The organism is Undibacterium sp. GW821-FHT11B02, assembly GCF_058808955.1.
Genome location: NZ_JBXASD010000002.1, coordinates 57672 through 288357, shown reverse-complemented (window position 1 = coordinate 288357; position 230686 = coordinate 57672). Strand labels below are relative to the sequence as shown.

Sequence of the window (230686 nt, the reverse complement as noted above, 5' to 3'; positions counted from 1 at the left end):
GCCATGGCTCTTTCGTTAAAGCTGATGCAGCAGGTTATGAAATCAAGGTAGCTGGCAAAACCGAAGAAACCATCACTGGCAAACATATCATCGTTGCTACCGGCTCCAATGCGCGCGGCCTGCCTGGTGCAGCATTTGATGAATCCACCATTCTGTCGAATGACGGTGCACTGAATATTGCTGAAGTACCGAAAAAACTCGGTGTCATCGGTGCTGGTGTCATTGGCCTGGAAATGGGTAGTGTATGGCGTCGCCTGGGTGCTGAAGTGACAGTGCTGGAGGCATTGCCGACTTTTCTGGGTGCTGTGGATGAACAAATTGCCAAAGAAGCGCACAAGCTGTTCGTCAAACAAGGCCTGTCCATCAATCTGGGTGTCAAGATTGGTGAAATCGTCAATGGCGGCAAAGATGTAACCGTCAACTATACAGACGACAAGGGCGCTGAACATAAAACTGTTTTCGACAAGCTGATCATTTCCATTGGTCGCACACCAAACACCAATGGTCTGAATGCTGAAGCAGTTGGCCTGCAACTGGATGAGCGTGGTTTCGTCGCGGTTGATGGTGATTGCAAAACCAACCTCGCAAATGTCTGGGCCGTGGGTGACGTGGTACGTGGCCCTATGCTGGCACACAAGGCAGAAGAAGAGGGCGTTGCTGTTGCTGAACGTATCGCTGGTCAGCATGGCCACGTCAACTTCAATACTATCCCTTGGGTTATCTATACTTCACCGGAAATCGCCTGGGTTGGTCGCACTGAACAGCAACTGAAGGCCGATGGCGTGGCTTATAAAGCCGGTACTTTCCCATTCATGGCGAATGGTCGTGCCCGTGCCCTGGGTGATACATCTGGTATGGTCAAGTTCCTGGCAGATGCCACGACCGATGAAATTCTGGGTGTGCACATTATTGGACCTATGGCTTCCGAACTGATTGCTGAAGCGGTAGTGGCAATGGAATTCAAGGCATCGGCAGAAGACATCGCCCGCATTTGCCACGCGCATCCTTCTTTGTCTGAAGCAACCAAAGAAGCTGCACTGGCAGTGGACAAACGTTCCCTGAACTTCTGATCGTTCCCATTCTGTAGTCAGAGGTGTGTTTTTGGCACCTCTGACCGCAGCTTGCTGTCAGCACGCCAAGGGCCGGTTGGATGTGGGCAAGGGTGTGCGACAGTTTCATCCGGTTGCCAGATGGCAGCTAACGCAGCAAAGAATCATTTTCCTCATGAATGTCATAGAGTTTTATCAGGATGCATTGAGTCAGCGTGGTTTTCAGGCTGATGAAGCACAAAGACGCGCAGTGGACCGCCTGCAGACTGCCTATGATGAATGGGTGGAATACAAAGGCAAGCGCGCGAATAAATTTACCCGCCTCATCACCCGCCCCGAAGTGCCACGTGGTGTTTATATGTGGGGTGGCGTTGGTCGCGGTAAATCGTTCTTGATGGACAGCTTTTACTCGGTCGTGCCGGTGGTGCGCAAAACACGCCTGCATTTCCATGAATTCATGCGGGGCGTACATCGCCAACTGGATGAAATGAAGGGCGTGGCCGACCCTCTGGATGAAGTGGCGCGCAGGATCGCCAAAAAATACCGGCTGATTTGTTTCGACGAATTTCATGTGTCAGATGTCGCCGATGCCATGCTGTTGTATAACCTGCTGAAGGCCTTGTTCGACAATGGCGTATCATTTGTCATGACATCTAATTACCAGCCGGATACCCTGTACCCTGAAGGTTTGCACCGGGACCGCATGTTGCCGACCATTGCCTTGTTGAAAGAAAAGCTGGATATCCTGAATGTGGATTCCGGCAATGATTATCGAAAACGTGCCATGGAACAGGTTCAGGCTTACCTGACCCCGCTAAATGCCGCAACCGACCGTACCCTGCGTGACACGTATGCGCGCATTGCAGAAACCCATGATGAAGATCCGCAGGTTGACATTGAGGGGCGCAATCTGAAATCGCTGCGACGGGCTGGTAGTGTGATCTGGTTTGATTTTGCTACGCTGTGTGGCGGGCCGCGGTCACAGAACGATTACCTGGAAATTGCCAGCCGCTTTCATACGGTCATTTTGTCTTCCATCCCGCGTATGTCAGCCGCCATGTCGTCCGAGGCGCGCCGCTTTACCTGGCTGATCGACGTGTTTTACGATAACAAAGTGAAGCTGATCATGTCGGCAGAGGTGGTACCCGAGGAACTTTATACCAACGGTACCCTGTCTAATGAATTTCACCGAACCGTTTCACGTATTATAGAGATGCAGTCCAAGGAATACATGGATGCCGATCAGCGCCAACTTGCGGAGAGTATCACTTGATTAAACATATCCTGACTGTCTGTGTTGCCGTATTGCTTCAACTGGTGATGACCAGCCCCGCAATGGCTATCCCGGACAGCAATGAATTGTCTGCGATTGTCGGAATGACGACAGCCCTGGACCAAAAATACCCCCCCGGCAGCATTACTACTACCGAATTGGCAGATGCTGCCCTGAAAGAAGCCACAGCAGCACAGCAGCGTTTGCAAAACTGGTATGAGCAGGCTGAAAAAACCTGTCATACCAAGTTTTTTGTGAATGATTGCCTGGATGACACCAAGCAACAGCGTCGGCAATATATCGTTGTCTTGCAAAGGATATCGCTGGAAGCCAAGGCCATGCAGCGTAAATTGCATATAGAACAGCTGGACAAAGAATTGTTGCAAAAGCAGGAAAAACCTTGAGGCCAGGGATGACAGTTGTCTGCATATGTCGGGAAATGTCATCCGCCTGAACATGCCCAGTGAAAAAATGTGCGTTGCGCCTTCGCTCTGAATTTTTGTAAGTAGTTGTAATTCGTTCTATCAGATTTTCCGAAATTTCTGTCAATGGTTTGACCTCAGTCCTTCAGGTGTTTTCCTATGGAAATCACCTATCGCATGGATAAAATAAATAGCAACACCACGATTGCGCTTGAAGTGCAAGTATTGCAAGTTTTTTGAATTTTCCTTACAGTCTGGCGATGGCGCTAAAAGCGCAGAAGAATTAAGGGAATACTATGTGGTTTGTCGGTGGAATCATCGGTTTCATCATCGGCGTGGCAACGGGGTCAGGCCCTGCCATGCTGTTGTTTGCCGTACTGGGTGGCTTTGTTGGTCACATGCTGGGGAGTTCCCGCAACAAAAAGCCTAAACCCTGGAGTGCCAGTGATACTGCGCAGCCAAAACAGGAGCAGACCAAACCTGAAGATCCCTTGGCGGAGATGCGCAGGAAAATGGCAGCGATGGAAAATCGCCTGCAAAACCTGGAGCGTGAGCTTGCCACTCTGAAAATTGGCATCGCCAGCGATGCTGTAGCGATGCCGGACATGCCGGAAAAAACATCAGAAATTACTGCAGAGGCCATTCATCCTGCAGAGCCTGGTAAGGCAGCGTTGCAGCCTGCTGTGGTCACGCCACCACCATTGCCAGCGGCTGACAGCACTTTATCCATTGATGATGGACTGATATTGGAGTCTGCATCTGTAATGGCTGCAACCATAACAGGTAAAGATGCCAGTACTGCCTTGCCTATCACGGATGAGGCTGGCTTCAAGCCAGTCGAGCTGACAACAACGATGTCGGTACCTGTGCCACCTGCAGTATCTCCGGTAGTGATGGCCGCAATTGAGACGACGCCAGTCGCTACGCCTGTGCCACCAGTGCCGGTCAAACCAGCTGTGGCAAAACGGCCACCGCCACCACCACCCAAAAGCTTTCGCGAAAGTTTGCCTGCGCCGATTGCCAATCTGATTTTTGGTGGGAATACCCTGGTCAAGGCCGGTGTGCTGATCTTGTTCCTTGGTCTGGCTTTCTTGCTGCGTTATACGGCAGAGCGGGTTACGGTACCGGTGGAGTTGCGTTATGCCGGTGTCGCACTGGTGGGTGTCGTCCTGTTGAGTCTGGGTTGGTTGCTGCGTAATAAGCGCCGCGATTATGCCTTGATATTGCAGGGTATGGCGATAGGGGTGTTTTATCTGACTACCCTGTCTGCCATGAAAATGCATGCATTGCTAACCCCGGAAGTGGGCTTTGGTTTCATGTTTGCAGTGTCGGTACTGAGTGCCGCATTGGCTGTCTTGCAGAATGCGCCCCTACTGGCCATCGTTGCTGCGCTGGAAGGTTTCGTAACACCAGTGCTGACCTCCACTGGCGAAAACCGGCCTATGGGCTTGTTTACCTATCTGGCTGTGCTGGATGTGGGTATTTTTCTGGTTGCCTGGTTTAATGCCTGGCGCGTCCTCAACCTGATAGGTTTTGTCGGCACCTTTACCTTGGCATTGGGTTGGGCAGATAAGTTTTATACAGATAGCCAATATGGATTGGTACAGCCTTTCCTGTTGTTCTTCTTTGTTCTATTTGCCCTGATAGGCCTGCTGTTTGCGCGACGCACGCTGAAGGAAGCAGAAAACCAGGAAGGTCCGCTGGCAACTCTGAAGCGGGTAGGTCGGGTGGATAGTGCGCTGGTGTTTGGTAACCCGGTCACGGCATTCGGCATGCAGTACATGCTGGTCAAGCACACCGAATACGGCGCGGCATTTTCTGCATTGGCAATTGGTTTCTTTTACCTGCTGCTGGCCAGATTTGTGTTTTCCAAACAAAAGCAGGGCCTGGCCTTGCTGGCCGAGGCCTATGTCATTGTGGCCGCTATTTTTGGTACTTTGGCGATTCCGCTGGGGCTGGAAGGCGCCTGGACCGGTGCTGCCTGGGCGGTAGAGGGGGCAGGCATGTATTGGCTGGGCTTGCGCCAGCAAAGACCGTATGCCAGGGCATTTGCCTATGTGGTGCTGGCCGGGGCCAGCTATAAGCTGTTAAATGGCATTTACCTGAACCCTGATCTGACCGGGCCTTTGTGGCAGGGCCCATGGCTGGGACCGGTGTTGCTTGCCATCAGCGTATTTGTGGTCTGGAATTTGCACAGGCGTGCCGACAGCAAGACTGTTTCAACCTGGGAAGAAGTGCCTAACCGCTTCTTGCCATGGCTGGGTGTAACGGCGATTGCCCTGTTGCCGTGGATGTTGCTGGTGCCGCAGTATGCAGCGGCTGCGCTGGCGGTGCTGGCCTTGCTGGTATCGGCAGTGGCGCGACGTTTTGGTCTGCAAGTCTTTGCACCCGTAGCGGCTGCCTTGCAGGCGACAGCATTGTTAACTTTCCTGTTTACCCTGCACGCGGCAACGACAACCAATACTGCCAATATCACCACCAACAAGGCAGCATTGGCGGATGGCTGGCATGGCATGCTGGCGGCCCTGATTATTGCGGCCAGTATCCTGTTTACTGCAGGACGGGCGATGCGTGAAACCAAGCAAAAAGCGCAAGAGCAGGGCAAACCACCGGCCTGGTCTGTAATTAATAATCTGGCGGTGGTCAGTGGCTGCGCCTTGCTGCATCTGGCGATGTTGTTTGCCATAGACCTGCAACAGGCAGCGCTGATCTGGCCGTTGACATCTTGTCTGCTGCTATGGGCAGGCTTGCGCATGTCGCATACTGCGCTGGCAGGTCTGGCTGCGGGCCTGCAAGTGATCTCTGCTTTATTGTATGGCGTTGAGATTGAGTATTATCACGGCAGTGCATTTGCCCACCTGGGCTTCCTGATTCCTTTGTCACTGGCCGTCGCTGCTTGGTTCAGTGCTGATCGCATACGTGCCGAGGCAGCCAGGATGCGCCAGGTCTTGCTGGAAATGGGAAATGTCAGTGCGGCCAGTGCTATCAATGGACCAGCGACAAGCCCTGTGGCTGCTATCTGGTTGAACCCCTGGTGTAACAGCAAGTTGGCAACAATATTGCCTGTCGTCTGGGGATTGGGGTGGTGGTTGTCAGCTTGGTTCCCCGAAAGTTTGGATGTACTGCAGCATAATGGGCAGACAGTCTTTGCTGCGACTGTCGCTGTGACAATCTCCATCCTCAGTTCTGTATTGATGATAGCGCTTGCCAAATGGCGGCGCTGGCCTGCCATGGGTGGTGCGGCGATTGTCTTTCTGCCTTTGCTGATTTTCAGCGCCCTGATAGGCGTGTTTGGATCGCCAACAGCTTATTTGCCATCGGCGCATTTTGGCTGGCTGTTGTGGTCGCTGGCTCTGGCCTGGCATTTGCGGGCGTTGAAATGGCAACAGGTGTGGCTGGCAAGCTGGCCGCGTCTGCTGAGTCTGACGCACATTGTTGGCTTCTGGTTTTTCCTGCTGCTGGCTGCACGGGAAGGGCAGTTGCGCTTTGAACCGCTGGCCGATACCTGGTCGAGCTGGCCTTTGCTGGGGTGGATACTAGTACCTGCCCTGGTATTCTGGTTTATCGGTTCACGCGTGCTGGCAATCATCTGGCCACTGAATACTTATCGTCGCGCCTATCTGGAACTGGCCTGCGCACCGGTTGCCTTGTATTTGCTGGGCTGGTGCTGGCTGACAAATGCTTTCAGCGCCGGTGACGCCAGCCCCTTGCCTTACCTGCCTTTGTTGAATCCGCTGGAATTGGGGCAGTGGTTGGTATTGCTGGCCTTGCTCCACTGGTGGCGTGCTTTACCGTCAGCTGCCGTTAAAACGGGCCAAGCTGGTGGTTTGCAGATATCTACGGTATTGGCAGCAACAACTGCCCTGGCCTTGTTGACAGGCATGGTCCTGCGTAGTTGCCACCATTTTGCTGGTGTGCCCTGGGACGCAGATGCCTTGTTTGAATCTCGCCTTAGCCAGGCAGCAGTATCTATCACCTGGGCCGTATGTGGTGTGGCGGTCATGCTGTTTGGCAACCGTCGCATGTCACGCGGCATCTGGATAGCGGGTGCGGCCTTGCTCGGTGTGGTTGTAGTGAAACTGTTCCTGATCGAATTGGCGGATCGTGGCGGTCTGTATCGCATTGTCTCCTTCATCGGCGTGGGTATCCTGCTGCTGGTGGTCGGGTATTTTGCGCCAGTGCCTGTCAAACCAAAAGTGGTCGTGATTGATGCTGAGGATGAAGTCGAATCCAATCAGGAGCAGAAATGAACAATGGACGCTCAATGAAGATTAAAGCGGCATTGCTTGCAAGCTGTCTGTTGTTGCCCATGTCGCCAGGTTTTGCCGCGACGGTTGGTGTGCAGCAAACGGTAATTACTACTCAGGGTAATGGCCCTTACTATCGCTTGAATTTGCCCGTAGGTATTTACCCGGGCAGTGTGCATCCGGATTTGCATGACGTGCGGGTGCGTAATGCAGCAGGGGATTTGCTGTCATTTTCCTGGGTCGATACCGAAACTGAAACTGCAGAATTGCGTAGCACCAAGGCAGCGTTGTTTCCGCTTCCGGCTGAACAAAGCCTTACTGTGAACACTGCTAACAGCTTCCGGCAAAATCCGGATGGTTCGCTGACACAATTGGCCGAGTGGAAGACGGACAAGAAAAAAACTATCCCCGCCTGGATTCTGGATGTCAGCCAAAGCAAGGGGCAATTGCTGCAAGCCAAACTTGAGCTGGCTGGGCAAGTCAGTGGCTTGTTTGGCTTTAGTCTGGAGGCCAGTGATGATTTGAAGAACTGGCGCATGCTCAGTGCCGATGAGCAAGTCATACAGTTACAACATCAAAATGCCATGGTGCAAAAACTGGATATCAGCCTTCATCATGCGACCGCACGTTATTTACGCTTGCGCTGGAACGATGCTGAGCAGGCACCGGAACTGCTTGGTGTCACTGTGGATAGCCAGCAGCAAAGCTATACGCCACCACCTTTACAATGGAGTGTGCTGATACCACCCAAAGCATGCAGCAATAACTATTGTGATTACCCCTTGCCGGATAAAACACCGATAGATAGCCTGCGTTTGCAATTGAGTGAACCCAATACCCTGGCGACGGTGAGTGTTTTGGGGCAATTGCCACCAGCCCAGAACACGGTTTCATATCGACATTACCACGATCCACTCTACCCATTGCATGTATTGCGGCATCACCAACAGGTGACAGCGCAGCAGACGGATCGCGAAGTCTGGCTCAATGAGACGCTGGCTTATCGTCTGAATCTGCCAAATGGGGAAGCAAAATCGCCAGATATGTTGCTGGACGGCGCAAGTTATAAAGGCTTGCGACTGCAGACAGCGGGCCCGGTTAGCTCTTTGGGTAAGCCCCCACCTGGAATACAAGTTGCCAGTTTGCCCCGCAGTCTGATATTTTTGGCGCGAGGCAAAGGCCCTTATATACTTGAATGGGGCGTGGAAGCAAAAGATGGTGCAGCTTTGCCTCTGCACACTTTGATGCCAAACCTGAAAACAGTTGAACTGATCAAGGCGGACGACGCCAGTGTTGAGATTGCCAGTCAGCCCATCGTTGCCGAAACTGAAAAATCTGTACAGGCACCAGTCACCGCACCGACCAAAGAACACAAACCCTGGCTTTGGGCGGCACTTGCCGCTGGCCTTGCGATTTTGGGGGCGATGGTCTGGTCTTTGCTAAAAAGCATGTCTGTCAAGAAAGAAGATACACAAGAAGGCAAGTAAAACTAGCGTGAAGCCCCTATTGCAATGGGGCTGCCTTCTTCTGGTTTCCATTTCTCTGCATTGATTTAGAACCTGTTCACGATCTGTAGCGAGCGGGCGTCAGCGGGGTAAGGGTAACTAAGATCAGCGCAAAAAGCGGAATGTACTCTAGTACATGAGCATTTTGAGCAGCGCATGAGCCCCGCGTGGTCTCTGATTGCGCCCGCGCAGTAAGATCGTGAGCAGGTTTAGAGCTTTTGCAGGCGTTGCAGGGCATCTTGCAGGGTGGCATCCTGCTTGGCGAAGCAAAAGCGTACGATGCCAGATTCTTTACTCTGCTGATAAAATGCAGAGACAGGGATAGCGGCAACACCGATCTCAGTAGTCAGCCAGCGGGCGAAGTCAAGCTCTGGCATATCCGATACGGCTGAATAGTCGACGCTTTGAAAATAGGTACCCGCACAAGGCAGCAGGCGCAAGCGGCTGTTTGCCAGGCCGGCACGGAACAGGTCGCGTTTTTTCTGATAAAACGCCGGTAATTCCAGATACGGGGCAGGGTCGTTCATGTATTGTGCCAGCCCTACCTGCATAGGCGTATTCACGCTGAATACATTGTACTGATGCACCTTGCGAAATTCCGCCGTCAGGGCTGCTGGGGCGGCGACATAGCCTATCTTCCAGCCAGTCACATGATAGGTCTTGCCAAAGCTGGAAATGATATAGCTGCGGTCAGCCAGTTCGGGGTAGCGTGACAATGATTCGTGGCGCTGTCCGTCATACACCATGTGCTCATATACTTCATCTGAAGCAATCAGAACATTGGTATCACGTACGATGTCCGTCAAGGCAGCGATATCGCTGGCATTGAGCACGCTGCCAGTTGGATTGTGGGGTGAATTCAACATGATCATGCGGGTTTTGCTGCTGATTGCCGCTTTCACCTTGTCCCAGGGGATGCTGTAACCATCCTCACCCAGTTCCATACTCACAAATACCGGGATGCCGCCAGCCAGCTTGATCGAAGGCACGTAACTGTCGTAGGCTGGCTCTATGACAATGACTTCATCACCGGCATGCACGCTGGCCAGCAATATCGTCAAAATACCCTGGGTGGCACCCGCGGTGACAGTGATTTCGCTATTGGCATCATAGGCATGCCCGTATATATCCTGAATCTTGTGGGCAATCTGCTCGCGCAACTGGGGCATACCCGTCATTGGCGGGTATTGGTTAAAATCCGCAGCCATGGCGGCGGCTACCGTTGCTGGCAACGCCGGGTCACAGGCAAAATCAGGAAAACCCTGACCCAGATTGACAGCCTTCTTTTCGGCTGCCAGCGCCGACATCACGGTGAAGATGGTGGTACCCACTTCGGGTAATTTGGATTCGGGAACGAAGCGGGCAATAGTCGTCATCAGTGAAAATAGTCAAAAACAGAAGAAATCAATTACTTGGTACCAAACAAGCGGTCGCCAGCATCACCCAGGCCAGGAACAATATAGCCATGTTCATTCAGGCATTGATCAATCGATGCAGTGACGATGGACACATCAGGGTGCGCAGCTTGCAAGACCTTGATGCCTTCTGGTGCTGCCAGCAGGCAGACAAACTTGATGCTGGTCGCGCCACGCAGCTTCAGGCGTGCAATGGCTGCGGCGGCAGAATTACCAGTCGCCAGCATGGGGTCAACCACGATGACCAGGCGTTCGGCGATGTCTTCTGGTACTTTAAAGTAATACTCGACCGGTTCCAGAGTTTCCGGGTCGCGGTACAGGCCGATATGTCCAACGCGTGCGTTTGGCAGCAAATCCAGCATGCCATCCAGGATGCCGTTGCCGGCACGCAGTACCGAGATCACGCATAGCTTCTTGCCGCTGATGGTGGGAGCATCGATGGTGGTGATAGGTGTTTCGATCTTGACCAGTTCGATAGGCAGGTCGCGTGTTACTTCATATGCCAGCATCTGGCTGATTTCACGCAACAGACGGCGGAAATTATCCGTCGGCGTGTCTTTGCTGCGCATCAGCGACAACTTGTGTTGCACCAGTGGGTGTCTGATTTCGGTAACGTTTTCGTTCAAGATAATTCTCCGGCAATGTTAGGTTACCGCTATTTTACGTCCCTCCAGCCTTAAGGGAAACGGATAAAACAAGAATTGAGCCGTTTTTCCACTTCTGCTCCGGTCATCGTCAGTTTTTTCTTCATTGATAATTCAGGTTAAGAAGTTCCGGCATGGCAGGGCCCGCGATGACGGCGAACGACTATCAAATCAGGAGTGCAGAATGGACAGCAATCAAGCCTTGTTAAATAAATTATCTTTGGGAGATTACTCCCTCGATCGCCATGGCGACCGTAAAGACGATTATTTGCCACCGGAAGAGGCAATTGAGTCCAATGTCCGCATCGACGTGAAGGGTATTCGTGAAGCCATTGCGCGGGTAGAAGCAGAAGCACGTGCCACCGTAGCCGCCGAAACCAGGCTGAAAGCAGAAACCCAGGCCCGGGCATTGGCAGAAACCAGGGCGCAGGCCGAAGCCGAAGCGGCAGAGCTTGCCCAGCGCAAACTGGCGCTGGAACAGGAAGCCGCTGTCGGTACCCAAGCAAAACTGATGGCAGAGCGCCAGTCAAATGCCGCCAGCCAGGCGCGTATTGCCGCCACCGCAGAAGAAACCCGGAACTTGCAGGAGAGGGCGCAGATGGAAGCCCGTGCCCGTGAACAATCCGAACTGCGTTCAAAAATGGAACAGCAGGCCATGGAAAAGGCCGAGAAACAATACAAGGCTGAATCCGAACTTGCTTCCCAGGCACATGCCGAAGCACAAAAACTGGCAACACAAACTACCAATGCCAGGAACTGGGCTGCCGAACGTTTCGCCGCATCACAATCCGCCCGTCAACAGGCCGAAGAGCGTGCCCGCGCCGATGCACGCATTGCTGAACTGGCACGCGAGCGCGAAAAACAGGAAAGGGAAGCACGCGAAACATCAGAAATGCTGGCCAAGGTACGCAGCGAATCCCTGCAAGTGAACAAGGAACGTGATCAGGCCGAAGCCATGGCATTGGAATATGCGATCAACCGTGCCCCGGTTGAAGTGCGTGCCCGTGAAGATGCCTTGACCCGTGTTGCATTAGAGCAAGAACAAGAAGCCATCGCCCATGCCCGCATGGAATCTGAAAGAAGGGCGGCTGAAGCGATACAACTGCGTATGCAGTCGGAAGAAGAATTGCGTATCGCTGCTGCTCGCCGTGAACAGGCTGAAATGATCGCTGCGACCACGGCCCAAGCCAGACGCGATGCCGAAGACAAAATCCGCATGGTGACTGAATCCCGCATTCGTGCCGAACGTGATCTGCAATCGACCGCCATGAGCCGTATCGAAAACGAACAACAGGCTGCATTGCAAGCACGTGCACGGCAGGAGGCTGAAGCAGCCTTGTCGGAGGAAGCGCGTCAACGTCGTCTGGCGGAGAAGGAAGCAACTGAAATCGCACGCCAGCGCACGGTTGAAGAACAGCGTGCTGCCAAACTTGCGCAAGAACGTGTGGAAATAGAACGCGTTGCCGTGCAAGAAGCACGTGAACAGGCTGATTCCGAACAACAGGCGCTGAGTGCCAGTGCTTTTCAGGCTGAACTTTTGAAACGGGCCAACCTGGCATCGGCAGAAAAGGCAAAAAAAGCCAAGGAATTGATGCTGGCTGAAAAAATGCGGGTAGAAGCAGAGCAAAAAGCTGCGGCTGCCTTGCAGGAAAAACTCGATGCTGAACGTAAGAAGACGGAAGAAGCCGAAGCAATGGCAAAGGCCGATCAGTCACATGCCGAATTGTTGCGTCTGCAAGAGCAGGCAGAACATGCACGTCGTGTAGCCCAGGAATCAGAATGTGTTGCAGAAAAACTGAGCCTGGAAAAAACCATGGAGCAGGTGGAATTGCAGCAAAAAATGGCGGCAGCTGCTGCCAGGAAAAATCACGATGCGACTGAGTGTCTGCGCGTCCAACAGCAACGCACTAATGATGAGGTGAAAGCGATGGAACTTCAGGAAGAAAAATTACAGGCAGAACGTCGCCGTGCCCAGGCAGTGCAGCAAGTGCTGAAAGCGACCCAGGAAAAACTGCTGCTGGAACAGGCGGCAGAACAAGAAGCGGAATCAAGGCTGCGTGCAGAAGAAGAGGCCATGGCAATCGCCATCGCCAAAGAGCAGGCAGAGCGCGAAGAAAGGCTGGCACTGGAAGCCACTCTGGAAGCAGAAAAATCTGCCTTGGAACAGACCGAATTGCAAAAAGAAACACAATGCAAGGCAGCAAAAGTTGCTTTGCTGAAAAGCCATCAGGCCACAGAAATGGCGCGTGCCGAGCAAATGCACCTGGAAGCTGAAAAACAGGCGGCAAGGGCCGCACAGGAAAAACTTGAAGCAGAAAAGTCCGCCGCCGAACAAGTTTTTGCCCGTGCACATGCCGACCGTGAACACGTCAATGTCTTGAATGCACGCCAGCAGCAAGAAGCCGAAGCACGTGCAGCACGTCAGACCATGATTGCAGCAGAGCAAGTGCGCCTGCAAAAAATGCAGGAACACGCAGAGCTGCAAAAACAATCCGCTGTGCTGGCGCAAAGCAAGGCGGTGGAAGCAGAAGAATTGGGCAAGACCCTGAGACTGCGTGCCGAATCCGAACAAAAAGCGCTGACTCTGGTGCAAGAAAAACTGGTGGCAGAAAAACGCCTGACTGCAGAATTGCAAGCCAAGGCCGTGGTAGAGCAAGAACAGCGCGACCAGCACCTGGCCAGACTGCAATCCGAACAAGCCTTGCGTACCGCCATGGAAGCCAAGGTCGCAGAAGAGAAAAAACTGCTGGAACAAAATAATGAACAAGCCAAGGCTGAGCAACAAGCCGCCGCAGCAGCGAGCGCCCGCGTAAAGGCAGCCACGCAATTGGCAAAGCTGGAACAGGAAAAAGCCAAATCTCAACAACAGGCAGCACAAGCACTGGAAGAACAAGCCAGGCTGGAAAAGCAAAAGGCAGAAGCCGCACTGGCAGAAGCACAGGCCGCTGCAGAAAAACTGGAATCAGAAAAAATCGCCGCTGCCGCAGCAACTGCCAGGGCAACTGCAGAACAGCAACATGCCCAGGCTGCAGCCGTTCGTGCCAGGGCCGAGCAAGAAGCCAAAGAAATGGCTGCTGCTAAACTACAGGCAGAACAGGCATTACAAGTTCAGGCGCAAGCCTATGCTGCCAGCCAGCATCGTGCTCATGAACTGGTGGTAGAAAAGAACCGTAAAGTTGCCGAACTGGATCAGGTATTGCAACAACGTCTGGCAGATGATCAATCCTTGCTGGAAAATACAGAAGCAAAATTGCTGGCTGAACAAGACGCGCATCAGCAAGTGCAAAGCCGTCTGGCCAGCGAAAGCGAGGCGCGTCAGTTTGCCGAAGCCCGTGCCCGTGCAGAACAGATTATCCGCGCCGCTACAGAAGCGACCCTGGCATCAGAAAAAGCCCTGTTCCAGGAACTGGCTGCCCATGCTGATGCACAAAAACTGGTGGCAGAACTGCTGGCACAACGTCTGCAACAAGAGCAAGAATTGCTTGCTACTCAGCAATTGCGCGCTGATGCCGAGCAAGCCGTACTCGCCAGCCTGACTGCCAAGCAACAGGCAGAACTGGCCGCTGCGACCGAAGCTCAGGCTCGCCTGGCCGCAGAACAGGAACAATGCAAGCTGATAGAAGCACGCAAGGCAGCGGAAGCAGAAGCCCGCCAGTTGGCAGAAAAATTCAATGAAACAGAAAAACAATGGCTGGCACAATCGGCTGAAGAAGCACTGATCAAACGCCAGGCCGCCGCCGCACTGGAAGAAAAATCTGCACTGTTGCTGGAACTGAGCCGTGCAGGGCAAGAAAAGATCGCAACTGAACAAAAAATCAGTGCCGAATTGCAAGCCAAACTGGAACAGGAAGAAGTCGCAGAAGTTGCGCTGCAAGCCAAGCTTGATACTGAACGTCAATTAGCAGAAGCCGCTGCAGCGCGTGCCACCAAAGAACAGCAGGCATTGGAAGCTGCTTTGCGCATTGCGAACGCCGAGCAAGCTTTGCTCTCTCGTTCCATAGAACACGCCGAAGCCCAACGCATGGCCGCCGAAGCCACAGAAACCAGATTGCGCGAAGCAGAAGCGCTGACAGTTACTGAAAATCACCGCGCAGCCTGTGAACTGGAAGCCCTGAGCCTGGTTCAGCAAAAACTGGCAACCGAACAAAAAGCAGCGCAAGAAGCGGAACAACGCAAGCTGGCAGAACAGGAATACCTGAGCCTGTGTGAAATCCGCGCCAATGCAGAACAGGATGCAAATGTCGCCATTCAGGCCAGATTGCAAAGCGAAAAAGAAGCGGCAGAACTGGCTAATGCATTGGCTGTTTCTGAACAGCAGGCAACCGAACTGGCACAGACCCGTGCCGTCGAATTGTTTGAATTGCAGCAGGCGGAGCAGCAACGTGCAGCGCTGGAACAGCTTGAAATCATCGCTATCCAGCAACAGAAACAGGTGGAAATGGATAGCCTGCAATTGAAACAGGAAGCCTTGCGCCTGATCGAAGACAAAATGGAAGCTGAACGCCTGGTCATGATGGCGTCGGAAGAGCGCGTTAAGCTGGAAGCCGAACTTGCAGAGCAAAGCGCACAAAGAGCCGAGCAACTGATCATCGCCAACGCCATCGAACAGGAAAAACTGGCACTGGAACGTGAAGTGGCTGCTGCCACAGCATTGCAAATTGCCAATGATGAAGAAATCCTGCCAGCATTGCGTGCAAAATTGCTGGAAGAAAGCCAGATTGAAACACTGGAAGCACAACGACTGGAACAAGAGCAGGCATTGGTAGCAGCCATCGCTGAACGCGTTGCGCAAGAACAGGCTTTGCAAGCGCAACTGGAGCAACAACTGGCCGCCGAAGCTGCATTGCAGGAAGAATTCCAGTGTCAGGTGGAAGCTGCACAGGCACAGACACAGGCAAAAGAACAGGAATTGGCCATCGCCAAAACCCAACGCCTGGAACAAGAGCAAGCTTTGCAAGCACAGCTGGAACAACAATTGACAGCAGAAGCCGAATTGCAAGCCACATTGCAAGCAGAGCTGCAGCGTCAAGTCGAAGCTGCACAGGCACAAACCCGGGCAAAAGAGCAAGAGCTGGCAACAGCGATGGCAAAACGTCTGGAAGAAGAGCAAGCCTTGCAGGCTCAACTGGATCAGCAAGTCGCAGCAGAGCAGGAGTTGCAAGCCATGTTGCAGGCTCGTGGCCAGGAAGAAGCGCAAGCCCAGGCATTGATTGCCCAGGCACTGGCATCTGCCAAAGCATGGCAAGAGCAAAATGTTTTGCAGATCCAGCAGCACCAAGATGAATTGCAGGCAGAAGCAGAATTGGCCAAACAAACACTGGAAGCTGAACATCAGGAAGCAGAACAACTGGCGCAGGCATTGATCACCAAACTGCTCAACAACAGACACCAGTCAGCAGAATGGCGTCAGCAAGTCGAGCAAATTCTGGCGACTGCACCAATCGACGTGGCATACGATGCACAGGCACAACAACAGGAAGAAGTACAAAAACGCTTCCGCCTGCGCCCAGCGGTGATTGCTGGCCTGATACTGTGCGCTGGTATCGCCGGGTTTGCCAGTTTCAGCAATGTTGGTGTTGCCGGCACAGCTTCAAGGACTGTGACACAGAAGACTGCAGCTCTTGGACAATTGGCACCGGTAGCAACACAAAAGCTGGAATCAGGCATGCATATGAGTTATGAACTGAGCGCACCACAAACCGAAACACCGGCGCAGGCTGAAGAAAAAAGCAAGCCTGCTACCCAATTGGCCATGGTGACTGGTCGCATGTAAAACAGAGATCGTTGATTGATTCAGTAGTAGTGAAAAATCCCGGGCAACCGGGATTTTTTCATTTTAGGCAAGGTACGTTCAGCACCCACGACGCAACCTGTCGTGTTGTTTGCAACGAGCCAATATTTTTTTGTGTCATTGATTGTGTGGTAATAAATTGATCTACAATTTGTTATGGTCAAAATGCATGAAATAGGGGCAATAAAATGTGTCAGGCCATCAATAAATACCGATACCAACACCATTCCATATTTTTATGAAACTCATCACGATTGTCATCGCTGCCGCGATCTACTTCATTTCGCCTACAAGTCATGCCTCAGCACAGCAGAAATGGGATGAATGTATTGAACGGCAATTAAAAACACCACGGGGCAAACTCCTGCAAAAGGAATTCGGACGAAACGACGTGGAACAATTTGTTCTTATGAATTGTGGGACCGCTCCTCTCAAGAAAACCAAGAATAACAAGAAGACGCTGAGAACCAAAGATTGCGATGAGGTCTATAGACAAGCAACGGAAAATGCCTGCGAACACCCGCTAGATATGACCGGCGCTTCATTCAGATTTTTTATGACATTAAATGGGGACGTGTTTAACGGGGATACCTATCTTAAAGTGTGTAAAGAGATGGAGGAATCCGGAAGCTACGACAGAGTCAAGTTCGGCAAGCAGTTGTGTGGCGAGTAAAAGCTCCTCGTTGCACCTCAGATATCTTTGGCTTCCTGCAGCGCAATCACGATCACAAAGCCACCTTCCTGATGGTTGTAGATGCGCAGTTTGCCACCGTGGCGTTTGATGATGCGGTCAACAATCGCCAGGCCCAGGCCAGAGCCATTGGCCTGGCTGCGTGAGGCATCGCCACGGGTAAAGGGCTTTAGCAGACGTACCAGATCCTGATCTGCAACGCCCGCGCCGTGATCACGAAAACTGATCAATATGCTGTGCTTGCGGTCCTTGACTTTGCGTGAGCACTGTATGTCCAGGGTGGTGATTGGCGCGCCTGCAGTCTTGCCGTAGCGGCAGGCATTTTCTATCAGGTTGTTGAACAGTCGCCTGACTTCAATCATATTGCCATTGACGAACAGATCGGGAGTAATCGCAGTACGCAGGCGCAGGTATTGAAAACGTGAAGCTTCATCAATGATCTGTTGTAAAACCTCACTGAGGTTAATGGTTTCCAGTTCCACTTTGTCCAAAGGCTTGGCGTAATCGAGAAACTGGCCAATGATGGCATCCATCTGTTGCAGGTCGGATTGCATGCCGTTTCTGGATTCGGTACTCAGATTCGCCATTTCCACTTCCAGTTGCATACGTGCTAACGGGGTGCGCAAGTCATGTGAGATACCAGCCAGAATGATAGTGCGGTCAGCTTCTATCCTCGCCAAATCTTCGACCATGGTATTGAAACTTTGATTGGTTTCGCGGATTTCTTTTGGACCTTTTTGTGGCAAAGGTGGTGGTTGCTTGCCTTGTGCTATTGCGCGGGCGGCATTGCTAAGGCGTGACAGTGGATCATTGATCAGCTTGGAAATGACAGCTGCGCCTAACAAGGTCAGGAACAGGGTGGCCATGGCCCAACTAAATAATTGCAAACCTATGGGAGGGTCCAGCCGGTCCTGATCAAGGCGCAGCCAGTAATGATCGTCGTCAATATCAAAGCTGATCCAGAAACCGCTGACATCGTTTAGCTTGCTGGCAAAGCGGGTCTCAGCACCCAAACCTTTGAGCATGATGGCTTTGGATTCCTGGAAAAAGCTGGTGGCATCAGGTTCTTCGACCCGGTCATTGTCTTCCAGCAGGTAAATTCTTACACCTTCTTTGCTGGCCAGGTCGGACAGCAGTTGATGCCTTTTTTCTGGTGCCGAGTGGGTGAGGGCGGAGCGTGTAATGGTGACGATGGAGACAATCTGTGCAGCCATCTGCTGCGCTCTGGGGGTGGTTTCCAAAATGCGAAAATTGGCCATCCACGCCGTCATGCTGGCGGTGACGAGCAAGGCCAGCATGAAGAAGGTGCGCCAAAACAAACCGCTCTTAAGCCATTCCAGGCTGTTCAAATAAGAGTGCATTCAGTTTTGGCTTAAAAACAACAATAAAGAAACAAATGGTGGAAAGATTTGTAGCTTAATGTGACTGCCCATCTGGTATGAACACATAACCCAAGCCCCACACAGTCTGTATGTACAAGGGATTGCCAGGGTCAGGTTCTATCAGCTTGCGCAGACGTGAAATCTGAACATCCAGGCTACGGTCAAAGACTTCATACTCGCGGCCTCTGGCCAGTTCCATCAGCTTTTCACGCGACAGCGGTTGGCGCGCATGGCGCGCAAATACTTTCAATACCGAAAATTCGCCGGTAGTGAGGGCAATGTTTTCATTTTGTTTTTTCAGGGTGCGGGTTCCCAGATCGAGCACAAAATCACCAAAGGCAAAACTTTGCGGGCCTTCAGAAGGTGCACCCGGTAATTCATCCGGCGTTTTGCGGCGCAACACGGCGTTGATGCGGGCCACCAGTTCACGCGGGCTGAAAGGTTTTGGCAAGTAATCATCAGCACCCATTTCCAGTCCGATGATGCGGTCCACTTCTTCGCCCTTGGCGGTCAGCATGATGATCGGAGTTTTGTCGCCAGCACCGCGCAGACGGCGGCAGATTGCCAGACCATCTTCACCGGGCAACATCAGATCAAGTACCAGCATGTCGTAGCGCTCGCGTATCCACAGTTTATTCATGGCTTGAGCGTTCTCTGCACTGACTACCTGAAAGCCTTGTTCGGTCAGGTAGCGACGTAATAAATCGCGCAATCGCAGATCATCATCAACGACCAAAATTTTTGCCTTTGGGCTGTTGGACGTGTTGTTTGCGGAGTCTGGTGTGGGGGTCGTATTGGTCATGTGAATATAGTACTGTCATCGAGTAGGCTTGCAAACAGAATTACTTGTCTGGATTACAAACTGTTACATACTTTACGGAATACCACAGCGGAATTCGTACAGCTATCGTAAACTGAATTCAGTCAAATTGACTAGCCTGGAATGCAAGTTTGGGAATAAAATCAGCAAGGTTTTATCGTAGTATTTGTCAGGCTTCAATTCTTGCATCTTTTAATTAATTAACAGGCAATCGCTTTTAGCAAGCAACCAGGCAATGAATATACCGTACTTGAAAATTTCTGTCTTAATGTTGTCACTGTCATTGACGGCAGGAGCCATGGCGGATAATGGTCGGGCGAATAATGGCGGTGGATTCTGGAACCGGTTTAACGGTGGTAATGCTCAACATAAAGATAACCTTGCCCACAAGGAAGAATTACTGAACAAACAGCGTGAACGGCAGTTGAACAAAAAGCTTAATCAAAACCGTTTGCTTGATAACTGCAGTGATGCGCAGCATGATGGTGACCGTGCTTGTGGCCGTGCTGATGGCGCACAAAAACCCAATCGCCTGACCCCGGATGAGCGGCGCGCCCTGCGTCGCCAGATACAGGATGCAGGGCATGAACTGTATGCACCCATTCGTTGATCCAGCTAAATCAACTAAACCAGCTAAATAATTTTAGCGACGGTTTTGCTTCATGATTTTTTGTTGCTCGCGCTGCCAGTCTTTTTCTTTTTCTGTATCGCGCTTGTCATGCTGCTTTTTACCTTTGGCCAGGCCGATCTGACATTTGATGCGCCCCTTACTGAAATGCAGGTTCAGCGGCACCATGGTGTAGCCGGAACGTTCAACTTTACCTATCAGTTTGCTAATTTCTGCTGCATTTAACAATAATTTACGTGTTCTGACCGAATCGGGATGTATGTGGGTAGATGCAGTCGGCAGGGCACCAATATGGGCACCAAATAGAAAGATTTCGCCATTCTTGACGATGACGTACGCTTCTTTCAACTGTGCACGGCCAGCGCGTATGGCCTTGACTTCCCAGCCTTGCAGGACGACACCAGCTTCGAATTGCTCCTCGATAAAGTAATCGTGGAATGCTTTTTTATTATCAGCAATGCTCATGTGGGATAAAAATAGGTGATCTCAGGGTAAAGAAACAGTGGAATGCGTTTCGATCCCTGCAATGACTCGGTTAAAATGCGAACCTGTGATTCTACCAAATGGTTCTTCTTGATGGCAGTCGTGCATAAAACAGTTTTCGTGGCTTACAGTGCAGAGCAAATGTTCGCCCTGGTCGATGATGTCGAAAAATATCCGCAATTCCTGCCGTGGTGCGGCGAGGTGCATGTCGTCGAACGTACCGGGAATGAACTGGTTGCCACCCTTGCCATTAATTATCATGGTATCAAGCAGCAGTTTACAACGAAAAACAATAATCAGCGTCCCCACTTGATGCAAATGAATCTGGTCGAAGGACCTTTCAGGCAGTTATCTGGTTGCTGGAAGTTTACCGAGCTAAGAACAGACGCCTGCAAAATCGAATTTGACCTTAATTATGAATTTTCCAGTAAATTGCTGGAACATCTGATTGGCCCGGTGTTTTCCAAGATTGCCAACAGCTTCGTTGATTCTTTCTGTACCCGTGCCGAGGCATTATATGGTTGATAAGACAAATATGGTAGTGCAGGTTTGTTATGCCAGCGTATCCAAAGTCAGCCTGTTGGATGTAGAAATCAATACGCAGGCCACTCTGATGCAGGTGATACAGCAAAGTGGCATCATACAACTGCATCCAGAGATTGATATCAGCGTCTTTAAAGTGGGGGTTTTCGGTAAACTAAAAACTCTGGATGCCCATTTGCATCCAGGTGACAGGGTGGAAATTTACCGTCCATTGATTGCCGACCCTATGGAAGCACGTCGTCGGCGCGCAAAAAAACAGGCAAGCACATAACACGCCTGGCACACCGCTTACTTTTGCTATTGGTAACTTATTTGCAGTCTGCCAGAGATTTCTTGACGTCAGCCAGTTCCTGGCTGCGCTGGGCATCATCCATGAAACTGCGTTCACCATTTTTGTCCACATTGGCAATGCGGGTGCCAGATTCCAGGTTTTGTTGATAGGTGCGCGCACGCTCACAGTTTTTTGCTTTGGCAGCAGCAGTTTGCTTTTCATCTTCGGCTTTTTTATCTTTTTCCGCCTGTTCAGCTTTGCGTTTGTTGTAATCCTCATTTTTGTTGGCAGTAGTTGCCGGTTTTTGCAGCTTGCTTGCATCATCCGCAGCAGAGGCTGGTGCGGCATCTGTAGCCGGTACTGACTTGCCGCTCATATTTGGTGACTTGATGATTTTGTTTTTAGGTACCGAAATAGGTGGCGGCGTGTCTGAATATTGTTTGTTGCCTTTTTCATCCAGCCATACATACTGAGCATGTGCGGCGGCGCAGGCGAAACCAAGAACGAAGGGTAGGGCAATGCGTGAAATTAACATAAGTAGCTTTCTTAAAAAACACTTGATTATTCAAGAGTTTTACACGTAGCAAGACGATTCCGCAAGTTTTCTGTATAATTCGCTTTTGCGCCTATAGGAAATGCTATGCGTTTACTCCAAAAAGCACTCACGTTCGATGACGTGCTACTCGTCCCTGCATATTCGGACATACTCCCTAAAGATACCTCCCTTGCGACCAAATTGACGCGAAACATCAAGCTGAATATACCTTTGGTATCAGCTGCGATGGATACCGTCACGGAAGCCCGTCTGGCCATCGCCATGGCACAGGAAGGTGGTATCGGTATTATCCACAAAAACCTGACTGCCAAAGAGCAGGCTCGCGAAGTGGCCAAGGTGAAACGTTTTGAATCAGGTGTATTGCGTGATCCTATCACCATCCCGCCCGACACCAAGATTCGTGACGTGATCGCCCTGTCCCAGCAGCACGGCATCAGCGGTTTCCCGGTAGTTGAGGGCAAAGTGGTGGTCGGTATCATCACCAACCGTGATTTGCGCTTCGAAGAAGAATTGGACGCCGAAGCGCGTGCCAAAATGACACCGCGTGAAAAACTGGTATTCGTCAAAGAAGGTGCTGACCTGGCAGAAGCCAAGCGCCTGATGAACAAACACAGACTGGAACGTGTACTGGTTGTCAATGATGCATTTGAGTTGCGCGGTCTGATCACCGTAAAAGATATTCAAAAATCAACAGAACATCCCTTCGCCTCCAAAGATGAACAAGGCAAGCTGCGCGTTGGTGCTGCTGTCGGTGTGGGTGTGGACAATGAAGAGCGGATTGATTTGCTGGCCAAAGCTGGTGTTGATGTCATCGTCGTTGATACCGCACATGGTCATTCCAAAGGTGTGCTGGATCGCGTGCGTTGGGTAAAAACTAATTATCCTCATATTGAAGTCATTGGTGGCAATATTGCAACGGCAGCGGCTGCACTGGCGCTGGTAGAGCATGGTGCGGATGCTGTCAAGGTCGGTATCGGCCCTGGTTCCATCTGCACCACACGTATCGTGGCTGGTGTCGGCGTGCCACAAATTTCTGCTATTTCCAATGTTGCGAATGCACTCAAAGGCACTGGCGTCCCGTGTATCGCTGACGGTGGTGTGCGTTTCTCTGGTGACGTGTCCAAGGCATTGGCTGCTGGTGCATCCACAGTGATGATGGGTAGCATGTTTGCCGGTACCGAAGAAGCACCTGGCGAAGTCATCCTGTTCCAGGGCCGCAGCTATAAATCGTATCGTGGCATGGGTAGTCTGGGTGCGATGGCCGATGGCTCTGCAGACCGCTATTTCCAGGATGCCGCAAATAATGCTGACAAACTGGTACCTGAAGGTATTGAAGGTCGAGTACCTTACAAAGGCAGCGTATTGGCAATTTTGTACCAATTGGTGGGCGGTGTTCGTTCTTCCATGGGATATTGCGGTTGCGCGACGATTGACGATTTACATACCAAATCCGAATTTGTCGAGATCACATCAGCAGGTATGCGTGAATCGCATGTCCATGACGTACAAATCACAAAAGAGGCGCCCAATTACCGGGCTGACTGATGCGTATTTCCCGAATTGAAGGTACCAGGAGATTGGTATGTCAACGCCCCTAGATCGATCCAGTCCTACGACATCGGCGCGTGTCAATTCGGGATTCGAGCGTCTGGTTTCTGAAAAGATGGAAGTTCGTCTGGCGCGCTTCGAGCGTTTGGGCATCAACATGTTTGGGGTGGCAAACTGCTTTGTCAGTTTAGGTAATCTGTCAAAACGATTTGATTTTGCCGAACGTTCCATCACTAGCGTCGAAGCCATGTTTTGTGATGCCTTCAACTTCACCGATGATTTGGTGGAAATCCATGACTTGCGCTTACATGACGAATTGAGCAAGCATGGATTGGTGGCAGGTGCGCCGTTCTTGCGGTTTTTTGCTGGGCATCCAATTTATGACCATACCAATCAATTGATCGGTAGCGTCATGCTGGTTGATTACGAACCGCACACTCTGGGGGACGAAGAAAGACAGATTTTCAGTGACATTGCCGCCATGATAGAGCGTGAGCTGGCGTTTGATGTCCTGTACCAGAACCAGTTGGAAGTCATCAAGCAAAACCGCAGCCTCAAGCGAGATTCCCTGATCGACCCCTTGCTGGGAACCTGGAATAAAACAGCCATCATACGTTCGCTCAAGATAGAAATGGAACGCTGTGCCAAGGCAGAAAAACCCCTGGCCCTGCTGATCGCCAGCCTGGACCAGATGGAAGCTCTGCGCGAATCAGAAGGTATCGCCATCACCGATATGATGCTGGTCAAGACCGTCAGCCGTATCCGCTCTTGCGTACGTCCATTTGATGCCATGGGGCGGTTCGGCACCGACTTGCTGCTGGTTGTTTTGCCTGGTGCATCCCATCTGGTCGCCACTGCGGTTGCCGAAAGAATTCGCTCATCAGTCATGATGCATCCCGAAGTTGTAAATCAAAAAGAAACCTCGCTGACCATCAGTGCTGGCACCGCCTGCACTGATTTATTTCCGGATGCAGAACCGGAAACATTAATCAGCCTTGCAGAAAAAGCCCTGCTTTCAGCCAGAAATGCAGGAAACAATCGTGTTGTTCAGGCTATGCCTGCACAACCTGACATGATAATTTGAGTTATGCATTCTAAAATTCTTATCCTTGATTTTGGTTCACAGGTTACGCAACTGATCGCCCGTCGTGTGCGTGATGCAGGCGTTTTTTCTGAAGTACATCCTTATGATGTCAGCGATGAATTCATTCGCAACTATGGTGCCGCCGGCATTATCCTGTCTGGCGGCCCCAGCAGCGTGACCGAAGGCGATACCCCGCGTGCGCCGATGGCTGTGTTTGATGCTGGCGTGCCGGTACTTGGCATTTGCTACGGCATGCAGACCATGGCAGAACAGTTGGGTGGCAAGGTTGAAAATGGCCATGTGCGCGAATTTGGTTACGCCGAAGTCCGCGCCCGTGGCCACACAGCCCTGTTCAAAGACATCAACGACTTTGTCACGCCAGAAGGCCACGGCATGCTCAAGGTATGGATGAGCCATGGCGACAAAGTCAATGAAATGCCTGCAGGTTTTAAACTGATGGCATCCACAGACAATTGCCCCATCGCGGCAATGGCCGACGAAAAGCGTCGTTTTTACGCCGTACAATTCCATCCCGAAGTCACGCATACCCTGCAAGGCGAAGCCATACTTGGCCGTTTCGTGCATGAAATCTGCGGCTGCAAATCAGACTGGAACATGCCTGATTACATCGCTGAAGCCGTTGCCTCCATCCGTGCCCAGGTAGGGGACGATGAAGTCATCCTTGGCCTGTCCGGTGGTGTCGATAGCAGCGTTGCTGCCGCATTGATACACCGTGCCATAGGCGACAAGCTGACCTGTGTATTCGTTGATCACGGCTTGCTGCGTCTGGATGAAGGCAAGATGGTCATGGAAATGTTTGCCAACAACCTGGGTGTCAAAGTCATCCATGTTGACGCAACTGCCCAATTCATGGGCCACCTGGCCGGTGTAACTGACCCAGAAGCCAAACGCAAAATCATAGGCCGCGAATTTGTCGAAGTCTTCCAGGTAGAATCCGGCAAGCTGAGTAATGCCAAATGGCTGGCACAAGGCACAATTTACCCTGACGTCATCGAAAGTGCAGGCAAGGGTAAAAAAGGCTCACACACCATCAAGAGCCACCACAACGTAGGCGGCTTGCCAGATACCCTGAACCTGAAATTGCTGGAACCCCTGCGCGAATTGTTCAAGGACGAAGTACGCAAGCTGGGTGTGGCCCTTGGCCTGCCACACAGCATGGTGTACCGCCATCCTTTCCCTGGCCCTGGTCTGGGCGTGCGGATCCTGGGTGAAGTCAAGAAAGAATTTGCCGATTTGCTGCGCCGTGCCGATGCCATCTTCATCGAAGAATTGCGTAGCAATTACGTTGATCCGCAAGCAGAGAAGCCGCAAAGCTGGTACGACGCCACCAGCCAGGCCTTTGCCGTATTCTTGCCAGTTAAATCCGTCGGCGTAATGGGCGATGGCCGCACCTACGAATACGTGGTTGCCTTGCGCGCCGTACAAACCCAGGACTTCATGACAGCTCACTGGGCACATCTGCCACATGAGTTGCTGGGCAAAGTATCCAACCGCATCATTAATGAAGTGCGCGGTATCAACCGTGTCGTGTATGACATCTCAGGCAAGCCACCTGCGACGATTGAATGGGAATGATCCCGCATCAGGCATAGGCCTGCACTAAAGAACATTAAAGTACCTCTAAGCCCGCGTAAATGCGGGCTTTTTCGTTTTTAACCTAGCACTGTCTGGCAAATTTTCGCATCACCAAGCACCCCGTTTCTATGGCATGGTAGATGGTGCGATCTGACCCTGATGCCATGTTCAGCACTCGATTTGGAGTCCCAAAACACACGTTTTGGGGACACTTTTTTCCTCTCAAATTCCCCTAAGTGGTGGCGCCCGCATGGTCGTTGCCACCGTGCGCGGTGATGAACATGGCGACTGCCGACCGGCAATAGGATTCGATTTCGTTGTCGTCCTCTGCTCTCGCCTCATCGAAGCGTGCGATGATCAGGAGATCAGATCCTTTGAAAAGCGCGGCAAACAAGCGGGCGGACCGGAGAGGATCGGGCACGTGGAGAATCGCCTTCGCGTGCAACTGACGCAACAGGGCCTCGATTTGGGCAATGACATGGGCAGGCCCGGCTTCGTAATGGAGCTTGCTTAACGATTTTTGATTCGTCTTGTCGGCCAAGACCATGGCTTCGACACTGCGGACGTCCGGGCTCAACAGGGTGCGAAGCAGGGATGATCCCATCGCCATGAGCTGATCTTCAGCCGAACCGTTGGCACCCTCGAAAAGGGCTTGTGGTGCAAACGGATGACAATGGGCCGCCATGGCCGCGCTGAACAGAGCCTCCTTGTTCTCGAAGTGCCGATAGATGCTGAGCTTGGATATCTTCGCCCGCTGGGCGACCTTATCCATGGTCGTCGCTTGAAAACCCAATTCCACAAAGAGTTCGCAGGCGGCGTCGATTATCGTTTGGCGAAGTGCCTCGTTGGCGGGCCGGCCGCGCCGGCCTTGACTATTTTTGGTCACGATAATTCCAGTACTTGACAGTATTTAAATTCTTGAATTACTATACCACATAGTATCTTAAATGTGCAATCCAACCCGTTTCATCCACAACACGGAGCCCATCACCATGAATGACGTCATCATCATCGGCGGCAGCTTTGCCGGCCTCGCCGCCGCCCTGCAGCTCGGCCGTGCTCGCCGCAAGGTCATCGTTCTCGACACTGGCCGGCCGCGCAACCGCTTTGCCGGCCATTCGCATGGCTTGCTCGGCCACGATCACAAGCCACCGCTGGACATCCTGGCCGAGGCGCGGCAGCAGCTGGCGCGCTATCCGACGATCAGGCTGGTCAATGCCCGGGCCGAGAGTGTGTCTGGCGCAATCGACGATTTCTGCGTCGTCACTGACGATAGCGAAAGCCTAAGGGCACGTCGCCTGATCCTGAGCTATGGCGTCGTCGACCAGATGCCTGACGTCCCGGGCTTCGCCGAAGGCTGGGGCACATCCATTGTGCCTTGTCCCTATTGCGACGGCTACGAAGTCGCCGACAGGCATTGGGGCCTCGTCTGGTCCGGACCGCAGTCGCACAATCAGGTCAGGCTGTTCCACGATTGGACCGACAAGTTGACTGTCTTCGCCGATGGTCACGATATTACGCCCGAGATCCGGGCCGATTTGGCGCGCCGCAACTTACCTGTCGTTGACGGCAGGATCATCGAGATCGCCCATCACGGGGACCATAACGCCATCGTCAAGCTCGATACCGGCCCCAATGTCGCGGTCGACATTCTGTTCGCGCATCCGCGCAACAAGCCGTCCACAAGCCTGCATGAATCACTGGGCCTCGCTACGGTGGATACGCCCACCGGCATCGTCCTCAAAGTCGATGAGCGCCGCCAAACCAGCATGCCTGGCATCTACGCCGCCGGCGACCTCACGACGCCCTTCTTGCCCTCGGTCACCCAGGCATCATCGCAGGGCGCGATGGCGGGTATCTCCGCCCAGCAGTCGATGCTGGTGTGAGAAGACACACATGGAATTCGAACACGTCACCTTCGACCTGCCACACGGCACCTTTCACGCGCTGCAGGGTGGTGATCCCGATGGCCAACCGACGATCGTCTTGCACGGTTTCCCGGACCATCCGCCGACCGCGAAGCCCTTCCTTGCTGAACTCGGCCGCCGTGGACGCCGCGTTGTCGCCCCCTGGCTTCGCGGTTACGCGCCGTCCCCGACTGCGGGGCCGTTTGACTTCACGGCCATCACCAGCGACGTGCTCGCGCTGATCGACCTCTGGTCTCCGGGACGACCCGTGGAGTTGATTGGCCACGACTGGGGCGCCCTGATCACATATGATGCCTGCGTTACTGCGCCAGAGCGGATCGAACGCGCGGTCGCGCTCGCAATCCCTCATCCACTCACGTTCATGAGTCGGCTGACGCGCCCCGCTCAGCTACGCCGGAGCTGGTACATGGGGCTCTTTCAACTGCCAGGAAGCGGCTGGCTTGCCACCGCCCGCGATCTCGCCCTCATCGACCACCTTTGGCGTCAGTGGTCGCCCGGCTTCTCGCTCGATCCTGCGCTCAAGGCGGAGCTACACGAGCACCTACGGGCGAGCATGCCCGCGCCTCTAAAGTACTACCGGGCGATGCTGCAACCCGGCATGCTTGGGGCGACGCGCCGCATGTCTCATCCGATCGAGGTGCCCCTGCTGCAGCTTCACGGCGCCGACGACGGCTGCATCCTCCCCTTGCAGGTCGATGACCGACGTCGGTTCGCCGCCCCGCGCACGATGGAGGTGGTCCCCGACGCCGGCCACTTCCTGCACATCGAGGCCCCCGAGGTCATTGCGGAACGGATCGCGGCTTGGGGCCGAGTAGCGTCATTTCCCCTACCTCGATAAAAGGGTAGCTAGTTAAGAACGAATCAGAACAAGGAGATAGCATGACAGAGCAAAATACCTATCAGGTCGCCGACTGGAATGGCCAAAGCGGGGAGCGCTGGGTCGCCAACCAGGCCCGGCTCGACTCCATGGTGGCGGTGTTCGGCCAGGCCGCGATCGAAGCCGTCGCGCCCGCGACGGGCGAGCGCGTGCTGGATGTCGGCTGCGGCGCGGGCGAGTCGAGTCTGGCTCTGGCTGCCCGCGTCGGCGCAAGGGGGCAAGTGCTGGGCGTGGACATATCCGAAGCGCTGATCGGCCGAGCGCGCGCGCTTGCGCCACAGGATACGTCGGCCCTGTTCCAGATAGCCGACGCCAGCAGCGCCGAGCTGCCCGAGGGCGCGTTCGACATCCTGTTCTCGCGTTTCGGGGTGATGTTCTTCGCCGATCCGACAGGGGCGTTCGCCCACTTGCGACGCGCGCTCCGGCCAGGCGGGCGGGTCGCTTTCGTCTGCTGGCGCAGCGTGGCCGAGAACGATTGGATGCGCCTGCCGATTGGCGCGCTCAAGAGCATCGTCCCACTGACCGCGCTGCCCGATCCCGAAGCGCCCGGCCCATTTTCGTTCGGTGACCGGGGGCGGGTGGCGCGTATCCTGACGGCAGCTGGCTTCACCAATATCACTATCGCGCCCTTCGATGCTTCCGTCCCGTTCGGCGAGGGCGGGACGCGCGACGCAGCGATCGACGATGCGGTGAAGATGGCGCTCGAGGTCGGCCCGCTGTCGCGTGCGCTCGCTGATCAGCCCGACGACATCCGCGACCGCGCCTCGGCCGCGGTTCGTGCCGTCTTCGCGGGCCTCCCCGGTGAGCGGTCGGTGATGATCGACGGCGCGGCGTGGATCGTCAGCGCGCGCAATCCGGCAAGCTAACAGGGATTAACAGGGAAACGCCTCCGCTCGGTGGAGCGGGGGCGTCTTTGACCGGTCAGATTAATGTCTTTTCTGGCTTGGAAGCCGCCAATAGCGAGCTAGAGGCTTTGATGGCGGGGGCCAGCGTTTGCACGACACTCGAAAGCCCCGGGACACGTGTGCAGCGTACGTAAAAATCCTTTTCCTGAGGACACTCCCGCATGGTGGCTGGTGATGGAAGTATCGGGAGACACTGGTACTGCAAACGGCTTAGCATGCTTTATTTTCGTTTTCTGAGGCGACTCTTTATAACCGAGTGGGAATGATTTAGGTCTGGCAACTGAAAGTACGAAACATCCCTAAAGCCCGCGTCGTCGCTGGCTTTTTGTATTTTATGTTTTAGCCCTAACCAGCAATTCAAGCACAGTTTCGCCCCCATGATCGCTCCAGAAAACTGGACAAGCATTTAAGGAGTATCCTACTATAAGCGAAACAAGCAGAATGTGAACTGAACAATTTCAATGGGCAACAGCAAGCTAATGACCTCGATTGCGCTATAACAATGGGAGCACTTGCCGCCTCTGCCGCAAACCCGATTCCTCCGGAAGAATTGGAGTTGATTGTTGAGCAGTTGCCAGTCGGTATTTTTCGCAAAGATGCTGCAGGGCATTTTATCTTCGTCAATCCTCGTTTCTGTCAGCTCAAGGCTACCCCGGCTGACCGGATTCTGGGCCGGACCGCCACCGAGATCGCCGCCGACATGACGTCGGACGCAAACACAATGTGGCAACTGGAAGCCGTCGCACATGAATGCCGTCAACACGCGCTGATTATGCAAACCGGCCAGCAAGTCGAACGAGAGGAAGTGTGTTCCGGTGCCGATGGGCGGCCCCGGTATCTGCAGGTTGTCGAATCTGCGACGCGCGGGTCCGACGGGACAATTATCGGCAGCCAGGGTGTCTTGTTTGACGTCACCTCACACCAGCAAGCAGATAAATGGCGTGCCAGCGATATGCAATTCAACGGCCATGAACTGCTGCGGGCGTTGCTGGACAATTTTCCGGATCACATTTATTTCAAGGACACGGAGTCCCGTTTCATCACGTCCAGCACAGCCCTGGCTCGCGAGTTTGGAATGAATACGCCAGAGGAACTGGTGGGTAAGTCCGATTTCGACTTTTTCTCCGATGAACACGCCCGTCAGGCGTTCGAGGATGAACAGCAAATTATCCGTACCGGGTTGCCAATGATAGGCTGCGTGGAAAGGGAAACCTGGATGGACGGGCGACCCGACACCTGGGCATTGACCACAAAAATGCCCTTGTGCGACCGAGCCGGCCAAATCGTCGGTACCTTCGGTATCACCAAGAACATCTCCGATCTGAAAGAGGCCGAACGCCAGATCGCCGAGGCGCACAAGCAGTTGCTTGAAGCCTCGCACCTGGCTGGTAAAGCCGAGATCGCCACCAATGTGTTGCATAACGTAGGCAATGTGCTCAACAGCGTGAACGTGTCGGCTGAGTTGATTCTTGCGCGCATTCGCTCGTCCAAGATGGACGGGCTTGCGCGGGCAGTGCAATTGATGGGCCAGCACGCGGACGACCTGGGTGCATTTATCACATCAGATGCCAAGGGCAAGATGTTGCCCGGCTACCTGCGGCAGCTGGCTACTGTGCTGGCGGCGGAGCAGCAGGAAACCATTAATGAGTTGATGGCATTGAACAAGAACGTGGATCACATCAAGGAAATCATTGCAGCGCAACAGGTCCATGCTGGAAAATCCAGTCGCCTGGAGGTGGCACAGATCGGTGACTTGGTGGAAGACGCCTTGCGTATCAACGCCCCCACGCTCCTGCGCCGCAAGATGGCGGTGAACAAAGAGATCGCGCCCATGCCTGCACTACCGTTAGACAAAGGACGGATACTGCAGATACTGGTCAATCTGATCGGCAATGCCGGGCAGGCCATGGAAGAGGCGGGTAGTGGAGAACCCAGGCTCACGCTGCGTGTGGAACTGAAGCAAAATCAAGACCTTGACCAGAGGCTGATTATTCGGGTCACGGATAACGGTACGGGCATCGCTCCCGAAGCCCTGACCCAAGTGTTCGCGCACGGCTTCACCACCAAAAAGAACGGGCATGGATTCGGGCTGCACAGTGCGGTAATCGCGGCACATGAAATGGGTGGAACCCTCACGGCCCACAGCGACGGAGCAGGCACCGGAGCGACGTTCACACTAGAGATTCCGATCCGAATGAACGGAGAGGTGCTATGAGTAAACAATCAAATCGACACATCCTCCTGGCCTGACATCGACAACTAAAATTACTGTCAGTTGCACCCTCTGGAGATTGGGATCGGCACCAATGATATGTCTGGAACGCACTGGCTCACTCTGACTTGATTACTGTTTCAATACGCACCGACATATCGACGGTGATCTGGTGCTAATTGCCAGAATAAGTTTTGACACCAGAGTGTCAGGCATCCTGATTTCACTGCAGTCTACATATAAGAAGTTGACACAACCGGCCACATGAATTGTGGCTTCGCTATGTAGCGACATCTACCATAACTACAGCATGAGCTTGCCGACCTCGGGACCGATGGCATGTTAATGCTTTTATTGTTTAAAAATAATTTAAAAAAGACTATTAAAAAAGATAATTAATGAGAAGATAATTGATAAAATGACTTGCTCGCAAAAACTGAGGTGCTAATTTACAGCCATTTTATGATGTGCATGACACTTGCTGGATGGCAAGACGTTCGCCAAGCAGGTTTTTCTATTTGAGTGAGGCGCACCAGTTCAAGAAGCGGGCAATCCTACAACCAGTTTCGGAAAGGGTTTCACCATGCTCAGTAGCCAGCAACTCACGACCATGCAAACGCAGGGTCGTACTATCAGCGTAGCCAGCATTACAGATGATGAACTTGGTCCACTTAAGTTATTGGCAGGTAAGTGGCGCAATGTGAATGGTCTGGAAGGACATGGCTGGAATATGATTGCCTTGCCATTTGTGGCACCTGCACCAGCCAAAACAGACTTCCGGCTGTTGTTGAATCAATATAACGAAGAACTCGACTTTACCCTGGTGGACAAGGGGGTGCCTAATCGTGGTCTGACCCAGACTGCAAATGGCCTGGTAAATTCAGATCAGTTTCTGGCAGCCTTGCGCTACCAGCAATCGATTACCCAGATCGCAGCTGAAGATTTTCCTGTCAGTGGACTGGCTGGCAAGCCCGGTACACCGATTCATTTTGAGCCTGGCTTGTGGTTGCATATGGCCAATCAGGTCTCGAATGGACATGATATCGCTCGCCTATCCAGTATCCCTCATGGCGATTCTGTGCTGGCGCTGGGTCAACACGCTGAAATTGTTGGGGCGCCAGTGATCAATGAAATCAATAGCCTGCCTATCGGCGTGCCGCACAGCCTGACTGACCCATATCTGGCACCTTATAATCATTTTCATACGCATCCGTTCCGTGGTTTGTTTGATCCCACCTTGCCGAATGCTTTGCTCAATGCAGCAAATCAAGGTGTGAATATCAAGAAAACCACGATCCTGACGGTGGATACGACCATTGAAACTGGTGGTATTCACAATATTCCTTTTGTCGTCAAGCAGGCCAATGCCGCCACCATGAAGTCTACTTTCTGGATCCAGGAAATTCTGGATAGTAATAACAAACCCCAGATGCGTCTGCAGTATTCACAACTGGTGATACTGGAATTTTTCCCGCGCCCTGATGGTAAAGGCCTGATCCAATGGCCACACATCAGCATTAATACGATGCAAAAAATATAATTAAAGCCGCTCGGTTTCACAAAAGCGATAACGCAAAGCAACTTGCTTGCTTTGCGTTTTTCTTTTTGAACGCGTCATGTAAGCCATGACTCGCTAAATGAAATGGATATTTTTAATAAAAATACAAGAGGGCTTGCCAGATTGCATGTGAACTTCGCCGAAGTCCGAAGGCCAATAAGCTGCTCCGTGGTATCATGTGTCCCTTTTGCGTTTCAAAAACGCGTTAAAATTTCATGCGCCGCGTTTATCATGCGGTGCAAAAGAGAGCGGCTTTGTCAAAAGCCTTGCCTGTGCAGCCTTCAAAGTCGCTGCTGACAATCATGCGGGAATAAGACGTGACTTATAGCGTCAAAGAAATTTTTTACACTCTACAGGGTGAGGGCAATCATGCCGGGCGCCCGGCAGTGTTTTGCCGTTTTTCTGGCTGCAATTTGTGGTCTGGGCGGGAAGAGGACAGGCCAACTGCGGTTTGCCAGTTCTGCGATACTGATTTTGTGGGCACAGATGGTGAGGGCGGTGGCAAGTTCAAGCAGGCCGAAACGCTGGCTGCGGCCATCAACGCTTTGTGGCCCGTATCCTATACTGCAAGTAAGTACGTGGTGTTTACCGGTGGCGAACCCTTGCTGCAACTGGATTCTGTCCTGATTGATGCCATGCATGCGGTTGGCTTTGAAATTGCCATTGAAACCAATGGCACTTTGCCTGTGCCGGAAGGCGTAGACTGGATTTGCGTCAGCCCTAAAATGGGTTCGGAACTGGTGGTGCGCCAGGGCAGTGAGCTGAAAGTCGTGATTCCACAGTTCGGTCAGGATATGGCTGCATATGCAAATCTTGATTTTGAACATTATTTTGTGCAGGCCATGGATGGCCCTTTAAGAGACGATAATTTACGTCTTGCAATTGAATTCTGCAAACAGCATCCACAATGGAAGTTGAGCTTGCAAACCCATAAACTATTACAGATTCCTTAAGTTTTCATGTTAACGATTACCAGAAAATTGGAATTCGATGCTGGCCATCGCATTCCTGATCATGGCAGCCAGTGTCGCAATCTGCACGGTCACCGCTATACCCTGCAAATTACGCTGACCGGTGATGTCGTCCAAAAAGATGGCGAGTCGGATAATGGCATGATTATGGATTTCGGCGATATCAAGGCATTGGCCAATGAGCACTTGGTCAATCTGTGGGACCATTCCTTCATCGTCTATGAGAAGGATTACATTATCAAGAATTTCCTGGAGAAGCTGCCAGGACATAAAACCGTGGTTATCGATCGCGTGCCAACGGTAGAAAATCTGGCGAAGATTGCCTTTGATATTTTGAAAGCGGTGTACCACGGCAGGTTCGGCCGTACCCTGGAACTGACCAAGGTAACACTGTACGAAACACCAAATTGCTGGGCTGAGATAGACGGATAATGGCTGGCGAACCACTTCCAGCAGCGCTGGATGCGCAGCAACTGCATGATCTGGAGATGATGCAGCTTGCCTGTCAGCAGGCCAGACTGGCTTGGGCTGAAGGTGAGGTGCCGGTGGGTGCGGTCGTGGTCAAAGACGGCCAGGTGATTGCCACTGGCTATAACCGCCCCATAGGCAAGCATGACCCCACAGCCCATGCAGAAATCATGGCATTGCGGGCTGCTGCTGAAGTAATGGGCAATTACCGGCTTCCCGGATGTGAGCTATACGTCACGCTGGAGCCCTGCATGATGTGTGCTGGAGCGATGATGCATGCGCGTCTTGCACGTGTCATTTTTGGTGCCAGTGATCCCAAAACCGGCGTCGCCGGTTCTCTGTTGAATGTATTCGACCTTGAACAATTGAATCATCATGCCCAGGTAACGCCAGGCGTGATGGCGGAAGAGTGCGGCACCTTGCTCAAAGAATTTTTTGCCCACAGACGTGCTGTGGCAGCACAAAAGAAAATAGCGGAGAATGGCACCGACACATCAGCATGAATATCAGTAGACAAATAAGCAGGTGGACGCCTGCAAGGTCCTAATCCATATAGACTAAATCCCTATGCAAGAGACAAAAAAACAGCCCGGTATTGCCGTTGTCGCACCCAGCGGTGCGCCTTTGGATGATCTGGTGGTGGAGCGGGGGCTGGCATTGTTGGCGCAGCAGGGCTTCAAGGTTCATAGTTACTATCAGCCAGCGCAAAAATTCCAACGCTTTGGTGCTTCAGATGCTGAACGCGTGCAGCAGATGCATGACGCGGCCCAGAACCCGGATGTGCAAATTGTCATGGCTTTGCGCGGTAGCTACGGTATGTCCAGGCTGATGCCGTATCTTGACCTGGATTTATTGGCGCAAAGCGGTAAATGCTTCGTTGGCTACAGTGATTTCACGCTCATCCATCTGGCCATGCTGGCACGCAATCGCCTCAGTCTTGCTGGTCCCATGTTGTGTGATGATTTTATTCGTGAGCAGCCGTGTGACTATACCCTGAAACAATTCAGGGACAGTATCAGCAATGAATTTCACACGGTTGAGTTTCAAACCACTCAAGACAATTTGGAGCTGAACGGGCGGCTATGGGGGGGCAATCTGGCCATGCTGGCCCATGCTGTTGGTACGCCATACTGGGCTGATGCGCAGGATGGTATTTTATTCCTGGAAGACATTGGCGAGCATCCTTACCGTGTTGAACGCATGCTGTTGCAGCTGCATTTTGCGGGGGTGCTGAACAAGCAAAAAGCCATCATCCTGGGTGATTTTTCTGCTTATAAGCTAGCCCCGCATGACAATGGTTATGATTTTGATGCGATGCTGACGTATCTGCGCAGCATACTCAATATTCCTGTCATTACCGGCTTGCCTTTTGGGCATATACGCACCAGAGCCAGTCTGGTGGTAGGTAGTGATGCAGAATTAAAGATTGCGTATGGCGAGGCTCATCTGAGTATGCGGTATCGCTGGTAACAATTTTTATTGTGACTGAATGCGAAAAAGCCCGGCAAACATGATGTTTGCCGGGCTTTTTCATTTAATGCATGTCAATGCAGTTTAGTCACCTGCATAGATGTCATTGTCTTTGGTTTCCTTGATGAACAACATACCGATCACGAAGGTTGCTGCTGCGATCACGATAGGGTACCAGAGGCCATAATAAATATCGCCCTTGAATGCCACCAGCGCAAATGCTGTGGTTGGCAGCAAGCCACCAAACCAGCCGTTACCGATATGGTAAGGCAAGGACATGGATGTATAGCGGATGCGGGTTGGGAACATTTCAACCAGCATGGCAGCAATAGGGCCGTACACCATCGTTACATAAATCACCAGGATGAACAGCAATAACAACACCATAGGCTTGTTGATTTGTGCAGGGTCTGCCTTGGCTGGATAGCCTGCGCCTTTGATTGCATCAGCCAACTCTTTGGAGAAAGCCTTGTCTTTGGCAGTAGCTTCAGCTTTTGGCAAGCCATTGGCATTGTAAGAAGCAATGACTTTGTCACCAACTTTGACGGATGCGATAGTGCCTGCTGCAGCAACTTCATTCGAATAGTTGACCGATGCAGCAGCCAGTTTTGCTTTAACGATATCGCAGGAAGAAGTAAATTTCTTCGTGCCGGTTGGGTTGAACTGGAACTGGCAATCGTTAGGATCAGCAGTAACGACCACTGGTGCGTTTTTCAGTGCTGCTTCCAGCGCTGGATTGGCATAGTGTGTCAGTGCGCTGAAAATCGGGAAATAAGTGAGCGCAGCAATCAGGCAACCTGCCAGAATGATAGGTTTGCGACCGATCTTGTCAGACAGAGAACCAAACACGATGAAGAACGGCGTGCCGACGACCAGAGATGCAGCGATCAGGATATTGGCTGTTGCACCATCCACTTTCAGTGTTTGCTGCAGGAAGAACAGAGCATAGAACTGACCTGTGTACCAGACCACAGCCTGACCAGCTGTCAGACCCAGCAACGCCAGGATAACGATTTTCAGGTTTTTCCATTGACCGAAAGATTCTGTCAAAGGCGCTTTGGAAGTTTTGCCTTCAGCTTTCATTTTTGCGAAAGCAGGGGATTCATTCATGGACAAACGGATCCAGACAGAAACTGCCAGCAGGAAAACCGATACCAGGAAGGGAACGCGCCAGCCCCAGATGCCGAATTCGTCTTCGCCAATGGCAGTACGTGTACCCAGGATCACCATCAGCGACAGGAACAGACCCAGCGTAGCTGTCGTCTGGATCCATGCAGTAAACGCGCCACGCTTGCCGTGTGGTGCATGTTCTGCCACATAAGTTGCTGCACCGCCATATTCACCACCCAGTGCCAGACCTTGCAGAATACGCAGAGAGATCAGGATAACCGGCGCGACAATGCCTATGCTTTCATAGTTGGGCAGCAAGCCTACGCAGAATGTGGAGCCACCCATGATCAGAATGGTGACCAGGAAAGTGTATTTACGACCTATCATGTCTCCAAGGCGACCGAATACCAGGGCACCAAAAGGGCGGACAATGAAGCCGGCAGCAAAAGCCAGCAAGGCGAAAATGAAGGCGGTGTTAGGGTCTGTGCCGGCAAAGAACTGCTTGGCAATAATCGGTGCGAGTGAGCCGTATAGGTAAAAGTCGTACCATTCAAAAACGGTGCCCAGCGAAGAAGCAAAGATAACCTTGCGTTCTTCTGCAGTCATGCCGCCTGACGTTGCGATAGGTGCTGTCGCCATGCTTGTCTCCTGTTTTATGTATATAAGTGTGCTTGATAAAAATGAGCTGGAAAAACTGATCGTAAAAATTCGATGAATATTTCAACATTTTTTATTGCAAGCAAAGTGTGCAAGTTGAAACTTACGGCATGCTTGCTCGAAACTTACAGAAACTTACGAATGATATTTCTGATGTGTTGAATAAATAACAGTATTTGGGCGTAAAATGGAATTCAATAAATTTACGAACGGTCGTACTAAATTGTGATATTCTAGTTTCCGGACTTGAGCTGGCTTTGTGATTGCGAGCCAATTTCAGGTAGAAAAGCTGATGAATGGTTTCGGCGGGCAGGCTATGGAGGTTTGGTCCTTTGGGGTCATGCCAGCAAGCAATCGCTGCACTACAAAATACTTACACCAATAGGAGATCTACATGTCTGATGCAGTTATCGTATCCACCGCACGTACCGGCCTGGCAAAATCCTGGAAGGGCGCTTTTAATATGACACATGGCGCCACGATGGGCGGACATGTGCTTGACGCGGCCATTCAGCGTGCCAAGATCGATGCGGCTGAAGTGGAAGATGTGATCATCGGTTGCGCCACACCTGAAGGCGCGACCGGCAGCAATATTGCCCGTCAGATCGCTTTGCGTGGTGGTTGCCCGGTGACCACTGCTGGTATGACAGTCAACCGTTTTTGCTCATCCGGCCTGCAAACTATCGCGCTGGCAGCACAACGTATTATCGCTGGTGAAGGCGATATCTATGCCGCAGGTGGTGTTGAATCTATTTCTTGCGTGCAAAACGAAGCCAATAGCCACATGATCGTGGAAACCTGGTTGAAACAGCACAAGCCTGAAGTTTATTGGCCTATGCTGCAGACAGCGGAAACAGTCGCCAAGCGCTATGGCATCCCGCGTGAACGTCAGGATGAATATGGTGTGCAAAGTCAGTTACGTGCCGCCGCAGCACAGGCCGCAGGTTTGTTTGATGCCGAAATCGTACCGATGACGACGGTCATGGGTGTAGCAGATAAAGCCACTGGCATGTTGATCACCAAAGAAGTCACGATTTCTGCGGATGAAGGCATACGGGCTGATACGACACTTGAAGGTGTATCCAAAATCCGCACAGCAGTACCAGGCGGTGTTATTTCTGCAGGCAATGCCAGCCAGTTTTCTGATGGCGCATCAGTGGCAATTTTGATGAACAGCAAACTGGCAGAAGCAAAAGGTTTGCAACCACTGGGTATTTTCCGCGGATTTGCGGTTGCTGGTTGCGAGCCGGACGAAATGGGCATAGGTCCGGTGTTTGCCATCCCTAAATTATTGAAAAAAGCCGGGTTGAAAGTTGAAGACATCGGTTTGTGGGAACTGAACGAAGCTTTTGCGGTGCAGGTTCTGTACTGCGCAGACAAACTTGGTATCCCCATGGATAAACTGAACGTCAACGGTGGCGCGATCGCGGTTGGCCATCCTTATGGCGTGTCCGGCGCACGTTTGACAGGCCATGCCTTGATAGAAGGTAAGCGTCGCGGTGCTAAATATGTAGTGGTGACCATGTGTATCGGTGGTGGTCAGGGTGCAGCGGGCTTGTTTGAAGTAGTTTAAGCTGGATAGCATGTTGGGCAGCTCACACTGCCTTACGCTTGTAAGATAGTGTGAGTAAGATTGGTATTTCATCTTTTTCATCCAAAATACATCATGCAATCTAAAATTCTTCCCCGCCGTGACCTCGATTTTCTGCTGTATGAATGGCTGGACGTAGAGTCACTGAACCAAAGGCCGCGTTTCGCCGATCATAATCGTGAAACCTTCAATGCGGCGCTGGATACCTGTGAGCAAATCGCCACAGATTTATTCGCTACCCACAATAAAAAAAATGACCAGAATGAGCCACATTTCGATGGCGAAACCGTGCACATCATTCCCGAGGTCAAAACGGCGCTGAAAGCGTTTTGTGAGGCCGGTTTGATGGCAGCGGGGCAGGACTTTGATGTCGGTGGCATGCAATTGCCCTGCGTGGTTGAAAAAGCTGGTTTTGCTTATTTCAAGGGGGCGAATGTCGGTACAGCGTCTTACCCTTTCCTGACCATAGGCAATGCCAACACCCTGCTCAAATGTGGTACGCCAGAGCAAATTGAAACTTTTGTCAAACCCATGCTGGATGGCCGTTTCTTTGGCACCATGTGTTTGTCTGAGCCACAGGCAGGTTCCAGTCTGTCGGACATCGTCACCAGAGCAGAACCGCAGGAAGATGGGTCTTATCGTCTCACCGGCAACAAGATGTGGATATCTGCGGGTGAGCATGAACTGGCAGAAAATATTGTTCATCTGGTGCTGGCCAAGGTGCCTGACGAAAATGGCAAACTGATACCTGGCGTCAAAGGTATTTCACTTTTTATCGTACCCAAAAAGCTGGTTAACACTGATGGTAGCCTGGGCGAACGCAATGACGTGGTATTGGCCGGGCTGAATCATAAAATGGGGTATCGCGGCACCACCAATTGCCTGCTGAATTTTGGTGAGGGCAAGTTCAAGCCGCACGGCAAGGCCGGTGCCATTGGTTATCTGGTTGGCACATTGCATCGTGGCATGGCCAATATGTTTCACATGATGAATGAAGCGCGTATTGGTGTCGGCCTGGGGGCCGTCATGCTGGGTTACACCGGTTATTTGCACGCACTGGATTATGCACGCAATCGCCCGCAAGGCCGTGCACCGCTGAACAAAGACCCGGTCGCACCGCAAATCCCCATCATCCAGCATACCGATGTCAAGCGCATGTTGCTGGCACAAAAAACCTATGTAGAGGGCGGCCTGGCATTGAATTTATTCTGCGCCCGACTGGTGGACGAAGAACGTACCGGCACGACACCGGAAGCGCGCATCCATGCAGCACAGATGCTGGAAATATTGACGCCGATCGCCAAGTCCTGGCCTTCACAGTGGTGCCTGGAAGCGAATAACCTGGCGATACAGGTGCACGGGGGCTATGGTTATACGCGCGAATACAATGTAGAGCAATTTTATCGCGACAATCGCCTGAATCCCATCCACGAAGGTACACACGGCATACAAGGTCTGGATTTGCTGGGTCGCAAAGTTGTCATGCACGATGGTGCCGCACTGGAAGCGCTGGGTGAGATCATGCACAAGACTTTGTCACGGGCTGCTCATCACCCTGAACTGCTGGATTACACCAAGTCGCTGGCGCGGGTATTGCAAAGGCTGGCAAGTACAACACAGAAATTGCACGAATGTGGTGACACCAATAAAACGCTGGCCAACGCCTCGCTGTATCTGGAAGTGTTCGGACATGCGGTGGTTGCCTGGATCTGGCTGGAGCAGGCACTGCTTTGCCTGGGTAAGGAACATCATCACGATGCTGATTTTTATGCTGGCAAACTGCAAGCCTGCAAATATTTCTTCCATTGGGAATTGCCACGCGTACATCCGCAACTGGACCTGCTTTCCAACATCGATGTGACCACCTATGAAATGCAGGACGCCTGGTTCTGAGGTGACCATCATCCAACCACATTTTTAACAAAAAATTCCAGATCAATAGGCAGTGATGCATGTGTGCCTGTATGAGCGCACATGACATCCTGCCCATACAAAACAAACAGGAGACTAGCATGACCACAGCGACACGTTCAGTACAACAGTTATTCGATCTGCGCGGCAAGACCGCACTGGTGACCGGCGGGTCCCGTGGCCTCGGCCTGCAAATGGCAGAAGCCCTGGGCGAGCAAGGTGCAAAGGTCGTACTGTCCTCACGCAAGCAATCTGACCTGGATGAAGCCGTTGCGCACCTGAAAAACCGTGGTATTGATGCCAGTGCGATTGCTGCTGATCTGTCCAAAGAAGCCGCCGTGCAGCCACTGGTGGATGAAGCGCTGGCACGCCTTGGTCATATCGATATCCTCATCAATAACGCTGGTGCTACCTGGGGTGCCCCGGCAGAAGATTATCCGGTGGAAGCCTGGGACAAGGTCATGAACCTGAATATACGCAGCATCTTCCTGATCTCGCAGACAGTGGGCAAGCGTTCCATGATACCGCGCAAATATGGACGCATCATTAATATAGCCTCGATCGCTGGCTTGGCTGGCAATGCACCAGGCACCATGCAGACCATCGCCTATAACACATCCAAGGCAGCCGTCATCAACTTTACCCGCACCCTGGCAGGTGAATGGGGTGTGCATGGCATTACGGTCAATGCAATTGCACCAGGATTTTTCCCATCCAGGATGACCAAGGGCATACTGGAAAATCTGGGTGAAGAAAAACTCGCCAAAGAAGCACCTTTGCAACGCATAGGCGATGATGAAGATCTGAAAGGTGTGGCCATGCTGTTTGCCAGTGATGCAGGCAAACATATTACCGGACAAACCTTGGCGGTTGACGGCGGTGTGTCTGCAGTATGACGGAGGCAAACATGTCGCGTCCCGCGCTTCCTATTGCACAGCCGACGCCGGTATTGAATCCCTTTTTGCATGATCTGGGTGTTGAGTTCCTGGAAATGGAAAACGGTCACGCTCGTCTGGCGCTGGATTTGAGCGAGCGCCATATGAATAGCTGGCAAATCGCCCATGGTGGCGTCACCATGACCATGCTGGATGTGGTCATGGCAATGGCCGGGCGTTCCCTCAGCAGTGATTTGAAGGGTGTGGTAACCGTAGAGATGAAGACCACTTTTTTGCAACCTGGTGGTGTGCCGGGTGGCCGCATGGAAGCACGTGGCAAGGCTTTTCATCAATCCACGACCATGTGCTTTTGCGAAGGCGAAGTCTGGAACGGCGACAAACTGATTGCCAAAGCCATGGGGACATTCAAGTATTTGCGACGCCTTAAATCTGGCGAGAATATGAAAAAACTCTACGGCAGTGACTGAAGTAAAAATCTGACGTCTTTTCTGCAAGTCCAATCATAGATGGAGACCAATATGCAGTAAGCCCACTTGGCCATATTCTTTGCATCACCGGGTATTTGAAGCCTGGGGTATATACGGACAAGATATTTGTTTATATCGGCCGGTGGCTTAAATGGCCATCGTTATTTTTTTCCATACCATCGCCGCCAATGGTGCCAGTGAGCTTATCACTTAGCGCGCTTTTCAGGCGTTGGTAAATCACTTGATGAAATGAGTAAATCATGACTACTAATTTTCAACGTATTGTGCTGGCTTCCCGTCCTAAAGGACAGGTTGTGCCAGAAAATTTCCGCCTTGAATCCTTATCTGTGCCAGAACTGAAAGATGGTGAGTTACTGGTGCGCAATCATTTTTTGTCGCTTGACCCTTACATGCGTGGACGCATGGAAGATGCAAAAAGTTATGCTGCCCCGCAAGTCATAGGCGAAACCATGATAGGTGGCACCGTGGGCGAAGTGGTCGCCAGCAAGAACGCCAAATTCAGTGTTGGCGACAAGGTCATAGGCATGCTGGGCTGGACTGAAATGGGTGTGTCAGATGGCATGTTGCTGCGTAAAGTCGATACTACTCACATCCCTTTGTCGGCTTACCTGGGCTCGGTCGGTATGCCTGGCCTGACAGCCTGGTATGGTCTGACCCAGATCATGCAACCCAAGGCTGGTGAAACTGTCGTGGTATCTGCTGCCAGTGGTGCAGTGGGCAGCGTGGTTGGTCAATTGGCCAAGCAGATGGGTTGCCGCGTGGTCGGCATTGCCGGTGGCGCAGAAAAATGCGCCTATGTCGTCAATGAGCTGGGCTTTGATGCCTGTATCGATTATAAGGCGGGTAATCTGGAAGCTGATCTGGCAACAGCAACACCGGATGGTATTGATGCCGTATTCGAAAACGTCGGCGGCGATATTTTCGATGCCAGCCTGGCGCGCATGAATGCCTTTGGTCGTATCGCCTTGTGCGGTTTGATTGCCGGTTATAACGGTGAACAAATGAGTATCAAGAACGCACGCGTATTCCTGACCATGCGTTTGACCATGCGTGGTTTTATCGTATCCGAACACATGGATTTGTGGCCACAGGGTTTGAAAGAACTGGGTGGTCTGGTCGCGACTGGTAAGTTGAAATTCCGTGAATCTGTCGCCGAAGGAATTGCTGCTGCACCGGAGGCATTTATTGGCCTGTTGAAAGGCAAGAATTTCGGCAAGCAATTGGTGAAATTAATTTAACGTAACTGTTTAAGTCTGAGAGCGTAAAGCAACTATGTCCGATATGATTCTTCACAATTTTGCAGTTTCTCCGTTTTCTGAAAAAATCCGTCTGATTTTCGGTTTTAAACAATTGAACTGGAAATCGGTCACGGTACCCACCATCATGCCCAAGCCGGATGTCACAGCGTTGACAGGTGGTTATCGGCGCACGCCCTTACTGCAAATAGGTGCGGATATTTATTGCGATACTTCCCTGATTGCCGAGGTGCTGGAGAAGCGTGCGCCTGAGCCACCTTTGTATCCTGCCGCTATTAGTGGCATTGCGCGCAACCTGGCGCAATGGGCGGACGGTACCCTGTTCTGGACAGCAATACCTTATGCGTTTCAGCCAGCAGCCATTCCTTCCATCTTCGGCAATATCAGCACAGAAGAAATGCAGGCTTTCAGTGCAGACCGTACGGCCATGCGTGGCAATATGCCACGCACCAGCATGGGGGAGGCCAAAGGCCAGCTATATGAATATTTAAGGCGTCTGGAAAATATGCTCAGTGGTGATGCGCCTTTTCTATTGGGGACGCAGGCCAGTATTGCGGATTTTTCTGTCTACCAAGCTTTGTGGCTGATACGTATCGCGCCTGCAATCAATATTATCTTCCATGACTACCCCAAATTATTGAAATGGATGGATCTGGTTGCCGCTTTCGGACATCACCAGTCTGAAGCTATGAGCAGTGCCGATGCATTACTCATCGCCAGGAACGCGCAAAGTTTTGATATGGAAGGGCGCAATTATGTTGACTGCCACGGCATACCTTTGGGTGAACAGGTTGCCATCATGCCGACTGACTATGCGCTGGACCCGGTCGTAGGTGAATTGGTCATTGCCAGTGAAAACGAATTGGCTGTGCGTCGTGAAGATGTCCGTGCTGGAACCGTGGTTGTGCATTTCCCGCGCGTAGGCTTCCAGATGAAACGCGCATAAGATACTCAAACAAACATACTGCACATTAAATCAAATAAAGGAGACAACATGAAAGTATTCAAAGACAGAGTAGCCGTGATCACTGGTGGTGCCAGCGGTTTTGGCCGTGAATTCGCAATTATCGGCGCACGCCTTGGCATGAAACTGGTGCTGGCAGATGTGCAGCAGGATGCTTTGGACAAAACCAGGGCTGAACTGGAAGCGCAAGGCGCTCAGGTATTGGCCATGCGTTGCGATGTACGCCATGCAGAAGAAGTGCAGGCACTGGCTGACGCCACAATGGAAAAATTTGGTGCCGTGCATCTGGTGTTCAATAATGCTGGTGTCGGTTCTGGTGGCCTGGTTTGGGAAAATAGCCAGGCTGACTGGGAATGGGTATTAGGTGTTAATCTCTGGGGTGTTATTCATGGTGTGCGTATCTTCACCAATCTGATGCTGGAATGTGCAAAGAAAGATCCGCAATTTGAAGGTCATATCGTCAATACTGCTTCCATGGCAGGTATGTTGAACGCGCCTACCATGGGTGTGTATAACGTCTCCAAGCATGCTGTCGTATCTCTGTCAGAATCCCTGTATCAGGATTTGAAACTGGTCGAAGCACCAATAGGTGCGTCGGTCCTGTGCCCGTATTTTGTACCTACAGGCATTTCACAATCACACAGAAATCGCCCGGAAGACGTGCCAGGTACTGCACCAACTGCCAGCCAAAGAGCGGCACAAGCCATGTCAGACAAGGCGGTGACTTCTGGTAAGGTGACTGCGCAAGAAGTGGCGGAAAATACTTTCAAGGCAATTGCTGACGAACAGTTCTATATCTTCTCTCATCCAGGCGCACTGGGTAATGTGCAGGAACGTATGGAAGACATAGTCCTGCAGCGTAATCCCGGCGATCCTTACAAGGCAGCGCCACATATCCGTGACATGCTCAGAGCCAAGCTCAAAGCATAAGCAAGATATAAGTTTGCATCCACCTACAAATGTCAGGGAGAAGCATCGATGACTGCCGAGATTCAAAGCAATCAGTTTGCCACGCTGGACAACGGAACCCGCCTGCATTTTGCCAGTGCCGGTGAGCGTGGGCGACCACTGATCTTGTTCGTGCATGGCTTTCCAGAATTCTGGTACGAGTGGTCTGCACAGTTAGCCGAGTTCGGGCAAGACTATTTTGCCGTTGCACCGGATTTGCGCGGTTTCAATCTGTCTGATATGCCTGCTGACGTGACTAACTACAAGGCCAGGCATATTGTGGATGACCTGCGTTTGCTGATTGCCCATCTGGGTTATCAGCAAGCGACGGTTGTTGCGCATGACTGGGGTGGGGCCGTATGCTGGAACATGGCAATTGCTCTGCCTGCCTTGTTTGAAAAACTGATCATCATCAATTCACCACATCCTTATCTGTTCATGCAGGCACTGGCGACTGATCCTGCGCAAAAGGCTTCCAGTGAATACATGAACTGGCTGCGTAATCCGGGTTCGGAAGAAGCGCTTGCCAAAGATGATTTCGCTCTCATGGATGGTTTTTTCAACGGTATGGGGCAGAGTGAAGCTACCTGGTTTGATGCAGGTACCCGGGCTGCGTATCATGCCTGCTGGGCACGTGGGTTGACAGGTGGCGTCAATTACTACCGCGCCTCGCCGCTGCATCCACCTACTGAAAAAAATCCAGGGCCGCTGCAATTGAATCTGAATCCTGCCGATTTTCAAGTGAAGGTACCAACCAAAATCATCTGGGGCGAGAACGACAAGGCCTTGCCCAAGACCTTGCTGGATGGTCTGGAAAATTTCGTCGATGACATCCAGATACAGCGTATTGCTGAAGGTTCACATTGGGTCATTCACGAGCAACCAGAACGTGTCAACCGTCTCATCCGTCAATTTTTGCAGAGTTAGGAACTTATGGCCAAAGCAGATTTTGCTTTCTTTCATCGCTTGCGGGTGCGCTGGTCTGAAGTCGATATGCAAGCCATTGTCTTCAATGGCAATTACCTCAATTATTTTGATGTGGCGTTTACCGAATACTGGCGGGCTACCGGCTTGCCGAATGTGATTGCCCAGGCAGCCGAGGGCAAAGAACTGTTTGCCCGTAAATCGACCGTTGAATACATGGCGCCCGCCAGGTTTGACGATGAACTGGATATAGGAGTGCGTTGCGCCAGCATCGGGCGTTCTTCGCTGCTGTTCCAACTCGAAATTTATCTTGGCGAAAACCATTTGATATCGGGCGAACTGGTGTATGTCTATGCCGACACCGAAAAACGCAAGGCAGTTGCCGTAACAGCTGAATGGCGTGCGATAATTTCAGCCTTTGAAACGCATGCGCCTGTCGATACCCGAACATGAATACAGAAAACCTGCGCCTGGTCATTGCCGACTGGGCTACCCTGCAAAAAGATGCTCAGGGCGTACGCTATGAGGTCTTTGTCATTGAGCAAAAAATTCCGGCTGAACTGGAATGGGATGCTGCCGATGCACAATGTGTGCACGCAGTTGCCTATGACAGTAATGGAAAAGCAGTGGGAACCGGACGTCTTTTACCCGATGCGCATATTGGCCGTATGGCGGTGCTGGCAGAAGCAAGGGGCTTGGGTATAGGCGCGCAGATTTTGCGAGCCCTGATGGATCAGGCAAAAGCCAGGGGTGAGCTATCTGTGCACCTGAATGCACAACAGTCAGCAGAAAATTTCTATCTCAAGGAAGGATATGTGCGGGATGGTGATCTGTTTGAAGAGGCTGGCATTCCCCATGTCAGCATGGTCTATCTATTTGCCTGATCGTTTTCTTCCCTGATGCAATGCCGCCTTGATCATAAACAGGGCGGCATTGTCATTTCAAGTCTTGCTCATTTCATCTTGTTGGCCAGCATTGTTTTTTCGCTGCGTTCTGACAGATGCAACGCATAAAACACAAAAAAATCATTGTATTTTTTTGTCATTTTCATACCTTCACAGCATTGATTTCTTATTTACTCAATCCAGATTCAATGGTTTTGAAGTGTTATCTATTTGATAAATTCTATGCATTTTTATTATTGATTAATCGCGCCATTTTTTTTGATAGTTCTTGCGTTCGTATCTAATTTGCAACACAGGGTTACGATGAATTAAGTTAAGAAAATGTTAATTAAAGTGTCAAATTGTAATATTGACATTATAAGAATATACACTACCATGCAGTCTGATATATATTAAACAAATATTGTTATTTGGTTTATGCTACTAAGAGTTTGAAGGTAATAGTTTCATTTAATGCGCTTAAGTGGTTGATATTAAACAAAATCATAAAAATTCACAATATTTAATAATTTCCTTGTGGCATTAAATTCTATGTGGCAATATAAGCTTATGCATTAATTTGCAGTAAGCCCGGATCCAGTCAAATTTTTTTAGATGACTTATGTTTTTGGGAGAAATCATGAATATTGAAAACTCGAAGGTCTCGACCCGTCTTATTACGGGCTTTGGATTGGTACTGGGCTTGTTGTTAGTGGTTTTGTTGCTAGGAACCACTTATATGGCAAAGATGCATCAGCGTCTGGAAGAAATTGCCAATGTCAACAATGTGCAATCCAAGCTGGCATCGACGATGTATCTGACCGTGACCGAGCGGGCCCTGGCTTTGCGCAACCTGATTCTCTTGTCAGATGCTGCTGAAATTCAGATAGAGGTCAATCGTATCAAGGCACAGGCAAAGAAATATGCTGATGCTGAAGAAAAATTGGCAAAGATGCTGAAGGAAGATCCGAACGCCTCAAGAGAACAAATTGCCCTGTTTGACAGCATTCGTGAGCAGGCAAAACTGTCTGAACCTTTTATCAATAAAGGGGCAGAACTAGGTGTCAACAAACAAAGCGAAGAAGCTTATAAGCTATTGCGCTTTGAATTTCGTCCCATCCAGAAAAAATGGTGGGATTTGTTGAATGACTTTATCTCTGATGAAGAAAAACAGAATTCGGAAGCTATTGTACAAGCTGAGCTTGATTATTCCAGCGCAAAACAGCTGATGTACATATTTGGTGCTGTAGCTTTGGTTGTTGGCATGTTGGCTTCACTGATTATCGTCAGAAGCCTGCTGAAACAATTGGGTGGCGAGCCGCGTTACGCAGTCCAGATTGCTGAAAGAATTGCTGCAGGCGACTTGTCTGTGCCCATACATCTGAATAACAAGGATACCAATAGTCTCATGTGTGCCATGCATGAGATGCAAAATGGTCTTGCCAAAATAGTAGGTCAGGTACGTGCAGGGACAGATACGATAGCAACGGCTTCCAGACAGATCGCATCTGGCAACATGGATTTGTCTTCACGTACGGAGCAGCAGGCTGGTTCACTTGAAGAGACTGCTTCGTCGATGGAAGAACTGACTTCAACAGTCAAACAAAATGCCGATAGTGCAAGGCAGGCTAATCTCCTTGCGCAGTCTGCATCTGATGTGGCGGTCAAAGGTGGTTCGGTCGTTTCCGAAGTGGTGGAAACGATGGGTTCTATCAACACTTCTTCCCGCAAGATTGTCGATATTATTGGGGTGATTGACGGTATTGCGTTTCAGACCAATATTCTGGCGCTGAATGCAGCTGTTGAGGCTGCACGTGCTGGTGAGCAGGGGCGTGGCTTTGCGGTGGTCGCAACTGAAGTGAGAAATCTGGCACAGCGTTCAGCTGAGGCTGCACATGAAATCAAATCCCTGATTGATGATTCCGTCACCAAAGTTGGTATTGGTGCAAAACTGGTCGATCAGGCTGGCGTCACGATGGATGAGATTGTAGTCAGTATCAAACGTGTGACCAGCATCATGAGCGAGATCATGATGGCTAGTCAGGAGCAAACGGTTGGTATCGAACAAATCAATGAAGCCATTGTTCAGATGGATGATGTAACCCAGCAGAATGCCGCTCTGGTTGAAGAAGCTGCTGCAGCTGCCAGCGCATTGCAAAATCAGGCAGATGATTTGTCGGAACTGGTTAGCACCTTCCATCTGGCGCCCGAAAATTTGTCTGAACCTGCATGGCGTGAGCCGGTTGTAAGTGATAAAAAAGTAATACCGCTGATCAAAAAAGCGACACAGGAAAAAAATAATCCCTCTTCCAAGATTAAACGGGTTGCCAACGCGGGTAGTGCCTATGTGGCCCGCAAACCTGAAACGCAGGATTGGGAAGAATTCTGAAAAATTTGAAAGTTAACTTACCAGTTATTGAACCGGGAGTCTGAAAATGGAAGCAACCACGAGAGTACTGGAAGAAGCACTTGAAGAAAATGCTCAGGGTGAGCGCAGAACCAATTTTGGTCGTTTTGTGCACAACCCACAGTCACGTGGAGGAGACATCAACTGGCATTTCGGTGCCGTTACATCCATGGCGCGCGAAAGACTGTTACATCAGAGTCCAGCCACCCTGTGGCTGACCGGCTTGAGTGGCGCAGGTAAATCGACATTGGCGTATGCGTTGGAAAAGCTCTTGCTGGAGCGTGGTCATTGTTGCTTTGTCGTGGATGGCGATAACCTGCGGCATCATCTCAATAGTGATCTGGGATTTTCACCGAATGACAGACGTGAAAATATACGGCGGGCAGCAGAGGTCGCACATTTGCTCAATGAGGCCGGCATGATCGTCATTACGGCTTTTATCTCGCCGTTTCAGGCGGATCGCGCCATGGCGAAAGAAATCATCGGCGAAGAACGTTTCGTCGAAGTGCATGTCAGCACGCCTGGCGTGGTTTGCGAAAGACGTGACCCTAAAGGCCTGTATGCAAAAGCACGCAGAGGCGAAATACCAGAATTTACAGGTATTTCTGCACCTTATGAAGCGCCGCTTGATCCCGATCTGGAAATTAATTCCGAAATACACACAATAGAAGAAGCGGCAGAAAAATTGTACAAACACCTGATAGGTTTGTGCTACGTCAAATAGCAGGAAAATACATGTCTGCGGATACCAACAATTCAGTGCATGCCTATGATGTATTTAATGGTGACGCCGACGGCATTTGCGCCTTGCATCAACTCAGGTTGGTGGAACCACGTCAGGCCAAATTAATTACCGGTGCCAAGCGGGATATTGATTTGTTGAGTCGTTTCGAGTCGCAAGCCGGTGATTTGCTGACGGTGCTGGATGTTTCTCTGGACAGCAATGTCGTTGCATTACGCCAGCATCTTGCAGCCGGTGCAGATATTACGTATTTCGATCACCATGCTGCGGGACAGGCTTTTGCACATGAACATTTGCATCTGCATTGCGACATGGCTGCTGATGTATGTACCAGTGTATTGGTCAATCATCATTTAAACGGCAAGTATTGGAAGTGGGCAGTGGTAGCCGCGTACGGCGACAATTTGCCCGGGGCTGCCAGTGCTATCGCTTGCCAGGCTGGTTTAGATGAGACACAGCGCAGCCAATTGCAAGAGCTGGGCACACTGCTTAATTACAACGCGTATGGTGAATCAGTAGACGATTTGCATTTTCACCCCGAAGCCTTGTATCAGGCAGTACATGCCTATCTTGATCCATTTGATTTTATGAACAGCGCAACGCAATTTTCTGTGCTGCGTAACGCTTATGCCAGTGATATGGCTGCCATGCAGGGGTTGCGTGCCTATACACAAAGCGAATCGTCCACCATTTATGTTTTGCCTGCGCAGGCCTGGGCCAGACGTATTTCAGGTATTTTGGCAAATCAGTTATCCCAGGAACATGGCGGGAAATCCTTTGCAGTGCTGACTGCAAAACCAGATGGTGATTATGTTGTCAGCGTGCGTTCAGGTGACGCTGACAATTGCCCGGCAAATCAATTTTGCTCTGCGTTTGCTACTGGTGGCGGGCGGCGTGGTGCCGGTGGCATCAACAATTTACCGGCGTCAGAAATGGATGGCTTCGTAAAAACTTTTATTGGTTATTTTGAGAAAATGGAAAAACCGCAATGCAGTCTGTCGTAACCTGACAACCAGGCAGGGCGGTTTTCCAGATTCAGACTTTCAAGCATGGGGAGAGCATCATGGCAGAATCAGGTAGTGTAACCAGCGTACAAACAGTGGCGGCCGCTAACAAGCGACCTACTCCTGTGTTGATGATACCTTTGCGACGTTGTGGTAGTCATGCCCTGCGTTTGCGGCTGAACAATAGCAAGGAATTTTATTCACCTTATCCCTTGCATATTGTTGATTTCATGCCGCTGGTGCCGCGATATGGCAATCTGAACGATGACGAAAATTATTTTCGCCTGGTGGTTGATGTGGTCGGCTTGCAGGCCGCCAGCATGGTGAAGTGGAAGGACATGGTGTTTGATCCGGTCGATGTATTTGAATCGATCAAGAATGACAAGCGCAGTGTGCACAGGATATTGTGGGAGTTGTTGTTGCGCACGGGCGAGCATCATCATGCCAGCATCGTCATGGATAAATCGCTTGACAGTGTGCACTATGCGGAAGAGCTATTGCAGCTATTCCCGAATATGCTGTTCCTGAATGTGGTCAGAGACCCCAGGGCACAGGTCGCTTCCATGAATAAGGCCATTATTCATGATTATGATTCGACCTTGAATGCCATGGCATGGCTGGAAGCGCACCAGTTATCACGCGATATCATCCAACGTCATCCTGATCAGGTATTGACGATACGGTATGAAGACTTTTTAAGTAATCAGGAAAAAGTCTTGCGGGCGATTTGCGAATTTTTCGGCATTACATTTTTGCCGGAAATGCTGGATGTTACCCATTCTGCAGAAGCGCAGCAAATATCTCAAATGTCTGCGCTGTGGGAAACAAATCGTTTCCCGCCTGTCATGGCGAATAAAGATAAATTCAAGCAACAGTTAAGTATGCGGGAAATTGAAGTCATTGAAAGCCTGACCAAAGAATTCATGCAATTGTATGGTTATGAATTGATGACAGATGCGAATCTGGAATTGAGTCAGGAAGTACTCGCCGCTGCCAAGGAAAAATCAAGCAAGGGTAGGGAGGTGGCTTGGGATACCTTGAAGCATGACAATTACAAGGACTATATCTTGCGCCGTTTCAGGGCTGATTATCTGGCCAGCCTCAACCAGCGGCTGCCTGCGCATGCATGATGGTAAATAGCCTGGCAGAGAAGATCTGCCAGGCTACAAAATCAAACCAGTGCAACCATGATGCCGGCTCCTGTTACCAGAGTGCCGGCGATTCTTTCTGTGATGACTGCATACTTCTCTTGTGTCGCCCAATGACTGGCCTTGCTGGCCAGCATGCCGTATCCCAGCAGGATGAAAAATTCAGGAATGATGGAACAGGCTGCCAGTATCAGCATCTGCACACCTATCGGTTCCTTGGGGTCGATAAATTGCGGCAGTATTGCGACAAACATCAGCAAGGTTTTGGGGTTGGTCAATTGCAGCATCAATGCACTGCTGAATATTTTTCTGCCACTGAGTGCAACGCCATCCAGTTTGGAAATCGTCAACGGCGATGGTTTGCCAAAAATGGCCGACAAACCCAAGTACACCAGATAGGCTGCACCCAGGTATTTTATGCCCATGAATAACTGGGGCGAAGCCAGTATCAGCGAACCTATGCCGGTTACCGATATGGCGAAATAAATCGCATTGCCTGTCAATATGCCCAGCGTTACAAATAATGACGTGCGCCAGCCACGCTCGATGCCATAAGCCACCACCATCATTACCGCAGGGCCAGGGGATAGTGACAGGGCGGCCTCGGTGGCAGTGAATAATGCCCAGCTTTCCAGTGTCATTGCCATCTTTTTGCCGTCATTATCAGGCCCTGGCAAAGTTAAGCAGGGCCGTCAAGACTTGGTCAGCTTGCTCCGCCATCAGCGAATGACCACAATTTTCTATGATGGTCTGCAGACTGTGGGCAATGGCTTTGCTGAGAACCAGACTGGCCTTGGCAGGTGTCATCATGTCTTTTTTACCCAGGATGAACAGAGTGGGACAACTGACTGATAGTGCCGCCACTTCACCATTGGCATACGCATTGCAGGCAGCAAAGTCGGTATGGAATACTTTATTTGGATTGATGGCCGAAATACGCTGCATCAACCGCTGACTGACACCCATGACATAAAAGCCCGGCCCGGGACAAGATGGTTTGTGGGCAATCGAAGTGTGCGACCAGATATTCACCATATCAATGGCAGTTTGTTCTTCGTCTCGGGCTGCATTCAATAGCGTATCCGACACCCGCATGGGGTAGGCGGTACCAACCATCACCAGCTTGCTGACGCGTGCTGGTGCCTTATGGCAGGCCTCCAGCGCAATCAGTGAACCCATACTGTGTCCTACCAGCGTGGCTTGCTCTACACCTGCTGCATCCAGCAAGGCCAGCAGCCAGTCGGCCATCTGTTCTACACTGCTTAATGCGGCCCCTTTGCTGCGACCATGCCCTGGCAGGTCAACTGCCAGTACATTAAAACCGTGATGGGCGAAATAGCGTGTTTGCAAACCCCAGACCGAATGATCATTCTGGGCACCGTGGATAAATACGACGGTCGCCTGTGCCGGATTGAAGTTTTTGCCACCGGTATAGCAATAGGCTACCTGGCCATTGACCTGGAAAATCATCTCAGGCTCCTTTCTGGGCAGCTTTCAGGCCGCGTGTCAGGTCGTCGATCAGGTCATCTGCATCTTCCAGTCCTATGGACAGGCGCATGGTGCCTTCACTGATGCCGGCTGCCAGCAATTGTTCTGCTGGCACCCGGAAATGTGTGGTGGATGCAGGATGGATGACAAGCGATTTTGCATCACCCACATTGGCAAGATGGGAAAAGATATTGAGCGCTTCGACAAAACGCTGGCCAGCAGCACGGTCGCCTTTTAAGCTGAACGAAAATACTGCGCCGCAACCTTTGGGTAGCAGGGTTTTTGCCAGCGCATGATCTGGATGGGATGCCAGTTCGGGATACGAAACCGAAGCCACAGCCGGATGCGCAGCCAAAAATTCGACAATCTTGCGAGTATTGGCGACATGCCTGTCCATACGCAAGCCTAAAGTTTCTATGCCCTGCAATATATTGAAGGCATTGTGCGGGCTCATGCAGGCACCGAAATCCCGCAAGCCTTCGCGTCTGGCTCTTAATGAGAATGCGGCAACGGTAGATTCTTCCGAGAACACCATGCCATGGAAGCCATCATAAGGCTCGCACAATTCGGCAAAGCGGCCGGTTTTTTCATAGGCAGCCTGCCAGTCAAATGTACCGCCATCCACCAGCAAACCGCCGATAGCCGTGCCATGACCGCACAGAAATTTGGTGGCAGAATGAAATACCAGATCGGCACCATGATCAAACGGCTTTAGCAAATACGGAGTGGTAAAGGTTGCATCCACCATCAAAGGCAGATAATTCTCATGCGCAATGGCGGCTACAGCGGGGATATTCAATACGTCGAGACCAGGGTTGCCCAAGGTTTCGGCAAACAAAACCTTGGTATTCGGGCGTATGGCGGCTCGCCAGGCATCCAGATCACGTGGATCAACAAAGGTGGTTTCTATCCCAAACCGCTTCATGGTGTATGCCAGCAGGTTTTGCGAGCCGCCATACAGCGCACGTGAAGCCACCACGTGGGAACCGGCCCCGGCAATGGTACACAAACCCAGATGCATGGCAGCTTGCCCGCTGGCAACTGCAATGCCGGCAACGCCGCCTTCCAATGCGGCAATTCTTTCTTCCAATACAGCATTGGTTGGGTTCGATATACGTGAATACACATGACCAGCGCGCTCCATATTGAATAGCGAAGCTGCGTGATCTGAATCCTTGAAGACAAAAGAAGAGGTAAGATAGATAGGTGTGGCACGCGCCCCGGTTGTCGGGTCTGGTGCAGCCCCGGCATGCAGGGATAAGGTGTCAAAGCCGTGGTATTTAGGTCCGCTCATGAGGGAGACTCTCCATATGTGAGGGAGCAATGCTACCATCGCTGGTATTGGACTTGCAAAATCTGCGTGTTTTAAGCAGGAAAGCAGGAAAAATATTTTACGTGCTGGATTTTTTGCAAGGCTTGCGATACATTGCAAATAACGACCACAAAAATCCAAAAGGGAGGGGCATCATGAAAGTCTCAGAGATACTTCAAGTGAAGGGCAATATACTTTTCACTATCACGCCTGATATCCCTATTACCGAAGCTGTCAGCGTCATGGAAGAGAAAGATATCGGTTCTCTGGTCGTGATGGAGTACGGCGATCTGGTTGGTATACTGACCTTCCGCGAAGTGATACGTGCGATTCATAAGAACCAGGGTTCGCTGGGTACGGGTACGGTGCGTAAATATATGGATGATCATCCACTGACGGTGACGCCGGAAACCGAAGTCAATGAAGTGCGTCGCATGATGCTGGAAAAACATTCGCGTTACTTGCCTGTCATGGATGCAAAAACCCTGCTTGGGGTGATTTCTTTTTACGATGTGGCAAAAGCCGTGCTGGAAGCACAAAGTTTTGAAAACAAGATGTTAAAGGCATATATCCGCGATTGGCCTGTTGAAGAAAACGAGCAGTGAGCCAGGATGCCTGACCAAATTTAAATTGACGCCCGCAAGCACACTAAGCGGGCGTTTTTTATTGTCTCTAAATAAGGGAAATACTATGCATATCGCTGTTGTTGGTGCTGGATTGTCAGGCTTGACCGTTGCGCGGCAGTTGCAATCGCAGGGGCATGATGTCACCGTGTATGAAAAAAGTACGGGTGTCAGTGGCCGCATGAGTACCAGGCAAACTGAACTAGGTGGCTTTGATCATGGTGCGCAATATTTCACTGCGACATCAGACCGTTTCAAGAAAGAGATTGCAGACTGGAAAAAAATTGGCTGGGTAGTACCATGGACTGCCAAGCTGGCAACCCTGGATGCTGGTGTCAGCAAGCCTGCTGGCCGCAGTGCGACACGCTATGTGCCGGTGCCAGGTATGAGTGCGCTGTGCAAACAACTGACTCACGGGCTTGATGTTCGTACCGAACAACAGGTTACTGCACTGGAGAACCAGGGCAAGCAGTGGTTATTGTCAGTGCAATCGAGCACGGTTCCTATTGCGGCGACTGCTGGCCCGTTTGATGGCGTCATCCTGGCCATGCCTGCAGATCAGGCGGAAGTCTTGCTGTCCGTTGCGCCTGCGATGGCGAAACAGGCCAAACAAGCCAGACTGACACCATGCTGGACCTTGATGCTAGGCTTTCAAAATTCTCTTGATCTGGCCTATGATGGCGCGTGGGTTGATCATTCCCGTCTTGGCTGGATCGCGCATGACGATGCCAAGCCATTGCATCGCGCTGGCGAGCGCTGGATATGTCATGCGACGCCAGCCTGGAGTCGCGAGCATCTGGAAGATGATGATGAGCGGGTCAAGGAGAAACTGACCAAGGCTTTTCACGAGGCCACTGGCTCGCGCATACAACCCATACATGCGGTCGTACATCGCTGGCGTTTTGCGCAGGCAGAAAATCCACTGGCGGTAGATTGCCTGTGGAATGACAAGCAGCGCATCGGTGTCTGTGGTGACTGGTTCAGTGCTGGATTAGAGGGTGCGGGCAGGGTAGAAAATGCTTTCCTGAGTGCTCTGGCGCTGGCAAAGGCGGTGACCTGGAAAGCTTAATTTGCTATTGAGGAGACTGGATCGCCACTGCGGTGGCGATCCGCCTCTGAAAATGATACATACCGGATCAGCCTAGCAATTTGGCCAACCCGCGTGCTGGCTTGCCCGCATCATGCAGGGTCCAGGTTTTGCGTACGCTTTTGGCTACATGCCACAGTGCTGTTGTGCCTGCGCGGAAAAAAGCCGTTTCACCAGGTTTTAGCGAGAAGCGTTTGCCCTGGTACTCGATATCCACCCCGCCATCGAGTACATAGATGGTTTCGTCCAACTGATAATGCCATTCGAAAGTGGATGGGCCATCGCATTCAAAGATGCCGGAAGTGGTTTTCCCGTCATGGGACTTAAAAAATTCTGTTGCCCTGAAATTGGGTTTGCCTTCCTTGATCCATGAGGGATCAACTTCAAAAGCCTTGACTGGCATGCTGATTGCGGCGCTGCTGGCAGGGGCGACTTGGGTCACGTAGGCAATGGCCTGGTACGAAGTTACGCCCAGCAAGGTCAGCAAACCAGCTGCTACGCCTACGACAAGGGTTTTTTTCATGCGATATACATTTCTTAGCGTGAGAGTAACATTATCTTACCGTATTTGATGAAGAATATCGTCAAATCATGGATGGGGATACTTGTTACAAGCATCAGACATGACTTCTCTCGCCCGTCTGCAGACGCCACAGGGCGGCATAGCCACCGTTGATGTTTAACAATTCTTCATGGGTGCCACTTTCCACTATTTTGCCAGCTTCCAGTAAATGGATGCAATCGGCCTGACGCACGGTGGAAAGACGATGGGCGATCACGATGGTGCTGCGGTTGCGGCTGACCACGTCCAGGCTGCGCTGGATGGCGGCTTCGGTTTCATTGTCGACTGCACTGGTGGCTTCATCCAGGATCAGGATAGGCGGGTTTTTCAGGATGGCTCTGGCCAGGGCTAAGCGTTGACGCTGGCCACCAGACAATTTTTGGCCACGTTCACCAATGCGGGTGGCAAAACCCAGTGGTAATCTGGAAATGAATTCCGTGGCTTCAGCAGCTTGTGCTGCTTCTGCAATGGCGGCATCACTGGCACCCTGTACGCCATAGGCGATATTGTCAGCTATGGTGCCGTCCGTCAGAAAGCTGTCTTGGGCCACATAGCCGATAACCCGTCGCAAATCCTGCAAATTCAATTCACTGATTTCATTCCCATCCAGGGTAATGCGACCGGATGTGGGGGAGTAAAATCGCAACAGCAGCTTGACCAGTGTCGATTTACCTGAGCCGGTGGAGCCGACAAAAGCGATGGTTTTACCGGCAGGAATATGCAAATTAATTTGTTGCAAGGTTTTTTGCTCGCCATAGGCAAATTCAACCTGGTCAAAGCGCAAGTCACCTTTAACATGATCCGGTGCTACGTGCTTGCCTTCGTAGGTGATATTGATCCTGGTATCAAGTAAGCCCATGGCCCGATCAATCGCTGACATGGAGCGTTGATACATGTCAGCAACCTCTGCCAGCCCTGTCATTGGCCACAACAGGCGCTGGGTCAGGTACACCAGCACAGAATAGGCACCAACTGCCAACTCACCCTGTAAGGTCAGCCAGCCACCATATACCAGCGTGGCGGTGAAGCCAGCCAAAATCGCCATACGAATGACCGGAGTGATGGCAGAACTGATGGCAATCGCCCGGCTGTTTGCCTGTCTGTAGGCGTCACTCGCTTCGGCGATATGGTTTTTTTCAAAGCTTTCGGTAGCAAAGGCCTTGATGGTTGCCAGACCCAGCAAATTATTATTCAGTCTGGCACTGACATCGCCGGCTGCTTCGCGTACTTCTGAATAGCGCGGGGCCAGGCGTTTTTGAAACCAGAAGGCACCGATGAGGATGGCCGGTACCGGCAGCAGCGAGATGACTGCGAGCGAGGGCTGCAGCGCGAAAAATACTGCACTGACCATGATGGAAGAGCAGATGACCTGGATGATCTGATTCGCGCCGCCGTTCAGGAAGCGTTCCATCTGGTTGATATCTTCATTCAGGATGGACATCAGGTTGCCAGTACGCTGGTTTTCGAAATACGCCATTTCCAGTTTTTGCACATGGTCATAGGCATCCAGCCGCAAGTCATGTTGCAGATTTTGCGCAAGCTTACGCCATTTCAACGACAGCAAATATTCAAACCAGGATTCACCGCCCCAGATGAGCGCATTCACCACACCGAGGAACATCAACTGATGCCAGGTGTCCGTAATGCCAAATCCACCCAGGACCCGTTTTGCCAGAAAACTCTTGTCGCCATTGATAACGATATCCACGGCGACACCAATTAACACTTCAGGCAGGACATCAAAGAATTTATTCAGGATGGAGTAAATCGTCGCCATCCGAAAATCACTACGATAGGCGCTGGCGTAATGCAGAAGTTTTTTTAATGGATGGATAGTCGGCATGGTAGTGGGGCTAGAGAATGGAACTAAAGCGGATGTCAGGTGACGCCAGCATAAAAACAAAAGGGACTGCAGATTCTACAGTCCCTTTCCGGTTTTCGCTTGCGCTACTATTGCAGCGACTGAAGTTTAATCTTCGCGGCGCAGGTGCGGGAACAGGATCACGTCACGAATATTTGGTGAGTCGGTAATCAACATCATCAAACGGTCTATGCCTATGCCGCAACCACCTGTCGGTGGCAGGCCATATTCGAGAGCGCGGATGTAATCGGCATCGTAGTACATGGCTTCTTCATCGCCAGCATCCTTGGCCGCAACCTGTGCCTGGAAGCGTGCTGCCTGGTCTTCTGCATCATTCAATTCCGAAAAGCCATTGGCAATTTCACGACCTGTCATGAACAGCTCGAAACGTTCAGTGATGCCAGCGACGGTGTCAGATGCACGTGCCAGTGGCGAGACTTCGACCGGGTAATCGATGATGTAGGTCGGGTCCCATAACTGCGCTTCTGCCGTTTCTTCAAACAGGGCCAGTTGCAACGCACCCAGACCGGCTGTAGCGAAAGGCTTGACGCCGAATTTCAGCAATTCTGCCTTGATGAATTCGGCATCAGACAATTGTGCTTCGGTGTAACCCGGCGCATATTTATTGATGGCACCAACGATAGTCAGGCGCTGGAAGGGCTTACTCAAATCCAGTTCGCGGCCCTGATAGGTCAACACGGCTGTACCATGTGCATCTTCAGCCGCTTTACGGATGACTTGTTCAGTGAAATCCATCAGCCATTTGTAATCGACATAGGCTGCATAGAATTCCATCATCGTGAATTCCGGATTATGGCGTGGTGAAACACCTTCATTGCGGAAGTTGCGGTTGACTTCAAACACGCGGTCAAAACCACCAACGACCAGACGCTTCAGATACAGCTCAGGCGCGATACGCAAATACATTTGCATGTCCAGCGCATTGTGGTGGGTGATGAAAGGCTTGGCTGCTGCGCCGCCTGGGATCACGTGCAGCATCGGTGTTTCCACTTCCATGAAGTCATTGCTGTTCATGAATGTACGGATGGAATTCATGGCTGCCGTGCGCGCCTTGAAGGTGCGGCGGGTGTCTTCGCTCATGATGAGGTCGACATAACGCTGGCGGTATTTGGTTTCCTGATTGGCCAGGCCATGAAATTTATCCGGCAAGGGGCGCAGGGATTTGGTCAGCAGGCGCAGTGTCGTGACCTTGACGGTCAATTCATCTGTTTTGGTTTTGAACAGGACGCCGACAACACCAAGAATGTCACCCAGGTCATACTGATGGAATGCTTCCATTTCGGCTTCGCCGGTTTTGTCAGTGGTGATATACAACTGTATGCGACCATCTGCCTTGATGCCGGAAGCATCCTGCAATGTCGCAAAAGCAGCTTTTTTACCAGCCGGGCGGCTTAACATCATACGACCGGCAACACTGACTTCAACGTTCAATGCTTCCAGTTCTTCGCGACTCATCGTGCCGTATTTTTCTTGTAGGGCAGCAGCTTTGTTTTCCGGACGGAAGTCATTCGGGAAAGCAACACCCTTGGTGCGGATAGCATCCAGTTTGGCGCGACGCACAGCAATGACAGAATGCTCGTCGACGGCTACTTCTTCTGCTGGTGCAGTATTATTAATTTCGGACATAAATTTTCCCTCAGTGAGGGCAGGCATCTGGCCTGCAGGTTTTTATTCGGGTAAGACAGTGCAGGCGACAGGCCCGCACCATTTGGCGAGTGTCGTTACACGCCTTGCTTCAACGATGCTGCAATGAATTCATCCAGGTCACCATCCAGAATCGCCTTGGTGTTGCCAGATTCAAAATTCGTGCGTAAATCCTTAATGCGGGACTGATCCAGTACATAAGAGCGGATCTGATGACCCCAGCCGACATCGGTCTTGGAATCTTCCAAATTCTGCTTTTCGCTCATGCGCTTGCGTAGCTCAAGTTCAAACAGCTTGGCCTTCAGCATTTCCCATGCTTCTGCGCGGTTCCTGTGCTGACTGCGGTCATTCTGGCATTGCACGACGATGCCGGAAGGGCCATGTGTCAAACGAACGGCGGAATCGGTTTTATTAATATGCTGACCACCGGCACCGGATGCACGGTAAGTATCAGTACGCACATCTGCCGGGTTAATGTCGATCTCAAACGAGTCATCTACTTCAGGGTAGACAAACAGACTGGAAAAGGATGTATGGCGACCATTGTTGGAATCAAACGGTGATTTGCGTACCAGGCGGTGTACGCCGGTTTCTGTCCGCAAAAAACCGTAGGCGTATTCGCCTTCGACCTTCAGTGTGGCTGTCTTGATGCCAGCGATGTCGCCATCAGACTGTTCCATGATTTCGACTTTGAAGCCCTTGCGTTCGCAATAGCGCAAATACTGACGCAGCAGCATCGATGCCCAATCCTGCGCTTCAGTACCGCCAGCACCGGCCTGGATATCGATAAAGCAGTTGTTCGGGTCCATGGGATTGTTGAACATGCGGCGAAATTCCATGCCTTCCACCAGTTCTCGCAGGCTTTGGGCATCAACTTCTATCGCTTCCAGCGTATCGTCGTCATTTTCTTCACGCGCCATGGCGAACAGGTCATTGGCATCACGCAGGCCGCTATCGGCCTTGATGAGGGTATTGACGACTGTTTCCAGGGATTTTTTTTCTTTGCCTAAATCCTGGGCGCGCTTGGGATCATTCCAGACGGCAGGGTCTTCCAGTTCAGCGTTGACTTGTTCGAGTTTCTCTGACTTGATATCGAAGTCAAAGATACCTCCGGAGTTCGGCTTCGCGGACTGTCAGGTCGGCGAGCAGGGCGGACAGGCTATTGAGGCGTTCAGCTTCCATGATAAATATTCTTTTCTAATGCAATCAAACCTTGCATTATACCTTGGCATGGGGCTGCATGAGTGAATTCGGCTGCGTACTTATGTATAAATTGCAAGAAGGTGGTCGGATATGAATACCCTGGCGCTATTTAAGTGTGGAAGTTGCACTTATTGAAATGAATGTGCGCGAATGACTCAATTAACAAGCTGAGTCACCCACGCAGATCCAAATCTTCAGTTGTCTGGCGGGTCACCAGACTGATTTGCTTACTGTTGGCGTGGTACCTTTGTGGCTTTCCATCCATTTTGCCAGATGGTCTTTGAAGCATGTCGGGCATACGTGGTATTGCGTCAGCGTGGATTGCCCACCGTTGGGGAAGGATTCTTCCTCTTCCAGGCTGATTGTTGTGATGATTTTTTCATGTTCCTTGCTGCCCCAGTTCTCATCCCAGCGGGATTCGGCACCGCATACATCACAGGTGAGCTTGTCGAACACTTCTTCGGTATGCTCAAGTATCAGAACTGTTTTCATGTGCTTCATACTGTCTCCTTGCTATGGTGGCTTGAAGTTATTGTAAGCAATGATTGATTCTACATCAGTGGTAAAGCATGGAAAGAAAATGCAGAAAAAAAGCTGTGTTATTCAACACAGCTTTGATTTTTGTCTAATGTCTGACAAGCCATAGCGCAAATTTAGCGCCGCCCGGATTTGCTGCTGGCGGTTACTTTGGGTTTGCTTGATTTGTAGGCGAGGGCGGGGCGACCTGCCGCAGGTGCAGCAGTGTTGGCGGCGGTTTTTGCTGTTGCTTTGATAGCAGGTTTTACCCCTGTACCTGTAAGCGGGCGCGTGGCGGGTTTTTTGCCAAAGGTGTCGATCTTTGGTGCCGCGACACGCCGGCCATTTGCAACACCACTTTCGTCAATGGTGATAGGAATATGGGGTTGGCGGGATGGGATCAAATGGCGTGGTCCGCTACCGATCAAATCACGTCTGCCCATGCGCTGCAGGGCTTCGTGGATGATTTCCCAGTTTTCCGGTGCATGGTAGCGCAACAGCGCCTTATGCAATTTGCGCACCTTGCCTGAACGAGCAGTTTCTACCACTTCAGAATCCGCAGTCACTTTCTTCAGTGGATTCTTGCGTGTGTGGTACATGGTGGTGGCAAGCGCCATCGGTGTTGGCATGAAAGTCTGCACCTGATCCAGCTTGAAGTCATTTTTCTTGAGCCAGATAGCCAGATTGACCATGTCTTCATCGGTGGAGCCAGGATGGGCGGCGATAAAGTACGGGATCAGATATTGTTCCTTGCCAGCTTCCTTCGAGTACTTCTGGAACATGGCCTTGAATTCATCGTAGCTGCCTATGCCGGGCTTCATCATTTTAGATAAGGTATCGGCTTCTGTATGTTCAGGTGCAATCTTCAGCAGGCCACCGACATGATGAGTCACCAGTTCCTTCACGTATTCGGGCGAGCGCACCGCCAGGTCATAGCGCAGACCCGAACTGACCAGTACCTTCTTGATGCCTGGCAGGGTGCGCGCCTTGCGGTAAATCGAAATCAGCTTGCTGTGATCGGTGCCCAGGTTCGAGCAGATGCTTGGGTACACGCAGGACAGGCGACGGCAGGATTCTTCTATCTTTTTATCCTTGCAAGCCAGGCGGTACATGTTGGCAGTTGGACCGCCCAGATCGGAAATCGTACCGGTGAAGCCTTTGACTTTGTCGCGGATTTCTTCTATCTCGCGCAAAATCGACGGCTCAGAGCGGCTTTGTATGATGCGGCCTTCATGCTCGGTGATGGAGCAGAAAGTGCAGCCGCCAAAGCAGCCGCGCATGATATTCACCGAGAAGCGTATCATTTCCCACGCTGGTATGCGTGACTTGCCATAGGCAGGGTGCGGTGCACGCGCATAGGCGCGGTCATACACGCCATCCATCTCATCCATTGCCAGCGGCAGTGGTGGTGGGTTCAGCCATACATCGCGGTCACCATGGCCTTGCACCAGCGCTTTGGCATTACCGGGATTGGCTTCCAGGTGAAACACGCGCGAGGCATGGGCATACAACACGGCATCGTCCTTGACTTCATCAAAGGAGGGCAGGCGTATGACGGATTTGTGCTGTTTGTTGCGCAGCATGATTTGACGTTCTTCCCGGCTCATGATGCGTATGGCCTGCTGTTGAACGACATCTATTTTTAATTCTTTGATGGTGCTGTCCGGCGCCGTTGCATCTGTGCTGCTGGTGGCGCATTTGGCATCTTTTTCCGGCGTCATCGCATATGGGTCGGTATGCGCCTCGAGTTTGCCAGGGGTATCGATTTTGACGGAATTGATTTCTGTCCATTCTTCATCCGGTAGCCAGCCGCGCGGTACCATAAATGCAGTACCACGCAGATCGCGAATGTCCTTGATTGCTTCGCCCTGGGCCAGCCGGTGAGTCAGGTCGATCAATGCCCGTTCTGCATTACCGAACAACAGAATGTCTGCTTTTGAGTCTGGTAATACTGAGCGGCGTACCTTGTCAGACCAGTAGTCATAATGGGCTATGCGACGCAGGCTGGCTTCTATGCTACCGACCACGATATTGGCATCAGGGAAGGCTTCACGTGCACGTTGGGCATACACCACCAGTGCACGGTCCGGGCGTTTGGTGCGGTCGCCATCGGGCGTATAGGCATCTTCTGAACGTATTTTCCTGTCTGCCGTATAGCGATTGACCATGGAATCCATATTCCCGGCAGTGATGCCGAAATACAGGTTCGGTTTACCCAGCTCACGAAATGCCTCGGCAGATTGCCAGTCAGGCTGGCTGATAATGCCAACACGGAAACCATGATGTTCCAGCAGGCGGCCAATCAGCGCCATGCCAAAACTGGGATGGTCGATATAGGCGTCACCTGTTACCAGGATGACGTCACAACTATCCCAGCCCAGCGCATCCATTTCGGCGCGTGACATGGGTAAAAAGGGCGCAGTATTTTTTCCGCCGACTTCAGGGCGGAAACGCGGGAATGAGAATAGGTTTTTCGGCTGAGCGTTCATGGGCGGAATTGTACCGGAAACCTGTTTGTTTTGCTCGCATCAAAGGAAATTCTTCTGAAAAATCAAAAGCTTGCATGTAATTGGCGTGATTTATTTGTTAATTAATTGCCCTTGTTGGTTGAAAGTCTGTCCGTGTGATTGTTGAGAATAGAAGACTCGTGGAATTGTTCTTTGTTTTAAGACGATATTGCTCTTGTGTTGCGAAAATAGATATTGCACTAAGCAGTACTGTCAGGCTGACGTCAATTTTTTCGAATTTGTTTGTGTTTTTCAGGGCTAATTCCATATTAGATGCAGGTGTTTTCGCGTAAAATCGCGCCAATATCAATTTGGCAGGGGAAGTAGATGAGTATCAAATCAGACAAGTGGATACGCCGCATGGCGGAGCAAACCGGCATGATAGAGCCGTTCGAGCCAGGGCAAGTACGGGAGCGTGATGGCAACCGCATCGTCAGCTATGGCACGTCTTCTTATGGCTACGATATTCGCTGTGCCGATGAATTCAAGATTTTTACCAATATCAACAGCACCATCGTTGACCCAAAAAATTTCGATGAAAAGTCTTTCGTGGACTTCAAGGGAGATGTCTGCATCATCCCGCCGAATTCTTTTGCGCTGGCCCGCACGATGGAATATTTCCGCATTCCGCGTAGTGTATTGACGATTTGCCTGGGAAAATCAACGTATGCACGTTGCGGCATCATCGTGAATGTCACGCCATTCGAGCCTGAATGGGAAGGTTATGTCACGCTGGAATTTTCCAACACCACGCCGCTACCAGCCAAGATTTATGCTGGTGAAGGTTGCGCCCAGGTTCTGTTCTTTGAGAGTGATGAAGTATGTGAAACCTCATACAAAGACCGTGGCGGCAAATACCAGGGACAAGTTGGCGTAACTTTACCGAAAACCTGATGCAGCCTGATTACACCGCAATCCTCGAGACGATTTTTGCGGAAGTTCAACCCCTGTTGTCGCAAGGGAAGGTTGCTTCGTACATTCCGCAATTATCCAAAGTATCTGCCCAGCATTTTGGCATGGCAGTGTATTGCCTTGACGGTCGTACCTATTCTATAGGTGATGGTCAGCAAAAATTTTCGCTGCAAAGCGTGACAAAGCTGTTTGCCCTGGCGCTGGGGTTTGCCCGCGAGGGTGATGCGATCTGGGAAAGGGTGGGGCGTGAGCCTTCTGGCAGCCCTTTCAATTCGCTGGTTCAGCTTGAATATGAAAAAGGTTTGCCACGCAATCCCTTTATCAATGCTGGTGCGCTGGTGATGACGGATATCCTGTCTGAGCGCTTTGTTCAATCTGATATTGCCGTTTTGCAGTTTGCCCGTACCATCGCCGATGAAATCAGTATTGACTTTGATATCGCAGTCGCACAGTCAGAACGGATGACGGCACACCGGAATTATGCCATCGCTCATTTGATGAAAGATTTTGGCAATTTGCATAACCCGGTCAAGGCGGTGATCGACAGCTATTGCAGGCAGTGCTCAATTACCATGACCTGTGCTGAACTGGCCAAAGCGGGCAGCTTTTTGGCTAATCACGGTACGATACCCTGGAGTGGTTTGCAAATACTGGACCCCAGTTCAGCCAAGCGCTTGAATGCGCTGATGCTGACTTGTGGTACTTATGATGCTGCGGGAGATTTTGCTTATCGTGTTGGCTTGCCAGCCAAGAGTGGCGTCGGTGGTGGCATACTGGCCCTGGTGCCAGGTGAATTGGCCGTCGCGGTTTGGTCGCCGGGTCTGGATGCGACCGGTAATTCACTGGCAGGTATCTACGCGCTGGAGCGGTTTACTACACTGACGGCCAGATCGATTTTCTGATTTTTGCCGGTAGATACCAAGGCATCTGCAATAAAACAGCCCCTGTTGCACATATACGCGCAACAGGGGCTGTTTTGTCTGCATGTACTTTACAGAAAACCCAGGTTCCGGGTGGAGAAATTCTGTATGTTTGGAAAGACATCATTGATTTGTGATGTACTGAGGCCAAACCAGTTAGCCAGTGTTGCTCCATATTGATCAACTGAAATCTGCGGCAGCAGGCTGCCAGAACCCACGTCCAAAGTGTGTTTCAGGCCTGTGACTGGAAAATCGCCATAAATATTTTTACCCTTGACTGCGCCGCCGATGACAAAATGATGCGAGCCCCAGCCATGATCGGTGCCATCACCATTGCTGGTAAAGGTTCTGCCAAAATCGGAAGCAGTAAACATGGTCACCTGGTTGCGCATGTCCGTACCTTGCAAATTACTCATGACGCCATCGAAATAAGTAATCGCATGCGATAGTCTTGCCATCAGGTCGGCATGCGCTGTGCGCTGGAAATCGTGGGTATCAAAACCACCCATGCTGACAAAGAATACCTGGCGCTGGGCGCCAAGGGCGCTGCGCCCGGCAATGATGCGGGCCACGGTTTGCAACTGCGAAGCCAGACTGTTAGTTGCCAGTGCACCATTGTTGGGATTGGTATATTGCGTAGGATTTGGCACCCCGGTCCCGCCTGCCGCTGCCATGGCTGGGCTGAGCAGGCTTTGTGCATTGATGGAACGATTGGTGACACCAGCATGTTCTTTCTGGAACAGGTTGCTGCTGTCTGCAGTAATGATGGACTTTAGCGGATTGCCTGCCGTGGTAGAACCAAACAGTGCACCGCTCAGACCACCTATCGGTACCGCACCTGAAGAACTGACCTGATATTGATTGATGGTACGGCCAGATAAAAATACGGCATTACCCGAAGCAGAAATAGCGGTAAACACTGGATAGGCATTGCTGGCGGCCAGCAGATCACCCATTCGTCCTCCCCAGCCGTAAGCAGCGCCTTCAGGTGCATATGCCTGCCACAGCGACTGTTGGTCATTGTGAGAAAACAGCTTGGGCGGTAGTGGAACACTGGCGGCCTTGTATTGCTGCAGTGTTGTGGGCACGATCAATGGTCCCACATTGCTGACGATGGCAACGCGACCGCTGTCAAACAGCGTTTTTAGAGAGGCCAGGTTGGGATGCAAGGCAAAACTGCGTCCTGCCTGAGCGGTGTTGGGAGTGATAGGGAGCACACCACCGTTGCTGCCGACAGGTGGTAATGCAATTGACCCTGCTTCGTTAGTGGTGCGGACGGTGGTGTACTGGGTCCAGGAAGTACTGTCGGTTGCCAGCACTGTGTTGGCGTGATCGTTTGCACCATACATAAACAGGCAAATCAGCGCCTTGTAGCCGCCGGTCGATGTCTGTGCTGCGGCAGACCCCATGGTTGCCAGGTTCAAGGCAAACGGAAGACTGGCACTGCCAATGGTACCCGCTGCACCCAAGGCAGATGAATAGCGTAAGAACTGGCGGCGCGAGGCATTAACTTTGGTCATATTGGCTCCCCTTTTATTTTTGAACCAGATATTCAGGTGATGCCATCGTCAGGAATGTCGCCAGATAAACCCGGTTCTTTTTCGCTGCATCTGCATTGGCAGTGTTATTGGTAGGAATGGTGACTGAATTGACCGCAGTCAGTATCTGGCTACGCAGACCGCTACTCATTTGATTAGCCATCAGCAATAAATTCAATTGATCCAGCATTTGATCCGGTGTCGCTGCCAATGCAATCAAATTGGTATAGTCGGCCTTGACATCACGTGAGGAGCCGGTACCGTTTGGAATGATATCGCGCATGAAATTCAGATAGCCAACTACCGAGGTTTCGGCAGTGATCTGCATTTCTGGTGAAACCAGTCCAGCAGTTGCAAGGCTGGTGTTGGGCGGTACATAACCGGGACGGTAGAAATTGAAAACGGTGGGTGAACGCATTGGTGTTTCTGACAGACCACTCAGCGGATCGTCCAGACTGGTCATCAGGAAACGGCCGGAAGTTGAACTGACATTGAAGCTGCGCATCCAGTTGGCGAGCCGCAATATTGGTTCTCGCAATTTGCCAGTGTTGGCATAGGCCAGTGTGGCGTCATTACGTGCTTCGTTGTCCATTAATATTGCTTTGATGACGGCGCGCATGTCACCTCTGACACCCTGGCCATTGTTGTTGAAGGCGGCGGCGACACGTGACACATATTGCGGACTGGGGTTGCTGGTTACCAGACGTTGTATCAATTGTTTGCCAATGAACGGACCGACATTGGGATGGTTGAACAGGGTATCCAGTGCCGTTTTCAAACTGGCTTCCGGATTGGGGGCAGATTGCGCAGGAATGGTCGTGCCCAGGAAGGTTTTGGCTGAAACCGAATGGTATTTGGGGTAACTCTGCATAGGCATCCAGTCCCGGTTAGGGTCGGGATTGCCACCAAAGAAACGGGTATCAGTCTTGTCTGGGCCGGCCCAGCTCCAGCCGGTGAAGACCTTGGCCATACCGCTGATGTCGGCGCTGGAATAGGTTTCCACTGGCTTGCCAGCATTCAGCACATAACTGCCGTCCTGATTCAACTGATACAGACCTATGGTAAATAGCTGCATGACTTCACGTGCATAGTTTTCATCTGGTGTCTGGGTGCCAGATTCTTTCTGGTTACGCAGGGAAGTCAGGTAAGTGCCCATCATAGGATGCAAGGTCACAGATTCCAGCAGATTGCGGAAATTGCCGAATGCATTGGCACCCAGCGTATCGTAGTAAGAGGCAACGCCTCGCGGATAGTTGGCTACCGTGCTGTCCTGGAACGAGATCACAAAAATTTGCGATAGGGCAAAGGTGGTACGCTGACGTAATTGATCATCCCCTTTGATCGCTTGCTGCCAGAAGGATTCAAAGAAATTGTTTTGACTCAGGTCGCTCAAGCCATTGATGAAGCCCGCTGCCTGGGCATCCATATAACTGCGATGCAGCTTTTGTGGCATGGCAAACTGCTTGTCTATCCAGTCGCTATAGTTGCTGTTGGTCAGGCTGTTGATATCAGTGTTGGTGGCACCAAAACTGGCTTGCGCCAGAAAGCGCGAGGCCTGCGTTGGTGTAGGGGCTGCATTGCCAGTACCAGACTGAAAGCCTATCAGTGACTGTATCAGGCCATTGGCAACACTGGTGTCGTTGGCAGATATGGTTGCTGCCAGCGTCATTCCCTTGCTGATGGAATCTTCGGTCTTGATGTAACTAAGGCCCTGTTGAACGGCAAAATTCTTGGCAACACTGTCTTTGTTGTCCAGCAGGCTGCTGATCCAGCCATACACGGGGTCGCCAGCATAGCCATGTGCTGCAATCAGCATGGAACGCACCACATTGCCACGACTTACTGTGCCATTTGCCAGGCCATTGACCCAATAATCCAGTCCCGCTTGATCTGGGGGAGTGCGACTCAATACGTTTTTGTACACTGCCGTCACGAAATCGGTATTGGTCGTGTTGGGCAAATAACCTGTCAGTGCACCATCCTGGATGGCAGCAATGTAGAAAGATTCGCCTATCTTTTCTATAGGTACGCCACTCTTGAACTGATTAATCCAGTAAGCCAGTCCATTGGCATCAGGAATCCGGTTGAAGTAAGCAACGTAGAGTTCAATAATGGCGTTCAGGTCAGTTGCCGAGATGGTTGTCGACAGGTCTGCAATAATCAGGTTGACGGATACATCCTTGAACAGTAATTGCTGAATATTGGAGGCAATACTGACCGTACCATCACTGCCTACATTGTCTTTGACCGTATAGCCGCCAGTGACCTTGGTAACGGTGTAGTTGGATCGGTTGCCATTGAAGCTGACTGTTGTTCCCGACACCACAGGAGCAGGCGCAAACAAGCGTTCAAGCACGCTTGGGGCAGCAGGGGGGGGATTATTCGCACTGTTGGTTTTTTCATCGCCTCCACAGGCGCTGAGCACCAGAATGAACAGGGCGAGAAAGTAATGTTTGCTAGTCATGAGCCGGATAGGTGGCATGGTAACTCCTGTTTATCCATTCCGGAGAATTTCATTTGGGAAAGCCAATTCTAATCCAAGGGTCTTTACGTCATCACCATAAAGTGTAACAAACGGTGAGGTTTTGCTCAAACTGATGGGGAGTGTAACAAGGCGTAAGCTGATGGAGGTGATTGACGAATATTCTGGCAGTAGCAAGAAGCTTTGCTCGCCTTGACGTCTGGTGTCGGCTGGTGACAACAAATCGTGCCGTATGTATCAGCTCAGATAGTTTTCGCTTGTAACACGATGTACCTGCGATAACTATGCTTGCACAATCTTGTTGAATTACCGCTTGCCTTAATCCATTTCCGCCAGAGTTTGATGAACAAAGGCCGAAAGTATCAGTTTTGATTGTGCCGATACGTCGACGAATTCAAAACCGTGCCTGAATTCCAGGCCGTTCTCAGTTGGTGCCTGTGAGCGCAAAATGAAATTGAGAGTCAGGTATTCATCATTTCCTGCTGCACTGACCTTGAATTTGATGATGCCCATATCTCCCTTTTTGCCCAGTGCTTTTTTTATCACGCCTGATGCGCCACCCATACTGAGATCCCCCAGCGTCGCCGCAGCAGTTTGCTCAGGATCACCTATGGTGACAGAAGCAATGATCTTGACCGATGCGCGAGACCCCTGGCGTATGGTCGAGCAACGCACTTGCTTGGGGTAGGTAATATGCAGATAGGGATGGGGGGTATAGACAGATTTAATAGCAGATGCAGTAAAGGCATACGCTCTTTTGCCAGGAAAAGCGCGGACAATAAAGGTCTGGCCATCCCGGATGATGACGGATTTACCATCGATTGTAGGTGCAGTAATCAGAATGGACATGTTTTTGACAAAACCGATCAGTTTCACCGTATATCTGGTGGCGGCATTGTCGTGAACTTGCAGATACAGGGTTTCGCCTACATTCCAGCGCACACTGTCAAGTTCCATCAATGTGTCTTTGTTTGATTCCTGCTGTGGGGCAGCGCTGGCAGTTGAACCGGGTTGGGGTGATGCAGATCGCGACACGGGTGTCAGCTTTGAGGGAATGGTGTCCCACATGGCATCCGGATTGCAATAGCCATGCGCAAGCAAGCCTTCCAGCTGATTCTGCGTTTCTACTTTAACACCCGAGGCCATCAGCAAATGCCCCTGCTCATCATAGATGGGCCAGGGTACGGTCTGACCTACGCTGATTCCAGCGTGCTTGATCGGCATTAGTCCTGTTGCACTACCCATGTCCTGTTTCCGTAGTCTGAATTGTCGTTTGATTGTATATCGAAAACTATTCTATATTAAGACCCATGTTGCCACTTTGAATAATAAAAAAGCACTTATCGACTTATATAAGCCGATAAGTGCTTTAAAATCGCTACGATAATCTTGCTGGGCAGATATTAGTCTTATTTACCTGCTTCGGCGCTTGCCTTGACGCAGTCAACAAAATACCCACGTTTGCCATCTATTTCAGCCTTGACCAGACCGTGGCAATCGGTTTCAAACCCAGGGAATTTTTCGTTGAAATCACGTACAAAACGCAGATAATCAACAATGGTGCGGTTGAAGCGTTCACCTGGAATCAGTAACGGAATGCCGGGTGGGTACGGCGTCAGCAAAATAGCGGTGACACGACCTTCCAGTTCATCGATGGAGATTCTTTCGGTTTCCCTGTGGGCCATCATGGCAAAAGCATCTGAAGGTTTCATGGCTGGCTGCATGTCAGACAAATACATTTCTGTTGTCAGGCGTGCCACATCATGGCCTTTGTAGGCTTCATGTATTCCCTGGCACAGGTCTTTCAAGCCCACACCTTCATAGCGAGGGTTTGCCGCAGCAAATTCGGGCAAGATGCGCCACATAGGCTGATTCTTGTCGTAATCATCCTTAAATTGTTGCAAGGCTGTCAATAATGTATTCCAGCGGCCTTTGGTGATGCCGATAGTAAACATGATGAAGAAAGAATACAGACCGCATTTTTCAACGATAACGCCATGCTCGGCCAGGTATTTGGTGACAATAGAGGCCGGAATGCCAGTCTCACCAAATTTACCTTCCAGCGACAGGCCTGGCGTGACGATTGTGGCTTTGATCGGGTCGAGCATGTTGAAGCCCGGTGCCAGTTTGCCGAAACCATGCCAGTTATCTTCGGCACGTATCATCCAGTCTTCGCGTGATCCTATGCCGTCTGCGGCAAATTCTTCCGGTCCCCAGACCTGGAACCACCAGTCCTTGCCCCATTCCTGATCTACCTTGCGCATGGCGCGGCGGAAATCCAGTGCTTCAAGTATGGATTCTTCAACAAGTGCAGTACCGCCTGGCGCTTCCATCATCGCTGCTGCAATATCGCAAGACGCAATGATCGAATATTGTGGAGAAGTCGATGTATGCATCAGATAGGCTTCATTGAAGCTATCACGATCCAGCTTGCGTGACTCTGATTCACGTACCAGAATTTGCGAAGCCTGTGAGATGCCGGCCAGCAGTTTGTGTGTGGACTGTGTCGAGAAAATCATCGATTTTTTTGCGCGTGGCCTGTCTTTGCCGATGGCATGCATGTCTTTATAAAAGTCATGGAAGGTCGCATGTGGCAGCCAGGCTTCGTCAAAGTGCAGGGTATCGATTTCACCATCCAGCAAGTCTTTTAATACTTCGACGTTGTACAGCACGCCGTCATAAGTCGATTGGGTAATGGTCAGGATGCGCGGCTTTTTGTTCTTGGCTTCACGGGCAAACGGATTGGCTTCTATCTTTTTCTGTATGCTCTCCATGCTGAATTCTTCCAGCGGGATAGGCCCGATAATACCGAGATGATTGCGTGTCGGCATCAGGAAAACCGGGATCGCACCACACATGATAATAGAGTGCAAAATGGACTTATGACAGTTACGATCGACCACGACGATGTCGCCGGGGGCCACGGTAGAATGCCAGACCATCTTGTTGGACGTTGAGGTGCCGTTAGTCACGAAATAGCAGTGGTCGGCATTGAAAATACGTGCAGCATTGCGTTCGGACGCAGCAACCGGGCCGGTATGATCAAGCAATTGGCCCAGTTCTTCTACGGCGTTACACACGTCGGCACGCAGCATGTTTTCACCAAAAAACTGGTGGAACATCTGGCCAATCGGCGACTTCAGGAAGGCTACACCACCGGAGTGGCCAGGGCAGTGCCAGGAGTAAGAGCCATCGTTCGCATAATGTACCAGCGCACGGAAAAACGGTGGTGCCAGGCCATCCAGGTAAGAGCGGGCTTCACGAATGATATGGCGCGCCACGAATTCTGGCGTATCTTCAAACATGTGAATGAAGCCGTGCAGTTCACGCAGGATATCATTCGGGATATGGCGTGAAGTGCGGGTTTCGCCATACAGGTAAATCGGGATGTCCGCATTCTTGTAGCGGATTTCTTCGACGAAGGCGCGCAGGGATTTCAATGCGTAATCGGTTTCTTCGTCGGTACCATCACCAAATTCTTCATCGTCAATCGACAGGATGAAGGCAGACGCGCGTGATTGTTGTTGGGCAAACTGGGACAGATCACCATAGCTGGTGACGCCCAATACTTCCATGCCTTCAGATTCGATGGCATCCGCCAGGGCGCGTATGCCCAGGCCTGAAGTATTCTCGGAACGGAAATCTTCGTCGATGATGACGATGGGGAAGCGGAATTTCATGGAGGTCTCCAAAAAAGCTTGTTACAAGGGAGACGCCTGGGCAAGTTAAATCAACCGCTTGCGCGCCGAAAAATTCAAAGAAGCGAATTCTCTCAGATATGTGAGGGCGAATGTGAAAAAATACGCAGGATTGACACAGGAAAAGCAAAATTTCATCTGATTGTCATCAAAACCTGGTTCGCGCCATATCTTGCATCGTCAAACTGGGGTTGATATGAATATTGTTTAAAATTCATGTTGCTTTTCATGCCATCGCATTAATAAAAAAGAGTGCCTGGTTTGAGGCACTCTTTTTTAGAACACATGCTGAGCGCAATCAGAAACGATAAGTCGCTGCTGAAAATACAGTGACAGGTGTTTTCTGGAAGACAAACGGACTCTTGCTGGCATCACCGTTCAGGCGGGTGACCGAGGCTCCAGTCGTAAGTGACCAATTGCCATCAATATTCCAGTGCCATGTTGCGCCCAGTTTGATGTCAGAAATGCCTGAAGACGGCGTATATTGTGCATAGCCACTAATGGCGGATTGCGAAGGTGTGACGCCAAAATACGATTGCATATAGGCTGTATTTGCCCAGTTGGCAGTCAAGCTGGCTGACAGTCGGTTTTGCGGATTCAATGCAGTCGTGGCACGACCGCCAAAACTGATTTGCAGGCCGTTGCGATCTACGCCAGAGCCATAACGGATGGATGAGGCAAGTGAATAATTCTGGTCTATATTGTAATTGACAAAAGCACCAGTTTCCAAGGCAGTATTGACATCGCCAAGACCACGTAACTTGGATGAGCGCGATTCATCGCGGGCCGCTTCCAGCGACAGGCGCAAGCCATATTGCAGGCTGGGGTTTTTTGAGAAATTATAACCAAGACCGTTTATAGCACTAAAAAAAGCACCATTCTTCCATTGCGCATCAAACACTGGATAGGCTGCCAGACGGTGTTCGTTTGAACCCGTATATTTAGGTATGTAGAGTGCAGCTGCACCCAAAGAAAAATTCACATCCTTGGGCAAATAGGGATAGGGCACCAATTGCACCAGTTGTGATGTCTGGGCTTGCGCTGTGCAGGCTGCCGCCAGCAATGCGATCCCGAGTATTTTTTTCATCTTTTTCTCACTCAATTAAATGTGGAACCAGGCAAGTCCTGCCAGAATAGTACCCACACCAGCTACCCCATAAGAGACATATTGCAACCACTTCTTTTTAGTCAGCAAGGTGATCGCTGCCAGCGAAATCGCAATTTGCACTGCAGTCATCGCTTGAGCCCAGCGGTGATGCTGATGTAATGCTGCCTCAGACCGGTGTTCCCATTCCTTGCTGTCTTCTTCCAAGGCTTCCGCTTGTTTCTTGATTTCTTCTTTTTCAGATTTGTAACGGGCTACTTCGGAGCGATATTTTTCTACATCGACGCCGGGCAATGCTATTGCCAATTCAGCCAGATTTTGCTTGTTTGACTTCGACTGATAAAAATTCCATTGATTTGATGCTTCAGTTTTTTTAATCGCTGACTCATTTTTAAACATGGCAGCATCATTCTGTGTTGCGCCGCCTTCATAGCCGAACAGGGCACCAACCGTTGCCATGATGGCAGTCATCACCGCAATTCTACTTGCAAAATCGTCATTGCCGTGTGCGGCATGCTCCAACTCATGGTCGTGCGGGCCGTGCACGTGAAAACCGTGTTCTGACATAGTAATCCTAAATCTTTTTGTAAGTCACAAAAGCAAAGTGTAAATTATTTTCTTCTGAGTAACATTCTTCTCTTGCTGTCTCTTTCCATACTAACGGATCAATGACGGGGAAAAAAGCATCACACTCAAATTCCTGTTGTATTTCTGTAACGATCAACGTATCTGCCAAGTGCAGGCTTTGTTGATAAATTTCTGCACCGCCGATAATAAAAGCATGATCGTCACCTGCCAGTACCTGCGCCTCATGCAGTGAAGCTACGCTTTCAGTGCCAGCATGTTGCCAGTTGTGGTTTCGCGTTACGACAATATTGCGTCTTTGTGGCAAAGGGCGGCCGATAGACTCGAAGGTCTTCCGACCCATGATAATGCAATGTCCGCTGGTAGTACGTTTGAAATGGGCCAGGTCTTCAGGAAGACGCCAGGGCAGGGTATTGTTAATACCAATACCGCGCTTTTTATCAGTCGCAACGATAATTGTTAATGATGACATAGTGATGAATCCCTTGGCTCTGGCTGAGACTCAGACTGCAACTGGCGCTTTGATGGCAGGATGAAACTGGTAGTTTTCAAACGCAAAGTCATCATATTGATAGTCAAATAAAGTGTCAGGTTGACGTTTTATCATTAGTTTGGGCAATGGAAATGTCTTGCGGGACAATTGCTCATTGACTTGATCCATATGATTTGAATACAGGTGACAATCACCGCCGGTCCACACAAAATCACCCACACCCAGGCCAGCTTGCTGGGCCATCATATGGGTAAGTAGGGCATAAGAAGCGATATTAAAAGGTACACCCAGAAAAATATCTGCACTGCGCTGATACAACTGACAAGACAATTTTCCATCTGCGACATAAAACTGGAATAGTGCGTGGCATGGCGGCAGCTTCATTTGCGGAATGTCGGCCACGTTCCATGCTGACACGATCATGCGGCGTGAATCAGGGTTATTTCTGATCTGATCCAGTACCTGTTTGATCTGATCTATATGCTCGCCACCAGGAGTGGGCCAATTGCGCCATTGCGATCCATACACCGGGCCAAGATCCCCATTTTCATCTGCCCATTCATCCCAGATAGATACACCGTTTTCCTTGAGGTATTTGATATTGGTTGAGCCAGCAAGAAACCAGATCAGCTCGTGCACAATGGATTTCAGGTGTAACTTTTTAGTCGTCACCAGCGGAAATCCCTCATTCAAGTCAAACCGCATTTGATAGCCGAAAACCGACAGGGTACCGGTACCGGTACGGTCAGTTTTGCTTGTGCCATGGTCTTTCACATGACGCATGAAGTCTAGGTATTGATGCATGAAGGGCGTAAATTGCTATGTTGTTCAAGACGGGCAGACTGAAACGAAAGTAGATATTTTGTTATGCAAAAGACTATATCGTTTTAATTCTTACAGCCCGTCAGTATACCTTAGTGAGGGGCAATTTAGCTTTAAGGGCTTAAGTTAACTTTTAGCGCTTGCTCAGCAGGGGATTGGCGGATTCTGGTTCACCAGGGGCAACAAGAGGTAATCTGATTTCAAAACAAGTGCCGACGCCAACTACGCTGGATGCGTGAATGCTGCCGCCCAGTACATTGGAGATGATGTTGAAGGTGATGCTGAGGCCAAGGCCGCTACCGCCCTGGCCGAATTTCGTGGTGAAAAACGGCTCGAAAATGCGATTGATGATATCGGCCGGTATACCTTTGCCATTGTCTTCAAAGATGATCAGGACTTGTTCACCCTGCTTTTCAGCGGTGCAACGCATGTGACCTTCTTCCTGGCCGTCGAGACCATGGGCCACAGCGTTATTGACCAGATTGGTGAATACCTGGCCCAGCAGGCCGGGGTAGCTGTCCAGTTGTATGTCGGCAGGAATATTCAGTTCAAGTGTGTACGGTGTTTTTCTGAGACTGGAATGCAGCAGGGCGGTCAGCTCTTGCAGCATGACCAGCAAGGCGAACTGGCGGCGCTGGGCGCTGGACTGATCTACCGCGACTTGTTTGAAATCGCCCACCAGATGGGCGGATTGCTGCAGGCCGCGCAATAAGAGTTTGGTAGAGTCGAGTGCGGTGGTGGCGTAACGCGTCAGATCAGAGCGACGCATTTTGCCTTCTTCCACCATTTTAACCAGAACGCGGGTTTCTTCTTCCAGCGTGCTGGCAACCAGCAGGCAATTACCTAATGGAGTGTTGAGTTCATGGGCGACACCAGCTACCATGGAACCAAGGGCTGCCATGCGTTCGACCCTGGCCAACTCGGCCTGGGCTGAATTGACGTTGCTCAGTGCGGCTTCCAGGTTTTGGTTGACGGTTTCCAGTTCCTGGGTTCTCTGCCTGACTTTGGATTCCAAAGTGCCCGAATATTCAAGCAATTGCTGGTTTTTGATTTCCAGTTCGCTGAACGAGCGTTGCAATGCCTGGCGTGTGGCTTCCAGGCTGGTTGCCAGATGGCCCAGTTCATCTTCGCGATTCAGGGCGATCGGGTCATTGAGTTCTCCGTTCGCCAGCCGGTCTGATTCACTCATTAAAATTCTGACCGGTTGTACCAGGCGCCACTGCAGCACAACGAGAATGAAAATGATGGCCAATATCAGGGACAAAACGGCGGTTGTGACATAACGACGGAAATCGGATGCCAGACTCTCTTGCAATAAATCTTCTGCCAGGGTCAGCCTGACCTGCCCAATGACTTGTCCGCCATGCTTGATTTCCCTTTCCATGCTGGTAAAGGGACCTTTCTGTGTTTGCTTGCGGGTGTCGTTCTTGATGAATTCTTTGCGGTCGGGCAGGGTGATGACTTCTATGGTCGCTACCCGGGGGTCGGAATACACCACTTCACTCGATATATTGGCAATTTCAGGTGTGATCTGCCACAGCGGTTCACTCAGGATGACGGACAAGATTTCAACCAGGCGGTTATGATCTTCTGCATTACGTACTTGTGCGGCGATCTCTATTGTATGCAGATGGTAGGGGATCAGGATGGCGGCAGGGACGGTCAACCCGAACACAACGGCAAGAATGATCGCAAGTCTGAGCGTAATTCTGCTGCGTAGTGAGGATAAGAGATGTCTAAACTGCATTCCAAGATCCTTGAGCAACACTTCCCGGTAGGTATAGTCAATTCAAGCAGGTGCCCATGCGCAACTGACAATCATTTATTGATCAGATACAGACAAACTCAATTAAGATTTTAATCTTACCGTTAAAATACTAAGAGTTTTTTTGCGTTTCAGCAAGATATCATTCTCGTGGGGAAAATATATTTTCAAATGCTGTGGGCTGGCAGGCACAAGGATGTGGGTAGATTGCGTTTGGGTAAGTGATTTACTTTGCCAGGGCGACGCAATCATAGAGCCTTTTAACCGTTAAATTTCGCACTTCCAATTTGATGGTTAGCAGGCACTTTGAGGAGGCAACTTGCTTTCCTATCTTTCTTCTATCCAGGCCATTTGTATGGCTTCCAGGATTTTTTCGCCGCCACGCAGGTGGTCGTCGTCAAAGTCTTCCAGTTCCACGATCCAGTTATGCAAATCAGTGAAGCGTACACTCATCGGATCAATGTCTGGAAATTTATCGCACAAGGCTTCGGCGATTCTGTAGGTGTCTGTCCATTTCATGGCGGGCTCCGGCTTGTTTGGGCCAGGTGATCTTGAGCCTGGCGTGTGTGCTTGTTTAATTTTGTTTAGTGGTTTTCGCGTGCGTGATTGATCGTATATTTGGGAATTTCGATGGTGATATCCTGTTTGCCCAGTTTGACCTGGCAAGACAGGCGTGAAGTTGCTTCCAGACCCCAGGCTGCATCCAGCAAATCTTCTTCATCATCAGTGGATTCATTCAGTGAATTGAAGCCTTCGCGCACTACCACGTGACAGGTGGTGCATGCGCACGACATTTCGCAGGCATGTTCGATTTCCACATCGTTTTCAACCAGAGCCTCACACAAGGATTTGCCTTCAGGCGCATCGATTACCGTGCCTTCCGGGCAAAGTTGAGGGTGGGGCAGGACTATGATTTGTGGCATGTTGTTCTCGTTAATTCAGTATTTTGATATGTGCGTGCTGTGCTGGGTGATTTCAGGCAATCTCATCCAGTCTTTTCCCGGCAAGTGCACTGCGCACGCTTTTATCCATGCGGCGTGCTGCAAATTCTTCCGTGCCTTGCGCCAGCTTTTCTATGGCTTCATGCAGTAACTGATGGTCTTTGCCATCCTTCAGACTGGTCACCTGTTCCATCAATGCTTTGATTTGCGCTTGTTCGGCATCGTCCAGTAGCTGGGCGTCGACATTCAAGGCTGATTGGGTGGCTAGAAGGATGCGTTCTGCTTCTACGGCTTCTTCACGCAGAGCACGTTCCTGCATGTCAGCATCTGCTGATGTGAAAGAGTCTTGCAGCATGCGGGTGATTTCGTCATCGGCCAGACCGTATGAGGGTTTGACTGTAATCGTCGCTTCCACGCCGGAACGCAGCTCGCGTGCCGAAACAGACAGCAAGCCATCTGCATCTACCTGATAGGTTATACGTATGCGTGCTGCACCTGCCGCCATGGGGGGGATGCCACGCAATTCAAAGCGTGCCAGAGAGCGGCATTCGCTCACCAGTTCACGTTCACCTTGTACCACATGGATGGCCATGGCTGTTTGCCCATCTTTGAAGGTAGTGAATTCCTGTGCGCGGGCGCAAGGGATGGTGGAATTACGCGGGATGACTTTTTCAGCCAGTCCACCCATGGTTTCCACGCCCAGCGACAATGGAATCACATCCAGCAATAACCAGTCATCGCCAGGGGCGCGGTTGCCAGCCAACAGATTCGCCTGTATCGCTGCACCCAGCGCCACTACCTTGTCGGGGTCAATATTCGCCAGCGGAGTGCTCTGGAAAAATTCACCGACAGCCTTGCGTACATGAGGCATGCGTGTTGCACCACCTACCATTACCACGCCATCGATATCATCCACAGTCAGGCCGGCATCACGCAAGGCTTTGCGACAAGGTGTGGTGGTTTTCAGTACCAGGTTTTGTGTCATCTCGGCAAATGCGGTGGCGCTGATCTGCAGATGTACAGATTCGCCAGAGTTCAATTTTGCATCAATGTAGGTGCTCGGTTTGCTCGATAAAATTTCTTTTGCCTCGCGCGCCTTCACCATCAGTGCACTGGTATCTTCGTCGGACAGCGGTGCCAGTTTGGATTCCTGCAAGATCCAGCAAAACAAACGGTGGTCAAAATCATCACCGCCCAGGGCGGAGTCGCCGCCGGTAGCCAGGACTTCAAATACACCTTTACTCATTTTTAAAATGGAGATGTCAAATGTGCCACCACCTAAATCGTACACTGCATACACACCTTCTGATGCATTGTCCAGCCCATAGGCGATCGCTGCAGCCGTAGGTTCATTCAGCAAACGCAAGACATTCAGTCCAGCCAATTTCGCGGCATCCTTGGTCGCCTGTCTTTGGGCATCATCGAAATAGGCCGGTACTGTGATGACGGCACCGACCAGATCGTCACCCAAAGCATCTTCTGCCGTTTGGCGCAGGGTAGCCAGAATTTGTGCGGACACTTCTACCGGACTCTTGATTCCGGCCACTGTTTTGAGTTGCACCATGCCGGGTTCATCATGAAAATCATAAGGCAGATTTTCAGCATAAGCGATGTCTTTCAAACCACGTCCCATGAAGCGCTTGACTGAGGCAATGGTGTTTCTCGGGTCATTGCTCTGTTCAGCCTGGGCCTTGAAACCGATATGTGCATGGCCATTCGGCAAATAACGTACTACTGACGGCAGCAGAGGCCGGCCTTCTTCGTCATTCAATACTTCAGGAATACTGTTGCGCACTGTCGCAACCAGAGAATTGGTGGTGCCCAGATCTATGCCTACTGCCAGTCTGTGCTGGTGTGGGGCGGTGGACATGCCAGGTTCTGAAATCTGCAGTAATGCCATGGTGAGGTGGGATGGCAAAGCATCCAAAAAGGACAAATCAGTATTGGACGGATTTGCCGGGTTATTCGAAATTACTCTTCGAGCGCAGCGATATCGGCAATAAATTTTTCCAGAAACATGCAGGCACGGATTTGCTGAGCGGCTTCTTGAAACTGGCCATGGTCCAGGGTGTCGCCAACAGTATGCAATTGTGTTCTTAGCGCACTGTTCAATTCGCGTTCCAGACGTAGCAGGGCAACCTCATTATTGTCGCGACGTGCATCGTCATAGGCTTCGCGCCATTCCATCTGCTGCATCAGGAAAGCGCCGGGCATGGACGTGTTGGATTCTGTCTGCAAGTCCACACCCTGCAATTCGCACAGATACCGTGCGCGTTTCAATGGTTTTTTCAGCGTCTGGTATGCCTCGTTTGCCCGTGTTGCCCATTGCATGGCGACTCGCTTTTCAGCTTCGCTGGCCTGTACAAATTTGTCCGGATGTACCTTGTTCTGCACTTCGCGGTAAGCTGCATCCAGTTGTCCCTGGTCGAGCGTAAATTGCTGCGGCAACTGAAATAGCTCAAAATGATTCTGCATCTGCGCGAGCCTTAAATCCTGAAGCTTTCGCCGCAACCACATTCGTCCTTGACGTTGGGATTGTAGAATTTAAAGCCTTCGTTCAAGCCTTCGCGCGCAAAATCCAGTTCAGTGCCATCAATATATGGCAGGCTTTTGGGATCAACAAATACCTTGACGCCGTGCGATTCGAAAACCTGATCATCGGAGCCTATTTCATCCACATATTCCAGTTTGTACGCCATGCCTGAGCAACCAGTCGTGCGTACGCCAAAGCGCAGGCCTATGCCTTTACCGCGGCGTTCCATATACCTGGTGACGTGTTTTGCTGCTTTTTCTGTGAGTGTGATAGCCATGTTGATTCCAGTTCTTGCTGCCAATATTGCTTTTGTTTTGCTTGCTATGGTAGCTGTTAAGCTCAGGCGGTCTGTTCTTGTTCTGTGTTGTGCTTGTTTTTGTAATCCAGCACTGCAGCCTTGATCGCATCTTCTGCCAGGATAGAGCAGTGAATCTTGACCGGTGGCAGCGCCAGTTCTTCAGCGATTGCCGTGTTCTTGATTTCCAGTGCCTGGTCCAGCGTCTTGCCTTTGACCCATTCTGTCACCAGGGAAGAAGAAGCGATGGCAGAACCGCAGCCATAGGTCTTGAATTTGGCGTCCTGGATGATGCCATCAGCACCAACCTTGATTTGCAGTTTCATGACGTCACCGCAAGCCGGTGCGCCGACCATGCCGGTACCTACCGTGTCATCACCTTTTTCAAAGGCGCCGACATTGCGTGGATTTTCGTAGTGATCCAGAACTTTTTCAGAGTAAGCCATTTTGATGCTCCTTGATGTTTCTTAAATTCGGTTTCTTAAATGCGTTTTTTAAACGCGAAATTAATGCGCTGCCCACTGGATAGTGGAGATATCAATGCCGTCTTTATACATATCCCAGAGAGGCGACAGTTCACGCAACTTGGCAACCTTGGTCTTGAGCAGGTCGATGGTAAAGTCGATGTCTTCTTCTGTCGTAAAACGACCGATAGTGAAGCGTATCGAGCTGTGTGCCAGTTCGTCGCTGCGACCCAGTGCGCGCAGAACGTAGGATGGTTCCAGACTTGCAGATGTACAGGCAGAACCGGAAGACACGGCAATTTCCTTGATCGCCATGATCAGTGACTCACCTTCAACATAGTTGAAGCTGACATTCAGGTTATGGGGTACACGATGTTCCATGTCGCCATTGACATAGGTCTCTTCAATTTCTTTCAAGCCCTTTGCCAGACGGTCACGCATGGCACGTACATGTGCCAGTTCGCTATCCATTTCTTCCTTGGCGATACGGAAAGCTTCACCCATGCCGGCAATCTGGTGCGGTGCCAGTGTGCCGGAGCGGAAGCCACGCTCATGGCCACCGCCATGCATTTGGGCTTCCAGGCGTACGCGTGGTTTGCGACGAATATACAGCGCGCCTATGCCTTTAGGACCATAGGATTTGTGGGCAGAGAAAGACACCAGATCAACCTTGGTGTTTTCCAGATCAATATGTACTTTGCCGGTGGCCTGGGCTGCATCGGAATGGAATACGATGCCTTTTTCGCGGCACAGTTCGCCAATTTCAGCGATAGGTTGAATTACGCCAATTTCATTGTTGACCCACATCACGGATACCAGGATGGTGTCGGGACGTATCGCTGCTTTCAACTGTTCTACTGTGATCAGACCATCATCGCCTGGTTGCAGATAGGTCGCTTCAAAACCCTGGCGCTCCAGTTCACGCACGGTATCAAGCACAGCTTTATGCTCAGTCTTAACTGTGATGATGTGCTTGCCCTTGGATTTGTAAAAATTAGCAGCACCCTTGAGTGCCAGGTTGTTGCTTTCTGTCGCGCCGGAAGTCCAGATAATTTCACGCGGATCGGCATTCACCAGATCGGCCACTTGCGCACGGGCTTCTTCCACGGCTTTTTCTGCTTCCCAGCCATACATATGGCTTCGGGATGCAGGGTTGCCATACTGCGCACGCAGGAAAGGGATCATCTTGTCGGCAACACGTGGGTCGACCGGTGTTGTCGCCGAATAATCCATGTAGATAGGGAAATGCGGTGACTTCAATGTGTCCAGCAGGCTTTTTTCCAAAGGGGCGTTCATTTAAAACTCCAAATATTCAAGAGGCGATGTGACTGGCATGCGAATGGTGCATGACGACAACATGGTTTTCCGAGGCTTTCTGTCTTTGCTGATTGACCAGATCCTGGAGTGAAACAGAATCCAGGTAATCGACCATTTTGGCGTTCAACGTCGCCCATAAATCATGCGTCATGCAATGCAGACCATTTTCGTGGTCGCTGCCGTGGCAATTTCCCTTGCTGCCGCATTGAGTGGCATCAAGAGGTTCATCGACAGCAATAATAATGTCGGCAACAGTCACATTTTGTGCCTTGCGGGCAAGATTGTACCCGCCGCCGGGTCCGCGCACAGATTCAACAATTTCATGACGGCGCAATTTACCAAACAATTGCTCAAGATAAGACAGGGAAATGTCCTGGCGCTGGCTGATGCCGGCCAGGGTTACAGGTCCCTTATCCTGGCGCAGGGCCAGGTCTATCATTGCAGTGACGGCGAAACGTCCTTTGGTGGTCAGTCGCATAGGTTACTCCGGGGTACTCCAAGCAAAAAAAGCTGAATGCCCTGAGTTGTTGAGCATTTTAATCAAGTATAACAAACTTGAGTAATTTTGTCAGGAATAGGCTTAGAGTGAGAAGGGGGATGCAGTTAGAGGGCAGGCAGATAAGTGTGCTTTGCGCTCTGCCGTGTAATGCCACCAGGGTAACGGTGGTTCGCCACCCATGAATTTTACTATGGAAATGAAAACGTCGTAAACGCAGGGGTCATGCCTGGTCTTTGTCAGACTGCATAATTCATCATACATCTGGTAAGGATCACGTCCTTTCAACTGCCTGGGTTCGGTAATGCCCAGCAAATGCAGATCAGCAACGGCTGCCTTGCCAACATTTGGCAATTGCTCCAGATAGCTGATGGATGCGCAGGATAGTGCTTTTTTCATAAACTATATGACGTACTTGCCGGTTCGGGTCTTCAATACAGGATTGTAAGATTATTTTGTTTTTCTATAAAGTAAAAGACCGCCACGCAGGCGGTCTTTTACTGTCATTGACTTTGATCTGAATCAAATGTCAAAGCTGATGCCTTGTGCCAGCGGCAGCGAGTTGCTGTAATTGAAGGTATTTGTGGTGCGGCGCATATAGGCTTTCCACGCATCAGAACCAGATTCCCGGCCACCACCAGTTTCTTTTTCGCCGCCAAACGCGCCACCAATTTCTGCGCCGGAAGGACCGATATTGACATTGGCAATACCACAGTCACTACCGGCAGCTGACACAAAAGTCTCGGCTTCGCGCATATCCGTGGTGAATATCGAAGACGACAAACCCTGAGGCACTTCGTTATTCAAGCTGATGGCTTGCTGTAAATCGTTGTAACGAACGATGTACATGATGGGGGCAAAGGTTTCATGATGCATGGAGGCAGTCTGGCCGGGCATTTCTACCAGGGCAGGGCTGACGTAATAGCCATTTTCGTTGCCCGCAACGATAGTGCGTTCGCCGCCAAAAACCTTGCCTTGCTCGGATTTGGCAATTGCCAGTGCGCTTTGCATGGCGTCGAATGATGCGGCATCAATCAGCGGGCCAACCAGAGTGGTTTTGTCGAGCGGGTTGCCGACTGGCAGACCTGCATAGATTTTCTTCAGGCGTGGAACCAGCGTATCGTAAATACTGTCATGTACGAACAGTCGGCGCAGGGTAGTGCAGCGCTGTCCTGCAGTGCCGACGGCAGAAAAAGTAATGGCGCGAACGGCCATTTCCAAATCTGCACTGGGGGCGACTATCATGGCGTTATTGCCGCCCAGTTCCAGTATGGTGCGGGTCAGGCGTTTGGCGCAGGCTTCTGCAACCTGGCGGCCCATGCGGGTGCTGCCGGTTGCGCTGACCAGGGCCACGCGTTTGTCTTCCACCATCTGGGCGCCGGTATCGCGTGCACCGATGATCAATTCAGCCAATCCGGCCGGGGCATCACTACCAAAGCGGGCAACTGCCTTCATGAACAGGGCATGGGTAGCGATTGCCGTCAGCGGAGTTTTTTCAGATGGTTTCCAGGTCACGCTATTGCCGCAGACAAAGGCCAGGGCCGCATTCCAGGCCCAGACGGCGACCGGAAAATTGAAGGCAGAAATCACACCCACTACACCGATAGGATGCCATTGTTCCATCATGCGGTGACCGGGGCGCTCGGAGGCGATGGTCAGGCCATATAACTGACGTGACAGACCAACGGCGAAGTCGCAGATATCGATCATTTCCTGTACTTCCCCCAGACCTTCTTGCAGGATTTTGCCTGCTTCCAGTGTCACCAATTGACCCAGTGCCTGTTTGTGGGTACGCAATTCTTCACCGAAAAGACGTACCAGTTCACCGCGACGTGGCGCTGGTACATTGCGCCATTGCAAAAATGCGGCATGGGCGCGATCTATGCGCTGTTTGACTTCTGCTGCCGTATCGGTGCGCAGGCTGGCCAGAATCTGGCCATCTATGGGGGAAATGCTGTGGATGTCGCTTCCCTGATAGTCACTCAACTTGATGTCGAGTTCTTTAAGTATGGTTTGCAGAGTAGTGTTATTCATATTGTGTGCCTCGATACTTTGCCAACATCATCAGGTTCGCTTGTGGAAAACCTGATGAGCTTGCGTTTATATTGGATAGGCTTGACGCCAGAACCGACATTGTAGCGCCACAAATGGCCTTATGCCTTGATCCATTGTATTGGCAGCAGATTAAGCTGATCCCGCTGCGTAATATTGACCAAAACGATTTGCCAAAAAGTCGGACAGATCAGTCTGCTCCTGACGTACCAGACCATGCTGTGGCAATTTACCCGTGACCACCAGATCAACCATTGCGCAGATGCCGGAAGCAGTGGTCAGTTGTATCGCGGACAGTAATTGACCATTGACTTGCTGGGCATAGATTTTCTTAGCATAGGACTCCTGTTCCAGGCGGCCATCACGCATGCCGACGACACTGACAAAGACCAATACCACGTCCTGTTTGGTCATGGGGATGGCGGTTTCCATGACTTCTTTCAAGATCGGACGGCGTTCCAGTTTGCCCAGTTGCAGGTCGCGTATCAATACTTTGACGATATCGCGGTGACCGGGGTAGCGCACGGTCTTGTAATTCAGGTTTTGTACCTTGCCTTCCAGACTTTCACACAAGGTGCCCAGACCGCCAGAGGTGTTGAAGGCTTCGTAGTCAATGCCATCAAGCGAGAAATGTTCGATTTCTTCGAGGGCCGCTGTTTCGCGCAATTCGCCGTCAACAATCGCTTCACATGGGTTGCAATACTCATTGATCAGGCCATCAGTGCTCCAGGTCAGATTGTATTTGAGTGCATTGTTGGGGAAGGTGGGCAGGGCACCGACGCGCATGCTGACATCGCGCAGGGTTTCAAAACCTTTGGCGACATCATTGGCAACGATGGAGATAAAGCCTGGTGCCAGACCGCATTGCGGTACAAAGGCACAATCTGCACCTTCGGCCAGTTGTTTGACGATGCGTGTGCTTTCCACGTCTTCTGTCAGGTCAAAATAATGGGAGTTGGCTTCACGTGCTGCACCAGCGATGATGGGCGTCAAAAAGTAAGGGCAGGCTGACATGGTTACTTTGTGTCCGCGAATCAGTTCGGTGACTGCGGCTTTGTCACCCAGATCCGCCAGGACGATACGGGTATTAGGAAAACCTGCCTGTTCCACATATTTCAGGCGTTCAGGATCGCGGTCGGCGACTGTGATTTGATAATCACCAGTATGAGACAACAAATTGAGGATTGCATCACCAATTTTGCCTGCACCCAAAAGTATTAATTTCGTTGCCATATCTGCCTCCAATGCCTGATGTAAGAGTGTTGTTAAGAAAGTTCTTACTGAAGTGTAGGCCTTAGTTTTGTCAGATAATAGCGTCTAAATTATCGTCAATATGCATGGTCATACGATAATATGTAGCGAATATAAAGCGAAATGACGAAATGAAACCTGATCTTGATGATATAGACCATAAAATCCTGGCTTTGCTGATGGATAACGCTCGCTTACCGGTGACCAGTATTGCCAAGGCGGTTGGCATTGCTCGTACAACGGTCATCGCCAGGATAGCCACGCTGGAAAAGCGGGGAGTGATTGCCGGTTACGGCCTGAAGCTCAACCACAAACTGGCGCAGCCTGCAGTCAGGGCTTATGTTGGCCTGTCGGTCGAGGCGCGTTATGCCCCGGCATTAATCAAGTATCTGCAACAATTACCAGAGACAGAGACTTTGTGCGCCGTCAGTGGGGCCATCGACTATATGTTGACCTTGCGATGTACAAGTACTGAAATCCTGGATAAATTGCTGGACCAGATTGGTGCCCTTGATGGCGTCAGGCAAACCTCAACCTCGATTATTTTAAGTAAGCGCATAGATAGAGGGGCTTTGTAGGTGGATGCACTGAGAGGAGGATTGAAAACACAAATGCCGCATACAGGAATGCGGCATTTCAAAGAGAGAATCGTGCAGGCAGATGCATTGGCATCAGCGCGTAAGGATAGATATCAGGTGCTGCTGGCAGACTTTGCTTGTGCTTTTTTGTCTTCGGCGACTGTTTTCTTGGGCTGTGGCGCAGGTGCAGGCTGTGCATTGTCAGAAAAATGCATATTGGTTTGTTGCAGTATCTGCAAATGTACCGAAGCACGATCTACACCGCTTCTGTCCAGTTGCACCGGAGTCTGGGAAGGGACAGATGCTGGCGCTTCCTGCATGATTTCTGTGCTTGCAGATTTGTCTTGCTGATCGTATTCGGACGGCACAGAGGCCGAAAACATCAGTTCCTGGCTATAAGCCAGGCCGCCCAGCAGAGCAGAAGTAAGCACACAGAAGACGATGGATTTTTTTAACATGATTGCCTGCTAGAAAATAAGTGCTGCGACAAACCGGAATAATTGCTTAAATAATACAAAATTATTTCATTGTAATTGCTAAACAAGCAATTGTGGTTTTTTGTGTGTACGCATTTTTGCTTGCTGAATTTGTCTGTCTTGCTGATCGAAGGCAAGTTTTTCTTCATTGTTCAGACGTTTTGCTGCAATGAAGACGGTATGCACTTTGTTTCCAGCTTGTTCAAGATCAAATGCGATTTTTTGTTGTTCAGTCAGTCTAGATGCTGTGATTGTAACTGTAGCAACATTATTGCTTGCGTTCAGTTTATTAATATATTTTGCCACTGGCACTATGGTAGCAGCAAATAGAGCAATCGTTAACATAGTTAAATTGGTTTTCTTGATGATATTCATGCTATTTCTCCTTTTGACCTTCAGTGATCTTGCTATGCTTGCACTGTAATGGGCTGCGGCGATGCCTTCCATGCGTTTGCGATGAAATGCAGAAAGTCTGGGATGAAATTCAAGAAATGCAACATGAACGGTATGGCTGCAGTATGGCCGTATTTGCAAGAAAAGATATTTTTACACTGCAAGGCACGGTAAATGGCCTGCCACTATTCAAATTTGGAGCCGTTATGGCAGTAAAACGAAAGATAAGATTGCGCGTATTTTTATTGGTGTTGCTGTCGGGGCTGTCATTGCTTGCACAGGCGCAGCTACAGCCCTGGGGTGATTATCCCGCTTTGCCCAAGTCATTTCTTGCCACTGCTGTCAGTGAGGCAAATGAAAATGGCGACAGCTTGCGCTTTCTAGAGTCTTTAAGTGATGCACAGGTACGTGCATGGATGAAACGACAGACTGATTTTAGCCAAGCGGTCGTCTCCCGCATCAATGGCAGGGATGTTTTGCTGGCCAGACTCAAAAATTTACAGGCGCAGGACTTTGGTGCCGGTAACTTGACGGAAGCAAGTGGCAGGCAGTTTTTTGTCAAACCTGTGGGAGATGGCAAGGCTGGTCTGTTCATGCGCAACGCCAGTACAGCAGGCGAGAAAATATTGATGGTGGCTGAAGCTGGGAAGGCAATCAGTTTTTTCAATCCTTCGCCGGATGGCAATTATGTCGCCGTCGGCATGCTGTCAAATGATGGCCGTCGGCAGCACAGTCTGCGCATCATTAAAACTGCTGACGCCAGTGTGTTGAAAGATGATATGGGAAATATTCCTGCCAATGCCAGAGAAGTCAGCTGGAAGGCGGATGGTAGTGTACTGTTTTTCCCCAGGAGTGCTGGCAAGGCAGATACCGAAAATGGTGCTGTGTGGCAGCATGTGCTGGGAACAAAAGCCAGGGATGACCAGGCATTGATCGGTGCAGGTGTTAGCAAGAGCCGGAAATTTGCTGCTACGGATGCCATCACACTCAAGACGGCAGCTAAATCTGCTTTTGTACTGGCTGAGGTGCGCCATGGAAATACACCAGATCGCAGTCTGTATTTGATCAAGCAAGACCAGTTAAAGGGTGCGGCCACTGCCTGGCAACGCCTGGCTAGCCCGACTGACAAAATCAAAAACGTCTGGTTGTCGGGGGAAAGCTTGTATCTGGTCTCGACTAAAAAGAAGACCGCCGGTGCCATTCTTAAAGTGGACCTGAAAACGCCACAATTAAGCAATGCCAAGGAATTATTTGTCGCCAGCGATGAAGAAGTACTGGAATTGGCCGCCGCCAAAAATGCGCTGTATGCCCATGTGGCAGAGGCGGGCTTTAGTAAGTTGGTGAAAATCGATCTGACCAGCAATAAAAAGGAAGAAATCAATTTGCCTTATGCTGGCAAGATCAGCCAATTGACTGCTGATGCAGAAAACGAAGGGGCACTGTTTGTGCTGGAAGCTGCCAATGCCGCACCTTTGTCTTACCGTGTGCTGCCCGCTGGCGAAGTCAAGAATGTCGAAATCTTTCGTTCTCCGCAAATCGGCTTTCATCGCATTGCTACCAAGCACCTGACGCTGACCAGGCCAGGTACCAACAAACCATTGTCAATGACTTTACTGTACCCACAAGGCATGGAGCTTGATGGTAGCCACGTCTGTCTGTTGAGTGTGGAAACCGGCACTGGCCTTGCGGCCCTGGCCGGTTATGACGCAAAACGCCTGGCATGGCTGGAACAGGATGCGGTGATGGCCATCGTTTATGTGCCTGATAGTGCAGATGTCAAAAATCGCTCTGCTAACGATGGTCTGGATGAATTTTTGTTTGCTGCAGATTATCTGGTCAGTGAGGGATATACCAGTGCCAGGAAACTGGTGGCGCAAGAGCCGCGTACCAGTCAGCGCTATCTGGCCATGGCCATCAGTCAGCGACCACAATTATTGGCGGCTGTGCAAAGCGCATCGTTGTTGTCTGAGCCTTTGGTGATAGATAAAAACAAGAAAACGGTACAGCGCGGCAAGAATCTGACAAGCACCTATGCATATCAGCAATTGCGCGAAGGCTCATCCTATCCAGCCATGCTGTTGACAGCACGTTTTGGTGTAGGTGCTGCACCGGTGTGGATGACAGGTAAATTTGCGGCACGTATACAAATGCTGAATGCGGACAAATCACGCCCGGTCCTGTTTCGTACGGATTTTGCAAATTCATGGAAAACAGATGCCATGGCAGAGCAGGCAGATGCCTGGTCATTTTTCTTTTGGCAAACGGGACGCAAGGGGTTTTTGCTCAAACCTTGAACGGATTTTTGTGTATCTGAATAAAACAAACGGCCATATGATGGCCGTTTGTTTTTGATGCAGGCAGGATATGTCGGTAGGTGTTTAGCAGGCTGCGTAATTCACACTGACCACATGTATTGCCAGGCCACCCAGCGAAGTTTCCTTGTATTTTGCCTGCATGTCAGCACCGGTCTGACGCATGGTTTCAATGACGTCGTCCAGACTGACATGGTGACTGCCATCACTGCGCAAGGACAACGAGGCTGCGGTAATCGCCTTTACTGCACCCATGCCATTACGTTCTATGCAAGGGATTTGCACCAAGCCGCCGATAGGGTCACAAGTCATGCCCAGATGATGTTCTATGCCGATTTCGGCTGCAGATTCTATCTGTTCATTACTGCCACCCAGGGCGGCAGTGAGACCAGCAGCGGCCATCGCACATGCCACACCGACTTCACCCTGACAGCCAATTTCTGCACCGGAAATCGAGGCATTTTTCTTGCACAGCATGCCTATCGCCGATGCTGCCAGCATGAAGTTGCGTATCCCTTGTTCAGGATCGCTGGGTTTGCAATCTTCTGCGTAATAGCGCAGCACGGCCGGTATGATGCCTGCTGCCCCATTGGTTGGCGCGGTCACGACCCTGCCACCGGCAGCATTTTCTTCATTCACCGCCATGGCATACAGGCTGACCCTGTGCATGCCGTCGTGCGGCAAGACATCTGCTGTTTCATTGGCGGTGCGCCACAGTTTGGCGGCACGGCGTTTGACGTGCAGGCCACCTGGTAATTCCCCCGATAGTTGCAGGCCGCGTGATATGCAGCCTTTCATCACAGCCCATATTTTGTCGATGCCGGCATCCAGTTCCTGATCACTGGAATAGACATTTTCATTGGCACGCATCATGCTGGAGATTGACAAGCCACTACGTTTGCCATGTGCCAGCAATTCGGCCATGGTGGCAAATGGGTACGGCAAGGTTTTTTTATTTCCGGCATCGCCCGCGCCAGGATTTGCCAGTTCTTCGGCAGAATAGATAAAGCCACCACCAGTGGAGTAATAGATTTTTTCAAAGCTGCTGCCGTCATTGTGCGTCAGCATGAATTTCATGCCATTCGGATGGCCGGGCAGCACTTCCTGCTTATGCCACAACAAATCTGTGGCAGTGTCGAATTTGACAGGGTATTCGCCCAATAAATTCATCTTGCCTGAACTGGCAAGTGCTGCCAGTTTTTCGTCGACGCTTTCAGGGACGAGATCTTGCGGTGTTTCACCCATCAGGCCCAGCAGCACGGCCTTGTCGGTGGCGTGGCCCATGCCTGTCAGTGCCAGCGAACCATACAGGGCGACCTGTATCTTGCTGGTTTTATATAAATCATTGGCTTCAAGTAAAAAACGACGGGCCGCCAGCATCGGGCCTACCGTATGGGAACTGGAGGGACCCACGCCTATTTTAAATAATTCGAATACACGCATGTCCATCGTTTGCCTCTTTTACTTGTCTCAATTAATTTTTGTTTATGCAGCCTTGCTCAACTCCTTGCGATCGACATGGATATTCTTGAGCATGTCTTCCACCAGTTGTTGCAGGCTTACTTGTGCTTGCCAGCCCCAGTCTTTGCTCGCTACCGAGTCATCCAGGCTTTGTGGCCATGAGGCAGCGATAGCCTGGCGGCTGTCTGGCGCGTAGTGTATGTCAAACGCGGGCAAATTTTGTTTGATTGCAAACGCTAATTCCCGTGGATTGAAGCTTAATCCGGCGACATTGTATGAAGAACGTATAGAAAGTTTGGTGGCCGGTGCATCCATCAAGGAAATGGTGGCACGTATGGCATCCGGCATGTAAATCATGGGCAGGCTGGTTTCTGCTTCCAGGAAACATTCATAGGTTTCGCCACGCAATGCTGAATGGAATATTGCAATCGCATAATCCGTCGTGCCACCGCCTGGAGGGGATTTGTAGCTAATAATGCCTGGGTAGCGAATGCTGCGTACATCCACGCCATATTTCTGGAAATAATATTCGCACAGTCGTTCGCCTGCCAATTTGCTGATGCCGTAAATCGTGCTGGGGTCCATGACCGTATATTGTGGCGTATTGACAGGTGGCGTGTTCGGGCCAAAGGCAGCGATGGAAGAAGGCCAGAATACTTTCAGTGGTTTGCCGGCTTCGCCACGCAATCGGGCCAATTCAAGAATGTTCAGCAAACCATCCATGTTCAGGGTCCAGGCTTTCAAGGGGGCTTGTTCACCAGTGGCGGACAGCATCGCCGCCAACTGGTACACCTGGGTGACCTGATACTGTTCAACTACCTGCGCCAGTCTGTCAGTATTGAGGACATCAATAATTTCATAGATTTTTGCGCCATACAGGCTTTTTGGACTGATATCAGCGGCGATCACATTATCGACACCATGCTGTATGGCCAGTGCTTCCACCAGTTCGCTACCGATCTGGCCGTTGGCGCCAATTACTAAAATACGCTCCATGACTTTCCTTATTGAATAATGTTTAATTCACGACCAGCCTTGGAAAACGCGGCCAGTGCAATATTGAGTTGATCTGTCGTATGTGCAGCCGATAACTGCACCCTGACCCTGGCTTGTCCCATCGGTACCACAGGATAAAAGAAGCCTGTTACCAGCACCCCCAGTTCATACAGGCGGGCGGCAAATTTTTGGGCAACCGGTGCATCAAACAACATGACAGGCACAACCGGATGGGTGCCGGGCTTGATGGTAAAGCCTAATGAGGCAATTTCACGACGGAAATAAGCTGTATTTTCATGCAGACGGTCACGCAGGGCTGTGGATGTCGACAATCGCTGCAATACCGACAGCGAGGCGCCAGCAATTGAAGGTGCCAGTGTGTTGGAGAACAAATACGGACGTGATTTCTGGCGCAAGGTATCAATGACTTCCTTGCGTGCAGCGGTAAAGCCGCCCATGGCACCACCCAATGCCTTACCCAGCGTGCCGGTAATAATATCGATGCGACCCAGTACGCCATGATGTTCATGGGTGCCACGACCAGTCTTGCCCATGAAACCGGATGCATGGCATTCGTCTATCATGACCAGAGCATCATATTTGTCGGCCAGATCACAAATCTTGTCCAGTTGTGCAATGGTGCCATCCATGGAAAACACGCCGTCGGTGACGATAATACGGTGACGTTTGTCGGCTGCGGCAATCAGTTGTGCCTCCAGGTCCGCCATGTCGTTATGGGTATAGCGGAAACGTGCTGCCTTGCAAAGGCGGATGCCGTCAATGATGGAAGCATGATTCAGTGCGTCAGAGATAATCGCGTCATTTTCATCAAACAGGGGTTCAAATACACCACCATTGGCATCGAATGCGGCTGCATACAAGATACAGTCTTCAGTACCCAGAAATGTTGCCAGCGCTTTTTCCAGTTGCTTATGCACTGTCTGTGTGCCGCAGATAAAGCGTACAGATGACAGACCATAGCCATATTGTTCAGTTGCAGCAATCGAGGCTTGCACCATGGATTCATCGCCAGACAAACCCAGATAATTATTGGCGCACAGATTAATTAATTGTCTGCCATCATCGCAAGTCACTTGCGCTCCCTGGCGCGATGCAATCACGCGCTCGGGTTTATACAGGCCCTGTTCGCGCAAAGTGCCGAGATTACTTGCCAAACTGCTCAGGAAATGTTGTCTGGATTGGTTCTGGCTCATAGGTGTCTCCATTTGTTTGCCCGTTTTGCTTGCGAAAGTGTCACTGCTTGTGGCTGTGCACTGCTACACTATTGTAAAAATTCCCGAATTAATTGAATAATTCGATATCCAGAACTAAAGTTCGATATATCGAATATTAATCTAGCTTTTTTAGTGATGCAAGAGTCTCTATGAAAAAAGTTTTACCCAATACACCGCCAGAAGTAGGCGCAACTTTGCAAAAGATGCGTCTTCAACGGGGTTTGACACTGGAAGATCTGTCGCGGACGGCAGGGGTGTCCAAATCCATGTTGTCTCAGATAGAAAGGGAAAAGGCCAATCCCACGATTGCAGTTGCCTGGCGGCTGGCAAACGCCCTTGGTGTTGGCATGGCAGAATTATTGTCATCAGAATCACCAAAACAGGACCCGATCCGCGTATTGGAAGCCCATGAAACACCGACTTTGCCAGGGGAACATGCTGGCTACGTGCTACGCATCCTGGGGCCGATGGAGCTGGCTGGCAAATATGAATGGTATGAACTGACGCTTTCACCCGGCGGTGCGCTGGTATCGAATTCACATGACCCTGGTGCGTCCGAGCATCTGACCCTGTTGCATGGCAGCGTGGAAGTAGAAGTTGAAGGTAGTCGTAAGAAACTTAAGCTGGGTGCAACTGCAAGGTATGAAGCCGACAAGAATCATGCCATACGTAATATCGGCAAGACAGAAGCCAAGGCTTTGCTGGTAGTGATACATCGTTAATGTAATGCGATAAATAGTTGGAGTGAGGGCGAGCAGGGCTCTGAATTCTTTGGTGGCAACGGATTCTGGTAATATCTTCCTCTGGAGCATTGCTTGCATCGCAACATGAAATTGGATTGTGCGATTCTTGAATTTTGATACAGGGTTGGTATGAGTAATAAAAAAGTAATCCAGGTATACGACAGGCCTGCTGGCGGCTGGGGCGCATTGAAGAGTGTTGCGCAACAGATTATTGAGCAGGGTATCCCTAAAAAGGGCGCGCTGACACTTTTGTCTGCCAATCAGCCTGATGGTTTTGATTGCCCTGGTTGTGCCTGGCCGGATGCTGACCATACATCCACCTTCGAGTTTTGCGAAAACGGGGCCAAAGCAGTGGCGGCGGAATCAACTGCACGCCGCGCTGTGCCAGAATTGATCTCTTCCCTTACTGTGCAGGAACTATCAGCCAAGTCCGACCACTGGCTCGAAGCACAGGGACGTTTGACGCATCCCATGCGTTATGACAGCGCCACTGACAGATACCAGGTCATAGACTGGGATCAGGCTTTCGAACTGATTGCAGCGCGACTGAATGCCTTGCCAAGTCCGAATGACGCTATTTTCTATACATCAGGCCGTACCAGTAATGAAGCGGCTTTTCTGTATCAGTTGTTTGTGCGAGAATTTGGCACGAACAATTTCCCCGATTGCTCGAACATGTGCCACGAGCCATCTGGTTTTGCCATGCGTGAAGCGATTGGGGTAGGCAAGGGTACTGTCTTGCTGTCTGATTTTCAACTGGCCGATGCTATCCTGATTTTTGGACAAAACCCCGGTACCAATCACCCGCGCATGCTGGGTGAATTGCGCGCAGCGTCCAAACGCGGCGCTGCCATCGTGTCATTCAATCCTTTGCGCGAACGTGGGCTGGAAAAATTCCAGAATCCACAAAATGCGCTGGATATGCTGGCTGATCAGTCGACCAATATTTCTTCCGATTATTTTCAGTTGAAGATAGGCGGCGATCTGGCAACGGTGAAAGGCATGATCAAATGTGTGCTTGAGGCGGATGCACAGGCGCAGGCAGCCGGCAAGGCACGTATTATTGATGTTGAATTCATTGCACAACATACTGCCAATTTTGAACAATTTGCTGCCGATGTGATGGCAGAGCAATGGGATGTTATCGTCCGGGAATCCGGTCTGGAACGTGTGCAGATACAACGTGCCGCCGATGTCTACATGCAAGCCGGTAAGGTCATTGCCTGCTGGGGCATGGGTATTACCCAGCACAAACATTCTGTTGCCACCATACAGATGATCGTCAATCTCTTGCTCTTGCGTGGCAATATCGGCCGACCTGGTGCCGGCCCTTGCCCCGTGCGTGGTCATAGTAATGTGCAGGGTGACCGCACCATGGGTATCGTGGAAAAGCCAAAAGCGGCGTTTCTGGATCGTCTGGGGCAGGTGTTTGATTTCACGCCTCCACGCGAACAAGGTCATGATACGGTCGGCGCCATTGAAGCGATGCTGAATGAAAGCGGCAAAGTATTTTTTGGCATGGGCGGCAATTTTGCCACTGCCACACCGGATACTGAATTGACCCATCGTGCTCTGCGCAATTGTGCGCTGACCGTACACGTCACCACCAAATTAAACCGCAGTCACCTGATCTGCGGTAAGGAAGCCTTGATACTGCCTTGTCTGGGACGCACAGAAATCGATATGCAGGAAACTGGCCCGCAGTCAGTGACGGTAGAAGATTCCATGAGCATGGTGCATCTGTCTTCCGGCATCAATCCGCCTGCCGCACCTGGCTTGCTGTCGGAACCCATGATCGTCGCCCGGCTGGCACAGGCGACATTGAAAGAACGCAGCAAAACTCCATGGGCCTGGCTGGTGGCGGACTATAGCCGCATACGTGACAAAATTGCTGCCGTGTTTGACGACTTTGCCAACTTTAATACACGGGTTAGCGTGCCCGGCGGTTTTCATTTGCGCAATACCGCGGCGGAACGGGTCTGGGTGACTGGCAGCGGCAAGGCGAATTTCAATGCCCATGCAGTGCCGGTTGATTTGCCCATCCATCAGGCACGCAAGACACAGCAGTCACCGGTGTTTAACCTGGCGACCATGCGTTCACACGACCAGTACAACACCACCATCTACGGCATGAATGACCGTTACCGGGGGGTGTTTGGTGAACGCCGCGTTTTGTTCATCAACAAAGAAGATATTCAGGAACTGGGCATGCAGGCCGGTGACTGGGTAGACTTGGAAAGCTTGTGCGATGACAAGACAAGGCGACAGGCAAAACGTTTCATGCTGGTGGAATATAATATTCCACGGGCCTGCCTGGCAGCCTATTTCCCGGAAACCAATGGACTGGTCCCCTTGTCTAGCTTTGCCGATCATGCAAGGACGCCGACCTCGAAATCCATACCCGTAATGATTACGGCCCATAGTCCGCCAGCTAGACCGGCCAATGAATGAAGAAACATCACAGGTGCAAGTTCAGCCAGAACCGCATACCGCAGATGTTATAGCGACGTTGAAGCAGAATGAGCATGCTTTTGCACTGATGGCAGAAATGGCAAGCCATGCTGGGGCCGTGTCGCTGGCACGCCTCAGCAAGCGTTTGCAGATGCGACAAAGTACGCTGTTGCGTTGCATCGCTTATCTCGGTGAGCAGCAACTGGGCCAGCACAAAGGAGCTGGCTGGGTAAGCCTGCAACAGGATGGCGAGCGCAGCATGTTGGTACTGACTGAAGAAGGACGCACGATATGCGACGCGATAAAGTAAACGACAAGCCGCTGGAACGAGCCATGCGTTTGCGCCGTGTGCAAAAACATGCCTATTCCAGTCCGCAGCAACAAGACATCAGTGATCATCTTGCAGAAGAAATGCCTGTTGCACTGGTGTTCAATGGCATTTCGCATGCTGTCATGCTGGCGACGCCGGTGGATCTGGAAGATTTTGCCATCGGCTTTAGCTTGTCTGAACAGATTATTGATGACCTCAGCGATATCTATGATATTGAATGCAGGGAAACCCCAGGCACGCTGGGCGTGGAAGTGCATCTGCATATCGCTGCCAGTTGCTTTGCACGACTAAAGGAAAGGCGTCGCAACCTGGCCGGTAATACTGGCTGTGGTCTATGCGGTATAGAAAGTCTGCAAGCCCTGCGTGCAGAAGTGCCGCAAATATCTTGTGGCGAATATACTGCTCCCAGGCTGCATAAATCCAATCTCTTGAAAGCCATGCAATCTCTTGGGCAGCAACAGCCATTCAATAACTTGACCGGTGCCATGCATGCCGCTGCCTGGATTACCTTGCAGGGCGATATTCGCCTTTTGCGAGAAGACGTAGGGCGCCACAATGCACTGGACAAGCTGATTGGTGCCATGAGTGATGACACGTATGCGAGAAATGCCGGTTTTGTGCTGATGAGCAGTCGTATCAGCTATGAGCTGGTGCAAAAATTGGCGCATGCCAATATTGCTATTCTGGCTGCCATTTCTGCGCCGACGGCGCTGGCGATTGACATTGCCGAACGCAGCGGCATCTGCCTTATCGGCTTTGTGCGTGAGCATGGATTCGTGGTTTACTCGCACCCTGAAATGCTGGTAGCCGAATGAAGCGAGCATGAAAATGGATTTTCACCAAATTTACAGAGGTTTAAAGGGCGTAAGAAAGCTATAATAGGAAGAATATTTGCTCAATTTCCTTCCTCTCCTCTGACGACTTATGCAATACGCTTCAACACGCGGGCATGCCGCAGCTCAAAATTTCTCCGAAATCCTGTTAGGTGGTCTGGCTCCAGATGGTGGCTTGTATCTGCCGACTGCTTATCCACAAATTACCGGTGCCGAACTCGATGCATGGCGTAAGCTGTCTTATGCCGGACTGGCATTCGAGGTATTGAAAAAATTTGCCACTGACATTCCAGAAGCAGATCTGAAGGCGTTGACAGATAAAACCTATACGGCCGATGTGTATAAAAATGCACGTGCGGATGAATCTGCTGCGCAAATAACCCCTTTGCGTGTATTGCAAGACAAGGGTGGTCGCAAATTGATTTTGCAGGCATTGTCAAATGGCCCCACGCTGGCATTCAAGGATATGGCCATGCAGTTGCTGGGCAATCTGTTTGAATATACATTGGCAAAAAACCATGCTGAACTGAATATATTTGGCGCAACATCCGGCGATACCGGCAGTGCTGCCGAATATGCAATGCGTGGCAAGAAGGGCATACGTGTGTTCATGCTGTCGCCTCATAAAAAAATGAGTGCCTTCCAGACTGCGCAAATGTTTAGTTTGCAAGATCCGAATATTTTCAACATCGCCGTAGAAGGTGTGTTTGATGATTGCCAGGACATGGTCAAGGCCGTATCGAATGACCTGGAATACAAAAATCGCCAAAAGATAGGCACCGTCAATTCCATCAACTGGGCACGCGTGGTTGCGCAGGTGGTGTATTACTTCCGTGGTTACCTGAGTGCAACCAGCAGTAATGATCAAAAGGTGTCGTTCACTGTACCATCCGGTAATTTTGGCAATATCTGTGCTGGCCATATCGCCCGCATGATGGGTTTGCCGATTGACAAGCTGGTCGTAGCCACCAATGAAAACGACGTGCTGGATGAGTTTTTCCGCACAGGTGTGTACCGCGTACGCAAATCGGCAGAAACCTGGCATACCACCAGCCCATCCATGGATATTTCCAAGGCATCAAATTTTGAACGCTTTGTGTTTGACCTGCTGGGTGGCGATGCCAAACGGTTAGCTGCACTGTTCAAAAAAGTGGAAACCGAAGGCGGCTTTGATCTGTCAGGCAAGCCGGGCAGCGATGGGGATGAATTCAAAAAAATTGCTGCATTTGGTTTTGAATCTGGCAAATCTGTGCATGCAGATCGTCTGCAGACCATACGCCAGGTGGAAAAAGAGTTTGGCATTACTATCGATACCCATACGGCAGATGGCATCAAGGTCGCGCTGGAACATATCGTAGAGGGCGTACCGATGATCGTGCTGGAAACCGCATTGCCAGCCAAGTTCAATGAAACCATACGTGAAGCACTGGACCGCGATGCTGAGCGCCCAGCCGGATTCGAGAATATCGAATCCCTTCCGCAGCGTTTTGAAGTCATGACTGCCGATGTGCCTGCGATGAAAGCGTTTATCGCTAAACATACCGGACTGTAATTCAATACAAATCGGGCACAAACAAAAAAAGGGGCGTAAGCCCCTTTTTCATATTTTCCGAATTTTTCCAAAAACCGGTGAATCAGGTATTGCGATATCTATTTCGTGCAGACTATTTTTTTCATGGGGAAATCGATGCCTTTCAACTGGTCGTTGATCATACCCTCGATACGGCCCAGCAAGCTTCCATCGGCATTGAGCTGGTAAATAACCCGTTGCGGAAATTCAGGCCGCGGGTTTTCAAAAACAACTTTTTGCTTTTCCAGTGTCTGCAGTTGGAAACTCGCTTCTGGTTTGCCAGATGGTATGGCCGTAAAGACCAGGCTGTCTGCATTTTCCTGTATGCGCATGAATTCCCACGCGACCATTTTGCCCTTGCGCACGGTTCTGCCCATGCCCAACATGCTTCCGCCAGCGGGCATCAGCCAATGTTCTTCTGATCCTGCTTCTACTACGCCGTTGGCTTGCCAGCATCCACTGAGCCACTGCAGGTCTTGTATGCTGGCACCAGCCTGACTCGCCTGAGTATATGACAGCCCCAGCATCAGCGTCAGGGCAGGAATCGATCCACGTATTGAGGGTTTTGCAGGCATCGCTTTCATACTGCCTCCATCAGAGAATTTACGTTTTAGCTTTTACGCAACCAGGGTTCCAGTTTTTTGCGTACCCTGTCTTCATCAAAGCCTTCTATCAAATCGTTGCCTATCACGATGGCCGGTATGCCTTGTACGCCCAGGGTTTTGTAGGCTTGATACCCTTCATTGGATTTTTCTACATCCAGATCTTTGTAGGCAATGCCATTGGCGTTGAAAAATTCACGGGCAGCGGCGCAATAACCACACCAGGTGGTGCCGTACAGGGTAATCACTGGTTGTGATGTCGCCGCCAGTTGACTGATCTCGGCCTTATGCGCCCGGGTTTTCTTCCAGCTTGAATAGCTTTGCAGGCTGACTCCAACCAGGATGAGGGCAAGTGCCACCCATTTCCAGACACTGGAAGATGAGTTGGTTGACATATTGACAGGGCGACGCGTGTTGTTGCTTGCGCCAGCGTGATAGGTGCCCAGCCCATGCAAATCTGCGGCCTTGTTGTAAGCAACCTGACAGGACGGACATTGCCATTCAGGACAACTGTCGGTTTCTTTGCGAATGTAGTTACATTTGGGACAGGTACGCATAAAGGCAAGATAATTTGAATGTGGCTTATCTTAACGCATTTGCTGTGAGGTAGGTATTGTCAGTTGCGCAAGGGTTGAGATAGCGTAATCAAGTTTCACTGAGTAAAAACTGATATTTATCTTTGCTGGAATGCAGAAGGCGGTGATTCAAAATGTTGATGCCAGACTCGCCTGAATTGTCGTGCAGAGCCAAAGCCCGATGCTTCTGCAACTCTTTCAATAGACCAGTCGGTATCACTGAGAAACTTGCCCGCCAGTGACAGGCGCAACGAGGTCAGGTAAGTTTGTACCGATATATCCGTGTGCAGCTTGAACAGCCGCGTTACATGGCGTGTGCTGGTACAGGCGACGCTGGCCAGTTCCTCCAGGGTCCATGCATGCGACGGGTCTTTGGTGATGGCATCTTGCACCTTGTGCACGGCAGGGTGCAGGTGGTTGCGGTATTTCAGCCAGGGTGACAATTGCGGATCATTGCCGGAACGGCGCATATACACCACCAGGTTGCGGGCGACTGCACTGGCAGCCAGCGGGCCAGCCAGTTTGCTGATGGTATGCAGGGCCAGGTCAATACCGGCAGTGACACCGGCACTGGTGCTGACTGGCCCATCTTCTACAAAAATGCGGTTTTCCTCAACGCGGATAGAGCTGTCTATACTTGCCAGGTCTTGATAGTGACTGTGATGTGTGGTGACTTTACGCCCGTTTAACAGGTCCGCATAGGCGGCCAGCAGAGCACCTGAACAAATACATATCAGTTTGTGGCTGGCATCCACGTGTTGACGCAACCACTGTATTGCGGCCAGCGCTTCACCTTTAGTGTGCTGCACTTTGTCACCACTGATACCAGGCAGAACCAGGATGGCATGCTCTTCCAGTACATCCGGCAAAGGTAATAGTGAGCTTAATTGCAGACCGATGGAACAGTTGATGCTGTTGCTGGGGCTGATAAATATCAGCTCAAAACGAATATCCTGCTGATAGCGATTGGCAAACAGAAACGCGTCTGCTGGTCCCGCCAGATCCAGCAAGAGCGTATCAGGCAACAATAAAAAATAAACAGGCTGACGGCGCATTATCGGTTCAGAAAAATTCAGGCAGGTTCAGGAAAATGCCAGACGCAGGCGATCAGTCAGTTTTTGACCGAATACATTAATCAGCAAACCCGCCATGACGATGACTGCACCAGCTATCTGTTTCTGGCTTAGTGCTTCATCCAGCAAGAACCAGGCAGCAGTCAGGCCGACTACCGGTACCAACAGCGTCAGTGGGGCAACCAGATGTGTGGGCAGGCTGGACAGCAATTTACCCCACAAGGTATAACCTACCAGTGTCGCTGCAACGGCCAGATAGACGATCGTAAGCCCGGATGCCAGACTCATATTACTAAGGCTGTGCAGCATGACATCGCCACCTTCAAACAGGTAAGACAGTAACAGGAAGGGCAAGATGGGGACCAGTGCACTCCAGGACACCAGACTCAGTACATTGGTGGCACCGATTTTTTTATTGATGACATTGCCACTGGCCCAGGACAGTGCCGCGCACAAGGTCAGCACAAAGCCGGCGACAGTCACATGGTTGGCAGTATTGCCAAGGCTGGCGCTGCCAAGCAGCACTAGTCCCATACTTGCCACCAGCATGCCCGCCAGGTTGCTGGCGCGCAGCCTGTCGCCAAATATCGCGGCAGACAGGCCGACAGTAAAAAAAGCCTGTGCTTGCAAGACCAATGATGCCAAACCTGCCGGCATGCCTACTGCCATAGCAGTAAACAAAAAAGCAAATTGCCCAAGACTGATAAACATGGCATACGCAAACAATAATTTAAACGACACCTTGGGACGCGGCAGAAAAAATATCGCTGGAAAGGCAACCAGCGCGAAACGCAAGGCCCCCAGCAAAAAAGGCGGTATGCCCTTGAGGCCAATTTTGATCACCACAAAATTCATGCCCCACAGCAGGATGACGGTGGCGGCAATCAGGATGTGACGCGGGCTAAGGACAGATTTGTTCATGGTATTTGGTAATAATTAGTGTTTTAACAGTTTCAGTAGTTTCAATTTACAAACCTTTTTTTGCATGTACTCGCACTGTCGAGGGGGGATTTTTCTCCAGCTTGTTGGCTGGACGTATAGGCCGGGGCGCAAAATTGCCGCCGCAATTCGGGCAGACGCCCAACAAATGATGGTCTACGCAATCAGCACAGAATGTACACTCAAATGTGCAAATACGTGCATCGGTTGAAGCTGGTGGTAAATCGCAGTCGCAACGTTCACAATTGGGTCTTAGTTCCAGCATGGTAAGTCTCCTGTGGTGTGGAATAACATCAGGATAACAGTTTGTCTTATTTTTTCCAGTCGCCAATGCGACCAAAGGCGGACAGATCAGGACATTGCAAGATGAACCAGGACAACCCGGATCAACAATGGCATACTCTTTTTATTTCGCAGATTTTGCATGACTGATACCGCCTTCACCTATGCGCAGCTTGTTGTGATTGCCACCCGCACCGAGCGCAAGCTTGGACTGCAGCAGGCAAAGCAAAAGCAGATTTCTACCTTGCAGGCATTGGAAGCTGTATTGCTGCTTGGCGCGACAAAAGCTGGCGTTGACAATATAGCTCAACTGGCAACGTTGCGCTTGCAACAGGCAACAGAGCAACAGGCACAGCAGGCAGCCAAACGCGCAGCAAAAGCCGCAGACAGAAAAAGCGGACGTATCAAGACATACACCACTGAAGGCGAACATACATGGCTAGCCTGGTTTGACGGATCTGCCGTACCCAATCCAGGTAAATGCCGTTTTGCCTGCGTATTGCAGGCACCAGATGGACAAGTTTTTGAATATGCAGAACATCTGGAATATGGTGACAGTTGTGATGCCGAATTCGGCGGCCTGATATTGACGCTGAAGCAGGCGCACAAACATGGGATAAACCAGTTGCTGGTACATGGCGACAGCCAGGTCGTGATTGATGAAGTCAATCAGCTTAAAAACAGCAGCTTGCCACGCATGATTGAATACCGGCAGCAGGTGCAGGCGTTATGCCGCCTGTTCGAGACTATTCAAATAAAATGGATACCTCGCCACAAAAATAGTCATGCCGATGTACTGACGCAGCACACCGCAAGCTAATAACACGCTAACATTTCAATATTGATAGAACTTACGCAAAACCGCCCCAGCTGCGTTGCAGCTCCTGGCTGTACTGTTTGTTCGTACTGTCTTCGTCGCTACGGTGTAGCCGGGGTTTCAGGCGGCATGCTGTCTACCGGTGGAACGAACTTCCCTTGCAAGGGAGGTTTCCTAAAAGCGATAGGTGTAGTCGGGGTTTCAGACAATATATTGTCTGCCGACGTAACGAGCCTCCCTTGCAAGGGAGGTTTCCTAAAAGCGATAGCCTTGCTGGGACAATTTTGCGTAAGTCCTAATGAAATATCTTGTGCATCAACTGAAGGATAAAGATACGGATGAAGATGAAAACCTTTTTTCACATGGCTTACCATGTACACGATCTGGATCAGGCAAGGCAATTTTATACAGGTGTACTGGGCTGCAGGGAAGGGCGCAGTACCGACACCTGGGTGGATTTTGATTTTTTCGGGCACCAGATTTCCGTGCATCTGGGCCAGCCGTTTGCCACCACCAATACTGGAAAAGTGGGTAAAGACCTGGTGCCCATGCCCCATCTTGGCCTGATCATGGCAATGCCGGACTGGCAAGCATTGGCGGACCGTTTGATAGCCAAGAACGTAGAGTTTGTATTGCCGCCCAGCCTGCGTTTTGCCGGAGAACCTGGCGAACAGGCCATCATGTTTTTTGTTGACCCATCTGGCAACCCCATAGAAATCAAGGGTTTCGGTGATCTTGAAAGTGTGTACGATAAATGAAGCCAACAAGTAGCCTGGTTATTGCTCCTATTCCCTTCATTGCTGCCGCTGATTATGCACATACCCAGGCATGGGTCGACGCATTGCAGGCAGCCATGCCAGAAGAACGCATCATCGCTTTTAATGCGATGAGTCATGAAGACAAGGCGGCCTGCCAACTCGCCATTGTCGCCAACCCCAATCCGGCTGATCTGCAACAACTGCCGCAACTGCAATGGATACATAGCGTCTGGGCCGGGGTTGAACGTCTGGTGGCAGATCTGGGCGATACCCATTTAAAGATCGTGCGACTGGTAGACCCGCAACTGGCCAATACCATGGTAGAGGCAGTACTGGCCTGGACGCTGTACCTGCACCGCGATATGCCTGCGTATGCAAAACAGCAGGCGCAGCAAATCTGGCAAGCACTTGACTATGTGCGCCCCCAGCAAAGACGCATAGGCTTGCTGGGTCTGGGGGCATTGGGTGAAGCTGCTGCCGTCAGCCTGTTGCGTGCAGGTTTTCAGGTAGCTGGCTGGAGCCGCCATCGCAAAGCTATCAGCGGCGTCAACTGCTTTGCCGGTGCCGATGAATTGCCAGCCATGCTGGCACAGACAGACATTTTGGTATGTCTGTTACCACTGACACCAGATACCAGAGGCTTGATAAATGCCGCCATGCTGGCAGCCTTACCCAAAGGCGCGTCTCTGATCAATTTTGCCCGTGGTGCCATCATCAATGACAGCGATTTACGCGCAGCATTCGACAGTGGCCATCTGGCCCACGCTGTATTGGATGTGTTTGAAGTAGAACCTTTACCCGTATCGCAATGGCAGTGGCAGCACCCCTGTGTTACATTGCTGCCGCATTGTTCTGCACCTACTGACAGGCAGACTGCATCACAGATCGTGGCAGGCAATATCCTGTGTTACCGGCAAAGCGGTGCCTTGCCAGCGACTATTGATGTGCAAAGAGGGTACTGACATTGCAGACATAAAAAAGACGGGCACATCTTGTGCCCGCCTCTGGTTTTGATTCGCAATGTTCTAAAAGCCTAACAAACCTTTCAAGACATCTGTCGGCTTGATTTTAGGTTCTTCCTTTTGCTCCGGTTTTTGCTGTTGCTGCGGTGATTGCGAAGATTGTTGTGAGCGTCTGCCACTCATATCCCCCATACCACCCAAAATCGAACCGAAAGTGGATTTCACACGCACCTTGGTTTGCCAGTCCGGCTCCCATGCAATTTTAGGGTCTGTGGGGCGGGGCGGGTAAGCAAAAAATGCATCCGAACCATAAGCAATCATACGCAGCATGCCTGCACCCTGTTCCCCAAAAATACCTTTGGGTACGTCACACTTGGTTGCAGTGGAAGGCAAAATGACTTTTTCATTAATCCACTTGTCGATGTCAGCGTTCGCCTGATAATCCACCAGACCAAAACCAAAATCTGGCAATTCGCTGGATGTCCAGACGATGACTTCTGCACTGTCGCTGCTGCCAGAATGCTGCCCACCCATGACGCTGATGAAATAACCACGCGCATTGGCGATTGATTTCCATTCCAGACCAACGCCACCATCTTTCTTGGTTTGTACCAGCTCTATCGGTGCCATCAAGTCTTGCGGCGCACCCAGGTTGACCTTGAAGCTGTCTGGTATGCCATTGCCTACAAACTGATGCTGACCAACCAGCGATGCCGTATCCGGCACCTTGTGGTCATCCACCTTGTTGGGCCAGGACGGGTTGCCCGGTTGTGAACGTGCACCCTTGGTCACCTTGCCGCGCATGACAAAAAACTTGGCATAGTCTTCTGGTGAAGACTTGGCGACATCCAGGGTTCTCGGCTGACCAGGGCGTATGGTTTCGCCGCAACCCCAGTAAATCGAAATCTTGCCCTTGGGCTTTTCATAATTAGGTTCTGAAGGCGTGTCTTCACTGGGCGTGTAAGGCACAGGCTTATCTGGTACCGGCGCGATCAACTTCAAACTCTCACCCAGATTCATCCCAGCAGGTATGGCCTGTGTGGCTTCGCCAAGCGAAGGGTTTTTGCTGGTATACACCGACACATCCACATACTTGCCGCTGGCAAAACCCATGGAGTGGGTATTGCCAAACACATTGCCCCTGTCATTGCCACCCGTTGCACCCCGTGCCATACCGCCCAATGCACCAAAGAAACCACCAGACTGCGCCCCTTGTGCGGCACCACTCATCATCCCGGGCATATCGCTGGTACTGGTCGCCACATCAATAAAAGCCAGCGCAATCGGCGGTTTCACCACCTGCGTACCTCCTTTAGCCGGCGCAGCAGCCTTGCCCTGCGCACTAGCCGCCGGTTTGGTCTGTGCCGTAGTCAACAGCGGCACAGCCAACAAACCACAAGTGATCAGCGCGCCTTGCATCAAAGGTGTCAGGCGTTTGCGTGCAACAAAAGTTTTCATGAGAGAAATTCCTTCTATTAATCAACAGCACGGAAATAAACAAGCTTGAATTGTCGGAGGATATGAATGGGGCCTCAGTTGCAGAATATAGCCAAATATTCCGAACGGGCTTTATCTTAGCGCAAAATAATGACAAAGATTAAAGAAAGTGGCGTTATTGTCATGAGCTTAGTGCAGCTATATACACGTGCGGGGTTGGCTAATGATTTTTTATGCAGACAATTAGAATTGTTGTTTTTTGCATCAAGTCACTGATTTTGGTAAGAATTGAAATGCGACAACATTATTTTTAAATGCTATTGCTAATTTAATAATTTCAATGCAAAATTAATTGTTTTAATCGATAACTAAGAATTATCAATAGTCTGAATAAATGAAACGCATAGCAGAAATTACCGGACAATCGAGCTTAATTGCAAAAATCCAAGATGCATTTTCGAGTGAACAGCAAAACGTTATTCGAATTATCGGCCCATCTGGAAGCGGCAAAACTTGGCTTACCAAAGAAGTCGCAAAGAATTGGGAAGCAAGTGCAGGTATTGTTTTCATCGCGCCTGGTGATGAAATATGCTCGACACGACCACGTCACCCACTATTGCTCGCACTTTCTTCCGCAATACAGCGAGCACAGTCAAAAATGCGCGCGCGAGTTGTGCTGGAGACTATTTCTGCTATACCAGAAATTGGGAAACCTGTTCGCGAATTACTAACAACTTATTTAGAGCAAAATGATTTCTCGGCGACAGCAAGTTCTTTTTTCTTGAACGAACTCGATAGGGAGATTTTTCTTCGAATGAAGAAAGCCTCAGGTGATCAACGAATTTTGTTGATTTGTGACGATATGCAATGGTGGGACAAGGCGTCCATCGAACTTCTTTCTTTGATGTTCAATCATCAAACACAAGCTACATTTCCATTCTTGAAGAACATTTCAATTATTTCAATTGAAACAGTGATTGCGAATCAGGAACAAGCATCACCTCTCGATTCTCTTTTTTCAGATCTCAAATGTTGCGAATTTCGGCTTAACTTGTGCAGTCAAAATAAGTTTCCATCTTTACTAAAAGAATTCGGAGTATCAAGCCAACTGGGCCCAAAAATAATAGATCAGCTTTTCTCGATTTCTGGTGGTCATTTGGAAATTGTGCGAAGAATTGCTGATGCCGAAGTAAAGAATCCAAATCGAGACCATTTAAAATATTTTGACGAAAAATCAGATTTCCTTAGTGATTTAATCGAGCGTCGATTGGGGAGTGAAATAAAAATTTCTGAACAAGCGTCTTTGTTACTCAGGGCCGCATCTATTATTGGTACGACATTTGATGACAATGAACTCGCTTGTCTTACAAAATTATCTCCAGGAGAATTCGACCAAGTTCTAAACCTGGCAGAAGAGCTGAAAATTGTTAGTCGCATGGGAAAGGCTAGAAATTTCTCTCATGACCTTATAAAAAATTATTTCTTTGAGCAGTCAAAATATCTTCATATAGACCTCCATCGACAGTTTTCTCAATGTCTTAATTTAATTCATCCAGGAGATTACGCCAGACGCGCACACCATTTGCGAATGGCCAATGATAGACGCCGAGCCGCAGAATTAATGCTCATTGAGGATTTACGGGAAATGCGTATGGGATCTCCATCTCTTCCCGCCCACCTAGACGCCAATCTAGATGCTGATTTAATTTTCTATGCAAAAGTTATGCGGCATGCGCACAACCAATTTGAAAGAGGAAATTATCAGGATGTTATAGCGTCGCTAGAAGCTATTGAAAATATTCTCGCCGAATCGTTGCTTGCGGAGCGTGATATTTTGTTAGCAAGAGCCCACATAAAAATGCTAACTAAAATGCATAGGCAAACTGCTAAAACCATCCTTGCTGAATGGCAGGATGAATTGGCGTCTGAACCAGAAATATGGGGGCGACTAATGATGTATCTTGTTGTTGCGGAGGTTTTCCTCGGCAATGAAGATGGTGCGAGGCTCGTAGAAAAAAAACTATACAAGAAACTTGCGGCACGCATTGAATACGATCCGACTGCCAGGCATACGCTTAATCATCTTCGGTTGAAATCAAATATGATTTACTCGTCTGAAGTAGCAAAGAAAAGAATTGAAGATGCTGTAGTTTTTTTTGAAGGAATAAGTGATGGATCTATGTATAGACCAATTCACCAATATATTGGCTTGGTGAATTTGTCGGGTAACAGTTTGCAAAGCGGTGAATTTCAAAAAGCTTACGATCATGCAAATCGAGCCAAGGAATTGCTGCAAAGAGAGCGTTCTATCAACTTTCCACGTTTCGATATTTTTATAAATAATTTTGCAATCAGTGGATATCTTTGTGGACAAGTAAATCAAATAAATGCTCTTGAAATGTTAACGGGAATATGTTCTGCCAAAGAAGGGAATAATGACAGTCCCTTGTTGTTTTCGAATTTTGCATTTTTCCTTGCATTGATTGAAAACCATCAGAAAATAATAGATATCCTCACTCCTATTTACGAAAGATTGATAAAGGCTGAAGATTTTGATGCTTACTACACCTACCATATCGGGAACAATCTCTGCGGTAGCTTGTTTATGTTGAAAAAGCACAAGGAAAGTAAAAAAATATGGAAAGTGATAACGCCATTCTTGGATACTTTTATAGGACCGACCAGGCTTTATTTTCAGAGTAGGCATGCTGCTCAAAGTCGTATTTTTGAAACAAAAAATGTACACTCGGACTGGAGCAACTTTATAAATAAAAACTCTCTTCCACAAGTTGGCCCAGGCTGGAAATTTTATGGAAAAGGTTTTTTACTTTCTGATCTTGAATTCTGGTCAGATGAATGATGGTCTATCGGTTTTTGATCCCCAACCCCACCAGAGTTGCGAACACATCGCGATACTCTAAACCTGCCTGCTCGAATAAGAAGCTTATTGAATTACATTTGGTAAGATGGGGAGTACTTGAGACATCTATTACGAAAACTTCTCCTTTCTTATTCATTCGAAAATCGATACGGTTTATTCCTTGAAAATTTAGTATATCAGCGGATCGCTCAGCAATTTTATGGACGTCATTGATAGATTGGATAGGTAATTGTAAGCTACTCACAAATTCATAAGAATCATCCCAGGCATCGTCATATAGTAAAACAGAGTCATCCAAATGCGTTTTACCGCCTAAACTAAGTGCTGCTACTCCAATAGCACGATTGGTATCCAGCTTAATCATCGGAACTTCCAGCTCATAGCCTGAAATTAAGGCTTGGACAGTTATGGGTTGTTGTAGTGCTGCACTTAAAAAAACGATTTTTTCTTCTATTAATCTGGAAAATGGGCCTATCGCATCTGGATCAACTCCTACGCTGCTGCCTTCATAGGTCGCTTTCGCTATCACAGGCACGCCAATAGCCGGGCGATCGCTATCCCACCACCCCTTATTGGGAATATAGTACCAAGATGCAGGGACAGGTACTCCAAACGATTTAAGCAAACGAGAGCAATGAAATTTTTGTCTATTGATTGCGCATGAATAAGCATCGGAATTCAATGTTGCAATACCAAAATGAGAACAGAATGCGGGCACTAAGGCGCGCCTGCCCGGTCCTTTACCATTTAGCGCTGATGTATAAACTAATTTAGTTGGGACGCTCAATCGATCATATTCCTCTGAAAGAACCCACGAGAAAAAATCTGACTCGTCAGCAAAATGCTGAACATAAAATCCAAGCTCACGTAATGCAGAAATAATTTCGTCTATTTCCACATCACTCAAAAAACTGGTTCGCATACTGTGATGCGAGTAGTCCGCCAATTTTCTAGTCTGGCTTTTCACGTTGATTACAGCAAGAACCGCTATTTCTTGTGCAATACACCTGGATAGAGCAATAAGGTTTTTAATTTCAGTAAAAAGTGAGGAATTCATCTGATAATTCTTAGTTATCGATGGATTTCCAGCCGTTTTCGTATGTTTGCTCTTGATATTTCGGTTCTTAGAGCGTGGTCGGCGACGTGGGTGTATATTTCTGTTGTCGTTATGCTTCCATGTCCAAGTACTTTTTGTACATATCGGATGTCTACGCCTGCTTCTAAAAGTTGTGTGGCTGCGGTGTGTCTTAACATGTGTGGCGTTACTCTTCGATCCAACTGCGCGTCTTTGGCGAAGGTGCGGACGATGCGGCGAATGTATTGTTCGTTGGCCGGCCGTCCCAATCCATTCAGAAATAGACTTTTAGCTATTTCAAAGCCAAAGCGGAAATAGGCGTAGTCCCGGTAAATATTCAACCTGGCCGTTGTTACCGTATCGGGAAATGAAACCAGTCTTTCCCGGTTACCTTTTCCTAGAATACGAATCTGTTGCAAGGCCTGATCAATATCCAGAAGCTTGATTTTGACCAGTTCACTGACACGGACACCGGTAAGTGTCAGTACTTCAATCGCCAGGCGTGCAGTAAATTTGTCCCATTCAAGGCGGGTGAGGGATGAACTATTCTTTTTATTTGTTTTGCCGACGATATTTTCTGGTTTGATGACCAGAAGTTTTTTAATTTCGTCTGTCTGCAGATTTCTTGGAAGTCTTTTGGGCAATCTGATTTGCAGATGAAGTCGTTCCAGGGGATTGAACGCGATCAGTTTTCGGCGGAAAAGCCAGCGCACATAAGATTTCAAGCACGCTATCCGGCGTTTTACTGTGGTGGCTTTCAGGTCTGGATCAGACAGCCAAAGTTGTGCCGCATCTTCTATCCATGTTTCGGAAAAGTCTTTTAGCACTGAGTTTTCACCTGTAACTTTGACAAAACAATTCAAGTCATTTCGGTAGGCGCGAACGGTGAGGCTGCTGAGTTTTTTTTCTATTTCGCAATGCTGTAAAAAAAATTCACAAGAATTTAGCAAATCCATTTATTCCTCAAAGAAAATAATGTTAACGGAAGTCAATATTACGATGATTATGTAGATTGACTTGTGCTTAACGAGGATGGGAAGTGCAAAAAATCTTTGAGGAGTTTACTGAATGAAAATTTGTAGAAAGGCGTAGATTTTTGTTGTAAATAAAGGCAGTCTGTGCGTGGTGAGTGTTTCAGCCACAATCAGATTTGGCAATGCTGCCATGATAGTTGTTTCCATATTGGGAAATTTTCTTGGCTTGCTTGTTGTCAGTCATGTGCTTTCTGTACATTCTTTGTGGACACGCATATTTATTTACTAGCGAGCACAACCATCATGCACAAGCTTATTGATTACCAACCGCATCCTCCAGCAAGGTAGTGCTCTTGGTGACCTTGCTTTTCTTGGAGCTGAGTATGACTTTGCGGTCGCGGTTTTGGTCGTATTGATAGGTTTCGCTGATTTGCTGGCCGGTCAGCAGGTTGGTGCTGACGGTGGAACCTTTGCCTTCCATGCCATCGGTATCTTCTTCATCGATACCTATCATTTGCAGACGCTGGCTGGCTGCATCCAGGCGGAAGCGCCAGGTATAAATCGAATATTCACGCGAACCACTGTACTGACTGACGATCAGCACGCCGTTCTTGATAGTGACGTTGACGCCATCCTTGACGCCACCGCAACCCTGGCATTGCAAGAGTTTGTCATTGCTGCCCAATAAACTGTAAGTCTTGCCTGTACCCGCCAGTACCACGATCAGGCCACGTTGTCTGTCATTGATGGTTCCAGTGGCATCGGCTGCACCCTTGTTCTCCAAGATCACGGCAGCGATGTCGGGCAGGCTGTCACCGTTGAGGTCACCGCTGACCTGGCTTTCCACTGTCCAGCCACGTGGCACAAAATCACGCAGTGCCGGTGCTGTTGCAGGAAGTTTTTTGCCAAAGGGTGGGGTTTGTTGTGCCTGGCTGCTGTTGTACAGCAACATGGTCAGCAGAAGAGTGACAAGTTGACCGAGTGTAGTTGCCTTCATAGTCTTTTGATCTTTCTGATGCGGTTCTTATACATCTGATTGTGGTGCATTACTGAAGCGCTGAAATGCACGGTTTAGATATGATACTTGATGTTGTGGTCATCGCAGAATAAAGGGCAGGCGAGTTTGTAGAGCTGATGTTTGCCTTTCTCTTGTTATGAGGTTCATCAGCCCAAATTGCCTGCGCGCATTTTATTTACAGACACCGTTGCTACCAAGAATGATTTTTGGTAACGAACACGATCTCGTTTCTGGTCGGCAATGTAAAGCTGTTTCAAGTTGAAACAAACCTAAAATAAATCACAACCCAGAATTAGACTGAACTTTGCCGCTCAGGATTCAACATATTTCAATTTTTCCTGCATCTTTTTGCACGATTAATCATTCCCTTTTTGTCAGTCACTGCAAATCACCATTTGCGTTTTATACCCAATAAAGAAAATGAATATGAATCAGCAATCAAAGAGGTATTCAAATGAAAAGCTCATTTCGAAAGTTATGTTTGCCAGGAATCATACTGGCAATTTTTTTGTTTACTAGTTGCGGCGGTGGTGGTTACGGTGATGGGGGGACCCCGATGCCATACGGCAGCAATGTAAGTATGTCCGGTACATTGGGTGTTTCGTTGACAGATGCACCTTCGTGCGGATTTGATGCAGTCTACATTACCGTTGCAAAAGTAAGGGTGAATCAAAGCTCCATTGCCAGCGAAACTGATGCCAATTGGACAGATATCACCCTCAATCCAGCGCGAAAAATCAATCTGCTAAATCTGACAAATGGGGCGCTTGAAGACTTGGGCCAAACACCATTGGCCGCAGGGCACTATTCACAGATTCGCCTGGTATTGGATGCCAACGCAGGTAACGCGCTTGCCAATTCAGTCATCCCTACAGGTAGCAGCACAGAGGTTTCACTAGATACCCCCAGCGCAGTACAAAGCGGCATTAAACTTATCAATGAATTTGATGTCATGCAGGGGCAGCGTGTTGATGTTGTGCTGGATTTTGATGCTTGCAAGTCCATTGTCACCAAAGGCAATGGCAAGTTTGCTTTGAAGCCTGTGGTCAAAGTCGTTCCCACTGTTCTGAACGGTATAGATGGATTCATCAATACTACATTGCTGCGCAATAATGTCGTTGTCACTGCACAACAAAATGGTAATGTGATTGGCGCGACTGTTCCTAATGCTCTCACGGGTGAATTCTTTGTGGCACGTCTTGCACCAGGGACTTACGATGTCGTTATTACAGCAGACAATCGCTCTGCAACTATCATTGCAGGCGTACCAGTTGCCAGTACGACCAGTACAGTCGTCGTCAGCAGCAGTTCAGTACCAATTAATTTACTGCCCAATGCCGGGCAACAGGCAAGCATCAGCGGCACTGTAAATTTGTTACCAACCAGTGCTACCGAAGTTGCCTATGTAGCTGCCAAACAAAGCTTCGTGCCAGGTCCAACCGTGACTATCAAATACCAAGGAGCAGACGTTTCGAACGGGGCATATACGCTTACTAATTTACCGACTTCTGCACCTCAGTTAGGTACATACAGCACAAGTTTGCCTATCCTCTTCACAGCACCAATTGTTTCCGTGCCTGATATTGGGAAATATAGAGTCGAAGCTAGCGCAAATGGGTATGCAAGCAAAGCTATCTCTCTGGTTGATGTGACCACCATGAGTCAGTCCGGTATTAATTTTGTACTGACGCCGTGACCTTGTGTCGACGCAAGCGAATTCTCGTCCTTGCGTCGACCATTTTTATTTGGGGAATGCAGATCGTGCCGCTTTGCCCTTATGTAAGACATCAATCCACAAACACTGTATCAGTCTTGCCCTGAGGCGGGATCTTGATGGCAATTGCCTTGACCGGGCCATTGCTGACGATGCTGCCAGCATGGGCCGTGCCTTTCGGGATGATGATCAGGCTGCCGGGTTTGAAGTCTTTGCGTTCGTTGCCTAGCCACATGCTGCCGCTGCCTTCTATGATGTACTGGATTTCATCTGTCTGCGGATGGATGTGTTTGGCGATATTGCCTGACTGTATGCCCACAGTGGCGTGGTCGGTGATGACCAGGGGGCGGGCATTCAGCTCGGCATTGGCGGTCTTGGGCAAATCATCATGTTTGATCGCCAGCAAATCAATCACAGCGGCAGACAGAGCCGGCACATCGGCGCGGGCATCGCTGACAGCATGTTGTATCAGAGGCGAGACCAGTAGACCGGCACAAAAGGTCATTGCAAAGGCAGAAGTTTTATTGATGCGCATGTTGTCTCCAGGTTGGCAGTTTTTTTGGGGGCGAGGGAAGGGTAAAGTGTGCAGCACAAAACGATGGTCGGCAAGGCATTTCAATTATCACCATTCATACTTGATGCAGCATGAAATTATGACAGTGAGGTATTGCGCCATGTCAGATGAGCATGCTTTAATCCGGTTGATAGAAATTAGCTCATTGATCCCATGTCATCTACCCTTATCAATAACCGTCGCCGTGCGCTGCTGGCGTTGCCAGCCTTGTTCTTGCTGACGCAATCGCCACTGCGCGCGGCCAACGCTTACCAGAAAATGCAAAGTGATGGCTGGACCCTGATGCTTGATCAGGGCTTGCAAACGGCGGACGCAGCATCCAGGGCCACCTTCAATGCTGTTTTGACTGATCAGTTAAACAAACTCAAGAAGCTGCCTGCTCATGCCCAGAGCAGTTTGCATGGCGTCAGCATTTATGTTTCCAGCGGTACTTACCGTGCCTTTGGCGCACAACATCATCCATCTACACAATGGCTGCAGGAACATGGTTACCCGGTTGAATTTGCCGGCAATATAGAAATCTGTAACTGGAAAGAATTCACGACTATGGTGCGTAATCAGCCTTATGCGCTGCTGCATGAAATGTCACATGCTTATCATTTTCAGCATCCGGAGCTGGATGCCCCCATCATGCGTGCCTATGAAAACGCAAAAGCTGCCGGGTTATATCGTCAGGTAACGCGTGATCACAAACCTGAGTTGCAAGAAGCTTATGCCATCAGCAATCATCACGAATATTTTGCTGAACTCAGCGAAGCCTATTTTGGTGAAAATGATTTTTATCCATATCAAAATGCGGAACTAAAACAATATGATCCTCATGGATATGCGATGCTGGAAAGTGTGTGGAAAGTCCAGGTTTAGCATGGAGACGACACCCATGGACACACGGAAAAATAGACCTTGAACAGGAAGAAGTTTGATGAATGCATTAGAAGTATTGAACCGTAATCTGTTTTTGCAATTGAATGCTGGTACACAGACTGGTGCTGGCATGATCAGTACTGCAACGGTGATCGCTGATGTCCTGATTTACCTGATTCCTCTGGCCCTGTTTTTTGCATGGCTATGGCAGCCAGAGCGTCGCCAACTGGCGGTCAGGGCTAGTCTGGTCTGCTTCGTTGCACTGGGTATCGGCCAATTGCTGGCCCTGTTCTGGCCACATCCGCGTCCTTTCATGATAGGTTTGGGGCATACTTGGATACCTCATGCAGCCGATGCCTCTTTCCCCAGCGACCATGGCATTGTTTTTGCCAGTATGGCTTGTAGCCTGTTGCTGACAGGTGAACTGGCCTGGGGTGTGCTGACGGCAATCATGGGTATTGCGGTGGCATGGTCAAGAATATTTCTGGGCGTGCATTTCCCTCTGGATATGCTGGGTGCCCTCATGGTGTCGCTGTTTGCCTATGCCTTACTGTTACCCTTGTGGGTCAGATGGGGTAGCCTGCTTATGCAGGCAGTGGAAAAACTCTACCGCAAGCTCCTGGCATGGCCCATAGCCAAAGGATGGATCAGGGCATAACGCCTATTTTGCGTCAGCGATTGAAATAGATGACGGCAGTAACAGCGACAGCTATCCAGAGCAGGACGCCAATCAGGCTGGTGAGGCCTGCGCTCAGGACTATGCCTTTTTCATCACGCCATAAACTGGAATTACCTGCTGGCGCTTCACCCTTGAATCCCTCGCCGCGCATGGTACCTAGAGTCAGTATGGGAATAAGAAGCCGGCCCGTACCGTAGGCGATGATTTGAAAAAAAATTTCAAAGACGAAATCCAGCATGAGATGCGCACGAGATAAAGTGAAAATCAGAGGGCAATCAAAACCATTTGTTTGAAGCAGCAAAGATGACCGTGCTGCAATTCAGTGTAACAAGAAATGCAAGCTCGTTGCGTATTTTCTTGCAGGGCAGATCAAGCAGCTTCACCTTGGCCATAATATTGCTGGCCTGGTCGTCTTCGCGTATCGTTAAGTTTTATCTATGGCAAATGTGACCTGTACCATTGCCTGCATGATTGACTGCGGAGCATACTTTTATTGCCGTTTCGAAAAGAAATTGCACCTGTTCAATCAGAGATAAATAGCTGTATTTTTACAAATGCATCTTATTTCTGTAGCAATTATTTTAAAAAAAGCCTATCTTTAATTGCGTATACATTGTGCAATTAAATGGATAGAGGCTTAGCCTCTGAAACCACGCGATATCAGAGGGCGAAATGAAATCATCCTGTGTACTCCGCAAATCGCATTCAGTTTCCCCTTTCAGGGGTAAGGCTTTGAGTGTGTTACTTGTTACTGTAATGGCTACACCATGTTACGCCACTCTAGGCCCGTCAGATAATTTCCTTGATCTTTCCTTTGATGAACTGGCAAATATCAGTATTACTTCAGTGTCCAAAAAAGCTGAAAATATTGCGAAGGCACCAGCTTCCATCTTTGTCATCACGAATGAAGAAATTCGTCGTTCAGGCGTAGCAAGTCTGCCCGAAGCATTGCGTCTGGCCCCCAACCTGCAAGTGGCGCGGGTAGATGCCAGAAATTATGCCGTTACCGCACGTGGTTTCAACAGCCCATTTGAAAATAAGCTACTGGTCCTGATAGACGGGCGTACTGTATATTCTCCCTTGTTTTCAGGTGTGTTTTGGGACGCACAAGACGTAGTGCTGGAAGATGTCGAACGCATCGAAGTCATCAGTGGTGCTGGCGCTACGCTGTGGGGGGCAAACGCCGTCAATGGGGTGATTAACATCATTACCCGTTCCGCCAAAGATACGTCGGGCAGCCTGGTTAGCGCGGGCATGGGCGAGCATGAACGCAACATGGCAGTCAGGTACGGTGGACGTTTTGCGAATGACGCCAGTTACCGGGTCTATGCCAAACATGCAGACAATGACGATAGCCGCAACGCAAAAGGGAATTTGTTGTTCGAAGGCTGGCGTCGCGATCAATTCGGATTCCGTTCGGATTGGGAACAGGCAGGGCTGAGTCAGGGGTTTATTGGAAACGCGTATCATGCCAGTCTGCGTCAGCTTAATACCAATAATATTGAGCTTGCGGGCGCTAATTTTCTGAGTCGTACAAGCTGGAAAACCGCAGACGATACGAATAGTACTCTGCAAATGTATTGGGACCATACTGAACGCAATCAACCAAACGCTTATAACGACCATCTTGATACGCTGGACCTGGAATTTCAACGTACCCAGACCGTGGCCGACATCCACAACCTGGTGTCGGGATTAGGTTATCGTTACGCAATAGATAAAGTAAAAAACAGTAATAATTTCGGATTTTTACCTGGAAACCTGAACATGCATTGGGCGAATATTTTTATCCAGGATGAAATTCGTCTGCGGGAAAATTTACGCCTGACCTTGGGGCTGAAGTTTGAACAAAACAGCTATACAGGCCTGGAAAATCTACCCAATATACGTCTTGCGTGGGAACCGGCAGACAAACACTTGTTGTGGGCGTCGATATCGCGTTCTGTGCGGACACCGTCACGCATAGACCGTGATCTGTTCGCGCCGACCAATCCCGTCTTGATTGGCGGAAAGCTCAGGTATTTTTATGCTGGCGGCCCGGATTTTGAATCTGAAGTAGCCAAGACCACTGAGTTAGGATACCGCGGTCAGTTAAATAAAAGTATTACCTATTCTGCGACCATTTTCTATACTGAATATGACAAATTGCGTACACTGGAGCCGGGCAGTGGCGGCCTGGATGCTGTTTTTCGCAACCTGGCTACAGGTAAGACCAAGGGTATCGAAATGTGGGCTACCTGGCAGGCCAATCCTGTATGGCGTCTGACTACAGGTGGAGTCTGGCAAAATATCAATACGCAATTGCAGGCGGGAAGCAAGGACATTTCCGCCAGCAATGGCTTGACCATTGTTAATGATGCTGACAGCTACTGGATGATACGGAGCAGTTTTGATTTGGCAAAAGATAAAGAATTTGACATCCATCTGCGCTATGTAGGAAGCTTGCCAAAACCCGCAGTGCCAGCGTACACCTCTTTGAATATGCGGTTTGGCTGGAAAATCAGACCGGATACGGAACTGTCGTTGATAGGACAAAATTTATTGCAGAAATCACATCCTGAATTTGGTGCCAGTCCTAATCGCGCTGAATTCGAACGTAGCTTGATGGTCAGGGTGATATGGAAGCTTTAAAATCGGAAAATTCTTTACCCATTCCAGAAACGCATGGGAAACTATTTTCCAGCCTTGTGCTTTTATTGATGCTGCTATTGCTGCATGTTTCACATGTGCAAGGCAGCGACCTGAATGAAAATCTGGAGCAGCGTGTCAAGGCAGCTTATCTGTTTAAATTCTGCAATTATGTGGAATGGCCCGAAAAATCTTTCCCCGCCCCAGAGAGCGTTTTAAATATTGCAGTGCTCGGTTCGGATGGGGTCGCGAATGAGTTGGTGCAGATGGCTCAGGAACGCACTATCAATGGCCGTAGTTTTCTTGTGAAGAAACTAAAGGGTGATGAGGGCGTTAATGGACTCAATGGTGTACACGTGCTTTTTGTCGCACGTTCTAATAATAAAATAACGGATATTTTGGCTGCTGCCAAAGGCAAGGCGATCTTGATCGTGACTGAATCGGAAGGTGCTTTGTCAATTGGCAGCATGATCAATTTTGTCATCGTGGACGGCAAAGTCAGATTTGAAGTTGCTCCCAAAACGGCAACACAGGATTTTGTCCTTATCAGTTCACGCCTGATCTCTGTCGCATATAAAGTCTCTTCCGGGCAGTAGTATTGTGACAGGGACAATTTTGCGTAAGTCCTATCCTGATTGATTTGGCGATGGACGATAACGCCGGAATGCCTCACTGATATTTTGCCTGAGCAGTTCGTCGTCCCAGGGCTTGGTCAGGAAACGGTAAATTTCCCCCCGGTTGATGACGTCAAGAACTGACTGTAGTTCTGTATAACCGCTGAGTACGATACGCATGGTATCAGGGTATAACTTGGCTACTATTGTCAGGAAATCAGATCCTGTCATTTTGGACAGGCGCTGTTCGCACAAAATGACCTGCACAGAATGGATTGCCAGCAATTCCAGGGCTTGCTGGCTGTCAGGTGCAGTTAATATACGGTATCCCTGCCCACGCAGGGAGCGCTTCAACGCACTCAATATAGCTTCCTCACTGTCGACAAGTAGCAAGGTCTGCTGTTCAATGTCGGCTTCCTGCACCAGTTGCTTGTCGTCGAGCAGCATGATGGCGAAATCTTTTGCAGGGACAGGGGGGCTGAAGAAATAGCCTTGTATCTGGTCACAATTACGTGTACGCAAAAATTTTAACTGCGCTTCGGTTTCAACGCCTTCCGCAATGACACTCATCTGTAAGCTGTGTGCCATGCCGATAATCGCGCTGGCAATTGCTGCATCTTCAGGGTTTTGGGTAATATCTGTGACAAAAGCCTTGTCAATTTTCACGGTATTGAAAGGGAAGCGTTTTAGATAGGCGAGGGACGAATAGCCCGTACCAAAATCATCAAGTGACAGAGATAAACCGTGTTTGCGGAAGGCACGCATGATGATTTCAGCATCTTCCGGTTTATGCATGATCGTGGACTCGGTTAACTCCAGTTCTATCGATTCTGGCTCCAACTTGTTTTTTGTGAGGGCTTCGCTCACAATTTCGAGCACATTGCCTTCCTTGAATTGCAAAGCGGATAGATTAATGGCGACCGGTACGATATGCAATCCGTTTTGTCGCCAGGTAGCCTGCTGGGCACAAACAGCATGTATTACCCAGGTGCCGATAGGGACGATAAGACCGGTTTCTTCTGCCAACGCAATAAATGCCCCTGGCGGCAATAAACCTTGCTCAGGATGTTGCCAGCGTATAAGCGCTTCGCAGCCGATGATCTGGCCAGTTCGCAGGTCTATCTTGGGTTGGAAATACAATACAAATTGATTTTGGTCCAATGCGGTTTTCAGCATATTTTCCATTTCTATCATGTCGGAAATCCTGGCATTGATTTCCCATGAATAGAATTGAAAACGTGTTTTTTGCAACTTGCATTGTTTTAATGCGGCTTCTGCATTTTTGAATAAAGATTCGGCACTATTAGCATCGTTTGGATACATCGCAACCCCCAGCCTAGTCTGTACCTGGGTGCGGCATTCATCAATCAGCATAGGCGCTTGCAATACACTGATGATTTGTTCACAAGTGGCACTGACATCGGCATTACTGGCGATTTCACCCAATATGGCAAAATTGTCTGCACCTATGCGTGCCACGCTGTAGTGACTTGGGAGGGTATCGGTGAGACGTTTTGCAACGAGTTTTAATATGTTGTCGCCAATATGTCTTCCCAATGTATCATTCAGATGCTTGAAGCGGTCCAGATTAACTGCAATCACGAATACACCGTAATTTTCTCTGCGAGCGGCTTGTATCAGTTGATCGGCACGGTCAAGAAAAAGGCTGGTGTTGGGAAGGGCAGTGAGTGCGTCGAAATAGGAAAGGAAATTGGCACGTTTTTCATTGCTGATTGCCAGTAGCGCAAATGACATGTCTCCCGCCAGTTCGCTTAGCAATTTCATTTCTTCATCATCGAAATAATTGCTTTCCCTTGCGTACAAGACCATGACCCCCACCACCTTGTCATTGGCGATCAAAGGCAGGCCGACGATGGACAGATAGCCCCGGTCAAGGGCATCACGACAACTGCGGTCAGTAGTTGCTATGGTTCGTACATCGTTGCAGTATGTTGCCTGACCGGTCTTCAGTACTTGCTCCGGCAGGTCCGGTTCTGCGGCAATGTTGCCTGTTTCTGGAAATAAAGATGCACTCATTTGCTCCAGATCGACTCCCTGGCTTGCGGTCAATTTGAAGGCGCTATCCAGATCATTAAAAATGCCTATCCACGCTATACCAAAACCACCTTGTTCGACCGCTATATGACAAGCCTCCTCCAACAGCGCTTGTGGCTCCCTGATGCGGACGATGGCAGAATTGGTGCCGCTTAACACAGCATGTATGCGGCTCAGGCGGGCGGTTTTGGCTTGTTCGATCTCAAGTTGTTTGACGTAGCGTTCAAGTATAGTGGCTCTTACCAGCGACACATGGGTGCGTACGCGCGCGCGCACCAGTGCAGATGAAACCGGCTTGATAATATAGTCGACACCACCACAATCAAAACCTGCCATCTCATCCCCGATTTCGCTTAATGAAGAAACAAAAATGACGGGGATGCTTTCGGTCGTAGGGTCCGCTTTTAGCATTTTACAGACGGTATACCCATCCATGTCTGGCATTTGGATGTCGAGCAATATTAATGCGGGCTTGTGCTTTTTTGTGGCATTCAGGCATTCCTGGCCACTTCTTGCGAATACCAGCGCGTAGTCATTCCCCAAAATCTGTTTTAGCGTGGCCAGATTGCCAGGTTCATCATCGACGATGAGGATAGGGGAATTGGGCATGAATTATTCCTTCAGTTCTATGTCGAGATCTTTGGCCAGATGGCGGGTCAGGATCTCTGCACCCCGAAAATCAAAATCGTCAACACGTGCACGCAGGAAAGCAAGCGCGTCTCCTGACAGCAAAGATTTGAGTGACTCGAATAACTGCGTGGCGCGATCCGGGTTGTCTGTGTCCAGGGCTTGCAATAATGCGAGCAATAGTGGACCAACTTTTTCCTTGTCAACAGAGGCAGGTTCTATGGTCGTTTCGTCTGCACTCTTATCTTCATCCGGACACAGGAGACCGATCGAAGCAAGAGTTTTATCCATGGCGATTTGCAGTTTTTCTACGACGTATTGACTCTCTTCTGATGTCCCGGTGGCCTCGATTTCTGTCGCCGCATGGGCAACATCAAAAAGTCCCAGATTACCCGCACATCCTTTCAATTTATGTGCCAAGGTCTTTACCGTCTGAATGTCATTTGCCTCATAGCGTGCAGCGAATTGACTGGCGCAGTCGGCATAGTCGATTTTGAATTTCAGTAAAAATTTCTGATAAATAGCGAAATCATTCCATATAAACATAGCCTCTTTTACCGCTATACCCGGAAGTTTGTCTTTATATTTTTCCGTTGTGATTGCATGCAGATCTTCGTCATTGTCGTTTTCAAGTATTTGTGAATGCGAATGGGTGAGTTGCTGTATGACTGTGATCAGTTCTTCAACATTAAAGGGCTTGGCAACAAAAGCATCCATGCCTGCTTCATGGGCTGCCTCTTGTTGCATCTTGAATGCGCCCGCAGTAAGCGCGACCACAGGCAGTGCGCCTGCATCGGGTAAGGCACGTAATTGCCGCGTGGCTTCATAACCATCCATGATCGGCATCTGTACATCCATCAAGACGATATCTGCGACTTTCGGATGTAGTCGTAACCACTCTACGGCAGCGTATCCATCGTTTGCCGAATAGACTGTGGCGCCATCAGCAGCCAGGATTCTCTGCGCCACTTCACGATTGATTTCACTGTCGTCAACAACCAGCACCCGCACTCCTGGAATACGTTTTTCTTTTGAAACCCTGGCCTGACGTCTTCTTTGCAACTGGCCAGTTCCACGACGGCTCAACACTTCAGCGACGCAGTTATACAATGTTGAACAGGTCACAGGTTTGCTGAGTACGCCATCGATCAGGTCGACATCTGCATGTTTTAGCAGTTCTTCACGTGAAAAAGCAGTGACCATCAGTACGATAGGTGAAGCATCATTTTTCAGCACATGACGGATCTGGCTGGCGGCTTGCAGGCCGTCTATTCCAGGCATTTTCCAGTCAAACAACAGTACATCATATGTGCTGTTATTTTCAAGACGAGCCTGAACTTTTTGAATCGCAGCCTCGCCAGAATCTACTTTAGTGGGGTTCCAGCCCACAGACCTGGCAGTGAGCGCAAGGTTTTCACGTGCGTTCTCGCTGTCATCAGCGATCAATATATCCAGGGCTGTCATCTCCGGCGGGGCATAGGCACTGGCAGGTGTCCAGTCAAAAGGGATGGTGAACCAGAATTCACTGCCTTTGCCCGGTTCGCTGATGACACCGATTTCTCCGCCCATTTTATGCACAAGGTGTCGACAGATGGTCAACCCAAGTCCTGTTCCGCCAAATCGCCTTGTAGTGGAAATGTCCGCTTGGGAAAATGCAGCAAAGATTTGTGATTGTTTTTCCAAAGGAATACCAATGCCAGTATCAATTACAGAAAAGCGCACTGTAATCGTGCTGTCGTCTCTGGCCAGTTGCCGGATATCTACAGTGACAGAGCCATGTTCCGTAAACTTGATCGCATTTCCGGTCAGGTTGATCAGTACCTGTTCCACCCGCAGTGCATCACCAAGCAATTGACCGCTGAATGCAGGAGGAGGGGAAATCGTCAGTTCAATATCTTTGTCACCAGCAGTGGCTGACATAATACCGGCCAGGTTATCCAGTAAATCGACGATACGGAATGGCGCGTGCTCCACTTCGAGCTGCCCGGCTTCGATTTTTGAAAAATCCAGAATGTCATTGATGATGGCTTGCAATGAATGGCCGGCATTACGAATCTTTTTGATCAAATCCCTGGCTTCATCATTAAGCTGATTCTGCTCAAGCAGATAGGCGAATCCCAGGATGGCGTTCATGGGGGTACGGATTTCATGGCTCATATTGGCGAGAAAATCGGCTTTGGCACGATTCGCACTTTCTGCCTCTTTGGTACGCGTGATCAGAGTCTGATTGGCAATCTGCAGTTCATTGGTGCGGTCCGTAACCCTGCGTTCCAGATCTGCGTTTAATGTCCGTACGGTCTGTTCCGCCTGGCTTTTTTCGCTGATTTCACGTTCGAGCGTTTGTAGCATGTCATTGAATGACTGGGCTAGTTGACCAATTTCATCTTCGGTACTTTTACTGGCACGCAAATGATAGTTATGCTGCTCCATAACCTGGCGTGCGACAGTGCTGATTGCATGAATCGGAACAGATATCCAGCGTTGCAAATGGGACGAAATAAGAACACCCAAAGCAAGGCTTGCAAATAAAACCAAACCCAGAATGATGAGATAGTCGAGCAGCCATTTACCCAGTTCATATTGCTGTTTCAGATAGATTGTGCCAAGGGTTTCGCGATCAGAGCTTATACGTTTGAAGACGGTAAGGTTGCTGCCCTCAAAATGCGCGGACTCAGCCCCAGGACTAATTGGTAACTCATCTTTGTGTCCATTTTCACGCAGGTAGTGAGCAAATAATTTACCCTGAGATGTATATATGGCCGCAGCGACGATATTTGAATTTGCCCGTAATTGCGCCAGATTTTCATTGGCCACCTTGGTGTCATCAAACTCCAGAGCTGTCGCACTGCCCTGTGCGAGGATGCTTGCCAGTATCGATAACTCGGCGATTGCCTTGGCACGATTTTCTGTTAATTCGTGATAGAGCAAGGCACCACCTGCTGATATCAAGGTGGCGAGGTTGGCAATTAACACCATGAGCAGCAACTTATGGCGGACAGTACGCAAGCGTAGTGACTGCATCATCATGAGCACCTGGCTTTCCGACAAAATGGCAAGTTGGACAAATCTGGATAGAAATCAATATATCCAGGTAAGACAGGACGTTGCTTAAATTGATGATGCGAAGAGGAAAAGATGGGTGTTATCAATGCCTGTTTGGACGATGCATTGAAAAGATACTTGATAGGGGCGGTATTTGGGACGGGAAAGCGGTGAATCTGGTTTTGCCTGAGCGAGGGGTGTAGCAATTTGCCGCTCTGTTTAGCGTAAGGACGCATATCGATGTAACAAAGCATTTGTTTCATCTAACCCACGCTTAAGTAGTATTACATTACCCAAACCTTGTTACGCTATTTTAGTCAGTTCTTTTGAATAAGTGTGATAGTTATAGAAATGTTGCAAATTTAATAGAAAATTTCAGCAAGGCAAGTTGTTTTGTGTGCGTGCAATGCAGCAAATTACAATCGTGTAAACCCTACAAAAGAAAAAGGCTCACAGACTGAAATCTGTAAGCCTTTTATTTATTTTTGGTCGGGGCGAGAGGATTCGAACCTCCGACCCCATGCACCCCATGCATGTACGCTACCAGGCTGCGCTACGCCCCGACACTGAGCGAAAGATTATAGTCGATGATGGCGATTTTTGCCATTATTTGCTGAAAACTTCTGTATTGATTGCTATGATGAAAATATTTGTGCGATTTTGGTGATTAATTTGACTGAAATATTTTCATATTTTATGAAAAGCTGTGAAAATAACAGTCCTAAGGACACTGCGTGGGATGCGGTGCTTGAAAACATTTCTGAACATATAAAACATGACAATTAAAATCAGTCAGAACTTCGACGCGGGAGCGATTGAAGTAGTCAATGCGGAACAGGTGGGGGCCATAGAGTTGAAGTTGCGCAAGGATTCACATGCCGATATCTGGCAATGGTTTCACTTTCGCCTGCAGGGTGCCCGTGGGCAAGATGCAGTCATGCGGATACTTAACGCCGGTGAAGCTACATACCCAAAGGGGTGGGAAAATTATCGTGCCGTCGCCAGTTATGATCGTGCAAACTGGTTCCGTGTGGATACCGAGTTTGACGGCAAGGTCATGACCATACGGCATACACCAGAGCGTGACAGTGTGTATTACGCCTACTTTGAACCATACACTTGGGAACGTCACCTTGCCTTGCTGGGCGGCGTAGAAAATTCACCTGCCGCACGGGTCGAAGATCTGGGCAACACGGTGGATGGCCGTGACTTGAACATGATCGTGGTCGGTAACCCGGCTTCCCAAAAGAAAGTCTGGATTATTGCCCGCCAGCATCCTGGCGAAACCATGGCGGAATGGCTGGTGGAAGGTAGCCTGAATGCCTTGCTGGACCCATCGAATCCAACTGCGCGCCGTATTCTGGAAAAAGCCGTTGTATACATCGTGCCGAATATGAACCCGGATGGTTCGGTACGTGGCAACTTGCGCACCAATGCCACTGGTGCTAATCTGAATCGTGAATGGATGGAGCCTTCACTGGAAACCAGTCCTGAAGTCTATTACGTCAAAAACAAGATCCATGAAACGGGTTGCGATTTGTTTCTGGATATTCACGGTGACGAAGCCTTGCCCTACATATTTGTCGCCGGTAGCGAGATGCTGGCCGGCTTTACTGAAAAGCAAATGCGGGAGCAGCAGGCGTTTGTTGATAACTTCTGTCTGGCCAGCCCTGATTTTCAGACCAGGTTTGGCTATGAAGCCTCAAAGTACAATGAAGACGTATTGAAGTTGGCATCCAAGTACATCGGCCACACTTTTAAATGCGTATCACTGACGCTGGAATTGCCTTTCAAGGACAATGCCAATTTGCCAGATATGGATGTGGGCTGGGATGGCGCACGCAGTATCAAGCTGGGTGAAGCGATGTTGCAACCGATTTTGGCTTCATTGGGTGCATAATTCCGGTATTTAATTATCGGAGTAGTAATGGGCGTAGAAATTGAACGCAAATTTCTTGTTGTCAGTCAGGATTTTAAACAACAGGGGCAGGGCACATTTCTGCGCCAGGGCTATATTTGTTCTGACCCTGGTCGCATCGTGCGGGTACGCGTAGAAGCAGAACGCGCGATGCTGACCATCAAGGGCATGTCAACTGGCATCAGTCGTGGCGAATGGGAATACCCCATACCACTGGCTGATGCGCAAACTTTGCTGGACACAATCTGTCAGCAACCTCTCATAGAAAAAACACGTTACCGCATTCCTTTCGCCGGCTTGGTCTGGGAAGTGGATGAATTCATTGGTGATAATCTTGGCCTGATCGTGGCCGAGGTGGAACTGGAATCCGAACAGCAGCAGTTCGAGCGCCCAGCCTGGCTGGGTGAAGAGGTCAGCCATGACCACCGCTATGCAAATGCGAATTTGCTCAAGCATCCTTATTCTGCCTGGGGGCAATGTGGCTAAGCTGACTTTTACCCAGCAACTCAGTCGTTTCATTGAGGTACCTGAGGTAGAAACCACAGCCGGTAATTTGCGCGATGCGCTGGAAGCCGCCTTTCAGTTGAATCCGACCTTGCGAGCTTATATTCTGGATGAGCAGGGCGATTTACGTTTTCATGTAGTGATCTTTATTGATGGCAAGCGCGTCATGCAACGCAGTGGCCTGCGTGATGCCTTGGGTGTGAATAGCCAGGTCTATGTCTTGCAGGCACTTTCCGGAGGTTGATGATGAAAGCATTGGTAGCAACCCGCAAGGGACTGTTTGAATTGATTCATACTGACAATCGCTGGCAACTGGATCAGGTCAGTTTTTTGGGTGAGCCAGTCAGCATGTGCCTGCATGACAAACGTGATGGCACAGTGTATGCGGCGTTGAATCTGGGGCATTTTGGGGTCAAGCTGCACCGCCGTGATGAAGACCGTTGCGACTGGACCGAGGTGGCCGCACCTGCTTACCCCGAACACGCCAAGACAGACGACGATGTCGAATGGAAGTTGAAGGCCATCTGGTCCATGGAAACTGGTGGTAGCGAAGAGCCTGATGTGCTGTGGGCCGGTACCTTGCCAGGTGGTTTGTTCCGTTCGCCAGATCGTGGCAATAGCTGGGAACTGATACGCTCATTATGGGACAGGGAAGAACGCAAGCAATGGATGGGCGGCGGTTATGATGTGCCGGGCATACATTCAATATGTGTCAACCCGCGCAATCCCCAGCATATCTTGCTGGGCATATCCTGTGGCGGTGCCTGGAAAACGGAAGATGGCGGGCAGAACTGGGCGCTGGCCGCAGCGGGCATGCGTGCTGCCTATATGCCACCGGATCTGGCAGACAATCAAAATATCCAGGACCCGCACCTGATCGCCCGCAGCAAGTTTGCCAGCCATGTTTTGTGGTGCCAGCATCACAATGGGATCTGGCGCAGCGAAGACGATGCCGCAAGCTGGCAACAACTGCAATTACCAGAAGGTATTCCAGACTTTGGTTTTACCGTCGCTGCGCATCCACGTGACCCGGATACTGCCTGGTTCGTCCCCGCCATTGCTGATCAAAAACGCGTACCTTTGAACGGCGCAATGAGCGTTACACGCACACGTGACGGCGGCAAGACGTTTGAATCGTTAAGAAATGGCCTGCCGCAGCAAGACTGCTATGACCTTGTGTACCGCCATGGCCTCGCCGTTTCCGAGAACGGCAAAAATCTCCTCATGGCATCGACCACTGGCAATTTGTGGGCAAGTGAAAATTCAGGAGATGACTGGTATCAGATCGCCACCAATTTACCGCCGGTTTATGCGGTCAGGTTTTATTGATATCTGACCGTCTTGAAAACAGTTTCGGCCTTGTTGCGGTTTAGTGGCTTGCCCTTTTGGGAATGCGTTGCGCGGGATCATAAAAGAAAGTTTCTTCTGCAATGCATTCCCCTTCCCAGCGCTGGTAAGCCAGTTCTTCCATCTGCGTGACGCTGCCGTCCAGCCATTCGAACCTGAATATCCAGCGTATGACGACATGGTCACCGTTGACCAATACCGGATGAACACAGGTGGATGACACCGATCTGGCGCGTGACATAACTGCATGTTCCGCTGCGACATGCGCTGCACGACCTATCCTTGGCGTGGCCTGATTTTCTTGCATGCTGGAATTCTCTGTATAGAATTCCGCGCATGCGGCGGCATGATCATTTGTTTCTACTTTGGCGATAAAGCGTTGCAGCGTGTCTGGAGTAGGCATGGATTTATTCTCATGTTGATGCAGCGTTTAAGTGCTTATTTGCTAAAAGGATCAATAGCAGCGCGAAATGGATTCGGCCACGCAAACGGGTTTGTCCTGACCTTCTCGTTCTATGGTCACTTCCCAGGTCAATTGCGCACCGTCCTTGATGTCTTCGATTTCCAGTAATTTCATTCTTGCCCGCAAGCGGCTGCCGACTGGAACAGGGGAGGGGAAGCGCACTTTGTTGAGTCCATAGTTCACCCCCATCTTGACGTAGCTGAGGTGAATGGCATTGGCGACCAGCATGGGTAGCAGCGACAGGGTCAGAAAGCCATGGGCGATGGGGCCGCCAAACGGAGATTCACGTTTGGCTCTTTCCACGTCGATGTGTATCCACTGGTGATCACCAGTCGCATCGGCAAAGGTGTTCACGCGTTCTTGTGTGATTTCTACCCAGTCTGACTGGGCAACTTCCTGACCTATCAAGTTTTTCAATTCGGTGATGCTGCTAAATTCTCTCATCATTTCTCCGTATTTTTTTCTAATATGCGTGCAGTGGAATTACGTCGGGCGGCGACCGAACATACCCATGCCAGCGATCGTACATACCAGTTTGCCATCCTGGTTATGGGCTTTCCATAAAGTATTGACGACACCGCGATCCGGTTTTGATGTTGATACTTTACTGGACAGAGTTTCTGCGGTGACTGTCAGCGTATCGCCAGGGCGCACCGGCAATATCCAACGAACTTCATCGACGCCGGGCGAGCCCATGCTGGTGGAATTGCCCAGAAAGCCATCCACTACCAAGCGCATGATCATGCTGCAAGTATGCCAGCCACTGGCAATAACGCCACCATAGATGGAATGGCTGGCTACTTCTTTGTCGACATGAAAAGACTGGGGATCAAATTGGGTGGCGAAGCTGATGATTTCTTCTTCTGTGACTGTGCGCTGCCCCAGTTCAATGACGGCACCAGGGATGAAATCTTCGAAATACCAGCGATCTGCTTTGATGCTCATGACGTATCCTTGTTTTCTTCAATCGGTAAATAATGGGCAAAAAAAATCCCGAACGCATTCGGGATTTTTCTACAGCAATCAGGCTGCGTTTTTAAAGCCGGGTTGTGCCACGAATCTGGCCAGGTGATGATCGGTGTCACCCAGTGATAATTCGATGGTGGTCAGGCGTTTGAACATGTGGGCAACCGGCAGTTCATTGGTGACGCCCATGCCGCCATGTAATTGGACTGCTTGCTGACCTATGTATTTGGCTGCCTGGCCGATTCTGGCCTTGGCGGCGGATACAGTGCGACGGCGCTCTTCCACATCATCAGAAGAAATCTTGACGGCCGCCAGTGTAGCCATGGAACGGGCCTGTTCCATTTCCATGAACATTTCTGCCATGCGATGTTGCAAGACCTGGAATTTACCGATAGGCACACCAAACTGCTGGCGGGTTTTCAGATAATCCAGGGTAGCTGCAGTAATGGCTTCCATGATACCTATGGATTCTGCACACAGCAGGGTAACGCCATAATCAGCTACGGCATCCAGCAATTCCCAGCCAGCATCGGCAGCGGTCAATAAGGCATCCTGGCCGACTTGCACATTGCTCAAAGTAATATCTGCAGCACGATAACCATCGATGGTGCGGTAGTCGCGGCGGCTGACACCTGCGGCATTGGCATCAACGATAAACAGGCTGATGCCCTGAGTATCGCGTTGCGCGCCGCTGCTGCGGGCTGAGATGATCAATTTGTCTGCCTGTGCACCATGCAGTACCACTGTCTTGCTGCCAATGAGTACAAAACCATCGGCGGTTTTGCTGGCGGTAGTTGCAATGTCAAACAGGTCATGGCGAGACTGTCTTTCGCTCAAGGCATTCGCCAGCTTGACTTCACCACCGGCGACTTGTTCCAGTACATCTGCATGCTTGCCGGATTTTTTCAAAAATTCTGCACCCATGACAGTGGCAAAGTAGGGCTCGATAACGATACCGCGTCCCAGTTCCTGCATGATGACCAGCATGTCGATGGCCGAGCCATCAAAGCCACCCTGTTCTTCAGGAATTGGCAGGGCCAGCGCGCCCAGTTCCGCCAAGTCCGCCCAGGCTTTGGCGGATACACCTTCAGTCGATTCGATGACGTGCTTGCGCTGTTCAAAGCCATAGTCTTTTTCTACCCAGCGACGTAAGGCATCGGCGAACTGTTTTTGTTCTTGCGTTAAGTTGAAATCCATTGTGCTCTCCTCACAGGCCCAGGATCATCTGGGTGATGATATTTTTTTGAATTTCGTTGGAACCACCATAGATGGAGGTCTTGCGGAAATTGAAGTAATACGGTGCCAGCGGTGCAGCATCGTCGTCGCCCACCACGCTGTGTTCAGTTTCACCTTCGAGGAAAGCCGGGTCAAATGGCAGGCCATACGGGCCGACTGCTTCTACCATCAATTCCGTCAATCTTTGCTGAATTTCTGTACCCTTGATTTTGAGCAAGGATGCTTCTGGACCAGGACGGCCACTGTCTTGCGAAATGACACGCAGGACAGTAATTTCCAGCGCCATCAATTCCACTTCCAGACTGGCGACCTTGTTGGCATACACGGCATCATTGATCAGCGGCTGGCCATTCTTTTGATGTTTGGCAGCAATACGTTTAAGGAATTGCAATTCGCGCTTAGCACGACCAACGGCAGCGATGTTGGTACGTTCATGGCCCAACAGGTATTTGGCATAGGTCCAGCCCTTGTTTTCTTCGCCTATCAGGTTTTGAACCGGTACTTTGACATTGTCGAAGAAGACTTCATTCACTTCATGCTCTTCATCCAGCATGATGATGGGGCGTACAGTAATACCTGGCGTCTTCATATCGATGAGCAGGAAGGAAATACCTTCTTGCTTGCGCACACCAGTGTCGGTACGCACCAGGCAAAAAATCATGTCGGCATGCTGGGCCAGTGTGGTCCAGGTTTTTTGGCCATTGACGATGTAATGGTCACCATCACGCTCAGCACGGGTTTTCAGGGAAGCCAGGTCAGAGCCTGAACCAGGTTCCGAATACCCCTGGCACCACCAGTCTTCACAACTGAGTATGCGTGGCAGGTAATAATCTTTTTGTGCCTGATTACCGAAGGCCATGATGACAGGCGCCACCATATTGACACCAAATGGCAGGATGGCAGGTGTACCGGCACGCGCGCATTCTTCTTCAAAAATGTGACGCTGGGTCGGTGTCCAGCCTGTGCCGCCGTATTCCGCTGGCCAGCCTGTGGCTACCCAACCTTGTTTTGCCAGTATCTTGTGCCAACGCACAAAGTCTTCTCTGGACAGGCGTTTGTGGTTCAATACTTTCTGCTGCAGGTCTTGTGGAAGATTGGCTTCCAGATAGGCGCGTACCTCATCCCGGAAGGCAAGGTCTTCTGCCGTATAGTTCAAATCCATGTTGTCTCCTGTTTTATGATGGCCGCAGCAAGTAATTGAAGAAAAAAGCACGACCGTTCAAAACTAATTGTACAACGGATTTTGAAAATGGTGATAGTCGTGTTTTGTGGAAAAATGATTGGCTGATTTTTAGGCTTGCTTCGTTGTATAAACAATATCAGGCCAAATGCAAAAAAAGCCAATGCTCTGACGCATTGGCTTTTTTTACCTGTTTCAAGATTGATCTCAATTTGACTGGAACCAGTCCGAAAAATTTTACTGAACCTGCACAATGAACTGGCTACGCAAGTCTTGCACCATTTTTTTGATGGTGGTTTGCATCGCTTGATGGTCCTTGGCTGTGCATACGCGGCTGCCTTCCTTGTTGCTTTTAAATGTGCGTTTGATCATCACCTGTTTGTCATCGTGGGTATATTTTGCCTGGTATTGAAAAAAAGCAGTATGCACGTCAATGTCCTTGGGGATGTACAAAATTTTTGCTTGTGCAGGAAATTGGTAAACGGCTTCTTCGACGATATTGTTTTCCGGACAAACGAAATCTTGTGTGCGTTCCACTTCGGCTGTTAAACCATAAATGCTATTGGACATACCTGCATACAAACTGCTGTTGGCGGCTATCCCTACTGTGCCTGGCAAGTAAGTCCAGTTATCAACTTTGCCTTTGAGTTTGAATTCATACTGGTCTGCAGTTCCCTTAAGGTCACCCAGTTCCACGGTGCCGCTGCCAGTCATTCCATAGCCTTTCAGTATGTTTTCTACTGCAAGTTCCCTATCGTTGATGCGCCAGTTGCTTTGTTCATAGCGTGTGGGTTCGGCCAGCTGGCCAGTATCCTTGCGCGCAAATTCAAACCGTGCCGCACCTTCACCTGTAATCTCGACTTTGTAGCTGCTGCTGGTCTGGAAAAACTCCGTTGCAGGCGTTCTGCCAATTTCACCGGTCTTGGTCAGTATGGCCGGTTTATCCCATACTGAAAAAGGCAAGTAACCGTGATTGATGTTGATGGCGGTTGAATCAAGATACAGGTTCAGACTGGGGATGTAAGTAATGGCATGATTGAGCTGACCCAGGCTGGCAACAGGGGACAATTTAAAAGAGTCTCCAGAATTGATCAGCACCGGGGTGCTGTCGATGCCTGCAGCGGCCAGCATGGCTTCCATGAGACTGGTGTGGTCTTTGCAGTCGCCATACAGGTTATCCAGAATTTCATCTGCGTTGTGCGGCACCAGCCCACCATTGCCTATATATACCGCGACATAGCGAATATTTTTTCTTACCCAATCATAAATGGCATAGGCTTTATCACGCGGACTGCCCAGACCTTTTGTTATTTCTGCAGTCTTTGCCTTGATCTTGGCATTCGCCTCTGTCGTCAGGGCTGCAGTCTGGTAATAGGCCTTGCCCAGGCTTGCATAATCCGTGAAGGTGGAGACAACCAGTTGTTTTCCATAATCTGCATAACTGACGGAGGAGGATTCTATGCGTGGATTGTCTGATGGTTGGTAATCCCAGCGATATACCGTGCGGCCGTTTTGGGTAACAGGAGGCGTGGCAACAAAACCATCTGCCTGACTGTGCAAATGCATGTCGGCAGGCATGTCGTACATGATGGTCAGCTGTTTTGTGGGTACATAACGGCCAGGCGTGTAATCACTGAACTGCCCCGGGAACATCGCCGTTTTGCGTGTTTTACTGTGTCTTGAATAAATTTTGTCACCGACCGCCACTTCAGGGTAAATCGCCACCTTGACTTGCATGTCCTGAAACATGGGTGCACCGCTATAGGCAGGCTCTTGCTGCAATTTTATTTGTTCTGGTTTGATGTGGACTTTTCGGCCATCAGGTTTTTCTATGTAGGCTTCCAGTAATTCCAGGGTTTCCAGGCTTTTGTTGAAATGCCACTGTCGCTGTGATTCTGATGCAACTGCGCGTTCCTCATTGATTTGTATGCAGTTCTCAATGGTTTCGGTATAGCTGCCATCCTTGTTGACGACAATGGATTGTATTTCTTTGAGGATGGTGATTGACTTGTCTGTGCCATTGTCTTTGGCAATGACTTGGGTGCTGGCGAAAGTGAAAATGCAGAAAACGGCAGTCAGATATTTTTTCATTTATGCGTATGTTTCAGATTTTTGATTTATAGGTAGATATGTTGCAGTTTGCTGCCAGTTTTGACAACTTCGCTATTCAATTGTTCAATTGAAATTGCATGGGCAGAAAGGCAATGCCATGCATCTCTACTACCTGGCCTGTGGCCTTGAATCCAAAACGTTCATAGACAGGGATGGCGTTCAGAGAAGAGTTAACGGTGAAGCCAGTGCGATTTCCTTGGGAAACAGCATCTTGACGGGCGCGTCGCCACAAGACCGTTGCCAGCCCCTGCCCTTGAAATGCCGGGTCAACATACAAGTGAAAAAGATGACTATGGTCGCGCAGGGCAATGAAGCCAGCCAGTGTTTCGTCCTGCATGGCAAGGATGAAGTGGTAGCGGTCATCTGCAAGATAGGCCCGCTCGGCGGTAGCGGACACCGATTGATGAAATATATCGGCACCGCTGCCATCAGGGTTGATGCAAAAGTCTTTCGCAAACAGCATGATCAAATTGCTGATGGCTTGTGCATCTGTAGTTAAGCCAGCCCGGAAATGTAAATCGGTACTGATTCCATTGCCGTACTGTTCAACTTTAGGTGTTGACGTATCTTTGAATGCCATTCTACACCATCAATCCAAACAAATCATATCAATGAAAATGTGTGGCACCTGGGGTGGGTGTGTCATCCGGCATTTCTGTGTGGACCAGATCGCTTTCGCGGTCAGCAAACAGAGGGGTACCGCAATCATCACAAAATTCCATCGCAAAGATTTCTTCTAACTGGATGATGTCGGTGACACCGCATTCTTGCAGGATGCCAGGTATTTCGCCGGCCAGTTGTTCATTTTCATCCAGATTGACGGCGATGATCTGGTCTTCCGCCTGATACAACGGCCAGACCACACCATAAACGACTTCGGGTGCATCGCGCAGGCAAAAGCTGATGCGGTATTCGTCGATTTGCCCTGGGTTTTCCTGTTCACCAAAAGAGGCAATGATGACGCTGAACTGATCTGCCTCTTTCCCCAGCGTTTGGGTCAGGTAAAACATCGCGGAACGTATGGTGGCAGGCCGTATTTTGATATCTGCCTCACGGCATGCCGTGTAATAAGATTCTGGCAGCAAGACTTCAATACCGCAACCTGGCAACAGGCGCTTGAAGGTGGTTTCAGTCTCTTGTTGCCATTGCAGCAGGGCATCGCTCTTTGCCTGTACGCAATCAAACGGTGCCTCTATGGTTTGCCATTGGAACAGCGGCTTGCCAACAGGTACGGCCAGCACACCCAGCACATAGCGTATATCTGCCAGAAAGGGAATGGTCTTTGCGCGTTCTGCTTCAACTGGAGTAGTCGCCTGTTTCAGCATGGCGACACCCTGACGTTCCAGCAGGGCAAAGGTTTCCACATGATTGCGTGGTAGTTGATCAATGGAATACAAACTGGGTAACAGACGCAATTGGGTATGCCCGGCCAGCAAGTGAGCAGACAACTGTGTACTGAGCAGGCTTAATGCTTCTGCAGGTATGCTGCCTGAGGCAATTTCAAAGCGCGTCCAGGCCAACACTGGTGCGGCAATCAGCAGACAGGTATAGGGCTGGCCATCATGCTCAAAAGTGCCGCAGGTGCTGGTGGATTCCAGTGTTTCGGTCAAGACTTCATAGCCATTCGGATGTGACTGAAACAAATGTTCGGTCGCTGCATCCAGCATGTCCTGATGGTGTTGTCTGAGATTTTTGGTCACCAGCGCATCCAGCCTGGCTTGCCAGTCCAGATCTTCGACACGGCTGGCTGATTGTGCTACGGCCAGCGCAAGATTGACGACGCGTTGACTTTCAGCGGCCAGTTTGAAACGATTTCTTTTTATCGGACGACGCATACTGAAATAGAGTTGAGAAGAGTAAGCCCATTGTAACGGCAATCGCTTACGCCTCAGGTGAATGAAATTATTTCTTTGCGTATTGTGTTTTTCCGAACAGTACTTCTTTTGCCTTGTCGTTATCCAGTGGTTTGCGTAAATCCGCCAATACCTGCACGCCACGTTGTACGGCAGGGCGTTTGCTGATGGTATCGAACCAGCGTTTGGCGTGTGGGAAATCTGCCCAGTCTATTCCCTGATTGGCGAAAGAACGTGTCCAGGGAAAGGTGGCGATGTCGGCGATTGTGTATTCGTCGCCTGCCAGGTAGGCAGTTTTTTCCAGTTGTTTATCAATCACGCCATAAATGCGTTTGGCTTCGTTGGTATAGCGATTGACGGCATAGTCGATCTGTGTCGGTGCATACATACGGAAATGATGCGCCTGGCCCAGCATGGGGCCGACACTGCCCATCTGAAACATCAGCCATTGCAGGGTTTCATATTTTTCCCTGTCGGTTTTACCCAGGAACTGACCGGTTTTTCCTGCCAGATACAATAAGATAGCGCCAGATTCAAACAAGGAAATCGGTTTGCCGTCAGGTCCATCAGCATCAACGATGGCCGGGATCTTGTTATTGGGTGAAATCGCCAGGAAATCCGCTTTGAACTGGTCGCCAGCGCCGATATCAACAGGGATGGCGCGGTAGGGTAAGCCGCATTCTTCCAGCATGATGTGTACTTTGTGTCCGTTGGGGGTCGGCCAGGAATAAACGTCTATCATTGCTTTCCTCTTTGCATGGTTGATGAAAACAGCATACATCCATTATGCATAGATTCTGGCATTTGTGCTTTAGTTGCTGGTAAATACTATTTTTCGTAGCCAGGACCTGCACGCACCCATGCTAAGGCTGCGTTCCAATGGCGGCGACAGAAATGGCCCTGCGCAGCCCTATGATGTTATTGTTTAATTTGGCCCCTTTTGACCAGTTACCGTAGCACCTTATGAAAAATAACGCGCTTTCTTCCTTGCTGGCCCTGCATGTAGCGGTGTTCCTTTTCGGTACGGCTGGGGTATTAGGCAAGCTGCTGGCAACTGGCGCTTTGTTGCTGGTGTTTGGGCGTACCTTGTTTGCTGCGCTCAGTTTGTTGCCAGTGCTGGCTCTGCAGGGGCAACTGAATTTTCGTGATATCCCCAAAACCGTTATTCTTTGTGGGGTATTGCTGGCCATTCACTGGCTGACTTTCTTTGCATCCCTGAATTTTGCACCGGTGGCTTTTGGTCTCATGGGTTTTGCCAGTTTTCCTTTGTTTGTCGCCTTGCTTGAACCCTGGTTTTTTAAAGAAGCCAGGCGCGCATCAGATGCCTGGGCTGCAATACTGGTCGTGACAGGCATGGTAGTGATGGTCAGTGATGCTTCCTGGGAAGGCGGGGCCGTCATTGCATTGGCGCTAGGTATCTTGTCTGGCCTTAGTTTTGCATTTCTGGCGATGGCGAATCGCTGGCAGGGGAAACAGATTCCGGCATTCAAGCTGGCATTCCTGCAAAACGGTGTGGCTGCACTGGTGCTTTTGCCGTGGGTGCTGGGGTCTGGCGTCTTGTCAGGTGTCGCATCAAAGACCTGGTATGGTCTGGTGTTGCTTGGCGTGGTGTTTACCGCCTTGTCACATGGTTTGTTCATGTTCAGTCTGCGCCGCTTGCCCACCAGTTTTGCCAGTATCATGACTTCGCTGGAGCCTGTCTACGGCATGTTGCTGGCTTACTTTTTTCTGCATGAAATGCCAGGCATGCGTGAACTGATTGGTGCTGCCATTGTGCTTGCGGCGACTGCGTATGCCAGTTATCTGCATGGGCAGCATTAGGCAGCGTTTTTCTGTCGCTGTCTGCCAGTCATATTGTCAGTGCATATTATTTCCAGGTTTCATAGCGGTATTTCTTAACGGTTTTAGCGCTGTTGGAAAAAGTAGACAAAATGATCTAGACAAATTAATCTAGATCATATATTCTACATTCACATCAACACTAGCCGTCAGCAAGCCATGACCAAAAATACCTCTCGCAAACCTACCGCCGCAGAACTCGATTTACTGCGCCTGATCTGGCAAACCGGGCCGGCAACCGTCAAGGAAGTGCATCAGGCTGCCATCAAGGACCGGCCAGAATTAAGTTATGCAACGGTTTTGCGCCTGATGCAGGTTATGCATACCAAGGGCTTGCTTAACAGGGATGAAGAGCAGCGTTCACACATCTATGCGGCAGCACAGGCCCAAGATTCCTTGCAGACCAATCTGTTGAAGGATTTGATCCACAAAGCATTTTCTGGCTCGGCAAAAGACCTGGTCATGGCCGCTTTGCGTGGACATGTGAGCAAGGAAGAGCGGGCCGAAATACAAAAATTACTGAACGAGGAAAAGAAATGAGCCAATTTCTCCCTTCCGTTATCAATGCCCTGGGCTGGGCTTTGCTGCACTTCTTGTGGCAAGGTCTGTTGATTGCCTTGTTCCTGGTCTTGCTGTTGCAGTGTATCGGTCCTGCGCAGGCAAGGGCGCGTTATGTCGCCAGTTATATGGCATTGCTGACCTGTATCGTACTTCCAGCCAGGGAGTTTTTCTTGCGTTTGGACGTTCCCTATTCCAGCACTGAAACAGGGGAGGTGAGCGATTTACCAGTTCGTCTTGGTTTGAATCAATCAGGCTGGATGAATTTGTCAATCTGGCTGGAAATGCATCTTAGCGATATCGTGGTGGTCTGGCTGATATGCGTCGCCTTACTGGCCGTGCGCATGAGTGTTGGCCTGCTATGGATAGGTACATATGCAAGCCCCCAGCGCAGCAAACCAAACCTGTGGTGGCAGGCACGCGTCGATCAGTTGAGCAGTCAATTCCGGATACAGGGCAAGGTAATGCTGCGTGTCGTGGATGATTTGAGCACACCATTGGTAGTAGGTGTTTTTCGCCCCATGATCTTGCTGCCCAGCGCCATGCTGAGTGGCATGCCAGTCGATCTGCTGGAAATGCTGGTGGCACATGAAATGGCACACATCAAACGTCATGATTATTTGCTGAACCTGGTTCAGTCAGGCATAGAAATGCTGCTGTTTTATCACCCGGCAGTGTGGTGGATATCCAGACAAATCCGTAATGACAGAGAAAAAATTGCGGACGATCTTGCCGCAAGAGTCACAGGCGAACCGCGGCGTCTTGCTCTTGCACTTTCTGAATTGGCCAACCTCCAATTCACAACCCCTCAACTAGCCCAGGCGGCACATGGAGGAAATCTTATGTCTCGTATCAAACGTCTTGTCAAACCTGAAGTAAGTACCGTCAACTGGAAGGCCGCGGTTGCCATTATGGGGATCACTACTAGTTGCCTGGCTGTTTATGCCCAGGCAAATGTCCCGGTTGCAACAGTTGCAGCCGTTGAAATTAGTCAGCAGGCAATGGATGCGGCAAAATTGGCAAATGAAAGAGATGGGGATAAAAAACCTGTCATCGATTTCAAAGACTGCAGACCGCAATATCCGAGAGCATCACTCCAGCGTAAAGAAACGGGCGTTGTCCAGACGTCGGTATTGATTGCGTCGGATGGGCAGATATTAAAAGCCAAAGTGGATCGTTCAACAGGCTTTCCAGATTTGGACAATGCTGTCACTAGCGCTCTTGAAAATTGTGCCGTCAAGGCGATTCCGGGTCAGGTAAAAGGCGAAAATACCATGCTGTGGGTGAAATTGCAGTATGTCTGGAAATTGAAGTAAGTATCAGGCTTTGCTGGTGGCGAGTCTGCCATCATCCTCAAATCAAACATATTGAAGTGTCAGGTTGATGTAGCCGTGCGCAATTCGCGAAGCTATTGAATTGCGCACGTACTTCAATCAAGCCTTGCTTATGAGCGTGTAATCGGCAAGCCCAGATCTTCGTTCAGACTGATGTACTTCGCCAGTTCCAGCTTGGCGATGGCATTTCTGTGGACCTCATCCGGGCCATCTGCCAGACGTAAAGTACGATTGCCTGCCCATTGTGCTGCCAGCGGGAAATCGCCAGAAACACCGCCAGCACCATGGGCCTGTATGGCCCAGTCCAGCACTTGCTGGGTGACATTTGGTGCCAGGACCTTGATCATGGCAATTTCTGCCTGCGCATGCTTGTTGCCGACGGTGTCCATCATGTACGCAGCCTTCAGGGTCAGCAGACGTGCCGTGTCGATTTGGATGCGAGATTCGGCAATGCGTTCACGCCAGATACTTTGTTCAGAAATTTTCTTACCAAAGGCGGTACGACTGTTGAGGCGTTTGCACATCAATTCCAGTGCACGTTCTGCCACGCCTATGGCGCGCATGCAGTGGTGGATACGGCCAGGGCCAAGGCGACCCTGGGCAATTTCAAAACCACGGCCTTCACCCAAAAGGATGTTCGATGCCGGTACACGCACGTTTTCAAACAGAATTTCGCAATGGCCATGCGGCGCATCATCGTAACCAAAAACGGGAAGGGGGCGGACCACCGTGATGCCGGGGGTTTTGGCGTCCACCAATATCATTGATTGTTGAGAGTGGCGGGCGGCATTGAAGTCAGTCTTGCCCATCAGGATATACACGGCGCAACGCGGGTCACCGGCACCAGATATCCACCATTTATGGCCATTGATGACATAATCATCGCCATCCCGGTCGATACGGGTTTCGATGTTGGTGGCGTCTGAAGAGGCAACACCCGGTTCTGTCATGGCAAAGGCAGAACGGATTTCACCGCGCAACAGCGGTTCCAGCCACTGCTTTTTATGTTCTTCACTGCCATAGCGCTCTATGGTTTCCATATTGCCGGTATCAGGTGCCGAGCAGTTGAACACTTCTGGTGCCCAGCCGACACGGCCCATGATTTCACATAGTGGGGCGTAGTCCAGATTCGACAAACCTTCTGGTGCGCGCACTGATTTTGGCAAGAATAAATTCCACAAGCCTTGTGCACGTGCTTTTGGTTTTAAGTCTTCAATGATCTGGGTGGCGATCCAGCGATTGCCTTTTTCCAGGCCATTGCGGTCAATTTCTTCCTTGTAGGCTTTTTCATTCGGATAGATATGCTCATCCATGAAACGCAAGAGCCGCCCTTGCAAGTCTTTACAGCGATCTGAGTAGTCGAATTCCATGTTGTCTCCAATGTGATGTTCGTTTTTTGTTACTTTGGACCTGAAAGAATGTGCTGCGAACTCATGCTTGCTTTTTAACGTAGCTCCAGCCCAGTTCTGCCATAGGCCGTGCTGATTCACCAGATTTTTTCGCCTGCGCGCTGGATGCTGTGCCATCGACATAGCGCTTCATGATGCCCTGCAAAATTCCTGCCATGCGGAACAGGTTATAGGCCAGATAAAAATTGAAATCTTCCGGGCGTATGGTTTTGCCTGTGCGTTCGCAATATTTGGCGATGTATTCCTGTTCATTCGGAATGCCTAGAGCCTTGTGATCGAGACCCGCAATGCCACGGAACTGACCAGGTGTCACGTGCCAGCTCATGCAGTGATAAGAAAAATCAGCCAGCGGGTGACCGAGCGTCGACAGTTCCCAATCCAGTATCGCCATGATGCGTGGCTCGGTCGGGTGGAACATCATATTGTCGAGACGGTAATCGCCATGGACGATACTGGTGTCGTCGCCAGGCGGGATATTATGTGGCAACCATTCAATGAGCTTGTCCATGGCTTCGATCTTTTCAGTCTCTGAAGCGCGATATTGTTTGGTCCAGCGGTCTATCTGGCGGGCAAAATAATTGCCGGGCTTGCCGTAGTCGGCCAAACCGATTGCGGCATAATCAATGGTGTGTAATTGGGCGATGACACGGTTCATTTCATCGTAGATTTCAGCGCGCTGCACTGGTGTCATGCCAGGCAGGGATTGATCCCACAGTACACGACCATCGACAAATTCCATGATGTAAAACGCGCGGCCTATGACATCCTCATTGGTACACAGCGCATATTGGCGTGCGGCAGGGAAGCCAGCCTTGTTCAAGGCATTCATGACCTTGAATTCACGTTCTATGGCATGGGCAGAAGGTAGTAGTTTCGCTACCGGGCCAGGTTTGGCGCGCATGACATAGCGCTGATCACCGGCACTGAGTTTGAAGGTGGGATTGGATTGCCCACCCTTGAATTGCTCAACCACAAGCTTGTCTGCCAGCACAGCGTCGAAACCTTCAACATGCTGCCGCATATAGTCCGCAAGCGCCGCCACATCAAATTTTTGACGTTCGGCTACCGGCATGGTGCCCATGAATTCTTCAAACATCGGTGTCTCCCAATAGTTTCAATTTTAGTATGATTTTACGCCTGGCACAGGTGAATGTGCCGGATGGGCTAAAACTATTCTAACTCAAATAATAGAACGTCCGTACTATTATTTGGATTAAGGAGAAACTTGTTTGTTTAATTCTATTTATTTGAGTGTTTGTCTGTGGAAATGTTTAAAGCAGATTCAACAACCCATCCAGCCCCACAAAATTCAAGGCTACATCTGCCTGTGCACGGACCACAGGTTTGGCTCTAAAGGCGACTGACATGCCGGAAATTTTCATCATCTTCAAGTCATTCGCGCCGTCTCCCATGACGATGGCCTGGTTGGTGGAAATGCCCATGTCAGCACAGACGCGTTCCACTGTTCTTTGTTTTTCATCTGCATCGACGATGGTGCCTATGACTTTGCCAGTCAGTTTGCCATCCTCAATCTCAAGCACATTGGAATGCGTGTAATCCAGATTCAGACGTGTTTTCATGCGGTCGGTGAAAAAGGTGAAGCCGCCGGATACCAGTAAAGTTTTGAGGCCGGCTTGCTGTATGGTCTTCAGCATCTGGTCTGCACCCAATGACAATTGCAGGCGTTCGTCATAGACGCGTTGCAGGGCGCTGGCATCGAGGCCCTTGAGCAGAGCGACGCGACGGGTCAGGCTTTCCTGGAATTCCAGCTCGCCCCGCATGGCTGCTTCGGTAATTTCTGCCACTTGCGGTTTCAGGCCCTGCATGTCGGCTATTTCGTCGATGCATTCTATGGTGATCAGGGTTGAATCCATGTCCATCGCGACCAGTTTGAAATCAGCCAGAGAAAATTGCTTATTTATGGCAGTGACATCGAGTTGGGCAGCAAAGCAGCGTTCGCGTATTGCAGTCAGCGTTTGTTCATCACATTCAGCGTCGGTCAGGCGTACTGCCTGATCATTCAGATGCGCCAGTTTTGCCTTGGTTTGGCTGGCGATATCCTGAATGAGTGCGGTGTTATTGCTGAGTGTGTTGTTCAGGCCTTGTATGGTCAAATGCATGGTCGTCTCTGTTTATTCAATAAGTTTAATGCAGCGCTTTGATGGTGGCCTTGATCTGGGCTACACGGCTGGCAAGGTCAGGCATGGCGGCTGTAATGCGTAGCTTGTCCTGGCCATTGAGTTTGATGTGCTTGTTTTTTTGCACCAGTTCTATGATGCGCATGCCATCTATCGGTGGCTTGGGTTCAAACTGCAGTGTCGCGGCTTCACTGTGGGCGTCGATCTTGATGATGCCCAGCGGTTTGGCGGCGACGCGCAGCCTATGCGTTTCCAGCAGTGATTTGACGGGTTCTGGCAGTTTGCCAAAACGGTCTATCATTTCTTCCTGCATGTCATCGATGGCTGTGGCACTGCTGCAATTGGCCAGGCGCTTGTAGATGGACAGGCGTTCATGCACGTCGCCGCAGAATTCGTTCGGCAGCAGGGCAGGGATGTGCAGGTTGATTTCTGTCGTGGTTGATAGTGGCGCGGCCAGATCAGGTTCCTTGCCATTCTTCAGTGAGCGTACTGCTTCACTAAGCATGTCGGAATACATCTGGAAGCCTATCTCATGCATTTCGCCAGATTGATTATCACCCAGCACTTCACCTGCACCACGAATTTCCAGGTCATGCATGGCCAGGTAAAAGCCGCTGCCCAATTCTTCCATCTGCTGGATAGCTTCAAGGCGGCGATTTGCCTGCTTGGTCAGGCTTTGCACGTCATGTACCAGCAAATAAGCGTAGGCTTGATGGTGAGAGCGACCTACGCGGCCACGCAATTGATGTAACTGCGCCAGTCCGAATTTATCTGCCCTGTGCATGATGATGGTGTTGGCGGTGGGTACGTCGATACCAGTTTCAATGATGGTGGTACACAACAAAATATTGTGGCGCTGGGCCACAAAGTCACGCATGACTTTTTCCAGATCACGTTCATGCATCTGGCCATGCGCCACGACCACGCGCGCTTCTGGCAGCAGGGCTTCCAGCATGGCCTTGCGGTTTTCTATGGTTTCAACTTCATTGTGCAGGAAATACACCTGGCCGCCACGTTTCAATTCACGCAGACAGGCTTCGCGGATGACAGAATCATCCTCGCCGCGTACAAAGGTCTTGATCGCCAAACGCTTTTGCGGCGCAGTGGCGATGACGGAAAAGTCACGTAAGCCTTCCAGCGCCATACCCAGGGTGCGTGGTATTGGTGTTGCTGTCAGCGTCAATACATCGACTTCGGCGCGCAGTGCCTTCAGTGCTTCTTTCTGGCGCACCCCAAAGCGATGCTCTTCGTCGATGATCAGCAAGCCCAGGCGAGAAAATTTGACGTCAGCAGACAGTAACTTATGCGTGCCGATGACGATATCAATGGTGCCGTCGCCCATGCCCTTCATGGCCAGACTGATTTCCTTGCCGGAACGGAATCGCGATAATTCAGCAATTTTCACCGGCCAGTTGGCAAAGCGATCGGCAAAGGTCTGTGCATGCTGTTCTGCCAGCAGGGTGGTGGGGGCCAGGATGGCGACTTGCTTGCCACCCATGACGGCAACGAAGGCTGCCCGCAAGGCCACTTCCGTTTTACCAAAGCCGACATCACCGCAGATCAGCCTGTCCATAGGCTTGCCGGAAGTCATGTCGCCGATCACAGCGGTGATAGCAGCAGCCTGATCTGGTGTTTCATCAAAGCCAAAGCTGTCGGCAAAGGCTTCATAGTCATGTGCAGAATATTCAAAGGAGTGGCCCTGGCGTGCCGCACGGCGAGCATACAGGTTCAACAGCTCAGCAGCGGTGTCGCGGATTTGTTGCGCAGCTTTTTTCTTGGCTTTTTCCCACTGGCCTGAACCCAGACTGTGCAAAGGCGCATCATCTGGCGAAGCGCCAGAGTAACGCGAAATTACATGCAGTTGTGATACCGGCACATACAGTTTGGTGTCCTTTGCGTATTCCAGATGCAGGAATTCGGTTTCACCTTCGCCCAGATCCATACTGATCAGGCCCATATAACGGCCTATGCCATGGTTGCTATGGACAACAGGGTCACCAATTTTCAGTTCTGACAGATCGCGCACCATGTGCTCGACCTGGGTGACAGCTTCCTGCTTTTTACGGCCTATGCGCTTGCCACTGCCAGCATACAGTTCGGCTTCGGTAATGAAGGCCAGCCCATCCGCCAGTACAAAACCGGCGTGCAAGGGGGCGACGCCCAGCATCAGCTTGGCATCTGCCGTGGCAAAGTCGGTATAGCCTTCGCACAGACTCAGTCGGATATCATATTCAGTGAAATACTGTTGCAGGGTTTCGCGTCGACCCAAAGTCTCGACGCAGATCATCACGCGCTTATCTGTCTGTAACAGGAAAGAACGTAAGTTCGTCAGTGGATCATCCGCACGGCGATTGACGGCGATATCTGGCAAAAAGCTGGATACTTCTGAGGCGGCGGCTGTCTTGTCTGTCTCGGCGATGGTCCAGCGTGCCAGAGGTTTCAGGGCAGCAAAGAAGTCTTCGTCGCGTAGAAATACGGTTTCAGGTGCCAGTACCGGACGTTCACGGTCAGACTTTAGAAACTGATAGCGCGAGCGGGTATCATTCCAGAAGCGTCTGATAGCATCATCGATATCGCCTATCAATGCAAAATATGGCGATTCGGGCAGGTAATCAAACAGGGTCGCCGTTTGTTCAAAGAACAGCGGCAGATAATATTCTATACCGGCTGAAGGTATGCCATTGCCTATGTCTTTGTAGATACTGGAACGAGAGGGATCACCTTCAAAGGTTTCGCGCCAGCGGCTGCGAAAGGCCGCACGTGCCGGTTCATCCATGGGGAACTCACGCCCAGGCAGCAGACGTACTTCCGGCACCGGGTACAGCGAACGCTGGGTGTCGGCATCAAAAGTACGTATGGTTTCTATTGTGTCGCCAAACAGGTCCAGACGGTAAGGCAGCGGTGAACCCATGGGAAACAGGTCTATCAAACCGCCGCGCACAGAATATTCACCCGGCGACATGACCTGGTTGACATGGCTATAACCTGCCAGTGTCAACTGGGTTTTTAGCTTCGCCTCATCAAGGCGGTCACCTTTTTTGAAAAAGAAGGTGTAGGCTGCCAGGAAAGACGGTGGCGCCATGCGCAGCAAGGCGGTGGTAGCCGGTGCCAGCAAGACATCGCAATTGCCGTTCTGGATTTCATGCAGACTGGCCAGGCGTTCCGACACCAGATCCTGATGTGGCGAAAAGGCGTCATAGGGCAGGGTTTCCCAGTCTGGCAGCAAATGGCAACGCAGTTCTGCATTGAACCAGGGGATTTCATCCAGCAACCGCTGGGCATCGCCTGGATTGGCAACAAAAATGGTCAGCATGCGCTTTTCCAGCTTGAGCGCGGTGGCGGCTTGCGCCAATGCATACGCATCGGAAGAGCCGTGCAGATAGGGGAGTGCCAGCCTGTGGCCGGGTTTTGCTAAAGATTTGCTGAAATCAAATGACATTGCGGCTATACGAAAGGATGCCGTAAAACGTATTACGGAACAGGATACGCGGTTAAAATGAGCGCCTCATTATAAACGAAGGGGCTCTTTGATATCAGAGAGCGAACATCTGGATTGTATGGTCGCGGAAATCACATTACAGAATGAACCACGCTATTTTGCACTGATTCCGGCTGCAGGAGTAGGATCTCGCATGGGCGCGGCGACTCCCAAGCAGTATTTGCAACTGGGCGACAAGACAATTTTGCAACATACGGTCGATGCTTTTTTAAGTTGCGCGCCGGTTCAGCATACCTTTGTCGTGGTCAGCGCTGGCGATAGTTATATCGATACGCATTTGCAAACGGCAGAAAAGGTGACGGTGCTGCGTTGTGGCGGCGATACCCGCAGAGATACGGTACGCAATGGCCTGCGCCAGATGGCATTGTTGCTGAACAGTCAATTGGATGCCAATGATTGGGTATTGGTGCATGATGCCGCCAGGCCGGGCCTGAATCAGCACTTGTTGCAACATTTGCTGGTCAGTCTGGAAGGGCATCCCGTGGGTGGCTTGCTGGCCTTGCCAGTGGTGGATACAGTCAAGCAACTTGTTGATGGCAGGGTAAAGACCGTGCCACGCGATGGCATGTGGCTGGCGCAGACGCCGCAAATGTTTCGCTACCAATTGCTGTGTGACGCCCTGGACAAGGCTGAACAGGTGACCGATGAAGCCAGTGCCATCGAGGCAGCAGGCCATGTGCCAAAACTGGTAGAGGGGCACCCTTGTAATGCGAAGCTGACGCTGCCAGGTGATTTGGCCCTGATCGCCAGGTTGATGGATATTCCATTTGAAGAAAGAAAGATTGATGCAAAATAAGATGCTGCCCTTCAGAATCGGGCAAGGTTATGACTGCCATGCCTTGGTACCAGGGCGCAAACTGATCATTGGCGGCGTGGACATTGCACACCATACTGGCTTGCTGGGACATTCTGATGCCGATGTGTTGCTGCATGCGATTACCGATGCGCTGTTTGGTGCAACGGCACTGGGTGATATCGGCAGGCATTTTCCGGATACGGATACCCGCTTTGCCGGTGCCAATTCGCGCGTATTGTTGCGTGAAGCCGTTGGCCGGATTCATGCGGCTGGCTATCAGGTGGGTAATCTGGATGCCACCATCATTGCCCAGGCACCGAAGATGGCACCGCATATTGCGGCAATGGTAGCCAATATTGCCGAGGATTTGCGGGTAGATGTGAGTCAGGTCAATATCAAAGCCAAGACCAATGAACGTCTCGGATATCTGGGACGGGAAGAGGGGATCGCTGCGGAAGCGGTGGTGCTGGTTTTTCCCACAGCAAACGCCTAAACTGAATGTAGTATTTAAAAATAATGGAGGAGATGCAGCATGAAAAGCGAACACCTGAAAAATTTATTGAACCAGTTACATCAGGAACTGGCTGGTGCCGGGCCCGTCGATGAAGAGTTGAAATCTATGCTGGAAACGCTCAGTACCGATATTCAGCAGGTATTGGCAACATCGAAGCATGACGATCCTGTTTTTGCCGCACTCAGCGAACGTTCACAAGCTTTGTCGGCCAAATTTGCTGCACAGCATCCCAAGCTGGAACCGGCCTTGCGTGAACTGGGCACCATGCTGGAGAAAATTGGCGTGTAAATGTGCTTTATGCAAATGCTATTTCAACTGCTTCTCCCTAAAACCGCCATCATGGCGGTTTTTCATTTGGCATTTTGGAAATTGGAATTGGGAATTGAAAATAGGCCTGACGCTGGCATTTGGTATCATTAATGTCATGTGGCTGGAAGCGGACTATGCTTTCGGCGACCGCGACGAAGCACAGACCAAAGAACGCTTCGAACAAGCGCGACAGGAGTATAAAGAAGGCAGGGAAGGCAAACGTGATGCTTGAGGCTGGCTCTGTTAGAATAGAAGGTTAGCCTGAAGGGATGGGGCGGGTGGTTTATATGCCTGTTTTTGTCCTTACCCCCAGTCTCTTTCATTTTTGTCGCATAGAATGCGCAATTACACCCGCAATTACACCTATTACAGCCATGCAAATTTCACAAAATACCGTCGTCAGCCTGAATTACGCCATGTTCAACGCCGAAGGCGCACTCATAGACCAGAATCAGCAACCCATTCTTTACCTGCATGGTGGATATGACAATATCCTGCCTGCTGTTGAGGCAGCATTGGAAGGTAAGGCTGCAGGCGACAAGGTGTCCGTGACTCTGGCGCCGGAAGAAGGTTTTGGTGAGTTTGACCCAGGTTTTGTGCGTGAAGAAGATATCAGCGCCTTCCCGCCGGATATCGAAGTTGGCATGATGTTTGAAACCCGTGACCCTGAAACTGAAGAAACCATGCAATTCCGCGTGACGGCTATCGACGCAGGCATCGTGACAGTAGATGGCAATCACCCTCTGGCTGGTATGACTATCCGTTTTGAAGCGGAAGTTATTGAAGTGCGTGAAGCCAGCGATGAAGAAGTTGTGCATGGCCATGTGCACGGCGAACACGGTCACCATCACTGATCTTTGTTGATGGGACTTCGGGTGCAGACCCGGTGAAGGGGAGAATTGTTTCTCCCCTTGTTCCTCTTTCATGACGGCAGGTCTGCTGTGTTAATGTCAGTCCAAACGCAAGTCAAGAGTGTGTATGAAAGACTATTATTTTGTTCTCGGCATCGCCAGTAATGCCAGTTTGGCGGACGTAAAAAAAGCCTTCCGTCAAAAGGCTGCAGAGTTCCATCCGGACAGAAACGATTCGGAACTGGCGCCAGAAAAATTCCATGCAGTAAAAGAAGCGTACGATGTCTTGTCGGATGAGGCTGCCCGTGCTGCCTATGATGAAAACAGGCGGCGCAACTTGCTGGATTCGCCACTGGAAACAGCCGGTGAAATCTGGAAAAATTATTTATCAGGAGTATTGCAGTGAAATTGTCGCGTTTTTTTGAAGACCTGATGTCGGTATACAAGGCCGAGTTGGAAGACCTGAAATCCGACTCCGAGGGTAAGAATGTACTCAAGGCCAGGTTGCGCGAAAAGGCAGAACAACTGCCGATGTTGTTGCCCATGATGGCAAGCAACCCGGAAATGCTGGCAGTGGCTTTTCATCAAGGTTTCATTTTCATGAATCCGCTGACGCTGGAAGCTTTGTCGGCCAAGGAGGAAAATAAATTACCTTCATGGAAGAGCCTGTCGGCAGCAGTCAAGCTGGAACCCTGGGCTGAACCACTGAGTCGCATCGTCTTGAAAGACCCGGCTGGTGAGGCGTTCCTGGTAGTGGCTGCAGGGCTGGAATACCTGAATCGTAGCCAGCAGACGCGCAAACTGGGTGCCAGTGATGCGCAGGATGAGGATGACGAAGACAAGGAAGCCAACGAGGCCAATGAAGAATTGAAGGAAAGTGGTGATCTTGATGGCCAGTATGGTCGTCATGGCAGGGATGATGGCGACGATGGTGATGACTATGACCTGGGTGAAGCCGGTGCCGAGTGGCTGGCAGAACAGGGCTTTGACCGTAAAGAATAAGGAGTTTTGATGAACTATCCCGCATTAATCGAAGCACAGAGCCTGGTCAAGGCTGGCGATATCGCCGGCGCTGAACATGCATTGGCAAACCTGGCTGAAACCGAGGGCGATAAAGCCCTGGTGGCGGCATTGGATGAGTTTCCGGCAAAGGATTTGCTGGCCATCATTCGCGAATATGATGCATCCAAGGAATCTTTGGTGAACCTGCTGGTCACGCCAGAGCAGTTTGCCCAGGCGGTTGTGCTGGAACGCCGCTATGGCGACCAGACACATGAGCAATTGCGTGGCATGATCAATTCCGTCATTTTTCGTGAAGGCGCTGATCCTGCAGAATTTTTATACGAAATCGCCGAAGTCGACGGCGGCTATGATGCCCTGGTTGACTATCTGCTGGACCGTACCCAGATGGTTGAACATTTCTATCGCTACGCCACATTTGATCTGTACGAATATGGCGACGAGTCCAAAACCCGCGCCTTGGATGATGATTTGCTGAACCTGACCCGTGATACCGAAAGTCTGGCTTCGCCGCTGGATATGGCGAATCTGGAAGATCATGACTGGATGCAGGTGACCTATATCCTGCGTTATGAATTGCCGGAAATCTTCCGTGAAGTGCTGATGAAATTGCGGGCACGTTACAAGGCCTATCAAGCCAGCCTGGCACAGGATGAACTGGAAGGCGGCGAGGGCGTGGAAGAAGAGCAGGAAGAACGCCCTAAAAATAATGATGACGGCGATGACAAGGATGATGACGAAGAGTCTGCCCTGTAATCACTGATTCTGTACTCGTTCAGATTCCGGGCATGTATTGTTGTGCCCGGCGGTCGTCTTGCCTTCATCCTGGAATCATCTGCATACCCATGTCTGAAAACACTTTCGAAATTGCACTGCTGGATAATCGCCCTTTCTTTGAATCGGCGTTGCGGTATGGCGTGCAAAAGGCAATTATCAGCTCCACAAAAATTGCAGCAATAGAAGCAGAAGCACCCAAGGGGATGGTGCAGATTGCCGAAGCTTTTGGCAGTAAATACCTGCGCCCCGAAATTGAAGCTGCACGCAAGCGCATCGTCAATCTGGCCAGCCTGTATCTGATAGAAACCAGCAAAGGCGATTTGGAGCTGGCGGCGAAAATGATACGTGACAATACTTTTTTGACGCTGTCGCGTGGCGGTTCCAGCTTGCTGAAAGCCTTGTTTGCCTTGCCTGAATATGCCTTGCTGGGACATGAAGCCAAGGGCAAGGTAGAGGATTTTCTGGAAGCATGGTCGCTGAAAGAAAAACCGCTGGAATACAGAAATACACTCGAACACCGCCAGATGAATGCGTTGGAAATCGAGGCTGGTTACTGGTTTGGTGAGGAACTGGGCTTGTCTGCCAGTTATTTGAAGGAAGAAGATGTCGAGGCGGTATCGGTCATCCGAACAGCCTTATTGCTGCAGATGTTTGGTAAGCCGGATGCGAGCTTGCAAAATCAGGTTGAATTTGCCAGTCTGGTTGATTCCATACGTAGCTATACGGCAGCAAAACTGAAAAAAGCCTGGTCAGCAATTGATTTGGCAGATATCCCTGAGAAATTTCACGTTATTGTTGAACGCATACTTGGCGAGATCAAATCACACGACCTGCCGCGACTGCAAGATAAAACCGTCTCGTTGGATAAGTTGGTGTTTGAGCTAAAGGATCGCTACTACCTGCGCGATCATGAAGTGGAAGACACGTCAGAATACGATGCTCTGGTATCCAAGGAGTGGACCAGACTGACCAAGGGCAAGACGGATATCGATTCGCTGTTGACTCTGTTTGTCTGCATCGCGGGCGGCATCACGCCTAAAACAACATTGCCTGAAAAGACGGCGAAGAGTCTGGTAAAAAAATTCCGCGAAGAGGGATTTCAGGCAGATCTGGCGACGGATTGGATCAAGACCGCTGCTCCCCATGAAAAACAGGAAGGTTTGCTGGAAGACTGGAATAATTTTGTGGAAGAAGCTGGCAATTATCTGCTTGACGACTGGGATACCAATTACACCGGAGCGTTGCGTTTTCTGGATGCGAATTGCCATATTCAGAAGCCGGCAAAAAAATGAACTTGTAGCCATGCGATTTGCTGAACTGCATGGCTGCAAAGGGCGTGTTGACCTGGGGTAACACGCCCAAATGTATTACAAACTCATCTCCAGCACCTGACGGCTAACATCCAGCGTCACGTCGCGTTTTTCACCCAGGCTGACCATGCGGTGGGTTTCCAGTGCTGACAGGATAGGTGCAATATCATTGCTGCCAAGCTGGTAGTCGCTGAGGCGGGTTTTAACGCCCATCTGTTCGAAATAGTCTTGCATGCGGCTGATGGCTGTTTCTATGCGGCTGTCTTCATCTCCAGCATGCAAGCCCCAGATGCGTTCTGCAAATTGCAGTAGCTTGGCCCGTTTGCCTTCCTTGCGTACGCGCAGCATGCTAGGCAGGACGATGGCCAGGGTTTGTGCGTGGTCGATGTTATGCAGGGCCGTCAGTTCGTGGCCTATCATGTGGGTGGCCCAGTCTTGTGGTACACCGGTAGAAATCAGGCCATTCAGGGCCATGGTGGCGCACCACATGAGATTGGCGCGTACATCATAATCTTCTGGATTGGCCAGGGCTTTCGGGCCTTCTTCTATCAAGGTCAGCAACAGACCTTCGGCAAATCTGTCCTGCACTGGTGAATTGACCGGATAGGTCAGATACTGTTCCATGATATGGACAAAGGCATCGACCGCACCATTGCCGATCTGGCGCACGGGCAGGGTATAGGTTGTGGTTGGGTCCAGCACAGAAAATTGCGGGAAGCAGTGGCGGCTGGAGAAGGCCATTTTTGCCTTGATGGATTTACGGGTGACGACACCGCCATTATTCATTTCCGAGCCGGTGGCAGGCAGTGTCAACACGCTGCCAAATGGCATGGCTTTGGTGACATTGCTGCCACGTTTTTCCATGATCGCCCAAGGCTCACCGTCTTCAAACAAGGCCGCTGCTGCAATGAATTTGGTGCCATCAATGACAGAGCCACCGCCTACAGCCAGCAAAAAGTCTATCTTGCTTTGCTTGATGACTTCGACTGCCTTCATCAGGGTTTCGTAGCTGGGATTGGGTTCTATGCCGGTAAATTCGGTGACTTTGCGCTCTCCCAGCGCGGTCATAACTTGATCGAACACGCCATTTTGTTTGATGCTGCCACCGCCGTAGAGCATCATGACATGGGCTTCGGCTGGGATGACTTTGTTCAGATCCGCAATGCGGCCTTTGCCAAATAAAATCTGTGTCGGGTTGTAGAAATCAAAATTCAGCATGTTTATTTCCTCCAGAAAGAAGACATCTTAGCGCAAAAATAAAAAATGAACCGGTCGTTCGTTTTTATTGCGATAGAAACAGGAAAACGGTCGGTTTTTTATGAAAATCAGGGACTTGTTGTTTACCCAGGCGGGTTTTCCACTCTGCGGCGGTTCTGGTTTGCAGGGATTCTGTATCCAGGCTAAGGTCGGTAGCAACGCAAATCAGGGTGGATGGCTGACAGCTATTGCTTAGCGCTTCCAGCATGGGCATATTGCGATACGGGGTCTCGATCAGTAACTGTGTCTGCTTTTCTTTTCTTGAGCGGTCTTCCAGTTCCTTGATGCGCTTTGCCCTGAGGGCGGCATCTGTCGGCAGGTAACCGTGAAAGGCGAAGCTTTGGCCGTTCAGTCCACTACCCATCAAGGCCAGTAGCAGCGACGAGGGGCCAACCAGCGGACGCACCTTGATCTGGCGCTTATGTGCCAGCCTGACCAGGTTGGCACCAGGGTCTGCAACTGCAGGCACGCCAGCCTCTGAGATCAGACCGACATCATGCCCTTGCAGTAGCGGCTGCAGCAGACCTTCCAGTGCCTGTTCGGGGGTGTTGATATTCAATTCTGAAATATGCATTTCCTGGATGCTGTGTTGCAACGGGTGTTGCTGGCCCAGAAATTTGAGATAGGCGCGGGTAGTTTTGGCGTTTTCAGCAACAAAGTACTGCAACTGCGCACTGAATGCCTGCACGCTGTCGGGGATGATGCTTGCCAGTAAATTTCCCTGCTGGTTTTCATTGATGCCCAAGGTATTGGGAATGAGGTAAAGCGTGCCAGTCATAGTGTGGAGATTTTCGTTATTTTAAGTTTTAAAGATTGAAAAAGCGCACGCCAGCTGTTCTTAGCATGGTAGTTAATGCAATCAAAGGTAGGCCGGTCAATGCGGTCGGGTCTGTGCTTTTGATGCTTTCAAGTATGCTGATGCCCAAGGCTTCGTTTTTTGCGCTGCCGGCGCAATCATACGGCTGTTCTATTCGCAAATAGGCATCCAGTTCGGCGTCGCTCAGGTTGCGGAATTGTACGATAGTAGCAATGTCTTCGATCTGCAGGCGAACTGCGGCATCTCGTCGGGTATCGAGTACACATAGGGCGGTATGAAAGATCACTTCGCGGCCACGCATCAGTTGCAATTGCTGTAATGCATTTTCATGATTGCCTGGTTTGCCAATTTGCAAATCATTAAGAGTGGCAACCTGATCTGAACCTATGATGATGGCTTCGCCCTGGCTGGCGGCGATGGCTTCTGCCTTCTGGCGTGCAAGACGCAGGGCTGTCTGTACCGGACTTTCACCGTCTAGCGGCATTTCATCCAGGTCTGGTGCTATACTTTCGAACTTGAGTTGCAGTCTGCCTAATAATTCACGGCGGTAGGCTGAGCTGGAGGCCAGAATGAGCCGGGGTGTTTGCTGGTTTATTTGCATTTTTGGACATGTCTGCCAGATTTCGCGCATTAAAATGATGAAAAAACAGCGCAAATTACGGCAATGCTTTGACTAAGAAGGTGTAATCCTGTTATTATCGCAGGTTTTCTGGGTTCAAATAATCCTATGCAAGCATTTGTGATCGACGCTTTCACGTTTTCTCGGCTTGAAGAGCAGCGTTCGGGAAGGTTTTTGGTTACGGATTTGCCCCGTCTGTCAGAAGAGAGTGCAAACGCCGAAGGTGGCCTGGACTGGACTCTGCAAGGTGGCAAGGACAAGCTCGGGCATGCGCAGTTGCAGTTGACTGTGACTGGCTCGGTGCAGTTGTTGTGTCAACGTTGCTTGACGCCGCTAGCATTTGAAATTGACTCTGAATCCGTATTGATACTCGCCAAAAACGAAGAAAATGCCGATGAAATAGACGCATTGCTTGATGATGACGAGGTCGATGTTGTAGTGGGTAGCAAAACATTCGATATCAAGGATTTGATAGAGGATGAGGCGCTACTGGCAATACCCCAATCGCCCAAACATGCAGTATGCCCGGATCAACCGTTGGCTTCAGCAAGTACTACTGCAGCGATTGAAGCAGAAGTCGGTAAAAAAGCATCACCTTTTGCTGTGCTGAAGAAAATTAATGGGCGTACCTAGTGGCATTATTCTGAAAAAACACTCAGGTCGAAGTATTGTTAGGGATTCTTGGCTGGTGATGTTTGCATCTCTCTAGTTAAGTGTGTTAAATTTTTAGAAACATTTTTTGAAGTATTAGGAGTTATCATGGCAGTTCAGCAAAACAAAAAGTCCCCATCCAAGCGTGGCATGCACCGTTCCCACGATTTCCTGACTGCACCGCAGCTGGGTATCGAGCCAACAACTGGTGAAACACATCTGCGTCACCACATCAGCCCTAACGGCTTTTATCGTGGTCGTAAAGTATTGAAAACCAAGAACGACGAGTAATACCTGTTCTTGGTAAAAAAGCGGCGTGACGAGTCCTGGACTTGGCGCCGCTTTTTTTCGTTAACCTGTATTTTGCCTGCACCTTGCCGAAATATTTTTTTCGCAAGTTCTATGATGGAATAGTGCGGGCGATTTTTTGAAATTTTGAGATAATTCCGTATTTGAAAAATTAATTCGGGATGATTCCTGTCTCGGTTTGATACACTAGCTGTTTCGGATTGAAGTTTCGTATCACTACATGACAATTAAAATTTCCATAGACTGCATGGGCGGAGATCATGGCCCGGCAGTTACCGTGGCAGCGGCCGTGGCTTTTGCCAACCGCGAGCCTGATGTTGAATTTCTTCTGGTGGGGGTTGAGGCTGTCATTCAGGCTGAACTGAAAAAATGTCACGCCAGCAATCATGCTCGCTTGAAAATCATCAATGCGACTGAAGTGGTGGAGATGGATGACCCGATAGAAGTTGCCTTGCGCCGCAAGAAAGATTCTTCCATGCGCGTGGCGATCAATCAGGTGAAAGAGGGGAATGCGCAGGCATGCGTATCTGCCGGCAATACAGGTGCCTTGATGGCAGTATCTCGCTACGTACTGAAAACTATGCAGGGTGTTGATCGCCCGGCTATTTGCAGTATCTTGCCTAACCAGAAAAATTTGCCGACCTACATGCTCGACCTGGGTGCCAATGTGGATTGCGAACCCTTGCATTTACACCAGTTTGCCATCATGGGGTCTGCCCTGGTGTCGGCGCTGGAAGGCAAGGACAAGCCCAGCATAGGCTTGCTGAATGTTGGTGAAGAGGATATGAAGGGTAATGATATGGTCAAGAAAACGGCGCAGTTGCTGCGCGCAGATCATGAGCGCGGCATCCTGAATTTCTATGGCAATGTTGAAGGCAATGACATCTTTGAGGGCACGACCGATATCGTCGTCTGTGACGGTTTTGTCGGCAATGTCACCTTGAAGGCTGCTGAAGGGATGGGGCGTTTCGTCAAGACCACCCTGACCTCATCGTTCAAGAGTAATCCATTGAATATGCTGGGTGCCTTGCTGGCACGTGGCGCACTGAAATCCATTTCGCGCACCATGAACCCGTCCAATTATAATGGCGGCAGTTTGCTGGGCTTGCGTGGTCTGGTGTTCAAAAGCCATGGCAGTGCAGATAAATATAGTTATGAATGGGCAATACAGCGCGCATTTGATGCCGCAAAAAATGATGTATTGTCCCGAATCGCGACCACAATGGCAAAATTGATGCCTGTTACAGATGGTGAAGTAGTCGCTCCGGACAACAACGAACTCTTGGTGCAAAAAACCGCATGACTTTCTTTAGTAAAATTATCGGTACTGGCAGCTATCTGCCTCCCAACAAAGTAAGTAATCAGGAATTAACCGACCAGCTGGCGGCAAAGGGTATAGAAACTTCAGATGAGTGGATATTCTCGCGCAGCGGTATTTCATTTCGTCACTATGCTGAAGCTACGGTTACCTCCAGTGACCTGGCGGTAGAGGCTGCAAAGAATGCACTCTCTGCTGCAAAAATGCAGCCGAATGATATTGACCTGATCATACTGGCGACATCGACACCGGATTTCTTCGGTGGCTTTCCCAGTACCGCCTGTGTCGTGCAGAATAAGCTGGGTATTAACAATGGCGCAGCTGCGATGGATGTGCAGGCAGTTTGTAGCGGCTTCATGTATGCGATGTCGGTGGCCGACAGCATGATCAAATCTGGCAGTCATAAGAATGTGCTGGTTATCGGCGCTGAAGTGTTTTCCAAGATATTGAATTTTGAAGACCGCACCACATGCGTGTTGTTTGGTGATGGCGCTGGCGCGATTGTCATGTCGCGTTCTGACGAGCCAGGTGTGCTGGCAACCAAGTTGCATGCAGATGGTAGTCACGCAAATATCCTGTGCGTGCCTGGTAACGTGCAAAGCGGTGCGGTAGCGGGTAGTGCCTTTCTGTATATGGATGGTCCGGCAGTATTCAAACTAGCAGTATCAGTGCTGGAAAAAGTGGCGAATGAAGCCCTGGAAATTGCTGGCTTGAAAGCGGACCAGATCGATTGGCTGATACCGCACCAGGCAAATATACGCATCATGCAAAGTACCGCAAAAAAAATGCGTATGCCGATGGATAAAATGGTGGTGACTGTCGATCAGCATGGTAATACCTCGGCAGCCTCAATACCGCTGGCGCTGGATCTGGCGGTACGTGATGGCCGGGTGCGGCCTGGGCATACAGTATTGCTTGAAGGTGTGGGTGGTGGCTTTACCTGGGGTGCAGCCATCGTCAGGATGTAGTCTTTTGTAACTAGCAGTAATACACAAATAGAGATATTGATAGATATGACGCAATTTGCATTTGTCTTCCCCGGTCAGGGCTCACAGGCCATAGGCATGTTGAACGGTTTTGCCGACAATGCCGTTGTTCAGCAAACTGTTGCTGAAGCATCTGATGCCTTGAAGCTTGATCTGGGCAAAATGATCAATGAAGGCCCCAAAGAGGCTCTGGATCTGACTACCAATACGCAACCAGTCATGCTGACTGCTGCGGTTGCCTGTTACCGTGCATGGATAGCCGCTGGTGGCCCGGTACCGAAACTGGTCGCTGGACACAGTCTGGGTGAATATTCTGCACTGGTGGCGTCGGGCGTGATTGCCTTTGCAGATGCTGTGCCCATGGTGCGTTTCCGTGCGCAAGCCATGCAGGACGCGGTGCCTGTTGGTCAGGGTGGCATGGCTGCCATCCTTGGTTTGTCGGATGAAGATGTCAAGCAGGCTTGCGTGGAAGCAGTGGCCGGTACGCCAGGTGAGGTGGTTGAGGCCGTGAATTTCAATGCACCTGCGCAAGTGGTGATTGCTGGCAGCAAGGCAGCCGTTGAGCGCGCCTGTGAAATTGCCAAGGCCAAAGGTGCCAAGCGCGCCTTGTCTTTGCCGGTATCTGCGCCTTTTCATTCATCTCTGTTGAAACCAGCATCGGATAAATTGCGCGATTATCTGGCAGGCATCAACTTTTCTGCTCCGGCCATTCCGCTGATCAATAACGTGGACGTGACTGTACTGAGCACACCAGAGTCTATCCGTGATGCGTTGGTAAGGCAGGCGGCCAGCCCGGTACGCTGGGTAGAAACCATTAACAAAATGCATGCCGATGGTATTAGCCATGTCATTGAATGCGGTCCAGGCAAGGTATTGACCGGTCTGACCAAGCGTATTCAGGCAGAGTTGATCGGCGATGCTGTATTTGATCAGGCAAGTTTGGATAAAGTATTGGAAATCTTGAAATGACACAACAATTGGAAAATCAAATCGCCCTGGTTACCGGGGCTTCGCGTGGCATAGGCCGTGCCATTGCAGTCGGTTTGGCAAAGGCTGGTGCAAAAGTGATCGGTACGGCAACATCAGAATCAGGCGCTGCTGCCATTACGGCTTATCTGGAAGAGGTTGCGCCAGGTGCGGGCAAAGGTGTTGTATTCAATGTCAATGATGTTGAGCGTAGTGCCAGCCTGGTGGAAGAAATACAGAAAGAATTTGGTGGCCTGTCCATTTTGGTGAATAACGCTGGTATTACCCAGGATCAACTGGCTATGCGTATGAAGGAAGAGGAGTGGGATAGCGTCATTTCCACCAATCTGAGTTCTGTTGCCCGCCTTTCCCGTGCTGTATTGCGTGGCATGATGAAGGCCAAGGGTGGGCGCATCATCAATATTACTTCCGTCGTAGGTTCTTCTGGCAACCCGGGGCAAATGAACTATGCTGCTGCCAAGGCTGGTGTGGCTGGCATGAGTCGTGCATTGGCCAGGGAAATTGGTAGTCGTAATATTACTGTCAATTGTATTGCTCCTGGTTTTATTGATACGGATATGACCCGGGCGTTGACTGATGAGCAAAAAGCCGCCATTTTGCAGCAAATTCCGCTTGCAAAACTGGGGCGTCCGGAAGATATTGCTGCTGCGACGGTGTTTTTAGCATCGCCGGATGCCGGATATATTACTGGTACAACACTGCATGTGAACGGCGGGATGTACTTGGCGTAATCATTTTGTTGATTTTTATCAGTAACTTCGACGAAAATAGCAGGAGTTATTGCTGAAAATCAGGGGCTTGCTTTTTTTGCTCACAAACCTGCTAAAATGCGCGCACTTTCTGTAGGCCCTTATTTTTTTGATTTTTTCACTGGAGATACACATGTCCGATATCGAACAACGCGTTAAGAAAATCGTCGCTGAACAACTGGGCGTCGCTGAAGCTGACATCAAAATCGAATCCTCTTTCGTGGACGATTTGGGTGCAGATTCTTTGGACACAGTTGAATTGGTGATGGCACTCGAAGACGAATTCGAAATGGAAATCCCTGACGAACAAGCTGAGAAAATCACTACTGTTCAACAAGCGATTGACTACGCTAAAGCCCACCTCAAGGCCTAATAGTCGAATTTTTTCAAATCCAGGAGAAGCGCTTGAGTCGTTCGCTTAAACGTCGAGTCGTCGTTACCGGGCTCGGTTGTATTTCGCCAGTCGGCAATACTATTGCAGATGCTTGGGGTGCCATCACTGCGGGGCAGTCTGGAATCGCTACGATCACCAAATTTGATGCAACTCCCTTCACTACGCATTTTGCTGGTGAAGTGAAAGGCTTCAATGTCGAAGACTACATGCCGGCAAAAGAAGCGCGCAATATGGATACGTTCATCCACTACGGCATAGCCGCAGGGGCGCAGGCTTTTGTGGATAGCGGTCTGACCGTTACCGAAGAAAATGCAGAACGTATCGGTGTGATTGTCGGTTCTGGTATTGGTGGTCTGCCTTTGATTGAAGCAACCAAAGAAACCTTGATGGAGCGTGGACCACGCCGTATCAGCCCATTCTTTGTACCTGCTTCCATCATCAACATGATTTCCGGCCATCTTTCCATTAAATATGGTTTGAAAGGCCCGAATCTGGCAATCGTCACGGCATGTACGACAGGCTTGCACTGCATCGGTTCTGCTGCACGCATGATCGTCTATGGTGATGCCGATGTCATGATCGCAGGTGGTGCAGAATCGACAATTTCGCCGCTGGGTTTGGGCGGCTTTGCCTCTGCGCGTGCGCTGTCAACCAGAAACGATGATCCAGCCACATCTTCCCGCCCGTGGGATAGGGACCGTGACGGTTTCGTCCTGGGTGAGGGTGCTGGTGTCATGGTGCTGGAAGAGTATGAGCATGCCAAGGCACGTGGCGCGAAAATCTATGCTGAAGTAATAGGCTTTGGCATGAGCGGTGATGCTTATCATATCACTTCGCCTACCATGGACGGCCCACGCCGCAGCATGATCAATGCGATGAAAGATGCAGGCATTAACCCTGAACAAATCGCTTATCTGAACGCACACGGCACTTCGACACCGATAGGTGATAAAAACGAAACCGATGCGATCAAGGCAACCTTTGCTGATCACGCCTACAAAATTACTGTGAATTCGACCAAATCGATGACGGGTCATTTGCTGGGCGGTGCTGGTGGTATCGAATCGGTGTTTACGGTACTGGCCTTGCACAATCAGGTGTCGCCACCGACGATCAATATCGTCAATCAAGACCCTGAGTGTGATCTCGATTACTGTGCCAATACAGCACGTGATATGAAGATCGACTATGCAATGAAAAATTCGTTCGGTTTCGGCGGAACGAATGGTACTTTGATATTTGCTAAAGCCTGATTCAGAAAAGAATCAATCATGGCACTTCGTTTCTGTCTGAAATGAAGTGCCATTTTTTTTGTCACCATGTCCATTGCACTTTTTGCTGAAATCAGGCCTTCGCGTATCCTGTTCGTTGCATTGCTGGGAATGGCAAGCCTGTCACTTGTCATTCTGAGTCTGGTGATCTGGCAATTGGACATGGTAGTGGCTGTGAAAGTCTTGCTGTGGATGGCAGTGGTGGGTCTGATCATTCTTCAGTTGTACCGGTGCTGGCGCAGGGAATGGCAGTCGTCCTGCAAGCTAAGTATCTCAGACAGCGGCACCATCATCTTGCATGAGCATGCCAGCGCCGCTAATAATGCAGGCATGGCAGTGACACTGAGTCCCAAGAGTCGCCTGTTACCGCAATTGTTATCGATTTATTTGATTGATGAACAGGGGCGGGAACACAAATTGCTCATTTTGCCGGATTCCGTGAACCCCGTTGTTTTTCGGGCATTGAAAGTGAGTCTGATGTGGATTAGTCGACACGGTTTGAAATGAAATGTTACTTCTGTGAAGGAACTTTTAGCAATAATGAGTACTCTGACAGAGTATAAATCGCGTATGTTGACGTTAATAAAATGCATTTGCCGCTTTTGTACGCTGCATTTTGCGCATATAGGAATGAATGAGTGACGACAGAACGCGAAATTGATCAGCTATTGGTTGAGCGCGTCCAGCGTGGTGACAAAAAAGCATTCGAGCTTCTGGTTTCCAAATATCAAAGGAAATTAATGCGGCTCGTGTCCCGGCTCGTCTATGACCATGCCGAAGCAGAAGATGTAGTGCAGGAAGCGTTTATCAAGGCATACCGCGCCTTACCGAATTTTCGTGGCGAGTCCGCGTTTTACACCTGGTTATACAGGATAGGTGTCAATACCGCGAAAAACCACCTGGTGACGCAAGGACGCAGGGCACCGACTTCTACGGATGCAGATGCTGATGAGGCAGAAAGTTTTGTGGATGCAGAAGGTCTGAGAGATATTAATACGCCTGAATCCATGCTTGCCAGCAAGCAGATTGCAGAAACAGTGAATAGCGCCATGTCAACCTTGCCGGAAGAGTTGCGAAACGCAATTACTTTGCGTGAGATCGAGGGGTTGAGCTATGACGAAATCGCAGAGGTCATGTTGTGTCCGATAGGAACGGTACGTAGCAGGATATTCAGGGCAAGAGAGGCCATTGCGGAAAAATTACGGCCTTTGTTAGGTACAACGCTGGAACAGCGCTGGTAAGTCGGGCTGGTTTGGCACAAGGCAGCAAAAAACGAATTCAAAATAAGTGGTAAAAAGGTGAAAATTATGGACAAAAGCACAAATCAACATGAGAGCATTTCCGCCATGGCAGATGGCGAACTGAGCGATGCTCAACTGGATTCCTTGCTGGCGAGTTTGAATCAGGCTGAAAGCAAGGATGCCTGGGAAATTTATCACCAGATCGGCGATGTGCTGCGCTCAGAAGAATTGGCTGTAAGTTTTAGCGCAGATTTTTCCAAACGTTTGTCTGCGAGACTGGATGCCGAACCTGTCATCCTTGCTCCGAATGCCTTAATAAAGAATAGTCCTCCTGCGACTCAGAAAGAACAGAAAAGACAGAAATTCCTGGGCTCTTACGTGGCCGTTGCCAGTGCTGCCGCTGCTGCGGTTTTCGCCTTCATTCTGGCACCGCAATTGTCATTCATGCAGGCCAATCACGACAGTGCTACCCAGATCAGCAGCAAATCTGCCCCAACTGGCAATGTGCAACTCGCATCGCATAGCGACAGTGCATCGTTACCTGCACTGGCAGTGAACAATAATCCACTTGCAATGGAAAAAAATGCCCAGATCAATGACAAGCTGGCAGCCGATGTGCCGGATATGTTGCGAGATCCGCGTATCGACAGTTACTTGCAGGCGCATCAACGTTTTTCACCCTCATTGAACAGTGCTACTCAATACGTCACGCGTGCCAATGCAGTCTCAGCCGCTTCGGAAAAATAAATATGATGTGCGTATGGCGTTTCAAGATTGCGGTGGTAGGACATGCCTGCCTGCTGGGCGCATTGATGTCACCGGCAATGGCGCAGGACTCGGTGGAAGACAAGCGTGAAGTGCATAACATTTTGCGAAAAATCCAGGCTTCTGCGCAGAAGCTGAATTACTCTGGTACCTTTGTGTATCAACAGGCCAGTCAGATTCGTACCTCCAGAATTACCCATGTGGTTGACGCTGGCAATGAACTGGAAAAGCTGGAAATTCTTGATGGCCAACCGCGCGAGTATGTGCGGAAAAATGACGAAGTCATGTGTTATTTGCCAGAAAGCAAGGTTTTACAAGTAGAAAAAAATGTCACGCAAGAAGTTTTTCCCGCCTTGTTGACCTCAAATGCATATTCACTTCCCGATTCTTATTCGATCAAAAAAGCCGAGCTTAGTCGTGTCGCTGGTATTGACTGTCAAACCTATTCACTTGATCCACGAGACACTTCCCGCTATGGCTATCGTTTATGTGTAGAGCGTGGTTCAGGCCTGCTACTGCGTGCGCAAACAATGAATCCAAGGAATGAAGTGATAGAGCAGATTGCTTTCACTCAATTATCGATAGGTGATATCGATAAGCAAAAGGTTAAACCCAGTTTTCAAAATACTTCGCAATGGCAGGTTGAAAATCTGACCGTGCAATCCAATATCAATTCTGGTTGGGTTGTGAAATCCTTGCCAGCAGGATTCAAAAAGATTCGTGAAATGAAGCGTCTGATCCCTGCGTCTGCCACTGCCAAAAGCAGTGATGCAAATGCAGCAAAGGCTCATCAGGTCATACAAATGATTTTTTCTGACGGGCTGGCAGCAATTTCCGTTTTTATTGAACCAGATAGTGATAATCGCACGGAAGGCAGTTTGCAGCAGGGCGCCATGACCATCATGGGCAAACGACATGCTGAATATTGGCTGACCGTGGTGGGTGAAGTACCTGCAAGTGCAATCCGGCAAGTAATGAACTCGATTGAATTTAAACCTAGATAAGCGAATGACACCATGAAAGTGAACAAACTTTTTCCAATTGAAAAAATTGCTTCCACACTGGTACTGAGTGCCTGCGTGGGTTTGGTCGTACCTACAGCAATCAATGCCAATCCGGTTGCATTGGCGGCCCCGGTAGTGGGCTTGCCTGACTTTACCGAACTGGTGGAAAAATCCGGCCCGGCCGTGGTGAACATCAGGACAACAGAAAAAGTCCCGACCGGTCAGAATGCAAATGGCCTGGATGATGACCAGATGCAGGAATTTTTCCGCCGCTTCTTCGGCGTGCCTGTACCTACACCTACGCCGAAAGCGCAGCCTACACCAAAAAATCGCAAGCAGACACCACAAGCGCAGGAAGAAGAAGTACCGCGTGGCGTCGGTTCTGGCTTCATCATCTCACCGGATGGTTTCGTATTGACGAACGCCCACGTAGTTGATGGGGCTTCTGAAGTATATGTGAAACTGACCGACAAACGTGAATTCAAAGCCAAGGTAATTGGCGCTGATCGTCGTACTGACGTTGCGGTATTGAAAATTGATGGCAGCAAACTGCCACGTGTCACCATTGGTGATTCCGACAAGATCAAGGCTGGCGAATGGGTGATTGCTATCGGTTCTCCATTTGATCTCGACAATACCGTGACTGCCGGCATTATTTCTGCCAAGGCGCGCGATACAGGTGATTACCTGCCATTGATACAAACTGACGTGGCGGTTAATCCAGGTAATTCTGGTGGCCCGTTGATCAATATGCGGGGCGAAGTCATCGGCGTGAATTCCCAGATTTATAGCCGCTCTGGTGGCTACATGGGTATTTCGTTTGCGATTCCGATTGATGAAGCCATGCGCGTGGTTGAGCAACTGAAATCTGCCGGTAAAGTAGTGCGTGGCTACCTTGGGGTAGAACGTATTGATGTGCCAAAAGAAGTGGCAGATGGCCTGGGTCTGGCAAAAGCGCAAGGTGCACTGATACAACGTGTCATGCCTGGCTCACCTGCAGAGAAGGCTGGTGTTGAGGTCGGTGATGTGATCCAGAAGGTGAATGGCACTGTCATCGAAAAAGCCGTGGATCTGAATCGAATTGTTGGTGATATCAAACCTGGCGGCAAGGCAACAGTGACAGTCTGGCGCAAAGGTGGTGCAAAAGATATCGTCATCACGGTAGCTGAAGCCGATGCCGAAAAACCAGCGGCAGCCAAAACCGGCAAACAAAAAGCTGAACCTGCAACGAATGTATTTGGCCTGTATGTGGCTGACCTGAGCGATGCGCAAAAACGTGAATCTCAAGTTGCCGGTGGCGTCATCCTGGAAAATGTGGATGGTGGTGCTGCCCGTGCTGGCTTGCTTGCAGGCGATATCATTACCCGCGTGAATAATTCTGATGTCAAGGATTTTAAGGAATTTGCAGCGGTGATGGCTAAAGTGGATACCAAGAAACCAGTGTTGCTGCTGGTGAAACGTGGTGAAGTGTCCAAGTTTGTCGCTGTGCGTCCGACTGCTCAATAAACCGGTCTCAAGACAAGAAAGGCCACCTGTCAAGGTGGCCTTTTTTATTTGGCGGTGCTGATCACAGCGACTTATAATGCAGATGTAGTGACGCAAATGTGATTGCGGATAACATGATTGGCAAGACGATGATTCAATTTACCTTATATTCCCGCAGCTATTGCCATCTGTGTGACGACATGCTGGAACAGTTGCAGGCTTATAGCCCCGAATACGGTTTCACCGTCAAAGTGGTCGATGTTGATCAGGACGATGAACTGCTGGCCATGTACGATGAACTGGTGCCTGTCCTGGTAGGTCAGAAGCAAGGTTTGGAGCAACAGCAGCGCATCTGCCATTATTTTTTGGACCCCGCAGCGTTGAAAGCTTTTTTCCATGCATGACCTGATACTTGGTTTACCTCTTTTTGATTACGAAGCTGAAGTGATTTGTGGTGTTGATGAAGCCGGGCGTGGTCCGCTGGCGGGACCAGTCATGGCGGCTGCAGTGATTCTTGACCCGCAGCGCCCGATTGAAGGTTTGCGCGACTCCAAAAAGCTCAGCGAAGCAAAGCGAGAACTACTGGCAGTAGAGATTAAACAGCATGCGCTGGCCTGGTGTATTGCCGAATGTTCGGAGCAGGAAATCGATGAGCTCAATATCCTGCAAGCCACCATGCTGGCCATGCGACGTGCAGTTGAAGGATTGTCAGTCAAACCGACACTTGCCTTGATTGACGGCAACCGCTGCCCGGTTATGGCTATTCCATCCGAAGCCATCGTCAAGGGTGATGACAAGGTGGCTGCGATATCGGCAGCATCCATACTCGCAAAAACTGCGCGCGACCATGTTTTGATGCAATTGCACGAAACCTATCCCCAGTATGCACTCGACCAGCACAAGGGCTATCCGACGGCCTTGCATCTGGAGCGCCTGCGCGAACATGGTGTATCACCAATACACAGAAAATCTTATGCGCCAGTAAAGGCATTGCTCAAATAAATGCACAATACATGAAATCGATTACCTCCCGCGACAATCCTCTCTACAAGGAATTCAAACATCTGGCCAGCAGTGCACAGGCTTTGCGCAAGGCGGGCCGTACCTTGCTGGATGGCGTGCATTTGTGTGAAGCCTATTTCCAGCATCATGGTGTGCCGCAGTGCTGCATCGTTGCCGAAAGCAGCCTGCACCACCCCGAAGTTGCCGCCATTCTGGCAAACGTAGAGCGGCAGGCGGTTCAGTGCATTTGCCTGCCGGATGCGCTGTACAAAGCCTTAAGCCAGGTTGAGCATGGTGTCGGCCTGATGTTTGTGATCGCTACACCAGCACCGCAACTGCCGGTAGCATTAGCTGTATCCTCAGTCGTGCTGGACAATTTGCAAGACCCGGGCAACTTGGGGTCCATCTTGCGCAGTGCCGCAGGTGCAGGCATACGCAACGTATTTTGCAGTTCCGGAACAGCTTACGCATGGTCACCCAAGGTCATGCGTGCCGGTATGGGGGCGCATTTTTTATTGAATATTTTTGAAAATGTGGATCTGGTTACATTGCTGAATAACACCAGTATTCCCGTACTTGCAACCAGCTCACATACCAAACAAACCATATACCAGACTGATCTTAGCAAGGATGTAGTATGGCTGTTTGGTCATGAAGGGCAGGGAGTATCCCCGGGTTTGATGGCGCTTGCCACCAGGACTGTGACTATTCCCCAGCAGGCAGCCATTGAATCGCTGAATGTGGCTGCCAGTGCTGCCATCTGTTTTTTTGAACAGGTGAGGCAGCAGCTTGGCAAGTAAAATGAATGCTGATGGTGTCAATAAACACGTACGTCGGATTTAATTTCCTGCAGTATCGTAGTGGATATTTCTTCAATAGACTTGGCTGTCGATGACAGCCAGCGTATGCCTTCACGTTTCATCATCAACTCTGCTTCGTTAACTTCGTAGCGGCAATTTTCCAATGATGCATATTTGCTGCCGGGGCGGCGTTCATTGCGGATTTCGGACAGCCTCTCCGGCGCAATGCTTAGTCCAAATATCTTACCCTTGAATTCGGGCAGGGCGGAAGGCAGCTTGCCACGTTCAAAATCATCCGGTATCAGAGGGTAATTGGCTGCCTTGATGCCATATTGCATCGCCAGGTACAGGCTGGTCGGTGTCTTGCCAGAGCGTGAAACCCCGACCAGTATCACGTCTGCTGTCGATAAATTCTTGTTTGACTGACCATCATCATGTGCCAAAGAGAAGTTGATTGCTTCAATGCGGTTCTTATATTCCTCAGAATCGGCAATATTGTGGCTGCGGCCTATGGTATGGGTGGATTTAATGCCCAGTTCCTGTTCCAGCGGTGATACAAAGGTTTGTATCAAGTCCATATGCAAACCTTTGGATTTGAATACCACGCCAGCCAGGTCTGTTTTTACCAATGTCGAAAAAATAATGGGGCGATTGCCATCAGCAGCGTAAGCCTCATTGATACGACGCACGGCGTCATGTGCTTTTTCCAGGGTATCAATGAAAGGTAAGCGGACTTGCTTGAATCTCAGATCAAATTGGGTCAGCACTGAATGACCGAAGGTTTCAGCGGTAATGCCGGTACCATCCGATACAAAAAAAACAGTTCGGTTGGCGGCTGGCCTTGGTTGCTGGGGGGAATCTTGCATGATGATTTTGATATGGTTAATTAAATATATTAATGGGCGGTGTTTGTGCTGTCTTTGTAAGATTTTTTATATAAGCACAAACAAAAAAACACAGCAAATTCTCATTTGCTTGAGAAATTCTTGCAGGACACAATGTAAAATGCTGCAACAGCAGGTTTCAGGACGTGTTGAGATATGTTTTTTGGGTGCAAATAAAAACATATCTCAATACGCCCTTAGCAGCTCGCCTCAAGAATAACAAAAAAACAGTGGGAGACGAAGCAGCAGGGCAAAGATTTCTTACCATCAAAAGAGGTTGTTATGTCCAACGCAGCAAATACCGAAGCAACTTATGTTGCCTCGTTTGAGCATTTACGCATGACGGATGTTGAATCCGTCGGCGGAAAAAATGCATCTTTAGGCGAAATGATTAGCCAATTGGCTACTGCCGGGGTGCGGGTTCCTGGTGGTTTTGCCACCACAGCACAGGCTTTCCGTGATTTTCTGACCCACAGTGTCAACGGCGGCCTGCCTTTGGACCAACGTATCGTTGATCGCCTTGAACACCTGAATATTGATGACGTCAAGGAACTGGCAAAAGCCGGCGCCGAGATTCGTCAATGGATTATCGATACACCTTTCCAGCCCCGCCTGCAAAAGGAAATTGAAGAGTTCTACAACAAACTGGTCGCAGATTCCACCGCAGAAATGTCCTTTGCAGTACGTTCTTCTGCCACGGCGGAAGATTTGCCGGATGCTTCTTTCGCCGGCCAGCAAGAAACCTTTCTCAACGTAGTCGGCATCGACAACGTATTGGAAGCGATGAAGCATGTATTTGCCTCACTGTACAACGACAGGGCGATTTCTTATCGCGTCCACAAAGGTTTTACCCACGCTGAAGTTGCCTTGTCCGCTGGTGTGCAGCGCATGGTACGTTCTGATCTGGGTGCTGCTGGAGTCATGTTCACGATTGATACCGAATCCGGCTTCAAGGATGTGGTCTTCATTACGTCCAGCTATGGTCTGGGTGAAACCGTGGTCCAGGGTGCGGTTAATCCTGACGAATTTTATGTACATAAACCTATGCTGGAACAGGGTAAATTGCCGGTAATACGTCGCAATATCGGTTCCAAGCTGATCAAGATGGAATTTACCGGTGAAGCCAAAGCCGGTCGTTCGGTAAAAACCGTCGATGTACCTGTGGAATTGCGCAACCGCTATTCGCTGAATGACACAGAAGTGGTAGAACTGGCCAAATATGCGACCATTATCGAGAAACATTATGGTCGCCCTATGGACATAGAATGGGGCAAGGATGGTCGTGACGGTAAGCTGTATATCCTGCAGGCGCGTCCCGAAACCGTTAAATCCCAGCAAAAACACACTGATGCACAACAGCGTTTCAAACTGAAAGGTAGCGGCACAATATTGGCTTCCGGTCGTGCAATTGGTCAGAAGATTGGTGCAGGTCGTGTGCGTGTCATTCATGATCCATCTGAAATGGAAAGAGTACAGCCAGGGGACGTATTGGTCGCTGACATGACAGACCCGAACTGGGAACCCGTTATGAAGCGTGCAGCAGCCATCGTCACTAACCGTGGCGGTCGTACATGCCATGCAGCAATTATTGCCCGTGAACTGGGTGTACCAGCCGTTGTTGGCTGTGAAGATGCAACTGATGTACTGAAAGATGGCACCCTGGTTACCGTATCTTGCGCAGAAGGCGATGAAGGCAAGATTTACGACGGCTTGCTGGAAACTGAAGTCACAGAAGAAGTGCGTGGTGAATTGCCCAAGTTGCCTTTGAAGATCATGCTTAACGTGGGTAATCCTCAGTTGGCATTTGACTTCCAGTCTGTCCCAAATGACGGTGTTGGTCTGGCACGTCTGGAATTCATCATCAACAATAATATTGGCGTACATCCAAAAGCGATTCTGGAATACCCGAATATTGATGCTGACCTGAAGAAAGCGGTGGAGTCTGTCGCCCGTGGTCATGCTTCACCCAGAGCATTTTACGTCGACAAATTGGCAGAAGGCGTGGCAACCATCGCTGCTGCATTCTGGCCTAAAAAAGTCATCGTCCGTCTGTCTGACTTCAAGTCTAACGAGTACAAAAAACTCATAGGCGGTTCCCGTTATGAACCGGATGAAGAAAACCCGATGCTGGGTTTCCGTGGTGCTGCGCGTTACCTTGCGCCGGACTTTGCCGAATGTTTCGAAATGGAATGTCAGGCAATGAAGCGCGTACGCAATGACATGGGCCTGACCAATGTAGAAATCATGGTACCTTTTGTTCGTACTCTGGGCCAGGCGGAAAAAGTCGTTAATCTGCTGGCAAAAAATGGCTTGCGCCGTGGTGAAAATGGCTTGCGTCTGATCATGATGTGTGAAGTGCCATCGAACGCGATATTGGCCGAAGAATTTCTGCAATTCTTTGACGGTTTCTCTATCGGCTCGAATGACCTGACGCAGTTGACTCTGGGTCTGGATCGTGATTCCGGTATGGAATTGTTGGCTGCCGATTTTGATGAGCGCGATCCTGCCGTGCGCGCCTTGTTGTCACGCGCCATCGCTGCTTGCCGCAAGCTGGATAAATACGTAGGTATTTGTGGTCAAGGACCTTCGGATCATCCTGACTTTGCAGAATGGTTGATGAAAGAGGGAATCGAATCCATTTCGCTGAATCCTGATTCAGTGATTGATACCTGGCAGAAACTGGCTGCAGTCTCCAAGTAAGCCAAATTCAATCCAGATTCAAGTATTACTTTCTATCCGGAAAAACGGGAGTGCCTTAATTGGCATTCCCGTTTTTTCTTGTTGGTGCGCCGCAACATAAGTGATCTTGAGCCCTTGTATTTTCTCAAATTCGGACTAGACTAACGGTGTCGAAACTTAAGAAAAAGAAAATCAATACTTCAACAAAATTCATGGAAAAGCCCTTGCTACCGAGTAGGTAACGAGGGCTTTTTTTTTGTGAGTAAATTTCTATGACGATTACCGATGAAAAATATAAGCAAGTCGTAGAGAATGCAGAAGCAGCAGAGTAAAGACGTAAAAAAACGATAAGGAGAACAAGAAAATGAATGGATGGATGATGTGGACCTCGTTTGCGGTCATACTCGTAATACTGGAGCTTTTTACCGGTACTTTTTACTTGTTGATGGTCGCAATTGGTTTGTTGGCTGGCGCAATTTCAGCCTATTTCCAATTAAGTGGAGTGGTGCAAGCAATCGTTGCCTCAGCGGTTGGTTCTGTTGCCGCTTTGGCCCTGCGTAACAGCAAATATGGTGGCCTGGAGCGCAGTGACGCGTCGCGCGACCCAAACGTGAATATGGATATAGGACAAAGCCTGCAGGTCAACGAATGGAAAGACCTTGGCAATGGCAAGTTTGTGGCGCGCACGATGTATCGCGGTGCCATGTGGGATGTGGAATTACAGCACTCGGCTGGCTATCCCGGTGCTTACATTATTGAAGAAATACAAGGTAGCCGTTTGATTGTGAAGCCGTCGTAGAATCGTAATGACAAGAAATAAAAAAACAGTTTCTTTAACGAAAAAAATCTGAATAACAATAAAGGTAAGAAAATGGAAAATATAGGTACAGTCGCTCTGGTTTTGTTGGTATTAGGTATCGTGTTTATCTTCAAGACCATCAATGTCGTGCCGCAGCAGCACGCCTGGGTGGTCGAGCGTTTGGGTAAATACCATGCCACACTGGGGCCAGGGCTGAATATCGTGGTGCCCTTTGTTGACCGCATTGCCTACAAGCATATCCTGAAAGAAATCCCGCTGGATGTGCCACCACAGGTATGTATCACCAGGGACAATACGCAATTGCAGGTAGATGGCATATTGTATTTCCAGATCACGGATGCAATGCGTGCTTCCTATGGTTCGTCCAACTATATCTCTGCCATCACGCAATTGGCGCAGACTACCTTGCGCTCGGTCATCGGTAAAATGGAGCTCGACAAGACTTTCGAAGAACGTGATCACATCAATACCACGATCGTGAATGCGATTGATGAATCGGCTGCCAACTGGGGTGTCAAGGTCTTGCGTTACGAGATCAAGGATTTGACACCACCCAAAGAAATCCTGCATGCAATGCAGGCGCAGATTACCGCTGAGCGTGAAAAGCGCGCCCTGATTGCTGCATCCGAAGGCCGCAAGCAAGAGCAGATCAACATCGCTACTGGCGAACGTGAAGCGTCAATTGCCAAATCCGAAGGTGAAAAACAGGCCTCCATTAATCGTGCACAAGGTCAGGCGGCCGCAATTCTGGCAATTGCGGAAGCTAGTGCTGAAGCCATACGCAAGACGGCTGCAGCGATACAGTCGCCTGGTGGTGCTGACGCGGTCAACCTGAAAGTGGCAGAACAATATGTGAGCGCCTTTGGCAATCTGGCTAAAACCAATAACTCGATTATTGTCCCGGCCAACCTGGGTGATATGAGCGGCCTGATCGCCACTGCCATGCAAGTCGTTAAATCGCAAAAACCTGCCATTACTACCGAGTCGCCACGACGACCTGTCTAAGAACCTGTGTACGATCTTACTGCGCGAGCGTGATCGGGGCTCATGTGCTGCTCAAAATGCTCATGTACCAAAGTACATTCCGCTTTTTGCGCTGCTCTTCACCCCGCTGACGCACGCTCGCTACAGATCGTAAACAGGTTCTAATAGAAAGGGAGACGTGACAGGTTTCCCTTAATCCCTGATTTGACCCCAGCGCAGTACTGCTGACACCGGCCCGGTGTCAGTAGCGCCGCCGCATTTCCGCTAACATCGGAACTTATTGAAGAAGAGGCTATGTATGTTTGAAATTATTTTGGCAGTCAGTGTTGTCGTCCTGATCCTGCTGCTCTATACCAGTAATATTCTGGTCTATATCTCGAATGAAAAAATCGGCATCGTTGAAAAGAAATGGTCCACCAGCGGTTCTGTTCAACATGGCTTTATTGCCCTGAATGGCGAAGCCGGTTTCCAGCCGGAAGTCTTGCGCGGTGGTTTTCATGTGTTTTTCCCGTTTCAATATACCATCCACAGACATGATCTGGTGACCATACAACAGGGTACCCTGGCCTATGTGTTTGCCCGTGATGGACAGGCCATGGCACCCACCCAGAATCTGGCCTGCAACAAGGCGGCGAACGACTTTACTGATGTGCGTGGCTTCTTGACCAGTGGCGGACAAAAAGGTCTGCAACGCAAGATCTTGCGTGAAGGTACCTACGCCATCAATCTGGCGCAATTTGTCGTGCTGACGACCGATCGCGTGTATGCCTTGCCGTTACCAGGTGACGGGAATGTCAGTTCTGACGGTATGGTGGTTGGTCAACTGGCAGAAATGCTGGATGAATTGCGCTTGCGCAATGGCTTCCTGCCCCTGGTGATTCGTGACGACAAACTGGCCGTCATTACCACCCACGAAGGCCGCTCACTACCAGAGGGCACGATAGTTGCCCCCGTCGTTGGTGCCGATCCGCATGAAGAGCGTATTTACCATCATGACTTCCAGAACCCCGAAGTATTCATCGAAGGCGGTGGTTATAAAGGCCGTCAATTGCAGGTCCTGGTTGAGGGTACGTACTATCTGAACGCCCGCTTTGCTACCTACGAAATTGTCGAAAAACGCGTCGTACCTGTTGGTTATGTTGGCGTCGTCGTCTCCTATACAGGCAAGGCTGGTAATGACGTGACAGGCGAATCTTACCGTCATGGCGAGTTGGTCAGCAGTGATGAAAAAGGTGTGCAGGTGACACCACTGTTGCCAGGTAAATATGCGCTGAACCCTTATGCCAAACGGGTGATCGATGTGCCGACCACCAACTTTATCCTGAAATGGCAATCTGGTCAGGTCGGCTCGCATGAGCTGGATAAGCACCTGAGTGAAGTATCGCTGATTACCAAAGACGCTTTCGAGCCTGACCTGCCTTTGTCCGTCGTTGTCAACATCGACTATAAAATGGCACCGCTGGTGATACAAAGGTTTGGTGATATCCAGAAACTGGTGGAGCAGACGTTGGACCCGATGGTGGCTGCTTATTTTAAAAACATAGGACAGGGCAAGACCCTGATTGAATTGCTGCAAGAACGTTCAGATATACAGGAACGCGCAAAAGCAGAAATGCGCAAGAACTTTGAAGGCTATAACCTGACCCTGAATGAGGTCTTGATTGGTACTCCACGTGCCAAGACTGGTGATACACAGATTGAAGTGATCCTGAAACAATTGCGTGAACGCCAGGTCTCCAGAGAACAACTGGAAACCTACAAAACCAAGGAAACTGCTGCCATACAGGAACGCATCTTGCGTGAAGCCGAGGCCAAGGCGAAACAGCAGACCGCTATTACCGAATCCGAACTAGCAGTCAAGATTGCAGAGAACCAGGGTAGTGCAGCCGTGCAAAAAGCCATCAAGGCGGCGGAAGAGGCACGTCAGGCGGCATCTGGTGCTGCTGACGCCAAGCGTACCCTTGCCAATGCCGAAGCCTTCCAGATTCAGCAAATCGGTGAAGCCCAGGCGAAAGCAACACAATTGAATGTCGAAGCCTATGGCGGACCTGAACTGCAATTCCAGCAAACGGTATTGCTGCGTTTTGCTGAGGCTATAGAGAAAGGTCATATCGCCATGGTGCCCAGCATACAGACAGGTGGCAGCGGCAGCAGTTCAGCCGTGGATGCCTTCCTGGCGCTGGCTGCGAAAGACTTGCTAAATAAAGGGGAGGGCAAGACAGTAATTGTTAATGCCGGTTAAGCGGCTATTTGGGAGGTGGCTTGGATCAGCTCAACGCCACCTTTTCTGTCGTCAGCAAGCCAAGCGCTTGTGCTTGTGGCTGCCATAGACATATATCTGCCAGCAGCGCCTGAATGTCCAGTCCGGTTTCTTTTGATGACTGTACTGTGCATTGGTGAAGATCAGTATTGCTGTAAGCAGCCTGTAAAAAATGATATTGCCAGGGAAGTAAGCTGATCAGCTGTACACGATAATTCTGGCGTGTAAATGCCAGATAGCTGGTTTCAGGATCTGGTGGCGCTGGCAAATCCTGGTCAGCAGGCGCATGTTTTGCCAGTTCCCAGTATGCCAGTAAGGGAAAACTGGTTTTCAGCAGACGTACGCAGGCCGGGATGTGGATCTCTGCATATGAGCCCATCAACAAGTCGAATGCATTGTGGGTTTTGATGCTGCGGTCCTGCTCCAGTCCAGGTGCCCGTATGACTTCGGTAAATGCCCGCTCCAGTTTTGCCATCTCAATAGGAAACTGCAATAGCAGGTCCGCTTTGCCAGCATTTCCCCCGGTTGTACTTGTAGGCTGACTATGTAGCAGGAAGTTGGCAAAGCCAGCACCCAAATCATACAGAGACGGTGCGCGGGAAGGATGACGCCATATATAGTTATGAGCAAAAAAATTAAACAGATCATTACCCATCAAGCGGTGCAAAATGGGGAAATCAGCCTGCAGGCATTCCTGCAAACGCAAGACGTAGCCATTGGCATAGATGTGCATGCGTGATTGTTTGCCTGGTGTGGTCTTGATAACGGCTGATTCTTCCAGACCCAGATGTTCCTTTGCCAGCGATAATCCTCTTGCCAGGCCACCGGGTGCGGTCATCACTGTCAAAAACCAGTTTTGCAATTGCGATAGCGATGGATCAGGTAATGGCTGATTCATGAGGTGCTGAGTTCTTCCAACTGAAAGTGTAAAGGCGTAGAAATGCTTGCAACAGATGCTGTATTGATTTTCATGTCTGGAAAATGACCATCCATAACCAAACGTGCCTTGTCCAGTTCTGCCAGCAAATCAGGGTAGGCCGGGATATTGGCATCCCATTCCAGCAGTGTAGAAACACCACCCGTCAAGGCCTGCGCCAAGGCATATAGATGCCAGACTGGTGTCGGCACTGGCTGATCATGCGTGTCTATCATATAGTCGCCACAATGGCTTGGTCCCGCCAGATGAATCTGCACGATGCGATCCGCAGGCAGGTTGCGTATATAGCGTTCAGCATCAAAGCCATGGTTGTAGGCGGACACATAAACATTATTGACATCCAGCAGCAGGCCACAGTCGGTTTTTTCGGTTAAGCGACTTAAGAATTCATCTTCAGCCATGGTTGACTGTTCAAATTCGACGTAGGTGCTGGGGTTTTCAATGATTAGCGGACGTTGTAAAAAATCCTGGACAATGCGCACGCGTTCAGCCACATGTTCAAGCGTTGCTTTGTTCAAGGGGAGCGGCAGCAAATCATGGGTATTCATCGCCGCAGCACCAGTCCAGCACAAATGATCTGACACCCATACAGCTTGCAATTCTTTTGCCAGCTGCCTGAGTTTTTTCAAATAACTGAAATCCAGCGCATCTGTGCTGCCTATCGACAGCGAAACACCATGCATGACGATAGGACAGGTTTGCGCTATGCGTTCCAGCACATGCCGCGCATAGCCATGGTTATCAATGAAATTTTCTGTGATCACTTCAAACCAGGCTACTCCGGCACCATGTTCAAGTATGTGCTCAAAGTGTGTATTGCGCAGGCCGACACCCAGGCCCAGATTGGGCAGGCCCAGACGTGGTTGCATAGTGTGCATAGACATAGTGTACGTCTGAGTCATGCCTATATCATCAGGTTGATGGTGGCAAAGCCAGGCGCAAGTCATTTGGTTTTGGTATTTCCCCTGGATTTTTATGACGTGCCGCCATTACCGTGCTATAGGCTGCCCATGCCGTGTCAAAAACGCCGTCCCCTTGTTTGAAATTGATGTTCTTGTTCAATAAATGCGCTGTATGCGGTGGTGCATCATCAAAAGTATACAGTGTCATTGTGCCGCTGGCGGGGAACAGTTGCGACGCAGAGATAGGCACGGCACAGCCACCATAGGTCTTGCAGCGGTTGTCACTTGGCGGGCTATATAGGGTGCCTGTAGGTGGAGGTCCCGGTGGTTTGCCGCACAGACTGTGTGAGCCGCGATCTGGAGTTGCAGTTTGAAGCGGGTCCTGTTCTGGTTTAACGACCTTGTCTATCTGTGCAAAGCCACAGCCACCTTGGGCTTCACAACCATTTGAACCACGGCAGCTGTGATAAACCGCAATTGCAGCGCATTGATTATTTGCTTCTTCGGTTTCTGATCCCTTGCTGGCGTTGAAATCCAGACCCTGGCAGGCGTGGTACAAAACGTTCTTGTCTGGTAATGGAACGCTGACTGATAAATCTGGCGAGCAACCTGTGATCGCCCAGCAAATTGACATGCGGTCGCCTGAACCGACCATGGATGGATAGGGGAAGCTTGTGTCCTTGTTTGTCCAGTATTCATCCAGTACCGAGGTAATGCCATAAATCGCCCCTGCAGATACGCTGCTTAACATCTGTACGGTTTTTGCACCTTCGCTTTTCAGTCGATTCAGCGCACCGGCAACTTCGTCGGGGGTAGGGATATTTTGTGGTGCTGAAGCAGCTTCGTAATCCTCATTGGTCAGCATGGCAGCAGTCCAGTGATTGCCGGCAACGGCGTGCCATTGTTCCCACGTCAGTAAATGATCCGCGGATGTTTCTCCGGGATGTTCCATCTCTTTCCGGATATCCTGGAAGCGTTCATAGTGATCAAATGCCGCGCTGTGGAAGCGTGCAGAAGCATCTCGGGATGGCGCGTCCTTGCCATCGCCGTCATACGAAGGATAATCGGCCTTCAAGGCGTCGTCGGATTCGCGATAGTCAGGCTGTACGGCACGCAGTAATTGCGTGCGGCGGTAGTGCTTGATCCCTGCGGAATTACCTTCGCCCTGATCGGTAATGGCGCACATCATGTCGATGGCCTTGTTTTGCGACCCAGCCTTGCCGCCGTCAAGATCATCAGGGCCGAACAATGTGTCAAATTGTGGGTATTCTTTTTGGGGATGGCTTTCGTTGGGCTCTTTGGGCGTACTGTGGACATTGAACATGTCTTTTTGTACGGCCTCGTTATCAAACAGTTTTTCCCATAGTGTCTGACCATCCGTATATTCCATGCTGATGTATTTGGCATAGCATTCATACATATAGCCGATAGTGCCGAACAGAGGCAGATCAGCAAATCCCTTATCCGGATTCCAGTTAGCTAGCGGTACATTGGGGAAATATTTATCGGCATTGCGGCGCAATTCTTCGCGCGCCTGCATTTCTGGCTGCTCGATTGCCAAAAACAGTTCGATCTGGTTTTTATTCAGCGATTCCAGATTGACTCTGACATCCTTGTAGCTATTGGTATCCCTCAAGTCAACAATGCAAGGTATGGTGTGCTTGTCTGAGCCATAGCAAGTCCAGCCACGCTCACTATCCTGCAGGCCCGAATTGCGGGTAAAACTGGGATCAACACCAATTGCCGTAGCGATATTGGCAGCCATCTGCAAATGCAGCATTTCCTGGATGAATACACTGAAGACGATATTGAAAGCACGCTCATTGGTGGTAGTGGGTTTTGCTGTGGTAGCCATGCCTGGCCATTGGCGGCCCTTATAATATTGATTGCCCTTGGAATTGATCTGATGCGTGCCGTAGATCGAATACATGGAATTCATGTACAGCGGTATCGTAAATAACTCGACACTGACCGTCGCCTGAGCAATCGCCCTTACGGCAGCAGCATCAGTGTCGAATTCTGAGAGTGGGCGATTCTTGATGGCGTGTTGCGGTGTTTCAGGTATGGCTGCGAACATGAGGTGACTCCTGCGCTGGCTTGGTATGATTAGGGGATGTGCAGACGAGGTGATGCTTTAAAGCGTGAATAAAAGCATAATGACTTTAACATAAAAGAATGTTCGTTTGAAAATATTTGAGCAAACCAGACTCTTTTAAGATCACCTGATTTGTCTGGCATCTTCGCAATTTTGGGGCCGGTAATATGAAAGAAATCATCACGCAATGCAAGCTCAGTTTATCGCCACTTGCTGATCCCGGGCGGGCACAGGCAATGCGTGCCTATATGAAAAACCGCTTCGAGTTTCTGGGCATTCCCGCACCTGACAGGCGCAAGGCATGCGTGGATATCATCAGGCAATTGAAAACGGCTGATGCCGATCAACTTCTGACTGTGGCTACTGGCTTGTGGGCTTACAAGGAACGCGAATACCAGTATCTGGCAGTGGATATTCTGGCCAAGCATTACCGACGCTTACGCCCGGAAGATGTGCCAGCCTTGCTGGCACAGGTGCAGCAAAAATCCTGGTGGGATAGCGTAGACGGTCTGGCTGGTGTGCTAGGGGACTTGTTGCGCTTGCATCTGACCGCAGACAGGAAAATACAAAAAACTATGGATGCGGCCTTGCTACATGAGGATTTTTGGGTCCGGCGCATCGCCTTGTTGCATCAACTGGGCTGGCGTGAAAAGACGGATGTCGATAGATTGTGCCGGTATGCGCTGACATTGGCGGGTGAAGACGAATTCTTCATCAGGAAAGCGATAGGCTGGGCTTTGCGTGATTATGCCTGGCATGACCCAGCGATGATCAAGACCTTTCTTGTTCAGTACAAAGATCAATTTTCAGCATTGACACAACGGGAAGCTGGCAAGAATCTGGAAAAATTGGGGTTTTAATGAAAGAAAACCTGTTCTTGCAACCATGTAATCTCATATTTGCAATATGATACCGAACTAACTTATTGTCCCACTTATTGTCTTGCTGTATCGATTTTCCCAATGAAACCTATCAAGATTATTGTGCCTGCCGTTGCGGCAGTTTGTCTGGCTGCTGCCGCTTATTTCCTCATCCAAAAAAATGTGCACAATGCGAGTGCACAGGTCGAGTCTGCACAGGTGGATCCCAAAGATGGTTTTGACGCCAGCAAAATGCCGGATGAGTTGAATGGCTTGCTGGTCGCCTATCGCAAGATCATTGTCTTGTTGGCAGATGAAAAAAAGCAGGGACCCAAAGAACGCAATGAAGCCAATCGCATCGGGCAAGCCTTGTTTCACGAAAATCTTGTCAGGCTGAATGATCTGGATACCTATCTTGACAAGCTCAAGACGCGCCATGCGGCCCAGCGCGAAGCAGCCTTCGATACCATACTGACTTACATAGAATCTGGTGAAGACCTGTATGACGCCGATCGCCTGGCATTCAGGGAAGTGCTGGTCAGAATGCAAAAGTTGATCGCTACCGAGCAGACCTTGCCATCCATCAAATTGCACAAGCGTGTCAGTGATGATTTGAACGCCTTGAGTGAGATTGAAAAGGAATACGACGCCGAGCTCAAAGAGATATTCTCTCGCTTTGAGTCACGCTCAATAGAATTGAAGCGCGAGCGCTGGGATGACTACATTGTCAAACTGCGCAAATTATATAACCGTGAACAAATCCTCAAAGACTACGGCATTATCTTGCCCTATCCGGAAAAACCGGAGCCGTTAAGCGAAAAGGAAAAAGATATTTTCGGTCAGGGCTTGCCAGCCAAAACCGTGGTGTTGACGTTTGATGATGGTCCTCATGCGACATATACCGATGAAATTGCTGCGATATTGAAGCAATACAATGTGCCTGCAGTATTCTTCCAGGTCGGTAAAAACGTCGGCAGCATCGATGCCAAAGGCAAAGAACTGTTGAATAAAAATGCAGAAACCAGCAGAAGATTGCTCAGTGCAGGCCATGTGCTGGCCAATCATAGTTTCAGTCATGCCTTGCTTTCCAAGGAAAGTGGCGACACCCTGAATGCTGAAATTGAGCAAACCGACAAATTGCTGAAAGCGATTGATCCGGCACGCTCGGCCTTGTTCCGCTTCCCCTACGGTGCAAAGAGTAAGGAAGGCATGCAAATTCTCGGCAGGTTGGGGTTGCATTCTGTCATGTGGAATATTGACTCCCTGGACTGGGCTGATCCAGTGCCGAATTCTATTGCTGGCCGTGTCTTGGGTACGTTGGAAAAAGAACAGCGTGGCATCATTCTTTTCCATGATATCCATGAGCGCACGATCAAGGCGCTGCCACTTGTGCTGGATAAGCTGATTGCCGATGGCTACAGTTTTGCATCCTGGGATGGCACTGACTTCAAGGTAGCCAAGGGTGGCAAGGCGACGCCAGAAAAGGTCAGCATCAGTACTGATTATCAAAATAGCTGGGCTATCGTGATTGGCATTAATGATTATGCCAAATGGCCCAAGCTGCAATATGCAGTGCAAGATGCCAATTCAATTCGTGACATGCTGGTCAGTAAACTGGGCTTCCCAGGTGACAAGGTGTTAACCCTGACCAATGGGGATGCAACCAGGAATAATATTCTTGCCCTGTTCCATGAAAAATTGGGGCATGGACAATTAAAGAAAGACGACCGGGTCTTTGTATTCTTTGCCGGACATGGTGCCACCAGAAAGCTCAGTTCTGGCCGTAACCTGGGGTACATCATCCCGGTTGATTCTGATCCTGAACAATTATCGGTTGATGCTATCCCCATGACGGATTTGCAAAATATTGCCGAAAGCCTCAATGCCAAGCATATCCTGTTTGTGATGGATGCCTGTTATAGCGGCCTGGGACTGACGCGCGGCGGTGGTAGCAGCGCCTTCTTGCGTGAAAATGCGCGCCGTATGGGACGCCAAATGCTGACAGCGGGTGGTGCTGATCAATTAGTAGCTGACGGCGGGCCGAATGGCCATTCCGTATTTACCTGGACTTTGCTGCAAGCCCTGAGCGGTAAAGCTGACTTGAACGGCGATGGCATGATCACTGCTACTGAATTGGCCGCCTATATTGCCCCCGCTGTGTCCAGCATGTCGCAGCAAACTCCGGCATTTGGCAGCCTGCCTGGTTCAGAAGGTGGCGAGTTTGTGTTTGAAATGCATAGCGAAGGTGAGTTCTTAAACGCAAAAACCAATCAGCTATCTGCTGACGCGATTGCCCTCAACAACAAAATTGATGGCGCAACCGTCAAAGCGGGTGGTGATGCACCCATTGTCATTAAGAACCTGAATGGTGGCGAACAGAAAATTGCGGCTCCCAAAATGGTGGATGCCTCTTCAAGACAATTGGCGCAAAGAGCGAATGATCAAGGTTTGCAACTGTACAGGGAAAAACAATATGCTCAGGCAGAAGTCGCGTTTACCGAAGCCCTGAAATACCGCCCTGACTTTGGTCTGGCCGCAAACAACCTGGGTTTTGTGTATTTCAAACAGCAAAAATATGCAGAGGCAGCGCGCTGGTTTGAAAATACCTTGCAGATTGATCCATCCAGGGCCATTGCCTACCTGAACCTGGGCGACGCCAGAGCCATGCTGAATGAAAACGAAAAAGCTAAAAAAGCGTACACCAGTTTCCTGGAACTGGCACCGAATAACCCAAATGCCAATTATGTGAAGGACGCGCTGAAGAAACTGGAGTAGATTTTGTGATCTGACGTGCTCTGACCCAACAACAAACCTGGACAGCGTGCGCTGCCCAGGTTTGTTGTTATTCGACCGAGTTTTACTTAGAACCTGTTTACGATCTGTAGCGAGCGTGCGTCAGCGGGAGTGAAGAGCAGCGCAAAAAGCGGAACGTACTGTAGTACATGAGCATTTTGAGCAGCACATGAGCCACGATCACGCACGCGCAGTAAGATCGTACACAGGTTCTTACATGCTGTATGCCGCATCAACGCTGTCCTATCTTGGTATCGCCAAACAGATTCTTTTGATCACGAGGTTGTGAACGCCAGTATTGATGGGGTGCTTCTACAGTCGCCCCCAGTTTGGCAGCGGCATGCCATGGCCAGTGCGGATCGTACAAAATGCCACGTGCAATGGCAATCGCATCCGCCTGGCCATTAGCGATGATTTCTTCAGCATGTTCTGGTTCGGTAATCAGGCCAACGGCAATCACTGGCAGCTTGCAATGCTGTTTGATTTCCTTTGCCAGATGTACTTGATAGCCTGGCCCTAAAGGAATTTTTTGATCAGGTGAAACACCACCACTGGATACGTGAATGAAGTCGCAGCCACGTTCTTGCAAGGCATGCACGAAAAGCTTGCTTTGCGAAATATCCAAACCGCCATCTACCCAGTCTGTTGCTGAAAGACGCACACCAAGCGTCATCTCATCTTTCGGTACTGCTGCGCGTACTGCGTCAAACACTTCCAGTGGAAATCGCAGACGGTTTTCGACCGAACCACCATACTGGTCAGTGCGGTGATTGGCAATCGGCGACAGAAACTGGTGTAGCAGATACCCATGCGCAGCATGCAGTTCGATCGCATTGATGCCCAGCCTGTGGGCACGCACGGCTGCATCAACAAAGGCTTGTTGTACACGCTTCAAACCAGCCTCATCTAGCGCCTGCGGTGGGCGTTCGCCTTTTGCATGGGCCAATGCAGAAGGTGCTGCCATTTGCCAGCCGCCATCTTCTATCGCAATGAGCTGACCACCATGCCAGGGCGCCTGGCTGGATGCTTTGCGGCCCGCATGGCCAAGTTGTATGGCAATCGGCATGTTTGAATGTTTGCGTATCGACTGTAAAACCGCGCCAAGTGCAGCCTCGGTTTCATCTGACCACAGACCCAGGTCGCCGGGAGAGATGCGGCCTATGTCTTCAACTGCGGTTGCTTCCAGTATCAATAAGCCTGCACCGGATAAAGCCAGTCCACCCAAGTGAATAAGATGCCAGTCAGTAGCTTTGCCATAGTCGGCAGAATATTGGCACATGGGCGCAATAATGATGCGGTTTGTCAGGTCCAGTGATCCAAGACGAAGAGGGGAAAAGAGGGCGCTCATAGTTTTGCAAACCTGTTGTAGAGATCAAGGGGGCAGAGGAGACAATGCGGGGGCTTGTATATTATGCCCGTAGTTTCCGGTTGTTGCCCGCAGGCTGTCAATGACGGCTGGCAGTTTCAATTTGCCGCATTCATTGCCATGACCAACTGTTTGATTTTGATCGCTTTTTCAAAATGATCAAATCGGTTTTCCATGATCCACCAGGTAGCAGCTTCCATCAGCAATTCCGGATCATCGTTTTTATTGGCGAAAAAGGCGTAAAAGGATAGTCCGACATCCGGACCCTTTTGCTTGATTTTGCTGTCGCATACGGCAATGATCTTTTTTCTTAATACATCTTTCATTAGTGGACCTTTGTATATTCATTCCAAAGTTCTGCAAAGTTTTGCAGATGACATATTGTTGACATTGTCTGTTGTCTGAGCAACTATGAATAGTCCCAAAGCGGAATTTTTTCCCTTGCTATTGATTTTGCCTTTGTTGCGCCCATTTGCTTTACGTAAATGGATGCTGTCTTTGTTATGGCACCGGCAACCTTGATTGGCGTCAACATGGAATGGCTACTTGCTGTATTGGTCTTGTTGGGACTGGGAGTGTTTGTCTTGCCCCGGGCGCGTTTGCGCTATGTGCTTTCAAAGGCTTTTCCTCTGAATTATTCAAAAATCCTGAGGAAAAACTTGCCGGGCTATTCGCGCATGCCTACAGATTTGCAAATGCAGTTGAAGCGTCGCATACGGCAGTTTCTGTATCAAAAAACCTTTGTCGGTTGTGGCGGCCTGACTATTACTGATGAAATCAGGGTGACGATAGCTGGCAAGGCTTGCCTCTTGCTGTTGAACCGCGAATCGGATGTGTACCCGCAGCTTACCCATGTGCTGGTGTATCCGTCGGCATTTGTGGCACCCAGAACACAGATGAACATTGGTGGTGTAGTTACCCATACCAACCAGGGTTTGAGCGGTGAATCCTGGAGTGATGGCAGGGTGATTTTGGCATGGGATCAGATTGTGAATAATCCTGACAATGAGGCGCGAGGTCAGGATGTTGTCTTGCATGAATTTGCGCATCAACTCGATAGTGAAACCGGCGCGACCAATGGCGCCCCTGATTTGAAAACAGCGGCAGCTTACAAGAAATGGTCGCAAGTCATGGAGATGGAATTTGCACAGTTGCTGCAAGCAATTGACAGCGATATGCCAACGATTATTGATCCCTATGGTGCGACTAATCCTGCAGAATTTTTTGCTGTGGTGACCGAAGCATTTTTCAAGAAAAGCCATGATCTTGCGCATTATCATCCAGCCTTGTATGCGCAATTACGGAACTATTATCGGGTTGACCCTTGTGAGTGGATTTAGTTTTCAGGCATAAAAAGAAAGGGGCGCATTCAGCGCCCCTTGTCATTACTCTACTGCTTCCAGAAATTCCTGCTGTTCCAGCCAGTCAACTTCGATTTGCTCCAGTTCCTTGACGACATAAGCCTGGTCAAGCAACAGGGTCTTCAGTTTTTCCTTGTTGGCATCGCTATAGATTTCACTGTCTTCTAACTGCGTGTTGATATCTTTCTTTTTCAGATTCAACTTGGCCATTTGTTCTTCAAGACGTTTGATACGTGTCTCTATGGGCTTGCGCAGATTGGCGACGCGCTGGCGTTCATCGGCGTCGCGTTTGCGCTGTTCCTTGTCGTCGACCTTGGCGACCGGAACAGGTTTGGCTTGAGGCAAAGCTGCTTCCTGCGCCTTGGTTTTTTCTGGCAGGGTGGGGGCAGCTTTTTCCAGTTTGTTTTTGAACAGCCAGTCTTTGTAATCGTCCAGGTCGCCGTCAAACGGTTGCAGTTTGCCATCGGCGACAATGATGAACTGGTCAGTCGTGGCACGCAGCAAATGCCTGTCATGTGAGACCACGACCAGGGTGCCTTCAAACTGTGCCAGGGCATCTGTCAGGGCTTCGCGGGTTTCCAGGTCCAGATGGTTGGTCGGCTCATCCAGCAGCAAGAGGTTGGGGCGCTGCCAGACGATCATGGCCAGTGCCAGACGGGCTTTTTCACCGCCTGAGAATGGCTTGATCGGGCTGCTCACCATGGTGCCAGGGAAGTTGAAACCACCGAGGAAGTTACGCAATTCCTGCTCACGTACATCAGGGGCAATATGCGCCAAGTGCCACAGTGGTGATTCATCATGGCGCAGCATTTCTACCTGATGCTGTGCAAAGTACCCGATGGACAGCCCCTTGCCAGTTTGCATGACGCCATTCAAAGGCGCGATGTCACCAACGATGGTTTTGATCAGGGTGGATTTACCAGCGCCATTCACACCAAGCAGGCCGATACGCTGGCCGATTTGCAGCGTGAACTTGACATCGCCAACGATTTTTTTCTCGGTGAAACTATGGTCGGTTTCTGATTCAGTGCGATAGCCGCAATCCACATCTTCCATCACCAGCATGGGGTTGGGGGCGCTGAGTGGCTCGCGGAATTCAAAAGAGAATTCGGCAGCGGCCCGCAAAGGCGCCATTTCTTCCATACGTGCCAAAGCCTTGATACGGCTTTGTGCCTGCTTGGCTTTGGATGCCTTGGCCTTGAAGCGGTCGATAAAGGATTGCAGATGGGCGCGCTTGCGGTTTTGTTTTTCCAGCATGCCTTGTGCCAGTTCCAACTGGGCAGCACGCTGGCGTTCAAAGCCGGAATAGTTACCGCCATAGCGCTTGAGCTTGCGTTCATCAATGTGGACGATGACATTCACCACGCCATCCAGAAAATCGCGGTCATGCGAAATGATGATCAAGGTGCCTTCATAGCGTTTCAGCCAATCTTCCAGCCAGATGATGGCATCCAGATCCAGATGGTTGGTCGGTTCATCGAGCAGCAGCAAATCGGATTTACACATCAGTGCTTGCGCCAGATTCAGGCGCATGCGCCAGCCACCAGAAAAACTGGCGACTGGTTGTTCCAGTTCGTTGATCTTGAAACCCAGGCCCAGCAGCAATTGTTCGGCACGTGGGCGCACAGTATAGGCATCGGCATCAGCCAATGCCCCATACATATTGCCGATGGCAATGCCGTTGTCGTAACTTTCTGGCTGAGCTTCCAGTTCGGCCAGTTGGGCTTCCAGTTTGCGCAAGGCGACATCGCCATCTATTGCATAATCGATGGCACTGCGTTCCAGTGGCGGGGTTTCTTGCGCGACGTGGGCAAGCTGCCATTTGGCCGGGAAATCGATGCTGCCCTGGTCAGGGTGCAATTCACCACGCAACATGGCAAACAAACTGGATTTTCCTGCACCATTCGAGCCGATCAAGCCTATCTTGTCGCCGGGATTGAGTGTCACATCGACACTGTCAAATAAAGGTTTGATGCCGCGCGCCAGGACGACTTGTTGAAGACGTATCATATAAACTTAAAGTAATGGGGTAATGCTGTTTTGTTGATGCAAAAAAATGGAAAAACGGGCAAAACTGATTTTGCCCGTCTTCATTATGTTAACTGCACTGCGCAGCACGGATTTATGCAGTGAAATCTGTCAGTTGATTGGCTTCCACCAAAAATACCATGTCGTCGCCAGCACTGGTACTTAACCAGGTCAGATTCAATTCAGGGAAGGCAGCTTCAGCGAAGGCACGTTCATTGCCAATTTCCACCATCAGCAAACCATCTTCAGTGAGCCGCTGTGCGGCACCGGCCACGATCTTACGCACCAGGTCCATGCCATCGTCACCGCCAGCCAGCGCAATTTGTGGTTCATGCATGTATTCCTTGGGCAGTTTGGCCATAGAGCCGGAATTGACATACGGCGGGTTGGTGATGATGAGATCGTATTTCTTGTCAGGCACATTGCTGTACAGGTCTGATTCAATCAGTGTGATACGGTCTTGCAATCCATAGGTTGCCACATTACGTTTGGCCACTTCCAGCGCATCTTTGGAAATATCGACGGCATCCACATGCGCCTCAGAGAACATATCGGCCAGCATGATGGGTAGGCAGCCAGAGCCGGTGCACAGTTCGAGGATATTGCTGATCGCTTCAGGCTCTGTCACCCAGGGTGAAAAATGCTCTGGGATCAATTCTGCAATGAAGGAACGTGGCACGATGACACGTTCATCCACATAGAAATTGTAAGTGCCCAGCCAGGCTTCATTGGTAATGTAAGACGCTGGTATGCGATCGGTTGCACGGCGTTCAATCACCTGGAGCACAGCATCGATTTCTGAAGGCAATAAACGCGCATCCAGGAAAGGCTCTATCTTGTCGAGTGGCAGGTGCAAGGTGTGCAGCAGTAAATACGCAGCTTCATCCAGTGCGTTGGCACTGCCATGGCCAAAGAACAATTTTTCTTTGTTGAAGCGTGTGACGGCATGGCGCAGCAGATCGCGCAGGGTCAAAAAAGTGGTGGCAGGTGTTGTCATATCTTGGTTTCGTATCGGCTGGTGCTTCAGTTCAGGTCAGCAGGTTTTCCAGCGTGCGTCGATAAATATTCTTGAGCGGGTCTATGTATTGCAGCTCAATGTGTTCGTCGATTTTATGGATGCTGGCATTCGGAGGACCAAATTCCACCACTTGGGGGCAAATCTTGGCGATGAAGCGGCCATCCGAGGTACCGCCAGTAGTGGATAGTTCCGTTGCCACGCCAGTTTCTGCAAGAATCGCATCACCCAATGCATCGCTCAGGCTGCCTTTCGGTGTCAGGAAAGGGTGACCACCCACGGTCCATTTCAAGTCATATTCCAGGCCGTGTTTGTCGAGTATTGCATGTACGCGTTGCTGCAAGCCTTCGGCAGTGCTGGCGGTGGAGAAACGGAAATTGAAATCAATGACGGCTTCGCCCGGTATCACGTTAGATGCCCCGGTGCCGGCATGGATATTCGACATTTGCCAGGACGTGGGCAGGTAATAGTCATTGCCTTCATCCCAGACTTCGGCTACCAGTTCCGCCATGGCAGGCGCTGCCAGATGAATAGGGTTTTTTGCCAACTGTGGATAGGCGATATGGCCTTGCACACCTTTGACAGTCAGTTTGCCAGACATGGTACCCCGACGGCCATTCTTGATGGTGTCACCCAGTTTGTCGACAGAAGTTGGTTCGCCGACGATGCAATAATCCAGCTGTTCTCCGCGTGCCTTGAGTTTTTCACAGACCACCACAGTGCCGTCAGTGGCTGGGCCTTCTTCATCACTGGTGATCAGGAAACCGATAGAACCCTTGTGATCCGGATGGGCCGCGATGAATTCTTCTGTTGCTACGACAAAGGCAGCGATCGATGTTTTCATGTCGGCGGCACCACGACCGTATAGCTTGCCGTCTCTGTGGGTGGGCGTAAAAGGTGCAGATTGCCACTGTGTTACCGGGCCGGTAGGCACCACATCGGTGTGACCGGCAAACACCAGCAGGGGCTGGCTTTGGCCGCGTCTGGCCCAAAGGTTGGTAACCTCACCGGACTGTATGGTTTCACACTGAAAGCCCATCGGTTCCAGCAAGGCGATCAGGGTATTTTGGCAGCCTTTGTCTTCAGGTGTGACCGAATCCAGTGCAATTAACTGTTCTGTCAGCGCAAGTGTTTTACTCATGTTTATTTCTTGAAAATGGACTGATATTGCGGCACAGAAAATCCAACGTTGACCTGGTTATTGCCATCATTGGCAATCAGCATGACCGGGCGCTTGATGACGGAAGGTTTATCCAGCATCAGGGCGATAGCCTGTTCGGTATCGCCAGCGGAAGCTTTTTCTGCATCGCTGAGTGCACGCCAAGTAGTACCCTTGCGGTTGATCAGCACATCCAGGCTCTGATGTTCCAGCCATGATTCTATGGCTGCGCGGCTCAAGCCCTGTTTCTTGAAATCGTGAAACTCAAATGCCAGATCCTGCTCTTGCAGCCAGGTGCGGGCTTTTTTAACGGTGTCGCAGTTCGGAATGCCGAACAGGGTGATGCGCTGTGTCATACGTTGTTAGTGGTTACCTTAGTGATTGCAACAGGCTGATAAAGCTTAAACGTTGAGGGTGAATTCTGTGAACGAGGCTTCATCCTTGGCTTCTGGTTCAGGTTCTGGCGGTGGTGCCGCACTGCTGGAGGCTTCATTGTTCAGCAGCCACAACAGGTTATTTGCCGAATCAGAATTGGCCAGACCTTCTTCCTGGGTAATCAGACCTTCCTTGATCAGATACATGAGAGCGCGCTCGAAAGTTTGTGAGCCAGGTGACAGACTCTTTTCAATCGCTTCCTTGATCTGGAAGATGTCGCCCTGTTCTATCAACTCTGCCACATAGCGGGTATTGAGCATGATTTCTACTGCGGGGCAACGGCCACCGTCTTTTGCCCGTATCAGGCGTTGTGAAATAATCGCGCGTATGGAGGATGACAGATCCAGCAACAAGGCATTCCTGGTTTCCATGGGGAAGAAACTGATGATACGGTTCAGTGCCTGATAACTGTTGTTGGCATGCAGGGTCGCCAGAACCAGATGGCCGGATTGCGCATAGGCAATCGCTGCCATCATGGTGTCCAGGTCGCGAATCTCACCAATCAGGATGCAATCCGGTGCCTGACGCAGGGAATTTTTCAGTGCGGTTTTCAGGCTTTCGGAATCGCTGCCGATTTCACGTTGATTGACGATGGATTTTTTGCTGCGGAACAAATATTCGATCGGGTCTTCCAGCGTCAGGATATGGCCGGTCCTGACTTCGTTCCTGTGATCAAGCATGGAGGCAATGGTGGTGGATTTGCCTGATCCGGTTGCACCAACGACCAGGATCAGACCACGTTTTTCCATGATCAGTTCAGACAACACAGGCGGCAAATGCAGTGTGTTTAATGCAGGGATGTCACCAGGAACAAAACGGAAGACGGCAGAAATCGAGCCACGTTGGCGGAATGCCGACAGACGGAAGCGGCCAATGCCTGGTGCACCGATACCGATATTCAACTCGTTTTCTTCTTCCAGTTGCTCCATCTGTTCCTGGCCAATGACCTCGCTCAGCAGTGACAGGATATTTGCCTGATCCATTTTCTGCTGATTGATAGGGAGCAGATTGCCGTTGATTTTCAGATGAATAGGCGAGTTCATCGCAAAAAACATGTCAGATGCATGTTTCTCTTTCATCAGTAGAAATAATCTCTCCATCGCTGCCATGATGTTTCCCTGTTCTGAACTATAAATTGATCAAAAAGGCGCTATCAGGCGCCGCGCAGCAATTCATTGATACTGGTTTTGGAACGTGTCTGAGCATCAACACGCTTTACAATCACCGCGCAATACAGGCTGTATTTGCCATCGGCAGACGGCAAATTGCCGGAGACCACGACAGAGCCAGCGGGTATGCGGCCATAACTGACTTCACCCGTGGCACGATCATAGATCTTGGTTGACTGGCCGATATACACGCCCATGGAAATAACAGAATTTTCTTCAACGATAACGCCTTCGACGACTTCAGAGCGAGCGCCGATGAAGCAATTGTCTTCAATGATGGTAGGGTTGGCCTGCATGGGTTCCAATACGCCACCGATGCCAACACCACCGGACAGATGTACGTTTTTGCCGATTTGCGCGCAGGAACCTACTGTAGCCCAGGTGTCAACCATCGCACCCTCATCCACGTAGGCGCCAATGTTCACGTAAGAAGGCATCAACACGACGTTCTTGGCGATGAAACTGCCACGACGTGCTACCGCTGGGGGCACCACGCGGAAACCACCTTTGGCAAAGTCTTCAGCAGTGTAATTGGCAAATTTGGTTGGTACTTTATCGAAGAATTGCATGTGATCACCGGAAGGCATGCAGATATTATCTTCCAGGCGGAAAGACAGTAGCACTGCTTTTTTTATCCATTGATTGACTTGCCAGCTACCATCAATTTTTTGCGCCACGCGCAGGCTGCCGGCATCGAGTTCACCCAATACGTGGGCAACTGCTTCACGAATTTCTGCAGGCGCGGATTTAGGAGAGAAGTTAGTGCGATCTTCCCAAGCCTGATCGATGATTTGCTGTAATTGTTGAGTCATGTTGATATCTTCAGATGATTAAATAAACGAAATGATACGGTTGAATCTTGGAGCGGACACCAGCTAAACGTATTTTTTGCAAAAACTGACAATTCTTTGAGCGGCTTCCAGACACTCTTCAGGTTCGGCGACCAGTGCCATACGTATGCGATTCTGTCCCGGATTGATGCCATGTGCTTCACGTGCAAGGTAGCTGCCCGGCAAAACTGTAACATTATATTCCTCGTACAGGCGGCGGGCGAATTCTGTGTCCGACATTCCCAGTTTGTCCGGCACCCTGGCCCACAGGTAAAAAGCGGCATCGGGCAGGCTGACTTCCAGTACTTCCTGCAATACCGGTGTAATCTGGGCAAATTTGCGGATGTACTTGTCACGATTTTCCTGGACATGGGTTTCGTCATTCCAGGCAATTACTGAGGCTGCCTGTATGCTGGGGCTCATCGCGCTGCCGTGATAAGTCCGGTATAGCAAGAATTGCTTGATCAGTTCAGCATCACCAGCAACGAAGCCGGAGCGCATGCCAGGCACATTTGATCGTTTTGACAGGCTGGAAAGTGTAATCAGGCGGCGATAATCATTCCTGCCCAGGGCGCGTGCTGCCTGCAGGCTACCCAGGGGCGCTTCTGCCTTGAAATAAATTTCTGAATAGCATTCATCGGCAGCAATGACAAAATCATATTTGTCTGACAGGGCAAACAGTTCTTTCCAGTCATCCAGGTTCAGTACGGCACCAGTTGGATTGCCGGGTGAGCAGATGTATAGCAGTTGTACCCGTTTCCAGACACTGTCGGGTATGCTTTTGTAGTCAGGTGCGAAATTTCGGGCAGGATCAGCATTGGCGAAATAAGGTTCGGCACCTGCCAGGTAGGCTGCCCCCTCATAAATCTGGTAAAACGGGTTGGGACAGAGCACCAAAGGCAAGCCATCCTGGCAAGCGGCAGGGTTGACGATGGTCTGTGCCAGGGCAAACAGGGCTTCACGGGATCCATTGACCGGCAGGATCTGCGTTGTTGCATCTGGTGCCGGTATGCTGTAGCGGCGGGCTATCCAGCCGGAAATGGCATTGCGCAATGTGTCCGAGCCTGCGGTCGAGGGATAACTGGCCAAGCCACCCAGATTGGCGATCAAAGCATCCGTGATCAGCTTGGGTGTCGGATGCTTGGGTTCGCCTATGCCCAGGCTGATGGCAGGGTACGCAGGGTTGGGTTTGACATCGGCAAACAATCGTTTCAGTTTTTCGAACGGATACGGTTGCAACTTGCTGAGATAGGGATTGAAGTTCATTTTTTTAATTCTTGGCAACTTGATGGCGATGATCGGGCTGTTTCTGCGGTTTTTGCTGTTTCTACGTTTCTACTATTCTTGCCATCTATCTGGCCCGCTTATTTGGCTCGCTTTTCGGATTTCGGTATTTTATTTGGTTTTGCTTGGGTAACATTCAATCCGTATTATAGCCTCCAGTGCATTCTTCAGAGTAAGGCTTTCACACGTGGTTTGCTGAAAGCCAGAATAATTTGCCAGCGTACCTGTTGAGTATGGTGAATCAGTGGGAGTAAATCAGTTAATTGTGTAATAAGTTGAAAACTAAAAATTTTGCCTTTACGATGGTATGATGCATTGATAATGGGGTTGGCTTGTGTATACAGCCTTTGGAAACATAGAATACGCGGTAGATTTGACTGCAAAAGATAATAAAATTAAACAAAGTGCGATTAACTTCTATTAAATTGTCGGGATTTAAATCTTTTGTCGATCCCACTCATTTTCAGGTTCCTGGCCAGTTGGTGGGTGTAGTCGGCCCTAATGGTTGCGGCAAATCGAATATTATCGATGCTGTGCGCTGGGTTTTGGGCGAATCAAAAGCGTCTGAATTGCGTGGTGAATCCATGCAAGACGTTATTTTTAATGGTTCCACCCATCGCAAACCCGCCGGTCGTTCATCAGTAGAGCTGGTTTTTGACAACAGCATGGGCAAAGCTGCCGGACAATGGAGCCAGTATGGTGAAATTGCCGTCAAGCGTACGCTGACGCGTGATGGTACTTCCACTTATTACATCAACGGGCAACCTGTGCGTCGCCGTGATATCCAGGACATTTTCCTCGGTACCGGTCTAGGCCCGCGTGCCTATGCGATTATTGGCCAGGGCATGATTTCGCGCATTATTGAAGCGCGTCCTGAAGAATTACGGATTTTCCTGGAAGAAGCAGCCGGCGTTTCCCGCTATAAAGAGCGCCGTCGCGAGACTGAAAACCGTATCCACGATACCCATGAAAACCTGGTCCGTGTCGACGATATCTTGCGTGAATTGAATAACAATCTGGACAGATTGGGTGCGCAAGCCGTAGTCGCGAATAAATTTCGCGAGTTGCAGACCGATCAGGAAGAAAAACAGAAGTTGCTGTGGTTGTTGCGTAAAAAAGAAGCAGAAAACGAACAAAAAAAGCATTTCGCCGAGATAGAAAAAACCCAGTTGGATCTGGAGGAGCAAACCGCCAAATTGCGCCACGTCGAACTGGAACTGGAACAGATGCGTCAGACGCATTATGCAGTCGGCGACCGTATGCACCAGGCGCAAGGTCATCTGTATCAGACCAATGCCGAGATAGGCAGTTTGGAAGCGCAAATCAAGTTCGTCATCGAATCGCGCAGCCGTTTGCAATCGCAATTGCAATCCTTGACAGCGCAGCGTGATCAATGGCAAAACCAAAGCAGGCAATTCCAGGATGATTTATCTGAAGGTGAAATCCATGTTGAAGAACTGGCGATGCGCGCCGAGCAGGCACTGGAAGTCAGCCAGCAGCAACAGGATAAATTACCAGCCATGGAGCAGGTATGGCGTGAATCGCAGTTGAAGACGACCGAGTCTCGCGCCAAAATAATGCAGATGCAACAACAGATAGAGCTGGAATCTGCCCATCAGCGCAATGCCTCGAATATCTTGAATACCCTGGCATCCAGGCGTGAACGCCTGATGCAGGAAAAACAGGGGCTGGTGCTGCCAGATACCACCCATCTGGACAATTTGTCCATGCAGCTGGAAGAAAAAAAACAGGTGCTGGAAGAACTCAGCATGCAGTTGGAAGAAGCGCAAGAGCGTTTGCCTGTGCTGGAAGACGAGCGTAAGCAGGCGCAACAGCAGGTGAACCAGGATGCTGCTGAATATGCACAACTGGAAGCACGTCTGTTGGCGCTCAAGCAATTGCAGGAAAAAGTCCAGACGCAGGGCAAAGTACAGCCATGGCTGGAAAAACACGAATTGAGCAGCCTGCCAAAAATATGGCAAAAACTGCATATCGAAGCTGGCTGGGAAACTGCGCTGGAATCCATACTGCGTGAGCGTACTGCGGCGCTGGAAATGTCGAATCTGGACTGGGCCAAAGCCTTTTTCGGTGACGCGCCGCCTGCCAAGCTGGCAGTTTGTGCGCCCACCGTCATGGCTGATACGGTAGCACCTGTCGCTGGCCTTAAACCCTTCATCGATTTATTGCAACTCAATGATGCGGGTGTGCGCGGTCTGATGCAGGATTGGCTGCACCAGGTCTACATTGCCGACGATATTACTTCTGCCTTTATGGACAGGGTGAAATTGCCAGCCGGTGCCTGCTTTATCACCAAGCAGGGGCATGTGATTGCCCGTTCCAGTGTGCGTTTTTATGCATCGGATTCCGAGCAGGATGGCGTACTGGCGCGTCAGCAAGAAATAGAAAATATCACCAAGCAATGCCGCGCCAAGCACATGCTGGCGGATGAATCCAAGACCCGTGCCGTGCGTGCAGAATCTGCATATACCCAGGCGACCCAGCAATTGCAGGACTTGCGTCAGCGTGTAGGTAGCCTGACCCAGACTACGCATAGTCTGCAAATTGAATTCATGAAGTTGTCTGAAGTGCAGGAACGCTTTAATCAACGCAGCACGCAAATAGGCAGTGACCTGGCAGAGATCGCCGCGCAAGAGGCTGAACAGCAGCAAATTCGTGCAGAATCAGAGCAGAAGTTTGAGCAGCTGGACATGGATTTGGCCGAGTTGCAAGAAATGCATGAAGAAGGTCAGACCGCTTATCTGGAAAAAGAACAGCAGCTGAATGAAGCCAGGCAGCGTTTGCGTGACCTTGAACTGGCTGCGCAGGAAGCTGCATTTGCCGAAAAATCCCATCGCAGCAAGCTGGAAGAATTGCGTCGTAATATTGCCACTGCGCTGGAACAGTCAGCGCAATTGTTTGCCAGCATGCAACAAGGGCAGTTGGAACTGGAATCTATGGATGACCAGACCGCTCAGGCCGGCTTGCAAGACTTGCTGGATCGTCGCAGCGAGCAGGAAAGAGCACTGGCCAATGCGCGTCATGAACTGGATCAATTGACCCAGCAATTGCGTCAGCATGAAGAAGCCAAGATGCAGGTGGAACGTAGCCTGCAGCCGCAACGTGACCGCATCGTTGAGCTGCAGTTGAAAGAGCAGGCTGCCCGTCTGAGCCAGGAACAATATTCAGAACAATTGCGCAATTTCGAAGTTGATGAAGAAGCGCTGTCGCAAAAACTGCACGACGATCTAAAGCCTTCGTATTTGCAGGGCGAAGTCACCCGCCTGACCAATGCAATTGCTGCTCTGGGCGCGGTTAACATGGCGGCACTGGACGAGTTGGCACAGGCGACAGAACGCAAGACTTTCCTGGATGCGCAGCATGCTGATTTGACCGAGGCAATTACGACCTTGCAGGACGCGATCCACAAGATTGATATTGAAACTCGCGACTTGTTGCAAGATACCTTTGATAAGGTGAATCATCATTTCGCTGAGCTTTTCCCGATTTTATTCGGCGGTGGTCAGGCCAAGCTGATCATGACTGGTGATGAAATTCTGGATTCTGGCGTGCAGGTCATGGCGCAGCCGCCAGGCAAGAAAAATGCAACTATTCATCTGCTGTCTGGCGGTGAAAAAGCGCTGACAGCAACGGCCCTGGTGTTTTCCATGTTCCAGCTCAATCCGGCACCTTTCTGTCTGCTGGATGAGGTGGATGCGCCGCTGGATGATTCAAATACCGAGCGTTTCTGTAATATGGTGAAACGCATGTCATCAAACACACAGTTTTTATTTATCTCCCACAACAAGATTGCGATGGAAATGGCACAACAATTGATTGGTGTCACCATGCAGGAACAGGGGGTTTCACGAATCGTGGCGGTGGATATGGAGTCTGCCGTCAATTTTGCTACTGAGGTTCAAGCAGCATGACAGATCTACAAATCAGTTTATTGGCAATCGGTGGGGCGCTGGTAGTTGGCGTCATTATTTTTAACAAGTGGCAAGAATACAAAGCCAAAAAAACCGTCGAAAATGCTTTCGGTGACGGGCATGACGATGTTCTCATGAACCCTGACACACCTGCAGACAGTATTGTCCGGCACGAACCCGTCATGGATGGTAATGCCAGTGAGGAAGAATCATCCTCCGCGCCAGAGATGTCATCCCATGATGAGGGTGACAGTGCTGCCCCTTCCCCGGTAGCGCAAGAAAAGGAACTGCCAGTCGATGAATTGATCGATTGCGTTATTCCCCTGGAATTTGAAACTCCAGTACGTGGTGAAAAAATTCTGGCAGAAATTGCAGACTTGAAATACGTAGGTAAAAAGCCAGTGCATTTCATAGGGCAGAGTCATAGCGGCGAAAGAGATGTCATCGCCGTCGGCGGCGCCTATACCTGTTTATTTGCTGGCGTGCAGATGGTTAGTCGCAGTGGCCCGCTGAATGAACTCGAATATTCAGAATTCATCATGAAACTGCGTGCCATTGCAGACAATCTGAACGCGCATTCGGATATTCCGGACATGAACAAGGTTATGGTGCATGCACGTGAATTGCATCAGTTTGTTGCCGAGCATGATGCTCAACTCAGTGTCAATATCGCCGCCAATGGCGCGCCCTGGGCCTTGAATACCTTGCTGGCTGCGTTGGAGAAAATGGGCTTTGACCAGCGCCCTGATGGTCGCCTGATGATGCCGGATGGCGATGGGGGCAGCTTGTTCACCCTGTCGACCAATGTCAGCGTCAGCGAGACCATGACTTCCCGCCTGACCCTGTTGCTGGATGTGCCTTGTGTGTCGCCAGCACGGGATGGTTTTGGCGCCATGGCTGCTTGTGCACGCTCTTTATCTACCCGCCTTGGCGGTACCGTGGTGGATGATGGCAATCAGCCTATCTCCAAACTGGCACTGGATGAAATTGCTGGGCAGGTCAATGAATTTTATGCTGCCATGGCTGAAGCACAGATACCGGCAGGTTCCCTTCGCGCGCAACGACTTTTTAGCTGAATAAACGAACATGCAGAATGATATTTCGGATGATGCTCCAGCTTCTGGAGCATCTGCTGTGGCGCAGCGCGTGCAGTTTTTGCATGCGGAATTAAACCGTCATGCCCATGCCTATTATGTGCTGGATAATCCCAGCGTGCCAGACGCTGAATATGACAAACTGTTTTCAGAGTTACAGCAACTGGAGCAGGCTTACCCGGCGCTGAAAACCACAGATTCGCCTACCAATCGTGTTGGTGGAGCGCCATTGCCAGAATTTGGGCAGGTACAACATGCGGTACCCATGCTGTCACTGAATAATGGCTTTGAAGATGATGATGTCACCAACTTTGACCGTCGTGTGCGTGAAGGACTGGATGCCGCGCAAGAAATTGATTATGCCATTGACCTTAAATTTGACGGTCTGGCCATCAACCTGCGCTATGTCGATGGTTTGTTCACTCAGGCTGCGACGCGTGGTGATGGTTTTACTGGTGAAGACGTGACAGAAAACATCCGCACCATACGTAGTGTCCCTTTGCGTTTGCAAGTGGAAAATCCACCCAGGATACTCGACGTGCGCGGTGAAGTGTTGATGTTCAAGCGCGATTTTGAAAAGCTGAATCAACGCCAGCGCGATGCAGGTGCAAAAGAATTTGCCAATCCGCGCAATGCGGCGGCGGGCAGCTTGCGTCAGCTGGATTCCAAAATCACTGCCCAACGCAGCCTGCGGTTTTTTGCGTATGGTATAGGTGCGTTGGAGGGGATGGACATGCCATCATCCCATCGCGCCTTGCTGGACTGGTATCGTCAGGCTGGAATTCCTGTATGTGAAGAAAATGCCCTGGTTAAAGGAGCTCAGGGCTTGCTGGCGTTTTATCGCGCGATACAGGAAAAACGGGCAGTTCTGGATTATGAGATCGATGGCGTGGTCTATAAAGTCAATGACTTTGCCAGCCAGCAGTCGCTGGGTTATGTATCGCGTGCGCCGCGTTTTGCCATCGCGCATAAATTCCCGGCGCAGGAAGCATTGACAACCGTGCTGGATATCGAAGTACAGGTTGGTCGCACTGGTGCCATTACCCCGGTTGCCAGGCTGGCACCTGTGTTTGTAGGCGGTGTGACGGTCACCAACGCGACTCTGCATAACGAAGAAGAAGTGCAGCGCAAGGATATACGCATAGGTGATACCGTATCAGTGCGCCGTGCCGGTGATGTGATTCCCGAAGTGGTGTCCAGCGTGCTGGAGAAGCGTCCGGCAGATGCAAGGCAGTTCGTCATGCCAGAAACTTGCCCCATCTGCGGTTCACCCATACAAAAGCCGGAAGACGAAGCGATTGCCCGTTGCACTGGTGGCTGGATCAAATGTTCAGCTCAACGCAAGGGTGGCCTGTTCCACTTTGCTTCACGCAAGGCCATGAATATTGATGGCGTTGGCGAGCAACTGATTGATCAACTGGTTGACAAGCAAGTGGTAACGACAGCGGCAGACTTGTACAAACTCGGTCTGCGTGCACTGGTTGAGCTGGACCGCATGGCAGAAAAATCAGCGCAGAATATCTTGCATGCGCTGGAAGTCTCAAAAGAAACCAGTTTCACCCGTTTTATCTATGCATTGGGGATACGCCATGTTGGTGAATCCACGGCGAAAGATCTGGCCAGCCATTTTGGAAATGTCCAGGCCCTGTTGCAGGCAAATGAAGAGCAATTGTTGAGTGTGCCTGATGTGGGTCCGGTAGTTGCCAAATCCATACTGCGGTTTTTTGGCGACAGCCTGAATGTGGAATTGGTTGAGCAATTGATCGCTTCCGGCATACACTGGCCTGAGATTGAGGTGCAAGAAAAAGGCGAGCAGGTGCTGGCAGGCAAGACTTTAGTGTTGACCGGCACCTTGCCCACGTTGAGTCGTGACCAGGCGACGGAAATCATCGAAAAAGCAGGTGGCAAGGTTGCTGGTTCAGTCTCAAAAAAAACCAGCTATGTAGTGGCGGGTGATGATGCGGGCAGCAAGTTGGTGAAGGCGCAAGAATTGGGTATTACTATTTTGACTGAAGCAGAATTGCTTCAACTTTGTTCCAGGAGCTGAAATGAGAAAAATTACAAAAGCCGTATTCCCTGTTGCTGGTTTGGGGAGTCGTTTTTTACCGGCTACCAAGGCGCAACCGAAAGAAATGTTGCCTATCGTTGACAAGCCCCTGATCCAGTATGCAGTTGAAGAAGCGGTAGAAGCCGGTATTACGGAAATGGTATTCATTACCGGTAGAAACAAGCGCGCGATTGAAGATCATTTCGACAAGGCGTATGAGCTGGAAAGTGAACTTGAAGCAGCAGGTAAGGAAGCCTTGCTGGACCTGGTCAGAAATGTCATTCCTAAAAATATCAACTGCATCTATATCCGCCAGACTGCGGCGCTGGGCCTGGGTCATGCCGTTTTGTGCGCGCGTCCTGTGATTGGTGACGATCCTTTCGCCGTACTGCTGGCTGACGATTTGATGGATGCCGATGCCGGCCAACCATCCGTTATGGCGCAAATGGCACGTCAGTATGAGGCTGAAGGTGGCAGTATCATCGCCGTGCAAAACGTGCCGCGTGAATTCACCCGTCAATACGGTATTGTCAGTGGTACGCCGTACACTGCGAATCTGGAGCGCGTACAAGGTATCGTAGAGAAGCCAATGCCGGATGTTGCACCTTCAACCCTGGCAGTGGTTGGGCGTTATATTTTGTCAGGGCGGATTTTTTCTTACCTGGAAACTCTGGGCAAGGGTTCTGGCGGTGAAATCCAGTTGACTGACGGTATTGCTGCCATGCTCAAGGATTTCCCTGTCTATGCATTTCGTCCTCAAGCTACCCGTTATGACTGTGGATCCAAACTTGGTTACCTGAAAGCCAGCGTTGCTTTGGGATTGAAACACAAGGAAACAGGGGCTGAATTTGCTGAGTACCTGCAGTCTCTGAAGTAATTGGACCAGCCGGACCTTGCTTGCAGGGACGTGAAGAGTATTGCGGTTGGATTTTGCTAAGGATCTGACCGCATTTTTATGTCGACGAAATAAAGTGGTGCATCATGATTCATCCTATCCTAAAAATGGGCGATGCCCGTCTGTTGAGAGTTGCCGAACAGGTAACTGACTTTGATACGCCTGAATTGCATCAGTTGATCAAGGACATGTTTGAAACCATGGTGGCGGCAAATGGGGCAGGGCTGGCGGCACCACAGATTGGCATTAATCTGCAACTGGTGATTTTCGGTTTTAAAACCAATCCCCGTTATCCGGATGCGCCGGTGGTGCCGGAAACGGTACTTATCAATCCGGTGTTAACACCCTTGTCTGAGGCTACGGATGATGCCTGGGAAGGTTGTCTGTCCGTGCCCGGTATGCGTGGGCTGGTGCCGCGCTGGAGCGCTTTACGGTATGAGGGCTTTGATCAGTTTGGCAAGGTCATTTCTCGCGAAGTGGATGGTTTTCACGCACGGGTAGTGCAGCATGAGTGTGATCACCTGAACGGTATTTTGTACCCCATGCGTATCCGTGACCTGACACAATTCGGCTTCACCGAAGTTTTGTTTCCAGAGATGGATCCGAATGACGATGATTGAGAACGCGACCGCTCACCCTGGCCAGTCGTCAGACTGACCAGGCCGAACTTCCGATCAGAACTGTTCGTCTTCACGCAGATAGCGCCATTGCCCTTCAGGCAGTTTGCCCAGCTTGACTTTGCCTATGCGCACACGTTTCAGACCCAATACTTTCAATCCCACCATGTCACACATGCGCCGGATCTGGCGCTTCTTGCCTTCGCGCAAAATAAAGTTCAACTGGTCTTCATTTTGCCAGGTGACTTTTGCTGGCAGCAGCTTCTTGCCATCCAGGGTCAAACCGTGATTCAGACGACGTAAATCTGCATCCGGCAAACGGCCCGGTTTGCCGTACTGGACACGTACCAGGTATTCTTTTTCAACGACAGTCGTTTCACCGATCAGGTGTTTGGCGATGCGGCCGTCCTGGGTCAGTACCAGCAAGCCTACTGAATCAATATCGAGCCTGCCCGCAGGTACCAGGCTGCGCAGCTGGGTGGGGTGGAACTGGGTATCGACTTCATCTTCTGCCCAGCGATTTTCCGGTTTGATCAGGGCAATGGCTGGTGTGTAGCCATCTTCAGCCTGACCGCTGACATAACCTACCGGTTTGTTGATTAACACGGTGACGCGTTTCGATTGTTCGGCAGCGGCCTGTCTTTCCACTGTCACCTGTTGGTGTGGCAGCACTTTACTGCCCAGTTCGGAAATGACTTTGCCATCTACTCTGACCCAGCCACGGGCGATCCATTCATCGGCCTCGCGTCGTGAGCAAAGGCCCAATTCGGACATGCGTTTCGAGAGTCTTACAAGTTCAGTCATGATGTATCAAATAAAAATTACGGCGGTATCAGCGGCCTGCGGAGCCGTGACATGTGTGGTTTAGGATGTCTCGTATCAGATGCCAGTGTTCAGATGCGGTATTTAAATTCGCAGGGCATCCAGTAAGTCGGTTTCAAACTGAATCTGGCTGCGTGCGCCTTGCAAGGCCTGGCCGTCAACGATGAAGACGTCTTCGACCCTTTCCCCCAGTGTCATGATTTTTGCGGTATGCAGATTGATCTTGTATTTGGTCAGGATATTCGCAACGGCGTATAGCAAACCATTACGGTCATTTGCCGAGATCGACAGCAAATAATACTGGCCACGATCATCCGGACGTAAATCTACGGTGGGCACGATGGGGAAGGTGCGTGACAGGCGTGACAGGCGTCCGCGATTTGGCGGTGATAAAGGTGTTTGCAGCGTCAGCACTTCAGTCAGCTCATGTTCCAGCAGATTGATGATGTCGCGATAATTATTGGCAAAGGCCGGTTCGATGACCAGGAAGGTGTCCAGTGCATAGCCGCTTTTGCTGGTGTGGATTTTTGCATCCAGGATGCCAAAATTCTTGCCGTCAAAATAATTGCAGATGCGCGCGAACAAATCTGGCTGGTCCTTGACGTAGACGGTAATCTGCAAGCCTTCGCCGATTGGTGAAAGGCGGCATTTTACGACTGGTGTGGCACTGTCTATGCGGTCATGCAGGGCGCGTGTTTGCCAGGCAATGTCGGATGCATCATGACGCAAAAAGTAAGCGACATCCAGTTGCTGCCAGAATTTTTCGTGGGCGTCCGGTGCCAGACCATACAGACGTAGCGCCTTGAGGGCATCTTCTTGGCGGTTTTTCAGTTCCCGGTCTTTGCTGGGGGCTTCTCCGCCCAGTACGCGCAAACTCATGCGGTACAAATCTTCCAGTAGCTTGCCTTTCCAGGCATTCCAGACTTTTGGGCTGGTGCCACGTATGTCGGATACCGTCAGTAAATACAGGGCGGTCAGATGACGCTCATCCTTGACCAGGTTGGCAAAATTCTGCACCACGTCAGGGTCTGACAAGTCCTGCTTCTGTGCCACATGAGACATTGTCAAATGATTTTGCACCAGGAAAATGATGAGTTCGGTATTGGCTTTGCTCAGACCGTGGTCATAGCAGAATTTTTTGGCATCCGTCATGCCCAGTATCGAATGATCGCCACCACGCCCCTTGGCAATGTCGTGGAACAGGGCGGCAACATACAGTATCCATGGCTGATTGAAATTGGCCATCAATTGGCTGCAGAATGGGTATTCATGCGCATGTTCCGGCATGGTGAAACGGCGCAAATTACGCACCACCATCAGAATGTGCTGGTCTACCGTATAGGCGTGGAACAAGTCGTGCTGCATCTGGCCCACGATGCGGCGGAAGTTAGGCAGATAGCGGCCGAGTATGCTCATCTGGTTCATGCGTCGCAGGGCATGGGTGATGCCCTGCGGTGACTGCAATATCTGCAGGAACAGTGAGCGGTTGAAAATATTGTGCCTGAACTCTGCATCAATCAGCAGGCGTGCATGCCATAGCGCACGCAGGGTCCTGGCCGTCATGCCCTTGAGTTCGCTATGCCTTGCCATAACCAGGAAGATTTCCAGAATGGTGGATGGCGACGATTCAAAGGTGTCGTCCCTGGCGATATCAATAAAGCCGTTTACTTCATTGAAGTGCTCGTTGATGGGGCGTGGTACGGATGGCTGCGGGAATAATACAGCTTCAATATTTTGCAGTAGTACGGTATTCAACTGGGTAACTGCTTTGGCTGCCCAGTAATAACGTTGCATCAGGTATTCACTGGCACGTCTGGATTCGGTAGTCTTGAAGCCGAAGGTCTCAGCGATGGGTGTCTGCACGTCAAAGATCAGACGGTCTTCGCGCCGGCCAGCGTAGATATGCAGGCGTATGCGGATATCCTTGAAGGCGCGTTCATTGCGTTTCAACTGCCGGGCTTCGACATCGGTAATCAGGCCGCGCTCAGCCAGTTCGCGCCAGGAATTACCCAGATTGGCTGCCTTGGCGACCCAGAGTATTACCTGCAAATCGCGCAGACCGCCTGGGCTTTCCTTGCAGTTTGGCTCCAGGCTGTAAGGCGTGTCTTCATACTTGACATGGCGCTGCTGCAGTTCCAGCAATTTTTCCTGGAAAAATTTTTGCGGATTCATTGCTTCTGCATAGTGCTGCTGCATGTCGCGGAATAATTTGCGGCTGCCGGTCAACAGGCGCGCTTCCAGCAGGCTGGTTTGCACGGTGATGTCGGCTGCAGATTCTTGCAGGCATTCTTCTACGGTGCGTATGCTGTGGCCGATATCTAGGCCGATATCCCAGAATAGCTGTACCAGCTTTTCCAGCTTCTCACGCAATGCAGCATCTGGCCTTTGCTGCAGCAGTATCAATACATCCACATCCGAGTAGGGGAACAGTTCACCGCGGCCATAGCCGCCTACTGCCACTAATGCGGCTTCTTTCGGAAAATCAAAATCACGCCAGATCTTGCTTAGCAGGTGATCGACATTGCGGCACAGGTCGTGCAGCAATTGTTCTGCCTTGTGATTTTCCTTGAATGCATTAATGACGAGCAGTTGTGCTGACTTTAATTCTTCCTTGAAGGTGAGTGACGGGGTCTGCATTTGCCTGTGGGCCTTACGCTTTGGTCGCTGCAGTAATAAAATCTGGAATGGGTGGGTAGCCTTCTGATAAGGTCAGTACTTCATAGCCAGTTTCTGTCACCAATACAGTGTGTTCCCATTGTGCTGACAGGCTGCGGTCCTTGGTTTTGATGGTCCAGCCATCCGGCATTTCTTTGATTTCACGGCGACCGGCATTGATCATTGGCTCTACGGTGAAAATCATTCCCGGCAGCAGTTTTTCCATGGTGCCAGGTCTGCCGTAATGCATGACCTGTGGTGCTTCGTGGAAAATCTTGCCTATCCCATGGCCGCAGAATTCACGCACCACGCTGTAACCAGCTTTTTCTGCATATTGTTGTATGACATGACCGATATCGCCCAGATGTGCACCTGGTTTGATTTTTGAAATACCCAGCCACATGCATTCATAGGTGATGGCATTCAGGCGTTTGCTCAATATGGATGGCTCGCCCAGCAGGAACATGCGGCTGGTGTCGCCGTGATAACCGTTTTTGATGACGGTAATATCCAGATTGACAGAATCGCCATCTTTCAACACCTTGTCACCGGGGATGCCATGGCAAATCACGTCGTTGACGGAGGTGCAGATGGCTTTCGGGTAAGGTGTGTAGCCTGGCGGGCAGTAATTCAGTGGAGCAGGAATAGTGCCTTGTACATTCGTCATGTATTCGTGGCACAGTCTGTCCAGCTCACCCGTTGTGACGCCGACTTTGACAAAGGGCGTGATGTAATCGAGGACTTCGGAAGCCAATCTTCCGGCAATGCGCATGCCGGCGATGTCTTCCGGCGTTTTGATAGTAATAGCTTCCATACGTTTTCTTCAGTCTGTTGCCGCAATCATGATGATGGCAGCAGGTAAAATTGCGAGAATGTTGCAGAACCGGAATTATAGTCCAGGAAGGCGAGTATCGCATTCTCCCAATAAAACGCAGCACTTGAGGAAAACCCCATTTTCATAGTACAATTGATGGTTAGCTTGTGGATGTATTCAAATATGGCATGAGTTAATTAATTTTTTATTAATCGAATCCGGTCGAAAAGGGTGTCTTCGGCGCTTACATGGTAATCATCAAGATTAATCGTGAAGCTGCTTGGATCACTGGCTGGATTCAAGACCTAACCCTGGAGTTATTATGTCTGTAACAATGCGTGAAATGCTGGAAGCTGGTGTGCACTTTGGTCACCAAACCCGTTTTTGGAATCCAAAAATGGCACCGTACATCTTCGGTCATCGCAACAAGATTCATATCGTCAACCTGGAAAAAACCCTGGCAATGTACCAGGACGCGATGAAATACATCCGTCAATTGTCTTCCAATCGCGGCACAGTGTTGCTGGTTGGTACCAAGCGTCAATCCCGTGACATCATCGCTGCTGAAGCAAATCGCGCCGGCATGCCTTTTGTTGATCAACGCTGGTTGGGTGGTATGTTGACTAACTTCAAAACAGTCAAAACATCGATCAAGCGCCTGAAAGACATGGAAGCTTCCATTGAAGATGGTTCTGTAGAGAAACTGTCCAAAAAAGAAGCCTTGATGTTCCAGCGTGAAATGATCAAGCTGCAAAAATCCATCGGCGGTATCAAGGATATGGGTGGCATCCCTGACGCAATTTTCGTAGTCGACGTTGGCTACCACAAAGGCGCGATCACTGAAGCTGCAAAACTGGGTATTCCTGTTATCGGTGTGGTTGATACTAACCACTCTCCAGAAGGTGTTGCTTACATCATCCCTGGCAATGATGACTCCTCCAAAGCGATTGCTTTGTATGCTCGCGGTGTTGCTGACGCAATCCTCGAAGGCCGTGCAAATGCAGTCAACGAAGTTTTGGAAGCTGTTAAACCAGGTTCTGATGAGTTTGTAGAAGTAGAGCAAGCATAATAATTGCCTGTTCAGGCACATGGCTTCAGGTTGTCATGACAACCTGAAGCAAAAAAATGGGCAACAATCGTTCGCCCTTTTTTTTAAACAAAATTTGATGATCGGTGCCTGCGTGGCACCATTGAACTAGGAGAATGACATGGCGGCAATTACAGCAGCTTTGGTAGGTGCACTGCGCGCGAAGACAGATGCGCCGATGATGGAATGTAAAAAAGCCCTGACAGAAGCAGAAGGCGATATGGACCGTGCGGAAGAAATTCTGCGTGTGAAATTGGGTAGCAAAGCTTCCAAGGCATCTTCCCGCATCACTGCAGAAGGCGTTGTCGCATCTCACATCGCTGGTAACGTTGGTTCCCTGATCGAAGTTAACTGCGAAACAGACTTCGTCACCAAGAATGATGATTTCCTGGCACTGGCCAACACCTGCGCAAAACTGATCGCTGAACATAACCCTGCCGACATCGCAGCATTGGGTGCCTTGCCACTGGATGGCAAGACAGTAGAAGAAGTACGTGCAGCCCTGGTTGGTAAAATCGGCGAAAACATGTCCTTCCGTCGTTTCGTGCGTTTTGATACTAGCGCCAAGCTGGTTTCTTACCTGCACGGCACACGTATCGGCGTAGTCGTTGAATTTGACGGTGCTGATGAGCAAGTTGGTAAAGACGTTGCGATGCACATTGCTGCGATGAAACCAGTTTCCCTGTCTTCTGAACAAGTACCAGCAGAATTGATCGAAAAAGAACGTTCTGTTGCTGCTCTGAAAGCAGCAGAATCTGGCAAACCAGCAGATATCGTTGCCAAAATGGTTGATGGTTCCATCCAGAAATTCCTGAAAGAAGTTTCTTTGCTGAACCAGACTTTCGTCAAGAACGACAAGCAAACTGTTGAACAGATGTTGAAATCTGTTAATACAACAGTGAAAGCGTTCACGATGTTTGTTGTTGGTGAAGGCATTGAGAAGAAGCAAGATGATTTTGCCGCAGAGGTGGCTGCGCAAGTGGCTGCAGCAAAACAAGCGTAATCTGGCGAATCAAAAAAACGGGCCGAAAGGCCCGTTTTTTTAAACCTTGCGATTGTAAGTATTTGTTTCCAGCTCTTTAAGTTTGTGCGTTCGGATGTGAATATCCAGTGTTGGTGTTTTATTTGGTTTGCTCATGATTGTCAGGCTTGCGTTGGCAATCCAAATAGAAAACAGAAGAGACTTTATCAAAGTCGTCTCATTTCGCATGAAATCTTTTAGATTAATTAACTTACCAGAAGGAGTCCTATCATGACAAAACCTGCTTACAAGCGTGTACTCTTGAAGCTCTCTGGCGAAGCCTTGATGGGTGATGATCCGTTTGGCATCAACCGCGCTACCATAGAACGCATGGTGGCCGATGTTGCAGAAGTATCAAGAATGGGAGTTGAACTGGCAATTGTTATCGGTGGTGGCAATATTTTCCGAGGCGTTGCACCCGGTGCTCAAGGTATGGACAGGGCCACTGCTGACTACATGGGGATGCTGGCCACAGTCATGAATGCACTGGCATTGTCTGATGCCATGCGCCAGGTTGGCCTGACATCTCGTGTGATGTCGGCCATCGCTATTGATCAGGTGGTTGAGCCCTATGTTCGTCCGAAAGCTTTGCAATACCTGGAAGAGGGCAAGGTTATCGTATTTGCCGCCGGTACTGGCAACCCTTTCTTTACCACTGATACTGCCGCCGCCCTGCGTGGTTCCGAAATAGGTGCCGAAATTGTACTAAAGGCAACAAAGGTGGATGGCGTTTATACTGCTGACCCTAAAAAGGATGCGACCGCAACCCGATACACCACGATCTCCTTTGATGAGGCGATCGCCCGTCACTTGCAAGTCATGGATGCGACCGCATTTGCCCTGTGTCGTGATCAGAAATTGCCAATCAAGGTATTTTCCATTATTAAACCGGGTGCATTGAAGAATGTCATTCTGGGGGCAGACGAAGGCACATTAGTGCACGTATAATCCTGCACTTTGGATGTTTCATATTAATTCGGCAAGGAGGGGTGGATGCACCATCCCTGCCACGATGTACAGGAGAGCGCCATGAGCGTAGCAGATATTAAAAAAAATTCCGACCAGCGCATGCAAAAATCGATCGAGACTTTGAAAGCCGATCTGTCCAAGGTGCGCACCGGGCGTGCCCATACCGGCATTCTGGACCATGTCCAGGTTGATTACTACGGAACACCTACCCATATTACCCAGGTTGCCAATGTGACGCTGATTGATGCGCGTACCATCGGTGTGCAGCCTTGGGAAAAGAAGATGCTCAACGCCATTGAAAAAGCTATCCGTGATGCCGATCTGGGTTTGAATCCATCATCCCAGGGGGAACTGATACGCGTGCCTACGCCGCCGCTGACAGAGGAGCGTCGTAAAGAGATGGTCAAACTGGTCAAAACCGAAGGTGAAAGCGCCAAAATCGCTATCCGCAATATTCGCCGCGATGCCAATGAGACGCTGAAAAAGATGTTGAAAGAAAAAGAATGCTCGGAAGATGATGAGCGTCGTGCGCAAGATGAAGTTCAGAAGCTGACGGATAAATTCGTCACCGAAGTGGATAAGCTTCTGGCCGAAAAAGAAAAAGAAGTGTTGACAGTTTAAGCCCTCGCCCGCGTACCAACACATTCTGGATTTACATGAGCTATATAAGTTCCACCAAGGAAGTTCCTGCAGTTGGCGCGATTCCTAAGCATATTGCAATCATCATGGACGGCAACGGACGTTGGGCAACCAAGCGTTTCTTGCCGCGTGTCGCTGGCCATGTCAAGGGCGTGGAAGCGGTCAGGGGCGTGGTTGAGGCTTGCGCCCGGCGTGGCGTGTCTTACCTGACCCTGTTTGCCTTCAGTTCTGAAAACTGGCGTCGTCCGGCAGAAGAAGTGTCTTTGCTGATGCGTCTGTTCGTCACTGCGCTGGAAAAAGAAGTGGCAAAAATGCACGCCAACGACATACGGCTGAAAGTGGTTGGTGATCTGACGCGTTTTGATGCCAAGTTGCAAACCATGATACGGTCGGCGGAAGAAAAAACGGCTCTTAACAAGGGCTTGACCGTCACCGTCTGCGCCAATTATGGTGGGCGTTGGGATATTGTGCAGGCAGTCAATCGCCTGCAACAGGATCTGAGCGCGGCAGGCAAGGGCGGGCAAGCGATAGATGAAGATCAGTTATCTGAATATCTATCCATGGCCTATGCGCCTGAACCTGATTTGTTTGTCCGAACTGGTGGTGAAACCCGCATATCCAATTTCCTTTTATGGCAATTGGCCTATAGTGAATTTTATTTCACGGATACCTTCTGGCCTGATTTTGATGCTGCAGCGCTGGATCTGGCCATCGCCTCCTATCAACATCGCGAGCGCCGTTTTGGTCGTACCAGCGCACAGGTGTCTGAACAATCACCTGCGCAAGAAAGCAATTAATGCTAAAAACCCGTGTCGTGACTGCCCTGGTTTTGATGGCCATTTTGTTGCCAGTCCTGTATTCGGCCTCGTTCATTGCTTTTGCCGTGCTTGCACTGGTGTTCTTTGCAGCCGCCATCTGGGAATGTCAGCGTTTGTTTGCCAAGCCGGCACCACTGGTCATGGCAGCGATCTGGACTGGCATGCTGGGATATTTTTATTTCCACCTTGAGAGTTTTTCCCAGCTACTGCTGTTTGCCTTTGCCAGTGCATTCTGGATTTTTCGTCTGTTGCCGACATTGGCGCGTGGTTTGCCGGATGTCCGTGGTTTTACCAGTGGCCTGCTGAGCGCCTTGTACGGTATCAGTATCTTTGCCTGTTTCGTGGCCATTGCCGTGTTCTTCAAATATTCCCCCATGTATCTGTTTTCTGTCATGGCTATCGTCTGGATTGCGGATATAGGTGCTTATTTTTCCGGGAAAGCCTTGGGAAAGCACAAACTGGCACCAACTATTTCTCCGGGAAAATCGTGGGAGGGGGCTATTGGTGGTTGGGTTTGCGTATTGGCGCTGGCAACAGCGACGGCGTTCGTTCCTGGCCTGGAAAACACCTTTACGGCACATTTGCTGGCAAGAAAAGGCTGGCTGGTTTTTGTACTTGCCGTGAGTATATTGACGGCAGCCAGCGTAGTCGGAGATTTGTTTGAATCATCGCTGAAACGACGCGTTGGTATGAAAGACAGCAGTAATCTGTTGCCAGGTCATGGCGGCGTGCTGGACAGGATAGATGCGCTGATACCAGTTCTTCCACTGGCAGCTTTGCTGGACTTATGGCGATAGATCGTATGCAGAAAAAACAGCAGTTATGCATTTTGGGAGCAACCGGATCGATAGGCGTATCCACGCTGGATGTCGTCGCCAGGCACCCAGAACGCTACGGCATTTTTGCGCTGACTGCGCATACGCAGGTGGAAAAACTGGCGCAACAATGCCAGGCATTTTTACCAAAAATCGCAGTGGTGGGTACCGCCAAAGCGGCAGATGAGCTTGCAAGCCGGTTGCAGGAAATGAACTTGGCTCATATTCAGATACAGCATGGTCCGCAAGCCCTGTGTGATGTAGCCAGTGCGCCTGAATGTGATAGCGTGATGGCAGCCATCGTCGGTGCGGCTGGCTTGCCTGCTTCGCTGGCGGCAGCGCGTGCCGGCAAGAAGGTTTTGCTGGCCAACAAGGAAGCGCTGGTCATGTCAGGGCAACTGTTCATCGACGCCATCAAGCACAGTGGCGCCACACTCTTGCCCATCGATAGTGAACACAATGCCATATTCCAATGCCTGCCGGGTAATTATGACCGCCAGCCTGGACGTCACGGTATCCACAAAATTCTGCTGACGGCCTCTGGTGGTCCTTTCCTGAATCGGGAAGTGGCGACACTTACCGATGTGACGCCTGAGCAGGCAGTTGCCCACCCGAACTGGGTGATGGGGCGCAAGATTTCCGTTGATTCTGCGACCATGATGAACAAAGGGCTGGAAGTGATTGAGGCTCACTGGTTGTTTGCGACACCTGCTGAACAGATCGAGGTCGTCATTCATCCGCAAAGCGTGATTCATTCCATGGTGTCTTATACGGACGGTTCAGTATTGGCGCAAATGGGTAATCCCGATATGCGTATTCCTATTGCCTACGGCATGGCCTATCCTGAACGTATTGATTCTGGTGTGGCACCTCTTGATCTGCTGAAGGTGGCCAGCCTGCATTTCCAGGCACCTGATATGACGCGTTTTCCTTGCCTGAAGCTGGCCTATGATGCCTTGCGCACAGGAAAATCAGCCGCAATCATATTGAACGCAAGTAATGAAGTTGCTGTCCAAGCGTTTTTAGATAAAAAAATCGGCTTCCGCATGATCAATCAGCTCATCGAGCGCACGCTGGATAAAATGGCAGTGATTGATGCCTCAGACCTGGAAAGCATCCTTGCCTGCGATGCTGAGGCGCGTGCACTGACAGGAGCAATGATTCCGTGATGATCTGGTTGCAAAACGCCCTGGCTTTTCTGGTGACGCTGGGCATCCTCGTCACCATCCATGAGCTGGGTCATTACCTGGTAGCACGCTGGTGTGGTGTCAAGGTATTGCGTTTTTCCCTAGGTATGGGCAAGGTGGTGTATTCCAGACGTTTTGGCAAGGATCAGACCGAGTGGGCAATTTCCATGTTGCCACTGGGCGGCTATGTGAAAATGCTGGATGCGCGCGAGCAGGGCGCAGAAAATATTGCGCCAGAAGAGCTTCCACGGGAATTTTGTCAGCAATCAGTCTGGAAGCGTATCGCCATTGTTGCCGCGGGGCCGATAGCAAATTTCCTGTTGGCAATTGTTTTGTATTCAGTGTTGTTCATGCACGGCTACATAGAGCAAGCTGCCAGGGTGCGCGTGGCATCGACCACATCCATCGCTTACCAGGCAGGCCTGCGCTATGGCGATCTGGTGACTCGTATTAACAATGAACCTGTACAAACCTGGCCGGAATTGCGCTGGAGGCTGATGCAGGCAAGGTTGGCTGGCACTAATCCTGCATTGGAAATTCAGCGTCCCAATCCTGATTTGGCCTCTGCTACCGTCAATATGACGATAGAACTGCCTTTGCAGAGCCTGAGTGCCAGTGATTTTGATGGTGATTTGCTGGCGCAATTGGGATTGAATCTGGTAAGTAGCAGGAAAGTGGTGCTGGAAGAATTGTTGCCCGATAGCCCAGCCCTGCAGGCTGGTTTGAAAACTGGCGATCGTATTTTGGAAATTGACCACAGCCCCTTGCTCGATGTGGTTGAATTCAGGCAGATCGTCAACGCGAATCCAGGTAAGCCGTTGAAGCTATTGGTGCAAAGAGGACAGAATCAGTTTGAAGCAGGGGTTATTCCCACCGTACAAGAGGTAAGTGGGCAAAAAATCGGCTTGCTGAAAGTGAAATTGCAAGCTGCGGGTTTGGAAACAGCGATAGTGCAGGCGTCGGGTTTCAGTGCTTTGAGTCGGGCAGCAGAAAAAACCTGGGATACCAGTGTGTTCAATTTGAAGATGCTGGGCAAGATGCTGACAGGAAAAATTTCCCTGAAGCATATTACTGGACCGCTGACTATTGCTGATTATGCAGGTCAGACCTCGCGATCCAGTGCAATTAGTTATCTAGGTTTTATCGCTTTGATCAGTATTGGCCTGGGCGTGATGAATTTGCTACCCATTCCGGTTTTGGATGGAGGGCATTTGTTGTATTATTCGCTGGAAGTTTTGATGGGGAAACCTTTGCAAGACCGTTACATCGAAATGGGGCAACGTGCCGGAGTTTTCTTGCTATTGACCATGATGGCAATAGCTTTTTTTAATGACATCGCCCGACTAATGTCATAATAGTCGGCTTGATGACAGAAACTCATTTCAGATAGCAATATTGAGAGTATTGAAAGAACTTTATACCCAATGAAATTACATATCGAGCAGTTCACTTTAGCCCATTTTCGTCGTCATGCTTTGTCTCTGGCAGCATTTGCACTCTGCACTGGAAACGCACTCGCGATTGAACCCTTTACCGTCAAGGATATACGGGTAGAAGGATTGCAACGGACGGAGGCCGGTACTGTATTCAGCTATTTACCTGTCAAGGTTGGTGAGGTGTTTGATGATGCTAAAAGTACGACAGCGATCAAATCCCTGTATGCCACGGGTTTCTTCAAGGATGTTCAGATAGAAGTGCAGGACGGAATCCTGGTTGTTTTACTGGAAGAGCGTCCTACCATCGCCGGTGTGGAATTTACAGGCACCAAGGAATTTGAGAAAGATGCATTGGTCAAAGCGCTGAAAGATATCGGTGTCGGCGAATCACGCATCTTCGATAAGGCAACGGTTGACCGTGCCGAACAGGAATTAAAGCGCCAATACCTGTCCAAGGGCTTGTATGGCATGCAAATCACTACCACCATCACACCAATAGAACGTAATCGTGTGAACGTGACATTTGCTGTGGATGAAGGCGACATAGCAAAAATTGCCCAGATCAATATCATAGGCAATAAAGCTTTTTCAGATGGTGAATTGCGCGAGTTGATGGCCTTGTCCACACCAGGCTGGTTTAGCTGGTACACCAAGGCTGACCAGTATTCAAAACAAAAACTGTCTGGCGATATCGAGACCTTGCGCTCGTTTTACCAAAACCGTGGTTATCTGGAAATGCAAATCCTGTCGACACAGATTTCCATCACACCAGACAAAAAAGATATTTACATCACCATCAATCTTGAAGAAGGCGACAAGTACACTGTTTCTGATATCAAGCTTGAGGGCGATACCATGGGGCGCGAAGAAGAACTTGCTTCCCTGTTATTGTTGAAAAAGGGCAATATTTACAATGCGGCCCGCCTGACTGAGAGTACCAAACGTATTTCCGAGCGCATGGGTAACTTTGGTTATGCGTTTGCCAACGTGAATGCAAATCCTGTTCTTGATAAAGAAAAGAAAGAAGTCGCGTTCACCATCTTTGTTGATCCGGGTAAACGTGTCTATGTGCGTCGTATCAACCTGGCCGGTAATACCAGAACACGTGATGAAGTGATTCGCCGTGAATTCCGTCAGTTTGAAAGTTCCTGGTATGATGGTGAAAAAATCAAGGCTTCCCGTGACCGGGTAGAGCGTCTGAGCTATTTCAAGGATGTGACGATAGAAACGCCTGAAGTACCAACCAGTGTTGATCAGGTGGATGTGAATTTGACCGTCACTGAAAAACCAACCGGTAATATTATGTTTGGTGCTGGTTATTCGAGTGCAGAAAGGCTGACCTTGACCGGGTCCATCCAGCAAGCCAATGCCTTTGGTAGTGGTGATACGATAGGTCTGGATGTGAATACCAGTAGCCAGAACCGTACCGTTGCGGTTTCTCATACCGATCCTTACTTCACGGACGACGGTGTCAGCCGTAATATTGAAGCCTATGTTCGTACGACCCGCCCAATTATTGGCAGTGTCGGCGATTATAAAATCCAGACTACTGGTGGCGCGTTGCGCTTTGGTGTGCCGTTCTCGGAAGTTGATACTGTGTTCTTCGGTCTGGGTTTTGAGCGTACCAAGGTCCAAACGTTTTATGGCAGTCCGTATCGTTACCTGAAGTATGTTGCTGATTACGGTAATGGCAATAAAGACCTCACAGCCGTGGATTATGGTGTCGGTGAAGCGATAACCAATTCTTTCCCTTTGACTGCTGCATGGCAGAGGGATAGTCGTGATAGTGTGTTGACACCGACTATTGGTCGTTATCAGCGCGCCAATCTTGAATTGTCGGCAGTGGGCAGCTTCAAATACTATCGTGCGATCTATAATGCACAATTGTTCCAGCCAGTTTATCGTTCAGTTGTGCTGGCTTTGAACGGCGAATTTGACTATGGACACGGCTTGGGCGGTAAACCTTATCCTTTGTTTAAAAACTTTTATGCTGGTGGTATAGGTTCAGTTCGTGGCTATGAACCTTCTACCCTTGGTACCAAGGATCCGAATGGCGATGCGCTGGGTGGTGCAACCAGGCTGCTGGGTAATGTAGAATTACAGATTCCATTCCCTGGTGCGGACAAGTCCCTGCGCTGGTTTACTTTCGTTGATGGTGGTAATGTCTTTGATGAAGGACAAAAAATCCGCATGCAGGATTTGCGCTTTTCCGCAGGTATAGGTATAAGCTGGATATCACCGGTTGGTCCATTGAAACTGAGCTTTGGTAAAGCCTTGAATGCCAAGGCAGATGACAAGAAGCAGTCATTCCAGTTCCAGATGGGTACCGGATTCTGATAGTTGGCATTGCCATATTTGTTTTAGTACGTGTTACGGAGATTATTTTGAGTCAACATATTACCCCGGCCCAATTGCTGCAGCGCATGTTGCTTGGCGTGGCTTGTGTTTTCAGCATTGCTCAGGCCCAGGCACAGGATTCCAGAATTGCCATCTTTGATTCACAAAGGGTGATACGCGAATCAGTGCCAGCGAAAGCAGCTGAAGCCAAGCTGAAAGTTGAATTCTCCAAACGACGTGAAGAATTGGAAGGCCTGGCAAAGAAAATCAAGGCCATGGCTGAAAAACTGGACAAAGACGCACCCGTCTTGCCCGAATCAGACCGTATCAAGCGTCAGCGTGAAATCACTGAGCTGGATCAGGACTTCAATCGCAAACAGCGTATTTACAATGAAGACCTGAACCAGCGTCAGAATGAAGAAATCGCTTCGCTGGTGGAACGTGCCCAAAGAGCCATCAAACAAATCGCCGAAGCTGAGAAAATTGATGTTGTTCTGCAAGATGTGGTGTATTCCAACCCGCGTATTGATATCACAGATAAAGTTCTGAAGGCACTTTCCAAATAATTCCTATGACCACGAGCATTCGGCTGGGTGAATTGGTCGATCGCTTCGGTGGTCAATTGATTGGTTCACCTGAGATATCTGTTGCTGCTATTGCGCCTTTGAGTGAGGCAGGTGAACAGCACATCACTTTCCTGTCCAATCCCAAATTACGTCACCAGGCTGCAGCTACCAAAGCGGCGGCACTGATAGTGACGCAGGCTGATTTCGATCAGCTGGGGTCAGAGTACCAAGGGGCTTGCCTGATAGTCCCCAACCCCTATGTCTATTTTGCCCGTGCGGCCCAATATTTTGCAACTTTGAACGCGATACCCGCTGTTACTGGTGTGCATCCGGCAGCCTGGGTCAGCCCGCAAGCCGTCGTGGCGGCGACAGCCAGTATTGGCCCCAACGTCAGCATCGATGCCGAAGCGGTTATCGGTGAGCATGTAGTAATCAAGGCGGGGGCTGTGATTGGGCGTGGCGTCAGCATAGGTGATCATAGCCTGATCCATGCCAATGCCAGTATTTACGATTATTGCGTCATCGGTCAGCGCTGCATCATTCATTCGGGTGCGGTCATTGGGGCTGACGGTTTTGGTTTTGCCAATGAAAAAGGGAAATGGATCAAGATCCCGCAAACGGGCAGGGTACTGATCGGCGATGACGTGGAAATCGGTGCCAATACCAGCATAGACCGTGGTGCCCTGGCCGATACCATCATCGAAGAAGGTGTCAAGCTTGATAACCAGATACAGATAGGCCACAACTGTCATATAGGTGCGCATACGGCCATGGCGGGATGCGTCGGTGTGGCTGGTAGTGCGAAGATAGGCAAATACTGTACGTTTGGCGGTGCTGCCATGGTGTTGGGGCATCTGACCATCGTCGATAATGTGCATATTTCTTCCGCCAGCATGGTGTCAAGATCGATACTGGAGCCTGGGCAATATACGGGCTTCTATCCATTAGCCAAGAATGCAGAATGGGAAAAAACTGCGGCCATCGTACGCAATTTATCGGGTATGCGTGACAAAATGCGCTACCTGGAAAAAACAATTAAAACACTGACTGAAAAAGATCATGAATAGCCTGGACATCAATCAAATCAAAGAATACCTGCCACATCGTTATCCCATGTTGTTGGTGGATCGCGTACTGAGTTGGGAAAATGGCAAGACCATCACAGCCATCAAAAATGTCACGGCAAATGAAGAGTTTTTTAACGGACATTTTCCGAATAAGCCCGTCATGCCTGGCGTCTTGATGATAGAAGCCATGGCGCAGACTGCAGCCTTGCTCTCATTTCTGACAATGGGTCAGAAACCGGATGAAAATACCATCGTGTATTTCCTCGGTATCGATGGCGCGCGCTTCAAGCGCCCGGTAGAACCGGGTGACCAACTGAAGATGGAGGTGGAAATCATCAAGGTTGCACGTGGTATCTGGAAGTACAAGGCCAGGGCCACGGTAGATGGTCAGTTGGCTGTAGAGGGCGAATTGATGTGCACCATGCGCACGAAAGACGAAGCCTAGTCGGGGGAGAGAAAGAATGCATATCCATCCAACAGCGCTGATTGATCCCAATGCCAAGCTCGACAGTACAGTTGAGGTTGGTGCTTATTCCATCATTGGCCCGGATGTTTCGATAGATGCAGGTACCAAAATTGGTTCTCACGTAGTAATACAGGGGCATACCAGGATAGGGCGTGATAATCACTTCCATGCATTTTCTTCCATAGGTGGACCACCACAGGACAAGAAATACGGTGGTGAGGTGACTTATCTTGAAATCGGCGACAGGAACCTGATCCGCGAATTTTGTACTTTCAACTGTGGCACGGTGCAAGACCGGGGCGTGACACGTGTTGGTAGTGATAACTGGTTCCTGGCTTACGTGCACATTGCTCATGATTGCACGGTTGGTAACCACACGGTGTTTTCTAATAATGCTGCATTGGCAGGGCATGTCGAGGTCGGTGACTGGGTAATTATGAGCGGTTTTTCTGCTGTTCACCAATTCTGTAAGATAGGTGCCCATGCTTTTGTTGGTATGAATACCAGCCTTACGCAAGATGTACCTCCATTCGTGCTGGTATCTGGTAATCCGGCGCAGGCGCATGGTGCAAACCTTGAAGGCTTGAAGCGTCGCGGATTTAGCCGCGATCAGTTGAATGCCATCCGCCAGTCTTACAAGCTTATTTATAAGTCCGGCCTGACTCTCGAAGAGTCAAAGGCAGCCCTGGACCAGCAAGTGGCAAGTCTTGAAGCAGATGCTGCTTCACAGGTTCGGGCGATGCGCGATTTCCTGGATGCATCGACACGCGGCATAGCCCGCTAGAGCAGCACGTGTCTACTAATCGCCCCATTATTTCCATGGTGGCCGGGGAAACCTCCGGCGATATGCTGGCTGCGCGCATGCTGTCCGGCTTGCGTCCTCGCTTGCCAGAAGCATTGATGCATGGAATTGGCGGCCCGAGCATGGCTGAATATGGCTTCGTCAATGATTGGCCCATGGATAAATTGTCCGTGCGTGGCCTGTTTGAAGTGCTGGCCCATTACCGGGAAATTAGTGGAATACGTAATCAGCTCAGGCAAAGATTGCTTGATGAAAAGCCCGACGTGTTCATCGGTGTGGATGCGCCTGACTTTAATCTGGATCTGGAGATTCAATTAAAACGCGCGGGTATTCCTACCATGCATTACATCAGCCCATCAATCTGGGCATGGCGTGGTGGGCGCATCAAAAAGATTGCGGAAGCCGTATCTCACATGCTGGTGGTGTTCCCGTTTGAAGAAGAGATATACCGTAATGCCGGTATACCTGTGACCTATGTCGGTCATCCGCTGGCGCAGGTTATTCCCATGGAAATCGACATGGCGGCGGCCAGGGATGAGCTGGGTCTGGACCAGAATGCGCGGGTAGTCACCATCTTGCCGGGCAGCCGCATGTCCGAGATTAAATACAATACCGAAGCCTTTATCCGTACAGCCAAAATTCTGTGTGAACGCGACCCGCATCTGCAGATCGTGGTCCCCATGGTCGGTGAAAAACAACGCAGCTATTACATCAAGCTGGTAGTTGATGCCAGGCTCGATAATGTACCGGTGTTGCTGATTGATGGTCGCTCACACACGGCCATTGCAGCGGCAGATGCCGTGCTGGTGGCGTCTGGCACAGCGTCGCTGGAAGTCGCTTTATTCAAGAAGCCGATGGTGATTGCCTACAAGATGATGGAAGCTTCATGGCAGATTTTGCGGCATATGGGGTACCAGCCGTGGATAGGCTTGCCGAATATCCTCGCACGTGAATTTCTGGTGCCGGAATTTCTGCAATCGGCTGCCAGACCAGAGGCAATGGCAGATGCAATATGGCAGCAATTGAGCGACAGCACCTTGCAGGAACGCCTGAAGCAGCGCTTTATCGACATGCATCATTCCCTGTTGCGTGATACCGCCAACGTCTCGGCGCAAGCCGTATTACAATTGATTTCAGCATCCTGAGCTGAGATGGCCTTTAGTCTGGCATGACCAGGCATATTTTCTGATAGAGCTGGACTAGCATGTACGTTGATTCTCATTGTCATATTAATTTCCCCGAGCTGGCCGTGCGTATGCCAGAAATCCTCAGTAAGATGCAGGAAAACGGTGTTACTCACGCACTTTGCGTGTCGGTAGATTTACCTGATTTCCCGCAGGTGCTGGCATTGGCGGAACAATATCCACACATCTATGCATCTGTCGGCGTGCATCCGGATTACGAAGAAACCGAAGAACCGACAGCAGAACAACTGGTCAAACTGGCGGAACATGACAAAATTATCGCCATCGGTGAAACTGGTCTGGATTACTTCCGGCTGAAGGGTGATCTTGAATGGCAGCGTGAACGTTTCAGGCAGCATATCCACGCTTCACGTATCTGCCACAAGCCTTTAATCATCCATACCAGGGCCGCAGCCGAAGACACCATACGCATCTTGAAAGAGGAGGGGGCGGGTGTGGCGCAAGGCGGTGTGGCCGGTGTCATGCATTGCTTTACCGAATCGCTGGATGTGGCATTGGCAGCAGTGGACCTGGGGTTTTACATTTCTTTTTCAGGCATACTGACCTTCAAGAGTGCCAAGGACTTGCAGGCCGTAGCCAAAGCCTTGCCGCTGGAACGCATATTGATAGAGACCGATTCCCCGTATCTGGCACCAGCACCACATCGTGGCAAAATGAATGAGCCTGGCTTTGTACGCCATGTTGGTGAGTTTTTGGCGGATTTGAAGGGGATATCGGTCCTTGATGTGCAGAAAGCCACGACAGAGAATTTCTTCCAATTGTTTCAGTTCGCGCACTGATTTCCCATGACTGCTCAATCGCTGATCCATCACTTGCTTGCTCGCCTTTCACGTCAGTTGGCCGTTGTATTGAGCTTGCTGGCATTATCGTTAGGGGTATCGGCACCAGCGAGGGCGGATGCCTATGAAGATTTCCTGTTTGCAGTGCGCTTTGATCAAGCCAATACGGTCAGTGAGTTTTTGCAAAAAGGGATGGATGTCAATTCGGTTGAACCCACCCGTGGGGAAAGCGTCTTGATGATTAGCCTGCGTGAAAAATCCATGAAGGTCTTCCCTGTGCTGCTGGCACATCAAGATATTAAACTGGAAGCGCGGGCGATGAATGGTGATACCGTCCTGATGCTGGCCAGCTTTCTGGGTAATGTGCAGGCGGTCAAAGCGCTGATAGAACGCGGGGTAGAAATCAATCAACCCGGGTGGACCGCTTTGCACTATGCAGCGGCAAATGGCAGCAAGGAAATCATTGCCTTGTTGCTGGAGCATTCAGCGTATATCGATACCGAATCCCCCAACAAAACCACGCCTTTGATGATGGCTGCCCGTTCAGGAAAAATGGATGCGGTTGTCTTATTGCTGGATGAAGGTGCAGACCCATCACTGAAAAACGATTTGGGTCTGACTGCGCTTGATTTTGCCAATGAAGTTGAGCAAAGAGAAATTGCCGCCTTTCTGAAAGAAAGATTGCAAGCAGTAAAAAAATAAGGTTTTTGCGCTGCAATATCTTGCCTGCCAAATAGACTCTATGTTAAAGTTCGCGCATCTCATTTTCGGAGCACGTTCTGTGGACAGTTATAGTTGTCGATCTTCATTCAACTTGGCAATGTAAGCACAGATTTCCTCTTGCTACCTTGCCATTCTGGCGGGTAGTGGTCTCTCTCAGCTCTTCGGCTGTTCCTTCTACTTACCCAATTTTTAATGTACGTGTGACCTCAGTAATGTCACTGGTTTCTTGCGGGCCCAGTATGAGCATTTTGTGGCTGTCGTTGTCACGTAACTTATCTTTGTTCATGCCTCATATGCATGTGACAGGAGGATTGGTATGTTCTGCTTTTTTATCGTAAGAGGTGACAGGAGCATTCATGTTTGAATTGTTTCGTTACCAACACCGTGAAACCGTCAGCGAAACCAAGGGTCCCAATCGCTGGGACTGGGCCTTGTTACCGCTGGTACTTGCTCTTTTGGGTATTTTTGCTTTTGCGGCGATGCAAATGAGCCGTCCTTTTGCTGTCGGCGAAGCCTTGCAAATTTACCTGGACCCGGCATATCTGCCTTATTACTTATTGCGTACCATCTTGCGCATGTTTACGGCACTGGCTTTTTCCTTATTGTTCAGTCTGGTATTTGCGGCAATTGCGGCTAAATATGCAGCCGCTGAAAAAGTCATGATACCGGCGCTGGATATTTTGCAGTCGGTACCTATTCTTGGTTTTCAAGCGATTGCGATTGCCCCTTTTATTGCCTTGTTCCCGGGTAATTTGCTGGGTGTGGAATGCGCAGCAATTTTTGCGATTTTTACTTCGCAAGCCTGGAATATGGCATTTAGCCTGTACCAGTCAATACGCAATGTGCCTGCCGAGTTGCAGGAAGCTGCCATGATCTTCAGATTATCCGGCTGGCAGCGCTTCTGGCGTCTGGAACTGCCGTTTGCCATGCCGGGGCTGTTGTGGAACATGATGATGTCAATGTCTGGCGGCTGGTTTTTCCTGGTGGCGGCAGAAGCCATTTCGGTAGCTGGTCAGGATATCAAACTGCCTGGTATAGGTTCTTATATCGCCGTGGCGATTGAAGCCAGAAACGGCACCGCCATCGCTTGGGCAATTGCATCCATGCTGATTGGCATCTTGCTGTATGACCAATTGTTTTTCCGTCCCTTGCTGGCCTGGGCAGACAAATTCCGTTTCGAAGAGTCGCAGGGTGATACAGCGCAACAATCCTGGCTGCTGGATTGGATGCGCAACAGTTTCTGGTTTCGTGAATGGGCTGCAAAATTTCAGGCGTTTCTGGGGCGTGGCCTGGCATGGTTCAGTGTCCACAATGATGGCACTTCGGAACAGGTACGCAAGCGGGCATTGCATCCTGCATGGTCCCGGGTATGGGATGTCTTTCTGATCTTGATCTCAGTGTTTGCGTTGTACAGCCTGCTGCGCTTCATTCATAGCAATGTGGGCTGGGCTGAAGTGCTGCACGTCATGGGCCTGGGTATGATCACCCTGGTGCGCGTCATGTTGTTGATTGGCCTGGCATCGCTGGTCTGGGTGCCGATCGCAGTGTGGATAGGCTTGCGCCCCCAGTATTCGCAAAAAGTGCAGGCTATGGCACAGTTTTTGGCAGCCTTCCCGGTCAATCTGATGTTTCCGTTAGTAGTGTTTGCCATGGTGACCTTTCACCTGACACCGAATATCTGGCTTAGTCCGCTGATGGTGTTTGGTACCCAGTGGTACATCCTGTTCAACGTAGTGGCAGGGGCTGCAACCATACCAAATGAGTTGCGCCTGGCGGCTGATAACCTGGGTTTGAAAGGCTGGTTGAAATGGAAACGGGTATATTTGCCCGCCATTTTCCCCAGCTATATTACCGGGGCGATTACCGCCAGTGGCGGCTCGTGGAATGCCAGTATCGTGGCCGAATATGTGACCTGGGGTAAAACCACGCTGGTTGCTGATGGCCTGGGCAGCTATATCAAGCAAATGACGGAAACTGGTGATTTTCACCGTATCGCCCTGGGTATAGGAGTGATGTGCGTATTCGTCATGTTATTGAATCGTTTTTTCTGGCGCAAACTGTATTTGCTGGCAGAAGATCATCTACGTTAAGCCCTGTGCTGAGGAATTCAAGATGAATCAAAACTTATTACTGGACCTGAACCAGGTCGCCAAATCATTCAAGGCCGCTGATGGCAAATCCCGTCTTATTCTCGACAAGGTTGATTTTCAATTGAAGGAAGGCGAGATCGTTGCGCTGCTGGGTAAATCCGGCTCTGGCAAGTCGACTTTGCTGCGTATCATGGCAGGCTTGATTTCTGCGGATGCAGGCAAGGTAGCTTACCGTGATAAATCCATTTTCGGACCGGTTGCCGGTATTGCGATGGTGTTTCAGTCGTTTGCCCTGTTCCCCTGGCTGACAGTGCAGCAAAACGTGGAACTGGGGCTGGAAGCCCAGGGTGTCCCGGCTGCAGAACGTGAAGCCAGGGCCGATGCCGTACTGGAATTGATAGGCCTGGCAGGCTTTGGCGGTGCCTTGCCGCGTGAATTGTCGGGCGGCATGAAACAACGTGTCGGTATTGCGCGGGCATTGGTAACCAACCCCGATGTATTGTTGATGGATGAAGCCTTTTCTGCACTCGATGTGCTGACTGGTGAAACCCTGCGCAATGACATGCTGGATTTATGGGAAGAGGACCGCATTTCCACCAAGGGCATCCTCATCGTATCGCACAATATCGAAGAAGCGGTGATGATGGCGGACCGCATCATTATCCTGTCCAGTGATCCTGGTACGGTACGTTGTGAAATCAAGATTGATTTGCCAAGACCGCGCGATGTGGATTCGGTTGAAGTCAGGGCGCTGATTGATGAAGTCTATGGCTTGATGACCATGCGTGCCACTCATGAAGCCACCTCCGAAGCAGCGCATGCGCGGCATCTGGGTTATCGTTTGCCCGAAACCGATGTCAGCCGCATCGAAGGGGTGCTTGACTTGTTGGCCAATGCCCCATTCAATGGTCGTGCCGACTTGCCGCAACTGGGTGAAGAGGCCGAATTGTCGGATGAAGAACTGTTCCCCACCTATGAAGCGCTGAGTTTGCTGGGTTTTGCCGTCCTGGAAAAAGGCGACATCATGC

At 50.2% G+C, this 230686-nt stretch carries 205 protein-coding genes and 1 tRNA gene (2 of these 206 only partly in view); 118 read left to right on the top strand and 88 right to left on the bottom strand.

Translation table 11 applies throughout. From position 1 onward, the window contains the following. The 5 genes from lpdA to AC1RVX_RS04510 form a co-directional block, all read left to right on the top strand. Nucleotides 1–1070: the 3' portion of a dihydrolipoyl dehydrogenase gene (lpdA, locus tag AC1RVX_RS04530; RefSeq protein WP_493215388.1), read on the top strand. The gene continues 358 nt to the left of window position 1, outside the view; the window shows 1070 of its 1428 coding nt (coding positions 359–1428); the start codon falls outside the window, past its left edge; the stop codon is at nucleotides 1068–1070. A gap of 154 nt (nucleotides 1071–1224) precedes the next feature. Continuing rightward, entirely contained in the window at nucleotides 1225–2322 is a 1098-nt protein-coding gene (zapE, locus tag AC1RVX_RS04525; protein WP_493215694.1) for a cell division protein ZapE, read from the top strand. Next, complete coding sequence (locus AC1RVX_RS04520) at nucleotides 2319–2726, top strand: hypothetical protein (RefSeq protein ID WP_493215387.1); 408 nt, start codon at nucleotides 2319–2321, stop codon at nucleotides 2724–2726. Before zapE ends, AC1RVX_RS04520 begins: the two co-directional genes overlap by 4 nt. Nucleotides 2727–3040: 314 nt before the next feature. Continuing rightward, nucleotides 3041–6994, top strand: a complete 3954-nt coding sequence (locus tag AC1RVX_RS04515; RefSeq protein WP_493215386.1) for a DUF2339 domain-containing protein — start codon at nucleotides 3041–3043, stop codon at nucleotides 6992–6994. Then, complete coding sequence (locus AC1RVX_RS04510) at nucleotides 6991–8478, top strand: DUF3999 family protein (RefSeq protein ID WP_493215385.1); 1488 nt, start codon at nucleotides 6991–6993, stop codon at nucleotides 8476–8478. The genes AC1RVX_RS04515 and AC1RVX_RS04510 overlap by 4 nt, the downstream gene beginning before the upstream one ends. A gap of 227 nt (nucleotides 8479–8705) precedes the next feature. Here AC1RVX_RS04510 and AC1RVX_RS04505 read toward each other — a convergent pair whose 3' ends face one another. Together AC1RVX_RS04505 and upp are read right to left on the bottom strand one after the other, a co-directional pair. Next, entirely contained in the window at nucleotides 8706–9872 is a 1167-nt protein-coding gene (locus AC1RVX_RS04505; protein ID WP_493215384.1) for a pyridoxal phosphate-dependent aminotransferase, read from the bottom strand. Between the two features lie 32 nt (nucleotides 9873–9904). Then, nucleotides 9905–10537, bottom strand: a complete 633-nt coding sequence (gene upp, locus AC1RVX_RS04500) for a uracil phosphoribosyltransferase (protein ID WP_493215383.1) — start codon at nucleotides 10535–10537, stop codon at nucleotides 9905–9907. A 202-nt stretch (nucleotides 10538–10739) separates the two neighbouring features. On the opposite strand from upp, the gene AC1RVX_RS04495 reads away from it, so the two are divergent. Both AC1RVX_RS04495 and AC1RVX_RS04490 read left to right on the top strand, forming a co-directional pair. Further along, nucleotides 10740–16328, top strand: a complete 5589-nt coding sequence (locus tag AC1RVX_RS04495; protein WP_493215382.1) for a hypothetical protein — start codon at nucleotides 10740–10742, stop codon at nucleotides 16326–16328. A gap of 256 nt (nucleotides 16329–16584) precedes the next feature. Beyond that, entirely contained in the window at nucleotides 16585–17019 is a 435-nt protein-coding gene (locus AC1RVX_RS04490) for a hypothetical protein (protein ID WP_493215381.1), read from the top strand. A gap of 17 nt (nucleotides 17020–17036) precedes the next feature. Here AC1RVX_RS04490 and AC1RVX_RS04485 read toward each other — a convergent pair whose 3' ends face one another. Both AC1RVX_RS04485 and ompR read right to left on the bottom strand, forming a co-directional pair. After that, on the bottom strand, nucleotides 17037–18398 hold the full coding sequence (locus tag AC1RVX_RS04485; RefSeq protein ID WP_493215380.1) for an ATP-binding protein: 1362 nt from the start codon (nucleotides 18396–18398) through the stop codon (nucleotides 17037–17039). Between the two features lie 55 nt (nucleotides 18399–18453). Further along, entirely contained in the window at nucleotides 18454–19221 is a 768-nt protein-coding gene (gene ompR / locus AC1RVX_RS04480) for an osmolarity response regulator transcription factor OmpR (protein ID WP_493215379.1), read from the bottom strand. A 253-nt stretch (nucleotides 19222–19474) separates the two neighbouring features. Between ompR and AC1RVX_RS04475 the strand changes: the two genes are divergently transcribed. Continuing rightward, complete coding sequence (locus tag AC1RVX_RS04475; RefSeq protein WP_493215378.1) at nucleotides 19475–19849, top strand: hypothetical protein; 375 nt, start codon at nucleotides 19475–19477, stop codon at nucleotides 19847–19849. Between the two features lie 33 nt (nucleotides 19850–19882). Here the strand turns inward: AC1RVX_RS04475 and smpB are convergent, their stop codons facing one another. Beyond that, nucleotides 19883–20332, bottom strand: a complete 450-nt coding sequence (smpB, locus tag AC1RVX_RS04470) for an SsrA-binding protein SmpB (protein WP_493215377.1) — start codon at nucleotides 20330–20332, stop codon at nucleotides 19883–19885. Between the two features lie 111 nt (nucleotides 20333–20443). Between smpB and AC1RVX_RS04465 the strand changes: the two genes are divergently transcribed. Together AC1RVX_RS04465 and AC1RVX_RS04460 are read left to right on the top strand one after the other, a co-directional pair. Continuing rightward, nucleotides 20444–20875 carry a type II toxin-antitoxin system RatA family toxin gene (locus tag AC1RVX_RS04465; protein WP_493215376.1) on the top strand — a complete coding sequence of 144 codons (432 nt, stop codon included), beginning with the start codon at nucleotides 20444–20446 and terminating at the stop codon, nucleotides 20873–20875. Further along, nucleotides 20868–21164 (top strand): RnfH family protein, encoded by a 297-nt coding sequence (locus AC1RVX_RS04460; RefSeq protein WP_493215375.1) that lies wholly within the window; start codon nucleotides 20868–20870, stop codon nucleotides 21162–21164. The genes AC1RVX_RS04465 and AC1RVX_RS04460 overlap by 8 nt, the downstream gene beginning before the upstream one ends. 37 nt (nucleotides 21165–21201) lie before the next feature. On the opposite strand, the gene AC1RVX_RS04455 is transcribed toward AC1RVX_RS04460, so the two are convergent. After that, nucleotides 21202–21699 (bottom strand): DUF4124 domain-containing protein, encoded by a 498-nt coding sequence (locus AC1RVX_RS04455; protein ID WP_493215374.1) that lies wholly within the window; start codon nucleotides 21697–21699, stop codon nucleotides 21202–21204. A gap of 105 nt (nucleotides 21700–21804) precedes the next feature. Here AC1RVX_RS04455 and guaB point away from each other — a divergent pair, with 105 nt between their 5' ends. Genes guaB through guaA form a run of 3 tightly spaced genes read left to right on the top strand, consistent with a single transcriptional unit; the run spans nucleotide 21805 to nucleotide 25948 of the window. Beyond that, a complete protein-coding gene (gene guaB / locus AC1RVX_RS04450) occupies nucleotides 21805–23265 on the top strand; it encodes an IMP dehydrogenase (RefSeq protein ID WP_493215373.1) in 1461 nt (486 codons plus the stop codon). A gap of 37 nt (nucleotides 23266–23302) precedes the next feature. Beyond that, complete coding sequence (locus tag AC1RVX_RS04445; protein WP_493215372.1) at nucleotides 23303–24352, top strand: GGDEF domain-containing protein; 1050 nt, start codon at nucleotides 23303–23305, stop codon at nucleotides 24350–24352. Nucleotides 24353–24355: 3 nt separating this feature from the next. Next, nucleotides 24356–25948 carry a glutamine-hydrolyzing GMP synthase gene (gene guaA / locus AC1RVX_RS04440; RefSeq protein WP_493215371.1) on the top strand — a complete coding sequence of 531 codons (1593 nt, stop codon included), beginning with the start codon at nucleotides 24356–24358 and terminating at the stop codon, nucleotides 25946–25948. A 232-nt stretch (nucleotides 25949–26180) separates the two neighbouring features. Here guaA and AC1RVX_RS04435 read toward each other — a convergent pair whose 3' ends face one another. Beyond that, nucleotides 26181–26834, bottom strand: a complete 654-nt coding sequence (locus tag AC1RVX_RS04435) for a TetR/AcrR family transcriptional regulator (RefSeq protein ID WP_493215370.1) — start codon at nucleotides 26832–26834, stop codon at nucleotides 26181–26183. Nucleotides 26835–26940: 106 nt separating this feature from the next. On the opposite strand from AC1RVX_RS04435, the gene AC1RVX_RS04430 reads away from it, so the two are divergent. The 9 genes from AC1RVX_RS04430 (at nucleotide 26941) to AC1RVX_RS04390 (ending at nucleotide 36337) form a co-directional block, all read left to right on the top strand. Beyond that, nucleotides 26941–27834: an NAD(P)/FAD-dependent oxidoreductase gene (locus AC1RVX_RS04430; protein ID WP_493215369.1), complete on the top strand. Its 894-nt coding sequence runs from the start codon at nucleotides 26941–26943 to the stop codon at nucleotides 27832–27834. Between the two features lie 10 nt (nucleotides 27835–27844). Then, nucleotides 27845–28714, top strand: coding sequence for an alpha/beta fold hydrolase (locus tag AC1RVX_RS04425; RefSeq protein ID WP_493215368.1), 870 nt, complete (start codon nucleotides 27845–27847; stop codon nucleotides 28712–28714). Nucleotides 28715–28755: 41 nt separating this feature from the next. Continuing rightward, the gene (locus AC1RVX_RS04420; protein ID WP_493215367.1) at nucleotides 28756–29619 is read left to right on the top strand and encodes a class I SAM-dependent methyltransferase; all 864 of its coding nucleotides are present in this window, start codon (nucleotides 28756–28758) and stop codon (nucleotides 29617–29619) included. A gap of 541 nt (nucleotides 29620–30160) precedes the next feature. Next, on the top strand, nucleotides 30161–31873 hold the full coding sequence (locus AC1RVX_RS04415; protein ID WP_493215366.1) for a PAS domain-containing protein: 1713 nt from the start codon (nucleotides 30161–30163) through the stop codon (nucleotides 31871–31873). Between the two features lie 580 nt (nucleotides 31874–32453). Next, a complete protein-coding gene (locus AC1RVX_RS04410) occupies nucleotides 32454–33410 on the top strand; it encodes a heme-binding protein (protein WP_493215365.1) in 957 nt (318 codons plus the stop codon). Between the two features lie 335 nt (nucleotides 33411–33745). Next, a complete protein-coding gene (queE, locus tag AC1RVX_RS04405) occupies nucleotides 33746–34381 on the top strand; it encodes a 7-carboxy-7-deazaguanine synthase (protein ID WP_493215364.1) in 636 nt (211 codons plus the stop codon). A gap of 6 nt (nucleotides 34382–34387) precedes the next feature. Then, complete coding sequence (gene queD / locus AC1RVX_RS04400) at nucleotides 34388–34831, top strand: 6-carboxytetrahydropterin synthase QueD (protein ID WP_493215363.1); 444 nt, start codon at nucleotides 34388–34390, stop codon at nucleotides 34829–34831. Next, a complete protein-coding gene (tadA, locus tag AC1RVX_RS04395) occupies nucleotides 34831–35370 on the top strand; it encodes a tRNA adenosine(34) deaminase TadA (protein WP_493215362.1) in 540 nt (179 codons plus the stop codon). The genes queD and tadA overlap by 1 nt, the downstream gene beginning before the upstream one ends. A gap of 64 nt (nucleotides 35371–35434) precedes the next feature. Then, nucleotides 35435–36337 (top strand): LD-carboxypeptidase, encoded by a 903-nt coding sequence (locus AC1RVX_RS04390; protein ID WP_493215361.1) that lies wholly within the window; start codon nucleotides 35435–35437, stop codon nucleotides 36335–36337. Between the two features lie 84 nt (nucleotides 36338–36421). Here AC1RVX_RS04390 and AC1RVX_RS04385 read toward each other — a convergent pair whose 3' ends face one another. Further along, nucleotides 36422–38086: an MFS transporter gene (locus AC1RVX_RS04385; protein WP_493215360.1), complete on the bottom strand. Its 1665-nt coding sequence runs from the start codon at nucleotides 38084–38086 to the stop codon at nucleotides 36422–36424. Between the two features lie 412 nt (nucleotides 38087–38498). Here AC1RVX_RS04385 and AC1RVX_RS04380 point away from each other — a divergent pair, with 412 nt between their 5' ends. The 14 genes from AC1RVX_RS04380 to AC1RVX_RS04315 all read left to right on the top strand — a co-directional run bounded on the left by AC1RVX_RS04380 (nucleotide 38499) and on the right by AC1RVX_RS04315 (nucleotide 53249). Beyond that, nucleotides 38499–39677: an acetyl-CoA C-acyltransferase gene (locus AC1RVX_RS04380; RefSeq protein WP_493215359.1), complete on the top strand. Its 1179-nt coding sequence runs from the start codon at nucleotides 38499–38501 to the stop codon at nucleotides 39675–39677. 93 nt (nucleotides 39678–39770) lie between these two features. Further along, on the top strand, nucleotides 39771–41588 hold the full coding sequence (locus AC1RVX_RS04375; protein WP_493215358.1) for an acyl-CoA dehydrogenase: 1818 nt from the start codon (nucleotides 39771–39773) through the stop codon (nucleotides 41586–41588). A 119-nt stretch (nucleotides 41589–41707) separates the two neighbouring features. Beyond that, nucleotides 41708–42502 (top strand): SDR family oxidoreductase, encoded by a 795-nt coding sequence (locus tag AC1RVX_RS04370; protein ID WP_493215357.1) that lies wholly within the window; start codon nucleotides 41708–41710, stop codon nucleotides 42500–42502. An 11-nt stretch (nucleotides 42503–42513) separates the two neighbouring features. Further along, on the top strand, nucleotides 42514–42969 hold the full coding sequence (locus tag AC1RVX_RS04365; RefSeq protein ID WP_493215356.1) for a PaaI family thioesterase: 456 nt from the start codon (nucleotides 42514–42516) through the stop codon (nucleotides 42967–42969). Between the two features lie 260 nt (nucleotides 42970–43229). Then, the gene (locus AC1RVX_RS04360; protein WP_493215355.1) at nucleotides 43230–44228 is read left to right on the top strand and encodes an NADP-dependent oxidoreductase; all 999 of its coding nucleotides are present in this window, start codon (nucleotides 43230–43232) and stop codon (nucleotides 44226–44228) included. A 43-nt stretch (nucleotides 44229–44271) separates the two neighbouring features. Further along, the gene (locus AC1RVX_RS04355) at nucleotides 44272–45192 is read left to right on the top strand and encodes a glutathione S-transferase family protein (protein WP_493215354.1); all 921 of its coding nucleotides are present in this window, start codon (nucleotides 44272–44274) and stop codon (nucleotides 45190–45192) included. 48 nt (nucleotides 45193–45240) lie between these two features. Further along, nucleotides 45241–46140, top strand: a complete 900-nt coding sequence (locus AC1RVX_RS04350) for an SDR family oxidoreductase (protein ID WP_493215353.1) — start codon at nucleotides 45241–45243, stop codon at nucleotides 46138–46140. 48 nt (nucleotides 46141–46188) lie between these two features. Beyond that, nucleotides 46189–47085, top strand: coding sequence for an alpha/beta fold hydrolase (locus AC1RVX_RS04345; RefSeq protein WP_493215352.1), 897 nt, complete (start codon nucleotides 46189–46191; stop codon nucleotides 47083–47085). A gap of 6 nt (nucleotides 47086–47091) precedes the next feature. Continuing rightward, nucleotides 47092–47535 (top strand): acyl-CoA thioesterase, encoded by a 444-nt coding sequence (locus AC1RVX_RS04340; RefSeq protein WP_493215351.1) that lies wholly within the window; start codon nucleotides 47092–47094, stop codon nucleotides 47533–47535. Beyond that, nucleotides 47532–47966 carry a GNAT family N-acetyltransferase gene (locus tag AC1RVX_RS04335; RefSeq protein WP_493215350.1) on the top strand — a complete coding sequence of 145 codons (435 nt, stop codon included), beginning with the start codon at nucleotides 47532–47534 and terminating at the stop codon, nucleotides 47964–47966. The genes AC1RVX_RS04340 and AC1RVX_RS04335 overlap by 4 nt, the downstream gene beginning before the upstream one ends. 640 nt (nucleotides 47967–48606) lie before the next feature. After that, nucleotides 48607–50355: a methyl-accepting chemotaxis protein gene (locus AC1RVX_RS04330; RefSeq protein ID WP_493215349.1), complete on the top strand. Its 1749-nt coding sequence runs from the start codon at nucleotides 48607–48609 to the stop codon at nucleotides 50353–50355. Between the two features lie 187 nt (nucleotides 50356–50542). Next, complete coding sequence (cysC, locus tag AC1RVX_RS04325) at nucleotides 50543–51097, top strand: adenylyl-sulfate kinase (RefSeq protein ID WP_493215693.1); 555 nt, start codon at nucleotides 50543–50545, stop codon at nucleotides 51095–51097. An 11-nt stretch (nucleotides 51098–51108) separates the two neighbouring features. After that, the gene (locus AC1RVX_RS04320) at nucleotides 51109–52119 is read left to right on the top strand and encodes a hypothetical protein (RefSeq protein WP_493215348.1); all 1011 of its coding nucleotides are present in this window, start codon (nucleotides 51109–51111) and stop codon (nucleotides 52117–52119) included. A 59-nt stretch (nucleotides 52120–52178) separates the two neighbouring features. Next, the gene (locus AC1RVX_RS04315; RefSeq protein WP_493215347.1) at nucleotides 52179–53249 is read left to right on the top strand and encodes a sulfotransferase family protein; all 1071 of its coding nucleotides are present in this window, start codon (nucleotides 52179–52181) and stop codon (nucleotides 53247–53249) included. A gap of 41 nt (nucleotides 53250–53290) precedes the next feature. Here the strand turns inward: AC1RVX_RS04315 and AC1RVX_RS04310 are convergent, their stop codons facing one another. Genes AC1RVX_RS04310 through AC1RVX_RS04300 form a run of 3 tightly spaced genes read right to left on the bottom strand, consistent with a single transcriptional unit; the run spans nucleotide 53291 to nucleotide 56049 of the window. Next, on the bottom strand, nucleotides 53291–53914 hold the full coding sequence (locus tag AC1RVX_RS04310; protein WP_493215346.1) for a LysE family translocator: 624 nt from the start codon (nucleotides 53912–53914) through the stop codon (nucleotides 53291–53293). Between the two features lie 16 nt (nucleotides 53915–53930). Continuing rightward, nucleotides 53931–54737 (bottom strand): alpha/beta fold hydrolase, encoded by an 807-nt coding sequence (locus AC1RVX_RS04305; protein WP_493215345.1) that lies wholly within the window; start codon nucleotides 54735–54737, stop codon nucleotides 53931–53933. Nucleotide 54738: 1 nt separating this feature from the next. Next, a complete protein-coding gene (locus tag AC1RVX_RS04300) occupies nucleotides 54739–56049 on the bottom strand; it encodes an O-acetylhomoserine aminocarboxypropyltransferase (protein ID WP_493215344.1) in 1311 nt (436 codons plus the stop codon). A 173-nt stretch (nucleotides 56050–56222) separates the two neighbouring features. On the opposite strand from AC1RVX_RS04300, the gene AC1RVX_RS04295 reads away from it, so the two are divergent. Together AC1RVX_RS04295 and AC1RVX_RS04290 are read left to right on the top strand one after the other, a co-directional pair. Continuing rightward, nucleotides 56223–56672, top strand: a complete 450-nt coding sequence (locus tag AC1RVX_RS04295) for a CBS domain-containing protein (protein ID WP_493215343.1) — start codon at nucleotides 56223–56225, stop codon at nucleotides 56670–56672. 85 nt (nucleotides 56673–56757) lie between these two features. Then, nucleotides 56758–57759 (top strand): NAD(P)/FAD-dependent oxidoreductase, encoded by a 1002-nt coding sequence (locus AC1RVX_RS04290; RefSeq protein ID WP_493215342.1) that lies wholly within the window; start codon nucleotides 56758–56760, stop codon nucleotides 57757–57759. Between the two features lie 67 nt (nucleotides 57760–57826). On the opposite strand, the gene AC1RVX_RS04285 is transcribed toward AC1RVX_RS04290, so the two are convergent. The 6 genes from AC1RVX_RS04285 to AC1RVX_RS04260 all read right to left on the bottom strand — a co-directional run bounded on the left by AC1RVX_RS04285 (nucleotide 57827) and on the right by AC1RVX_RS04260 (nucleotide 66073). After that, a complete protein-coding gene (locus tag AC1RVX_RS04285) occupies nucleotides 57827–58300 on the bottom strand; it encodes a cupin domain-containing protein (RefSeq protein WP_493215341.1) in 474 nt (157 codons plus the stop codon). A 94-nt stretch (nucleotides 58301–58394) separates the two neighbouring features. After that, nucleotides 58395–60182 (bottom strand): ABC transporter ATP-binding protein, encoded by a 1788-nt coding sequence (locus AC1RVX_RS04280; protein ID WP_493215340.1) that lies wholly within the window; start codon nucleotides 60180–60182, stop codon nucleotides 58395–58397. Between the two features lie 126 nt (nucleotides 60183–60308). Next, nucleotides 60309–61847, bottom strand: a complete 1539-nt coding sequence (gene lysS, locus AC1RVX_RS04275; protein WP_493215339.1) for a lysine--tRNA ligase — start codon at nucleotides 61845–61847, stop codon at nucleotides 60309–60311. Between the two features lie 95 nt (nucleotides 61848–61942). Continuing rightward, nucleotides 61943–63047 (bottom strand): peptide chain release factor 2 gene (gene prfB, locus AC1RVX_RS04270; protein ID WP_493215338.1). Its coding sequence is split into 2 segments (ribosomal slippage): nucleotides 61943–62965 and nucleotides 62967–63047, totalling 1104 coding nucleotides; the frame shifts between segments, so codons are not numbered across the junction. Nucleotides 63048–63278: 231 nt separating this feature from the next. Then, complete coding sequence (locus AC1RVX_RS04265) at nucleotides 63279–63569, bottom strand: hypothetical protein (protein ID WP_493215337.1); 291 nt, start codon at nucleotides 63567–63569, stop codon at nucleotides 63279–63281. A 152-nt stretch (nucleotides 63570–63721) separates the two neighbouring features. Then, nucleotides 63722–66073, bottom strand: a complete 2352-nt coding sequence (locus AC1RVX_RS04260; RefSeq protein WP_493215336.1) for a YgiQ family radical SAM protein — start codon at nucleotides 66071–66073, stop codon at nucleotides 63722–63724. 345 nt (nucleotides 66074–66418) lie between these two features. Between AC1RVX_RS04260 and dcd the strand changes: the two genes are divergently transcribed. Beyond that, nucleotides 66419–66985, top strand: coding sequence for a dCTP deaminase (gene dcd / locus AC1RVX_RS04255; RefSeq protein WP_186945400.1), 567 nt, complete (start codon nucleotides 66419–66421; stop codon nucleotides 66983–66985). Then, nucleotides 66985–67905, top strand: coding sequence for a glutaminase (locus tag AC1RVX_RS04250; RefSeq protein ID WP_493215335.1), 921 nt, complete (start codon nucleotides 66985–66987; stop codon nucleotides 67903–67905). The genes dcd and AC1RVX_RS04250 overlap by 1 nt, the downstream gene beginning before the upstream one ends. A gap of 89 nt (nucleotides 67906–67994) precedes the next feature. Here AC1RVX_RS04250 and AC1RVX_RS04245 read toward each other — a convergent pair whose 3' ends face one another. The 20 genes from AC1RVX_RS04245 to AC1RVX_RS04150 form a co-directional block, all read right to left on the bottom strand. After that, entirely contained in the window at nucleotides 67995–69443 is a 1449-nt protein-coding gene (locus AC1RVX_RS04245; RefSeq protein WP_493215334.1) for a DUF1501 domain-containing protein, read from the bottom strand. A gap of 13 nt (nucleotides 69444–69456) precedes the next feature. Beyond that, nucleotides 69457–71943, bottom strand: a complete 2487-nt coding sequence (locus AC1RVX_RS04240; RefSeq protein WP_493215333.1) for a DUF1800 family protein — start codon at nucleotides 71941–71943, stop codon at nucleotides 69457–69459. A gap of 318 nt (nucleotides 71944–72261) precedes the next feature. Further along, nucleotides 72262–73188: a flagellar brake protein gene (locus AC1RVX_RS04235; protein WP_493215332.1), complete on the bottom strand. Its 927-nt coding sequence runs from the start codon at nucleotides 73186–73188 to the stop codon at nucleotides 72262–72264. Between the two features lie 164 nt (nucleotides 73189–73352). Next, a complete protein-coding gene (locus AC1RVX_RS04230) occupies nucleotides 73353–75623 on the bottom strand; it encodes an Orn/Lys/Arg family decarboxylase (RefSeq protein ID WP_493215331.1) in 2271 nt (756 codons plus the stop codon). 316 nt (nucleotides 75624–75939) lie between these two features. Next, the gene (locus AC1RVX_RS04225) at nucleotides 75940–76728 is read right to left on the bottom strand and encodes a MipA/OmpV family protein (protein ID WP_493215330.1); all 789 of its coding nucleotides are present in this window, start codon (nucleotides 76726–76728) and stop codon (nucleotides 75940–75942) included. Nucleotides 76729–76743: 15 nt separating this feature from the next. Further along, on the bottom strand, nucleotides 76744–77313 hold the full coding sequence (locus AC1RVX_RS04220) for a DUF4337 domain-containing protein (RefSeq protein ID WP_493215329.1): 570 nt from the start codon (nucleotides 77311–77313) through the stop codon (nucleotides 76744–76746). Nucleotides 77314–77320: 7 nt separating this feature from the next. After that, complete coding sequence (locus AC1RVX_RS04215; protein ID WP_493215328.1) at nucleotides 77321–77803, bottom strand: dihydrofolate reductase; 483 nt, start codon at nucleotides 77801–77803, stop codon at nucleotides 77321–77323. Between the two features lie 30 nt (nucleotides 77804–77833). Next, nucleotides 77834–78628, bottom strand: coding sequence for a thymidylate synthase (locus tag AC1RVX_RS04210; protein ID WP_493215327.1), 795 nt, complete (start codon nucleotides 78626–78628; stop codon nucleotides 77834–77836). Between the two features lie 151 nt (nucleotides 78629–78779). Beyond that, a complete protein-coding gene (locus AC1RVX_RS04205; RefSeq protein ID WP_493215326.1) occupies nucleotides 78780–80393 on the bottom strand; it encodes a sensor histidine kinase in 1614 nt (537 codons plus the stop codon). 345 nt (nucleotides 80394–80738) lie between these two features. Continuing rightward, a complete protein-coding gene (gene iscX, locus AC1RVX_RS04200) occupies nucleotides 80739–80930 on the bottom strand; it encodes a Fe-S cluster assembly protein IscX (protein ID WP_493215325.1) in 192 nt (63 codons plus the stop codon). Between the two features lie 65 nt (nucleotides 80931–80995). Beyond that, nucleotides 80996–81334, bottom strand: a complete 339-nt coding sequence (gene fdx / locus AC1RVX_RS04195; protein WP_493215324.1) for an ISC system 2Fe-2S type ferredoxin — start codon at nucleotides 81332–81334, stop codon at nucleotides 80996–80998. 52 nt (nucleotides 81335–81386) lie between these two features. Beyond that, complete coding sequence (hscA, locus tag AC1RVX_RS04190) at nucleotides 81387–83252, bottom strand: Fe-S protein assembly chaperone HscA (protein WP_493215323.1); 1866 nt, start codon at nucleotides 83250–83252, stop codon at nucleotides 81387–81389. Nucleotides 83253–83323: 71 nt separating this feature from the next. Beyond that, a complete protein-coding gene (gene hscB, locus AC1RVX_RS04185; RefSeq protein ID WP_493215322.1) occupies nucleotides 83324–83827 on the bottom strand; it encodes a Fe-S protein assembly co-chaperone HscB in 504 nt (167 codons plus the stop codon). Between the two features lie 11 nt (nucleotides 83828–83838). Further along, nucleotides 83839–84162, bottom strand: a complete 324-nt coding sequence (gene iscA / locus AC1RVX_RS04180; protein WP_176803699.1) for an iron-sulfur cluster assembly protein IscA — start codon at nucleotides 84160–84162, stop codon at nucleotides 83839–83841. A 62-nt stretch (nucleotides 84163–84224) separates the two neighbouring features. Then, on the bottom strand, nucleotides 84225–84626 hold the full coding sequence (gene iscU / locus AC1RVX_RS04175; protein ID WP_493215321.1) for a Fe-S cluster assembly scaffold IscU: 402 nt from the start codon (nucleotides 84624–84626) through the stop codon (nucleotides 84225–84227). Nucleotides 84627–84686: 60 nt separating this feature from the next. Then, nucleotides 84687–85940 (bottom strand): IscS subfamily cysteine desulfurase, encoded by a 1254-nt coding sequence (locus AC1RVX_RS04170; protein WP_493215320.1) that lies wholly within the window; start codon nucleotides 85938–85940, stop codon nucleotides 84687–84689. A 16-nt stretch (nucleotides 85941–85956) separates the two neighbouring features. After that, nucleotides 85957–86439 carry a Fe-S cluster assembly transcriptional regulator IscR gene (gene iscR, locus AC1RVX_RS04165; protein WP_493215319.1) on the bottom strand — a complete coding sequence of 161 codons (483 nt, stop codon included), beginning with the start codon at nucleotides 86437–86439 and terminating at the stop codon, nucleotides 85957–85959. Between the two features lie 102 nt (nucleotides 86440–86541). Next, on the bottom strand, nucleotides 86542–86856 hold the full coding sequence (locus AC1RVX_RS04160) for a helix-hairpin-helix domain-containing protein (protein WP_493215318.1): 315 nt from the start codon (nucleotides 86854–86856) through the stop codon (nucleotides 86542–86544). Nucleotides 86857–86979: 123 nt separating this feature from the next. Beyond that, nucleotides 86980–88491 carry an L-piperidine-6-carboxylate dehydrogenase gene (amaB, locus tag AC1RVX_RS04155; protein ID WP_493215317.1) on the bottom strand — a complete coding sequence of 504 codons (1512 nt, stop codon included), beginning with the start codon at nucleotides 88489–88491 and terminating at the stop codon, nucleotides 86980–86982. A gap of 150 nt (nucleotides 88492–88641) precedes the next feature. Beyond that, a complete protein-coding gene (locus AC1RVX_RS04150) occupies nucleotides 88642–89742 on the bottom strand; it encodes a saccharopine dehydrogenase family protein (protein WP_493215316.1) in 1101 nt (366 codons plus the stop codon). Between the two features lie 149 nt (nucleotides 89743–89891). Between AC1RVX_RS04150 and AC1RVX_RS04145 the strand changes: the two genes are divergently transcribed. Continuing rightward, nucleotides 89892–90338, top strand: coding sequence for an Lrp/AsnC family transcriptional regulator (locus AC1RVX_RS04145; protein ID WP_493215315.1), 447 nt, complete (start codon nucleotides 89892–89894; stop codon nucleotides 90336–90338). Nucleotides 90339–90451: 113 nt separating this feature from the next. Here the strand turns inward: AC1RVX_RS04145 and AC1RVX_RS04140 are convergent, their stop codons facing one another. Both AC1RVX_RS04140 and AC1RVX_RS04135 read right to left on the bottom strand, forming a co-directional pair. After that, entirely contained in the window at nucleotides 90452–90796 is a 345-nt protein-coding gene (locus AC1RVX_RS04140; protein ID WP_493215314.1) for a hypothetical protein, read from the bottom strand. A 78-nt stretch (nucleotides 90797–90874) separates the two neighbouring features. Beyond that, nucleotides 90875–91189 carry a hypothetical protein gene (locus tag AC1RVX_RS04135; protein ID WP_493215313.1) on the bottom strand — a complete coding sequence of 105 codons (315 nt, stop codon included), beginning with the start codon at nucleotides 91187–91189 and terminating at the stop codon, nucleotides 90875–90877. 224 nt (nucleotides 91190–91413) lie between these two features. Between AC1RVX_RS04135 and AC1RVX_RS04130 the strand changes: the two genes are divergently transcribed. Then, entirely contained in the window at nucleotides 91414–93501 is a 2088-nt protein-coding gene (locus AC1RVX_RS04130; RefSeq protein ID WP_493215312.1) for a prolyl oligopeptidase family protein, read from the top strand. 84 nt (nucleotides 93502–93585) lie between these two features. Here the strand turns inward: AC1RVX_RS04130 and AC1RVX_RS04125 are convergent, their stop codons facing one another. From AC1RVX_RS04125 to kbl, 3 genes are read right to left on the bottom strand one after another with little or no spacing between them, the layout of a single operon-like run. Further along, the gene (locus AC1RVX_RS04125; RefSeq protein WP_493215311.1) at nucleotides 93586–94968 is read right to left on the bottom strand and encodes an L-serine ammonia-lyase; all 1383 of its coding nucleotides are present in this window, start codon (nucleotides 94966–94968) and stop codon (nucleotides 93586–93588) included. Nucleotides 94969–95004: 36 nt separating this feature from the next. Continuing rightward, nucleotides 95005–95976: an NAD-dependent epimerase/dehydratase family protein gene (locus tag AC1RVX_RS04120; protein ID WP_493215310.1), complete on the bottom strand. Its 972-nt coding sequence runs from the start codon at nucleotides 95974–95976 to the stop codon at nucleotides 95005–95007. 8 nt (nucleotides 95977–95984) lie between these two features. Beyond that, nucleotides 95985–97190, bottom strand: a complete 1206-nt coding sequence (kbl, locus tag AC1RVX_RS04115; RefSeq protein ID WP_493215309.1) for a glycine C-acetyltransferase — start codon at nucleotides 97188–97190, stop codon at nucleotides 95985–95987. A 170-nt stretch (nucleotides 97191–97360) separates the two neighbouring features. On the opposite strand from kbl, the gene AC1RVX_RS04110 reads away from it, so the two are divergent. The 5 genes from AC1RVX_RS04110 (at nucleotide 97361) to thrC (ending at nucleotide 103121) form a co-directional block, all read left to right on the top strand. Then, nucleotides 97361–97933: a helix-turn-helix domain-containing protein gene (locus tag AC1RVX_RS04110; RefSeq protein ID WP_493215308.1), complete on the top strand. Its 573-nt coding sequence runs from the start codon at nucleotides 97361–97363 to the stop codon at nucleotides 97931–97933. Between the two features lie 150 nt (nucleotides 97934–98083). Next, nucleotides 98084–100405 carry an FdhF/YdeP family oxidoreductase gene (locus AC1RVX_RS04105; protein ID WP_493215307.1) on the top strand — a complete coding sequence of 774 codons (2322 nt, stop codon included), beginning with the start codon at nucleotides 98084–98086 and terminating at the stop codon, nucleotides 100403–100405. Beyond that, nucleotides 100398–100715 carry a hypothetical protein gene (locus tag AC1RVX_RS04100; protein WP_493215306.1) on the top strand — a complete coding sequence of 106 codons (318 nt, stop codon included), beginning with the start codon at nucleotides 100398–100400 and terminating at the stop codon, nucleotides 100713–100715. The genes AC1RVX_RS04105 and AC1RVX_RS04100 overlap by 8 nt, the downstream gene beginning before the upstream one ends. After that, the gene (gene fdhD / locus AC1RVX_RS04095; protein ID WP_493215305.1) at nucleotides 100697–101551 is read left to right on the top strand and encodes a formate dehydrogenase accessory sulfurtransferase FdhD; all 855 of its coding nucleotides are present in this window, start codon (nucleotides 100697–100699) and stop codon (nucleotides 101549–101551) included. The genes AC1RVX_RS04100 and fdhD overlap by 19 nt, the downstream gene beginning before the upstream one ends. A 109-nt stretch (nucleotides 101552–101660) precedes the next feature. Next, nucleotides 101661–103121, top strand: a complete 1461-nt coding sequence (gene thrC / locus AC1RVX_RS04090; protein WP_493215304.1) for a threonine synthase — start codon at nucleotides 101661–101663, stop codon at nucleotides 103119–103121. 98 nt (nucleotides 103122–103219) lie between these two features. Here thrC and AC1RVX_RS04085 read toward each other — a convergent pair whose 3' ends face one another. From AC1RVX_RS04085 to AC1RVX_RS04065, 5 genes are all read right to left on the bottom strand, one after another. Further along, nucleotides 103220–103723, bottom strand: coding sequence for a DUF6265 family protein (locus AC1RVX_RS04085; protein ID WP_493215303.1), 504 nt, complete (start codon nucleotides 103721–103723; stop codon nucleotides 103220–103222). A gap of 26 nt (nucleotides 103724–103749) precedes the next feature. After that, on the bottom strand, nucleotides 103750–104298 hold the full coding sequence (locus AC1RVX_RS04080; RefSeq protein WP_493215302.1) for a glutaredoxin family protein: 549 nt from the start codon (nucleotides 104296–104298) through the stop codon (nucleotides 103750–103752). Nucleotides 104299–104414: 116 nt separating this feature from the next. Next, nucleotides 104415–105371 (bottom strand): GlxA family transcriptional regulator, encoded by a 957-nt coding sequence (locus AC1RVX_RS04075; protein WP_493215301.1) that lies wholly within the window; start codon nucleotides 105369–105371, stop codon nucleotides 104415–104417. 27 nt (nucleotides 105372–105398) lie between these two features. Continuing rightward, nucleotides 105399–106310, bottom strand: a complete 912-nt coding sequence (locus AC1RVX_RS04070; protein WP_493215300.1) for an EamA family transporter — start codon at nucleotides 106308–106310, stop codon at nucleotides 105399–105401. A gap of 46 nt (nucleotides 106311–106356) precedes the next feature. After that, entirely contained in the window at nucleotides 106357–106593 is a 237-nt protein-coding gene (locus AC1RVX_RS04065; protein ID WP_493215299.1) for a DUF1272 domain-containing protein, read from the bottom strand. 159 nt (nucleotides 106594–106752) lie between these two features. Between AC1RVX_RS04065 and AC1RVX_RS04060 the strand changes: the two genes are divergently transcribed. The 3 genes from AC1RVX_RS04060 (at nucleotide 106753) to AC1RVX_RS04050 (ending at nucleotide 109147) form a co-directional block, all read left to right on the top strand. Beyond that, the gene (locus AC1RVX_RS04060) at nucleotides 106753–107430 is read left to right on the top strand and encodes a ribonuclease HI family protein (RefSeq protein WP_493215298.1); all 678 of its coding nucleotides are present in this window, start codon (nucleotides 106753–106755) and stop codon (nucleotides 107428–107430) included. 341 nt (nucleotides 107431–107771) lie between these two features. Next, nucleotides 107772–108185, top strand: coding sequence for a VOC family protein (locus AC1RVX_RS04055; RefSeq protein ID WP_493215297.1), 414 nt, complete (start codon nucleotides 107772–107774; stop codon nucleotides 108183–108185). Then, on the top strand, nucleotides 108182–109147 hold the full coding sequence (locus tag AC1RVX_RS04050) for a 2-hydroxyacid dehydrogenase (protein WP_493215296.1): 966 nt from the start codon (nucleotides 108182–108184) through the stop codon (nucleotides 109145–109147). The genes AC1RVX_RS04055 and AC1RVX_RS04050 overlap by 4 nt, the downstream gene beginning before the upstream one ends. Before the next feature lie 63 nt (nucleotides 109148–109210). Here AC1RVX_RS04050 and AC1RVX_RS04045 read toward each other — a convergent pair whose 3' ends face one another. Continuing rightward, nucleotides 109211–110605 carry a hypothetical protein gene (locus AC1RVX_RS04045; RefSeq protein WP_493215295.1) on the bottom strand — a complete coding sequence of 465 codons (1395 nt, stop codon included), beginning with the start codon at nucleotides 110603–110605 and terminating at the stop codon, nucleotides 109211–109213. A 373-nt stretch (nucleotides 110606–110978) separates the two neighbouring features. Here AC1RVX_RS04045 and AC1RVX_RS04040 point away from each other — a divergent pair, with 373 nt between their 5' ends. Next, nucleotides 110979–113444, top strand: a complete 2466-nt coding sequence (locus AC1RVX_RS04040) for an AAA family ATPase (protein ID WP_493215294.1) — start codon at nucleotides 110979–110981, stop codon at nucleotides 113442–113444. A 4-nt stretch (nucleotides 113445–113448) separates the two neighbouring features. On the opposite strand, the gene AC1RVX_RS04035 is transcribed toward AC1RVX_RS04040, so the two are convergent. The 3 genes from AC1RVX_RS04035 to AC1RVX_RS04025 form a co-directional block, all read right to left on the bottom strand. Beyond that, nucleotides 113449–114522, bottom strand: coding sequence for a D-alanine--D-alanine ligase family protein (locus tag AC1RVX_RS04035; protein WP_493215293.1), 1074 nt, complete (start codon nucleotides 114520–114522; stop codon nucleotides 113449–113451). 14 nt (nucleotides 114523–114536) lie between these two features. Beyond that, nucleotides 114537–115496 (bottom strand): tyrosine-type recombinase/integrase, encoded by a 960-nt coding sequence (locus AC1RVX_RS04030; RefSeq protein WP_493215292.1) that lies wholly within the window; start codon nucleotides 115494–115496, stop codon nucleotides 114537–114539. A 331-nt stretch (nucleotides 115497–115827) separates the two neighbouring features. Further along, complete coding sequence (locus AC1RVX_RS04025; RefSeq protein WP_493215291.1) at nucleotides 115828–116511, bottom strand: hypothetical protein; 684 nt, start codon at nucleotides 116509–116511, stop codon at nucleotides 115828–115830. A 601-nt stretch (nucleotides 116512–117112) separates the two neighbouring features. Here AC1RVX_RS04025 and AC1RVX_RS04020 point away from each other — a divergent pair. Then, the gene (locus AC1RVX_RS04020; protein ID WP_493215290.1) at nucleotides 117113–118228 is read left to right on the top strand and encodes a DUF4382 domain-containing protein; all 1116 of its coding nucleotides are present in this window, start codon (nucleotides 117113–117115) and stop codon (nucleotides 118226–118228) included. A 91-nt stretch (nucleotides 118229–118319) separates the two neighbouring features. On the opposite strand, the gene AC1RVX_RS04015 is transcribed toward AC1RVX_RS04020, so the two are convergent. Further along, nucleotides 118320–118781, bottom strand: a complete 462-nt coding sequence (locus tag AC1RVX_RS04015; RefSeq protein WP_493215289.1) for a cupin domain-containing protein — start codon at nucleotides 118779–118781, stop codon at nucleotides 118320–118322. Between the two features lie 192 nt (nucleotides 118782–118973). On the opposite strand from AC1RVX_RS04015, the gene AC1RVX_RS04010 reads away from it, so the two are divergent. Together AC1RVX_RS04010 and AC1RVX_RS04005 are read left to right on the top strand one after the other, a co-directional pair. Next, a complete protein-coding gene (locus AC1RVX_RS04010; RefSeq protein ID WP_493215288.1) occupies nucleotides 118974–119684 on the top strand; it encodes a M90 metallopeptidase family protein in 711 nt (236 codons plus the stop codon). Between the two features lie 58 nt (nucleotides 119685–119742). Continuing rightward, entirely contained in the window at nucleotides 119743–120342 is a 600-nt protein-coding gene (locus AC1RVX_RS04005) for a phosphatase PAP2 family protein (RefSeq protein ID WP_493215287.1), read from the top strand. A gap of 13 nt (nucleotides 120343–120355) precedes the next feature. Here AC1RVX_RS04005 and AC1RVX_RS04000 read toward each other — a convergent pair whose 3' ends face one another. After that, nucleotides 120356–120601 carry a hypothetical protein gene (locus AC1RVX_RS04000; RefSeq protein WP_493215286.1) on the bottom strand — a complete coding sequence of 82 codons (246 nt, stop codon included), beginning with the start codon at nucleotides 120599–120601 and terminating at the stop codon, nucleotides 120356–120358. 518 nt (nucleotides 120602–121119) lie between these two features. Here AC1RVX_RS04000 and AC1RVX_RS03995 point away from each other — a divergent pair. Both AC1RVX_RS03995 and AC1RVX_RS03990 read left to right on the top strand, forming a co-directional pair. Next, complete coding sequence (locus tag AC1RVX_RS03995; RefSeq protein ID WP_493215285.1) at nucleotides 121120–122994, top strand: TOL_0244 family TonB-dependent receptor; 1875 nt, start codon at nucleotides 121120–121122, stop codon at nucleotides 122992–122994. Next, nucleotides 122982–123587 (top strand): TOL_0243 family YfiR-like periplasmic protein, encoded by a 606-nt coding sequence (locus AC1RVX_RS03990; protein ID WP_493215284.1) that lies wholly within the window; start codon nucleotides 122982–122984, stop codon nucleotides 123585–123587. Before AC1RVX_RS03995 ends, AC1RVX_RS03990 begins: the two co-directional genes overlap by 13 nt. Nucleotides 123588–123617: 30 nt before the next feature. Here AC1RVX_RS03990 and AC1RVX_RS03985 read toward each other — a convergent pair whose 3' ends face one another. The 3 genes from AC1RVX_RS03985 to AC1RVX_RS03975 form a co-directional block, all read right to left on the bottom strand. Beyond that, nucleotides 123618–126269, bottom strand: coding sequence for an EAL domain-containing protein (locus AC1RVX_RS03985; protein WP_493215283.1), 2652 nt, complete (start codon nucleotides 126267–126269; stop codon nucleotides 123618–123620). A 3-nt stretch (nucleotides 126270–126272) separates the two neighbouring features. Further along, on the bottom strand, nucleotides 126273–129314 hold the full coding sequence (locus tag AC1RVX_RS03980; RefSeq protein WP_493215282.1) for a sensor histidine kinase, YfiR-like protein-associated: 3042 nt from the start codon (nucleotides 129312–129314) through the stop codon (nucleotides 126273–126275). 501 nt (nucleotides 129315–129815) lie between these two features. Continuing rightward, nucleotides 129816–129892 (bottom strand) — tRNA-Pro (locus tag AC1RVX_RS03975). A 212-nt stretch (nucleotides 129893–130104) separates the two neighbouring features. On the opposite strand from AC1RVX_RS03975, the gene AC1RVX_RS03970 reads away from it, so the two are divergent. Genes AC1RVX_RS03970 through AC1RVX_RS03955 form a run of 4 tightly spaced genes read left to right on the top strand, consistent with a single transcriptional unit; the run spans nucleotide 130105 to nucleotide 133080 of the window. Further along, a complete protein-coding gene (locus AC1RVX_RS03970) occupies nucleotides 130105–131229 on the top strand; it encodes a M14 family metallopeptidase (protein ID WP_493215281.1) in 1125 nt (374 codons plus the stop codon). Nucleotides 131230–131256: 27 nt separating this feature from the next. Next, complete coding sequence (locus tag AC1RVX_RS03965; RefSeq protein WP_493215280.1) at nucleotides 131257–131733, top strand: CYTH domain-containing protein; 477 nt, start codon at nucleotides 131257–131259, stop codon at nucleotides 131731–131733. Then, nucleotides 131726–131995 (top strand): MoaD/ThiS family protein, encoded by a 270-nt coding sequence (locus tag AC1RVX_RS03960; protein ID WP_493215279.1) that lies wholly within the window; start codon nucleotides 131726–131728, stop codon nucleotides 131993–131995. Before AC1RVX_RS03965 ends, AC1RVX_RS03960 begins: the two co-directional genes overlap by 8 nt. Continuing rightward, the gene (locus AC1RVX_RS03955) at nucleotides 131995–133080 is read left to right on the top strand and encodes a WD40/YVTN/BNR-like repeat-containing protein (RefSeq protein WP_493215278.1); all 1086 of its coding nucleotides are present in this window, start codon (nucleotides 131995–131997) and stop codon (nucleotides 133078–133080) included. The genes AC1RVX_RS03960 and AC1RVX_RS03955 overlap by 1 nt, the downstream gene beginning before the upstream one ends. Before the next feature lie 40 nt (nucleotides 133081–133120). Here the strand turns inward: AC1RVX_RS03955 and AC1RVX_RS03950 are convergent, their stop codons facing one another. The 9 genes from AC1RVX_RS03950 to AC1RVX_RS03910 all read right to left on the bottom strand — a co-directional run bounded on the left by AC1RVX_RS03950 (nucleotide 133121) and on the right by AC1RVX_RS03910 (nucleotide 141650). Continuing rightward, the gene (locus tag AC1RVX_RS03950) at nucleotides 133121–133501 is read right to left on the bottom strand and encodes a nuclear transport factor 2 family protein (protein ID WP_493215277.1); all 381 of its coding nucleotides are present in this window, start codon (nucleotides 133499–133501) and stop codon (nucleotides 133121–133123) included. A 51-nt stretch (nucleotides 133502–133552) separates the two neighbouring features. Further along, a complete protein-coding gene (locus tag AC1RVX_RS03945; protein WP_493215692.1) occupies nucleotides 133553–134005 on the bottom strand; it encodes a MaoC family dehydratase in 453 nt (150 codons plus the stop codon). A gap of 39 nt (nucleotides 134006–134044) precedes the next feature. Continuing rightward, nucleotides 134045–134506, bottom strand: a complete 462-nt coding sequence (locus AC1RVX_RS03940) for a MaoC family dehydratase (protein ID WP_493215276.1) — start codon at nucleotides 134504–134506, stop codon at nucleotides 134045–134047. Between the two features lie 78 nt (nucleotides 134507–134584). Beyond that, entirely contained in the window at nucleotides 134585–135724 is a 1140-nt protein-coding gene (locus tag AC1RVX_RS03935) for an acyl-CoA dehydrogenase family protein (RefSeq protein WP_493215275.1), read from the bottom strand. 10 nt (nucleotides 135725–135734) lie between these two features. Then, nucleotides 135735–136925, bottom strand: a complete 1191-nt coding sequence (locus tag AC1RVX_RS03930) for an acyl-CoA dehydrogenase family protein (protein ID WP_186945344.1) — start codon at nucleotides 136923–136925, stop codon at nucleotides 135735–135737. 255 nt (nucleotides 136926–137180) lie between these two features. Beyond that, nucleotides 137181–139034, bottom strand: coding sequence for a DUF3857 domain-containing transglutaminase family protein (locus AC1RVX_RS03925; RefSeq protein WP_493215274.1), 1854 nt, complete (start codon nucleotides 139032–139034; stop codon nucleotides 137181–137183). A 76-nt stretch (nucleotides 139035–139110) separates the two neighbouring features. After that, on the bottom strand, nucleotides 139111–139635 hold the full coding sequence (locus AC1RVX_RS03920) for a GNAT family N-acetyltransferase (protein WP_493215273.1): 525 nt from the start codon (nucleotides 139633–139635) through the stop codon (nucleotides 139111–139113). 28 nt (nucleotides 139636–139663) lie between these two features. Next, nucleotides 139664–140890: a DUF2863 family protein gene (locus AC1RVX_RS03915; protein WP_493215272.1), complete on the bottom strand. Its 1227-nt coding sequence runs from the start codon at nucleotides 140888–140890 to the stop codon at nucleotides 139664–139666. Between the two features lie 67 nt (nucleotides 140891–140957). Beyond that, a complete protein-coding gene (locus AC1RVX_RS03910) occupies nucleotides 140958–141650 on the bottom strand; it encodes a glutathione binding-like protein (protein WP_493215271.1) in 693 nt (230 codons plus the stop codon). Nucleotides 141651–141871: 221 nt separating this feature from the next. Here AC1RVX_RS03910 and AC1RVX_RS03905 point away from each other — a divergent pair, with 221 nt between their 5' ends. The 3 genes from AC1RVX_RS03905 (at nucleotide 141872) to AC1RVX_RS03895 (ending at nucleotide 144621) form a co-directional block, all read left to right on the top strand. After that, nucleotides 141872–142729: a DMT family transporter gene (locus tag AC1RVX_RS03905; protein WP_493215270.1), complete on the top strand. Its 858-nt coding sequence runs from the start codon at nucleotides 141872–141874 to the stop codon at nucleotides 142727–142729. A 177-nt stretch (nucleotides 142730–142906) separates the two neighbouring features. Continuing rightward, nucleotides 142907–143287 (top strand): BlaI/MecI/CopY family transcriptional regulator, encoded by a 381-nt coding sequence (locus AC1RVX_RS03900; protein WP_423034203.1) that lies wholly within the window; start codon nucleotides 142907–142909, stop codon nucleotides 143285–143287. Beyond that, on the top strand, nucleotides 143284–144621 hold the full coding sequence (locus tag AC1RVX_RS03895) for a M56 family metallopeptidase (protein ID WP_493215269.1): 1338 nt from the start codon (nucleotides 143284–143286) through the stop codon (nucleotides 144619–144621). The genes AC1RVX_RS03900 and AC1RVX_RS03895 overlap by 4 nt, the downstream gene beginning before the upstream one ends. A gap of 128 nt (nucleotides 144622–144749) precedes the next feature. On the opposite strand, the gene AC1RVX_RS03890 is transcribed toward AC1RVX_RS03895, so the two are convergent. From AC1RVX_RS03890 to mfd, 4 genes are all read right to left on the bottom strand, one after another. Then, complete coding sequence (locus AC1RVX_RS03890; protein ID WP_493215268.1) at nucleotides 144750–146009, bottom strand: acyl-CoA dehydrogenase family protein; 1260 nt, start codon at nucleotides 146007–146009, stop codon at nucleotides 144750–144752. 61 nt (nucleotides 146010–146070) lie between these two features. After that, a complete protein-coding gene (locus tag AC1RVX_RS03885) occupies nucleotides 146071–147144 on the bottom strand; it encodes a phosphotransferase (protein WP_493215267.1) in 1074 nt (357 codons plus the stop codon). 175 nt (nucleotides 147145–147319) lie between these two features. Beyond that, nucleotides 147320–148168, bottom strand: coding sequence for a phosphoserine phosphatase SerB (gene serB / locus AC1RVX_RS03880; RefSeq protein ID WP_493215266.1), 849 nt, complete (start codon nucleotides 148166–148168; stop codon nucleotides 147320–147322). A 25-nt stretch (nucleotides 148169–148193) separates the two neighbouring features. Further along, nucleotides 148194–151625, bottom strand: coding sequence for a transcription-repair coupling factor (mfd, locus tag AC1RVX_RS03875; RefSeq protein WP_493215265.1), 3432 nt, complete (start codon nucleotides 151623–151625; stop codon nucleotides 148194–148196). Between the two features lie 118 nt (nucleotides 151626–151743). Between mfd and ispD the strand changes: the two genes are divergently transcribed. The 9 genes from ispD to AC1RVX_RS03830 all read left to right on the top strand — a co-directional run bounded on the left by ispD (nucleotide 151744) and on the right by AC1RVX_RS03830 (nucleotide 157244). Then, nucleotides 151744–152481, top strand: a complete 738-nt coding sequence (gene ispD, locus AC1RVX_RS03870) for a 2-C-methyl-D-erythritol 4-phosphate cytidylyltransferase (RefSeq protein ID WP_493215264.1) — start codon at nucleotides 151744–151746, stop codon at nucleotides 152479–152481. Next, complete coding sequence (gene ispF / locus AC1RVX_RS03865; RefSeq protein WP_493215263.1) at nucleotides 152471–152974, top strand: 2-C-methyl-D-erythritol 2,4-cyclodiphosphate synthase; 504 nt, start codon at nucleotides 152471–152473, stop codon at nucleotides 152972–152974. Before ispD ends, ispF begins: the two co-directional genes overlap by 11 nt. Nucleotides 152975–153013: 39 nt before the next feature. Continuing rightward, on the top strand, nucleotides 153014–153283 hold the full coding sequence (locus AC1RVX_RS03860; RefSeq protein ID WP_493215262.1) for a DUF4404 family protein: 270 nt from the start codon (nucleotides 153014–153016) through the stop codon (nucleotides 153281–153283). Nucleotides 153284–153377: 94 nt separating this feature from the next. Continuing rightward, complete coding sequence (locus tag AC1RVX_RS03855; protein WP_493215261.1) at nucleotides 153378–153536, top strand: cytochrome bd-I oxidase subunit CydX; 159 nt, start codon at nucleotides 153378–153380, stop codon at nucleotides 153534–153536. Nucleotides 153537–153678: 142 nt separating this feature from the next. After that, nucleotides 153679–154158 carry an FKBP-type peptidyl-prolyl cis-trans isomerase gene (locus AC1RVX_RS03850; protein WP_493215260.1) on the top strand — a complete coding sequence of 160 codons (480 nt, stop codon included), beginning with the start codon at nucleotides 153679–153681 and terminating at the stop codon, nucleotides 154156–154158. A 124-nt stretch (nucleotides 154159–154282) separates the two neighbouring features. After that, nucleotides 154283–154561, top strand: a complete 279-nt coding sequence (locus AC1RVX_RS03845) for a DnaJ domain-containing protein (RefSeq protein WP_493215259.1) — start codon at nucleotides 154283–154285, stop codon at nucleotides 154559–154561. After that, nucleotides 154558–155157: a hypothetical protein gene (locus AC1RVX_RS03840; RefSeq protein WP_493215258.1), complete on the top strand. Its 600-nt coding sequence runs from the start codon at nucleotides 154558–154560 to the stop codon at nucleotides 155155–155157. Before AC1RVX_RS03845 ends, AC1RVX_RS03840 begins: the two co-directional genes overlap by 4 nt. A 9-nt stretch (nucleotides 155158–155166) precedes the next feature. After that, complete coding sequence (locus tag AC1RVX_RS03835) at nucleotides 155167–155931, top strand: hypothetical protein (protein ID WP_493215257.1); 765 nt, start codon at nucleotides 155167–155169, stop codon at nucleotides 155929–155931. 89 nt (nucleotides 155932–156020) lie between these two features. Continuing rightward, entirely contained in the window at nucleotides 156021–157244 is a 1224-nt protein-coding gene (locus tag AC1RVX_RS03830) for a hypothetical protein (protein ID WP_493215256.1), read from the top strand. A gap of 75 nt (nucleotides 157245–157319) precedes the next feature. Here the strand turns inward: AC1RVX_RS03830 and AC1RVX_RS03825 are convergent, their stop codons facing one another. From AC1RVX_RS03825 to AC1RVX_RS03815, 3 genes are all read right to left on the bottom strand, one after another. Continuing rightward, entirely contained in the window at nucleotides 157320–158480 is a 1161-nt protein-coding gene (locus tag AC1RVX_RS03825) for an iron-containing alcohol dehydrogenase (RefSeq protein ID WP_493215255.1), read from the bottom strand. 64 nt (nucleotides 158481–158544) lie between these two features. Then, nucleotides 158545–159297 (bottom strand): SAM-dependent methyltransferase, encoded by a 753-nt coding sequence (locus AC1RVX_RS03820; protein ID WP_493215254.1) that lies wholly within the window; start codon nucleotides 159295–159297, stop codon nucleotides 158545–158547. Nucleotides 159298–159325: 28 nt separating this feature from the next. Further along, complete coding sequence (locus tag AC1RVX_RS03815; RefSeq protein WP_493215253.1) at nucleotides 159326–159937, bottom strand: Maf family nucleotide pyrophosphatase; 612 nt, start codon at nucleotides 159935–159937, stop codon at nucleotides 159326–159328. 204 nt (nucleotides 159938–160141) lie between these two features. On the opposite strand from AC1RVX_RS03815, the gene AC1RVX_RS03810 reads away from it, so the two are divergent. The 16 genes from AC1RVX_RS03810 (at nucleotide 160142) to AC1RVX_RS03735 (ending at nucleotide 172917) form a co-directional block, all read left to right on the top strand. After that, nucleotides 160142–160588 carry a YceD family protein gene (locus AC1RVX_RS03810; protein WP_493215252.1) on the top strand — a complete coding sequence of 149 codons (447 nt, stop codon included), beginning with the start codon at nucleotides 160142–160144 and terminating at the stop codon, nucleotides 160586–160588. Nucleotides 160589–160714: 126 nt separating this feature from the next. After that, nucleotides 160715–160897 (top strand): 50S ribosomal protein L32, encoded by a 183-nt coding sequence (gene rpmF / locus AC1RVX_RS03805; RefSeq protein WP_162018712.1) that lies wholly within the window; start codon nucleotides 160715–160717, stop codon nucleotides 160895–160897. 238 nt (nucleotides 160898–161135) lie between these two features. After that, complete coding sequence (gene plsX / locus AC1RVX_RS03800) at nucleotides 161136–162218, top strand: phosphate acyltransferase PlsX (RefSeq protein WP_493215251.1); 1083 nt, start codon at nucleotides 161136–161138, stop codon at nucleotides 162216–162218. After that, complete coding sequence (locus AC1RVX_RS03795; protein ID WP_493215250.1) at nucleotides 162215–163201, top strand: beta-ketoacyl-ACP synthase III; 987 nt, start codon at nucleotides 162215–162217, stop codon at nucleotides 163199–163201. The genes plsX and AC1RVX_RS03795 overlap by 4 nt, the downstream gene beginning before the upstream one ends. Before the next feature lie 45 nt (nucleotides 163202–163246). Further along, entirely contained in the window at nucleotides 163247–164188 is a 942-nt protein-coding gene (gene fabD / locus AC1RVX_RS03790) for an ACP S-malonyltransferase (RefSeq protein WP_493215249.1), read from the top strand. Continuing rightward, nucleotides 164185–164937, top strand: coding sequence for a 3-oxoacyl-ACP reductase FabG (gene fabG / locus AC1RVX_RS03785; RefSeq protein ID WP_493215248.1), 753 nt, complete (start codon nucleotides 164185–164187; stop codon nucleotides 164935–164937). Before fabD ends, fabG begins: the two co-directional genes overlap by 4 nt. 151 nt (nucleotides 164938–165088) lie before the next feature. Next, complete coding sequence (gene acpP / locus AC1RVX_RS03780) at nucleotides 165089–165328, top strand: acyl carrier protein (protein ID WP_110253556.1); 240 nt, start codon at nucleotides 165089–165091, stop codon at nucleotides 165326–165328. A 32-nt stretch (nucleotides 165329–165360) separates the two neighbouring features. Continuing rightward, the gene (gene fabF, locus AC1RVX_RS03775) at nucleotides 165361–166602 is read left to right on the top strand and encodes a beta-ketoacyl-ACP synthase II (RefSeq protein WP_493215247.1); all 1242 of its coding nucleotides are present in this window, start codon (nucleotides 165361–165363) and stop codon (nucleotides 166600–166602) included. A 66-nt stretch (nucleotides 166603–166668) separates the two neighbouring features. Further along, nucleotides 166669–167127, top strand: coding sequence for a protein YgfX (locus AC1RVX_RS03770; RefSeq protein WP_493215246.1), 459 nt, complete (start codon nucleotides 166669–166671; stop codon nucleotides 167125–167127). Between the two features lie 131 nt (nucleotides 167128–167258). Continuing rightward, on the top strand, nucleotides 167259–167861 hold the full coding sequence (rpoE, locus tag AC1RVX_RS03765) for an RNA polymerase sigma factor RpoE (protein ID WP_493215245.1): 603 nt from the start codon (nucleotides 167259–167261) through the stop codon (nucleotides 167859–167861). Nucleotides 167862–167927: 66 nt separating this feature from the next. Beyond that, entirely contained in the window at nucleotides 167928–168608 is a 681-nt protein-coding gene (locus AC1RVX_RS03760; protein WP_493215244.1) for a sigma-E factor negative regulatory protein, read from the top strand. Nucleotides 168609–168610: 2 nt separating this feature from the next. Beyond that, the gene (locus AC1RVX_RS03755; protein ID WP_493215243.1) at nucleotides 168611–169630 is read left to right on the top strand and encodes a MucB/RseB C-terminal domain-containing protein; all 1020 of its coding nucleotides are present in this window, start codon (nucleotides 168611–168613) and stop codon (nucleotides 169628–169630) included. A 12-nt stretch (nucleotides 169631–169642) separates the two neighbouring features. Next, complete coding sequence (locus AC1RVX_RS03750; protein ID WP_493215242.1) at nucleotides 169643–171136, top strand: DegQ family serine endoprotease; 1494 nt, start codon at nucleotides 169643–169645, stop codon at nucleotides 171134–171136. A 128-nt stretch (nucleotides 171137–171264) separates the two neighbouring features. Next, nucleotides 171265–171519: a glutaredoxin family protein gene (locus AC1RVX_RS03745; RefSeq protein WP_493215241.1), complete on the top strand. Its 255-nt coding sequence runs from the start codon at nucleotides 171265–171267 to the stop codon at nucleotides 171517–171519. Then, nucleotides 171512–172117, top strand: a complete 606-nt coding sequence (rnhB, locus tag AC1RVX_RS03740; protein WP_493215240.1) for a ribonuclease HII — start codon at nucleotides 171512–171514, stop codon at nucleotides 172115–172117. Before AC1RVX_RS03745 ends, rnhB begins: the two co-directional genes overlap by 8 nt. Before the next feature lie 11 nt (nucleotides 172118–172128). Further along, nucleotides 172129–172917, top strand: coding sequence for a TrmH family RNA methyltransferase (locus tag AC1RVX_RS03735; protein WP_493215239.1), 789 nt, complete (start codon nucleotides 172129–172131; stop codon nucleotides 172915–172917). Between the two features lie 17 nt (nucleotides 172918–172934). Here the strand turns inward: AC1RVX_RS03735 and ppsR are convergent, their stop codons facing one another. Further along, on the bottom strand, nucleotides 172935–173783 hold the full coding sequence (gene ppsR / locus AC1RVX_RS03730; protein ID WP_493215238.1) for a posphoenolpyruvate synthetase regulatory kinase/phosphorylase PpsR: 849 nt from the start codon (nucleotides 173781–173783) through the stop codon (nucleotides 172935–172937). Nucleotides 173784–174083: 300 nt separating this feature from the next. Between ppsR and ppsA the strand changes: the two genes are divergently transcribed. From ppsA to AC1RVX_RS03710, 4 genes are all read left to right on the top strand, one after another. After that, entirely contained in the window at nucleotides 174084–176501 is a 2418-nt protein-coding gene (gene ppsA, locus AC1RVX_RS03725) for a phosphoenolpyruvate synthase (RefSeq protein WP_493215237.1), read from the top strand. Between the two features lie 343 nt (nucleotides 176502–176844). Continuing rightward, nucleotides 176845–177279: an NfeD family protein gene (locus AC1RVX_RS03720; protein ID WP_493215236.1), complete on the top strand. Its 435-nt coding sequence runs from the start codon at nucleotides 176845–176847 to the stop codon at nucleotides 177277–177279. A 72-nt stretch (nucleotides 177280–177351) separates the two neighbouring features. Continuing rightward, nucleotides 177352–178305: an SPFH domain-containing protein gene (locus AC1RVX_RS03715; RefSeq protein ID WP_493215235.1), complete on the top strand. Its 954-nt coding sequence runs from the start codon at nucleotides 177352–177354 to the stop codon at nucleotides 178303–178305. Between the two features lie 277 nt (nucleotides 178306–178582). After that, entirely contained in the window at nucleotides 178583–180526 is a 1944-nt protein-coding gene (locus AC1RVX_RS03710; RefSeq protein WP_493215234.1) for an SPFH domain-containing protein, read from the top strand. Between the two features lie 25 nt (nucleotides 180527–180551). Here the strand turns inward: AC1RVX_RS03710 and AC1RVX_RS03705 are convergent, their stop codons facing one another. Genes AC1RVX_RS03705 through AC1RVX_RS03695 form a run of 3 tightly spaced genes read right to left on the bottom strand, consistent with a single transcriptional unit; the run spans nucleotide 180552 to nucleotide 184460 of the window. After that, nucleotides 180552–181442 (bottom strand): HvfC/BufC family peptide modification chaperone, encoded by an 891-nt coding sequence (locus AC1RVX_RS03705; RefSeq protein ID WP_493215233.1) that lies wholly within the window; start codon nucleotides 181440–181442, stop codon nucleotides 180552–180554. Beyond that, entirely contained in the window at nucleotides 181439–182365 is a 927-nt protein-coding gene (bufB, locus tag AC1RVX_RS03700; protein WP_493215232.1) for an MNIO family bufferin maturase, read from the bottom strand. Before bufB ends, AC1RVX_RS03705 begins: the two co-directional genes overlap by 4 nt. Nucleotides 182366–182393: 28 nt before the next feature. Beyond that, entirely contained in the window at nucleotides 182394–184460 is a 2067-nt protein-coding gene (locus tag AC1RVX_RS03695; protein ID WP_493215231.1) for a ferritin-like domain-containing protein, read from the bottom strand. Between the two features lie 185 nt (nucleotides 184461–184645). Here AC1RVX_RS03695 and AC1RVX_RS03690 point away from each other — a divergent pair, with 185 nt between their 5' ends. Continuing rightward, nucleotides 184646–185338 (top strand): DNA alkylation repair protein, encoded by a 693-nt coding sequence (locus AC1RVX_RS03690; RefSeq protein WP_493215230.1) that lies wholly within the window; start codon nucleotides 184646–184648, stop codon nucleotides 185336–185338. A gap of 102 nt (nucleotides 185339–185440) precedes the next feature. After that, on the top strand, nucleotides 185441–188113 hold the full coding sequence (locus AC1RVX_RS03685; RefSeq protein WP_493215229.1) for a polysaccharide deacetylase family protein: 2673 nt from the start codon (nucleotides 185441–185443) through the stop codon (nucleotides 188111–188113). Between the two features lie 250 nt (nucleotides 188114–188363). Here AC1RVX_RS03685 and AC1RVX_RS03680 read toward each other — a convergent pair whose 3' ends face one another. Together AC1RVX_RS03680 and AC1RVX_RS03675 are read right to left on the bottom strand one after the other, a co-directional pair. Next, entirely contained in the window at nucleotides 188364–189479 is a 1116-nt protein-coding gene (locus AC1RVX_RS03680; RefSeq protein WP_493215228.1) for an NADH:flavin oxidoreductase/NADH oxidase, read from the bottom strand. Between the two features lie 116 nt (nucleotides 189480–189595). Next, on the bottom strand, nucleotides 189596–189823 hold the full coding sequence (locus AC1RVX_RS03675) for a DUF6500 family protein (protein ID WP_493215227.1): 228 nt from the start codon (nucleotides 189821–189823) through the stop codon (nucleotides 189596–189598). A 159-nt stretch (nucleotides 189824–189982) separates the two neighbouring features. Here AC1RVX_RS03675 and AC1RVX_RS03670 point away from each other — a divergent pair, with 159 nt between their 5' ends. After that, the gene (locus tag AC1RVX_RS03670; RefSeq protein WP_493215226.1) at nucleotides 189983–190837 is read left to right on the top strand and encodes a M90 family metallopeptidase; all 855 of its coding nucleotides are present in this window, start codon (nucleotides 189983–189985) and stop codon (nucleotides 190835–190837) included. Nucleotides 190838–190882: 45 nt separating this feature from the next. On the opposite strand, the gene AC1RVX_RS03665 is transcribed toward AC1RVX_RS03670, so the two are convergent. The 7 genes from AC1RVX_RS03665 to dapC form a co-directional block, all read right to left on the bottom strand. After that, nucleotides 190883–192868 (bottom strand): ATP-binding cassette domain-containing protein, encoded by a 1986-nt coding sequence (locus AC1RVX_RS03665; protein ID WP_493215225.1) that lies wholly within the window; start codon nucleotides 192866–192868, stop codon nucleotides 190883–190885. Nucleotides 192869–192980: 112 nt separating this feature from the next. Beyond that, the gene (gene prmB / locus AC1RVX_RS03660; protein ID WP_493215224.1) at nucleotides 192981–193883 is read right to left on the bottom strand and encodes a 50S ribosomal protein L3 N(5)-glutamine methyltransferase; all 903 of its coding nucleotides are present in this window, start codon (nucleotides 193881–193883) and stop codon (nucleotides 192981–192983) included. 31 nt (nucleotides 193884–193914) lie between these two features. Next, nucleotides 193915–195042, bottom strand: a complete 1128-nt coding sequence (gene dapE / locus AC1RVX_RS03655) for a succinyl-diaminopimelate desuccinylase (protein ID WP_493215223.1) — start codon at nucleotides 195040–195042, stop codon at nucleotides 193915–193917. A 2-nt stretch (nucleotides 195043–195044) separates the two neighbouring features. Beyond that, a complete protein-coding gene (locus AC1RVX_RS03650; RefSeq protein WP_493215222.1) occupies nucleotides 195045–195416 on the bottom strand; it encodes an ArsC family reductase in 372 nt (123 codons plus the stop codon). Nucleotides 195417–195461: 45 nt separating this feature from the next. Continuing rightward, on the bottom strand, nucleotides 195462–196595 hold the full coding sequence (locus tag AC1RVX_RS03645; protein ID WP_493215691.1) for a PilT/PilU family type 4a pilus ATPase: 1134 nt from the start codon (nucleotides 196593–196595) through the stop codon (nucleotides 195462–195464). A 53-nt stretch (nucleotides 196596–196648) separates the two neighbouring features. Next, the gene (dapD, locus tag AC1RVX_RS03640; RefSeq protein ID WP_493215221.1) at nucleotides 196649–197476 is read right to left on the bottom strand and encodes a 2,3,4,5-tetrahydropyridine-2,6-dicarboxylate N-succinyltransferase; all 828 of its coding nucleotides are present in this window, start codon (nucleotides 197474–197476) and stop codon (nucleotides 196649–196651) included. Nucleotides 197477–197539: 63 nt separating this feature from the next. Further along, complete coding sequence (gene dapC, locus AC1RVX_RS03635; RefSeq protein ID WP_493215220.1) at nucleotides 197540–198760, bottom strand: succinyldiaminopimelate transaminase; 1221 nt, start codon at nucleotides 198758–198760, stop codon at nucleotides 197540–197542. Between the two features lie 422 nt (nucleotides 198761–199182). Here dapC and smc point away from each other — a divergent pair, with 422 nt between their 5' ends. The 5 genes from smc (at nucleotide 199183) to def (ending at nucleotide 207363) form a co-directional block, all read left to right on the top strand. Continuing rightward, nucleotides 199183–202707, top strand: a complete 3525-nt coding sequence (smc, locus tag AC1RVX_RS03630; RefSeq protein WP_493215219.1) for a chromosome segregation protein SMC — start codon at nucleotides 199183–199185, stop codon at nucleotides 202705–202707. Then, on the top strand, nucleotides 202704–203783 hold the full coding sequence (locus AC1RVX_RS03625) for a cell division protein ZipA C-terminal FtsZ-binding domain-containing protein (RefSeq protein WP_493215218.1): 1080 nt from the start codon (nucleotides 202704–202706) through the stop codon (nucleotides 203781–203783). Before smc ends, AC1RVX_RS03625 begins: the two co-directional genes overlap by 4 nt. A 10-nt stretch (nucleotides 203784–203793) precedes the next feature. Continuing rightward, nucleotides 203794–205848, top strand: coding sequence for an NAD-dependent DNA ligase LigA (ligA, locus tag AC1RVX_RS03620; protein WP_493215217.1), 2055 nt, complete (start codon nucleotides 203794–203796; stop codon nucleotides 205846–205848). A gap of 1 nt (nucleotide 205849) precedes the next feature. Next, on the top strand, nucleotides 205850–206725 hold the full coding sequence (galU, locus tag AC1RVX_RS03615; RefSeq protein WP_493215216.1) for a UTP--glucose-1-phosphate uridylyltransferase GalU: 876 nt from the start codon (nucleotides 205850–205852) through the stop codon (nucleotides 206723–206725). A gap of 104 nt (nucleotides 206726–206829) precedes the next feature. After that, nucleotides 206830–207363: a peptide deformylase gene (gene def / locus AC1RVX_RS03610; protein ID WP_493215215.1), complete on the top strand. Its 534-nt coding sequence runs from the start codon at nucleotides 206830–206832 to the stop codon at nucleotides 207361–207363. A 54-nt stretch (nucleotides 207364–207417) separates the two neighbouring features. Here def and AC1RVX_RS03605 read toward each other — a convergent pair whose 3' ends face one another. The 3 genes from AC1RVX_RS03605 to map all read right to left on the bottom strand — a co-directional run bounded on the left by AC1RVX_RS03605 (nucleotide 207418) and on the right by map (nucleotide 211651). Continuing rightward, entirely contained in the window at nucleotides 207418–208164 is a 747-nt protein-coding gene (locus AC1RVX_RS03605; RefSeq protein ID WP_493215214.1) for a pseudouridine synthase, read from the bottom strand. Nucleotides 208165–208266: 102 nt separating this feature from the next. Then, complete coding sequence (locus AC1RVX_RS03600; RefSeq protein WP_493215213.1) at nucleotides 208267–210819, bottom strand: [protein-PII] uridylyltransferase; 2553 nt, start codon at nucleotides 210817–210819, stop codon at nucleotides 208267–208269. Between the two features lie 13 nt (nucleotides 210820–210832). Beyond that, nucleotides 210833–211651: a type I methionyl aminopeptidase gene (gene map / locus AC1RVX_RS03595; protein ID WP_493215212.1), complete on the bottom strand. Its 819-nt coding sequence runs from the start codon at nucleotides 211649–211651 to the stop codon at nucleotides 210833–210835. A gap of 322 nt (nucleotides 211652–211973) precedes the next feature. On the opposite strand from map, the gene rpsB reads away from it, so the two are divergent. The 18 genes from rpsB to AC1RVX_RS03505 all read left to right on the top strand — a co-directional run. Continuing rightward, the gene (rpsB, locus tag AC1RVX_RS03590) at nucleotides 211974–212720 is read left to right on the top strand and encodes a 30S ribosomal protein S2 (protein WP_422979141.1); all 747 of its coding nucleotides are present in this window, start codon (nucleotides 211974–211976) and stop codon (nucleotides 212718–212720) included. Between the two features lie 139 nt (nucleotides 212721–212859). After that, nucleotides 212860–213741, top strand: a complete 882-nt coding sequence (gene tsf, locus AC1RVX_RS03585; protein WP_493215211.1) for a translation elongation factor Ts — start codon at nucleotides 212860–212862, stop codon at nucleotides 213739–213741. A 249-nt stretch (nucleotides 213742–213990) separates the two neighbouring features. Beyond that, a complete protein-coding gene (gene pyrH / locus AC1RVX_RS03580; RefSeq protein ID WP_162041352.1) occupies nucleotides 213991–214707 on the top strand; it encodes a UMP kinase in 717 nt (238 codons plus the stop codon). Between the two features lie 81 nt (nucleotides 214708–214788). Next, nucleotides 214789–215349, top strand: a complete 561-nt coding sequence (gene frr / locus AC1RVX_RS03575; protein ID WP_493215210.1) for a ribosome recycling factor — start codon at nucleotides 214789–214791, stop codon at nucleotides 215347–215349. Between the two features lie 35 nt (nucleotides 215350–215384). Further along, nucleotides 215385–216164 carry an undecaprenyl pyrophosphate synthase gene (gene uppS, locus AC1RVX_RS03570; RefSeq protein WP_493215209.1) on the top strand — a complete coding sequence of 260 codons (780 nt, stop codon included), beginning with the start codon at nucleotides 215385–215387 and terminating at the stop codon, nucleotides 216162–216164. After that, complete coding sequence (locus AC1RVX_RS03565) at nucleotides 216164–216982, top strand: phosphatidate cytidylyltransferase (protein ID WP_493215208.1); 819 nt, start codon at nucleotides 216164–216166, stop codon at nucleotides 216980–216982. Before uppS ends, AC1RVX_RS03565 begins: the two co-directional genes overlap by 1 nt. A gap of 5 nt (nucleotides 216983–216987) precedes the next feature. Continuing rightward, nucleotides 216988–218169 (top strand): 1-deoxy-D-xylulose-5-phosphate reductoisomerase, encoded by a 1182-nt coding sequence (gene ispC / locus AC1RVX_RS03560; RefSeq protein WP_493215207.1) that lies wholly within the window; start codon nucleotides 216988–216990, stop codon nucleotides 218167–218169. Next, nucleotides 218169–219542 carry an RIP metalloprotease RseP gene (gene rseP, locus AC1RVX_RS03555; protein ID WP_493215690.1) on the top strand — a complete coding sequence of 458 codons (1374 nt, stop codon included), beginning with the start codon at nucleotides 218169–218171 and terminating at the stop codon, nucleotides 219540–219542. Before ispC ends, rseP begins: the two co-directional genes overlap by 1 nt. A 69-nt stretch (nucleotides 219543–219611) precedes the next feature. After that, complete coding sequence (gene bamA, locus AC1RVX_RS03550; protein WP_493215206.1) at nucleotides 219612–221960, top strand: outer membrane protein assembly factor BamA; 2349 nt, start codon at nucleotides 219612–219614, stop codon at nucleotides 221958–221960. Between the two features lie 86 nt (nucleotides 221961–222046). Next, on the top strand, nucleotides 222047–222526 hold the full coding sequence (locus AC1RVX_RS03545; protein ID WP_493215689.1) for an OmpH/Skp family outer membrane protein: 480 nt from the start codon (nucleotides 222047–222049) through the stop codon (nucleotides 222524–222526). A gap of 5 nt (nucleotides 222527–222531) precedes the next feature. Beyond that, nucleotides 222532–223593, top strand: coding sequence for a UDP-3-O-(3-hydroxymyristoyl)glucosamine N-acyltransferase (gene lpxD, locus AC1RVX_RS03540; protein ID WP_493215205.1), 1062 nt, complete (start codon nucleotides 222532–222534; stop codon nucleotides 223591–223593). Further along, entirely contained in the window at nucleotides 223586–224038 is a 453-nt protein-coding gene (gene fabZ / locus AC1RVX_RS03535; RefSeq protein ID WP_186945269.1) for a 3-hydroxyacyl-ACP dehydratase FabZ, read from the top strand. The genes lpxD and fabZ overlap by 8 nt, the downstream gene beginning before the upstream one ends. A 16-nt stretch (nucleotides 224039–224054) precedes the next feature. Further along, entirely contained in the window at nucleotides 224055–224843 is a 789-nt protein-coding gene (gene lpxA / locus AC1RVX_RS03530; protein WP_493215204.1) for an acyl-ACP--UDP-N-acetylglucosamine O-acyltransferase, read from the top strand. A gap of 8 nt (nucleotides 224844–224851) precedes the next feature. Further along, nucleotides 224852–226006, top strand: coding sequence for a lipid-A-disaccharide synthase (lpxB, locus tag AC1RVX_RS03525; protein WP_493215203.1), 1155 nt, complete (start codon nucleotides 224852–224854; stop codon nucleotides 226004–226006). Nucleotides 226007–226065: 59 nt separating this feature from the next. Next, nucleotides 226066–226845: a TatD family hydrolase gene (locus AC1RVX_RS03520; RefSeq protein ID WP_493215202.1), complete on the top strand. Its 780-nt coding sequence runs from the start codon at nucleotides 226066–226068 to the stop codon at nucleotides 226843–226845. Nucleotides 226846–226851: 6 nt separating this feature from the next. After that, a complete protein-coding gene (locus tag AC1RVX_RS03515) occupies nucleotides 226852–227547 on the top strand; it encodes an ankyrin repeat domain-containing protein (RefSeq protein WP_493215201.1) in 696 nt (231 codons plus the stop codon). Nucleotides 227548–227924: 377 nt separating this feature from the next. Next, nucleotides 227925–229658 carry an ABC transporter permease gene (locus tag AC1RVX_RS03510; protein ID WP_493215200.1) on the top strand — a complete coding sequence of 578 codons (1734 nt, stop codon included), beginning with the start codon at nucleotides 227925–227927 and terminating at the stop codon, nucleotides 229656–229658. Nucleotides 229659–229680: 22 nt separating this feature from the next. After that, a protein-coding gene (locus tag AC1RVX_RS03505) for an ABC transporter ATP-binding protein (protein ID WP_493215199.1) crosses the window boundary here: on the top strand, nucleotides 229681–230686 show its 5' portion. Its footprint extends 296 nt past the window's final position; 1006 of the gene's 1302 nt are visible here — the first part of the coding sequence; the start codon lies at nucleotides 229681–229683; its stop codon lies off the right edge, out of view.

Coding starts and splice junctions, on each gene's coding strand:
- zapE (WP_493215694.1), top strand. CDS start 1,225: ATGAATGTCATAGAGTTTTATCAGGATGCATTGAGTCAGCGTGGTTTT.
- AC1RVX_RS04515 (WP_493215386.1), top strand. CDS start 3,041: ATGTGGTTTGTCGGTGGAATCATCGGTTTCATCATCGGCGTGGCAACG.
- AC1RVX_RS04510 (WP_493215385.1), top strand. CDS start 6,991: ATGAACAATGGACGCTCAATGAAGATTAAAGCGGCATTGCTTGCAAGC.
- AC1RVX_RS04505 (WP_493215384.1), bottom strand. CDS start 9,872: ATGACGACTATTGCCCGCTTCGTTCCCGAATCCAAATTACCCGAAGTG.
- AC1RVX_RS04495 (WP_493215382.1), top strand. CDS start 10,740: ATGGACAGCAATCAAGCCTTGTTAAATAAATTATCTTTGGGAGATTAC.
- AC1RVX_RS04490 (WP_493215381.1), top strand. CDS start 16,585: ATGAAACTCATCACGATTGTCATCGCTGCCGCGATCTACTTCATTTCG.
- AC1RVX_RS04485 (WP_493215380.1), bottom strand. CDS start 18,398: ATGCACTCTTATTTGAACAGCCTGGAATGGCTTAAGAGCGGTTTGTTT.
- ompR (WP_493215379.1), bottom strand. CDS start 19,221: ATGACCAATACGACCCCCACACCAGACTCCGCAAACAACACGTCCAAC.
- AC1RVX_RS04475 (WP_493215378.1), top strand. CDS start 19,475: ATGAATATACCGTACTTGAAAATTTCTGTCTTAATGTTGTCACTGTCA.
- smpB (WP_493215377.1), bottom strand. CDS start 20,332: ATGAGCATTGCTGATAATAAAAAAGCATTCCACGATTACTTTATCGAG.
- AC1RVX_RS04465 (WP_493215376.1), top strand. CDS start 20,444: ATGGCAGTCGTGCATAAAACAGTTTTCGTGGCTTACAGTGCAGAGCAA.
- AC1RVX_RS04460 (WP_493215375.1), top strand. CDS start 20,868: ATGGTTGATAAGACAAATATGGTAGTGCAGGTTTGTTATGCCAGCGTA.
- AC1RVX_RS04455 (WP_493215374.1), bottom strand. CDS start 21,699: ATGTTAATTTCACGCATTGCCCTACCCTTCGTTCTTGGTTTCGCCTGC.
- guaB (WP_493215373.1), top strand. CDS start 21,805: ATGCGTTTACTCCAAAAAGCACTCACGTTCGATGACGTGCTACTCGTC.
- AC1RVX_RS04445 (WP_493215372.1), top strand. CDS start 23,303: ATGTCAACGCCCCTAGATCGATCCAGTCCTACGACATCGGCGCGTGTC.
- guaA (WP_493215371.1), top strand. CDS start 24,356: ATGCATTCTAAAATTCTTATCCTTGATTTTGGTTCACAGGTTACGCAA.
- AC1RVX_RS04430 (WP_493215369.1), top strand. CDS start 26,941: ATGAATGACGTCATCATCATCGGCGGCAGCTTTGCCGGCCTCGCCGCC.
- AC1RVX_RS04425 (WP_493215368.1), top strand. CDS start 27,845: ATGGAATTCGAACACGTCACCTTCGACCTGCCACACGGCACCTTTCAC.
- AC1RVX_RS04420 (WP_493215367.1), top strand. CDS start 28,756: ATGACAGAGCAAAATACCTATCAGGTCGCCGACTGGAATGGCCAAAGC.
- AC1RVX_RS04415 (WP_493215366.1), top strand. CDS start 30,161: ATGGGAGCACTTGCCGCCTCTGCCGCAAACCCGATTCCTCCGGAAGAA.
- AC1RVX_RS04410 (WP_493215365.1), top strand. CDS start 32,454: ATGCTCAGTAGCCAGCAACTCACGACCATGCAAACGCAGGGTCGTACT.
- queD (WP_493215363.1), top strand. CDS start 34,388: ATGTTAACGATTACCAGAAAATTGGAATTCGATGCTGGCCATCGCATT.
- tadA (WP_493215362.1), top strand. CDS start 34,831: ATGGCTGGCGAACCACTTCCAGCAGCGCTGGATGCGCAGCAACTGCAT.
- AC1RVX_RS04390 (WP_493215361.1), top strand. CDS start 35,435: ATGCAAGAGACAAAAAAACAGCCCGGTATTGCCGTTGTCGCACCCAGC.
- AC1RVX_RS04385 (WP_493215360.1), bottom strand. CDS start 38,086: ATGGCGACAGCACCTATCGCAACGTCAGGCGGCATGACTGCAGAAGAA.
- AC1RVX_RS04380 (WP_493215359.1), top strand. CDS start 38,499: ATGTCTGATGCAGTTATCGTATCCACCGCACGTACCGGCCTGGCAAAA.
- AC1RVX_RS04375 (WP_493215358.1), top strand. CDS start 39,771: ATGCAATCTAAAATTCTTCCCCGCCGTGACCTCGATTTTCTGCTGTAT.
- AC1RVX_RS04370 (WP_493215357.1), top strand. CDS start 41,708: ATGACCACAGCGACACGTTCAGTACAACAGTTATTCGATCTGCGCGGC.
- AC1RVX_RS04365 (WP_493215356.1), top strand. CDS start 42,514: ATGTCGCGTCCCGCGCTTCCTATTGCACAGCCGACGCCGGTATTGAAT.
- AC1RVX_RS04360 (WP_493215355.1), top strand. CDS start 43,230: ATGACTACTAATTTTCAACGTATTGTGCTGGCTTCCCGTCCTAAAGGA.
- AC1RVX_RS04355 (WP_493215354.1), top strand. CDS start 44,272: ATGATTCTTCACAATTTTGCAGTTTCTCCGTTTTCTGAAAAAATCCGT.
- AC1RVX_RS04350 (WP_493215353.1), top strand. CDS start 45,241: ATGAAAGTATTCAAAGACAGAGTAGCCGTGATCACTGGTGGTGCCAGC.
- AC1RVX_RS04345 (WP_493215352.1), top strand. CDS start 46,189: ATGACTGCCGAGATTCAAAGCAATCAGTTTGCCACGCTGGACAACGGA.
- AC1RVX_RS04340 (WP_493215351.1), top strand. CDS start 47,092: ATGGCCAAAGCAGATTTTGCTTTCTTTCATCGCTTGCGGGTGCGCTGG.
- AC1RVX_RS04335 (WP_493215350.1), top strand. CDS start 47,532: ATGAATACAGAAAACCTGCGCCTGGTCATTGCCGACTGGGCTACCCTG.
- AC1RVX_RS04330 (WP_493215349.1), top strand. CDS start 48,607: ATGAATATTGAAAACTCGAAGGTCTCGACCCGTCTTATTACGGGCTTT.
- cysC (WP_493215693.1), top strand. CDS start 50,543: ATGGCGCGCGAAAGACTGTTACATCAGAGTCCAGCCACCCTGTGGCTG.
- AC1RVX_RS04320 (WP_493215348.1), top strand. CDS start 51,109: ATGTCTGCGGATACCAACAATTCAGTGCATGCCTATGATGTATTTAAT.
- AC1RVX_RS04315 (WP_493215347.1), top strand. CDS start 52,179: ATGGCAGAATCAGGTAGTGTAACCAGCGTACAAACAGTGGCGGCCGCT.
- AC1RVX_RS04310 (WP_493215346.1), bottom strand. CDS start 53,914: ATGGCAATGACACTGGAAAGCTGGGCATTATTCACTGCCACCGAGGCC.
- AC1RVX_RS04305 (WP_493215345.1), bottom strand. CDS start 54,737: ATGATTTTCCAGGTCAATGGCCAGGTAGCCTATTGCTATACCGGTGGC.
- AC1RVX_RS04300 (WP_493215344.1), bottom strand. CDS start 56,049: ATGAGCGGACCTAAATACCACGGCTTTGACACCTTATCCCTGCATGCC.
- AC1RVX_RS04295 (WP_493215343.1), top strand. CDS start 56,223: ATGAAAGTCTCAGAGATACTTCAAGTGAAGGGCAATATACTTTTCACT.
- AC1RVX_RS04290 (WP_493215342.1), top strand. CDS start 56,758: ATGCATATCGCTGTTGTTGGTGCTGGATTGTCAGGCTTGACCGTTGCG.
- AC1RVX_RS04285 (WP_493215341.1), bottom strand. CDS start 58,300: ATGAAAAAAACCCTTGTCGTAGGCGTAGCAGCTGGTTTGCTGACCTTG.
- AC1RVX_RS04280 (WP_493215340.1), bottom strand. CDS start 60,182: ATGCCGACTATCCATCCATTAAAAAAACTTCTGCATTACGCCAGCGCC.
- lysS (WP_493215339.1), bottom strand. CDS start 61,847: ATGTCCGAAATTAATAATACTGCACCAGCAGAAGAAGTAGCCGTCGAC.
- AC1RVX_RS04265 (WP_493215337.1), bottom strand. CDS start 63,569: ATGAAGCACATGAAAACAGTTCTGATACTTGAGCATACCGAAGAAGTG.
- AC1RVX_RS04260 (WP_493215336.1), bottom strand. CDS start 66,073: ATGAACGCTCAGCCGAAAAACCTATTCTCATTCCCGCGTTTCCGCCCT.
- dcd (WP_186945400.1), top strand. CDS start 66,419: ATGAGTATCAAATCAGACAAGTGGATACGCCGCATGGCGGAGCAAACC.
- AC1RVX_RS04250 (WP_493215335.1), top strand. CDS start 66,985: ATGCAGCCTGATTACACCGCAATCCTCGAGACGATTTTTGCGGAAGTT.
- AC1RVX_RS04245 (WP_493215334.1), bottom strand. CDS start 69,443: ATGACCAAAGTTAATGCCTCGCGCCGCCAGTTCTTACGCTATTCATCT.
- AC1RVX_RS04240 (WP_493215333.1), bottom strand. CDS start 71,943: ATGCCACCTATCCGGCTCATGACTAGCAAACATTACTTTCTCGCCCTG.
- AC1RVX_RS04235 (WP_493215332.1), bottom strand. CDS start 73,188: ATGGGTAGTGCAACAGGACTAATGCCGATCAAGCACGCTGGAATCAGC.
- AC1RVX_RS04230 (WP_493215331.1), bottom strand. CDS start 75,623: ATGAAATTCCGCTTCCCCATCGTCATCATCGACGAAGATTTCCGTTCC.
- AC1RVX_RS04225 (WP_493215330.1), bottom strand. CDS start 76,728: ATGAAAAAAATACTCGGGATCGCATTGCTGGCGGCAGCCTGCACAGCG.
- AC1RVX_RS04220 (WP_493215329.1), bottom strand. CDS start 77,313: ATGTCAGAACACGGTTTTCACGTGCACGGCCCGCACGACCATGAGTTG.
- AC1RVX_RS04215 (WP_493215328.1), bottom strand. CDS start 77,803: ATGTCATCATTAACAATTATCGTTGCGACTGATAAAAAGCGCGGTATT.
- AC1RVX_RS04210 (WP_493215327.1), bottom strand. CDS start 78,628: ATGCATCAATACCTAGACTTCATGCGTCATGTGAAAGACCATGGCACA.
- AC1RVX_RS04205 (WP_493215326.1), bottom strand. CDS start 80,393: ATGCAGTTTAGACATCTCTTATCCTCACTACGCAGCAGAATTACGCTC.
- iscX (WP_493215325.1), bottom strand. CDS start 80,930: ATGAAATGGACAGACACCTACAGAATCGCCGAAGCCTTGTGCGATAAA.
- fdx (WP_493215324.1), bottom strand. CDS start 81,334: ATGCCACAAATCATAGTCCTGCCCCACCCTCAACTTTGCCCGGAAGGC.
- hscA (WP_493215323.1), bottom strand. CDS start 83,252: ATGGCATTACTGCAGATTTCAGAACCTGGCATGTCCACCGCCCCACAC.
- hscB (WP_493215322.1), bottom strand. CDS start 83,827: ATGCAGAATCATTTTGAGCTATTTCAGTTGCCGCAGCAATTTACGCTC.
- iscA (WP_176803699.1), bottom strand. CDS start 84,162: ATGGCTATCACACTCACAGAAAAAGCAGCAAAACACGTCACCAGGTAT.
- iscU (WP_493215321.1), bottom strand. CDS start 84,626: ATGGCTTACTCTGAAAAAGTTCTGGATCACTACGAAAATCCACGCAAT.
- AC1RVX_RS04170 (WP_493215320.1), bottom strand. CDS start 85,940: ATGAACGCCCCTTTGGAAAAAAGCCTGCTGGACACATTGAAGTCACCG.
- iscR (WP_493215319.1), bottom strand. CDS start 86,439: ATGCGACTGACCACCAAAGGACGTTTCGCCGTCACTGCAATGATAGAC.
- AC1RVX_RS04160 (WP_493215318.1), bottom strand. CDS start 86,856: ATGAAAAAAGCACTATCCTGCGCATCCATCAGCTATCTGGAGCAATTG.
- amaB (WP_493215317.1), bottom strand. CDS start 88,491: ATGAATAACACTACTCTGCAAACCATACTTAAAGAACTCGACATCAAG.
- AC1RVX_RS04150 (WP_493215316.1), bottom strand. CDS start 89,742: ATGGCAACGAAATTAATACTTTTGGGTGCAGGCAAAATTGGTGATGCA.
- AC1RVX_RS04145 (WP_493215315.1), top strand. CDS start 89,892: ATGAAACCTGATCTTGATGATATAGACCATAAAATCCTGGCTTTGCTG.
- AC1RVX_RS04140 (WP_493215314.1), bottom strand. CDS start 90,796: ATGTTAAAAAAATCCATCGTCTTCTGTGTGCTTACTTCTGCTCTGCTG.
- AC1RVX_RS04135 (WP_493215313.1), bottom strand. CDS start 91,189: ATGAATATCATCAAGAAAACCAATTTAACTATGTTAACGATTGCTCTA.
- AC1RVX_RS04130 (WP_493215312.1), top strand. CDS start 91,414: ATGGCAGTAAAACGAAAGATAAGATTGCGCGTATTTTTATTGGTGTTG.
- AC1RVX_RS04125 (WP_493215311.1), bottom strand. CDS start 94,968: ATGGACATGCGTGTATTCGAATTATTTAAAATAGGCGTGGGTCCCTCC.
- AC1RVX_RS04120 (WP_493215310.1), bottom strand. CDS start 95,976: ATGGAGCGTATTTTAGTAATTGGCGCCAACGGCCAGATCGGTAGCGAA.
- kbl (WP_493215309.1), bottom strand. CDS start 97,190: ATGAGCCAGAACCAATCCAGACAACATTTCCTGAGCAGTTTGGCAAGT.
- AC1RVX_RS04110 (WP_493215308.1), top strand. CDS start 97,361: ATGAAAAAAGTTTTACCCAATACACCGCCAGAAGTAGGCGCAACTTTG.
- AC1RVX_RS04105 (WP_493215307.1), top strand. CDS start 98,084: ATGAGTAATAAAAAAGTAATCCAGGTATACGACAGGCCTGCTGGCGGC.
- AC1RVX_RS04100 (WP_493215306.1), top strand. CDS start 100,398: ATGAATGAAGAAACATCACAGGTGCAAGTTCAGCCAGAACCGCATACC.
- fdhD (WP_493215305.1), top strand. CDS start 100,697: ATGCGACGCGATAAAGTAAACGACAAGCCGCTGGAACGAGCCATGCGT.
- thrC (WP_493215304.1), top strand. CDS start 101,661: ATGCAATACGCTTCAACACGCGGGCATGCCGCAGCTCAAAATTTCTCC.
- AC1RVX_RS04085 (WP_493215303.1), bottom strand. CDS start 103,723: ATGAAAGCGATGCCTGCAAAACCCTCAATACGTGGATCGATTCCTGCC.
- AC1RVX_RS04080 (WP_493215302.1), bottom strand. CDS start 104,298: ATGCGTACCTGTCCCAAATGTAACTACATTCGCAAAGAAACCGACAGT.
- AC1RVX_RS04075 (WP_493215301.1), bottom strand. CDS start 105,371: ATGCGCCGTCAGCCTGTTTATTTTTTATTGTTGCCTGATACGCTCTTG.
- AC1RVX_RS04070 (WP_493215300.1), bottom strand. CDS start 106,310: ATGAACAAATCTGTCCTTAGCCCGCGTCACATCCTGATTGCCGCCACC.
- AC1RVX_RS04065 (WP_493215299.1), bottom strand. CDS start 106,593: ATGCTGGAACTAAGACCCAATTGTGAACGTTGCGACTGCGATTTACCA.
- AC1RVX_RS04060 (WP_493215298.1), top strand. CDS start 106,753: ATGACTGATACCGCCTTCACCTATGCGCAGCTTGTTGTGATTGCCACC.
- AC1RVX_RS04055 (WP_493215297.1), top strand. CDS start 107,772: ATGAAAACCTTTTTTCACATGGCTTACCATGTACACGATCTGGATCAG.
- AC1RVX_RS04050 (WP_493215296.1), top strand. CDS start 108,182: ATGAAGCCAACAAGTAGCCTGGTTATTGCTCCTATTCCCTTCATTGCT.
- AC1RVX_RS04045 (WP_493215295.1), bottom strand. CDS start 110,605: ATGAAAACTTTTGTTGCACGCAAACGCCTGACACCTTTGATGCAAGGC.
- AC1RVX_RS04040 (WP_493215294.1), top strand. CDS start 110,979: ATGAAACGCATAGCAGAAATTACCGGACAATCGAGCTTAATTGCAAAA.
- AC1RVX_RS04035 (WP_493215293.1), bottom strand. CDS start 114,522: ATGAATTCCTCACTTTTTACTGAAATTAAAAACCTTATTGCTCTATCC.
- AC1RVX_RS04030 (WP_493215292.1), bottom strand. CDS start 115,496: ATGGATTTGCTAAATTCTTGTGAATTTTTTTTACAGCATTGCGAAATA.
- AC1RVX_RS04025 (WP_493215291.1), bottom strand. CDS start 116,511: ATGAAGGCAACTACACTCGGTCAACTTGTCACTCTTCTGCTGACCATG.
- AC1RVX_RS04020 (WP_493215290.1), top strand. CDS start 117,113: ATGTCCGGTACATTGGGTGTTTCGTTGACAGATGCACCTTCGTGCGGA.
- AC1RVX_RS04015 (WP_493215289.1), bottom strand. CDS start 118,781: ATGCGCATCAATAAAACTTCTGCCTTTGCAATGACCTTTTGTGCCGGT.
- AC1RVX_RS04010 (WP_493215288.1), top strand. CDS start 118,974: ATGTCATCTACCCTTATCAATAACCGTCGCCGTGCGCTGCTGGCGTTG.
- AC1RVX_RS04005 (WP_493215287.1), top strand. CDS start 119,743: ATGAATGCATTAGAAGTATTGAACCGTAATCTGTTTTTGCAATTGAAT.
- AC1RVX_RS04000 (WP_493215286.1), bottom strand. CDS start 120,601: ATGCTGGATTTCGTCTTTGAAATTTTTTTTCAAATCATCGCCTACGGT.
- AC1RVX_RS03995 (WP_493215285.1), top strand. CDS start 121,120: ATGGCTACACCATGTTACGCCACTCTAGGCCCGTCAGATAATTTCCTT.
- AC1RVX_RS03990 (WP_493215284.1), top strand. CDS start 122,982: ATGGAAGCTTTAAAATCGGAAAATTCTTTACCCATTCCAGAAACGCAT.
- AC1RVX_RS03985 (WP_493215283.1), bottom strand. CDS start 126,269: ATGCCCAATTCCCCTATCCTCATCGTCGATGATGAACCTGGCAATCTG.
- AC1RVX_RS03980 (WP_493215282.1), bottom strand. CDS start 129,314: ATGATGATGCAGTCACTACGCTTGCGTACTGTCCGCCATAAGTTGCTG.
- AC1RVX_RS03970 (WP_493215281.1), top strand. CDS start 130,105: ATGACAATTAAAATCAGTCAGAACTTCGACGCGGGAGCGATTGAAGTA.
- AC1RVX_RS03965 (WP_493215280.1), top strand. CDS start 131,257: ATGGGCGTAGAAATTGAACGCAAATTTCTTGTTGTCAGTCAGGATTTT.
- AC1RVX_RS03955 (WP_493215278.1), top strand. CDS start 131,995: ATGATGAAAGCATTGGTAGCAACCCGCAAGGGACTGTTTGAATTGATT.
- AC1RVX_RS03950 (WP_493215277.1), bottom strand. CDS start 133,501: ATGCCTACTCCAGACACGCTGCAACGCTTTATCGCCAAAGTAGAAACA.
- AC1RVX_RS03945 (WP_493215692.1), bottom strand. CDS start 134,005: ATGAGAGAATTTAGCAGCATCACCGAATTGAAAAACTTGATAGGTCAG.
- AC1RVX_RS03940 (WP_493215276.1), bottom strand. CDS start 134,506: ATGAGCATCAAAGCAGATCGCTGGTATTTCGAAGATTTCATCCCTGGT.
- AC1RVX_RS03935 (WP_493215275.1), bottom strand. CDS start 135,724: ATGGATTTCAACTTAACGCAAGAACAAAAACAGTTCGCCGATGCCTTA.
- AC1RVX_RS03930 (WP_186945344.1), bottom strand. CDS start 136,925: ATGGATTTGAACTATACGGCAGAAGACCTTGCCTTCCGGGATGAGGTA.
- AC1RVX_RS03925 (WP_493215274.1), bottom strand. CDS start 139,034: ATGAAAAAATATCTGACTGCCGTTTTCTGCATTTTCACTTTCGCCAGC.
- AC1RVX_RS03920 (WP_493215273.1), bottom strand. CDS start 139,635: ATGGCATTCAAAGATACGTCAACACCTAAAGTTGAACAGTACGGCAAT.
- AC1RVX_RS03915 (WP_493215272.1), bottom strand. CDS start 140,890: ATGCGTCGTCCGATAAAAAGAAATCGTTTCAAACTGGCCGCTGAAAGT.
- AC1RVX_RS03910 (WP_493215271.1), bottom strand. CDS start 141,650: ATGATAGACGTTTATTCCTGGCCGACCCCCAACGGACACAAAGTACAC.
- AC1RVX_RS03905 (WP_493215270.1), top strand. CDS start 141,872: ATGAAAAATAACGCGCTTTCTTCCTTGCTGGCCCTGCATGTAGCGGTG.
- AC1RVX_RS03900 (WP_423034203.1), top strand. CDS start 142,907: ATGACCAAAAATACCTCTCGCAAACCTACCGCCGCAGAACTCGATTTA.
- AC1RVX_RS03895 (WP_493215269.1), top strand. CDS start 143,284: ATGAGCCAATTTCTCCCTTCCGTTATCAATGCCCTGGGCTGGGCTTTG.
- AC1RVX_RS03890 (WP_493215268.1), bottom strand. CDS start 146,009: ATGGAATTCGACTACTCAGATCGCTGTAAAGACTTGCAAGGGCGGCTC.
- AC1RVX_RS03885 (WP_493215267.1), bottom strand. CDS start 147,144: ATGTTTGAAGAATTCATGGGCACCATGCCGGTAGCCGAACGTCAAAAA.
- serB (WP_493215266.1), bottom strand. CDS start 148,168: ATGCATTTGACCATACAAGGCCTGAACAACACACTCAGCAATAACACC.
- mfd (WP_493215265.1), bottom strand. CDS start 151,625: ATGTCATTTGATTTCAGCAAATCTTTAGCAAAACCCGGCCACAGGCTG.
- ispD (WP_493215264.1), top strand. CDS start 151,744: ATGGTCGCGGAAATCACATTACAGAATGAACCACGCTATTTTGCACTG.
- ispF (WP_493215263.1), top strand. CDS start 152,471: ATGCAAAATAAGATGCTGCCCTTCAGAATCGGGCAAGGTTATGACTGC.
- AC1RVX_RS03860 (WP_493215262.1), top strand. CDS start 153,014: ATGAAAAGCGAACACCTGAAAAATTTATTGAACCAGTTACATCAGGAA.
- AC1RVX_RS03850 (WP_493215260.1), top strand. CDS start 153,679: ATGCAAATTTCACAAAATACCGTCGTCAGCCTGAATTACGCCATGTTC.
- AC1RVX_RS03845 (WP_493215259.1), top strand. CDS start 154,283: ATGAAAGACTATTATTTTGTTCTCGGCATCGCCAGTAATGCCAGTTTG.
- AC1RVX_RS03835 (WP_493215257.1), top strand. CDS start 155,167: ATGAACTATCCCGCATTAATCGAAGCACAGAGCCTGGTCAAGGCTGGC.
- AC1RVX_RS03830 (WP_493215256.1), top strand. CDS start 156,021: ATGTCTGAAAACACTTTCGAAATTGCACTGCTGGATAATCGCCCTTTC.
- AC1RVX_RS03825 (WP_493215255.1), bottom strand. CDS start 158,480: ATGCTGAATTTTGATTTCTACAACCCGACACAGATTTTATTTGGCAAA.
- AC1RVX_RS03820 (WP_493215254.1), bottom strand. CDS start 159,297: ATGACTGGCACGCTTTACCTCATTCCCAATACCTTGGGCATCAATGAA.
- AC1RVX_RS03815 (WP_493215253.1), bottom strand. CDS start 159,937: ATGCAAATAAACCAGCAAACACCCCGGCTCATTCTGGCCTCCAGCTCA.
- rpmF (WP_162018712.1), top strand. CDS start 160,715: ATGGCAGTTCAGCAAAACAAAAAGTCCCCATCCAAGCGTGGCATGCAC.
- plsX (WP_493215251.1), top strand. CDS start 161,136: ATGACAATTAAAATTTCCATAGACTGCATGGGCGGAGATCATGGCCCG.
- AC1RVX_RS03795 (WP_493215250.1), top strand. CDS start 162,215: ATGACTTTCTTTAGTAAAATTATCGGTACTGGCAGCTATCTGCCTCCC.
- fabD (WP_493215249.1), top strand. CDS start 163,247: ATGACGCAATTTGCATTTGTCTTCCCCGGTCAGGGCTCACAGGCCATA.
- fabG (WP_493215248.1), top strand. CDS start 164,185: ATGACACAACAATTGGAAAATCAAATCGCCCTGGTTACCGGGGCTTCG.
- acpP (WP_110253556.1), top strand. CDS start 165,089: ATGTCCGATATCGAACAACGCGTTAAGAAAATCGTCGCTGAACAACTG.
- AC1RVX_RS03770 (WP_493215246.1), top strand. CDS start 166,669: ATGTCCATTGCACTTTTTGCTGAAATCAGGCCTTCGCGTATCCTGTTC.
- AC1RVX_RS03760 (WP_493215244.1), top strand. CDS start 167,928: ATGGACAAAAGCACAAATCAACATGAGAGCATTTCCGCCATGGCAGAT.
- AC1RVX_RS03755 (WP_493215243.1), top strand. CDS start 168,611: ATGATGTGCGTATGGCGTTTCAAGATTGCGGTGGTAGGACATGCCTGC.
- AC1RVX_RS03750 (WP_493215242.1), top strand. CDS start 169,643: ATGAAAGTGAACAAACTTTTTCCAATTGAAAAAATTGCTTCCACACTG.
- AC1RVX_RS03745 (WP_493215241.1), top strand. CDS start 171,265: ATGATTCAATTTACCTTATATTCCCGCAGCTATTGCCATCTGTGTGAC.
- rnhB (WP_493215240.1), top strand. CDS start 171,512: ATGCATGACCTGATACTTGGTTTACCTCTTTTTGATTACGAAGCTGAA.
- AC1RVX_RS03735 (WP_493215239.1), top strand. CDS start 172,129: ATGAAATCGATTACCTCCCGCGACAATCCTCTCTACAAGGAATTCAAA.
- ppsR (WP_493215238.1), bottom strand. CDS start 173,783: ATGCAAGATTCCCCCCAGCAACCAAGGCCAGCCGCCAACCGAACTGTT.
- ppsA (WP_493215237.1), top strand. CDS start 174,084: ATGTCCAACGCAGCAAATACCGAAGCAACTTATGTTGCCTCGTTTGAG.
- AC1RVX_RS03720 (WP_493215236.1), top strand. CDS start 176,845: ATGAATGGATGGATGATGTGGACCTCGTTTGCGGTCATACTCGTAATA.
- AC1RVX_RS03715 (WP_493215235.1), top strand. CDS start 177,352: ATGGAAAATATAGGTACAGTCGCTCTGGTTTTGTTGGTATTAGGTATC.
- AC1RVX_RS03710 (WP_493215234.1), top strand. CDS start 178,583: ATGTTTGAAATTATTTTGGCAGTCAGTGTTGTCGTCCTGATCCTGCTG.
- AC1RVX_RS03705 (WP_493215233.1), bottom strand. CDS start 181,442: ATGAATCAGCCATTACCTGATCCATCGCTATCGCAATTGCAAAACTGG.
- bufB (WP_493215232.1), bottom strand. CDS start 182,365: ATGTCTATGCACACTATGCAACCACGTCTGGGCCTGCCCAATCTGGGC.
- AC1RVX_RS03695 (WP_493215231.1), bottom strand. CDS start 184,460: ATGTTCGCAGCCATACCTGAAACACCGCAACACGCCATCAAGAATCGC.
- AC1RVX_RS03690 (WP_493215230.1), top strand. CDS start 184,646: ATGAAAGAAATCATCACGCAATGCAAGCTCAGTTTATCGCCACTTGCT.
- AC1RVX_RS03685 (WP_493215229.1), top strand. CDS start 185,441: ATGAAACCTATCAAGATTATTGTGCCTGCCGTTGCGGCAGTTTGTCTG.
- AC1RVX_RS03680 (WP_493215228.1), bottom strand. CDS start 189,479: ATGAGCGCCCTCTTTTCCCCTCTTCGTCTTGGATCACTGGACCTGACA.
- AC1RVX_RS03675 (WP_493215227.1), bottom strand. CDS start 189,823: ATGAAAGATGTATTAAGAAAAAAGATCATTGCCGTATGCGACAGCAAA.
- AC1RVX_RS03670 (WP_493215226.1), top strand. CDS start 189,983: ATGGATGCTGTCTTTGTTATGGCACCGGCAACCTTGATTGGCGTCAAC.
- AC1RVX_RS03665 (WP_493215225.1), bottom strand. CDS start 192,868: ATGATACGTCTTCAACAAGTCGTCCTGGCGCGCGGCATCAAACCTTTA.
- prmB (WP_493215224.1), bottom strand. CDS start 193,883: ATGACAACACCTGCCACCACTTTTTTGACCCTGCGCGATCTGCTGCGC.
- dapE (WP_493215223.1), bottom strand. CDS start 195,042: ATGAGTAAAACACTTGCGCTGACAGAACAGTTAATTGCACTGGATTCG.
- AC1RVX_RS03650 (WP_493215222.1), bottom strand. CDS start 195,416: ATGACACAGCGCATCACCCTGTTCGGCATTCCGAACTGCGACACCGTT.
- AC1RVX_RS03645 (WP_493215691.1), bottom strand. CDS start 196,595: ATGGAGAGATTATTTCTACTGATGAAAGAGAAACATGCATCTGACATG.
- dapD (WP_493215221.1), bottom strand. CDS start 197,476: ATGACTCAACAATTACAGCAAATCATCGATCAGGCTTGGGAAGATCGC.
- dapC (WP_493215220.1), bottom strand. CDS start 198,760: ATGAACTTCAATCCCTATCTCAGCAAGTTGCAACCGTATCCGTTCGAA.
- AC1RVX_RS03625 (WP_493215218.1), top strand. CDS start 202,704: ATGACAGATCTACAAATCAGTTTATTGGCAATCGGTGGGGCGCTGGTA.
- ligA (WP_493215217.1), top strand. CDS start 203,794: ATGCAGAATGATATTTCGGATGATGCTCCAGCTTCTGGAGCATCTGCT.
- galU (WP_493215216.1), top strand. CDS start 205,850: ATGAGAAAAATTACAAAAGCCGTATTCCCTGTTGCTGGTTTGGGGAGT.
- def (WP_493215215.1), top strand. CDS start 206,830: ATGATTCATCCTATCCTAAAAATGGGCGATGCCCGTCTGTTGAGAGTT.
- AC1RVX_RS03605 (WP_493215214.1), bottom strand. CDS start 208,164: ATGACTGAACTTGTAAGACTCTCGAAACGCATGTCCGAATTGGGCCTT.
- AC1RVX_RS03600 (WP_493215213.1), bottom strand. CDS start 210,819: ATGCAGACCCCGTCACTCACCTTCAAGGAAGAATTAAAGTCAGCACAA.
- map (WP_493215212.1), bottom strand. CDS start 211,651: ATGGAAGCTATTACTATCAAAACGCCGGAAGACATCGCCGGCATGCGC.
- rpsB (WP_422979141.1), top strand. CDS start 211,974: ATGTCTGTAACAATGCGTGAAATGCTGGAAGCTGGTGTGCACTTTGGT.
- tsf (WP_493215211.1), top strand. CDS start 212,860: ATGGCGGCAATTACAGCAGCTTTGGTAGGTGCACTGCGCGCGAAGACA.
- pyrH (WP_162041352.1), top strand. CDS start 213,991: ATGACAAAACCTGCTTACAAGCGTGTACTCTTGAAGCTCTCTGGCGAA.
- frr (WP_493215210.1), top strand. CDS start 214,789: ATGAGCGTAGCAGATATTAAAAAAAATTCCGACCAGCGCATGCAAAAA.
- uppS (WP_493215209.1), top strand. CDS start 215,385: ATGAGCTATATAAGTTCCACCAAGGAAGTTCCTGCAGTTGGCGCGATT.
- AC1RVX_RS03565 (WP_493215208.1), top strand. CDS start 216,164: ATGCTAAAAACCCGTGTCGTGACTGCCCTGGTTTTGATGGCCATTTTG.
- ispC (WP_493215207.1), top strand. CDS start 216,988: ATGCAGAAAAAACAGCAGTTATGCATTTTGGGAGCAACCGGATCGATA.
- rseP (WP_493215690.1), top strand. CDS start 218,169: ATGATCTGGTTGCAAAACGCCCTGGCTTTTCTGGTGACGCTGGGCATC.
- bamA (WP_493215206.1), top strand. CDS start 219,612: ATGAAATTACATATCGAGCAGTTCACTTTAGCCCATTTTCGTCGTCAT.
- AC1RVX_RS03545 (WP_493215689.1), top strand. CDS start 222,047: ATGTTGCTTGGCGTGGCTTGTGTTTTCAGCATTGCTCAGGCCCAGGCA.
- lpxD (WP_493215205.1), top strand. CDS start 222,532: ATGACCACGAGCATTCGGCTGGGTGAATTGGTCGATCGCTTCGGTGGT.
- fabZ (WP_186945269.1), top strand. CDS start 223,586: ATGAATAGCCTGGACATCAATCAAATCAAAGAATACCTGCCACATCGT.
- lpxA (WP_493215204.1), top strand. CDS start 224,055: ATGCATATCCATCCAACAGCGCTGATTGATCCCAATGCCAAGCTCGAC.
- AC1RVX_RS03520 (WP_493215202.1), top strand. CDS start 226,066: ATGTACGTTGATTCTCATTGTCATATTAATTTCCCCGAGCTGGCCGTG.
- AC1RVX_RS03515 (WP_493215201.1), top strand. CDS start 226,852: ATGACTGCTCAATCGCTGATCCATCACTTGCTTGCTCGCCTTTCACGT.
- AC1RVX_RS03510 (WP_493215200.1), top strand. CDS start 227,925: ATGTTTGAATTGTTTCGTTACCAACACCGTGAAACCGTCAGCGAAACC.